The 203651-nt window shown below is 52.6% G+C and carries 183 protein-coding genes, 1 tRNA gene and 1 pseudogene (1 of these 185 running past the window's edge); 97 read left to right on the plus strand and 88 right to left on the minus strand.

Annotation, left to right across the window (positions count from 1 at the left end):
* From addB to RIC29_13445, 5 genes are all read right to left on the minus strand, one after another.
* Window positions 1–2467, minus strand: the 5' portion of a protein-coding gene (addB, locus tag RIC29_13425) for a double-strand break repair protein AddB (GenBank protein MEQ8735920.1). 542 nt of this gene lie to the left of the window's left edge; 2467 of the gene's 3009 nt are visible here — the first part of the coding sequence; it begins with the start codon at window positions 2465–2467; its stop codon lies beyond the left edge, outside the window.
* Complete coding sequence (locus tag RIC29_13430; protein MEQ8735921.1) at window positions 2464–3198, minus strand: nucleotidyltransferase family protein; 735 nt, start codon at window positions 3196–3198, stop codon at window positions 2464–2466. Before RIC29_13430 ends, addB begins: the two co-directional genes overlap by 4 nt.
* A 10-nt stretch (window positions 3199–3208) precedes the next feature.
* The gene (locus RIC29_13435; GenBank protein ID MEQ8735922.1) at window positions 3209–4207 is read right to left on the minus strand and encodes a phosphotransferase; all 999 of its coding nucleotides are present in this window, start codon (window positions 4205–4207) and stop codon (window positions 3209–3211) included.
* A complete protein-coding gene (gene tsaE / locus RIC29_13440) occupies window positions 4204–4677 on the minus strand; it encodes a tRNA (adenosine(37)-N6)-threonylcarbamoyltransferase complex ATPase subunit type 1 TsaE (GenBank protein ID MEQ8735923.1) in 474 nt (157 codons plus the stop codon). Before tsaE ends, RIC29_13435 begins: the two co-directional genes overlap by 4 nt.
* Window positions 4678–4761: 84 nt before the next feature.
* Window positions 4762–7203, minus strand: a complete 2442-nt coding sequence (locus tag RIC29_13445) for a PAS-domain containing protein (GenBank protein ID MEQ8735924.1) — start codon at window positions 7201–7203, stop codon at window positions 4762–4764.
* Between the two features lie 164 nt (window positions 7204–7367).
* Between RIC29_13445 and RIC29_13450 the strand changes: the two genes are divergently transcribed.
* Together RIC29_13450 and RIC29_13455 are read left to right on the plus strand one after the other, a co-directional pair.
* Window positions 7368–8021 (plus strand): TIGR02466 family protein, encoded by a 654-nt coding sequence (locus RIC29_13450; GenBank protein ID MEQ8735925.1) that lies wholly within the window; start codon window positions 7368–7370, stop codon window positions 8019–8021.
* Window positions 8022–8030: 9 nt separating this feature from the next.
* A complete protein-coding gene (locus RIC29_13455) occupies window positions 8031–8714 on the plus strand; it encodes a TIGR02466 family protein (protein MEQ8735926.1) in 684 nt (227 codons plus the stop codon).
* A 57-nt stretch (window positions 8715–8771) separates the two neighbouring features.
* Here RIC29_13455 and ahcY read toward each other — a convergent pair whose 3' ends face one another.
* The 6 genes from ahcY to RIC29_13485 form a co-directional block, all read right to left on the minus strand.
* Window positions 8772–10064, minus strand: coding sequence for an adenosylhomocysteinase (ahcY, locus tag RIC29_13460; GenBank protein MEQ8735927.1), 1293 nt, complete (start codon window positions 10062–10064; stop codon window positions 8772–8774).
* A gap of 140 nt (window positions 10065–10204) precedes the next feature.
* On the minus strand, window positions 10205–11980 hold the full coding sequence (gene ptsP, locus RIC29_13465; GenBank protein ID MEQ8735928.1) for a phosphoenolpyruvate--protein phosphotransferase: 1776 nt from the start codon (window positions 11978–11980) through the stop codon (window positions 10205–10207).
* Window positions 11970–12245 (minus strand): HPr family phosphocarrier protein, encoded by a 276-nt coding sequence (locus RIC29_13470; GenBank protein ID MEQ8735929.1) that lies wholly within the window; start codon window positions 12243–12245, stop codon window positions 11970–11972. Before RIC29_13470 ends, ptsP begins: the two co-directional genes overlap by 11 nt.
* 14 nt (window positions 12246–12259) lie before the next feature.
* Entirely contained in the window at window positions 12260–12664 is a 405-nt protein-coding gene (locus tag RIC29_13475; GenBank protein ID MEQ8735930.1) for a PTS sugar transporter subunit IIA, read from the minus strand.
* A 146-nt stretch (window positions 12665–12810) separates the two neighbouring features.
* Window positions 12811–13719 carry an RNase adapter RapZ gene (gene rapZ, locus RIC29_13480; protein MEQ8735931.1) on the minus strand — a complete coding sequence of 303 codons (909 nt, stop codon included), beginning with the start codon at window positions 13717–13719 and terminating at the stop codon, window positions 12811–12813.
* Window positions 13712–14161: an HPr kinase/phosphatase C-terminal domain-containing protein gene (locus tag RIC29_13485; GenBank protein MEQ8735932.1), complete on the minus strand. Its 450-nt coding sequence runs from the start codon at window positions 14159–14161 to the stop codon at window positions 13712–13714. Before RIC29_13485 ends, rapZ begins: the two co-directional genes overlap by 8 nt.
* Window positions 14162–14364: 203 nt before the next feature.
* On the opposite strand from RIC29_13485, the gene RIC29_13490 reads away from it, so the two are divergent.
* Window positions 14365–15255 (plus strand): AEC family transporter, encoded by an 891-nt coding sequence (locus RIC29_13490; GenBank protein ID MEQ8735933.1) that lies wholly within the window; start codon window positions 14365–14367, stop codon window positions 15253–15255.
* Window positions 15256–15264: 9 nt separating this feature from the next.
* On the opposite strand, the gene RIC29_13495 is transcribed toward RIC29_13490, so the two are convergent.
* Together RIC29_13495 and RIC29_13500 are read right to left on the minus strand one after the other, a co-directional pair.
* Entirely contained in the window at window positions 15265–16950 is a 1686-nt protein-coding gene (locus tag RIC29_13495) for a stimulus-sensing domain-containing protein (GenBank protein MEQ8735934.1), read from the minus strand.
* Window positions 16951–16984: 34 nt separating this feature from the next.
* Window positions 16985–17689 (minus strand): response regulator transcription factor, encoded by a 705-nt coding sequence (locus RIC29_13500; protein ID MEQ8735935.1) that lies wholly within the window; start codon window positions 17687–17689, stop codon window positions 16985–16987.
* A 343-nt stretch (window positions 17690–18032) separates the two neighbouring features.
* Between RIC29_13500 and RIC29_13505 the strand changes: the two genes are divergently transcribed.
* Both RIC29_13505 and RIC29_13510 read left to right on the plus strand, forming a co-directional pair.
* Window positions 18033–19640, plus strand: coding sequence for a phosphoenolpyruvate carboxykinase (locus tag RIC29_13505; GenBank protein MEQ8735936.1), 1608 nt, complete (start codon window positions 18033–18035; stop codon window positions 19638–19640).
* A gap of 34 nt (window positions 19641–19674) precedes the next feature.
* Entirely contained in the window at window positions 19675–21198 is a 1524-nt protein-coding gene (locus RIC29_13510) for an SLC13 family permease (protein MEQ8735937.1), read from the plus strand.
* 25 nt (window positions 21199–21223) lie between these two features.
* On the opposite strand, the gene RIC29_13515 is transcribed toward RIC29_13510, so the two are convergent.
* Window positions 21224–22102, minus strand: coding sequence for a LysR family transcriptional regulator (locus tag RIC29_13515; GenBank protein ID MEQ8735938.1), 879 nt, complete (start codon window positions 22100–22102; stop codon window positions 21224–21226).
* Between the two features lie 113 nt (window positions 22103–22215).
* Between RIC29_13515 and RIC29_13520 the strand changes: the two genes are divergently transcribed.
* Together RIC29_13520 and RIC29_13525 are read left to right on the plus strand one after the other, a co-directional pair.
* Entirely contained in the window at window positions 22216–23379 is a 1164-nt protein-coding gene (locus tag RIC29_13520; protein ID MEQ8735939.1) for a sodium-dependent bicarbonate transport family permease, read from the plus strand.
* A 237-nt stretch (window positions 23380–23616) separates the two neighbouring features.
* A complete protein-coding gene (locus RIC29_13525; protein MEQ8735940.1) occupies window positions 23617–24387 on the plus strand; it encodes a class I SAM-dependent methyltransferase in 771 nt (256 codons plus the stop codon).
* A 41-nt stretch (window positions 24388–24428) separates the two neighbouring features.
* On the opposite strand, the gene RIC29_13530 is transcribed toward RIC29_13525, so the two are convergent.
* The 5 genes from RIC29_13530 to RIC29_13550 form a co-directional block, all read right to left on the minus strand.
* Window positions 24429–24788, minus strand: coding sequence for a hypothetical protein (locus tag RIC29_13530; protein MEQ8735941.1), 360 nt, complete (start codon window positions 24786–24788; stop codon window positions 24429–24431).
* Window positions 24789–24805: 17 nt separating this feature from the next.
* On the minus strand, window positions 24806–26020 hold the full coding sequence (locus tag RIC29_13535; GenBank protein MEQ8735942.1) for a class I SAM-dependent methyltransferase: 1215 nt from the start codon (window positions 26018–26020) through the stop codon (window positions 24806–24808).
* Between the two features lie 170 nt (window positions 26021–26190).
* Window positions 26191–27723, minus strand: a complete 1533-nt coding sequence (locus RIC29_13540) for a tetratricopeptide repeat protein (protein MEQ8735943.1) — start codon at window positions 27721–27723, stop codon at window positions 26191–26193.
* Between the two features lie 291 nt (window positions 27724–28014).
* Complete coding sequence (gene polA / locus RIC29_13545; GenBank protein ID MEQ8735944.1) at window positions 28015–30813, minus strand: DNA polymerase I; 2799 nt, start codon at window positions 30811–30813, stop codon at window positions 28015–28017.
* 6 nt (window positions 30814–30819) lie between these two features.
* Window positions 30820–31002 carry a zinc-finger domain-containing protein gene (locus tag RIC29_13550; protein ID MEQ8735945.1) on the minus strand — a complete coding sequence of 61 codons (183 nt, stop codon included), beginning with the start codon at window positions 31000–31002 and terminating at the stop codon, window positions 30820–30822.
* 204 nt (window positions 31003–31206) lie between these two features.
* Between RIC29_13550 and RIC29_13555 the strand changes: the two genes are divergently transcribed.
* From RIC29_13555 to RIC29_13605, 11 genes are all read left to right on the plus strand, one after another.
* Window positions 31207–32202 carry an ABC transporter ATP-binding protein gene (locus RIC29_13555; GenBank protein MEQ8735946.1) on the plus strand — a complete coding sequence of 332 codons (996 nt, stop codon included), beginning with the start codon at window positions 31207–31209 and terminating at the stop codon, window positions 32200–32202.
* Window positions 32199–33200 carry an alpha/beta hydrolase gene (locus RIC29_13560; protein ID MEQ8735947.1) on the plus strand — a complete coding sequence of 334 codons (1002 nt, stop codon included), beginning with the start codon at window positions 32199–32201 and terminating at the stop codon, window positions 33198–33200. Before RIC29_13555 ends, RIC29_13560 begins: the two co-directional genes overlap by 4 nt.
* Before the next feature lie 88 nt (window positions 33201–33288).
* Window positions 33289–33365: transfer RNA gene (locus RIC29_13565), tRNA-Arg, on the plus strand.
* Between the two features lie 223 nt (window positions 33366–33588).
* On the plus strand, window positions 33589–34020 hold the full coding sequence (locus RIC29_13570; GenBank protein ID MEQ8735948.1) for a DUF4399 domain-containing protein: 432 nt from the start codon (window positions 33589–33591) through the stop codon (window positions 34018–34020).
* Window positions 34021–34241: 221 nt separating this feature from the next.
* Window positions 34242–35621, plus strand: coding sequence for a tetratricopeptide repeat protein (locus RIC29_13575; GenBank protein ID MEQ8735949.1), 1380 nt, complete (start codon window positions 34242–34244; stop codon window positions 35619–35621).
* A gap of 22 nt (window positions 35622–35643) precedes the next feature.
* Window positions 35644–36648 carry an AAA family ATPase gene (locus RIC29_13580; protein MEQ8735950.1) on the plus strand — a complete coding sequence of 335 codons (1005 nt, stop codon included), beginning with the start codon at window positions 35644–35646 and terminating at the stop codon, window positions 36646–36648.
* Window positions 36649–37401: a prepilin peptidase gene (locus tag RIC29_13585; GenBank protein ID MEQ8735951.1), complete on the plus strand. Its 753-nt coding sequence runs from the start codon at window positions 36649–36651 to the stop codon at window positions 37399–37401.
* A gap of 212 nt (window positions 37402–37613) precedes the next feature.
* A complete protein-coding gene (locus RIC29_13590; protein MEQ8735952.1) occupies window positions 37614–39548 on the plus strand; it encodes a hypothetical protein in 1935 nt (644 codons plus the stop codon).
* A gap of 86 nt (window positions 39549–39634) precedes the next feature.
* Window positions 39635–40387, plus strand: a complete 753-nt coding sequence (locus tag RIC29_13595; GenBank protein ID MEQ8735953.1) for a hypothetical protein — start codon at window positions 39635–39637, stop codon at window positions 40385–40387.
* Between the two features lie 2 nt (window positions 40388–40389).
* On the plus strand, window positions 40390–41124 hold the full coding sequence (locus tag RIC29_13600) for a hypothetical protein (protein MEQ8735954.1): 735 nt from the start codon (window positions 40390–40392) through the stop codon (window positions 41122–41124).
* A 209-nt stretch (window positions 41125–41333) separates the two neighbouring features.
* Window positions 41334–42077 (plus strand): prepilin-type N-terminal cleavage/methylation domain-containing protein, encoded by a 744-nt coding sequence (locus RIC29_13605; GenBank protein ID MEQ8735955.1) that lies wholly within the window; start codon window positions 41334–41336, stop codon window positions 42075–42077.
* 10 nt (window positions 42078–42087) lie between these two features.
* Here the strand turns inward: RIC29_13605 and RIC29_13610 are convergent, their stop codons facing one another.
* Window positions 42088–42303, minus strand: a complete 216-nt coding sequence (locus tag RIC29_13610; GenBank protein ID MEQ8735956.1) for a hypothetical protein — start codon at window positions 42301–42303, stop codon at window positions 42088–42090.
* On the opposite strand from RIC29_13610, the gene RIC29_13615 reads away from it, so the two are divergent.
* The 9 genes from RIC29_13615 (at window position 42270) to RIC29_13655 (ending at window position 51410) form a co-directional block, all read left to right on the plus strand.
* On the plus strand, window positions 42270–43025 hold the full coding sequence (locus tag RIC29_13615; GenBank protein MEQ8735957.1) for a prepilin-type N-terminal cleavage/methylation domain-containing protein: 756 nt from the start codon (window positions 42270–42272) through the stop codon (window positions 43023–43025). The two genes, RIC29_13610 and RIC29_13615, sit on opposite strands and share 34 nt — an antisense overlap.
* A gap of 261 nt (window positions 43026–43286) precedes the next feature.
* On the plus strand, window positions 43287–44051 hold the full coding sequence (locus RIC29_13620; GenBank protein ID MEQ8735958.1) for a prepilin-type N-terminal cleavage/methylation domain-containing protein: 765 nt from the start codon (window positions 43287–43289) through the stop codon (window positions 44049–44051).
* 118 nt (window positions 44052–44169) lie between these two features.
* Window positions 44170–44895 carry a hypothetical protein gene (locus RIC29_13625; GenBank protein MEQ8735959.1) on the plus strand — a complete coding sequence of 242 codons (726 nt, stop codon included), beginning with the start codon at window positions 44170–44172 and terminating at the stop codon, window positions 44893–44895.
* Between the two features lie 74 nt (window positions 44896–44969).
* Window positions 44970–46703, plus strand: coding sequence for an ATPase, T2SS/T4P/T4SS family (locus RIC29_13630; protein MEQ8735960.1), 1734 nt, complete (start codon window positions 44970–44972; stop codon window positions 46701–46703).
* Between the two features lie 3 nt (window positions 46704–46706).
* The gene (locus RIC29_13635; GenBank protein MEQ8735961.1) at window positions 46707–47915 is read left to right on the plus strand and encodes a type II secretion system F family protein; all 1209 of its coding nucleotides are present in this window, start codon (window positions 46707–46709) and stop codon (window positions 47913–47915) included.
* A gap of 30 nt (window positions 47916–47945) precedes the next feature.
* A complete protein-coding gene (locus RIC29_13640) occupies window positions 47946–49514 on the plus strand; it encodes a hypothetical protein (GenBank protein MEQ8735962.1) in 1569 nt (522 codons plus the stop codon).
* Window positions 49511–50152, plus strand: a complete 642-nt coding sequence (locus tag RIC29_13645) for a hypothetical protein (protein MEQ8735963.1) — start codon at window positions 49511–49513, stop codon at window positions 50150–50152. Before RIC29_13640 ends, RIC29_13645 begins: the two co-directional genes overlap by 4 nt.
* On the plus strand, window positions 50149–50652 hold the full coding sequence (locus RIC29_13650; protein ID MEQ8735964.1) for a hypothetical protein: 504 nt from the start codon (window positions 50149–50151) through the stop codon (window positions 50650–50652). Before RIC29_13645 ends, RIC29_13650 begins: the two co-directional genes overlap by 4 nt.
* On the plus strand, window positions 50643–51410 hold the full coding sequence (locus RIC29_13655; GenBank protein MEQ8735965.1) for an ABC transporter ATP-binding protein: 768 nt from the start codon (window positions 50643–50645) through the stop codon (window positions 51408–51410). The genes RIC29_13650 and RIC29_13655 overlap by 10 nt, the downstream gene beginning before the upstream one ends.
* A 26-nt stretch (window positions 51411–51436) precedes the next feature.
* On the opposite strand, the gene RIC29_13660 is transcribed toward RIC29_13655, so the two are convergent.
* The 4 genes from RIC29_13660 to RIC29_13675 all read right to left on the minus strand — a co-directional run bounded on the left by RIC29_13660 (window position 51437) and on the right by RIC29_13675 (window position 56080).
* A complete protein-coding gene (locus tag RIC29_13660) occupies window positions 51437–52558 on the minus strand; it encodes a PilT/PilU family type 4a pilus ATPase (GenBank protein ID MEQ8735966.1) in 1122 nt (373 codons plus the stop codon).
* A 77-nt stretch (window positions 52559–52635) separates the two neighbouring features.
* Entirely contained in the window at window positions 52636–53775 is a 1140-nt protein-coding gene (locus RIC29_13665) for a type IV pilus twitching motility protein PilT (protein MEQ8735967.1), read from the minus strand.
* 148 nt (window positions 53776–53923) lie between these two features.
* Complete coding sequence (locus RIC29_13670) at window positions 53924–55132, minus strand: transglycosylase SLT domain-containing protein (GenBank protein MEQ8735968.1); 1209 nt, start codon at window positions 55130–55132, stop codon at window positions 53924–53926.
* Between the two features lie 156 nt (window positions 55133–55288).
* Window positions 55289–56080 (minus strand): type II secretion system protein, encoded by a 792-nt coding sequence (locus tag RIC29_13675; protein MEQ8735969.1) that lies wholly within the window; start codon window positions 56078–56080, stop codon window positions 55289–55291.
* A 265-nt stretch (window positions 56081–56345) separates the two neighbouring features.
* Between RIC29_13675 and RIC29_13680 the strand changes: the two genes are divergently transcribed.
* The gene (locus tag RIC29_13680) at window positions 56346–57152 is read left to right on the plus strand and encodes a methyltransferase domain-containing protein (GenBank protein ID MEQ8735970.1); all 807 of its coding nucleotides are present in this window, start codon (window positions 56346–56348) and stop codon (window positions 57150–57152) included.
* Here the strand turns inward: RIC29_13680 and metW are convergent.
* Window positions 57149–57796, minus strand: coding sequence for a methionine biosynthesis protein MetW (gene metW / locus RIC29_13685; GenBank protein MEQ8735971.1), 648 nt, complete (start codon window positions 57794–57796; stop codon window positions 57149–57151). The two genes, RIC29_13680 and metW, sit on opposite strands and share 4 nt — an antisense overlap.
* A complete protein-coding gene (locus RIC29_13690; protein ID MEQ8735972.1) occupies window positions 57793–58914 on the minus strand; it encodes a homoserine O-acetyltransferase in 1122 nt (373 codons plus the stop codon). Before RIC29_13690 ends, metW begins: the two co-directional genes overlap by 4 nt.
* Window positions 58915–59141: 227 nt before the next feature.
* On the opposite strand from RIC29_13690, the gene hisC reads away from it, so the two are divergent.
* Genes hisC through RIC29_13705 form a run of 3 tightly spaced genes read left to right on the plus strand, consistent with a single transcriptional unit; the run spans window position 59142 to window position 61808 of the window.
* A complete protein-coding gene (hisC, locus tag RIC29_13695) occupies window positions 59142–60242 on the plus strand; it encodes a histidinol-phosphate transaminase (protein MEQ8735973.1) in 1101 nt (366 codons plus the stop codon).
* Window positions 60235–61134, plus strand: a complete 900-nt coding sequence (locus RIC29_13700; protein MEQ8735974.1) for a prephenate/arogenate dehydrogenase family protein — start codon at window positions 60235–60237, stop codon at window positions 61132–61134. Before hisC ends, RIC29_13700 begins: the two co-directional genes overlap by 8 nt.
* Before the next feature lie 11 nt (window positions 61135–61145).
* Complete coding sequence (locus tag RIC29_13705) at window positions 61146–61808, plus strand: glutathione S-transferase family protein (GenBank protein MEQ8735975.1); 663 nt, start codon at window positions 61146–61148, stop codon at window positions 61806–61808.
* 20 nt (window positions 61809–61828) lie between these two features.
* Here the strand turns inward: RIC29_13705 and RIC29_13710 are convergent, their stop codons facing one another.
* On the minus strand, window positions 61829–62866 hold the full coding sequence (locus RIC29_13710; protein ID MEQ8735976.1) for a DUF2125 domain-containing protein: 1038 nt from the start codon (window positions 62864–62866) through the stop codon (window positions 61829–61831).
* A 53-nt stretch (window positions 62867–62919) separates the two neighbouring features.
* Here RIC29_13710 and RIC29_13715 point away from each other — a divergent pair, with 53 nt between their 5' ends.
* Window positions 62920–63483, plus strand: a complete 564-nt coding sequence (locus RIC29_13715; protein ID MEQ8735977.1) for a gamma-glutamylcyclotransferase — start codon at window positions 62920–62922, stop codon at window positions 63481–63483.
* Between the two features lie 14 nt (window positions 63484–63497).
* Here the strand turns inward: RIC29_13715 and RIC29_13720 are convergent, their stop codons facing one another.
* A complete protein-coding gene (locus tag RIC29_13720; protein MEQ8735978.1) occupies window positions 63498–64739 on the minus strand; it encodes an acyl-CoA dehydrogenase family protein in 1242 nt (413 codons plus the stop codon).
* 111 nt (window positions 64740–64850) lie between these two features.
* Complete coding sequence (locus RIC29_13725) at window positions 64851–66047, minus strand: hypothetical protein (protein MEQ8735979.1); 1197 nt, start codon at window positions 66045–66047, stop codon at window positions 64851–64853.
* A 323-nt stretch (window positions 66048–66370) separates the two neighbouring features.
* Between RIC29_13725 and RIC29_13730 the strand changes: the two genes are divergently transcribed.
* Complete coding sequence (locus RIC29_13730) at window positions 66371–67597, plus strand: hypothetical protein (protein MEQ8735980.1); 1227 nt, start codon at window positions 66371–66373, stop codon at window positions 67595–67597.
* Between the two features lie 46 nt (window positions 67598–67643).
* On the opposite strand, the gene RIC29_13735 is transcribed toward RIC29_13730, so the two are convergent.
* The 10 genes from RIC29_13735 to RIC29_13780 form a co-directional block, all read right to left on the minus strand.
* Entirely contained in the window at window positions 67644–68516 is an 873-nt protein-coding gene (locus tag RIC29_13735) for an isocitrate lyase/phosphoenolpyruvate mutase family protein (GenBank protein MEQ8735981.1), read from the minus strand.
* Between the two features lie 19 nt (window positions 68517–68535).
* Window positions 68536–68979, minus strand: coding sequence for a thioesterase family protein (locus RIC29_13740; GenBank protein MEQ8735982.1), 444 nt, complete (start codon window positions 68977–68979; stop codon window positions 68536–68538).
* A gap of 87 nt (window positions 68980–69066) precedes the next feature.
* Entirely contained in the window at window positions 69067–69912 is an 846-nt protein-coding gene (locus tag RIC29_13745) for an alpha/beta hydrolase (protein MEQ8735983.1), read from the minus strand.
* A gap of 396 nt (window positions 69913–70308) precedes the next feature.
* Window positions 70309–70656, minus strand: a complete 348-nt coding sequence (locus tag RIC29_13750) for a hypothetical protein (GenBank protein MEQ8735984.1) — start codon at window positions 70654–70656, stop codon at window positions 70309–70311.
* Window positions 70657–70697: 41 nt separating this feature from the next.
* Window positions 70698–71828: a methyltransferase domain-containing protein gene (locus tag RIC29_13755; GenBank protein ID MEQ8735985.1), complete on the minus strand. Its 1131-nt coding sequence runs from the start codon at window positions 71826–71828 to the stop codon at window positions 70698–70700.
* A 180-nt stretch (window positions 71829–72008) separates the two neighbouring features.
* Entirely contained in the window at window positions 72009–72311 is a 303-nt protein-coding gene (locus RIC29_13760) for a hypothetical protein (GenBank protein ID MEQ8735986.1), read from the minus strand.
* A gap of 49 nt (window positions 72312–72360) precedes the next feature.
* Window positions 72361–72903 (minus strand): VOC family protein, encoded by a 543-nt coding sequence (locus tag RIC29_13765; GenBank protein ID MEQ8735987.1) that lies wholly within the window; start codon window positions 72901–72903, stop codon window positions 72361–72363.
* Window positions 72904–72915: 12 nt separating this feature from the next.
* Window positions 72916–74085 carry an FAD-dependent monooxygenase gene (locus tag RIC29_13770; GenBank protein MEQ8735988.1) on the minus strand — a complete coding sequence of 390 codons (1170 nt, stop codon included), beginning with the start codon at window positions 74083–74085 and terminating at the stop codon, window positions 72916–72918.
* A 119-nt stretch (window positions 74086–74204) separates the two neighbouring features.
* Window positions 74205–74837 (minus strand): isochorismatase family protein, encoded by a 633-nt coding sequence (locus tag RIC29_13775; GenBank protein ID MEQ8735989.1) that lies wholly within the window; start codon window positions 74835–74837, stop codon window positions 74205–74207.
* Between the two features lie 41 nt (window positions 74838–74878).
* Complete coding sequence (locus tag RIC29_13780; protein ID MEQ8735990.1) at window positions 74879–76081, minus strand: CaiB/BaiF CoA-transferase family protein; 1203 nt, start codon at window positions 76079–76081, stop codon at window positions 74879–74881.
* Window positions 76082–76415: 334 nt separating this feature from the next.
* Here RIC29_13780 and RIC29_13785 point away from each other — a divergent pair, with 334 nt between their 5' ends.
* The 5 genes from RIC29_13785 (at window position 76416) to RIC29_13805 (ending at window position 83211) form a co-directional block, all read left to right on the plus strand.
* Entirely contained in the window at window positions 76416–77327 is a 912-nt protein-coding gene (locus RIC29_13785; protein MEQ8735991.1) for a hydroxymethylglutaryl-CoA lyase, read from the plus strand.
* A gap of 243 nt (window positions 77328–77570) precedes the next feature.
* The gene (locus RIC29_13790; protein ID MEQ8735992.1) at window positions 77571–79742 is read left to right on the plus strand and encodes a hydantoinase/oxoprolinase family protein; all 2172 of its coding nucleotides are present in this window, start codon (window positions 77571–77573) and stop codon (window positions 79740–79742) included.
* 21 nt (window positions 79743–79763) lie between these two features.
* Window positions 79764–81677 carry a hydantoinase B/oxoprolinase family protein gene (locus RIC29_13795; protein MEQ8735993.1) on the plus strand — a complete coding sequence of 638 codons (1914 nt, stop codon included), beginning with the start codon at window positions 79764–79766 and terminating at the stop codon, window positions 81675–81677.
* Between the two features lie 107 nt (window positions 81678–81784).
* The gene (locus RIC29_13800; GenBank protein MEQ8735994.1) at window positions 81785–82405 is read left to right on the plus strand and encodes a DUF938 domain-containing protein; all 621 of its coding nucleotides are present in this window, start codon (window positions 81785–81787) and stop codon (window positions 82403–82405) included.
* Between the two features lie 53 nt (window positions 82406–82458).
* Window positions 82459–83211 carry a sulfite exporter TauE/SafE family protein gene (locus RIC29_13805; protein ID MEQ8735995.1) on the plus strand — a complete coding sequence of 251 codons (753 nt, stop codon included), beginning with the start codon at window positions 82459–82461 and terminating at the stop codon, window positions 83209–83211.
* Here the strand turns inward: RIC29_13805 and RIC29_13810 are convergent.
* Window positions 83208–84017 carry an alpha/beta hydrolase gene (locus RIC29_13810; GenBank protein ID MEQ8735996.1) on the minus strand — a complete coding sequence of 270 codons (810 nt, stop codon included), beginning with the start codon at window positions 84015–84017 and terminating at the stop codon, window positions 83208–83210. The two genes, RIC29_13805 and RIC29_13810, sit on opposite strands and share 4 nt — an antisense overlap.
* Before the next feature lie 91 nt (window positions 84018–84108).
* On the opposite strand from RIC29_13810, the gene RIC29_13815 reads away from it, so the two are divergent.
* Window positions 84109–84582 (plus strand): DUF420 domain-containing protein, encoded by a 474-nt coding sequence (locus tag RIC29_13815; protein MEQ8735997.1) that lies wholly within the window; start codon window positions 84109–84111, stop codon window positions 84580–84582.
* A 23-nt stretch (window positions 84583–84605) separates the two neighbouring features.
* On the opposite strand, the gene RIC29_13820 is transcribed toward RIC29_13815, so the two are convergent.
* The 6 genes from RIC29_13820 to RIC29_13845 form a co-directional block, all read right to left on the minus strand.
* Window positions 84606–85322: a hypothetical protein gene (locus RIC29_13820; GenBank protein MEQ8735998.1), complete on the minus strand. Its 717-nt coding sequence runs from the start codon at window positions 85320–85322 to the stop codon at window positions 84606–84608.
* A gap of 16 nt (window positions 85323–85338) precedes the next feature.
* Window positions 85339–86004, minus strand: coding sequence for an isochorismatase family protein (locus RIC29_13825; GenBank protein MEQ8735999.1), 666 nt, complete (start codon window positions 86002–86004; stop codon window positions 85339–85341).
* A gap of 80 nt (window positions 86005–86084) precedes the next feature.
* The gene (locus tag RIC29_13830) at window positions 86085–87305 is read right to left on the minus strand and encodes a response regulator (GenBank protein MEQ8736000.1); all 1221 of its coding nucleotides are present in this window, start codon (window positions 87303–87305) and stop codon (window positions 86085–86087) included.
* Window positions 87306–87341: 36 nt separating this feature from the next.
* The gene (locus RIC29_13835) at window positions 87342–88820 is read right to left on the minus strand and encodes an FAD-binding oxidoreductase (protein ID MEQ8736001.1); all 1479 of its coding nucleotides are present in this window, start codon (window positions 88818–88820) and stop codon (window positions 87342–87344) included.
* Between the two features lie 155 nt (window positions 88821–88975).
* Entirely contained in the window at window positions 88976–89248 is a 273-nt protein-coding gene (locus RIC29_13840; GenBank protein MEQ8736002.1) for a hypothetical protein, read from the minus strand.
* A gap of 78 nt (window positions 89249–89326) precedes the next feature.
* Window positions 89327–90004 carry a hypothetical protein gene (locus tag RIC29_13845; protein MEQ8736003.1) on the minus strand — a complete coding sequence of 226 codons (678 nt, stop codon included), beginning with the start codon at window positions 90002–90004 and terminating at the stop codon, window positions 89327–89329.
* 228 nt (window positions 90005–90232) lie between these two features.
* Here RIC29_13845 and RIC29_13850 point away from each other — a divergent pair, with 228 nt between their 5' ends.
* Window positions 90233–90814 carry a hypothetical protein gene (locus RIC29_13850; protein MEQ8736004.1) on the plus strand — a complete coding sequence of 194 codons (582 nt, stop codon included), beginning with the start codon at window positions 90233–90235 and terminating at the stop codon, window positions 90812–90814.
* A 73-nt stretch (window positions 90815–90887) separates the two neighbouring features.
* Window positions 90888–91541, plus strand: a complete 654-nt coding sequence (locus RIC29_13855) for a PAS domain-containing protein (protein MEQ8736005.1) — start codon at window positions 90888–90890, stop codon at window positions 91539–91541.
* A gap of 74 nt (window positions 91542–91615) precedes the next feature.
* Here RIC29_13855 and RIC29_13860 read toward each other — a convergent pair whose 3' ends face one another.
* From RIC29_13860 to RIC29_13875, 4 genes are all read right to left on the minus strand, one after another.
* Entirely contained in the window at window positions 91616–92794 is a 1179-nt protein-coding gene (locus RIC29_13860; protein MEQ8736006.1) for a class I SAM-dependent methyltransferase, read from the minus strand.
* A gap of 77 nt (window positions 92795–92871) precedes the next feature.
* Window positions 92872–93222, minus strand: a complete 351-nt coding sequence (locus RIC29_13865) for a hypothetical protein (GenBank protein ID MEQ8736007.1) — start codon at window positions 93220–93222, stop codon at window positions 92872–92874.
* A 438-nt stretch (window positions 93223–93660) separates the two neighbouring features.
* Window positions 93661–94419 (minus strand): NAD(P)H-binding protein, encoded by a 759-nt coding sequence (locus RIC29_13870; GenBank protein MEQ8736008.1) that lies wholly within the window; start codon window positions 94417–94419, stop codon window positions 93661–93663.
* A gap of 141 nt (window positions 94420–94560) precedes the next feature.
* Window positions 94561–95139 (minus strand): thioredoxin family protein, encoded by a 579-nt coding sequence (locus RIC29_13875; GenBank protein ID MEQ8736009.1) that lies wholly within the window; start codon window positions 95137–95139, stop codon window positions 94561–94563.
* A gap of 134 nt (window positions 95140–95273) precedes the next feature.
* Here RIC29_13875 and RIC29_13880 point away from each other — a divergent pair, with 134 nt between their 5' ends.
* Window positions 95274–97451, plus strand: coding sequence for a GNAT family N-acetyltransferase (locus RIC29_13880; GenBank protein MEQ8736010.1), 2178 nt, complete (start codon window positions 95274–95276; stop codon window positions 97449–97451).
* Window positions 97438–97887, plus strand: coding sequence for a hypothetical protein (locus RIC29_13885; protein MEQ8736011.1), 450 nt, complete (start codon window positions 97438–97440; stop codon window positions 97885–97887). The genes RIC29_13880 and RIC29_13885 overlap by 14 nt, the downstream gene beginning before the upstream one ends.
* Window positions 97888–98222: 335 nt before the next feature.
* Here the strand turns inward: RIC29_13885 and RIC29_13890 are convergent, their stop codons facing one another.
* Together RIC29_13890 and RIC29_13895 are read right to left on the minus strand one after the other, a co-directional pair.
* On the minus strand, window positions 98223–98486 hold the full coding sequence (locus RIC29_13890) for a hypothetical protein (protein ID MEQ8736012.1): 264 nt from the start codon (window positions 98484–98486) through the stop codon (window positions 98223–98225).
* Between the two features lie 45 nt (window positions 98487–98531).
* Window positions 98532–99422: an NTP transferase domain-containing protein gene (locus tag RIC29_13895; protein ID MEQ8736013.1), complete on the minus strand. Its 891-nt coding sequence runs from the start codon at window positions 99420–99422 to the stop codon at window positions 98532–98534.
* A gap of 26 nt (window positions 99423–99448) precedes the next feature.
* Between RIC29_13895 and RIC29_13900 the strand changes: the two genes are divergently transcribed.
* The 3 genes from RIC29_13900 to RIC29_13910 all read left to right on the plus strand — a co-directional run bounded on the left by RIC29_13900 (window position 99449) and on the right by RIC29_13910 (window position 106031).
* Window positions 99449–100867, plus strand: a complete 1419-nt coding sequence (locus tag RIC29_13900; GenBank protein ID MEQ8736014.1) for a lipopolysaccharide biosynthesis protein — start codon at window positions 99449–99451, stop codon at window positions 100865–100867.
* Between the two features lie 280 nt (window positions 100868–101147).
* On the plus strand, window positions 101148–104069 hold the full coding sequence (locus tag RIC29_13905; GenBank protein MEQ8736015.1) for a TonB-dependent receptor: 2922 nt from the start codon (window positions 101148–101150) through the stop codon (window positions 104067–104069).
* A gap of 39 nt (window positions 104070–104108) precedes the next feature.
* Window positions 104109–106031: a PhoX family phosphatase gene (locus RIC29_13910; GenBank protein MEQ8736016.1), complete on the plus strand. Its 1923-nt coding sequence runs from the start codon at window positions 104109–104111 to the stop codon at window positions 106029–106031.
* Here the strand turns inward: RIC29_13910 and dctP are convergent, their stop codons facing one another.
* Window positions 106032–107030: a TRAP transporter substrate-binding protein DctP gene (dctP, locus tag RIC29_13915; protein MEQ8736017.1), complete on the minus strand. Its 999-nt coding sequence runs from the start codon at window positions 107028–107030 to the stop codon at window positions 106032–106034.
* Between the two features lie 9 nt (window positions 107031–107039).
* Window positions 107040–107618, minus strand: a complete 579-nt coding sequence (locus RIC29_13920) for a VOC family protein (GenBank protein ID MEQ8736018.1) — start codon at window positions 107616–107618, stop codon at window positions 107040–107042.
* Between the two features lie 362 nt (window positions 107619–107980).
* Here RIC29_13920 and RIC29_13925 point away from each other — a divergent pair, with 362 nt between their 5' ends.
* A complete protein-coding gene (locus RIC29_13925) occupies window positions 107981–108640 on the plus strand; it encodes a hypothetical protein (GenBank protein ID MEQ8736019.1) in 660 nt (219 codons plus the stop codon).
* 75 nt (window positions 108641–108715) lie between these two features.
* Here the strand turns inward: RIC29_13925 and RIC29_13930 are convergent, their stop codons facing one another.
* Window positions 108716–108934 (minus strand): hypothetical protein, encoded by a 219-nt coding sequence (locus RIC29_13930; protein ID MEQ8736020.1) that lies wholly within the window; start codon window positions 108932–108934, stop codon window positions 108716–108718.
* 544 nt (window positions 108935–109478) lie between these two features.
* Between RIC29_13930 and RIC29_13935 the strand changes: the two genes are divergently transcribed.
* From RIC29_13935 to RIC29_13945, 3 genes are all read left to right on the plus strand, one after another.
* Window positions 109479–111368 carry a ribonucleoside-diphosphate reductase subunit alpha gene (locus tag RIC29_13935; protein MEQ8736021.1) on the plus strand — a complete coding sequence of 630 codons (1890 nt, stop codon included), beginning with the start codon at window positions 109479–109481 and terminating at the stop codon, window positions 111366–111368.
* 52 nt (window positions 111369–111420) lie between these two features.
* Entirely contained in the window at window positions 111421–112458 is a 1038-nt protein-coding gene (locus RIC29_13940; GenBank protein ID MEQ8736022.1) for a ribonucleotide-diphosphate reductase subunit beta, read from the plus strand.
* 121 nt (window positions 112459–112579) lie between these two features.
* Entirely contained in the window at window positions 112580–113626 is a 1047-nt protein-coding gene (locus RIC29_13945) for a glycerophosphodiester phosphodiesterase (GenBank protein ID MEQ8736023.1), read from the plus strand.
* A 61-nt stretch (window positions 113627–113687) separates the two neighbouring features.
* Here RIC29_13945 and RIC29_13950 read toward each other — a convergent pair whose 3' ends face one another.
* Window positions 113688–114584, minus strand: coding sequence for a class I SAM-dependent methyltransferase (locus tag RIC29_13950; GenBank protein MEQ8736024.1), 897 nt, complete (start codon window positions 114582–114584; stop codon window positions 113688–113690).
* A 361-nt stretch (window positions 114585–114945) separates the two neighbouring features.
* Here RIC29_13950 and RIC29_13955 point away from each other — a divergent pair, with 361 nt between their 5' ends.
* Window positions 114946–116124 (plus strand): hypothetical protein, encoded by a 1179-nt coding sequence (locus RIC29_13955; GenBank protein MEQ8736025.1) that lies wholly within the window; start codon window positions 114946–114948, stop codon window positions 116122–116124.
* A gap of 179 nt (window positions 116125–116303) precedes the next feature.
* Window positions 116304–117788, plus strand: a complete 1485-nt coding sequence (locus tag RIC29_13960; GenBank protein MEQ8736026.1) for a hypothetical protein — start codon at window positions 116304–116306, stop codon at window positions 117786–117788.
* Between the two features lie 60 nt (window positions 117789–117848).
* Here the strand turns inward: RIC29_13960 and RIC29_13965 are convergent, their stop codons facing one another.
* On the minus strand, window positions 117849–118565 hold the full coding sequence (locus tag RIC29_13965) for a hypothetical protein (protein MEQ8736027.1): 717 nt from the start codon (window positions 118563–118565) through the stop codon (window positions 117849–117851).
* Between the two features lie 218 nt (window positions 118566–118783).
* Between RIC29_13965 and RIC29_13970 the strand changes: the two genes are divergently transcribed.
* The 6 genes from RIC29_13970 to RIC29_13995 all read left to right on the plus strand — a co-directional run bounded on the left by RIC29_13970 (window position 118784) and on the right by RIC29_13995 (window position 125720).
* Complete coding sequence (locus RIC29_13970; GenBank protein ID MEQ8736028.1) at window positions 118784–121072, plus strand: N-acetylneuraminate synthase family protein; 2289 nt, start codon at window positions 118784–118786, stop codon at window positions 121070–121072.
* Complete coding sequence (locus tag RIC29_13975; GenBank protein MEQ8736029.1) at window positions 121069–122079, plus strand: GDP-mannose 4,6-dehydratase; 1011 nt, start codon at window positions 121069–121071, stop codon at window positions 122077–122079. The genes RIC29_13970 and RIC29_13975 overlap by 4 nt, the downstream gene beginning before the upstream one ends.
* Window positions 122080–122095: 16 nt before the next feature.
* Window positions 122096–122806 (plus strand): acylneuraminate cytidylyltransferase family protein, encoded by a 711-nt coding sequence (locus tag RIC29_13980; GenBank protein ID MEQ8736030.1) that lies wholly within the window; start codon window positions 122096–122098, stop codon window positions 122804–122806.
* 36 nt (window positions 122807–122842) lie between these two features.
* Window positions 122843–123781: a dihydrodipicolinate synthase family protein gene (locus tag RIC29_13985; GenBank protein MEQ8736031.1), complete on the plus strand. Its 939-nt coding sequence runs from the start codon at window positions 122843–122845 to the stop codon at window positions 123779–123781.
* 2 nt (window positions 123782–123783) lie between these two features.
* Window positions 123784–124827, plus strand: coding sequence for an N-acetylneuraminate synthase family protein (locus RIC29_13990; protein ID MEQ8736032.1), 1044 nt, complete (start codon window positions 123784–123786; stop codon window positions 124825–124827).
* Between the two features lie 95 nt (window positions 124828–124922).
* Complete coding sequence (locus tag RIC29_13995; GenBank protein ID MEQ8736033.1) at window positions 124923–125720, plus strand: phytanoyl-CoA dioxygenase family protein; 798 nt, start codon at window positions 124923–124925, stop codon at window positions 125718–125720.
* A 21-nt stretch (window positions 125721–125741) separates the two neighbouring features.
* Here RIC29_13995 and galE read toward each other — a convergent pair whose 3' ends face one another.
* The 3 genes from galE to RIC29_14010 are packed head-to-tail and all read right to left on the minus strand — an operon-like array spanning window position 125742 to window position 130003.
* A complete protein-coding gene (galE, locus tag RIC29_14000; GenBank protein MEQ8736034.1) occupies window positions 125742–126719 on the minus strand; it encodes a UDP-glucose 4-epimerase GalE in 978 nt (325 codons plus the stop codon).
* A 56-nt stretch (window positions 126720–126775) separates the two neighbouring features.
* Window positions 126776–127972, minus strand: coding sequence for a hypothetical protein (locus tag RIC29_14005; protein MEQ8736035.1), 1197 nt, complete (start codon window positions 127970–127972; stop codon window positions 126776–126778).
* 6 nt (window positions 127973–127978) lie between these two features.
* On the minus strand, window positions 127979–130003 hold the full coding sequence (locus RIC29_14010) for a glycosyltransferase (protein MEQ8736036.1): 2025 nt from the start codon (window positions 130001–130003) through the stop codon (window positions 127979–127981).
* A gap of 162 nt (window positions 130004–130165) precedes the next feature.
* Between RIC29_14010 and RIC29_14015 the strand changes: the two genes are divergently transcribed.
* The 17 genes from RIC29_14015 (at window position 130166) to RIC29_14095 (ending at window position 147520) form a co-directional block, all read left to right on the plus strand.
* Window positions 130166–131170, plus strand: coding sequence for a metal-dependent hydrolase (locus RIC29_14015; GenBank protein MEQ8736037.1), 1005 nt, complete (start codon window positions 130166–130168; stop codon window positions 131168–131170).
* Window positions 131171–131481: 311 nt separating this feature from the next.
* The gene (cobA, locus tag RIC29_14020) at window positions 131482–132336 is read left to right on the plus strand and encodes a uroporphyrinogen-III C-methyltransferase (protein ID MEQ8736038.1); all 855 of its coding nucleotides are present in this window, start codon (window positions 131482–131484) and stop codon (window positions 132334–132336) included.
* Between the two features lie 4 nt (window positions 132337–132340).
* Window positions 132341–132637, plus strand: a complete 297-nt coding sequence (locus tag RIC29_14025; GenBank protein MEQ8736039.1) for a DUF2849 domain-containing protein — start codon at window positions 132341–132343, stop codon at window positions 132635–132637.
* A gap of 3 nt (window positions 132638–132640) precedes the next feature.
* Window positions 132641–134296, plus strand: a complete 1656-nt coding sequence (locus RIC29_14030) for a nitrite/sulfite reductase (GenBank protein ID MEQ8736040.1) — start codon at window positions 132641–132643, stop codon at window positions 134294–134296.
* Entirely contained in the window at window positions 134283–134795 is a 513-nt protein-coding gene (locus RIC29_14035) for a DUF934 domain-containing protein (protein ID MEQ8736041.1), read from the plus strand. Before RIC29_14030 ends, RIC29_14035 begins: the two co-directional genes overlap by 14 nt.
* On the plus strand, window positions 134792–135490 hold the full coding sequence (locus tag RIC29_14040; protein MEQ8736042.1) for a phosphoadenylyl-sulfate reductase: 699 nt from the start codon (window positions 134792–134794) through the stop codon (window positions 135488–135490). Before RIC29_14035 ends, RIC29_14040 begins: the two co-directional genes overlap by 4 nt.
* A gap of 7 nt (window positions 135491–135497) precedes the next feature.
* Window positions 135498–136292, plus strand: a complete 795-nt coding sequence (gene cysD, locus RIC29_14045; GenBank protein ID MEQ8736043.1) for a sulfate adenylyltransferase subunit CysD — start codon at window positions 135498–135500, stop codon at window positions 136290–136292.
* Window positions 136293–136301: 9 nt separating this feature from the next.
* Window positions 136302–138194 carry an adenylyl-sulfate kinase gene (gene cysC / locus RIC29_14050; protein MEQ8736044.1) on the plus strand — a complete coding sequence of 631 codons (1893 nt, stop codon included), beginning with the start codon at window positions 136302–136304 and terminating at the stop codon, window positions 138192–138194.
* Window positions 138195–138197: 3 nt separating this feature from the next.
* Window positions 138198–139496, plus strand: coding sequence for a 5-aminolevulinate synthase (gene hemA / locus RIC29_14055; GenBank protein ID MEQ8736045.1), 1299 nt, complete (start codon window positions 138198–138200; stop codon window positions 139494–139496).
* Window positions 139483–140403 (plus strand): hydroxymethylbilane synthase, encoded by a 921-nt coding sequence (gene hemC, locus RIC29_14060; protein ID MEQ8736046.1) that lies wholly within the window; start codon window positions 139483–139485, stop codon window positions 140401–140403. Before hemA ends, hemC begins: the two co-directional genes overlap by 14 nt.
* Window positions 140400–141125, plus strand: coding sequence for a uroporphyrinogen-III synthase (locus tag RIC29_14065; GenBank protein MEQ8736047.1), 726 nt, complete (start codon window positions 140400–140402; stop codon window positions 141123–141125). The genes hemC and RIC29_14065 overlap by 4 nt, the downstream gene beginning before the upstream one ends.
* Before the next feature lies 1 nt (window position 141126).
* Window positions 141127–142146 carry a porphobilinogen synthase gene (gene hemB / locus RIC29_14070; protein MEQ8736048.1) on the plus strand — a complete coding sequence of 340 codons (1020 nt, stop codon included), beginning with the start codon at window positions 141127–141129 and terminating at the stop codon, window positions 142144–142146.
* Window positions 142146–142712 carry an NAD(P)-dependent oxidoreductase gene (locus tag RIC29_14075; GenBank protein ID MEQ8736049.1) on the plus strand — a complete coding sequence of 189 codons (567 nt, stop codon included), beginning with the start codon at window positions 142146–142148 and terminating at the stop codon, window positions 142710–142712. The genes hemB and RIC29_14075 overlap by 1 nt, the downstream gene beginning before the upstream one ends.
* A gap of 512 nt (window positions 142713–143224) precedes the next feature.
* On the plus strand, window positions 143225–144106 hold the full coding sequence (locus tag RIC29_14080) for a 3-keto-5-aminohexanoate cleavage protein (protein ID MEQ8736050.1): 882 nt from the start codon (window positions 143225–143227) through the stop codon (window positions 144104–144106).
* A gap of 12 nt (window positions 144107–144118) precedes the next feature.
* Complete coding sequence (locus RIC29_14085; GenBank protein MEQ8736051.1) at window positions 144119–144739, plus strand: ureidoglycolate lyase; 621 nt, start codon at window positions 144119–144121, stop codon at window positions 144737–144739.
* Between the two features lie 181 nt (window positions 144740–144920).
* Complete coding sequence (locus RIC29_14090; GenBank protein MEQ8736052.1) at window positions 144921–146087, plus strand: FAD-dependent monooxygenase; 1167 nt, start codon at window positions 144921–144923, stop codon at window positions 146085–146087.
* Window positions 146088–146182: 95 nt separating this feature from the next.
* Entirely contained in the window at window positions 146183–147520 is a 1338-nt protein-coding gene (locus RIC29_14095; protein ID MEQ8736053.1) for a multiheme c-type cytochrome, read from the plus strand.
* Window positions 147521–147581: 61 nt separating this feature from the next.
* On the opposite strand, the gene RIC29_14100 is transcribed toward RIC29_14095, so the two are convergent.
* Genes RIC29_14100 through RIC29_14130 form a run of 7 tightly spaced genes read right to left on the minus strand, consistent with a single transcriptional unit; the run spans window position 147582 to window position 160555 of the window.
* Window positions 147582–151427, minus strand: a complete 3846-nt coding sequence (locus tag RIC29_14100; protein ID MEQ8736054.1) for a hypothetical protein — start codon at window positions 151425–151427, stop codon at window positions 147582–147584.
* Window positions 151428–151435: 8 nt separating this feature from the next.
* Window positions 151436–153256 (minus strand): hypothetical protein, encoded by a 1821-nt coding sequence (locus tag RIC29_14105; protein ID MEQ8736055.1) that lies wholly within the window; start codon window positions 153254–153256, stop codon window positions 151436–151438.
* A complete protein-coding gene (locus tag RIC29_14110) occupies window positions 153241–155115 on the minus strand; it encodes a heme-binding protein (protein ID MEQ8736056.1) in 1875 nt (624 codons plus the stop codon). Before RIC29_14110 ends, RIC29_14105 begins: the two co-directional genes overlap by 16 nt.
* The gene (locus RIC29_14115) at window positions 155112–155531 is read right to left on the minus strand and encodes a hypothetical protein (GenBank protein MEQ8736057.1); all 420 of its coding nucleotides are present in this window, start codon (window positions 155529–155531) and stop codon (window positions 155112–155114) included. Before RIC29_14115 ends, RIC29_14110 begins: the two co-directional genes overlap by 4 nt.
* The gene (locus tag RIC29_14120; protein ID MEQ8736058.1) at window positions 155531–157291 is read right to left on the minus strand and encodes an FHA domain-containing protein; all 1761 of its coding nucleotides are present in this window, start codon (window positions 157289–157291) and stop codon (window positions 155531–155533) included. The genes RIC29_14115 and RIC29_14120 overlap by 1 nt, the downstream gene beginning before the upstream one ends.
* A gap of 7 nt (window positions 157292–157298) precedes the next feature.
* A complete protein-coding gene (locus RIC29_14125) occupies window positions 157299–158120 on the minus strand; it encodes a hypothetical protein (GenBank protein MEQ8736059.1) in 822 nt (273 codons plus the stop codon).
* Between the two features lie 14 nt (window positions 158121–158134).
* The gene (locus tag RIC29_14130; protein MEQ8736060.1) at window positions 158135–160555 is read right to left on the minus strand and encodes a cyclic nucleotide-binding domain-containing protein; all 2421 of its coding nucleotides are present in this window, start codon (window positions 160553–160555) and stop codon (window positions 158135–158137) included.
* A 543-nt stretch (window positions 160556–161098) separates the two neighbouring features.
* On the opposite strand from RIC29_14130, the gene RIC29_14135 reads away from it, so the two are divergent.
* From RIC29_14135 to RIC29_14145, 3 genes are all read left to right on the plus strand, one after another.
* A complete protein-coding gene (locus tag RIC29_14135; protein ID MEQ8736061.1) occupies window positions 161099–161935 on the plus strand; it encodes a transglutaminase family protein in 837 nt (278 codons plus the stop codon).
* A gap of 227 nt (window positions 161936–162162) precedes the next feature.
* Window positions 162163–163110, plus strand: a complete 948-nt coding sequence (locus RIC29_14140; protein ID MEQ8736062.1) for a rhodanese-related sulfurtransferase — start codon at window positions 162163–162165, stop codon at window positions 163108–163110.
* 10 nt (window positions 163111–163120) lie between these two features.
* Entirely contained in the window at window positions 163121–163777 is a 657-nt protein-coding gene (locus RIC29_14145; GenBank protein ID MEQ8736063.1) for a glutathione S-transferase, read from the plus strand.
* Between the two features lie 203 nt (window positions 163778–163980).
* On the opposite strand, the gene RIC29_14150 is transcribed toward RIC29_14145, so the two are convergent.
* Window positions 163981–165615 (minus strand): hypothetical protein, encoded by a 1635-nt coding sequence (locus RIC29_14150; protein MEQ8736064.1) that lies wholly within the window; start codon window positions 165613–165615, stop codon window positions 163981–163983.
* 237 nt (window positions 165616–165852) lie between these two features.
* Here RIC29_14150 and RIC29_14155 point away from each other — a divergent pair, with 237 nt between their 5' ends.
* From RIC29_14155 to RIC29_14165, 3 genes are read left to right on the plus strand one after another with little or no spacing between them, the layout of a single operon-like run.
* Window positions 165853–166221 (plus strand): hypothetical protein, encoded by a 369-nt coding sequence (locus tag RIC29_14155; GenBank protein MEQ8736065.1) that lies wholly within the window; start codon window positions 165853–165855, stop codon window positions 166219–166221.
* On the plus strand, window positions 166218–167156 hold the full coding sequence (locus tag RIC29_14160; protein ID MEQ8736066.1) for a hypothetical protein: 939 nt from the start codon (window positions 166218–166220) through the stop codon (window positions 167154–167156). The genes RIC29_14155 and RIC29_14160 overlap by 4 nt, the downstream gene beginning before the upstream one ends.
* Before the next feature lie 14 nt (window positions 167157–167170).
* Window positions 167171–167557 (plus strand): hypothetical protein, encoded by a 387-nt coding sequence (locus RIC29_14165; protein ID MEQ8736067.1) that lies wholly within the window; start codon window positions 167171–167173, stop codon window positions 167555–167557.
* A gap of 25 nt (window positions 167558–167582) precedes the next feature.
* Here RIC29_14165 and RIC29_14170 read toward each other — a convergent pair whose 3' ends face one another.
* Window positions 167583–168329 carry an arylmalonate decarboxylase gene (locus tag RIC29_14170; GenBank protein MEQ8736068.1) on the minus strand — a complete coding sequence of 249 codons (747 nt, stop codon included), beginning with the start codon at window positions 168327–168329 and terminating at the stop codon, window positions 167583–167585.
* A gap of 318 nt (window positions 168330–168647) precedes the next feature.
* Between RIC29_14170 and RIC29_14175 the strand changes: the two genes are divergently transcribed.
* From RIC29_14175 to RIC29_14185, 3 genes are all read left to right on the plus strand, one after another.
* A complete protein-coding gene (locus RIC29_14175; GenBank protein MEQ8736069.1) occupies window positions 168648–169901 on the plus strand; it encodes an MFS transporter in 1254 nt (417 codons plus the stop codon).
* Between the two features lie 51 nt (window positions 169902–169952).
* On the plus strand, window positions 169953–170399 hold the full coding sequence (locus RIC29_14180; protein ID MEQ8736070.1) for a CHRD domain-containing protein: 447 nt from the start codon (window positions 169953–169955) through the stop codon (window positions 170397–170399).
* Between the two features lie 171 nt (window positions 170400–170570).
* The gene (locus RIC29_14185; protein ID MEQ8736071.1) at window positions 170571–171854 is read left to right on the plus strand and encodes a cytochrome c; all 1284 of its coding nucleotides are present in this window, start codon (window positions 170571–170573) and stop codon (window positions 171852–171854) included.
* Here RIC29_14185 and RIC29_14190 read toward each other — a convergent pair.
* The 6 genes from RIC29_14190 to RIC29_14215 all read right to left on the minus strand — a co-directional run bounded on the left by RIC29_14190 (window position 171851) and on the right by RIC29_14215 (window position 178393).
* Window positions 171851–172207 carry a high-potential iron-sulfur protein gene (locus RIC29_14190; GenBank protein ID MEQ8736072.1) on the minus strand — a complete coding sequence of 119 codons (357 nt, stop codon included), beginning with the start codon at window positions 172205–172207 and terminating at the stop codon, window positions 171851–171853. The genes RIC29_14185 and RIC29_14190 overlap by 4 nt on opposite strands.
* An 80-nt stretch (window positions 172208–172287) precedes the next feature.
* Complete coding sequence (locus RIC29_14195; GenBank protein ID MEQ8736073.1) at window positions 172288–173454, minus strand: hypothetical protein; 1167 nt, start codon at window positions 173452–173454, stop codon at window positions 172288–172290.
* 53 nt (window positions 173455–173507) lie between these two features.
* Window positions 173508–174878, minus strand: a complete 1371-nt coding sequence (locus tag RIC29_14200) for a DUF1552 domain-containing protein (protein ID MEQ8736074.1) — start codon at window positions 174876–174878, stop codon at window positions 173508–173510.
* Window positions 174875–176446, minus strand: a complete 1572-nt coding sequence (locus tag RIC29_14205; GenBank protein ID MEQ8736075.1) for a DUF1592 domain-containing protein — start codon at window positions 176444–176446, stop codon at window positions 174875–174877. Before RIC29_14205 ends, RIC29_14200 begins: the two co-directional genes overlap by 4 nt.
* A 158-nt stretch (window positions 176447–176604) precedes the next feature.
* Window positions 176605–177765: a hypothetical protein gene (locus RIC29_14210; GenBank protein ID MEQ8736076.1), complete on the minus strand. Its 1161-nt coding sequence runs from the start codon at window positions 177763–177765 to the stop codon at window positions 176605–176607.
* Window positions 177766–177925: 160 nt separating this feature from the next.
* Window positions 177926–178393 carry a CHRD domain-containing protein gene (locus RIC29_14215; GenBank protein MEQ8736077.1) on the minus strand — a complete coding sequence of 156 codons (468 nt, stop codon included), beginning with the start codon at window positions 178391–178393 and terminating at the stop codon, window positions 177926–177928.
* A gap of 352 nt (window positions 178394–178745) precedes the next feature.
* Here RIC29_14215 and RIC29_14220 point away from each other — a divergent pair, with 352 nt between their 5' ends.
* From RIC29_14220 to RIC29_14235, 4 genes are all read left to right on the plus strand, one after another.
* The gene (locus RIC29_14220; GenBank protein ID MEQ8736078.1) at window positions 178746–179909 is read left to right on the plus strand and encodes a hypothetical protein; all 1164 of its coding nucleotides are present in this window, start codon (window positions 178746–178748) and stop codon (window positions 179907–179909) included.
* Window positions 179910–179978: 69 nt separating this feature from the next.
* On the plus strand, window positions 179979–181589 hold the full coding sequence (locus RIC29_14225) for a DUF1592 domain-containing protein (protein ID MEQ8736079.1): 1611 nt from the start codon (window positions 179979–179981) through the stop codon (window positions 181587–181589).
* Window positions 181586–182920: a DUF1552 domain-containing protein gene (locus RIC29_14230; protein ID MEQ8736080.1), complete on the plus strand. Its 1335-nt coding sequence runs from the start codon at window positions 181586–181588 to the stop codon at window positions 182918–182920. Before RIC29_14225 ends, RIC29_14230 begins: the two co-directional genes overlap by 4 nt.
* Before the next feature lie 7 nt (window positions 182921–182927).
* On the plus strand, window positions 182928–184025 hold the full coding sequence (locus tag RIC29_14235; protein ID MEQ8736081.1) for a hypothetical protein: 1098 nt from the start codon (window positions 182928–182930) through the stop codon (window positions 184023–184025).
* A 36-nt stretch (window positions 184026–184061) separates the two neighbouring features.
* On the opposite strand, the gene RIC29_14240 is transcribed toward RIC29_14235, so the two are convergent.
* Window positions 184062–184889: a cupin domain-containing protein gene (locus RIC29_14240; protein ID MEQ8736082.1), complete on the minus strand. Its 828-nt coding sequence runs from the start codon at window positions 184887–184889 to the stop codon at window positions 184062–184064.
* Window positions 184890–185099: 210 nt separating this feature from the next.
* On the opposite strand from RIC29_14240, the gene RIC29_14245 reads away from it, so the two are divergent.
* The 6 genes from RIC29_14245 (at window position 185100) to RIC29_14270 (ending at window position 188179) form a co-directional block, all read left to right on the plus strand.
* Window positions 185100–185555: a helix-turn-helix domain-containing protein gene (locus tag RIC29_14245; protein MEQ8736083.1), complete on the plus strand. Its 456-nt coding sequence runs from the start codon at window positions 185100–185102 to the stop codon at window positions 185553–185555.
* Window positions 185536–185877 (plus strand): hypothetical protein, encoded by a 342-nt coding sequence (locus RIC29_14250; GenBank protein ID MEQ8736084.1) that lies wholly within the window; start codon window positions 185536–185538, stop codon window positions 185875–185877. Before RIC29_14245 ends, RIC29_14250 begins: the two co-directional genes overlap by 20 nt.
* A 163-nt stretch (window positions 185878–186040) precedes the next feature.
* A complete protein-coding gene (locus RIC29_14255; GenBank protein MEQ8736085.1) occupies window positions 186041–186571 on the plus strand; it encodes an FAD-binding protein in 531 nt (176 codons plus the stop codon).
* A 21-nt stretch (window positions 186572–186592) separates the two neighbouring features.
* On the plus strand, window positions 186593–186940 hold the full coding sequence (locus tag RIC29_14260) for a hypothetical protein (protein ID MEQ8736086.1): 348 nt from the start codon (window positions 186593–186595) through the stop codon (window positions 186938–186940).
* Window positions 186903–187322 (plus strand): FAD-binding protein, encoded by a 420-nt coding sequence (locus RIC29_14265; GenBank protein ID MEQ8736087.1) that lies wholly within the window; start codon window positions 186903–186905, stop codon window positions 187320–187322. Before RIC29_14260 ends, RIC29_14265 begins: the two co-directional genes overlap by 38 nt.
* Window positions 187323–187567: 245 nt before the next feature.
* Window positions 187568–188179 (plus strand): flavin reductase family protein, encoded by a 612-nt coding sequence (locus RIC29_14270; GenBank protein ID MEQ8736088.1) that lies wholly within the window; start codon window positions 187568–187570, stop codon window positions 188177–188179.
* Between the two features lie 300 nt (window positions 188180–188479).
* Here the strand turns inward: RIC29_14270 and RIC29_14275 are convergent, their stop codons facing one another.
* Complete coding sequence (locus RIC29_14275) at window positions 188480–189502, minus strand: IS110 family transposase (GenBank protein ID MEQ8736089.1); 1023 nt, start codon at window positions 189500–189502, stop codon at window positions 188480–188482.
* Between the two features lie 133 nt (window positions 189503–189635).
* Here RIC29_14275 and RIC29_14280 point away from each other — a divergent pair.
* Both RIC29_14280 and ppsA read left to right on the plus strand, forming a co-directional pair.
* Window positions 189636–190286, plus strand: a pseudogene (locus tag RIC29_14280) (IS6 family transposase).
* A 229-nt stretch (window positions 190287–190515) separates the two neighbouring features.
* On the plus strand, window positions 190516–192915 hold the full coding sequence (gene ppsA / locus RIC29_14285; GenBank protein MEQ8736090.1) for a phosphoenolpyruvate synthase: 2400 nt from the start codon (window positions 190516–190518) through the stop codon (window positions 192913–192915).
* Between the two features lie 6 nt (window positions 192916–192921).
* On the opposite strand, the gene RIC29_14290 is transcribed toward ppsA, so the two are convergent.
* The 11 genes from RIC29_14290 to RIC29_14340 all read right to left on the minus strand — a co-directional run bounded on the left by RIC29_14290 (window position 192922) and on the right by RIC29_14340 (window position 203051).
* Window positions 192922–193170 carry a hypothetical protein gene (locus tag RIC29_14290; protein ID MEQ8736091.1) on the minus strand — a complete coding sequence of 83 codons (249 nt, stop codon included), beginning with the start codon at window positions 193168–193170 and terminating at the stop codon, window positions 192922–192924.
* Between the two features lie 10 nt (window positions 193171–193180).
* Complete coding sequence (locus RIC29_14295) at window positions 193181–193690, minus strand: hydrogenase maturation protease (protein MEQ8736092.1); 510 nt, start codon at window positions 193688–193690, stop codon at window positions 193181–193183.
* Window positions 193687–194976 carry a nickel-dependent hydrogenase large subunit gene (locus RIC29_14300; GenBank protein MEQ8736093.1) on the minus strand — a complete coding sequence of 430 codons (1290 nt, stop codon included), beginning with the start codon at window positions 194974–194976 and terminating at the stop codon, window positions 193687–193689. The genes RIC29_14295 and RIC29_14300 overlap by 4 nt, the downstream gene beginning before the upstream one ends.
* Entirely contained in the window at window positions 194966–195742 is a 777-nt protein-coding gene (locus RIC29_14305; protein ID MEQ8736094.1) for an oxidoreductase, read from the minus strand. The genes RIC29_14300 and RIC29_14305 overlap by 11 nt, the downstream gene beginning before the upstream one ends.
* Window positions 195743–195748: 6 nt before the next feature.
* Entirely contained in the window at window positions 195749–196600 is an 852-nt protein-coding gene (locus RIC29_14310; protein ID MEQ8736095.1) for an FAD/NAD(P)-binding protein, read from the minus strand.
* The gene (locus RIC29_14315) at window positions 196597–197082 is read right to left on the minus strand and encodes a cyclic nucleotide-binding domain-containing protein (protein MEQ8736096.1); all 486 of its coding nucleotides are present in this window, start codon (window positions 197080–197082) and stop codon (window positions 196597–196599) included. Before RIC29_14315 ends, RIC29_14310 begins: the two co-directional genes overlap by 4 nt.
* A complete protein-coding gene (locus RIC29_14320; protein MEQ8736097.1) occupies window positions 197066–198220 on the minus strand; it encodes a 4Fe-4S dicluster domain-containing protein in 1155 nt (384 codons plus the stop codon). The genes RIC29_14315 and RIC29_14320 overlap by 17 nt, the downstream gene beginning before the upstream one ends.
* A gap of 99 nt (window positions 198221–198319) precedes the next feature.
* The gene (gene hypE / locus RIC29_14325) at window positions 198320–199360 is read right to left on the minus strand and encodes a hydrogenase expression/formation protein HypE (GenBank protein ID MEQ8736098.1); all 1041 of its coding nucleotides are present in this window, start codon (window positions 199358–199360) and stop codon (window positions 198320–198322) included.
* Window positions 199353–201656 carry a carbamoyltransferase HypF gene (gene hypF / locus RIC29_14330; GenBank protein ID MEQ8736099.1) on the minus strand — a complete coding sequence of 768 codons (2304 nt, stop codon included), beginning with the start codon at window positions 201654–201656 and terminating at the stop codon, window positions 199353–199355. Before hypF ends, hypE begins: the two co-directional genes overlap by 8 nt.
* Window positions 201637–202776, minus strand: a complete 1140-nt coding sequence (gene hypD, locus RIC29_14335) for a hydrogenase formation protein HypD (GenBank protein MEQ8736100.1) — start codon at window positions 202774–202776, stop codon at window positions 201637–201639. Before hypD ends, hypF begins: the two co-directional genes overlap by 20 nt.
* On the minus strand, window positions 202773–203051 hold the full coding sequence (locus RIC29_14340) for a HypC/HybG/HupF family hydrogenase formation chaperone (protein MEQ8736101.1): 279 nt from the start codon (window positions 203049–203051) through the stop codon (window positions 202773–202775). The genes hypD and RIC29_14340 overlap by 4 nt, the downstream gene beginning before the upstream one ends.
* A 213-nt stretch (window positions 203052–203264) precedes the next feature.
* Here RIC29_14340 and RIC29_14345 point away from each other — a divergent pair, with 213 nt between their 5' ends.
* Window positions 203265–203504 carry a hypothetical protein gene (locus RIC29_14345; protein MEQ8736102.1) on the plus strand — a complete coding sequence of 80 codons (240 nt, stop codon included), beginning with the start codon at window positions 203265–203267 and terminating at the stop codon, window positions 203502–203504.
* The last annotated feature ends 147 nt before the right edge of the window (window positions 203505–203651 follow it).

The following is a 203651-nucleotide window of genomic DNA, read 5'->3' on the forward strand; positions in this document are numbered from 1 at the left end:
CAAACCTGGGTCGCCAGAACGCCAGCAAGGCGGGGGCAAGTCCTTGAGCCCCAAAGGTCCGGTCTGCCAGTGCAGCGAGGGCAGCGCGAATGTCGGCGGGGATGTGAGTTGGATACGCTTCAATAAATTTTTGGAGTATGTCATGCACGATGGTGCCGTAATCCGCACGACCAGCATCCGCGTCGATGGGGTCTAAGGCGCGCAGTTTCAAGATATGGCGGGCGTAAATTTCATATGGGTCGCGCATCCAGGTCTCAATTTCCGTTACGCGCAGACGGCGTGGACGCGCTTCTAAGGGCGGGGCCGGCGCCGGAGCAGCACAGGCTTTGATCACAGCCGGACGGGTCAGGGTGGCGGCCCAGGGCAGCCAGGCAAAGCGGCCTGTGTTGCTTGGATCTTTAATCCCAGCCGCATCTAACACTTGATCAAACCGCCGCCACCAGCGCGAGGCAACGGTCGGTGTGCCATCGACTTTTAACGACCGCGTCATAATAACGTCTTTGGCCGCCAACGCTTGCGCGACGTCATGCGCCGCCTGGCCGATCCTCCGTTCCGGTTGAGGCAGTCCAAACGCTTTGCGCATAGGACGGCTCATCCATGGATCGGAGTCCGCGTCTCCGGGCCAGGTGCCTTCATTCAGGCCAGCGAGAATAATGACATCTGGGCGCAGCAGTCGCGCTTCTAGCGGCCCCAGAATGCTCAGGCGTGGATGGGTGCCATAGGGCGGTCTGACAACCTGCCCCACCATCAGAGCTTCCAGCAGACTCGGATAGGACGCGGGATCAATCTCGCCAAGGTCAGGCGCGGCTTCGTCCAGTTCGGCAATAAAGCCCGCCAGAACTTCGCCCGCCGGTCCGGCCCAGAGGCGCAACGGCCCTGCAATCTCATCGCTGGCGGCCAGGGTTTCTGCCCACTCCACATGGGCACGAAGCAACGTCCGCAAAGAGGCCGGCTCTCCGTGAAGAACGGCTTCAAATGCTGAAGCGCCGTCTTGAACCGCACGCAGCCAAGACTCCAGTTCGGGCGGAATGTTATGTTTGGTCAGCAAGGCGGCCCGCAGACCGGCGAACCCTTCGGGCGGGCGTGGACCCCGCAGCACGCACAGTTCAATGTCCCGGACCAGATCGCGGAATGGCGCTGGCGCCAATCCACCGGCGGCTAGGGGATGCTTCAGGGCAGATAAAAACGGGATCGGTGCACAGCGCTCCGCAATCATCGCAGCAGTCAAACGGAGAAACACACCGGGTGGCGTTTCGGCCAGCGGTTGTCCCGCCGAGTCATCGACAGCAAGATTTGGCCCCCAGCGTTCCAGTTCGGTCGACACCCGCCGCGCCAATGCGCGATCTGGCGTCACCAGCGCGCCGGTGCGGGTTTCATCTTCCGCCACCCAGCGCAGGATCAGTGCAATGGCCGCCGCTTCTTCGCGCGGTGTTGGGGCTTCAATGCGTTGCAAACCATCTGCCGCGTCAGCTGTGAGACCTGTCAACGTGCGCCATTGCTCACTGGTTTCCGGGGGACGCATGACTTCACTGATCAAGCGCTCGCGCTGATCTTCTTTGGCAGTTCTTGTTTCATCGGGCCAGACGGCAACGTCGCTCCGCTGGATGTTGAAATGCGCAAGCAATGATTTCAGAGTGTATTGCGGATGCGTTTCTTCAAGAGCATCCCAGGCGTCTTTCTCAAGGAGCTGATCCAGTCCAGGCAGGATAAGGCAGCCATTCGGCAGGGTTGCGATTATGGATAACAAATCGCGTGTGGCGGGTACGGTTCCTGTTGATCCAGCCGCGACGATCAGGCCGCGCGGTGGCGAGGACGCCCAAGCTGCCGCCTGTGCTGCAAACACTTGATTGCGGTGCTCTGCCGGATCAACGGTGCCACGTTCAGCCAGAATGTCAGGCCAATGCTGGGTGATCAGTTGCAGAAATGTCAGCGTGACCTGCCAGTGTTCCGCCAGCGAATCCGGCACCAAAGTTGAAAGTTTCTCAAAGCTGAGACGTTCCGTCTGCACCTGATCCAGCAGACGTCCCAGCTCCTCGGCCAGGCGCGCCGCTTGATCGGGTGTTTGCGGCTGATCCTCAGCTTTCGCCTGAGCCAGGATCAACCGTGTGAGTAGAATTTGCCGGGACACGGGCGCGATGGGCGGCGCGATGTCCAGCGGTCCTGACTCGCTCCCGCCAAACCCCGACAGCAAAGCTTCGTCTTCATCAATGTCTTGCAACGGCATCAGGCGGGGCAACAGCAGCGGTTTGCCCTCCGCCCGGCGCAAGAAGGCTTCGCGCAAAGACCGGCCTGCCCGGCGTGTGGGAACCAAAACGGTGATCTCGGCCAAGGCTAAGGGGTCATCCCCGGTTTCTGCCAGCAGGCCCTCGGCAAGGCTGTCAACGAAACCAGATGTGGCTTGAATACTCCACACGTGCTGACCGCCTTGAGCGGCGCTTGATAACCAACCTGGTTTTAAATCACTCACGGTGCGTTACCCGTGTTCACAAGGGCCTGTGCAGTGGGGTCAACGGCTTCGGGCGTGCCGACATGATACCAGTTATCGTCGTGAACGATCGCTCTTAACCGGTTCGCTTCAAAAGCTTTGTTCCAAAGCGCGTTGAAAGAGAAGGCCCCTGCGGGGCATCTTTCGAAAATCCGACGATGCACAAGTTGCGTGCCCGCATAAACCGTTGGCGCAGACGCGTTGTCACCACGACGCGAGGGGACGTTGTCTGCGTCGACAAAAAAGTCCCCCGCACCGTCAAATCCGAAGGCGCGGTTCATTTGAGCCAGCAACAACAGGGCGTCAATTTCAGCTGCCTCTGTCATCTGCGACCACGCGGTTCTGAGAGTCTCCAGCGCTGGCGCTAGTCCTTTACTCCAGAGTGCGTCGCTGTTGGTCACAAGAAAGACATCATCGTTAATCAGCGGCAACGCTGCGGCAACGCCGCCGCCTGTTTCAAGCAAAATTTGAGTTTCGTCAGATATGCTGATGGTTGGTCGCGTGCGTTGCTGAACATGGCTGCGCAACAGGTCTGCTTTGTAGTGAACATTAACCACCGCGTTGGCCACGCCAGCCTTGGTCAAGTCATCAAGCACCCAATCAATCAGGGCCTTGCCGCCGACCTTTACCATGGGTTTGGGCAAGTTATCTGTTAAGGGCCGCATGCGTGTGCCCAGGCCAGCGGCCAAAATCATTGCCGTGTTGATGGGCATGCTCATTTGGCTACAAAACACGCAGCGGAGATGGCACATGGGTGTCCAGCCACTGTTTGAGAGGCGCAAGTACGGGGTGTTGCAGGCATCTGTCCATGTATCGCCAGAGGCGCGGCATGTGTTCCAGATAATGGGGTTTGCCATCTCGCAGTTTGAGGCGCGCGAAGGTGCCAATCACACGCAGATGACGTTGCGCCGCCATCACCGCCCAAGAGGTCTCGAAGTCGTCTTGGGTCATCTCGGGGAAAGTCGCGCAATAACGCGCTTTCATGTCAGCAACCAAACCTGGGTCGATGTCGCGGCGGGCGTCTTCCAGCAGCGACATCAAATCGTACGTCACCGGGCCAATGACCGCATCTTGAAAATCAAGCAGCCCGCAGGCTTTTACTCCGGGTCTGTTTGGCAACAGCAGCAAATTATCGACATGATAATCGAAAAGGACCAAAGATTCAGGCGCGCGCCAAGCTTGCGGCAACAGGGCCGTCCAAATATCCATGTAAGTTTGCCGAACCTCAGTCGAAAGCTCGGGTGCGTTGACCAGCGGAAGGTACCACGTGTTCAGGCGGTCTACTTCTTCCAACAACCGTGCTTTCCCGTAGGGGATCACCCCAGGGGGTGTAACCTCGGACACCGCAAACCTGTTCAAGTGAATCAGAACGTCCGTTGCCAGTTCATAGAGTTCGGTTTCGTCGTGATCGTTCGTCAGGAGTCTCGTGTAGGTGTTGTCGCCAAGGTCTTCCAGCAGCAGAAACCCTTGCTGTGTATCTTCGGCCAGAATGTCCGGAGCGGAGAATCCAAGTTTAACGAGGTGCTGGCCAATTGCCACGAATGGGCGCACATCTTCCTGCGGTGGCGGCGCATCCATCAACACGGTGTCAGCTTCACCGTCCTTGATGATGCGCTCGTAACGGCGGAATGAGGCATCTCCTGCCAGCGGTTTACGTGTTGCACCGGCCCAGCCATTGGCGGCTAGAAAATCATCTGCGGCTTGGGTGCGATCCCACGTCATGATACGTCTGATACCTCATCAAGATTTTTCAACCGATCTGACCAGATTGGATCAGCTTTCAGTGTGGCCACTCGGTGCGCGGTCTTTGGATCGATCGTTAGCGTGATGTCCAAGCGGTCTCGTGGCAACCAGGCTGCGGCTTTTTCAGGCCATTCGATTAAACTGAGACCCGATGCAAACGCATCCTCCACGCCAAGTTCCTGCACCTCATCGGGGTGTTTCAGGCGGTACCAATCGAAATGCCAGATTTCTGGTGTAACGGTGTCGTAGACATGCACCAGGGTAAACGTCGGACTGGCGATATCCGTGGTTTTCCCCAGGCGTTCAGTAATAAACCCTCGCGCCAGAACCGTTTTACCAGCGCCTAGCGTCCCAGACAGGGTGATGACATCACCACTGGTAGCGTGTTTTGCAAGGGCAGCGCCCAGCGCAAGCGTTTCAGTTTCAGAGGTGAGAGAAAGAGATGTCACAAACTACCGTTAGTTTTGAGTTCTTAAACCTCAGTTGTACCTATCGCCGTGTGATGCTGCAACGCATCCATCTCTCTAAATATTTTAGGTGTTGCCTGGCAGCCGGCAAATGACCTGACGTGTCCCATCTTCTAGGATTTCTGGGTCGCACGTTCCACCATGCAGGTCAGACACATGCTTGATGAGTGTAATCCCAGTCCAGTGGAAGTTGTCGCCGTGACCGTTGAAGCTGGGTCCGGTGGCGATCATCATCAATCCAGAGCGGTCGTCACTCTGCGAGGCTTTCTGGACCGTCAGGGTGACGGTGCTGCCAGGCCTTGTTCCATCAACAGCGCCACTGATTAAATGATATAGCATCTGTCGAATGCGTTTGGAATCGCCCACGATCCACTCAATGGTGTTTGAAACGTCTGTTTCTATATTGAAATTTTTAGTCTTAAAGTTCTCGCGGGTGAGGCTCACAACAGAATTCAACGCCTCAATAAAATCGAAGCTGTCTAAAGTCAGCGTATCTTTATCGGTGTCGAGCGAAGACAGAACGCTGATGTCGTCGATCAGGCGCAACAAGCTCGTGGCGGTGTTATATGCCGTGTCATATACGGTTCCGGTTTCCAGGTTGTTTTTCGGCGTTTTGTTTTCCGAGTGTTTGATTTCGGAGTGTGCCGCCAACATTTTCAATGGGGTGCGCAATTCGTCCATGGCATCCGCGATGAAGGCGCTGCGCAGTTTTTCGTTGTCGGTTAAAGTTCGCGCCCGCGTGCGCAAGGCATGCTCCACGCGCGCTGGATCAGAAATATCATCATAGGAAAACAGAACTCCGCCGTCGGGCAAGGGTGCGGCCACCACTTCCACAACGACGCCATCGCGGCATTCAAACTTGGCTTGGCGCGTGAGACGTTCGGAGTCTGGTGAGAGGGCCCCCAACACGAGGCTCTGATAGCCCGTTAAATTTTCTGCATCGGCAAAGGTGGTTGCCATCATTTCCATGACGTCCGCCACGGACGTTTGTTCTTCGACGATGTGCTTGGGGAGATTCCACAACGATAGAAATGCTGGATTGGCCAGTTGCAGTTGGCCATCGGTCGTAAAAACGGCAATGGCCTCATTTAAGTTGTCGATGGTCTCCCGCTGCACGGCGATCAGCGTGTTGTAGGAGCGCTCCATGGCCAAAGTGTCGGTAACGTCTTCATAGGTGGTCAGCAGTCCGCCCATGGGGTGAGGGGCGACCACCCGGCGCAGCGTCATGCCGTCGGGCAGGTGCATGACGTCTTCCAACGGGTCGATCAGGGAATGAAACCGGTCCAACTCTTTTTCTTTAAAGGCCGGAAAATCAGCCACTTCCGGCAAGCGCCGTTGATCCCGTAACGCTTCCAACACGGCACCATAAGAAGGCCCGTCGCGCAGCCAGTGCGAGTCGAGACCCCAGAGTTGGGTAAAGGCTGTGTTGTGAAAGGCTAGTCTTTGATCGGCACCGAAAACAGCGATGGCTGTCCCCAGGCGTTCCAAAACTTCTGCATGGGCGGCTGTTTCGCGGCCCAGGCGTGTTTCCAACTCCTCCTGCCGGGTGACATCATAGGCCACACCTGCCGTCATCAAGCCGCTGCCATCGCCAAAGAGTGTTGGGGTGGTGGTGGAGACGTCAGATTTGTCTTCTCCGTCACCAGCATCAGCCAGTTGGTTCAAAGACACCGGGTTCTCGGTGACTTCCATCAGCCTGCGGCTGCCATCAATGACCATATGAAAAGGGGCCGACCGCGTGACACCAGAGGCGCGCGCGGCGGCGGCAAGCGCCCGGACTTCTCGCACCGAGGCACGGGGGGCCAGTTCTCTGCCGCGGCTTGTTACGTCTGAGATATTGCGCGCGTCTACGGCTTTGATATAAGCCGCGTTGCAATAGACCAGAGACAAATCGTCGTCTCGCAACCAAACGGGTGAGGTCAATCCATCTAAGGTACTTTTCAGGCGTTGGTTGGTCTCGACCAAATACGCATTTTCGTGCGTTAAGGTCTCAACGGCGGCGACGCCTTCTGTAACGTCGCTCATCCAGACCATATCAACGGATATAGAGCCAGCTAGCCCAGACTCACTGTTTTCGCTTTGAGTCGCGGCCCGTACGCCGCGTGCTTCGATGCGCCGTCCAGTCGCAACATGATCTAACTCAATCGTAAAACCGCGCCCATTGTGTCGCAGGGTTTCAACCGAGAGACTCAAAAGATCTGCTGCATCCTTTTCAAATCCGCTTAAGACGTCCTCAAAACTTGAGTCTAAACCCCGATACAAGTCCAGTAATACGGCCAGGCGACGTGAGCATTGGCCTGTGTCACTGTCTTGACCAAACCAGCCAAAATATCCGTCAGGTGAGGCATCCAGCGCCGCAGTCATAGAGGCCCCGCGCCGGTCAGAAGTCTCGCGGTCTTGTTCCGCACGGCGCCAGCCTCTGTGCTGCCAGTAGAGCACAGCAAGAGCGGGCAGGAGGATTAAGAGGGTTGCGCCTGCAATAGCCAACCAAAGGGGTGAGAGTGTCATAACACTACAGGGCTCTGATGACCGTCAATTCGCATAACCAGTTCAGAATGAGCCCCCCGCAGGATTGATAGCCTTAGCCAAGTAAGATCGCAGCAAATTGTCTCACAGTGTTATATGGTATAGATCGATTCTACAAAACCCGGATTAAACATTCAGTCTTAACCATGAAACTCAAACACCAGGACGATATAGATTTTATTTGGGGAACTCCCGTATTTACGTTCACGTGGCCAAATGCAACCGCAATTAATGCCGAGCTCAAGGTCTTAATTCTTGAGCGCAAGGCAAGTCAGCCCACGCTTCACGCGAATAGCCATGAAGGCTGGCGTTCTTCTGATGATTTTCTGAAATGGCCTTCGCCGGCGGTTCAAACCTTTCAGGGATGGATCATTGAGGCTTTTAAGAAAGCGACACAGGGCACGAGCAGAGGGCAGGATTATAGCGGCAGCATTCGCATATCCAGTTGGGCCAATGTAAATCACGCTGGCGATTTCAAAGCCGTTCACAGACATCCAAACAGTGGCTGGTCAGGCATGTACTACGTTGATGTCCACGAACCTGAAGACAATTTAAAGGGCCCGGGCTTAAAGCGCCCGTCCTTAAAGAGCCAAGGCCAAATTTACTTTCAGGATCCCAGATGTGGTGCTGGGATGTGCCCAGATGCTTTTAACTTATTTGGACAAGAGCGTAGCCTCCAACCATCAAACGGCGAGATGTTTTTGTTTCCCTCATGGCTGCCACACGGCCTGTCGCCGTGCCACGGTAAGGGCGAGCGCATTTCTATTGCCTTCAACATTGCCCTCTTGGATTTGATGTAAGCGACAGACATGGTCAGCAATAATATGATCGAGAATAAGGCTTTACGAGAAAACGGTATGCAGGCGACGGATTTCAAGTTGTCTGACGGTACATTTGTGTGGTGGACAACGCCGATTTTGAAACGGCGGTTGCCCGACACCGCTGGGGTCAATTCTGAGTTAAAGAAAATAGTGTTGGAGCGCGCCGAATCCTCTCGCACAGTTCAAAAAAGTAACGAGGGCGGCTGGCATTCCGATGAAGATTTGCTCAGTTGGGGTGGTCCAGCGATCGCGCAGTTGCAGCGGTGGATTGTTGAAGGCTTTCAAGATTTGACCACAGCAATGTCTGGTGGCCGACCATATAAGGGAAACTTGGAACTCAACGCTTGGGCTAATCTTAATCGTACTGGAAACTATAACAACATTCACACCCACCCCGCCTGTGTTTGGTCTGGTGTGTATTATGTCGAGGTGGGGGATCCCCCAACCGAGCGGCATCCTAAATCTGGTGCGATCGAATTTTTTGATCCCAGAGCGGGTGCTGAGATGGTCGCCCTGCCGGGGTTACCCTTTTCTCAGCAGAAATTGATTATTCCCGCGTCTGGGCAGATCATCATGTTTCCAAGCTGGTTGAAGCACCTTGTTCACCCCTATTGGGGTGAACAAGAGCGCATCTCAATTGCGTTTAATGTTCGGTTGCGACCAACAGTTTAAGGCCGCACCCTTAAGGCGTTTCGGGTGCGCGGTAGTCATGCCTAGTAACGGCCCTGCCTAGTAACGATAAGCCTCTGGCTTAAATGGGCCTTGGGCATCCACTCCGATGTACGCAGCCTGTTTTGGTGTCAGTTTCGTCAGTTTTGCACCAATTTTTTCTAGGTGAAGGGCGGCCACTTTTTCGTCCAGGTGCTTCGGCAACACGTACACTTGCTTTTCGTAGTTATCGGCATTTTTCCACAACTCGATTTGAGCCAGCACCTGGTTGGTGAAGGAGGCGCTCATCACAAAACTGGGATGGCCGGTTGCGCAGCCCAGGTTCACCAAACGGCCTTCGGCCAGAAGAATAATGCGCTTGCCGTCAGGGAACTCAATTTCGTCAACCTGCGGTTTTACGTTGTGCCATTTGTAGTTCTTAAGGGCATCGACCTCAATTTCGGTATCAAAGTGACCGATGTTGCAGACGATGGCGCGGTGCTTCATTTCCCGCATGTGCTCAAGGGTAATCACATCCACGTTGCCAGTGGTCGTCACGAAGATGTCGCCCACTGGGGCCGCATCTTCCATGGTGGTGACCTCGAACCCTTCCATGGCGGCTTGCAGCGCACAGATGGGATCAACTTCTGTCACCATCACACGACAGCCGGCGTTGCGCATGGAATCTGCGGAACCCTTGCCAACGTCGCCATAGCCATTCACCACGGCCACTTTACCAGCCATCATCACGTCGGTGGCGCGCCGCACGCCGTCGACCAGGCTTTCGCGGCAGCCGTAAACGTTATCAAACTTAGATTTGGTGACACTGTCGTTGACGTTAATACACGGCACTTTCAGGGTACCGGCTTTGGCCATTTCATAAAGGCGGTGTACGCCTGTTGTGGTTTCTTCGGAAATGCCGCGCACGTCATTTAACAACTCGGGATACTTTTCGTGCATGATCTGGGTCAGATCGCCGCCGTCATCCAAAATCATGTTCGGACGCCAGCCATCAGGGCCTTCAATGGTCTGCTCAATCGCCCACCAGAATTCTTCGTCGGTCATACCTTTCCAGGCAAACACAGGAATTTCTGCTGCTGCGATGGCCGCGGCCGCGTGATCTTGGGTTGAAAAGATATTGCAGGAGCTCCAGCGCACTTCGGCACCCAATGCGGTCAATGTTTCAATCAGCACCGCGGTTTGGATGGTCATGTGCAGGCAACCTGCAATGCGTGCGCCTGCGAGGGGTTTGCTGCTGCCATACTCTTCACGAGTGGCCATCAGGCCAGGCATTTCGGTTTCGGCCATTTCGGTTTCGTGGCGGCCCCACTCAGCCAGAGAAATGTCAGCAACTTTGTAATCTGTAAAACTCATGGGGGCTCCTAAAGGCGTTCAGAATGTGAGGGGATGAAGTCAAAATGGCGGGAGTAATCAGGTTGGCCAGTTGAAATTTGCACCGCATATACCAGTCGACTCGGTTGTGAGCAAGCCGCTGCCCCCGTTCAAAACGGGGGTTATACGTTTGCCATCTCTTGAATAAAGGCGTTCAGACGCTCGGAATCCGCGTCATTGGTCAGCCGCCGGGCGCGGCCGGACACGGCGGAGAGGTTGAGCGCACGCACCCGCTTTTTCACCCGCGGAATACTGCCTGCAGCCATCGACAGTTCCGTGATGCCTAAACCCAGTAGAAGTGGGGTTAAGCGTTCATCGCCGGCCATTTCGCCGCAAATCGACACAGGTATACCGGCGGCGGCGGCGGCTTCAGCTGAAAACTGGATCAGTCTCAGGACGGCTGGGTGCAGCGGATTGTAGAGGTGCGCTACGGTTTCGTCGCTGCGATCAATGGCCAGTGTGTATTGTGTTAAATCGTTCGTGCCAATGGCGAAAAAATCGGCCTCGGCGGCCAGAGCGTCTGCCGCCAAAGCGGCCCCCGGAATCTCGATCATGATTCCAAGCGGTGGAATCGGGTCTGCAATTTTCACGCCCTTGCGTCTAAGCCGGCCAGCCAATCGGGTTAAAATGCGCCGGACCTCGCGCACTTCTCCTACGGTACAGACCATGGGCAGAAGAATTCGAACCGGGCCATAGGCGCCGGCGCGCAGAATAGCGGTCAGTTGTTCCATGAAGGGTTTGCGGTGGCGCAGCGAGAAACGGATGGCGCGTAATCCAAGCGATGGATTGGGGCCGGGTTCGAAGCCAAGGGCATCGCTCAGTTTGTCCGCGCCAATATCGAGGGTGCGAATGGTCACCGGGCGTCCATCCATCCGGTCGACAACATTGCGTAGAACTTCGAACTGCTCGTCTTCCCGAGGCAGGTCAGTCCGGTTCATAAACAGGAACTCACTGCGCAGCAGTCCAATGCCGGTCGCGCCGGATTTAATGACGCTGTCGATCTCGGTTGGCAGCTCAATATTGGCCTGGAGATTTACCGCCACGCCATCTTGAGTCACCGCTGGGACCGTGCGCAATTTGTCCAGTAATCTGCGGCTGCGTAAATAGGCCGCGCGGCGCTTGCGATATTCCGCCAACGTCGCTGCCGTCGGATTGAGAATGACATATCCGGCGCTGCCATCGACGATCAACGTGTCGCCATTGCGTGCCCAGTTTGTAAGCTCCGTGGCTGCAACAACAGCAGGCAGAGCCAAGGAACGGGCCATGATCGCCGTATGACTTTCAACGCCACCGAGTACGGTGGCCAGACCGGCCACTTGGCTCGGGTCTAGCAAAGCCGTATCAGCCGGTGACAGTTCATCGCTGACGATTACGGCATTGCGCGGCAGGGATCCAAACGCAACGGACTCTTTTTTGCCCAGGCACCGCACCAAGCGGTTCCCGACCTCACGGATGTCGTCAATGCGGGTCGACAAGTAGCTGTCTTCCATAGCCGCAAAGGCTTCTTCCATCAGATTGATTTCTTTAAGAACCGCAGCTTCGGCATTGATTCGGTCTTGTTCGATGCGTTTTTCGACGCCGCGGATCAAGCGTGATCCCTTGAGCATCTGTTGATAGGCATCCAAAAGATAGCCGAGCTCTTCGCGTGCGGCACCCGGCAACTGTGAGGCCTTTTTCTGAAGCAGGTCGATTTCCCGGCTCGACTTGCGCGCGGCATTGGTCAGTCTGGCTTGCTCACGCTTGATGCGGCTCGCTGGAATGCGGACTTCTCGCACATACACGTTGTAGCGCGAATCATGACGATACACGGTGCCAATGGCGATCCCGCGCCCCACGGCTAATCCTGAAAACTGCTGCTCTTTGCCGCTGTCTTTGCGCGCAGGGGGATCAGTCTTCATGGAAGCCGTCCTCTACGAGCTGGCACAAGCTATCCACTGCCGCTGCGGCGTCTGCGCCGGTTGCGGATAAGCTGATCTCAGTTCCCGGTGCAGCGGCGAGCATCAATAGGCCCATGATAGAGCAACTTGAGACTTCCAGTTCCCCGCGTGACACGGTGACTTGGGCATCAAATTGTTCAGCTGTCTTGCAGAATTTTGCCGCCGCTCGCGCGTGCAGTCCTTTGGTGTTTATGATTCTGGCCGTGCGGTGAATGGGGTCTGACATTGCAGATTATTACTCTACTCGCTCTGGGCCAGCAGAGCAGAGGCCACATTGATATATTTACGCCCAGCGTCTTGGGCCTGCAGTACGGCTTTGTCCATGGGTTCAGTTGAGCGCACCGAGGCCAGTTTGATCAACAAGGGCAAATTAACCCCGGCGATCACTTCCACGTTGGCATTTTCCATAATCGAGATCGCCAGATTCGACGGTGTGCCACCAAACATGTCGGTCAGAACAACCACGCCTTTGCCAGAGTCTACTTTTTCAACAGCGGCCACAATTTCGGCACGACGTTGTTCCATATCATCGTCAGGTCCGATGCAAATACTGGCTGTTTGGGTTTGCGGGCCAACCACATGTTCCAGCGCGGCAAACAATTCCAGCGCGAGCCGACCATGCGTTACGAGAACCATGCCAATCATCTATGAAGCGTCCGTTTATGATGCGGTATGTCTTGTGTTTACAAGAGTACCGCGTGTGTGAGTTCAGTTATGTATCTGTTTAAGGCCCTATTGGGCTAAGGCTCATTTTATTCAAGGTCTAATATCAAAATCAGGTTCATATTCCCTTATTGATCATTCAGGTCACGGTGGCGGAAGTCAAACGCAATCCCCTGTGATGTGAGCCATTTGGCCATCTGTTCAACGGTATAAACAGACCGATGCCGTCCCCCGGTGCAGCCAATGGCAATGGTCAGGTAACTTTTGCCTTCTTCCCGGTAGCGTGGCAACAGTGGCATCAGTAAACCTTTAAGGTGCACCATAAACGACTCAAAGTCTTGATCGGCGGCCACATAATCACCCACGGGTTGATCGAGTCCGGATAGGGGTTTGAGATCCGGCACATAATGGGGGTTACGCAGGAAGCGCACATCAAACACCAAGTCGGCCTCGCGTGGCAGTCCATTGCGATACCCGAAGGACACCAAATGAATATGCATGGCGCGTTCGGCTTTATCGCTGAAGGTTTTTTCCAACAACCGTTTCAAATCTGCGGTTGTGAGGTTAGAGGTATCAAGCACCAAATCCGCCGCCGCCTGGACAGGACGAAGCAAGTCACGTTCCAATGTAATGGCGCTCGCGACGGGAAGATCTCCGGCTAACGGATGAGGTCGACGTGTTTCTGTGAATCGCCGCTGCAAGACCTCATCGTCACTGTCGAGATAAATCAGGGTTGGTGTTACACGGTCACCTTGCGCGCCATCAGAGGTGCCCTCTTGGGCAATATGCTGTAATGCCTTGACCAGGTTTTCGGCATCGAAGTCACGGGTGCGGACGTCGATGCCAATCACCAGCGGCCGGTCAGGTCCACCACCGCGCAGTGCAGCTTCTAACAGATACACAGGCAGATTATCGACGGTTTCAAACCCGAGGTCTTCCATGGCGTTTAACGCCGAGCTTTTGCCGGCTCCCGACATGCCTGTGACGATGAAAAGGCGGACGCCCTCATCACTCAATTTCGGTGGTGTTTCAGTCATCTGAACGTTCCACAATTGCGCCAAACGCATTGATCCTGTGCGCCGCGAGTTTCACTCTTGCTAAGGCTGAGGGTAACAGCGCATCGATTTGAATCCTTGGCAGAGTTACGCCTTCAAGCAAACACGATAAGGACTCCGGCATACGCTGGATCTCCTTAACCGGCATCAAATCTACCACCAGTCCAATCGCTGCTGGCGACGTGAAGGGCATGGTGATGATCCCGATGCCCCGGACTTCCATCTTACCGGCGATGGTCTGTGGCGCTGCGGCAATGAGCGTGCCGTTTGTGACGCTGACCTCGCAATAGTCGTCAGACACAAGTTTTGCGCCGTCGTCAATCAGGCGCAGGGCCAAGTCTGATTTGCCCGCCCCAGAGGGGCCGCGCAGCAGAACACCAAGTCCGTCAAGAGACACGCAAGAGGCATGAATCACAGTCGTCATAGTCTTACTATAGTCATACTCATGATATGAGCCTGATCCTTTGACCTGCATCTGGTCAAGCGGCACCGCTCTACTAGCCCCAAAGTGTGATCACCCTGTTCACTGGCCGCGCATCTGATATACCCGCATCCTATCACGGTCTCTGATTCAGGACTTATGCGTCAGGGCTTTTAAACTCAAAAAGTGCGGACTCGCTCTCAGCAATGCTTCTTGAAATCCTCTCTGTGATGGCCCCTGTGGGGATTTTGGCCTTGATCGGTTTTGCCTGGGACCGCAAGGGCTTGCCCTTCGACACCAATATGGTGGCCTATCTGGTGACCAACATCGGCGCGCCGTGTCTGATTGTTTCGACCTTATTGGCCAACCGGCCGGACCCTGATGTGATTCAAGAAATGGGCCTTGCTGCCCTTCTCGTGGTGGCGTCAGTGACCTTCATCGCCACTGTAGGACTTCGCTTGGCCGGCAAGTCGCTTAAGGTTTATCTGCCGGCTCTGACCTTTCCCAATTCAGGCAATATTGGCATTCCGCTGTGCCTGTTTGCGTTTGGTGATGAAGGCTTGGCCCTGTCCGTGGCGTTCTTTTCAGTCATGGCGTTGACCCAGTTCACCTTGGGCGTTGGCGTTGCCGCAGGCCGGATGGCCATCAAAGACGTTATCGGAAATCCTGTTTTGTGGGCGGCCGCCGTCGCTTTTGTATTGCTGATCATAGAGGCGGCCTTGCCACGCTGGATCAGCGGCACAGTTGATACCATCGCGGGGATGGTCATTCCGTTGATGTTGATGTCTCTCGGTATTTCGCTGTCGCGTCTCAGGCCGAATGATCTGATGCGCAGCACGGTCTATTCCGTTGCGCGTTTAAGTCTGGGCTTTGCCGCTGGTGTCGGCATTTCAGCTCTACTCGGTCTTGATGGGGTGGCCCGCGCCGCTGTCATTATTCAATCGGCGATGCCGACGGCGGTGTTCAATTATCTGTTTGCGCTACGTTACGACAACCGCCCAACTGAAGTTGCTGGCATTGTTGTGGTGTCGACGGTGTTGTCGTTTATGACCCTGCCTTTTTTACTCGCCTATGTTTTGGCCGGCCCTGGCTTGTAAGCTCCGGGTTTATGAAGCAGGCAGACGCACCGTAAACACAGCACCGCCGTCCTCCCGGTTGGCGGCGCTGATGGTGCCCTTATGGGCTTCAATGATTTGTTTCGAAATCGACAACCCCAGCCCTGAATGCGTGCCGAATTTCTCGTCCTCGGGGCGTTCCGAATAGAACCGGTTGAAGATGGCGTCTTCTTTGCCCGGCGGAATTCCCGGCCCTTGGTCGCGCACTTTGACCGTGACAGTGCCGTTTTCGCGGCGGCCTTGGATGAACAGTTTTCCTCCCGGAGGACTGAACGAAACGGCGTTGCCAATAAGATTACGAAACACTTGCGCCAAACGGCCTTCCAGCCCTGAAACGGACAACGGATCATGAGACGGCAGATCCAGGTCAATGTGAGGGGCGTCTGGTTTATCTGTGGTGTTGTGAATGCTGGCTAAGGTTTCAAGTAAGGTTGTAATATTCACAGGCTCGCTCTCGGCCCGGGAAAGCTCTGCATCCAAACGTGAGGCATCGGAGATATCCGAAATCAATCGATCCAGCCGGGTGACATCATCTTGAATGATGCTCATCAACTGCTTCTGTTGGTCTGGGTCTTTGACACGGGCGACGGTTTCCACGGCACTGCGGAGCGACGTCAGCGGGTTTTTGATCTCGTGGGCCACGTCCGCCGCAAACTGTTCTGTGGCGTCCATGCGCTGCCACAGCGCTTCCGTCATCTCGCGCAAGGCGCTGGACAGAGCGCCAATCTCATCGCGACGTTTGCTCAGGTCGGGAATGGTGTGCTGTCGGCTGCGGCCATCACGCACCAGGGTTGCCGCTTCGGCCAGACGTTTCACCGGCCGGGCGATGGTACCTGCGAGATACAGGGACAGCAGAACCGTGACCCCAGTGGTCCAGGCAAAAATGGTAAGGATGGCGCTGCGCACTTCAAACAAACGCGCTTCAACGCGGGAGTCATCTTCCGAGACGAACACTGCGCCAACAATTTGTTTATAAAATTGCACCGGCACCGCAACGGTCAGGATCTTGCGGCCATTGGCGTCCAGCCTGACGGCATTGGCGGCTTCGCCCCGCTCTAATGCCCCAACCACCTCCATAAAATCATAGGCCGTGCCGTTGACCTCTTCCACATAGGGGTCGAGGTCTTCGCGCGAGCCGATAATGGCTTCAGTCCAATCAAAAGCCTCACGCAGCCAGCGGGTCAGGGTGTCTTCTTCGATCTCGGCCAAGTCGACGACGCGGACTTCACCACCGGGTCCGCGCAGCAACCGGCTGTCAGCGATCATCGCGCCACCAGTGCCGTAGAGCCGGGCGCGTACGTTCGCTAGGCCAGCCAAACGGCGCACCAATTGTTGGGCGTTGGGGCGGTCAATGCGCCGGGTTGCGCCCGCGGGCATGAAGGCACCGAAGGCTTCGCTTTCGGTTTCGATCACCACCGCCCCTTCGCCAATTGAGGCGGCGATCAATTCGCCCTCGGTGCGCAAAGCATCCAATTCCGTGGCAATCAGCGATTGCTCGTACTCGTCGAGAAACAACAGACCCAAGCCCAGCAGCACCGGCGCGACCAAATTGACCGCCAGCACCCGCCGGGTCAGCAACGTCAGTCGCAAGCCGCCACTGCCGGCCTGGCCTGTGCTGGCGCGCTGGTTGCTGCGTTCGGTCGTTGGGGCAATGCGAAAGTCTTGGTCGGCGCGCACGCGATCATCCTTGACTGGCGCCGTCGCGGCAGGGTTAAGCGGCGGCTTCCCGATACTTATAGCCTACGCCGTACAAGGTCTCGATATTTGCGAACTCATCATCCACATGCCGGAATTTTTTGCGCAGCCGTTTGATGTGGCTGTCGATGGTCCGGTCATCCACATAAATATTTTCGCCATAGGCCGCGTCAATCAACTGATCCCGGCTTTTCACGTGGCCCGGTCGGCTCGCCAGCGCCTGAATGATCAGAAACTCGGTGACGGTCAAATTCACAGGGCTTTCTTTCCACTTGCACAAGTGCTGTGCCGGGTCGAGGGTCATTTCACCGCGTTTGATGGCGGTTTCTGAGTCGCCGTCGCCGCCTTCCTTTTGGGCTTCAATGCGCCGCATCACAGCTTTAATGCGCTCGATCAGCAGGCGCTGCGAGAAGGGTTTCTTGATGTAGTCGTCGGCGCCCATGCGCAGGCCGTGCAACTCGTCCACCTCATCATCTTTGGACGTCAGAAAAATCACCGGCGTCGGTGCTTTATCTTGCAGCCGTTGCAGCAGCTCAATGCCGTCCATGCGGGGCATCTTGATATCCAGCACGGCTAAATCCACGGGGTTATCGATGATACCGCGCAAGGCTTCTGCGCCGTCCCGATAGGTGGCAACGTCGAACCCTTCCTGCTCCAGCATAATGGAGATGGAGGTCAGAATATTGCGGTCATCATCGACCAAGGCGATTCGGTGAGCCATTACGGCCTCCCCTCTGGGTTTGTCCTCTAGTTTCGTCCTCTTGGACCCGGGAGACGCACAGACCGCATTTGTTTCAGTCTGAACACGCCCGACAAGAGCACATAACATATGACTATTATGGCAGAATTACTGCGTTTTGCTGCCTGATTTCTGCCACAATTCAAAAATGTGGCCTGGCCTGAAAAGCCGGATGGTTCTGTTGCGCTGCACCATTTTTGCCGGGGCCACGCCCTGTTGCCTTGGGTGTTCCGTGGGGTTATGTAAGGCTCAAATACTGCCGGTTGGGGCATTTTACCCGCTTCCCATGCCGGCTTTTCTTTTTTTGCTTCTCGGGAGTTTCAGGGTGGATAACACAGGTCACGTGGTCAGTTCTTTTGGCATCGACAAAAACGGCATTAACACCAAGGGGACGGTGCATTGGAATTTCGGCTCCGCCCAGCTCATTGAAACGGCCGTGCGCCGTAATGAAGGCAAGCTGTCTAAAGATGGTGCTCTGGTCTGTATTACCGGGCAACACACGGGCCGCTCCCCCAACGACAAGTTCATCGTCAAAGATGACGTCAGCGAAACCACAATCGATTGGGGCAAAGTGAACGTTCCCATGACCCCTGAGCACTTTGACGCTCTGCATGAAAAGATCCTGACGCACATGTCGACCAAGGATCTTTTTGTTCAAGACTGTTACGCCGGGGCCGACCCCGAGAACCGCCTGCGGGTGCGCATCATCAACGAGAACGCCTGGCACAACCTGTTCGCCCGCAACATGTTCATTCAGCCCAAGGATGAGGCGCTCGGCGATTTTGAGCCCGAGTTCACCGTCTTGCAGGCACCGTCCTGTCATGCCGACCCGGCCATCCACGGCACCAACTCTGAAGTTTTCGTGGTCGTGAATTTCTCGAAAAAACTGGTCCTCATCGGCGGCACCATCTACGCCGGTGAAATCAAGAAATCCATTTTCTCGATCCTCAACTACATTCTGCCCGAGCGTGGCGTATTGCCCATGCACTGTTCTGCCAACATCGGCCCCGAAGGCAACACGGCGATTTTCTTTGGCCTGTCCGGCACTGGCAAAACCACATTGTCTGCTGATCAATCCCGCGTCCTGATCGGTGATGACGAGCACGGCTGGAGCGACACCAGCGTGTTCAACTTTGAAGGCGGCTGCTACGCCAAGGTCATCAATTTGTCGGAAGAAGCCGAGCCGGAAATCTACGCCACCACCCGGCGTTTCGGCACCATTCTCGAAAACGTGGTGATGGACCCCACCACCCGCGCGCTCGACCTCAACGACGGCTCCCTGACGGAAAATACCCGCGCGTCCTATCCGGTCGACTTCATTCCCAACACTTCTGAAACCGGCTTCGGCCCCTTGCCGAAAAACGTCATCATGCTGACCGCCGATGCTTTTGGGGTGTTGCCGCCCATCTCGAAGCTCACGGCTGAACAGGCCATGTATCACTTTCTCTCAGGCTATACCGCCCGTGTGGCTGGGACCGAAAAAGGCGTCAAAGAACCGCAAGCCGCATTCTCGGCCTGTTTTGGTGCGCCGTTCATGCCGCGTCACCCCACGGTCTACGCCAAGCTGCTCGGTGAGAAGATCGAGAAAACCGGGGCCACCTGCTGGCTGGTCAACACCGGCTGGTCCGGCGGCGGCTATGGCGTGGGCCAGCGCATGAAAATCAAATACACCCGCGCCATGCTCAACGCGGCGCTGGATGGCACGCTTGATAACGTCGCGTTCAAAGCTGATCCCAACTTCGGTCTGTTGGTGCCAACGTCATGCCCCGGTGTGCCTGATGATGTGTTGCAGCCCAACACCACCTGGCAGGATCAGGCAGCCTACAACACCGCCGCCCAAGACGTCGCAGATCGTTTTGAAAAGAACTTCAAGCAGTTCGAAACCCATGTGCATGCCGATGTGATGGCCACGGCCATTCGCGCCGCGGCCTAGCGAATTGGCTGCGTTGCTCTGATGTTTAAGCAGTATGACGTCGCAGCATTCTGACACGCGCTTTCCGGCGTCCAGTCCCACACGCCAACGTGTTGGGCTGGTGCTGGGCGGGGCCGCCTTTATTCTCTTTCTGCTGTTGCCACCACCTGAAGGCTTAAGTCCCGCCGGCTGGCGGGCCGCTGCTGTCGCCGCCTTGATGGCCCTGTGGTGGATTACCGAAGCCATCCCGGTTTATGCCACCGGCTTGTTGCCGCTGGCCCTGTTTCCGCTGCTGGGCGTGGTCGATATCGACACCGCCGCCGCACCCTATGCCAATCCGCTGATCTTTCTGTTCATGGGCGGCTTCATGATTGCCCTGGCCATGCAGCGCTGGGGTCTGCACACCCGCATCGCCTTGTCATTGCTGTCGTTCACCGGCACCCGCGCGCGCAATCTCATCGGCGGCTTTATGCTGGCGACGGCGTTGTTGTCCATGTGGGTCAGCAACACCGCCACCACCATGATGATGCTGCCCATCGCCATATCGGTGTTGGCGCTGCTGCATTCCGACGCGGGCGAAGAGAGCACGTTGCCCGGCTTTAACACGGCGTTGGTGTTGGCGATCGCCTATGCCGCCAACATCGGTGGTTTGGCGACCCTCATCGGCACGCCCCCCAACGCGCTGCTGGCGGCTTATTTTGATCAGACCTACGGCGTCACGATTGGCTTCGCAGAATGGATGGCCGTCGGCTTGCCGCTCAGCATCGTCCTGTTGGTTTTGGCCTGGCTCCTGCTGACCCGTTTTCTCTATCCCATTCCCAACACCACCGTTGAAGGGGCGGAGGCGATTTTGGCCAAAGCCAAAGGCGCGCTCGGCCCCCTCAGTCGCGGCGAGTTGGTGGTCGCCATCGGCTTCGGCACGGCGGCATTTCTCTGGGTGTTCCGGCCTCTGCTCAGCGACCTCCTGCCGTGGCTGAAACTCAGTGATGCGGGCATCGCCATGACCGTGGCCCTGGCGTTGTTTTTGGTGCCCAGCGGGCAGACCACCACCAAGGGCGGCGCCGATGGCGTGCTCAACTGGGAGTGGGCCAGTAAGCTCCCCTGGGGCGTGTTGTTGCTGTTTGGTGGTGGCCTCAGTCTCGCCGCAGCAGCAGGGGAATCCGGTTTGTCCTTATGGATCGGCAACGGCATGGCCGCCTGGGGCGGGTTGCCGACGCTGGTCTTGCTGCTGGCTGTGGTCACGGTTGTGATCTTCCTCACCGAAGTGACCTCCAACACCGCCACCACGGCCACCCTGCTGCCGCTGCTGGCGGCCGCCGCCATTGCCATCGGCGAGAATCCGTTGCTGCTGTGTATTCCGGCTGCCCTGGCCGCCAGTTGCGCGTTCATGTTGCCCCCGGCGACGCCGCCCAATGCCATCGTGTTCGGGTCCGGCCACGTCACCATTCCGCAAATGGCCCGTGCCGGTATCTGGCTCAACATCGTCAGTATTTTTGTACTGGTGGCGGTGTCCTACCTGCTGGCCGCGCCGCTGTTTGATATCATCCCAGGTGTGCTGCCGGACTGGGCCACGCCCTAACGCACAGTACCAGCTAGCGGTATGATTATTTTGGCAAAGCCGGAACTTTGAGCAGATCTGCCAACGCGGGATGCGGAAACTTTCGCCGCACAGTCACCGCGTAAAATGGTTCAAGAATGTTCAGGTCAAACGCCGCTGTGGCCAGCAGACCACTGGCAATTTCATCGGCCAGCACAACGGCTGGGGCAATGGCCAGCCCCACATTCTCCCGCGCCAGCAGCCGGACCATCGCCATGTCATCCACATCTGCGGCAATCCGCGGCGCGACGCCCAATTGAGTCACCAGGTTCTGAAAACCGGTGCGGATGGCACTTTCCGTTGGCAGAATCAGGGGTTCATTTTCCAACAGGGCTTTCAGCGACGGATGAATGAGGCGTTCAGGTCTGCCGTGAAGGCCCACAATCTGCTCAGCTATTCTTTGGGCCGCAAAGTCCGACGTCGGATCAGCGTGCGGAAGTTCTGTTGTCAGAACCACGTCTAGCGCCAGCGATTTTAACTCACCCAACAGCAGTTTCGTGTTGCCGGATTTGAGCACGATGTCGCATTGGGTGTCCGTCAGAATAGGCCGGAGAAACCCCAGCTGGAAATTCCGCGATAAGGTCGACAACGCGCCCACCCGGAGCGGCGGCATGGCCGTACTGCTTTGCGCCAAGGTCGCCAACAGCTCTTCCCCGGCGCCAAAAATCTGATCCGCATGGTCGAGGGCAATCCGGCCAACTTCCGTCAGCGCCAGGGTCCGGCCTATACGGTCGAACAGTTGATGCCCCAGGCGCTCTTCCAGCTGACGAATCTGGATCGACAGCGCCGACTGCGACACATTCAAGCGCTGGGCCGCCCGTCCCAGATGGCCCTCCCGCGCGACCTCGCGGAAATAGCGCAGATGATGATAGTTCAGCGTATCCATTGTTCTCTTTACATTGTTCTTTTTAATAGAACAATTAATCAATAAAGATATATTTTATTTTAGTATCGTGCCGCTGTACTTACCCTCCGCAGGCCAACAGGAGGACTCATGACATGGACATCATTTTCGAGATTGCGACCACAATGCTGGGTCAATTGCAGAAACCCACGTTAGCTTTTCTTATCGGTGGGATGCTGCTGGCGGCGCTCGGCAGCAAGTTCGAGGTGCCAGAGCCCGTTTACAAATTCATTGTGATTGTTCTGCTTCTGAAGGTCGGGCTCGGGGCCGGCATTTCTGTCCGTAACGCCGATCTGATGGCCTTGCTGGTGCCAGCACTCGGCGCGGCGGTTGTGGGCGTGGTGATTGTTTTTTTGGGCAGCAAAAGCATCGCCCGCTGGCGGGGTGTTTCACACGTTGATGGCCTGGCGACCGCCGGACTGTTTGGCGCTGTGTCGGCGTCGACGCTGGCGGCGGGCATGGCCATCCTCGACGATGAAGGCATTTTTTACGAAGGCTTTATTGGTGCGCTTTATCCGTTCATGGATATCGCGGCGTTGGTTACCGCCATCGTGTTGGCGAAACTCAGTGTCGCACGGCAGGCAAGCGTTGCTCACGCACACCAGGCAGAAAGCAACATACACGCTGATGGCTCTGCCGCGCTGACCATGACGCCGTCTGGCATGGGGCCATCTAACATGGACTCGTCCAGCATGGCACCAGGACCCAAGACGTCACGGTCGTCTCTTAAAGCGCAGGTACAAGTCAGCGGTGTTGATGGTGATCTGGTGCGCGGAATTCTTGTCGACACCTTTCGCAGCCCGGCCATTTCTGCCCTGCTGCTGGGGTTGGCCATCGGCATCCTGGGGCAACCGGACTCCGTCTACAAAAGCTTTTACGAGCCGCTGTTCCGGGGCTTGTTATCCATTCTCATGCTGATCATGGGCATGGAAGCCTGGGCGCGATTGTCAGAGCTTCGGAAGGTGGCGCACGCCTATATTCTGTATGGTCTAGCCGCGCCCTTTGTGCATGGCTTGCTGGGCTTCGGCGCGGGCATGATTGCTCATGAACTCACAGGCTTCTCTGCCGGTGGCGTGGTTTTGCTGGCGGTGATGGCGAGCTCCAGTTCAGACATCTCAGGCCCGCCCACCATGCGCGGCGCAGTGCCAGAGGCCAACCCGTCGGCCTACGTTGGCACCTCAACCGGGCTGGGGACTCCCGTGGCGATCCTGAGTATTCCGCTGTATGTGGCGCTGGCTCAAGCCCTGATCGGCGGATAAGGCGTGGCCCTAAACGCTTGGGTCAGAGGCTCTAAGTTCGAAAACGCTTACTGCGGGGCGGTGTGTCCAACGTCATGTTGCGATGGGCCGCCCCGTTGTTTGATATTGTGCCCGGTATGTTGTCGGACTGGGCCACACAATAACCGCGACTCCTTAAAGCCCGGTCTTTGATAAACCACAGACCTCGTTTTTCGGGTAACATTCAGGTCTGGATTTATCTTCGGGAGCAGGTCGGGTATGAGCGCAAAAGTCGATTTTGGAAAATCCGCAGACGACTACCGTAAGCATCGCGCCGGCTTTCCACCCGAACTGATTGAGCGCCTGAAAGCCTTCGGGTTGGGCCTCCCGGCACAACAGGTTTTAGACCTCGGCACTGGCACCGGCACGTTGGCCCGGCAGTTTGCCCTGGCGGGGTGCGAGGTCAAAGCCCTGGACATCTCCCAGGCGATGATGGCCCAGGCGCAAGCCCTCGACCGCGAAAGCGATGTGTCCGTCGCCTACCACGTTGGCCACGCAGAAGACCTTCCGTTTGGTGACGAAACGTTCGACCTGATCATTGCCGGACAATGTTGGCATTGGTTCAAGGGGGACGCGGCGGCGCAGTCCGCGCGGGCGCATCTCAAACCCACAGGCGCATTGGTCATCTGTCACTTCGATTGGATCCCGCTCGACGATAATGTTGTCGCCGCAACGGAAGCGTTGATTTTAAAACACAATCCCGATTGGGCGTTTGCCAATGGCGTCGGCATGTATCCGGCGTGGCTGGCTGATGTTGCGCGCGCGGGGTTTAAACACCGCGAAACATTCTCCTTCGACCTTGATGTGCCCTACAGTCCCGATGACTGGGTGGGGCGCATCAGGGCGAGTGCAGGCGTTGGCGCCAGCCTACCGCCGGAGAAGGTGAAGACTTTTGATGCCGAGCTTAGACACGTGCTGGCAGAGCGGTTTCCCGAAAAGGTCCTCGCCGTGCCCCACCGCGTCTGGAGCCTTGTTGCGCGACTGTCGTAATGTCTTTTATGTATGTGGAGTCGACGACTCAGTCGGCCCCTCTAACTCTTATCAATGTTCGGCTCCGGGGATCCGAAGTCGCGCGCCGCATTGGTGTTGCGCGCCATCACGCTGTACACCCGGTCGACCATGGCTTTGCGCTCGGCCGCCCAGGTGGCTTTTTCCTCTTCGGTCGGCTCATATTGCTCAATCATCTCGGTGGTGACCTTGCCGTGTTTGGTGAGCAGGGTTTCCATAATTTTCACCCGCTGCTGGCCGGTCCACATTTCACCGCCCAGGGCGATCACCATATGAATCAGGTTGTCGATATGCGGATGCCCCAACAGCACCATGTTGTCGGAATCGTGTTTGATGAAGTCCGTTTCCGCACCCAGGCGTTCGCCGTTATTTGAATCTGCCATGTTGTGTTCCTCCGCGCTTACGCTTTTGTGGCCATCAGGTTCGGTCGACCGCGACCAGACCCGGTGTTGTAGTTCATGGCGCTTGGGCCTTCTTTGTTGACCACCATGCCCGCGTTGGTCAGATCGGCGGCCAGGTCATAGTCCATGTGTTGCAGCGCCCAGGGCTCGCCATTCCAGCGGTGATCCCACCAGCGGCGGAACTTGCCGTAAGCATCTTTGGGCGGGGAGAACGAGGTGTAGAAATCCACCGGATAATACACCCCGCCGCCACGCAGAATGCGCGACACTTCCTGCATGATCTTGGTGTTCACCTCATTGGGGATTTCATGCAGGATGATGTACGAGACAATCAAATCAAAGTGGCCGTCGGGGAAGCCCGTGTCTTCGGCCAGGGCCTGGCGGTAGTTCACATTCACGCCGCGGTCGACACCACGCATATGGGCGTAATGCACCATCGGCCCGCCGACATCGATGCCCCACACTTCCGCGTCGGGGAAGCGTTGCTTTAACGCGCCGGTCATTTGGCCTGCACTGCACCCCAGTTCCAGAATGCGGCGCACTTTGCCGTCCTGTGGCAATGGCGCGGCAGCGGCTACACCCACCTGGTTTTCATCATTTTTGTTGTGACCCAGGAAGAAGTTGATCAGCCCATGCTCGTAAATGTACCCGGCCAGCGGATCACCCACATAGCCCCCAGGCTGAATGTGAATTTCGTGCTTGGCATACTCGGGAATATGCATGGTGGGGTTCAGCTCGAGACTGCCGGGCCCTAAACGCTCGGCGGCTTTGAGTTCTGAGAGATAGCGGTCCGGGTCGCGGTAAAACAGATCGCGCACGCCCGCCCAGGTCAGCTGCTGATTGCTCAACCACACCCGCGCGCTGGCCATTACCGTGGGGTCGTTCTCGACCATGGCAATGACCTCATCCATGGGCAGTTCGTCGTAAGGGCCGTGGCCACGTTCCTCTAACAGTTCCTTCACCCGGTCGCGGGCGGCCTGGGTCAATCCGCCGCGTCCGCCTTGGGCAAAGGCACGGATGTCGGTCAGAAATTCCTGATTGCTCTGCACGTCCAGGCTGGGCAGGCGGGGGTAAGATCCTTCACGCCCGCGCGGCGCATCAATGCTGAACCCGCCAGATTTAGCGGTTGCGGCTTTTGCGCGCGCCGGTGTGAGGGCTGCGGCGGCGGCGGTCATAACAGCGGCACCCCCGGTTAACAAGGTACGACGATCCATGGTGTTTCTCTCCCTCATCGTTCGTGTGCAGATAGTCTTAAAACAATAACATGAGGGAAAGTCTGACATAAGACCCCGCCCGCCGCCAATTGTTATCGGCGATGATCTGCCTCTCTGTTCCCCTGCCGAAACGCCAATTCTTCAGTCGTCATGTCCGGCGAGTGGGGGCATCAGTTGCCCAACCGTTCCAGTTCCAGCTTTGCCCCTTGATATTCAATCAGGTCTGGCGAACCTGCGGTCACGGCCGCCTCAAAACTGCGGCGGGCGAGGTCCATCTGTTGATCGGCCAGGGCCAGTTGCCCCAGCACAAAATGGGTTTCGGTGAGGCGGGCGTTTGCGAGGTCTGCCTCACGCGCGGCTTCGCGCAGCACCACGTCGATGGTCACCTGACCTTCCAGGCCATCAATCAACGCCCCCGGCCAGACCGTGGGGTCGAGACCTCGGGTCATCTCGCCCAACATGGTGGCGGCATCAGGTTGATTCGCCCGTTTGGCAGCCACAAAACGCCAGATCGCATCTGCTGGCCTGGGGGTGGTCAAGGCATCGAGATCGGTAAGAGCGGCGGCAAAATCACCCACCAGAACGTAGGTTTGCGCGCGACGGCGTTGCGCCAGAGTCAGGTCTGGCTCGCTGTCCAAAGCGACCGAAAAATCCTCAATCGCCTCACTGGGGCGTCCGAGGGCCAAACGGGCCAATCCCCGGTTGAGGCGGGTGTCTGCATCGGCGGGGAACCGTGTCAGCACGGCCGAGAAGTCATCGTCGGCCCCGGCGTATTTTTGTTGAGCAAAGCGGGCGCTGCCCCGGAACAGACTGACGCGTTCGTTGGTCTCTGCGCTTTCCAAGACAGCCGTAAAATCCGCCTCTGCCGCTGCCGGGGTGGTGTTAAACAGGTGCGCGACGCCGCGGGATTCTCGGGCTTCCAGATCGTCGGGCCGGGCGGCCAGCACCACATCATAATCAGCGATCGCGGCCTCGAAGTTTTTCAGCTGGCCGTGGGCGGCGGCGCGGATCATGCGGATTTCCAGGTTGTCCGGATTGGCCTCCAGCAAGGCACTGAACGCGGCGACCGCTTGGGCCGGTTGTCCGGACCGTAAGCGTGCCGTGCCCAACAGGCTGAGGCTTGCCCGGTCGGTTGGGTCCAGTTGAACCGCTTGCTCCAACTCGTCGATGGCGGCGCGGGCGTCCCCGTTGCGCAGGAAGGTCCGGCCCCGCACCCGGTAAGGGCCGGGGTCATCGGGTTTCAAGCGGCGCACTTCGCCCAGGTCCAGCATGGCCAGATCGGTTTCGCCGAGATCAAGCAAGATTTCCGCGCGCAACAAATAAGCGTCGGTTTGGCCCGGGTCGCCGCCAATCAGAATATCCAGGTCATCGAGGGCGGTGTCTGCCAGGCCCGAGAAAAACAACAGCCGGGCGCGGGTCAGCCGGGCCTGGGAGTCCAGTCCGCCCATCCGTTCGGCGGCGTCGAGATCCGCCAGCGCGCCGTCGAAATCGCGTGCGGCGCGGCGCAGGTCGGCCCTGGCCAGATACGCCCGGTTGCGCAGCGCCTCGGTCAGCGCCTCATCCGCAATGGCCGCGGTACAGGCGGTGAGACGTTCAGCAGGCGTTTTGGTCCCGGTAAAGCAATCCATGGGCGCTGCCGCGGCAGACCCAGAGGCGATGCCGAGACCCAGCGCACAGAGAAAGGAGAGAGACAGCCGTGACATCACTCACACATAAGCGACCTGTCTGGCATTTACCATGGAGGAACATGGATGAGCATGGCCGAGCATGGACGAGCGTTTAACCACGGCTTGGTGAACGTTAACCCCTCAAAAAAAACCGCAGAAATCTAACGTTTTTGGGCGTGCATGGGCTCGTTTCACTCACCCTTAAGTCCTTGAAAACAAAACAAAAGCATGGTCGTGCATGGGCTCGTTCCACGAGCGAGCCCTATTGTAAAAAATCTCGTCCCGAGGTCGAGCCCGTTTTTTCAGATGCTGATCCCTGTTTTGCGCCTAATGCGCCTCGGCCCAGGTGGCCCCAGAGCCCGCATCAACCACCAGAGGCACATCCAGGTGCGCCGCATTTTCCATCACGTGCTCGACCAGCGCTTTGGTCTCCTCGACTTCCGCATCGGGCACTTCAAAGATCAATTCATCGTGAACCTGAAGCAGCATTTTTGCATTCAGTCCGGCCCGCTTTAAGGCCATCGGCAACCGGATCATCGCCCGCTTGATGATGTCTGCGGCACCGCCTTGAATCGGCGCATTGATTGCGGCGCGTTCGGCAAAGCCGCGCACATTCGGGTTGCGATCGCCGATGCCCGGCGTCTGGCAGCGGCGGCCAAACAGCGTCGTCACATAGCCCTGAGATTTAGCCAGGGCCTTGGTCTCATCCATGTAGGTTTTGATCTCGGGAAACTGCTCGAAATAGGCGTCGATAAATTCCTTGGCTTCGCCGCGCGGGATCGACAACTGCCGCGCCAGCCCGAAGGCCGAGATGCCATAAATGATGCCGAAGTTGATGGCCTTGGCGCGACGTCTGATGGCCGGGTCCATGCCCGCCACTGGCACGCCAAACATCTTAGACGCTGTGGCGGCGTGAATGTCTTCGCCGTTCTTAAAGGCATCTTTCAGGGCTTTGATGTCGGCCACATGGGCCACCAGCCTCAGCTCGATCTGACTGTAATCCGCCGACACCAGGGTCATGCCTTTTTCGGCCACAAAGGCGGTGCGAATTTTGCGCCCGTCTTCGGTGCGAATGGGAATGTTCTGCAGGTTCGGGTCATTAGAACTGAGGCGTCCGGTCGCGGCCACCGTCTGAGAATAAGACGTATGCACGCGGCCTGTATCCGGGTTGATCTGGTTTTGCAGGGCGTCCGTGTAAGTGCTTTTCAGCTTGGTCACCTGACGCCAGTCCAGCACTTTTACAGGTAAATCGTGACCTTGTGCGGCGAGGTCTTCAAGCACATCAGCACCGGTGGCCCAGGCGCCGCTTTTTCCGGTTTTCTTGCCGCCGGGCAGGGACATTTCATCGAACAGAATTTCGCCCAGCTGTTTCGGTGATCCGACGTTGAAGTCCCGGCCGGCAAGTTTGTGAATTTCTTCTTCCAGGCTGGCGGCCCGCGAGGCGAAGTCTTGGCTCATGTGTTTCAGAACAGCCGCATCCGCCTTGATGCCCGCTGCTTCCATGTTCGCCAAAATGGGAATCAGCGGGCGGTCCAGCCGCTCATAGACGGTGGTCAGCCGGTCCTCGACCAGGCGCGGCTTGAGGATGTTTTGCAGACGTAGTGTGATATCAGCGTCTTCGGCGGCGTAGTCGGTTGCAATATCCAGGGGCACTCGATCAAAGGTGATCTGGTTTTTGCCTTTGCCGCACACATCCGAGAATTTGATTGTGGTGTGACCCAAATGAAGATTGGCCAATTCATCCATGCCATGCCCGTGGGCCGAGCCATCCAGCACGTAAGATAACACCATGGTGTCATCTACCGGCGTAACGCCCGTGCCGTGGCGGCGCAGCACGTGCATGTCGTATTTGATGTTTTGCCCGACCTTTAAAACACCTGGGCTTTCCAGCAAGGGCTTCAGCTTGGCGATGGCGACGTCCATTGGGATTTGTTTGGGCGCGTCTTTCGGGGCGTCGGAATCGCCAAGATCAAACGTGCCCTGATCGCCGCTGCCGGTATGCCCCAGGGGGATGTAGCAGCCACCGCCGGGCGCGACTGACAAAGATATCCCGACCAGATTGGCGCGGAAGGCATCTAACGAGTCTGTTTCCGTATCAACCGCAATAATGCCAGATTTGAATCCTCTGGCGATCCAGGCGTCGAGCGCAGCTTCATCTTGGACCAACTCATAGCTTGCGTCTTTCACGGCAGCGGCTTGCAGGGCCGGGCTTTCAACGGCGTCGCCGCCGCCCAGTTCAGCGCCCAATTCCGTTGCGACTTTGGTCACCAGACTGCGGAAGCCCTGGTCTTTCAGCCAGCCGAGAATCACGCTGGGTTCGGGGGCTTGCCAGAAGAAATTATCCAGCGTCGTCGTTACGGGGACGTCGTTCTTGAGCGTCACCAGTTCTTTTGAGAGGCGCGCTTGGTCGGCAAATTCAATCAGGTTTTCACGGCGCTTGTGTTGCTTAATTTCGCCGGCGCGCGCCAGCAGCGTTTCAAGATCGCCGTATTCATTGAGCAACAGGGCGGCGGTCTTGACGCCAATGCCGGGCACGCCGGGCACGTTATCGGCGGAGTCACCGGCCAGCGCTTGCACGTCGATCACCTTGTCCGGCGACACCCCAAATTTCTCCATCACCTGCTCAGGCCCGATGATCTTCTGCTTCATGGGATCGAGCATTTCGATGTCATCGTCGACCAGTTGCATCAGGTCTTTATCGGCAGAGACGACAGTGACTTTCAGTCCTTCGGCTTTGCCGAGGCGGGCATACGTCGCAATCAGGTCATCCGCCTCAAAGCCTTGCATCTCAACGCTGGCGACGTTGAACGCACGGGTGGCATCGCGAATCAAATCAAACTGGGGCAGCAGGTCTTCCGGGGTTTCGTCGCGGTTGGCTTTGTAATCTGCGTAAATCTCGTTGCGAAAAGTGATCCGTCCCGCGTCGAAAATAACGGCAATCAGCTCGGTCTCGGTTTTATCCAATAGATCATCCATCAGCTTCATCAGCATGTTGGAAAATCCATAGACCGCATTGACCGGCACGCCGTCCGAGCGGGTCATCGGCGGCAAGGCGTGATAGGCACGAAAGATGTAACCCGACCCGTCGATCAGAATCAGCCGGTCAGCCTTTGCAGACAGGGCCACTGCGGCTTACTCAGAGGTGGCGTTAGACGCCGTTTTGAGGGCGAAGCGCTTGCCGCAGTAGGGACAATCGATATGGCCCACCTCTGGCTTGATATTCAAATACACGCGGGGATGACCCAAGGTGCCACCGCCGCCATCGCAGTCCACATCTGTGCGCTCAACGTCTACTGTTTCAACCGGTTCTGCCATGGTCTTATCCGCTTGGTTCAAGGGTGAATGTGATGTCCCTTTCTATGACCTGCTCCACCGTGTGAAGCAACCCCGTTGGTGGTCAAAAGCGACCCCGTTGACCCGACCACAGGCGGAGTGATACCCAACGCACATCGTGCCAAGTCGTCCAGGCTGGGCTTATTCACTTTACATTAGAACGCTGGCTAAGGTCGCCTTTCATCCATGCCTGATAACGACCCTTCTCACCAAACTGCCGCCGCTTCCACGTCAGTTCTGCCCGACCTGGCTGTTTCCATCAACGGTTTGTCTAAAACCTATGCCAGTCAGAATGGTGGCCCGGAAAAGAAAGCGCTGAGTAATATCGATCTGGACGTACCTCGGGGGTCGTTCTTTGGCCTTCTCGGACCCAATGGGGCCGGCAAGTCGACCATGATCAACATTATGGCGGGTCTTGTGAGAAAGACCTCCGGATCTGTTCGGCTCTGGGATTTTGATATTGATACCCAGGAACGCCGGGCGCGTTGTGCCATCGGAGTCGTGCCGCAGGAGCTTAATCTCGATCCATTTTTCACGCCCCGTGAAACCCTGGAAGTGCAGGCCGGGCTCTATGGTGTGCCGAAATCTGAGCGTCATACGATGGAGATTCTCGAGACGGTGGGACTGGCCGATAAGGCTGATTCTTACTCGCGCACTCTATCGGGGGGGATGCGTCGTCGCCTGTTGATCGCCAAAGCCATGGTTCACAGCCCGCCCATTTTGGTGCTCGATGAACCGACTGCCGGGGTTGATGTCGAACTGCGGCAAACCCTGTGGAAAGCCATCCGCGCCATGAATGACCGCGGCACGACGATTCTGCTGACCACTCACTATCTCGAGGAAGCGGAAGAGCTGTGTGATCGCATCGCCATTATCAATCACGGTCAGGTCGTGGCCTGCGACACCACAGATGCGTTGCTCAAGCAACTCGATAACAAAACAGTTCTGTTGCTGTTGTCGAAGCCATTGGCTGAGATTCCAGACGCGTTGGCGAGATTTGAACCCCGGATGCCGACCCCAAATCAAATCGAAATCACTTACCGGCCATCCTCCACCGCCATGCTCGAAATCCTTCAGACGGCGCAAAGCCTCAACTTGCCGATCGCTGATATTGTCACCGAGGAAGTCGATCTGGAAGATATTTTCCTGCAATTGACAAGTTCCGGGTCCGCCGCGCTGTGAGGGCGTTCGCCGCTGTCGCACTATGTGTTCTGATCGCGGGCTGCGCCCCCCAAATCGCACCGCCCGGGACACGGCTTTCGGCGCCGTCGCTGTCTGAGGATGTGTTCATTACGGCAGACGGTTTGCAGCTGCCGGTCCGCCGCTGGCTTCCCGCGCAACCACCCCACGGCGTGGTTTTGGCGGTGCATGGCTTCAATGACTACAGCAAGTCTTTTGATAAGGTTCCCGATGCGCCGGGGGTCGGTCCGACACTCGCAGATAAGGGGTATGCTGTCTTTGCTTACGATCAGCGGGGGTTTGGCCGTTCGCCAAATGCCGGATACTGGCCGGGTGGAAATCAACTCGCGAATGACTTTAAGGCTTTCGTCGGCGTCCTCAGCCAAACCTATCCAGAGGTTCCGGTTTATGCGATCGGCGTTAGCATGGGCGGCGCGGTTGTGATCTCGGCGTTGACCTCGGACATCCCGCCGCCGTTGCGTGCTGTTGTGTTGGTGGCCCCTGCCGTCTGGGGGCGTGAAGCCATGCCGCTACTCTATACGGCGACCTTGTGGCTCGGCGCCCATACTATGCCGTGGGCCAAGCCCTCCGGGCGAAGCTTGGGCCGTTTGGCCAGCGATAATATTGAAATGCTGCGCGATGCCAGCCGTGATCCGCTGTTCATCAAAGACACCCGGATCGACAGCATTTATGGCCTGACAAACCTGATGGATCAGGCTCTGGCAAACGTTGGGAATATGACGGTGCCAACCTTGTATATTTATGGCGCAAATGACGAGATTATTCCAAAAAATGCGACGGAAAAGGCGATCACCCGCTTTCTCAATGATCAGCCGGAGCGCCGTTTTGGGTTTTACGAAAACGGCTGGCATATGATGTTGCGAGATTTACAGGCAGAGACAGTTTTGTCTGACGTGGCGAGCTTTTTCGCGGATCCTGACCAGCCGTTGCCCTCGGGCGCAGATCTTGAGCCTCTTTCGCGCTTTAATGCTGCACAGTGAGATCGTTATAGGAGAGCGTGTTTGCCAGCCTTTACCGTGTTCGGTGATGGACAGAGATTAGAGCTTTGTCTATGTTCCGGCCTCTCGCGCGCCCGTAGCTCAGCTGGATAGAGTACCAGATTCCGAATCTGGGGGTCACAGGTTCGAATCCTGTCGGGCGCGCCACTTTTTCTTCAAAAGCAGCCGCCCTATCATAAATTTAGTTCGAATGCTTTTCGAACGGGCGCGCCACTTTTTCTTCAAAAGCAGCCGCCCCACTCACCAGCGCGTCATTAATATAGTATCGTCTTGTTAAGTAATTAGCGTATTGGCTTGCCCGGGTCCCTTTGGGTCCTTACTTTAGCAACCATAATGAAGTGCCAATGTTCAATACTGGAGATTCTTAGACATGCGTTCATCTGTGATTGTTCTTGCCGCGACCTTTTTAGCCACAACAGCGTGCGCGCAAGCCGAGGACTGGCCCCGCACCGAGTCTGCCCCGGAAGCCAGAGCTTACATTATTTCTCCCTCAAATGGGGAAGTGGTCTCCAGCCCAGTTAAAGTAAAGTTTGGGTTGTCTGGGATGGGCGTTGCGCCAGCCGGCATTGAGTATCCGGACACAGGTCACCACCATCTTCTGATCAACAGAACGATCGAAATTAAAAGTGAGCCGTTGCCCTCAGGGGATGCTGACCTGCTGCACTTTGGCGGCGGACAAACCGAGGCGGTGATTGAGCTGGAGCCCGGCGAGTATACCCTTCAGATGATTCTCGGCGATCAAGATCATGTTCCACATGATCCACCGGTTATGTCTGAAAAAGTGACAATCACGGTCAAGTAACGTCTTTGGCCTGTTGCGGCTGGTGTGCGCCGGTCGATTTGATGGTTGTGACCGCGAACGATACAAATTCGGCGTGCAACCCAGTTTGCTTGCGCCTTTTAGGCTTTGCGTATAGGGTTTGGCGTAGTAAATGGTCGTTATAAAAGGCCGGATCAGTTTAACCGTATGGGGGCGTTCGGTAGATCGATTAAGGTCATACCGAAGCGGGGACGGGAAAGCGCATGAGCGTATTATATAAGGCGCTTCAGAAAGCAGCTAAAGAGAACGAAGAGCAGGCGGCTGTTCATGGCACAGATGCGGATGCTGCTGCGGTTGGGGCTTTTGATCCCGAACGCTTGGCAGGTTCAGGCGCAATTTCTTCAGGGCGCTCTAGTGGCGTAAACTGGCGTGTTGCTGGTGCAGCTTCTGCTGTGGTTTTGGCCGTTGTCCTCGTAGCAGTCTTCTTCTTATTCGACTCAGACCAACCAGCTTCTGTTCAAGTCGCGCAACAACCTGTTGCCCCCGCTCCTCAGATTGCGAATGATGCGCCTGAATCAAATTCTGTCGCTTCTCAATCGGAAATCAGTGCTTCTCAAGCGCAAACTGACGCGGTCGGTTTAGAAGCTTCGGATACGCCACCAGTTACTCAATCGGATGCTCAATCGGGCACAGAATCTAACAATGTCGCTGCTGTTGTGCCAGCACCTGTTGCAACGGCACCCGTTGCCCCAGAAGCCGTTGCCCCAGAAGCCGTTACCCCTGCAGCGCCAGTCGCAGCCGCAGCTGTTGTCGCCACGCAAGCTCCTGTGGCGGCTTCCGTCGGTGTTGCACAAGTACAGGCTCCTATTGCGCTGGTTCCTGCTGCTCCCGTTCAAGGTTCTGCCCCACCAGCTCCCGCTCAAACGCCGCCCACTCAGTCTGATCCCATGCCAAGGCTCGGCCCGGATTCTCCGGCGCGCGTCTTGAGTCCGCCCATTTCAATTCGCCGGGCCGATGCTGAATTCGCTGGGGCCGGTGATCTGGTTCAGGTTCGTGAAGTTTCGCAATCTGCGCAGGAAAATGTAACGGCTGGCTATAACGCTTTGGTCCGCGGTGATGTTGGGTCTGCTCTTGAGCTTTACACCCAAGCCCTGTCCACAGAGCCAACAAGTGTGATGGCCCAGTTGGGCCGCAGCGCCTCTTTGCAAAGGCTTGGCCGTCTTGAAGAAGCGCGCGCTGGTTATGAGACGGTGTTACGCATCGACCCGAGTAACCGCGAGGCGCTAACAAACCTGACAACGATTTACAGCACCCGCGCGCCCAATGAAGCGCTCAGCCGGTTGTTGGATCTTGAGCGGGAATACCCCAATTTCAGCCCGGTAAAAGCCCAGATTGGCTTGCTCTATGCGCGTATGGGATCAAACCCCCAGGCTCTGGCGTATCTCCGTGAAGCCGCGTCAATGGCGCCGGCGACGGTCATGTACCAATACAATCTGGCGGTCTTGCTTGACCGCTTGGGTCGTGCGGAGCAAGCCGTGGTGTCGTACGAGCGGGTGCTCGCCGGTATTCTCAATGGTGGTGTTGCGAGTGATCTCTCGCGGGCTAGCATTGAGCGCCGTGTGCGTTATCTGAAAACCTTGTAACGCACGCCGTCCGGAACGGCTGATGCCTTATCTTGCGCATTTTGGGTTACGGGAACATCCTTTCACCCTGACACCAAACACCAACCAATACTTCCCGATCGACAAACATGTGGAGATCATCCAGTCGATCCAATTTGGCATTGCCCGGAACACGGGCATCCTGAAAGTTGTTGGGGACGTCGGCACTGGCAAAACAATGCTGTGCCGCCTTTTGTTGCGCAAGCTGGTGGGATCCAACGATGCCGTGGCGTACTTAAACGCACCACAATGTGATCCAGAAAGCTTGGTTGGTTTGGTTTGTGCGGAGTTTGGCCTGGAGGCAGGGACACGCACGCAGATGCTCCAGGATTTAAACACGTTTCTCCTTGAGCAACATGCCATTGGCCGCAACGCTGTTCTCATTATCGACGAAGCGCAAGCCTTGGGCGCTGAGGGATTAGAGACAATTCGGCTGTTGTCTAACATTGAAACCGAGCGGCACAAGTTGCTGCAGATCGTGATGTTTGGTCAAAGCGAGCTTGATGACTTGCTCAGCCAACCCAACCTCCGTCAGATCATCCAGCGGATCGGGTTTTCCTTCAATACCGGCCCGCTGACGATGGATGAGGCGGTGCACTATATGACGCATCGGCTGGCGGCGAGCCGTTTGGACGGTATTGAGTTCCCTGTTTTTGACGAAGGGGCGGTGCGATTATTGGCCGCGAGTGCTCAATTTGTGCCGCGGGTCATAAATATTCTGGCGGATAAGGCGTTGCTGGTGGCCTATGGCGAGGGGGCCATTCAGGTCACGGAAAAGCACGCCGCTGCTGCGATTGATGATTCTCCGCAGATCGCCCGGCCTATCAGATTTAACCGGAGTACCGCGCGTCGCGTTCTTGTTGGGGTGATCGCATTGGAGGCTGCCGCCGTGGTGGCATTGTTTGTCCTCAGCCCAACCTTGCAGTTTTGGGCAAAAGACACCCTTGGCAAGGCGGTGTCTGTGATTTCCGGCGCACCGCCTCAATCGTCCACAGACCCCGAGCGTTGATTGCCAGAGGCAGATTTTATTGACCTGGCGCGTGGCCCGATTGGTCTGACATTTGTCGCCCTGTTAGGCTTGGTCTGCGGGAGTTTTGTGACCGCGTTGTCCTACAGGCTGCCCCGCGGCGAGAATTTTGTCAGCGGCAGATCGGCCTGTCCGAGCTGCAAGACGGTTCTTACCGCCCGCGATCTCTTCCCTGTGGTGTCCTGGCTGGTGTCCCGGGGGCGGTGCCGGCACTGTCATGCCAAAGTCTCTGGGCGTTACCCTCTTATTGAAGTGACGTGTGGTGTCTTGTTTCTCGCGGCTGTCTTGTCGGCTGAAGCCTCAGGTGAGGCGCGGATTTTGGTGTTATGGGGGCTTGCAATCGGCTTGCTGTCCTTGACTGTCACCGATTTTGAGTTTCAGCGTTTGCCTAATGGCCTGGTTTTGTTTGTGTTTGGCTTGAGTTGGGCTTTGGCATGGTTGGATGGCCGCACGCCGGCTGATGTTGGGCTATCAATCATTTTGGCCGTTGCGACGGGTGTGGCGTTACGAGTGTTAGGTCAGATTGTTGAAAAAAAGCCTGGGCTGGGCTGGGGTGATATCAAGCTGCTGGTTGCGGTGTCTGTGGCGTTATCACTTGAAACCTTGCCGTATTTTCTGATCATCACGGCTGCGGTCTCTTTGGTTCTGGCGGCCTGGTATGTCTGGAGACGTGGTGAGACTCAGATTCCCTTTGGCCCGGCTTTATGCGTTGGGGCCTTCGCGACATTCTTGTGACGCGAAACGGGTTGGAAAAGCTGGTAAAAAGCGCAATCAGTCTGTTGTCGCCTGGGAGCCATTTCTGATAGCATAGTGATGGGAAAAGCCTTAAAGCTTGACGGGTCTGAGTTTTAGACACGTTAATCTTAAGGTTACGAAGTTTTGTTCTGCCTAATAAAGTGGCGCTTTTTGACCACATGTCAGAACAATTGGGGAAGGGGATGCCCAAAATGGAATTGAGAACTGATCTTTTGCCGGTTAAAGGCAAGGCTGTCCGGGCCCTCTTGCTCGGAACGGCGGCAATGCTGGTCGCCTCTTGCTCAGAGTATACGGATTACGATCCCTCTGCTGGACTGCAAAAAGAAGATTACGAGCAACTCCTGAACCGCCGTTCGCCAGAACAGGGCGCGCAGATGGAAGAGCCGCCCATCCCCGATTTCCAACCTGTATTGGCGGCGCCCTCCGCGCCTGAACTTGCCGACGTGCGCCGGGTCTCCATTTCGGTGACAGATTCAACGCCATTGCGCGACATCCTCATTGAGTTGGCCCGCAAGGCTGGCGTTGATTTGGAAATGGACCCGCGCATCTCAGGCGGCATAATTTACACGGCCACAGACCGCCCCTTTGTTGAGGTTATTGAACGGATCGCCGAGTTGGGTGAACTGAGGTATCAGTTCCGCAACAACAGCCTGAAGGTCGAGCTGGATGAGCCGTATATTTCATATTATCGGCTTGATTACCCGGATTTGACCCGCACCGCCTCCAGCACCAGCCAAACCACAACAGATGTCAGCAACGCCATTCAGGGTGCTGGCGGTGGCAGTGGCACAAGCCAATCTGACGTGAGCGTCTCGTCTTCTTCAAACTCTGATTTCTGGTCCTCGGTGGGTGAGGGTATTGAGCAAATTCTTAGTGCGACAAACACAGAAGTACGCTCTAACGCTGACGCTCGCGATCAGTCTTTTACGCCCTCCACCACCGCAGCGGATGCTGAAGATGAGGACAGCGGCAGCGATACCCAGTCTCTTGTTGAAGGCGCGACCGGGGTAGAGGGATTAGAGAATCCTTTATTGGCGGATCGCGGCTCAAGTGGTGTTGGGGCCCGCTCGATCGGTCAGCCGACCCAGGGCGCAAATATTCGCAGTGCGTTTTTCTCCGTCAATCAGCAAGCTGGCATTGTCACGGTGTTTGCCAGCCAAAAACAGCAAAAGTTAATTGCAGACTACATTGACCGCTTGCGCCGCTCGGTTCTGGCTCAAGTTCTGATTGAAGCCAAAATCGTGGAAGTCACGCTATCTGATCAGTTCCGCACGGGCGTGGATTGGTCGTCTTTTGGTGGTGTCGATCCCTTATCTGGCAATGCTGCCCAGGGGCCGTGGGCTGGTGACAATCAATCTCTTGATCTTACCTCCAACTTTTCCAGAAACGTGGCGACCGATTCCTTTCCAGACCCAACCATTGGCTTGATCTGGAACAACACCGACCTTGACCTCAATGTGGCGGTGTCTCTGATTAACGCCTTTGGCACAACACGCACGTTGTCGAGCCCCCGCGTCACCGTTGTGAACAATCAGACGGCCTTGCTCAAAGTCGCTGAGAACGAAGTGTTCTTTGAAATTAACGTTGAGTTTCAACCGGCGACAGATACCTCTGCGTCTGTGACAACTTTCGATAGTCAGGTGCAGACTGTCCCTGTGGGAATTGTGATGGCGGTGCAACCGGCCATTGATCCGGATGGACAGCGCATATCGATGAGCATGCGGCCCTCGATTACGCGGTTGGTGCGTCGTATCGAAGATCCGGGCGTGCAACTTCAACTGGCTCAAATTAACGCACAAAACGGGACCAATCTGGCTGTGTCTTCAGCCATTCCGGTCATTGAGACTCGTGAGGTCGACTCCATCGTCACGATGGAATCCGGCCAGGTCGTGGTGATGGGGGGGCTGATGCAAGAGATTGCTATCAATTCTCGCGAAGGTGCGCCCGGGCTGATGGATGTGCCGCTTCTGGGCCGTGCGTTTGGTCAAGACGTACGTGAGACAGAAGTTGTTGAGCTGGTGATTTTCCTGCGGGCCACCATTGTTGGGGATCGCGATACCGTTCATGATGAAGATATTCGCCTCTACAACAAGTTTGCGCCTGATCCACGTCCGCTCGTCTTTTAAGGGTAAGGGACAAAGATTAAAGGACGCGATCTGGTTCAGCGGTCACCGGCACTGACCCAACTGATTTAAGGGAGCATTGCTGTTAAATGATCGCAACATTGCGATTTGTTCTTCTCACCGCTTTAAGAGACCGGCTCTTTGCCGGTCTCTTTGCGTTGGTGGCTGTGGGATTTGCCATGGCGATCTACTTGGGCGATGCCGCGCTGGTTGAAAAAGGCCAGACAACGGTGGTGTATGCCGGGGGTGCGGCGCGCACCATACTCATTCTTGGCCTCATTATTTTTCAGGCATTTCATATTCAGCGCCTCTATGAAACCCGTGAAATCGAGGCGGTCCTCTCCCGCGCCATATCGCGGGAAGCGTTCATTGTCGCCTATTGGGCGGGCTTTGCCTTGGTGGCGGTGTTGCTCGCCGCGCCTATTATTGCTCTGGTGTTTCTCTTTCAGTCGTCGCTGGAAGGCGCGGTTTGGTGGGCGCTCAGCCTGGTGCTCGAAGCGTTTATTATCATTGCGTTTGCCATGTTTGCGGGGATCACGCTGGAAAAAGCAGTGCCAGCGGTGTTTGCAACCATTGGGTTCTATGGGCTTAGCCGCCTGATGAGTTTTTTTATGTCCATCAGCGAAGGGACAAGCCTGGACGGGGTGAACGTGATTACCGTTCCCTTAAGCGAGCTGGTTGCGTTGCTGGTCCCGCGTCTTGATCTGTTTGCGCAAACCCGGTGGCTGGTCTATGGCCCAGGTGACATTGATTCACTGTTTATTCTGATTGGTCAGACAGTGCTTTACGTTGGGCTTTTGTTGTTCGCGGCCATGTTTGATTTACGGCGAAAACGGTTTTGACCATGCGTAAAATTCTAGACCTGCGCAAAATCTGGATCTTCAACGGTCTGCTGATTGCCTTTGCTGTGGGGCAGGCCACGCTGTCGTGGACCATCCGGGATGTCCGCCCGACGCTCGGCATTCTGCCAGACTTACCCCAACAGCAGGCCGCTGAGGCTCTGGCGTTCGGCGATCATCAGTTCCTCTACCGGTATCTGGCGCTCACATTACAAAACGCGGGCGACAATGGCGGTCGGGTGACCCCACTGAAAAACTATGACTACGACAAAGTGGTGGCGTGGCTACGGCTGCTGGATGGCCTGGACCACAACTCCCATTGGGTGATCGCCATGGCCAATGGCTACTTTGGGCAGACCCAGACGATTGAAGATGTCGCGCCGATTGTCCGGTTCATGCAGGAAAATGTCGCGCACCGGCCAGACTTGAAATGGCCCTGGCTGGTGAATGCGATTCACTTGTCCCGGCACCGCTTAAAAAACGACTGGCTGGCCCTGGACGCGGCGCGGCAGTTAGCGACCTACGACTACCCCGAAATGAACGCGGCCTCCTTGCAGATGCCAGCACTTGTTCTGGATGATCTGCAGCAGTACGAGTCGGCTAAATACGAGATTGAAGCGTTGCGCGGTCTTGCCGGTCGAACCTTCAGGCCAGAGGAGAAAGCGTGGATGGCCGCTTTTGTTGATTTAATGGTCAGCCAGATTGAAGCTCAAAATGCTGGTCTTCAGTCTCAAAAATAGGATTCCCCTGGCTACAAGACCCACTTAAAAGTGAGGCATTTAGGGCTTTTTCAAGTCGCCAATGTGCTATGCTGAGAATGGTGTGTATTATCTAAAACACGCTGGCATTTGCTTAGCCTGTATGTTAGAAAATAAATGACTCGAGCAGCTATTCTATTGTTGAGAGCAATAAGCTCAATGCTCGCGTAACAGTTTTTAGGGGGACTATAATGTTAGGAATTACCCACGCAGGTAAGGCGGGTCAGTCAGGTTTTACCCTGATTGAAATGTCTATCGTTTTGGTAATTATTGGCTTGATCATCGGCGGCATCTTGAAGGGTCAAGAGATCATCGAAAGCAGCCGTCAGAAAAACGTCATCACACAAATTGACGCCGTGCGGGCAGCTATAAACACTTTTGCTGATAAATATAACGCTTTGCCTGGAGACTATGGTTCTGCTTCAACGCGCATTAGCGGCGCGCTTTCTGGGACTGATGGTAATGACAATGGTATTATTGGCGGAACAGTAGCTCTGACTGCTATCGCAAATTCTGGCGAAAACTTAGATTTCTTTAATCATCTCGCTGGTGCTGAACTTCTCTCGGGGACCACTATAGGGACGGTTGGCAGCGCTTTCGGCGATGGCGCGGCATTGCCTGCTGTTGCAGTTCCCGGTGCAGGCATGACCATGGCGTATTCTGACCATGCTGTGTTGGCAAGTTCCAGTCGTCAAACTCATTGGCTACGAGTTCATAAAGCCCCATCAACAACGATTTCTACTGCTGCTGCTAGCGGTGCCTTCACTGGTAAATCTCTATTCCAAATTGATCTTAAAGTTGATGATGGTGTTGGTTTTCAAGGAAACACTAGGGTATTAGAGACCAATGCTGCCTGCGCTACGGGTACAACCGGTCTTTACGTTGCTCTCGGGAATGATCAGTTTTGCACGGGGTACTTCGAACTCCTGCAATAGGTATTACAAATTATAATTCCATCATTAAGAGGCCTCCTGTGGGGGCCTCTTTCTTATTGTCACCACTATTCAAATCAACTAGCATCTTCTTACAATAATTGAAGCTCAGTTGTGCATATTCAGCACCACTTGCTAAATTAAATTTTGTAGCTGCATCTGCGGCTTGTTTGCTTGATAACATTGGGGGCAATAATGCTAGGCATTCATTCATTAAATCGAAATTCATCGCGTGGTTTTACGCTTATTGAGATGTCTATTGTTTTGGTCATTATTGGCCTGATTATCGGCGGTATCTTGAAGGGGCAAGAAATCATCGAAAGCAGCCGGCAGAAGAACATTATAACACAAATCGATGCCGTTCGGTCTGCTGTAAACACGTTTGCTGATAAGTATCAGGCGCTTCCTGGTGATTACAGGTTAGCTCAGACGCGCGTTCTTGCGGGCCTTAACGACGGTGACTCTGATGGTATCATCGGCGCTGCTACGGGTGTTGCAACGCTGGCCAACTTGAATTCTGTGACTGGTGCAGCCGACGAAAATCCGCATTTCTTTAACCACTTGGCCGCAGCTGAGCTATTGTCCGGCACAACCATTGGCGGTGCGACGAATACATTCAATGACACTTCTGCGTTCCCAGCCACCGCTATTCCTGGCACGGGCATGACGATGGCATATGGCCCTCACATTCCGCCAGCTAATACAAACGCAGCTCGGACCAGTCACTGGTTACGTATTCATAAGAACGCCGGCGGAAACGTCACGCAGGACGCTACTGGTGGGGCATTTACAGGCAAATCCTTGTTCCAAATTGATCTCAAAATTGATGATGGTTCAGCAGGAAATGGATCAACGCGTTCTGCTGGTGTAACATCGGCTGACTGTTCAACGGCTTATGATGCGCTTGGAAACACACAAGAATGCGTGGGTTATTTCGAATTGCTCAAGTAAGCTTCGAGCACACTATTACTGAGAAAAGAATTTGAAAGAGGCCCCCCAGTGGGCCTCTTTCTGCTTTTCAGGGTCGCTTAAATCTCGTACGATCAAAAGAACAGGCTTATGGGGCAAGCTTTGGGCGTTTGGATGGGGGTAACCTTAAGCTGACGTGTTAAGGCTTCAGTCTGCTGTTTTATGTTGGAGTCATGCCGCGTTTAAGTGGTACCCTCATTAAGATAGCAGGCGTTAAACTAGACGTGTTAATGGGGGATAAGCATGCTCGGCATATACACTTTGCCAAAGCGCAATCATCGGGGATTTACCCTGATCGAAATGTCGATCGTACTGATCATCATTGGCTTGATTATTGGTGGCATCTTAAAAGGCCAGGAAGTTATTGAAGCGTCCCGTCAGAAGGCGATCATTAACCAGATCGACGAAGTGCGTGCGTCTATCAATACCTTTGCAGACAAATACAGTGCTTTGCCCGGTGATTATTTGCGGGCTACGGAGCGTCTTCGTCCCGACATGATTGATGGCAGCGGCGATGGCATCATCGGTGTCGGTGATCTTGATGGTGTCAGTGAGGTGGCGAGCGAGCCCTCCAATACCGAAGAATACGTCGAGTTCTGGAATCAATTGGCGGCGGCCCGCCTTATTTCAGGAACACGCATCCTGACCAACTCAACGCCGGACTTCTTTGGCGAAGGTAGCCCGTTCCCAGAATCAGATATTCCAGGCTCCGGCATGACGGTTGTCTATGGCAACTATGATGTTGATACCAATATCGAACGCCGGACGCACTGGTTAAGGATTCAAAAAGCACTTGGTGAAGTCGGCCGGGCCACGGAGTCTATGTCACCAAAAATGATGTTTGAAATTGATGTCAAAATGGATGACAGCATCGGAACAGATGGCACCGTCCGTGTCGCAACCGGCAATGGCACACCCATCGGGTCATGCGTTGAAGATATCACGGGTGAGTACTATGCCTTTGACGACGAAGTGCAGTGCGTCGGCTATTTCGAGATGCTTGAGTAGGTTTCTATTTCTCTTGCGCAGGTCGTTTTTGCCTGCGCCATTTCTGACGGGCGCTTGAATAGCGCCCGTTGTGGTTTGTGGGCTATAGCGGCGGCTTTAAACTCCATTGGTTAGGCGAATGTCAAAAAGCAAACAAAGGATAACAAGATCAAAAACCACCTTGCATACTGCAGCCATGCTCGGTTTTGGCGGTATAGAATTGATCATAAATATTATTCTGATTGGCATCGTATTTATGCTTTTACTTAAGGCGGAAGCTGGCATTGATTACATCGGCGGCGTATTCACCGCGCGACGCATAGAAACGATTCAGCTGCTCGTGTTCAGCTATCGTGAAGATCATTCGTTTTTACCCGGAGACGACCCGCTCGCCCCCCGCCGTTTTCGGCGCGACGTTGCGCGCACCAAAACACTTTCCGGTAATTTTCGTGATCTCACCGATAACAGCGTCATTGATGGTGTTCTCTTGGATGATGACAATGAGGAAGGCGAGCAGTTCCGGGCCTGGCAAGACATGAGGTTCTCGGGAAAAATCGATGGCGACCCCGCGTTAACAGGCTTGGCCGCGTTGCCGAACAATCTCTTCGGCGGGGTTTACGCGTTCGATGGTGGCAACCTGGGTATGGAGGACGGCTCGCTTTGCTTAACGCGCCTTCCCGGATTGACCGCAGAAGTTATCGACCAACAACTAGATGATGGCGTTATCAATACCGGAAATGTGGTTTCCTCGTCCAAGTTGCCAGAAACCCCTGATCAAGATTTCGGTCATTACGATGAGCCGGACTCTGAGGCGTACGATCCGGATAAAAGATACCTGCTCTGTACGACCCAATTGCCGCTTTAAGCCCTCGAAAACCGCCACAGAGTAGTATAGGATTTACCCCATAAATCCGGTCATCTAGCGGGGGGACTGACATAATGGACGGAAATCAAACAGACGCGCCAACGGCGGGTGCCAAGCCAGCCCGTATGGGCGATCTCTTGGTCGAGCGGGGATTAATTTCCAAAGACCAGTTGGAAGTCGCCTTCCAGGAGAAAGAGAAATCCAACAAGCTCCTGGGTGAATTGCTCGTCGAGTTGGGCTTCATCACCGAACAGGCCCTCTCCGCGGTTCTTGCTGAAAGTTCTGGTTTCCAGCGCTTCGTTCCCGGATCAACGGTTGTCGAGGCAGAAGCCCTCAGTCATCTGCCTAAAGAAGCATCGCAACGCTATCGCGCGTTCCCGGTTTCCTTTGACGGCAAGAACCTCCGCTTGGCCATGGTGGATATTTATGACGTTCTCGCCATTGATAAGGTGAAACGCTTTTTCCCGGCGGGCACCGATATTACGCCGCTGGTGTGCTCCGACACCGAAGTTCAGCAGGCCATTGATCAGTACTACGGCCACGAACTTTCCATCGAGGGCATTCTTCGTGAGATTGAATCCTTAGAGGACGGTGACGAAGAAGAGGAAATGCAATACACCGAAGAAACCGAGGGCGGGTATCTCCATCCTTTGGTGCGACTGGTCAATGCCATTCTTTTGGATGCCATCAAAATGGGTGGCTCCGATTTGCACTTTGAACCAGAAGGCAACTTCCTGCGTTTGCGCTATCGTATTGATGGCGTGATGACCCAGATTCGAACGCTGCACAAGCGTCACTGGGGCGCCGCCTCTCACCGTATTAAGCTGATGGCGGGCATGAACATTGCGGACCGCATGAACCCGCAAGACGGGCGCTTCACCCTTGAAGTCGGCAGCCGTAAGGTCGATTTTCGTGTGTCATCGCTGCCGACCATTCATGGCGAAAACGTCGTGCTGCGTATTCTCGATAAATCGCAAGCCTTGGTCACCATTGATAAGCTTGGGTATACCGAACACAATTTTAATCTGATTGACCGCATGACCAAGCGGCCCGAGGGGATCATCATCGTCACGGGGCCTACGGGTTCGGGCAAAACAACAACCCTGTACGCCATGATGAATTACATCAACTCGCTGGATGTCAATATCATGACCCTGGAAGACCCGGTTGAATATGAACTTCAACTCATCCGGCAGGCCCAGGTTAGAGAAGGCAGTTCTTTAAGTTTCTCTGACGGTATTCGTACGCTTATGCGTCAAGACCCTGACATCATTCTCGTCGGTGAGGTGCGTGATTCTGGAACGGCGACCATGGCCCTGCGTGCGGCCATGACCGGTCACCAAGTTTACACCACCTTGCACACCAACGATGCTGCGGGTTGTATTCCGCGTCTCATTGACCTGGGTCTCAAACCAAGCCTTATGGCCAATAATATTATTGGTATTATCGCGCAGCGGTTGGTTCGTAAGCTCTGTGGTAAGTGCAAAGAGATGGTTACTGCGACGGAGGAGGAGTGCAAGCTTCTCAACGTTGATCCCGCTAATCCGCCGCAAATTGCAAAATCTGTGGGGTGTGATGATTGTCGTAAGTCTGGCTACAAAGGCCGTATTGCGGTTTCTGAAATCTTGCCCTTCAACGATGCCGTAGATGAATTGGTGCTGAAGGAAGCGCCGCTATCCCAGATCAAGGCTGCTGCGAAAGAAGCCGGTTTTGTGCCTATCGTTGATGATGCGACGACCAAGGTTTTGGCAGGAGTCACAAGCATAGCTGCCGCTATTAAAATCGTGGACTTCACGGATAGGCTTTAATCTATGGGTCAGTTTTCCTATCGCGCCATAAACAGTGCCGGGCGCACCGTTCGCGGTAAACTCAGTGCCAATAACGAGACAGATCTCTATCAGCAGTTAGAGCAGGTGAACCTGACTCTGATTGATAGCAAGGCCATCAAAGAAAAAGGCCTCGGTTCTGCGCTGGCCAGGGGTATATCCAACCGCGAAAAAATTCAGTTCTTTGTTCACCTGGAACAGCTGCAAGCTGCGGGTGTGCCGCTCATCGACTCTTTAACAGATGTGCGCGATAGCACGGATACGCCGCGTTTGCGGGACTTGACCTCTGAAATTCTGAGTGATGTCAGCCAGGGGGTTGCCCTCTCTACAGCTTTTGAGCGTCACCCAAAAGTTTTTGGTGAAATGTATGCGTCGTTGATCGCGGCCGGTGAGGAAAGTGGAAATCTAACAGCCTCCTTTCAGCATCTGACGCGCCACACCAAATGGGATGACGCCATTAAGCAGCGGATCAAGAAGGCCGCGCGTTACCCGGTTATCGTGTTGGTCGTGATCTCGCTTATGCTCGGGTTTATGATGACCTTTGTTGTGCCGGGTATTGTTGAATTTCTAAGGTCCAACGGCCAAGAGCTACCCCCTATTACTCTCGCGTTGATCGCCACCTCAGACTTCTTTGTGTCCAGTTGGTATGTTCTGCTGTTAACGCCAATCGTGATTATTGCAGTCATTTATACCGCCGTTAAATCGTCAGACCACATAGCCTACCTCGCATCCTGCTTTTCTTTGCGTATTCCTATTCTTGGTGATTTGTTTGCTAAGCTGGCACTTTCTCGGTTTTGTCACTTTTTTGCGGTGATGTTTCAAAGTGGGGTGCCAATTTTGCAGTGCTTGGAAACGGCCCAGCGTGTTGTTGCAAACCGATGCCTTGAAGAATCTATGAAACTGGTCAGGGAGCAAGTCCAGAACGGCGAGCCCCTGTCGGACGCAATGAGAAATTCTGGCCAGTTCCCCAGCCTGGTCTTACGAATGGTCAAAATCGGTGAGGACAGTGGTAATCTTGGCGGTGTGCTGGACAATGTGACGGACTTTTATGACAAGGATGTTGATGAAGGTATTGACGCCATGATTGGTATGATTGAGCCCGCGATGACGGTAATCTCTGGTGTCATCATGGGATGGATCGTTATTGGCGTTATGGGCCCAATCTACGATAGTTTGGGGAATCTCGGGACGTAAGGTCCAGGTCTCGAAAAGGGGGAAGGACGCATGGCAAAAAGCCAATTCGTTCTCAGTGTTGGTGACGATAACGTCGTCCTAACGAGAATAGTAAATAAGAAGGTCGTCAACGCGTGGCTGGCATCGCCAGATCCACAGCTTGCCCATGAAGAATTAGGCGAGGCCTTCGCCGAAGACAAAAAAGCGCCTGTTTCGGTTTTATTCGATACGCTCGATCAGTCTCGGGAAGAAGAAGAAATACCGAAGGTCAGTGTGCTTGACCGCAGAAAGGTTTTGGCGCGCCACATTAATATGGCGTTTCCAGGCAACAATCTTCGCGGCGCCAGGTTGATTGGGGACGGCAATAAACCGCGCACGCTTCGTTACGAATTTGCGTCTGTTCCTTTAGATGGGCGCGTTCCGGGTTGGGTGGATTTTGTCGAAAGCCTGCCGAATGAAACCCGTGGATTCTTTGCCATTGCATCTGAGAATGTCGATATTGTGCAATCGCTCATGCCAGATGACATTCCTGACGTTGAAGAGGGCAATCACTGGCGGCAGATTATTGGCGTAAACGCCACCGGCGGTTTCCGTCAGATAATCGAAAAAAACGGCGATCTCTGTTTGACCCGTCTCACGGCCGCGCCGCCACCGGAAACGCCACCGGAAGAGTTTGCGGACATGATCTTCCGCGATTTTCAGGCAACGGTTACCTACATTAAGCGCCTTGGGTATGTTGCAAGTGACACGCTAGATCTCGTTATTTTAACGGCACCGGATCATCGCGAGGCTATGGCCAATATTGATTGGAATGTGGCCCGTACGGTGACGATGAAAACACCGCATGAAGCGGCTGAGCAACTTGGCTTGGGATCTATTGGCCGGGAAGATCAACCCTTCTGTGATGTTCTGCATGCGGCCTGGTTTGCCTCAAAACGTGCGCCCGCTTTACCGCTGACCCGATCGGTTGCACTGGGAGATTCAAAAGATGACCTGCGCGATCTAGCCTACTTGGTTGCACCGTACGCGGCTGCTGCGAGCGTTGTTGGCTGTTTAGGGTGGATCGGCTGGACGCTGTACCAGACCTCAACTATTCAGTCAGATAGTGCCCGTCTCCAGTCTGAACTAAGTTCAGCTAAGACGGTGTTAGCCCAGGAAGAGGCCAAGCTGACAACGTTGCCCTATGACGCTGCAAACATGCGCAATGTCTTCGATGTACTCGACTCAATGAATGCAGGTGAGATTGACCTGACGCCTGTTCTGAATGGATTATTTACCTCACTCGATAGCGATGCGGTCGTCCTGGAACTGGTATTTTCTACTCAGAGCGACGCGCGCACCACGTCTGTATATACTGTCGATGTGCGTATGAAGCTTGATGACCTTATTACCACTGCGGATGAAGCTGTTCAGGTGGCCTCTGCGATAGAGACCCGATTAAAAGAAAACTTTGTTGAGGGGTTCCAAGTGGAGATGACTGTTGAGCCCGTCGCGGCACAGTCAGAAGAGGGTTTGTCTGGCGGTCTGTTCGAAGCAGAGGCATCAGCCGGTGCGACTCAAGGAGGTCGTGTGGATGAGGCATTCTATACTGAATTTCGAATTGCGAGGGTTGGACAATGAAATGGTCTGAAATTCCGATACCCGTCCTCGTTTCTAGCGGTATCATTGTATTTTTTCTGGTGGTCTTTGTTGGCTCCTTTCCGTTTCTCACCAGTAACTTAGAAGAAGCGCAGTCAGACAATCGGCGTCTGCAAAACGATCTGAGGTCAACGCAGGCCGCCATATCACGTGCTCAAGACGATTACACATTTGTGGTTGAAAATGAGCGCCGATTCGAAGAGGCAATGGCCAGTGATGAGATTGTTCCTCACACGCGCCGTGCGGCAGCACGTCAAATGCAGACGGTTGCCTTGGAAAATGGACTGACGGCGCTCAATTATAACTTTGCCGTTGCCGGCGGAAATCGTGGACGCAATGAGTCTTCTGCGAGTGCGACAGATGGCTACACCCTGCACGTTGAAGATATAGATCTTGATGTTGGCGCGCCGCTGGATCGCCCCATTTATGCTTTTATTGAAGATCTTGTGCGTAGCATCCCAGGAACTGCCATTATTAAAGAGTTCGAAGTCCGGCGTGCCGAGAACATTTCAACAGATATGTTAAATCGCGTGGCACAGGGAGAAAATTCAGGAATTGTCTCCGGGACCATGCAGTTTTCTTGGCGCACAGCACAGGCCAATAAAAAGGAAGATCAATGACTATTTTTGATCCTAACCGTAGGTTAGCGCGCGCGGGTCTTCTGGCGCTGGGACTAACACTTGCGTGTAGCCCGAGTTTTTCCCAGCAGACTGCGGACAGTCCAGATGAAACTCTGTCCGAAGCTGAAAACAGTGTTTTCGGTGCCTCAACTGTTCCCGATACGTTGATGTTCACAATTGATGAGCTGAATGAAATCCAAAGCCGTATTGCGGGCGGGGGCGTTACTGAAGAAGTGATCCGCACGGAAGCGATTGAGCAGGCAAATTTATTCCTGTCCTCAATTCTCTATTTTGGGCCGCGAGAATGGACGATTTGGGTCAATGGCTTGCCTATTGGCCCGGGTGAAGAGGTCGACTCCTTTGAAGTGGTAGATATCGATTCTTCTCACGTTGAGATGATCGTGCCGCTCAGTGCGACGGGTATGAGGCCTGTCCGCTTGGAGCCCAATCAAACCTTTATCAGTCAAACTGGACTTGTCTTAGAAGGGCAATGGGATTGACATCTGACAGTCTGTCGCCGCTGAGCGTTTCTCGAGTTTCTGCGTCCTACGGTAAAACACAAATCCTGACGGATATCAGCTTTCAGCTGAAAGCAGGCGAGGTCTTTGGGCTTATTGGTTTGAATGGCGCGGGGAAGACGACTCTTATTAGGTCGATTCTTTCGCTAGGCCAGTCTATCGGTGACGTTGAGTTCTTTGGTCAACCGAACCACGTTGCGTCTTCTCGCCGGAAAATGATCTATCTGCCAGAGAAATTTATGCCAGCGCCACAGTTGAACGGCTGGGAGCACCTGTCTTTGGTGCTGCGCTATTTCAACCAGCAAGTTGACCGTGACCGCGCCAAACACATCTCAGAAGGGCTGGGGTTTGATACAGCCGCCTTAAACCGCCGCGTACGAACCTATTCAAAGGGCATGGGACAGAAGCTTGGGCTGATCGGTGTTATTCTTGCTGATGTGCCGTTGATGATTCTGGATGAACCGATGAGCGGTCTCGATCCGAGATCCCGTGTTCTTCTGAAAGACCGCCTTCTTGAGGCGCGTGCGCAAGGTCGTACCGTGTTCTTCAGTTCTCACATTCTTGCAGACATTGAAGAAATTTGTGACCGGATTGGTATCATCCACGGGGGGCAGCTTATCTTTTTAGGCTCCCCCGTTGATTTTGTGACGCAATCAGATGCCACAAACCTTGAGCGGGCATTTTTGTCTGCCATTGATAAAAGCGAGGCGGCTGAGACCGGAAAGCCTCAAGCCGCCTGATTTTTTAGAGGATATCTTTGCGTCGCCTATAAAGAAAGTTTGGACGTATCGACGTCTTTCAGTCCGCCGCCCTCTCCTCCTGAAACTTGGGCCTGCTTCATCTGCAGTTTCAAATCACCTGCGTTGTCGGCTTCGCCAATAGCTGTTTCTTCTGAAATCTCACCGGCTTTCCAAAGCCTGAGAAGGGCCTGATCAAACGTTTGCATACCGTTGTGCTCGTTCTCAGCCATGATCTTTTTAAGCTCTTTGACTTCGCCCTTGCTGATTAGCTCTTTGATGTAGCCTTGGTTCAAAAGAATCTCCAGCGCGGCAGATCGACCACCAGAAATCTTTCTGATTAGCCGCTGTGAAATAATGCCCTTCAGGTTCAAGGAAAGATTCAACAACACCTGATGGTGCATTTCTTGTGGGAAGAAGTTCACCACCCGCTCAATAGCTTGGTTGGCGTTGTTGGCATGGAGGGTGGCCATGGCCAGATGGCCCGTCTCGGCAATATTGAGAGCATGTTCCATTGTTGTCATGTCGCGAATTTCACCGATGAGAATCACATCGGGATGCTGACGTAATGTGTTTTTGAGCGCGATATCAAACGAGTCCGTATCAACGCCAACCTCGCGTTGCGTAATCAGGCATTGCTTGTGCTCATGCACAAACTCCACGGGATCTTCGATGGTGATAATATGACCCGGTGCCGCTTCATTGCGGTGGCCGATCATTGAGGCGAGAGTTGTAGATTTACCCGAGCCCGTGCCACCGACCACAAAAATCAGGCCCCGCTTTTCCATGACAAGATCACCTAGAAGGCTGGGTAGTTTTAGATCGGCCAGCTTCGGAATTTCAGTCCGGATAATACGGGCGACAATGCCTGGCATTTGCCGTTGTCTGAACAGATTAAGACGGAAGCGGCCAACGCCATCCATGACCAGCGCCATATTAAACTCACCGGTCTCGTCAAATTCCGCTTTTTGTTTTTCGCTTAGGAACGATGAGATAATGCGGTCAACGTCGTCGGCTGATAGCGTTTCCCCCACGCTCTTAAAGCCATCGTCCCCGCGCAACATGGCGGGCGAATGAGCCGTGACGTAAAGGTCAGACCCACCAGGTCCGGCCAATTCTTTCAACCAACCCTCAAATTGAGCATCCGCCATGATTGTGTTCCCCTTCAGATAGAGAAGACCCTCTTGCGGGGTGCTTTCTCCGAAAATTGTGAATTAGAAGTTCCGTCTTAGAAAAATGATTTAGATTTTTTCGGTGCGGCTTCAGCGGCAGGGGGGGGCGTTGCGGGCGCTGCGGGCTTCGGTGCTGCTGGTTGTACAGCTAAAGCATCAGCGTCGTCATCGCTCGTCATAGCAACAACATCAGCGGCATCCTCTTCGCCAATTATCCCTTGCTCTGTCAATTGCTTCAACGCTTCATCCATGGTCTGCATGCCATAGCGTTGCCCCACTTGAATCATTGAATAAATCTGGGGAATCTTCGCTTCACGGATCAGGTTTCGTACAGCCGAGGTGCCAACCATAATCTCGTGCGCAGCCACACGACCGCCACCTTTTTTCTTCAGCAGCACTTGGCTGATCACAGCCTGGAGTGATCCGGCGATCATCGCCCGCACCATCCCTTGCTCACCGGCGGGGAACACGTCGATAATTCTATCGACCGTCTTTGCGGCTGAACTGGTATGCAGCGTGCCCATCACAAGGTGGCCGGTCTCAGCGGCTGTCAGGGCTAGAGAAATGGTTTCATGGTCGCGCATTTCGCCCACAAGGATGACGTCAGGATCCTCACGCAGTGCGCTTTTAAGCGCCCGTGCGAAAGAGTTTGTATGGCGTCCGACTTCACGGTGGTTGATCAAGGCATTCTTCGAGGAATGAACGAACTCAACCGGATCTTCGATGGTCAGAATATGCCGGTCCGTATTGGCATTCATGTAATCAATCATGGCGGCCATGGTGGTTGATTTGCCTGAGCCCGTTGGTCCGGTCACCAGCACCATGCCGCGTTCGGTTTCTGCGAAACGCTTAAAGATTTCCGGGGCGTTCAAGTCTTCCAAAGACGGAATTTTTGTTGGGATCTCGCGAAACGCCGCCGCTGCTCCGGTTGTTGTGTTGTAAGCGTTGACGCGAAACCGGGATTCTTCACCATAGGCAATGGCAAAATCGATTTCTTTTTCTGACTCAAAGTCCGAGCGCTGCTCCTCGGTCATGATCGAGTACAGCATGTTTTTAACGGTGTCAGGGTCGAGCTCGCCGGTTTTGATCGGCTTAAGCCCGCCGTCAATGCGCACCATAGGTTGTTTTGCGGAGACCAAATGCAGGTCAGAAGCTTTGTTTTTCTGGGCAAAGGCCAGGAGTTCAGTAATTTCCATGGAAGGGCTCCCCTTGGTGTCTTCTTAATGGTGTCTTTTAAATCAAGTGCCAGCTAGATGTATCACTACTTAGGTGCGCCACCAGTTATCTGCAAAAACACGTTGTGGCGGATCACGATGTTGGTTCGGTTACGTCTGTATGGATGGCCTACATTTGGGCGCGTAAATACCGCGCCCGTGCCCGCACGCCGTCCACTGACGTTTCAATAAAGATCGGCTGAAGCTCAAACAGCCGGATGAATTCACCATAATAAGCGACGGCCTGTGTTGGCCTGTTCAGGCGGTCAGCCAAAACGCCAGCGTTGAGGTGATACAAGGCAATGTCCGGTGCGCGCTGAATGGCGGCCCCCATGTAGGATAAGGCTGAGTCGTCTTGTCCCATCTTGCCTTTTAGGTCGGCCAGCATGGCCAGCACCGCAGGCTGATCAACACCGGAATTCGCCAAGAGTTCCAGACGGGCTGTTGCATCACCGATGGGCATGGCAGCGGTTGACTCCAGCACCCGTGTTAAAATGGCCGCGTTTTCTGGCTCGTTGATCAGAAATTGATCATACGCCGCTTCCGATTCTGGCATCCGCCCCAGGCGTTCGCTGGTCATGGCAATGCCGAGCAAGGCCAAGCGGTCATTTTCTTTATCTTTTAAGATCGCCTGGTATTTTTTCAGCGCTTCCGGGTAGCGTCCGGCTGCAAAATCCTTAACTGCGCGGTGGTAAGGCGTGTCTGTGTCTTCCGCCAAAACCGCATTCATGATCAGGCGGCGGGCATCGTCGCGCCAGGTGGTCAGAACTTTGTCGCGATAATCGGCCCGGCGTCCGTCTTCCGAGCTGTGATAGCGCTCGACGGCTTTCGGCCAGGATCCTTGCAGGCGATGCAACTGACGCAGGTAAGACGCGCCGTAGGCGACATTACTGGCTGGTTCAAAAGCATCTTCGAGGGAAGCAAAGGCGTCCGGGTGGTAGCGCAGATTCACCTGCATACAGCCCACGTCGATGCTGCGCAGGCCGTCTTCAATCAAGGCCCGCGTTGCGGCAACGGCTTCTTCCTTGCTGTCAAAATATTGCCCTTCGCCTGCGGCATTAATGGTCCATGGCCAGGCGACGCGGGTTCCGTTTTGACCAACACCGCGGCCAGATTCAACCAGGGAAATCGCAGCCAGTAAGCCCTGTGGAATGCGTTGCAGGCGTTCATTGGCTTGCACATAGCGTTGGCACACCGCCGCATCTGCTGCTGAGCCCCCAGCCGAACCCATGGATTGCGCCGCCACCGGCGCTGCCGACACGGCGGCCAAGGCGCAGGTTGCGGCCCCGGCAAGTGCCGCTAGCATATTGATTTTACGTGATAAAACGCGCTTGCCCATGCAGGCTGTCCCCCGTCAGCTCAGGCGTTGTGGATCCCTATGTTGGAATCTCTCACCGAGCCTAAATGCCCCAAAATCTAGGCCCTAGAGTGCCGCCAAATGAGGCAGAAGGCAAGGGAAAGGCTGAGGGGGATAGGCTCTCAAGCCGGATGAATATCAGGGGTTCCCGCATACGCCTGAACCGCATTGTTGAACGATAATCGGCGCAGATTTCCAACGCAAAATATCGTCAAAGTAAGTGTTTCCATCAATGTCTACAGGACTGTCTTGAACGAAACCATCTGTTGCTCCGTCTGAATTTTCGTCTTGATCGGCAGAGTTATAGCGATCTGTGCGCAAGGCACCGCTTTGAGAAGCCCTAGCATCGCTGCCATCTTGGCCAAAACTAAATAAAACGTAGGCAGCTACGCCTGTTACATTGTCTGATGGGTCTGATGCATCTGCAATGTTACCAACATCAAGTGTGCCAGCTGGATAGGTTGTGCCGGATCGATCCATACTATCGGCGAGATCAAGACCAGTTGTAACCCCGTAATAGAGCCTATTACCCCAAGCATCTATAGCGTCTGCTTCTGACAATCCGAGGGTAACCCAAGGAACGACGTTCTGGCCGCTATCAGCTCGACATGATGCTCCACCAGCATCGTCGGAGCACTGACTGATGTAAAATGCACCTGTATTTGTTTCCGAGCGACCGTCATTCCCGCTGCCAGTTACAAGAGAACCATCAGCAGGGCAGGGTAGACAGCTATGTTGAATTGTATACAGAAGTATTGCGTCTTCGACTTTTGTGAGTGTGTTTTCGGTTTCAGTCCGTTTTGCGTTCTGCAGCACCGGCCCAAGTGCCACCAATCCGCCGGACAGCAGCAACCCAATCACCACCAGCACGATGGAAATTTCAATCAGGGTAAATCCCCGCATTTGAGCCAAATATCCTTTGGACGCCATGTCCAGTTCCCCTTGTCGTCGCGCGGGATGCTACTATACAAAACCCCCGCAGCCCCCACATTCCGCACCTAACGCGAGAATGTCCGTCGTTCTTATAATATCTAACGGCTGAAACGTTAATTTCGTTTAAATTCAAACCGCAGTTTCGTCGATTCAGCTCCTTCACGCAAGGATTAGCATATGCTTAGGGGCTTTGAGCACTGATTCTGCGCGGGTATCTGCGGAACAATGAGGCGCACGGGCCTGCCTGTGCTAATAAGCGCTTATGTGGATCGATGTCGTTGATCTGAGAGACTTTTACGCTGCGCCGTTGGGTCGTCTGGCCCGCCGCGTGCTGCGGCGGCGTGTGCGCGATATATGGCCCGATGTTACCGGGCAGCGTGTGCTCGGTATTGGTTTTGCCACGCCCGTTTTGTCGCAATTTGATGAGGAAGCCGAGCGCGTGGTCGCCGTCATGCCCCCGTCCCAAGGGGTTATGCACTGGCCGGTTCAGGGCCCTGGGCGGGTCACGCTGGCGGATGATGACGCACTGCCGTTTCCGGATCGCATGTTTGATCGCATTGTGTTGGTGCATGCCCTTGAGGGCAGCGCGCATTTTCGCGATTTGCTACGCGAATGTTGGCGGGTTCTGGCCGATGGCGGAAAACTCTTGGTTATCGTGCCCAATCGGCGCGGCTTGTGGGCGCGCATCGAGCGCTCTCCCTTTGCCCATGGCCGGCCGTATTCGATGACTCAACTCAGCCGCACCTTGCGTGATGCCTTGTTTGCGCCGGTTGTCAAAACCACGGCGCTGTTTTTCCCACCGGTGTGGTGGCCGCTGTTTACGTCTTGGACTTTGGGGGTCGAGCGTATTGGCCGCCGCTTGTTTCCAACCATTGCCGGCGTAAATATTGTCGAAGCCACAAAGCAGATTTACGCAGCGCCCACCGAAGCGGCTGGCGCCCGCAGGTTGCGTGATTACATTCTGGTGCCCAGCGGCGCGTCTCCAGCAGGGGCGGCCTCTCGTTCTAAAGTTTCGCGTTCTCAAAGGGTGTTGAACCAATCGATCACGCGTGACGGCGGTTTTACTTAGCGGCGCAAAACAAAAATGGCCTGCTCGCTCAGTAAGTTGGCCATCGGACCCGTGGCGTCAAAGCTTTGCCGCTTGCCTTGGCCGTCCAGCGCAAACCCGGCTTCAATGGTCATCCCTAAGTCTTTCACCAACGCCAGAAAATCTTTGATGGTGCAGAGGTGAATATTGTCGGTGTCGTACCAGGTTTCCGGCAATGTGGGCGTGTTCGGCATGCGTCCCTTAAGCAGGAGGGCCAGTCTCACCCGCCAATGGCCAAAATTAGGAAAAGACACCACGGCGTGGGTGCCCAACCGCAAGAGCGCTTCCAGCACTTCTTTGGGATTGCGGGTGGCCTGCAAGGTCTGACTTAAGATCACGTAATCAAACGCATCGGCGGGGTAGTGTTTCAGATCTGTTTCCAAATCCCCCTGGACCACGGCTAAGCCCTGGCGTACGGCCCCGGTCACGCGGGCCATAGATAACTCCAGGCCGCGTCCATCCACCTCTTTGGTTTTGCGCAAGTATGACAGCAGCATGCCATCGCCGCAGCCCACATCCAGCACACGGCTGCCGGGTTTGATTTGGTCCGCCACCAATTGCAGGTCAATGCGAATGTTCTGTGGCACATTTTTTTGCGAGGTGTTTTGTGTTTGGGAGTCGGTCATGAACCTGCGTCCTCAACTTCATCCAAACCCACTGAGCGCGCGGCGCCATCCAAAAAGCCTTGCAGGGTGGCATGCAGTTCTGGTTCATCCAGCAGAAAGGCATCATGCCCTTTGTCAGACTCAACTTCGACAAAACTGACCTTCGCCGCGTTGGCATTTAAGGCATGCACAATCTCGCGGCTCTCTGATGTGGGGAACAGCCAATCCGAGCTGATCGACATGACGCAGAAGCGCACCGGGGTCTCTTTAAACGCATTGGCCAGATTGCCGTCATTTTCTTCGGCCAGATCGAAGTAATCCATCGCGCGTGTAATATAGAGATAGGAATTGGCATCAAACCGGTCCACAAAGGTCGAACCCTGGTGCCGCAGATAGCTCTCCACCTGAAAGTCAGCGTCAAAGCCATAGGTTAACTTTTCTCGGTCCTGAAGCCTGCGGCCAAACTTTCTCTGCAACGCGGGTTCCGACAGATAGGTGATGTGCGCCGCCATCCGGGCAACAGCCAGGCCCCGGTGTGGTGTTGTGCCTTCCTCCAGGTAATTACCTTGCCGCCAATCCGGGTCGGCCATAATGGCTTGCCGCCCCACTTCGTCGAACGCGATGTTTTGGGCGGAATGTCTGTAAGACCCGGCAATGGGAATAGCGGACACAACGCGCTCCGGGAATCGGTGTGCCCATTCCAGGGTTTGCAATGCGCCCATGGAGCCGCCGATCACGCAGAATATTTTCCCGACACCCAGTTGATCCAGCAGCCGGGCTTGGGCCTGGACCATGTCGCGAATGGTGATGACGGGGAACCGCAGCCCATAGGGCCGCCCAGTGTCCGGATTGATCTCTTTCGGGCCGGTTGACCCTAAGCACCCCCCCAGCACATTGGTCGCCACGACAAAATAGCGGTCTGTGTCAATCACCAGGCCAGGGCCCACCAAATGGCTCCACCAGCCCGGGCGTCCGCTTAACGGGTTGATGCCGGATACAAATTGATCACCGGTCAAGGCGTGACAAATCAGAATGGCGTTCGACTTGTCAGCATTTAATGTGCCGTAGGTCTGGTATGCGATTTGGACCGGTGCCAGAGAGACGCCAGATTGCAGCACAAGCGGGCCTTCCAGGGTCATCCTGGGAGCCAGAATATCTTCTGAGCCAGCTTGGGCGGTGTCTTTACCAATCACGAGTCAGGTATCCAATGGTGCATGTTATGTGTCGCGGATGTGTTGCTGAAACAGGCAAAACAGCCTTAAGCGACTGCTCTGTCAATGTTTTCTTTGATTTCCCTTTGATTTCACATGGTCATGCAACTAAGACTGAGCCGTTTTTTGGCCACCTTTGAAACGGATTAGGCATCATGGCGCTTCCTCAGCCCCGCGCCGGACTCATGGACATTCCGCTCTATGAGGGCGGCAAGTCGAGCCTCTCGGGGCGTGATCGGGTGATTAAACTGTCGTCGAACGAATGCGCGCTGGGGCCAAGCCCTGCCGCGCTCATTGCCTATGAAGCGGTGGCGTCTAAATTGACGCGCTACCCGGATGGCCATGCCAACGATCTTAAAACGGCGATTTCCGATGTGCATGCGTTGTCCGCAGACCGGTTGATTTGCGGTGCAGGGTCCGACGAACTCCTGGGGTTAGTGTGCCGCGCTTATGCGGGTCCGGGTGATGAGGTCATTCATACCGAACACGGCTTCCTGATGTACGACATCTACACGCGCAGTGTGGGAGCGACGCCGGTGGTGGTGCCTGAGACCGACCTGACAGCCGATGTGGATGCCATCTTGGATGCGGTGGCGGGGGCGACCCGCATTGTCTTTCTCGCCAATCCCAACAACCCGACTGGAACCGTTTTGCCGTCATCTGAAATCGCACGTCTCAGAGAGTCGTTGCGGGAAGATATCGTGCTGGTGATTGATGGCGCCTACGCCGAGTTTATGGACCCCGCTAAGTATGACGGCGGGCGCGCTCTGGCTGAGCAGACAGAAAACACGGTGATGACGCGCACGTTTTCTAAAATATACGGTTTGGCGAACTTGCGTGTTGGCTGGGCCTTTGCGGCCCGGTCAATTATTGAAGCGCTGGAGCGCATACGCAGTCCGTTTAACATCAACGGCGCGGCGCTCGCGGCGGCGGCAGCAGCTATGCGCGATGTTGATCACACCCTGCAGGCTCAGCAGCACAATACGAAAATGATGGGGGTTGCCGTGCAGCGTTTGCGCGGGCTGGGCTTGGATATCACAGGTGAATCCGGCAACTTCGTGCTGCCTAAATTCCCGCATGTGCCCGGTAAAACCGCTGCAGAGGCGGATGCCTTTTTGCAGGGCCAGGGCATTATCGTGCGCCGAGTCGAGAATTACGGTCTGCCAGATCATCTGCGCATTACCCTGGGCACGAACGAAGAAGTTGATGCCGTTCTGTCGGCCTTGACCCGCTTTATGGGAGGCCACGATGACTGATCTCAAAACAGACGCACTGTTTGAAAAAGCCGCCTTTATTGGCATTGGTCTGATTGGGTCCAGCATGATCCGTCGCATGGCGGCGGACGGTCTGGCCAAGGCGTTTGTGGGGTGCGCGCGGTCCGAAGCGACCCGAAAAGCTGCGATTGATCTTGGTTTGGTCTCTCAGGCGTTTGAGGATCCGGCGCTTGCCGTCGAGGGGGCTGATCTGGTTGTATTGGCCACCCCGATCGGGAGTTATGGCGCGATTGCCAAGGCCATCGCGCCAGCGCTGAAACCGGGGGCGATTGTCACCGATGTGGGTTCGGTCAAGCAGGCTGTTGTTGATGCGGTCTATGCGCACCTTCCCGAGCCTGCGCTGTTTGTGCCGGGCCATCCCATCGCAGGGACAGAGCAGTCAGGTCCCGAAGCCGGGTTTCCAGAGTTGTTCGATGGTCGTTGGACGATCTTAACGCCGACGGAGCATACGAATGCCGCAGCGCTGCTTAAGGTTACAGACCTTTGGACGGCTATGGGGGCGATGGTTGATAATATGACGCCGTCGCATCATGACCGTGTCCTGGCCATCACCTCCCATCTGCCGCATTTGATTGCCTACACCATTGTCGGGACGGCCACGGATTTGGAAGACGACTTGCGCCAGGAGGTGGTTAAATACTCCGCCTCTGGCTTCCGTGATTTCACCCGTATTGCGGCCTCTGATCCGGTGATGTGGCGTGATATTTTCCTCAACAACAAAGAAGCCACGCTGGACGTTTTACAGCGCTTTTCAGAAGACCTGACCGCCTTACAACGGGCCATCCGCCGCGGGGAAGGTGATGTTCTCGAAGACCTGTTTGAGCGCACCCGCAAAATACGCCGTGGCATCATCGATGCCAAACAAGCGGAGTAGGAGTCTTGACCATGGCGACAGACCTGACCCTTGTCATTGCCAACAAAACCTATTCGTCCTGGTCGTTACGGCCCTGGTTGGCCATGACTCACTTTGGGTTGGAGTTTGAGGAGGTCGTCATTCCGCTCCATCAGGAGGCGACGTCTGCTGAAATTCGCAAACACTCACCGGCGGGCAAAGTGCCGGTGCTGCATCATGGCGGCATCACCGTATGGGAATCGCTGGCGATCCTCGATTATCTGGCCGATGCGTTTTACGACAAACCCTGGTGGCCGACGGATCCCCATGCCAAGGCGCACGCCCGCACGATTGCCGCTGAAATGCATTCAGGCTTTGGGGCTTTGCGCAAAGCCATGCCAATGAACCTAGGTAAATCTTATGATGCCCGCGTGTGGGCTGAGGATGTGGCGAAGGACGTGCAACGTGTTCAAGACCTCTGGCGCGATGCCCGCGACCGGTTCGGGCAGGGCGGTGATTTCCTGTTCGGTGATTTCACCATTGCCGACGCCATGTATGCGCCAGTGGTGTCGCGGTTTAAAACTTATGCCGTGGATATGGATGAAACATCTCGTGCCTATTCAGCTTCTATTTTTAATCTCCCGGCCATGCAGAAATGGGTGGCAGAAGCCGCAGATGAGCCCTGGGTGATTGATGCGTACGGCCCGCCTGATTAGAGCGCAAGGTGACTTTGTTTTTACTGCCACGTCAGGCGCGGCAGAGTCATCATGTCAAACGGTCCAATGGAAAGCCTTTGATCTTGCACCGAAAGTGGCAGGCTGATCTCGGCTCTGCCGCTGTTGCTTGAATTTGATGAGAGCAGGTTGAGCACCATGAGGGCTGAGGCCGCCTGATTCCGGTCTAACATTCCTTGCTGTTGCATCGCGGTGAGCGTTTCTCCAAACCCGGTAATGCGTGTGGAAAAGGCGGCGATCGGCTGCAGATTCTCATCGAGGGCCAAGGTGCCATCACCGGCGATGGTCAGCGGTGGCCAGTCTAAAAACACGCGCCGCACTTCAAGGGCACCACCATTGGTACGCCACGCCTCAATGGCACCTTGAAGGCGTCCCGGCTGTATGTTGCCGACCAAGTCTGCTTCAAATTGGGCGGCTTTTATGGTGCGCGCAAATGGCGGTGCATTGATGGCCATGCGGATGTCGCGGCCAGATCCAGAGAACGCCATGGTGATGTCTGCATTATTGTTCTCGCTTAACCCTAAAGACAGGGCCAGCCGATCTGCGCCCACAATGGGGAGACCCTTGGGATCAAGAAATTCTGCGTCCTGAAATAAGATATCGCCGCGTTGCAGCCGACCCGCCGTATCGACGTCCAACACCATCTCGGTGTTGACGGTATTCAATACCCAAGGCGCCGTTGGCAATACGGGAGATGTCAGCCTGTGCTGGCCCGAGGCTTTAATCTGTACACGGGTTAAATCCAGGGCAGAGGGTGTAACGGTGAGGGGGCTTGCGACCCAGGTCCAGCCGCCGTTCTTAAGGGGTGCGGTTACACTTAAATTCTCAATGATCACTTCTGGCCATCGCGGAAACCCATTGAGCCGCGGTTCTTGCATGAAGATCGCCCAGCCAGCTTTCCGCTGCGCCTCAACCCACTCCGTACTCAGTGCGCGGACCCCAATGGCGAGTGACGCCCAAAGCGCGCCATACCCTAGGCTGCCGATTATCAGAACGGCAATTATGAGGGTGATCAGTGACTTTGAGGTGCTTTTGAACATGGTCGTTAAACTAGCATGGTTGACGGGCGGAATTGTGGCGCTAAAACCACTGCATGACATGTAAACAAACGCCATTAAATAATTCTAACGCTGACTATTGGGTGTTTGGCTATGGCTCGCTGATGTGGCGACCGGGCTTTCCTTTTGCGGAGATGGTCCCGGCCCGGCTGAACGGCTGGCGGCGGGATATGTGCATCCAGTCGATCCACTATCGGGGCACGCCGGATGTCCCTGGTCTTGTCAGCGGTCTGACCCCCGGTGGTGAATGTTTAGGCCGAGCCTATAAAATTAGCCCGGATGATGTGGAACAGGTCGTGGCGTATCTGGACGAGCGTGAGCTGGTGACGGATGTATACTTAACGCAGCATCTTGATGTTGATCTGTTAGACGGGCGTTCGGTTTCGGCACGGGTGTATGTGGCCGACACCAACCATGATCAGTTTGCCGGGCATTGGTCCGTGACCGAAAAGATTGCGTACTTGCTCCAGGGAACAGGCTCAGAAGGCCGCAGTATCGAGTACCTCTCCAACATCGTGGAACAGCTTGAACTGTTGGAGATTGCAGACCCGGGCCTTGTAGACTTGCTTCGTCAGGCCCAAGCGCTTGAGCCTCTCTAGGCGATCTTCAGGCTCTAAGCCTTCTTCTTAGCGGCTTCTGTGCGGCGTTCTAGATCCGTTTTGCCGTCATTCAAGCCAAACAATTCCTTACCCCAAAGTGTACCGTTGATGTCCCAGGCCAGCGCCCGGTGCGCGGCACCGGCCAGCGTGTCTGAGAAAGCTGTATGCGCCGGGTTGCTGTCGGTCATGCCGCCCGCGCCCATGGCTTCAATCACACGTGTGGCAGCGCGCTTTGAGAGTGTTGCGACAAAAGCGCCGTTGCGTTTGAACTTTAACAATTCATCGGGTTTGAGGTTGCGGTCTTCTTCAGCTGCCGCCCACATATGCTCGAGATCACGGCGGTAGATAGAATACGCGGCATCAACTTCGGCTGAAGATTCGGCCGCGCGCAGTTGCAGGCTTTGAAATTCCGCGACCTTGGAGTTGTCCAGTGCAGCGCGCTCGCGCATGCCGTTCACGAAGTGATCGAGTGTACTTATGGCGCATCCTAGCGTTGGAATGGCGACCGAATATCCAAACACGTCCAGCATCGGCAGTTTGTAGACCGCGCTGGTGTTTAGTTTGCAGCCCGGTGAGTCCTTGGTGTTCAGTTCGGCAACGCGGGTCACGCGGTGCGCCGGGACCAGCACGTCTTGGACAATCACGTTGTTAGACCCGGTGGCCCGCATGCCGGGTGAGTACCAAACGTCATCAATTGTGTACTGGCCTTTTTCCAGCAGCACCATGGCCATGTCTGGCGGGCCGTCGCCGTTGAACACGGGGGTCATCAACGATACCCAATCACAATGATCCACGCCGGAACACCACATCCAGGTACCAGAAATTAAAACGTCGCCGCCGTCTTTTGGCGTGCCCTTGGAGCCCGGTTTAGATGCAAACGCCGCGCCTACCAGCGCGTCGGGGTTGTCTTCCCACACTTCTGCTTGGGCATCCGGTTCGTATTTTCCGAGCCACCAGTTGTGGCTGCCAATAATGCCAGAGACCCAACCGGTTGAGCCACAATGTTTGGCCAGTTCCAAGGCCACATCTGTGTGTGCGCCGAAAGGCAGTTCGTAGCCGCCAAAGCGTTTTGGCATGCAGGCCCGCAAGACTTTTGAGTCGACCAATTCCGCGATGGTGTCGTTAGGAACAGAACGCTTTTTCGCGGCATCAAAGCGGCGTTCGAAGATTTTTGGTCCGAGCGCGGCGGCGCGGGCAACCAGTTCTTCAGGTGTAGCCATCTCGATGCGATCTTGAACGTGGGTGTCGGGGGCCATGTTTGCGGCTCCTTGTTTTTGAATGACGTCTATTCGTTATCTTCTTTTTGTATGTGCCCGGATTTACCGGGATTCTAGGGGCAGAGCAACACTTGGCGATCCAGACGTTCGCTAAGGCCCTAATAGAAATTCGGTTAATACGCCAAGCTTGGCCATGCCATAGGGCCGGGCGCAGGTATCCCACACCATGGAGATATGTGAGCAGGCCGCGCCGATATCCGCGTTGGCTCTGTGCACAAAATTATCTTCATCGAGGCCGCGCGCGCCCATGGCTTCAGCCAGTCGCGTGGTGGCGCGCTTGGAAAGTTGCCCAACGTAAGACGCATTGCGTTTCAAGCGCGCAAGATCTTCCAGTTCAAGGGGTGGGCCGCCATTCAAGGATTGCCGTATCCGTGCGATGTCGTTTTCATACAGCAATCGCGCGCAGTCGATTTCGGCGGCTGACTCCGAGGTGCGCACTTGCAGCGTCGCATTCTCGGCAATCTTTTTTGCAAAAACGTCTGTCCTGGCCCCCATAGCTTCTGAGAAAGACATCAAAGCGCCCTCTGCCAGCCCAAGGGCCGGGGCCGATACACAGTAGTTGATCGCACCTTGAAGGGGCATGCGATAAACGCTGTGTGGATTATTGGCGGTGCCGGGTGTGTCCAGTTGGTTGATCTCGGCGTGTCCAATCACCCGATGTTCGGGCACAAAGGCGTTTTCAATAATCAGGTCATTGCTGCCCGTGCCGCGCAGTCCAAAGGTCCGCCAGTTGTCTTGGATTTTATAATCGCTTTTCGGCACCAGCATGAACCATGCCTCGGGCGGTCCATCTTCGCGGGGAATCCGCCCAACCACAATCACCCAGTCACAGGCATGAATGCCGCTGGAAAACATCCAGCGCCCAGAAATCTTAAACCCACCTTCAACCTTTTCGGTGGTTTGATACATGGAGGCAAAAGCCGACGCCGATATGGCGTCCGGGGTTGTGCCCCACACGTCGTCCTGGGCCTCCGGGGCGAATTTTCCCAGCATCCAATGGTGGGTGCCGCACACCGAGACGATCCACGCTGACGACCCGCAATACTTGCCGATTTCAGCGCCAGCTGAGGTCTGGGCGCCGAACGGCAACTCATACCCACCGGCCCGGGCTGGCTGACAGGCTTTGAGCAAACCCGCCCCCACCAGGTCTGCGACTGTCTCGTCAGGCAGGCGGCGCAAGTCGTAGGTTTTTGCGCGGCGCTCCGCCAGCGCGGGTCCAAGGTCTCGGGCACGGCGGATCAGGTCTTGTTCCGTGACTGCTGATGCTGCGCTGCCGTCGGCTGCCATGCCCCTGTCTCCAAAAGGTGATCTGTTATGTTAACTTTACCGGGGATTGGGAGTGAGGCAAGGAAAGTCCGGTCTGTGAGCGTGTATCTTGAGACGGAACGCTCCCAGAGCAACCGTTCTCAGTCCTTGGTCTGTGTTTCGTGAGCTTGGCTGAGGTGGGTCAGGTCATCCGCGTGATCTTCCCAGTTTTGGCCATCGAATTGTTAAAATCTGCTACTCGTCGAATGTGACATCAAAAGTACAGATATTAGAAATCATTTGGCCGGAACAATTTTCCCCACTTTTGTCGTTACTAAAATAGAACGACATTTAGAGGAGATTTTATGTGCGATGAAATATACTCAGATGAGACCCTAATTGCTAAGGGAGAAGAATTAGAATCTTGGCGTTACCCGGAGCTTACCAATTTTTCTGCAAGATTCTTCTACAGGTTTCTACCGATTCCGGAAAAACCGCAATTACCCCGGTTTCTTTATATCCCATTTAGTAGTGTTCAATTAGATGGTGCTTCAGATCACCGGCTGAGATTGCTCGGGGCGATTGCTAAATGGAATATTGCTTGGGAAGCCGGGCAGTTTCGGCATGAAATGTTTGGGCCTGATCAAGAAGAAGATAGTGTCCATGATATCGTCCCATCCCTGAGCAGGGTCCAAGGTCAAAACGTTTATCTCCTTGTAGACTCACCAAAGCGCTTTGACGCTTATCTCCCGCTATATTCAATGATTCCATATAAAACACTCGATGCAAACGGTTTGCCGGCAATCAGAAGAAATGTTTGGCCCGCGTTTCCAGCCTTTACTGAACGCATAGAAGGGCTACTTCCAGATGATTATCAGACGAAGCTGTCTGAGGCTTTTGCAAGTCGAATATGGCCCCATCTTATTTCAGGATCAAAATTAAAGGCGTTTGAAAAGAATGAGCCCATCAAACTGTTGGCACACAGCCTGGACTATTGGTTGCCATTTGCGACTTCCGTTATTCAAAATAGACTTAATTTGCACGAACTCACCGAGTTTGAAGAAGACAACGACAAATCAATGCTGTCCGACCTCAAGATTAGACTTGCAGTTGAGCCTGACGTTATACCTGAGCGACCCCGCAAAGGTGGAAGCATATGGATGGGTGAAGACGAAGCTTCTTCAGTTGTTAAGGAACTGGTCGAGTTGGCTGACCAGAATGGCCAGTTAAGAAACTTGATGGAATGTATTAAATCCAACCGAGTTGAAGAAGACTTTTCAGATAACTGGTCATATGCCAAGGAAGATTTCGAAAGAAAACTGTACCGAAAGCGGAACAAGATATCCGTCAAGTTCGTAGAGCTTGATTACGCAGATCAAGTTGTTGGGCCTTTTTCGGAGTTTTCCGATAACCTAATGTTCAACGATTTCTTTAGCGTTCTGAATCCTAAAGAAAGAGAGGTCGTTGTGTGCCTAACAAGAAGCAGCGCGAACCTTAGCGAAGCCGCTACTGAGTTAGGATATGCTAACCACAGCCCTGTATCTAAGCACCTAAAGCGGATTCAGGCGAAAGCAATCCGTTACTTTGAATAGTGTCAAATCAAGAATTGCTTGCAGCTAATTCATAATTCGTTTTCCATTAACCGCCAGTTACGTCATCCTCGAACGCTTTGACATCATTCAAGCCCAGCTTTGTGTTGGTTTCTTCCAGTGATGCCATTTTATCGAGCCAAGGCCGGGAATCGCCAGTTTCTTTTAGGTGCGCTAAAAACTCAGACACCTGACGCACGGCAATGCGCGATGTGGTGGACGGCCAGATGGTCAGCTTGAAACCGATGTCTTCAAGTTCCTTGGCCGAGAGAATAGGAGTCAGGCCGGTTTCACTCATATTGGCCATTTGCGGGCCAATACCGGCGTCGCAAATCTGATGCAATTCTTCGAGGGACTTGGGACCGTCAAAGAAAATCATATCGGCCCCGGCATCCATGAACATCTTAGCCCGGTCCATGGCCTCATCCATGCCGTGTGGGCCACGGGAATCAGTGCGCGCGATAATCAACAAATCCGGGTCCGTCCGGGCGGCGACGGCGGCTTTGATCTTGCGCTCGGCGACGTCGCGGGACTCAACAAATTTACCAGCCATATGGCCGCATTTCTTTGGCCAGATTTGATCTTCCAGCTGAACGCCAGCCACGCCGAGGGATTCCATGCCTTCGACCGTGCGTTTGACATTGGCAATGTCGCCGTAGCCGGTGTCACAATCGACAATTAAGGGAATCTCGGTCACCTGGCGCATGGCGCGCACCGTGTCTTCTAGCTCACCGTAGCCAATCAGGCCGACATCAGGCACGCCATAACGGACGCAGGCATTGCCATAGCCGGTCATGTAGCCAACGTCGAATCCCGCCTGCTCAATCAATCTCAGGTCCAAGGGGGTGCCAGCGCCCGGGGCAACAATCATGCCGGGGGCCGCCATTAAGTCGCGCAGTTTTTTGCGTTGGGGCAGGCTCATGGTGTGTCTCCTGTTGGCGTCACGAAGAAGCTTCTGTGACGAGGCGTTCCATACACGCTCTCAGTTTTGGCGGGATAGGGGTAGGTTTATTTTCAGGGCGAGAGACAAACACATGCACGAAGTGCCCGTTGGCAGCACAGTCTTCATCGCCTTCGACGAACAGACCAACCTCATAACGCACAGACGAATTGCCGAGTTTGCCAACGCGCAAGCCTGCATCAATCACTTGCGGAAACTGAATGGGTTTATGAAAGGCGCAGTGGGTCTCAATCGCTAATCCAACGATGTCGCCGTTCTCGTAATCCAAGCCACCTTCGCGGATCAGATACTCATTAATGACTGTGTCAAAGAAGGAGTAATAGACCACGTTGTTGACGTGTTGATAGACGTCATTGTCTTTCCAGCGTGTGGGAATCTTCAAAAAATGTTTGTAGCTGGAACGGGCTTCGCCGCGTTGAGTCATTAGTCTGTATCCTGCACTGGGAGAAACGCCCGCATCGTATAACCGGCGCATCTCCCACGAGCAAGGTCGTGTTTCTAAAGGACCGGACTACATCTCCGCCAAAACATCTGCGACTTCGTCCGCATTTGTCATCATCGCGTTACGATGCCAGGGCATGGCGCGATAATCCCATTCCGGATCATCCTTGGCGGGTCCCACCATATTCATCGAGGTTGGACTATAAATTTGCCCGACGCAGTGGAGATAGGTGCGCGGGAGACCCTCCCAGCCGCCGTTCTTAAGTTCTAGCGTGTCTGACCATTGGCGCGCGGGGTGGGTTGTGATTCTGCGTTTCAACCAGGCGATGTTTTCTTCGTCGTCGGCAGGCACAACCATCTCCATCGGATAATCTTCAAAAAAATCCATCTGATACCCGTCGATGAATTTTTCCTGGCGTTTGATCCAATAGTCGGGAAGGGAGCCGTCTTCTTTGCGGCTGACGCCACTGATGCGATCGCCATAGGGCACCAAAGCATCCAGAAACACAAGACGTTTGATCCGGCCTCTCATCCGATCAGCAACCCCAGTTATGGTTAGGCCCGCAAAGGAATGCCCCACCAGGATTACGTCCTGTAGTTCTTCGTACTCAATGATGTTGGCAATGTCTGTGACGTGAGTGTCCAGGCCAACGTCTGGGCTCATCAAATGTTTGCGGTCGCCGCAGCCGGTGCAGGATGGCGCAAACACTTCATGACCACGTGCGGTGAGATTGCGGCGCACATCGCGCCACTCCCACCCCCCATGCCAGGTGCCGTGGACCAGCACAAAAGACTTCCGTGTGCTGTCATTATCTTTTGTCGCAGCAATAGCGGAGTTTGTGGCCAATGCCGCGGCAGCAATGCCCAGTCCTCCAGCAACGGCGCGACGGGAAAGCCCGGTTTTGTGTGTGGTCATGAATGTCTCTCCAATATGAAGGCAAGTCTTGAAGCTCCCCTTCTTATTCGCTGAGACAGAGTTTTTTTGCAACCACATCCCAGATTTTGGCGTTTATGGTTGGTGAGGTCGCGCGGTTTACTGAGGGTTCACGTCGCTGTCTTTGACCTGAACTTTAAGTTCTCACAAGCTGTTTGGCCTTGCCACCGTATCCCGGCGCACTTTTGCGTCCTGTATAAACCGGAGGCTTTCATGACCAAGTATTATGCACTCGCATTGTCCCTAGCTTATGTTGCTGGCGCAGCAACATCGCAAATCAGCATGGTGGTTCTTGGCATCTAAATTCAGACGCTGGATGTCAAAAGGGCCGCTCGACTGGAGCGGCCCTTTGGTGGCGACGTTCATTGCGGATATTTCTTAGTCGTCCAGTTCAGAATTCTTGCCGTCGCCTTTGCTCTGCAAAGCATCCAACTCGTCCTGGACGGTTTTCAGGACGCGCGCAATATAGGCGCTGCGGCGCTCGCTTCGGATTTGATCGACATCGTCAGGAATGTCGTAGTGTTCGATCTCGTCGACTTTGAACACGCCATGTTTCTCAATCAGGCGCTCGACCGTATCTAAGCGGTCCCGGGTCACAGAAAGTTCGCCCATCAAAGTCAGAACCATCGACAACAGTTTGTCGACGGTTGGGTCTGCAAAATATTGTGGTTTTTTGCCCTTGGCAGTGCGGGGCAGTTTGATTTTCTTTTGATCATCATTGGGCATTGTGCGTCCCATCCCTCAAAGTGTTTCTAGGTGTCAGTAAATTATTTGATGCCAATGGTGATGGGAAACTCAAACCCGTCGTCTGCGTAGGGGGTTTGATCTTCCATCCAGAACGAGCCAGCGGATTTAAGGTGAATGTTTTCGTCCTTAAATCCAGCTTTCCGGCACAGCTCTGCCATATCCATATCTCTTAACTGAGCAAAGAAGTGCTCGTTGTTGTTGTAAATTTCCCACTCAAACAGAAATCCTTCCAACGGCGGTTGCCCATGGGCTTGCGGCAGGTCCATGTGCATCATTACGCCGCCGGGTTTGAGCAAGCGGTAGGATTCGTTAAAGACGTTTTGAATGGCTGTGCGTGAGGTTTCATGCAGAAGAATATGCGACATCACAACGTCAAAGCTCTCATCTTCGAAGTTGGTGTGTTCTGCATTCTGTTGGCTGAAATGCACGGTAGCGCCCAAGGCTTCGGCACGGGCATGGCCATAGCGCAGCACCGGCGCGCCAACATCAATGGCATGACATTCGGCATCTGGGTTTTGTTGTGCCCAATAGGTTATGGATCCGCCGATGGTGCAGCCCATATCCAGGATGCGCTTCGGCTTCATGTCGGGGAATTCGTTTTTGAAAAACCCATGGGTGATTTGGCCAAGGGCGTTGTTGCCGGTGCCGAGGCCACCCATAGAGTAAATGTAGGTGCCCCAGTCGTACATGGCACCCGCGGCCACATCATCTTCAATCTGATCGGAGTGATAGGCCCCTGGCTGCAAGTGAATGTCTGCCGCTACATGATACTTTGGTGTTTCCAGATCAGGGTCCAGCGTGAGTGAGCCTTTGGTAGCAGCTTTGCGGGATTTCTCGATCAACTCGGGCAATTGCCGCTCTACAGAATCAATGACCGAGTCCCAAATCATTTCCTGACTGTTGCGCTGCATGGCGCTCCAGAAGGAATAATAGGGATCGTGGGTCATAACCCGGCGTACTTCATGCCGGGTTTCCGGTTCGCGGCCTTTGTCTTTGATGAACTGCGGCAGCACCCGGTTGTAGTACGTGGGAAAATTGCCAGGAAAGACTTTGCTGGCGAGATGAATACGAAAATCATTCACAAACGACTGACGTGATTCTTCATCATGAACGCGTTGGGCCAGCATGTCATGGTTCTCAAGAGGGATCATTTAAAACTCCACTGCAGGCAACGTTAGGGTCTGACTCTACCTTATCGGGCTATGTCGCAGAGGCGAGTCCTCTACGTTTAGCGATCATCTGTTGGTCAGCGGAACGCCTCCCACGCTTAAAGACTTCACCTGATTTAGCGGGGCAGGGCTTTGACTTTCGTCAAGCCAAGCGCTGGGCGATTAGTCTTTTACCGGAGCCTGTGGGTGCATCCGGAAAACCCGCTTCAGATAGGCTTCGCGCCGCTCATTGCGGGCGTTCTCGACGTCTTCATTGGGACGATACGCTTCAATGTCATCACGACTAATGGTGCCTTTTTCGTCGAGCAGGCGTTCAATTGTATCCATACGGTCATACACCACGGACACCTCGGCCGAGAGTTCGAGGATAAAAGTCATGATTTGATCAATGGCAGGATCATCAAAAAAGACAGATCGTTTACCTTTGGCATCCCGGGGTAACGTAATTTTTGGTTGTTCGGTCATCTTTTTTCTCTATCTAAATTTAGCGTGAGGGTTCCTCATAAGCCCGGCTCTAGGGAGCTGCGGGCGGCGGTTGAACCACGATTAAACGATGTCCGCTGGGTTCTAGCAGAATCATCTCCTTTTCTGGAGGATAATTCTCAGCCGCAGCCGCTTCGTCTGGTGTCATCAAAACAGTATAACCGCCATCGACGGCCCGTTCATAGACAGAGGTAATATCGTTAACCGACAAAGCAAGGGTCGTCGCGTTGCTGGCGTTCGCTGTCGCATCAATGATCAGGCCGGGCGCACTCACCAAAACCATCGCACCCGTCTGGTTACGATCATTGAGTGCTAGCACAGTGATATCAACGCCGTCTGGCGCACCAATGGCTTTGCGCAGGACCGGGCTGTTGTAAACGACCCGTCCACCGTCCGTCATATTGAGGACTTCAGTGAAAAATTTCAGCGACGCGTCTAGGTCAGAGACAGGCATGGTTGGGCGACGCAGATCAGCAATCGTTAGGTCTTCTTCTCCTTCAGCATAAGCTGAGCCGCCTAAGGTGAGGGGCAGAACGAGTGACAGGGCGAGTCCGATAGCCGCAAAAAAGCGCATGGCGTTTATCCTCTAAACGGGAACGGTGCCGGGATTGTACTCGAACAAGCCCATGCTTTCTTCGTTCTTATGTTTTGAATCGTCATACTGCTCAGGATGATCGCTTTGCAGACGTTCCCGGGCCGCGCGCGAATTCACAAGAACGCTATTGGCCCGCTCTTTCCGCGCCGCTTCATAGCGTGTCAGGGCTTCTTCAATGGTGTCTGACGCACCGAAGGCGCGGCCCAGTACAACACCATCTTCAATGCCCATAGCGGCGCCCATGCCCATAAAGGGCAGCATGGGGTGGGCCGCATCACCCACTAAAGTCACGCGCCCTTTTGTCCACTGGTCTAAAGGGTCACGGTCATACAAGGCCCATTTGAACACTTTGTCCTTTGGGGCGGCTTTGATCAGATCGCTGATCCTGGGGTGCCAGTCGCCGAACTCTTCCATCAATTCGTCTTGGGTGACGGGGATCGACCAGCCTTCTTCGTCCCACCCGTCACGGCGCACGAACGCAACGAAGTTGATCAAAGTGCCGTGTCTTACCAGATACCGCGTAAAGGCTTTGCGCGGCGCGATGGCCACGCCGGAGGCTGGGGTAACGAGATCGTCAGACAGATCGCCTTTGGTCACGATGCCACGGTAGGCGACATTGCCCGTGAACTTCGGGTCTTCCGGGCCGAACATGGCACTGCGCACGGCCGATCGAATACCGTCGGCCCCAATCACCACATCAACGGTGGCGGTGTTGCCATTGGTAAACGTGATTTCAATGCCATCCTTAGTTTCGGTGTAACTGTCAAAGGCGTGGTCGAGCACCAGGCAGTCCGGGTCATTGGCGCGTGCGGCATCACAGAGAATCTGGTGCAGGTCCGCGCGATGAATTTGATAATAATGTGCACCGTATTTTTGCAGCGGAATATCGCCGCGCTTGGTTTCCACCAAGATCTCACCCGTTTGGTAATGCATGATGGCTTGCGACGCTGGTACGTGCGCCTGTGCGGCCAGGGCTTTACCAACACCTACATACTCAAGGCCATGGGTCGAGTTGGGGCTTAGCGTTAACCCAGCACCAACTTCCCCCAGTTCAGGCGCAAGTTCATAGACGGTCGGTTTGAAACCGTTTTTTTGAAGCGACAGAGCCGCCGTGAGCCCCGCCATGCCAGCGCCAATGACGGCAATACGTGTGTTTTTCATGGCCGGTTTCACCTTTACTCATGCAACACCATTATGGTGCACAGTGCCCGCATCATCCCCGCAGACTCAATCCGCTTGGTGATACAAAACCGGTAAGTGGACGCTTCGCAGCTGAAATCTCAGAGGGCCTTCAAATAGGCCAGCACGTCATCCATGTTTTTGACTTCTGCGTACTTGGCCTGCAGATCAAACAAATTGGATTCATGGGGCCGCACATCTCTATCACCCACTGCTTCCCGCACAACAATGGGAATAAACCCAGACTGGCAGGCATCCAATGTGGAGGCACGCACGCAGCCGGAGGTGCTCCAACCGGTAATCAACAAGGTGTCGACTCCGGCCGCCGTTAATGTTGATGCCAAGTTGGTGCCGAAGAAAGCGCTGGCATATTGCTTGGTGATCACGACCTCATCGTCTTGCGGCTCAAGTCCCTCGACAAATTCACCCATGGGGCTGCCGCGGTCGAAGTTTTTCAGCGCCGGTACCTTGCGGTAGAACACGCCACCATCAGCACCACCGGGCGTGAACTCCACCCGGGTATACACAATCATGATCCCCGCTTTGCGCGCCGCCACCAGAAGCTGACGCGCCGCCGCAGCGGAGTCCTCGACCCCGGCATACAACCCACAGTCTTTGGTGATGTAGGCCTTGGCAAAGTCGATCAGCAGCAGCGCGGGCTTCTTACCGAAGTCCAGCGCGCCACCGAATCCGGCCTTGTCGTAATCTTGGTTGAGGTTTTTCTCATCAGCCATGCTGGCAATCCTTCTGCGTATCTCTGATCATTGCTTGCAAATCAGATGATGCCTTTTTCTTTGTAATCACCGATTTGCTTGTCCGTCATGCCGAGGATGTCTTTGTAGACGTGCTCGTTATGCTCGCCATGATCTGGCCCGGTCCAGCGCACGTTGCCCGGGGTGCGCGAGAATTTTGGGAAGGTGTTTTGCATCTTTAGCGACCCAATGGTTTTGTCGGCGACTTCAATGATGGCTTCACGGGCTTTGAAGTGGGCATCTTCCAGCATCTCTGGGGCACGATAAATCAAACCTGAGGGCACACCCGCTTCATCCATGGCGGCTTCCAATTCCTTCACGGTTTTGGTCTTGGTCCAGTCGTTGATCAGGTTGTCCAATTCGGTCTGGTTTTCGCCGCGCGCATGGTGTGTCGCGTAGCGGGCGTTTTCGGCCAGTTCGGGCTGACCCATGGCGGCACACAAACGTCCAAACACGGTGTCCTGGTTGGCGGCGATCAGGAACTGCCCGTCCTTGGCTTCATAGATGTTGGAGGGCGCCACTTGCGGTAAAATCGAGCCCGTGCGCTCGCGAATGTGACCTGTCTTGTCATATTCACTGACCAGGCTTTCCATCATCGCGAACACGGCTTCATAGATCGCCGAGTCGACAACCTGGCCTTTGCCGGTGACGTGGCGGTTGTGCAGCGCCATCAGGGCGCCGAGGCAGCCGTATGTGGCCGCCAAAGTATCCCCGATGGAAATACCAGCCCGGCTTGGTGGGGTTGTTGGATCTCCAATCACGTAGCGCAGACCGCCCATGGCCTCTCCGACGGCGGCATAACCTGCTTTGTGGGCGTAAGGGCCGGTTTGTCCGTAGCCCGAAACGCGGATCATGATGATGGCTTCGTTGATGGCCGAGAGAACGTCATAGCCCAGGTTCCAGCGTTCCAGAGTGCCAGGGCGGAAGTTTTCCAGCAGGAAGTCCGACTTCTTAACCAGCTCCTTGATGATCTCTTGACCTTCAGGGACGCGCGCATTCAAGGTGATGCACTTTTTGTTGCGCGCCAGAATCGGCCACCAGAGAGATTTGCCGTTCACCAGTTCACGGCCCCATTGACGCATCGGGTCGCCCACAGTTGGCTGCTCGATCTTAATGACTTCGGCGCCAAAATCGCCCATCAATTGGCCGCAGAATGGTCCTGCCAAGAGTTGACCCATTTCGATCATGCGGAGCCCCGCCAAGGGGCCTGTGGCTTCTTGAGACATGGTGGTACGTCCTCTCCCGATATGGCCCGGTTTTCGCGAGCCTTGTTTACTGTTGCTGCTGTTCGACGATTGCGCCTGCTTTAAGCATATTCCAATCTCAACGAGGATCAGGATAAAGCCAATGGGCGAAGGGTGAACAGCCCCCGTCAGGTGTTTAGCGACCGGCACGCGACGATTCAAGCATCCAGACACGCTCCTAGGCCCGCGAAAACTTGCAAAGGGAGACGTCCCGACTAATATCCTGGTTACGGGCCAAGGTTATAAAACCTGGCCAAAAAGACGAGTCCACTACTTATAGACGAGTCCACTACTTATATAAGAGAGAGGTTACGCCATGACGCGCGCAGTCACTTTGGTTGAAGTTGGTCCCCGTGATGGCATCCAGGCCGAGCCCACCATTTTGTCCACTGCGGATAAAATTGAGTTTATCACCAGGTCTATCGATGCCGGCACCAAGCGGATCGAGGTCACCAGCTTCGTAAATCCCAAGCGTGTGCCCCAAATGGCCGATGCGGTTGAAGTGCTTGCTGGCCTTCCGAAAAACAGCGGCTGCTCCTTTATCGGGCTTATCTTAAATATGAAGGGGTATGAACGTGCCCGTGATGCCGGTGTGGATGAAGTCGGCTACGCTGTTGTGGCCACGGATACCTTCGCCACCAAGAACCAGGGTATGACCTCTGCTGAAACGGTCGCGGCCTGGAATGAAGTCGGAAAACTCGCCAAATCCGAGGGGGTTAAGGCGGGTGTCACTATCGGTGCATCCTTCGGCTGTCCGTTTGAGGGTGAGGTGTCTCCCGATCATGTGGCGGATATGGCCAAGCGCTGTGCCGAATCCGAGCCTGTTGAAATCGCCCTGGCTGATACCATTGGCTGTGCCGACCCCATTCGCGTGACTGAGTTGATCGGTAAGGTCAAAGAGGCTGTGCCCGGCATGCCTATTCGGGTGCACCTGCACAACACCCGCAACACCGGCTTAGCGAACGCTTATGCGGCTGTTGAAGCGGGCGTAGACTTTATGGATGCGTCTACCGGCGGCATTGGTGGTTGTCCGTTTGCGCCCCGTGCTACAGGCAATATTCCGTTGGAAGATTTGGTTTACATGCTCAACCGTATGGGTGTGGAAACCGGCATCGATATCAATAAGATCATCAGCAACGCAGACTGGATCGCCGAGCGACTCGGGGGACCCGTTCCAGCCATGTTGGGTAAGGCCGGCGTGTTCCCAGATAACGCAAAAGCGGCTTAAACAGGCTCAGAACACTTCCATGGGGGTAGTCATAGGGGCGATTTTGCGGTAGTTGGGCGGCGCGGTTCTGAGTCTTTTCATCTTGAGTCGATTTGGCCGGGCTGCTGAGTTAAGTTTACGAAGCCTTTTCTATTCGGGCTTCGTAGGGAGTCGAGCGGTTGTGAAGCACTTCTTAGGTGAAACACCTGTTAGAGTGTCATCAGCCAAATTAAAATAATTCAGATATAGGGACGTGACCGCGCAATGTCTTACGTACTCGGGTGTGATGTCGGGGGAACCTTTACGGATCTACTCCTGATCAATGAAAAAACTGGCGAAACTTTCCGGGGTAAAACCCCATCAACACCGGCGGATCAGTCCATCGGCGTGATGAACGGGATTGCCCGCATCTGTGAAGATGCAGGAATTAAGCCAACAGAAATCAACGAGTTGATGCACGGCACAACCGTGGCAACGAACGCCATTCTGGAAGGCAAGGGCGCTGAGGTCGGTCTGATTGTGACTGACGGTTATCGCCAAGTTCTTCAGATTGGCCGGTCTTTCGTGCCAGGCGGTCTTGCTGGCTGGATTGTGTGGCCAAAGCCAACACCACTCGCGCTGCTTGAAAACACCGTCGAAGTTAAAGAGCGCATTGGTGCCAAAGGCGAAGTGGTCCGCAAGCTTGAAGAAGACTCCGTGGTTGAAGCCTGCAAAATCCTGAAACGTCAGAAGGTCCAGGCTGTCACTGTGTCGTTGATGAACTCATTCGCCAACGGTGCCCACGAAAAGAAAATCCGCAAAATCGTCGAAAAAGAAATGCCCGGCGTCCCGGTCAGTCTCAGCCACGAAGTATTGCCGGAAATGTACGAATACGAGCGGACCCTGACCGCGGTCGCTAACTCTTATGTGCGCCCGACGGTGTCCAAATACCTCGGCAACCTGGAAACCGCCCTCAAGAAGCAAACCGGCAAATGCAAATACAAAGTGTTGCGCTCTGACGGTGGCCTGATGGCCTTCGGGAACGCCTCTGATCGTCCCGTTTCTTTGATGATGTCTGGTCCTGCTGGCGGTGTTGCGGGTGCCCTTTGGGTGGCCAAGCAATCTGGCTTCAAGAACCTGCTGACCTTCGATATGGGGGGCACCTCCACGGACGTGGCGTTGATTGAAAACAACGAGCCTCAGTTGCGTCGTGAAACACGCGTTGGTGATGTGACCGTTCGGTCCTCCTCTCTTGACGTGCGCACGGTTGGTGCTGGTGGCGGTTCTTTGGCCCGTGTGCCAGAGCTCACCGGCGCGCTGCGTGTTGGCCCGGAAAGTGCTGGCGCTGATCCCGGTCCGGCTTGCTACGGCAAGGGCGGCACCGAACCAGCGGTGACAGACGCTAACGTTGTGTTGGGTCACTTGCCACCGTCTCTCATTGGCGGCGAAATGAAGCTTGATGTTAAAGCCTCACGCGCAGCCGTTAAGAAGGCCGTTGCTGATCCGCTGAAGATTTCTGTTGAAGCCGCTGCTGAAGGCATCATCAAAATCGTCAACGAAAACATGTTTGGTGCCCTTCGCCTGGTGTCCATCGAACAGGGTTACGATCCCCGTGACTTTGCGTTGATCGGGTTCGGCGGTGCCGGTCCGCTGCATGCCAACGCTCTTGGTAAGTTGACTGGCTCTTGGCCGGTGATCATTCCGCCAGGCCCGGGCGTGTTGTGTGCCTATGGCGATGCCACCACACGGGTGCGTAACGAAGCCTCTAAAACATTCATCCGTCGTTACTCGGAAACGAACGACAAAGAAGTCGCAAAGATTTTCAAAGAACTCACCGAAAATGCGGCCAAGTCTTTGATCAAAGAAGGTGTTGAAAAGAAAGAGCACCAAATTGTTTGGGAACTGGATATTCGCTACACAGGTCAGGGCTTTTCCCTCACCGTGCCGTGTAAAGTTGCCGGTTTCGAGAAAAACGGTCTTGAGCAAGCGGCCAAGTCCTTTGATGCCAGCCACACCCGTATGTTTACATTTGCGCTCGATGCCGAGCACGAAATCGTCAACATGCGTGCCGTGGTGATGGGGGATGCACCAAACGTGAAAGCCGTGAAGGCGAGCAAAGGCACAGCCAATGCCAGCGCGGCTGTGATCGACGATAAGCACACCATTTGGTCAGACGGCAAAGCACACAAAGCCAAGATCTATGATCGGGCTAAGTTGAAGGCTGGCAACAAGATTCCTGGCCCAGCGGTTGTGACCGAGTTTGACTCCACAACAGTCATCCTCGCCGATTGCGAAGGCACTGTGGATCACGTCGGTTGTATTCTCATTACGCCAAAGGGTTGGAAAGGCGGTAAAGCCAAGGCAAAGCCTGCGACGAAGGCAAAGGCCAAGGCAAAGCCTAAGCCTAAGGCAAAAGCCAAGAGCAAGACGGCATCCAAGTCTAAAGCGAAGAAATAGGGCGAGGTTAGGAGAAGAATTATGGCTAAAAAAACATCAAAAGCGCAGATCATCCAAACCAACAAGAAGCCCTTTAAAAAGGTCAAGATCGACGCGATCACACTCGACATTATTGAAAGCGCCTTGCGCAATGCCCGTTACGAAATGGACGCCACGGTTTTCCGGACGGCCATGTCCCCTGGTATTCGTGAACAGCACGATGCGTTCCCGCTGATTGCTGACCGCAACGGCAAGATGGTTGTTGGGCAGTTTGGGTCGTTCATCGACGGCTTCTTGCGCGGCTATGACGGCACGGTCGAAGAAGGCGACGTCTTCTTCACCAACGATCCTTACAAGGTTGAGGGCGCGATCAGTCACGCCAACGACTGGCTCATCGTGGTTCCCATTTTCTATGATGGCCGTCTGGTGGGGTGGTCTTGTCACTTCGGTCACATGACCGATAACGGCGGTAAAGTTCCGGGCTCCATGCCAACGGATGCGACGACGATCTTCGAAGAAGGTCTCGTGACGCCGCCAACCAAGCTCTACAAAAAGGGTGTGCTGCAAGAAACTCTGCTCGAGCTCATGCTCAACCAGGTGCGTTTGCCCCAGTGGAACCGCTCAGATCTCAACGCTGTTCTCGCCGCCTGTCGTGTGGCCGAGAAGCGCGTCAAGGAAATGTGTGACCGCTTTGGCGATGACGTTTATGTCTCTGCCACACAAGCGGCTCTGGATCGGAACCTCCGCGCCGTTGGCGGCTTGATTCAACAAGCCATTGGCGTTGAGCCGGTCTCCTTTGAAGACTACGTCGATGACGATGGTCGCGGCTACGGTCCTTACAAAATCAAGTGCACCATGTGGCGCGAAGGCAAGAAGGTGATCCTCGACTGGGAAGGCACAGACCCCCAGGCCATCGGGTCCATCAACTTCTACCTCAATGAAAACATGCTCAAGATGTTCTGGGGTGTGTACATGATCATGGTCTTCGATCCGGAAATCCTGTTCAACGACGGGTTCTACGATTTGGTCGATGTCCGGATCCCACAGGGGACGTTGCTCAAGCCAAACTTCCCGGCGGCTCTGTCCTGCCGGACCCACGCCCTGGGCCGTATCTTTGATACCTTTGCAGCTCTGCTGGGCCAGAAAAACCCAGACTTCCTGGCGGCTGCTGGCTTCTCCTCTTCACCGCACTTTATGTACTCCGGTACAGACAGCCGCGGCGAATGGTACCAGCTCTATCAAATTGGCTTCGGTGGCATTCCGGCCCGTCCACACGGCGATGGCCCGGATGGTCACTCCATGTGGCCGAGCTTCACCAACGTGCCGCAGGAATATCTGGAAGCTTACTTCCCCCTGCGGATCGAGAAGCACGAAACCGTTGCAGATACAGGCGGTCCAGGCTTCTACCGCGGCGGTAACGCGCTGCGCGTGGATTACGGCTTCCTCGAAGATGGCGAAATCTCCATCCACGATGACCGCTGGTTGACATACCCCTGGGGTGTCACAGGCGGCGAACCGGGTGAGCGGTCCATCAAGGTCATGTACCGGGGTGGCTATGACACCGGTGTGGTCGAGTATCACCAGTCCAAATGTGACAACATCAAAGTGAAAAAGGGCGACATTCTTGCCTTTATCACGTGGGGTGGCGGCGGCGTCGGCAACCCACTCGAGCGCGATGCTGAAACAGTGGCGCTGGAGGTCCGTCGTGGGCTGGTCACCGTTGCCGGTGCCAAGCGTTATGGTGTGGTGTGCAGTGAAGCCGGTGTCGTAAACGCTGCGGCCACTGAAAAGCTCCGCAAGGAAATGCAGGCCAAGCGTCCCAAGAAGACTCCCGTCTTCAATAAGGGGCCAGATCACAAAACCATTCTCGCTAATTGCGAGAAAGAAACACATCTCAAGGCCCCCAAGCCGCCGGTGTTCCAGCCGGCCTCAACCTTGGCTCAAGCGGCTGAATAAAGCGCCGCTCAGTCTTGAGAAACGTTTTCGGGGCGGCCACACTGGTCGCCCCGTTTTCTTTGCGCCTCAGGGTGTGTGAGTCAGTCACCAAATCAAGTGTTCTAATTATGATCAACACCACGGCGGGAAAACTTTTTGATCTTGCGCACCCGTCTGCGCAACGCAACATTCAGCCGATCTCCGAGCAGGTTGGCCCGCGTTTGCCGGCCAGCGGTATGGTGGTCGAAATCGCGGCCGGCAGCGGCTATCACTCGGCCTCGTTTGCGGACTCTTATCCTAATCTCACATGGCAACCCACGGATCGCGATATCGAAGCCCTTGGCCGCATCAGCGAAATGGTCGAGAAGGCTCAGCTACCTAATTTGCAAGCCCCCATCGCGCTCGATGCCAGTTCCCCCATGTGGCCTGTGGATGAGGCCGCAGCAGTTTTATGCTGCAATATGATTCACATCGCGCCATGGTCTGCGGCGGAAGGTTTGTTCGCGGGGGTTGGGCGTATTCTCAATCCTGACGGCGTACTTTTTTTATATGGTCCGTTCAAAGTGGATGGCGCGCATACTGCCCCGTCCAATGCGTCTTTCGATGAAAGTCTGCGCGACCGCGATCCGTCTTGGGGCATCCGCGATACGGCAGCGGTCGATGCTCTGGCCCTCTCAGCCGGGCTAACGCTGGATACGCAGATCAATATGCCCGCGAATAATATGCTGCGGATTTATAGGGCTGCTTAGACGCCTGCGTTTAAAAAATCCCGCGTTTCTGACTCCTGTGCTAAGCCCTAACAATGACGGCTTATCTTCCTGATCTGTTGACTCTGCTTGTGGTTGCGTCCGGCGCTTTGATCGCCGGATTTGTCACCGGCCTGGCGGGCTTTGGCACAGCGCTGATTGCCTCTGGTATATGGCTGCACGTTTTGCCGCCGGTGTTGATTGCGCCCTTGGTCACCATCGCGGCCGTGGTGGCGCATATCGTTGGCTTGGCAACTGCACGCCCACATTTTGACTGGTCTGCGGCACAGCCTTTTCTTATTGGTGGCCTCATCGGTATCCCCCTTGGTGTCGCCGCCTTGTCGCTGGCGGGGCCGGGTACGATCCGTGTTGGGGTTGGTTTTTTTCTGTTGATTTTCGCGGCTACCCAGCTTCTTGGCGTGGCGCGCTTTCACATCGGCACCTGGGGTGGGCGCACCGCAGATGCCGCCATTGGCGTCGGCGGTGGCGTCCTTGGCGGGTTCGCCGGACTATCCGGCCCATTTCCCATCGTCTGGTTGCAAATGCGCGGCGGGCCATCGGCAGACCAGCGTGCGATCTTTCAGCCTTTCAATCTGGTTGTGCTGGCTGTCGCGGCCATTGGTATGGCCGTTGCTGGTTTGGTGACCGCGCAGGTGCTGGTGCTGGCCGCCTTGGCCACACCTTTAACGGTGCTCGGCTCTTGGTTGGGCGCGCGCACTTACCTCAAGATCAGCGAAAAGACCTTTCGCACCGTGGTGCTCAGTCTTCTGTTTGTGTCCGGGGCCGTGCTGGTCTTAGACGCGTTTTAAACGCGGGCCAGCCAGTTTAGCACCACCTCACAGAACTCAATTTTCTGCTCTTTACCGGCGACCACATGGGCGACCTCTGGCATGTCCAGACCCTCCGCGTTGGGAATGCCCTCTTGAATGGGCCGGGTCATGCGCGGGCCGGTCACTGTATCCATATGACTGTGAATCACCAGGCTCGGGCATTTCACGTTGACCAGTTGATCCGTCACGTTGTGGTTCAGACAGGCATGAATAAAGCGCTCATGCGCGGGCAGGCGGCCCTTCAATTCGCGCCAAGGCCCATCGGGACCGAGGAGACGCTTATGGTTTTCGTTATAAAAATCTGGCCGGAATGACATCATGCACACAAAGCGTTGAAAGGCTTCCCATCCCATTTCCCGATGAACGTCGAGGAACAGGCGTAGTTGTTCGTTGAACAACGGGTCGCTGGCATCCGACCAGGCGCCCATGTTCATCATTGAGCGCACCAGGTCCGGGCGTTTAATCGCCATCACTTGCGAGATACAGGCGCCCATGCCCACCAGGCCAATCAAATGCGCGCCGCTGGTGTGCCCCAGATGCTCCAACAGCTGTATGGCGTCGTCGGCATACATATCGATGCTCGACTCCTGGCTCATATCATCGTCCGAGTCGTAGAGCCCGCGATAGTCAATGATGATGGCCTGGTAACTGTCCGACAGGCCACGCGGTAAATGCCCGTGCGCGCCATGGCAGAAAGAGCCCCAACCGCCTTGCACCAGCACGGGAACACCCTCACCATGGGTTTCGTAATACATCGTATGACCGTTAATATGGGCAGTCGGCATCGTAGGGCTCCTAATTTGACCGGACAAATATATATGTCTTTTCTAGACTCTCGCTTAGGTTCAGGCAACCATTGAACGAAAGGAGAATTTCATGTTGCCCTCAGGTTTTCTAGGTACCCGTGGCGATATTCTGATGGACCTCGTAATTCTGTCGTTCATCATCATTTTGCCGGTCTTGATTTTTTCATGGAGCCGCGTCCGCGCGCAGCACTATCAGACTCACAAGCGCACCCAGTTATGGCTGGGCGGCACGTTGGCTGTTGCGGTGCTGTTGTTTGAAATTGATATCCGGATGAACGGCGGCACCTTTGCTTTGGTGGCCCCAAGTCCCTATGCCGATGCCTGGTGGCTCACTGCCATCATTTATGTCCATTTGGCCATTGCCGTGCTGACGTCACTCATTTGGGCGGGTTTGATCTACATGTCCCTCAAGCGCTTTGAGGCACCACCTGTACCGAATGCCTTTAGTGCCACGCATCGGGCCTGGGGGCGGGCTGGGATGATCGCCATGATCTTCACCGGATTGACCGCCTATCCGCTGTACTTCTTTGGTTTCGCTGCCTGAGGCGATAACGCAGAGCAACGGCCCTAAAACTTTGCGACGGAAATCCAGATAATCACGGCCACCAGCGTCCAGATGGTCTTGACGAAGAACAGCATCTTGCCGCGGTTTTGGGCCAGAGTGGCTTCGCGCTCTGGCGTCGATCCGTTTTTAAAGATGTCTGCAATCGACGCACGCGCGTGCGGAATGTACATCCGGATACCAATGCCGCAGCTGACAATCACCGCGAACAGCACCAGTTTAACGGCCAGCCATGTTGCGACAATAGGCCCATCCCCGGTTAAGGACCAAACAGCCGTAACCAAAAGTATGCTGGTCACAACCACGCGCATGCGGATGTCGTACTTGCGGAACAGGGCCTGGAATTTCAAGTGCGCCTCGGGTCGCGTTTCCCCCAGGTTGGGATGATCGACCCAGTATTGATGCCACAGCCCCCCGAGCCAGACGATGCCAACAACTGCGGCGGCAATGGCCAGGTCTGTGCCGTAGCCGCCCTGGAATCCCCAACCGCCTAATGACGTCATGGTGATCCCAAGCATCAGCAGTACAATCACGGCCGAACGTGGTCCCATATCCAAAAAGCCCGAGACTTTGCCCATGGTCGCGCGGGTCTCAATCGATAGCGATGCATCGCGCAGCTTCATGCCGCAATTATACACCCCCATATCCATGCCTAGCCAAAGCCCGGCCATAATGATGTGCAGAAATTTTAGAATGATGTAGGGGTCAAACATGAGATCCATAAGTTGAAACGCTCAGCTATTCCGCTGCGATGCGTCCTTTATGTTTTGCGAGGTGTTCCATTACTGCGGCAGCGTCCATCACGTCTGCATAGCGCCGGCCCACGTCGCGCAGGTTATCGTTATGCGGGCCTTCCTCCATGTCGCCGCAACAGTCGTGCGGTACAATCACGCGATACCCATAGGAAAACGCATCGTTGATGGACGCGCGCACACAGCCCGATGTGGTGCACCCGGTGACAATGACGGTGTCGACGCAATTTTTATTTAGGAAATTGGTCAGCGGTGTTCCGAAAAAGATTGACGGCGCATGTTTCCAAAAATTGAAATCATAGCTCGGATCATAAACGCGGGGGTCCATGGCCGTCTGCGGGTCGTCGTAAAACCAGTCTTCGTAGAGACAGCCGATTTTCCAGTAGCCCATATCCCGCTTCGAGCCCCAGCCGACGCGGCAACTGGCCACCGGAATATGCGCCGCACGTGCTACATCCAACAGCTTTGAGGTTTGTTCAACCGCGGCATGCACATGGGGGGACCCACCCAGAGTGTATTGCGGGTCGGTAAAACCCAGTTGGAAATCGACCACCACCACAGCGGGGCGTTCGCCGAAGCCAATGCTCAACTCGCCATAAGTGGCATTGGCATACTTGCCATGGCTGGCATCGCCGTATTTGCTGTCTGACATGACGTTGTCCTCCGATTCCGAGGTCAGTTGGGGCAGAGTAGCGTTCTCAGACCTATCTGTCCAAACAGGAGTTGGCAGTTTTAGGGTTGAAAGACAGCACCTTCCGCGGGTGCTTCAACACGGGTTGATGCGTTCAGCGTCGCCATTTTTTCCTGCGCCACATCCAGCTTTCGGTCGATATCGTCATCATATTGGTCGGGGTCGTGGTGAAACAGGTGTAAGCATTTCACATTGGCGGCGGCCGCAATCTCGACCACCCGACCAACAGAAGAATGCCCCCAGTGAATGCGCTTCTTGTATTCATCGTCAAAATAAGTGGTGTCGGTAATCAGGATGTCTGCGCTTTCGACAAACTCAATCAGTTTGGTTTCATAGGACTCGTTTTGGAATCCGGACTCTTTTGTATACAGCTCGTTGTCGGTGACATAGCAGACCGACTTGCCGCCAAACGTGACCCGGTATCCCAGGCAGTTTCCAGGGTGCGACAGCAACATACTGCGCACTTCAATGTCATCATCGATCATCATGGTTTCTTCGACCATATCTTTGAAGATGATCGAAGCCCCCATGTCGGTAACCGTGATGGGGAAAAACACATCATCCATTTGGGCAGAGATCAGATCCTCCATGGATTTCTCACCGTGCTTGGCACCGATCACCTGGAATTTGTTTCCGGGAATGAAAAACGGAGAGAAGAACGGAAACGCGTTGATGTGATCCCAATGGGGATGAGAAATAAACAAATGCGCTGAAAATTTACCTTTGCGCTCTTTCATAATCTGATCGGACAATACTTTAATGCCAGAGCCCGCGTCAAAGATCAGTGTGCGATCGTTGGGGAAGCTCATGGTCACGCATGAGGTGTTGCCGCCATAGCGCAAAGATTTTCTACCCGGTACGGGCAAAGTGCCGCGCACGCCATAGTAGCTCAGCGTAAAGGCGGATTCGACGATCGCGCGGACCTGAGCGGCAAACTCAGTGGGATTCACAGGTTTGGTAATATAGCCATCTGCGCCCACTTGTTTGGCGCGGCGCTTGTCGTAGTCATAGGCTTTGCCAGAGACAACCACCACATAGATGGCTTCTAAGTCGGGCGCACTTTTGATCTGTCTGCACAATTCGATGCCGTCGATGTTGGGCATCATGATATCAACCAGCACCACATCGGGCCTTGTCGCACGCACATGGGTGACGACGTCTTGCTTTAAGTCAGCAATCTCAGCGTCGATGCCACCAGATTTGAGAATGTTTTGGGCAAGTGCGGCGACGGACGAATCGTCGTCAACAATCAAAGCGCGCATGTGTTCGTCTTTCTTGAGGCCCCACCCATGCCCAACTTAGACGCTGGGTCTTACATTTGCGTTAAGGCGGAAAAAGTTGGAGGGGTCGTAGGTGTTCTTCACCTGCACCAGCCGATCATAGTTGCCACCATAGTTGTCGTTCACTTGGCCTTGGCTCTCGTCGATGAGGGAGTTGACATAAAAGCCGCGTGTGAACGGTTCGATGTCTTTCCAGTAGGCCCGGTTCCACGCGATGTTTTGTTCATCCACATCTGTGTTATCGACCGCCCATTTGCTACTGGAGTCGATGTTGTACGAGGCATCGCGATGGGCCCACACTGTCTCGTCATGTCCAACGCGGGCGGGCGCACCATCCATGGGCAGGAGGCCGACACTAAACTGGCGGCTGGCCAAGGGTTCCATGCGCTCGACCAGGGTGGTGATCAGGTCGTCGCTGATGTCTCGGAGGAAGCCACCCTTGGCGTAATGCCGGTTTCCGGGCGCGTTAAATCCGTCGTCTGCCACCCGTTGTATTTTCACATATTCAATGGGGAAAACGCGGCCCTGAACGGCGGCATCAAAGTCCCGCAAGGGTTTGAGCATTTTGTCGACGTCGGACATCGGGCCAAAGTAGTTGCCGCCAATGCTGACGCCGCCGCTGCCGTCTTCGCGCATGGACACGCCGCCCAGCACAAACAGGTCTTCATGGGCGTTGTTGCTGAAATCGAAATACAGCTTCAGCGCGTCTTTGGCTTTTGCCATCGGATAACTGAATCCGAAGTTGATCACCATTGGATTCATCTGGTGCAGACGGAAAATAAACTTGGTCACAATGCCGAAGTTGCCACCACCGCCGCGCACACCCCAATACAGATCAGGGTTTTCTGTTGCGTTTGCGGTCAACACTTTACCCTCAGCCGTGACCAGCTCGACACCCAGCACATTGTCGATGGCCAAGCCGAACCGCCGTTGCAGGCGCCCCATGCCGCCGCCCAGGGTTAAACCGCCGACGCCGGTGTGCGACACAACGCCTGCTGTGGTCGCCAAGCCCAGGGGCAAGGCTTTCCGGTCCAGGTCGCCCAGTAAAGCGCCCCCTTGCACATGGGCTGTTTGCTCGGCGACGTTGATGTCCACGGCATTCATTTGCGTCAGGTCGATGACCAAGCCACCATCGCACACGCCTTTGCCAGACATGCTGTGGCCGCCACAGCGCACGGCGGTCAGCAGCGCGTTGGCGCGGGCAAATTTCACCGCCGCAACAACGTCGTCCACATTCATGCAATGGGCAATCAGGGCCGGGCGGCGATCCCAAAAGCGGTTCCAGACTTGCCGGGCAATGTCATAGCCGACACTGTCAGGACGGAGAACGACCCCGTTAAAGCTCTCAGCGAAGGCCCGAATATCGCCTTTATCCAGCGTTGTGCTGTCCCCCTCGATGGTGATCGCGGGCACGTTTTCGGCCCAGGCGACTTTAAGGGAAAGACCGCTCATGGCGGCGGCGGCCAAAGCGGATTTCATCAGGGTGCGGCGGTGCATAACAGCCTCTCATGGGTTGATCAGATATCGTTATGCCCAGCATAAGCATCACGGTGGCCAGTGGCCAGCGCGATTGCCCCAGACCGCAACTTTAGACACACGTGACTTAAGAAGCGGGCAATTTTAGAAGCGCGCGACTTTAGAAGAGCGCCGCCTTAATCGAAGTGATCATCCCCCAAGGGGCTTTTGGTTTTTTTTGAGGTTTTCTTGGGTAACGGCGTGTTCTCGGGCGGCTGGGCCGAGGGGGTGCGTTTGCGCGGCGACATGACGATGATCTCGAATACGTACCACAGTGCGCCCGCGCCCAGCACATAGCCAGCCACATCCAGCTGGCTGCGAATGGTGATGTCGAACGCCAGAATCATCACAAACGCACCGATGCCAAACAGCAGGCAGCGCACAAGCCGCAAGGTAAAGGCCTTGTCCATAGCCTAAGTTTGGTCTGGTTTTTAGTCGCACACAATAGGGATCGCCCAAATTGTCGCAGGACTTTCTTATTGCGCGCCTTAGTAAATTGGGGCGAGGCGATGGGTTTCTTTAAAGCCCAGCCACCAGTGCACGTAACAGGCGGCCAGGGGCTCGGCCATTTGCTGACGAAACACCAGATCATCTGAAATGGCTTTGGTCTCTTCGCTCACGTCCAGTTCGAGCAGCCGAATGATCCACTTCATCACCTGATCATGGGGCTTGAGCATTTCTTCGTACTGGCTGCGTTTCACCGTGCGCAGCATGTCGAACACCAAATCCGCCGCGGCCCGCCCGTCGCGGCCCAAAGCCAGATCAATCTGGTCGTTAATGTCCGACATCACTTCGTCGGCCGGCGCCCGTTCAAACAATTTGAACACTTTGATGGCTTCCGAGGCGATGATGGCGCAGTAGAAATACATCTCTAAATCATGCTTCTCGATCAGCGCGCGTTTATGGTCAAAATCCAGGTCCGAGGCTTCAATATGACCCTTGAGGCGATTCAGCCATTCCGGGAATTGGCGGTCGCAGATGCGTTTCATATCGCGCAGAAAATCAGCTACGGCCACGGCGGTTTTGACCTTCTGTTTCCGCGAGGTCATGTCCTGCCACAGCTCGGCCATGCGGGCACGGCTATACCAGGGGGGCATGGTCGTGTCGGAGGTAGACGCAGTGACGGGGCCGAAGGGCGGTGGGGCCGATTGATCAACCATTCCCATTTACAGAAAACCCCATATCAAACCGCCCAAATTCATATCTATAACCATAATCTGCTTATGCTCTTTCACAAAGGCTAAAAATCCCCTTTTAGTTGATTCGATCAATCCAGTGTACGCTGACCGAACGTCTTGCCATTTACGATGGAGCCATGTCTCCTTAATCTCGGAAGATCATTAAAGGTTTTTTCATCGCGCCATTAAGTCCACCCTCTGCCGCAGGATTCCTTCTTGGACCAGGTTTCACCTCTTGCTCAGATCAAACCGCTCGGCGAGGGGTGCGTGGCCTTTTGGACGTATTGGAACAGCCTGCCCAAGCACAATTACATGCCGCACCTCAGCGATTACTTCGATCATGTGCCGCCGCTGTTGCAGCCCTATGTGGTGATGATGGATCTGCAGTCCGCCGATAAAATGACCATGCGTCTGATGGGCACCGCGATGACTGAGTATTTGGGGGAGATGACAGGTTCCTCTGCGGAAAGTCTGTACAGCGGCGAAACCCGTAAAATTGCCATTGCCAAAGCGTGGACGGCGCTCAATCATCCCTGCGGGTATCTGGTCAGCCGCACCTTGCGTACCCCCTCTGGCCAACTGTTTATGTCGAATGGCATCGTCCTGCCCATTCGCACGGCGTCACCAGACAGCTTAACGGTCGTCAGTTTTGCCGAGCTTCCCTCGGTCTCCGCGGGTGTGGCGCGCGAAGATCAAATTGAAGCGGTGCAGGGTTTCGCCCAGCACATGTGGTTGGATATTGGAGCCGGTGAACCGGCAGAAGAAAGCGGTGAACCGGCAGAAGACAACACCGGGTGAACCCGCAGATAACAACGCTGAACCCGCAGAAGACAACACTGAACCTGCAGATGAATAAAGAGTATCCGTCCCAGTGAACGACGATCTAACTCCCCGCCAAACACCCGGCCAAACCCCCGGCCAAACCCCCGGCCAAACCCCAGATCAAATGGACCGCATCTCAGCTTATGGCGAGAACTTTCTGGCGATGTGGACCTATTGGCACAGCTTGCCCAAGCAAAACCTGATGCCCCATCTCAGTGATTATCTGGATAACGTGCCGCCCGACCTTCAGCCCAAGGTGGTGCTGTTGGATTTACAAGACCCGACTGGCGGCAATGCTGTTCCGTTAGACATTACCGTGCGGTTGGCGGGCACCATGGTCACGGCGTTCACCGGCGAGATTACTGGCACCAATGCCGAACGTTTGTATCAGGGCAAAGCCCGCGCCATGGCCATTCGGGCGGCGTGGACGGCGGCCAGCCAGCCGTGCGGATATTTGGTCAGTCGCGAAGTGCGCAGCCGTTTCGGATTGGTGTTTCAGTCCCGCGCGCTCATTCTGCCCCTGCGCACAAGCACGACCGGCAGCAAAACCGTTCTCAGTTTTAATGAACGTCCGCCGATCAAGGTGAACGACGCCCCCCGTGCGGCCAAGTCCGACCAGGTCGAGGCCGTGCTGGATTATCCCATGCCCCATTGGTTGGATATTGGGGCACGAGTTCCGGCCAGATTGAGTGTCCCCAAATGACAACAGCCCCTCCGCGCAGGAAGGGGCTGTGTCTTAAGGGGCTGCATCTTAGAGCATAATTGATACGTTTGGATTTATGCTTTGGCGAAGTTGCGATCACCGAACTGCCGGGCAATCGGTGGTGCGCCGTCGATCCGTTTAAAGCCACGCTTGGCAATTTCCTCGGTGAAATCAATCGAATGGTAAGACAGGCTCCACACTTCATTGTTCCAACGATGATCAAACCAGCGCGAATGCAATTGAGCGGCCCGCCCTTCCAAACCGCCGGTGACAAAGTCCAGCGGGGTATAAACTCCACCGGGCCGCAGCACGCGGTTGGCTTCAGCGATAATCTCTTTGGTTTTCTCACCGGGCACTTCGTGATGCATGATGTAGCTGGTCACCAGATCGAAGTAGCCATCGGGGAAGCCGGTTTCTTCGGCCAGGGCCTGACGGAAGTTGGTGCCGCTGCCAATATCGTTGGCCCGCAAATGCGCGTAGCGCACCATCGGCCCGCCAATATCAACGCCCCACACTTCCGCATCGGGGAAGCGCTCTTTCAAGGCAACCGACATCTGGCCAATCCCGCACCCCATATCGAGGATGCGCTTGACCTTGCCATCGGCGGGCAGGGGCAGACGGCCAGCCACGTTTCTATGTATCTCATCCTGCTCGTTATGGCCCAGCACCGAGATATAAAAACTGTTGGTGCCGTAGTGGTACACATGACCCGCAAAGGCATCGCCCACATAGCCATCAGGCTGAATGTGAATTTCATGGCGGGTGTAGTCCGGCACATACATATCCGGGCGCAGCTCCAAGGTGCCGGGACCAACATTGTCGGCGGCTTCCATTTCCGACAGGTACATGTCGGCGTTGGCATGGAAATAATCTTGCAGCGTTTTCCACGTCACCTGCTGGTTTGAAATCCAGGCCCGGGAGGCCAGATTGATCTGCGGATTACCGTCCGCAACTTTCAGCATCTGGTCGTAGGTCATGCTCGCTTTAGGGTCCATCCCGGCTTCAACCAGGGCCTCGTCCAGCATCATGGCCGAGACGCGGCGCATCTTTTTAGCCTGAAACAGGCGGAACCCCAGGGTAAAGTCTTGCTGGCTTTCAAGTTCCAGCGTGCCGAGGCGCTCCATCCGGCCTGTGCTGCCGCGCAGTTCGATGTCCCCCACAGGTGAGTTTGCGTAGGCTGCGCGCTCTTTAAAAAAGGCTTTCATGGCAACGGCCCCTGCGGCGGTGCCAAAGAGTGTTCGACGGTTCATCATGTGTTTTCTCCTAAATCTTTCAAGCGTGTCTGAGCATCACCGTGTTGGTGTGATTAAATATCACCGTGTCGGTGTGATTAAATATCATCACCGCGCTTTTTAAAGTCGGCGGAAAAATGCGTGCTGCTGGTGTGCGCCAATGGTCCAAACGCCAGATCAATGAACCGGTCGCGGTCGACTTCCCAGGCCGCGTTTTGCTCATCCGTTGGCACATATTGCTCAATCATCTCGCTGGTGACGCCTTTTTCTTCCAGCACCGCTTCAACAACTTTCAGGCGGCGCTTGGTGGCCCACATTTCTGTGCCCATGGCAATCACCGTGCTAACCAGATTATCGAGCACCGGGTTGCCCAGGTACGAGGCGTCCGTGATGTCAGATGGAATGGCATCTGTTGCATAAGTCTGCCGGGTTGTTTTGAGTTTAGCCATAGGTCTCTCCCCATGAGGTCTGAGTTGCTTTGCTGATTACTTTACCGCTCACCAGAACACACGCTGGCTAACGGCTATAACGTGGCTGAACGCGAAGACTAGCATTGATATGGGTCAACATGGGTCAGCGGTTTGACCTGCCGTTCACAATGTGGCGCATCTCGTTCGCCTTGTGGACGCGCAGTCCGGGCGTGCATCTACTCTCGAGAGACCGTCAGGCTTTTATCTTCAGCGGCGAACGTCATGGCATGCCGAGCATGCGAAACAACACATGCCGAGCACGCAGACAATAATGCGAATATGCGGTTATACCTGCTCCAGGCTTGCGTCTAATCGCGGGAGACCGTCAGGCTTTTATCTTCAGCGGCGAACGTCATGGCATGCCGAGCATGCAGACAATAATGCGAATATGTGGTTATACCTGCTCCAGGCGTGCATCTACTCTCGAGAGACCGTCAGGCTTTTATCTTCAGCGGCGAACGTCATATTCGCGCAGGCGTCGTTGCCCATGCAGGCCACGGTCATTTCCGCCAGATCGGCGCGCGACACCGGCCCCATCGACATGCGGTCTTCTGTCAGTTCCGCCAAGCCCGTGGGGGCGGTGCCTTCGGGGGCAATAATGCCGGTGCGAATAATCACATAGGTCAAACCGCTGGCTTTCAAGTCTTCCTCGGCGGCATAGCGTTCGTCCATACTGTCTTTGGTGCGGGCGCGGGCTGCTTCGGAATAGGCCATGGCGCTATCGCCCACGCCGACCGAGCTGAGGAATATAATTTCTTCCGTGCCATGCTTTTTAGCCGCCGCTGTGATGTTCATTTGGGTGGTGTCCCAAAAGTTTTTTTGCGTGCCGCGTCCGCCTATGGCGTTGATGGCCACGCGCGGTTTGGCTGCGGCAAAGGCGGCGTCTACATCGGCGGCCTTCATGGCATCGCCCACCGCGTACGCAACCTCTTTTCCGGCCAGGCGCGCGCGGTCGGATGTGGGCCGCACAAATACCGTAACCGCTTCACCCTGGGCCAACAGCTCGTCGACGATAAACGCCCCCGTGCGGCCGGCACCGCCAAACACGATCACGCCACCCTCAGCCGCCAGACTGGCTGTGGTCAAACTGGCTGTGGTCAAAGGGGCTGCAAACACAGCACACAGCGCCACCAGAAACGGTGTGAGGGAAAACCGGGATGAGACAGGCCGAGTCATACTATGCCTCCGTACAGACGATCTCTGCGTTAGAATCTCTACGCCAGGACGCTACTCCTAAAACGGGCATAACGAAATCAAAACACATCGTTTAAACGTTCTAAAAGCTGGGCTCTCGCGCAGATGTGAAGCCGTTTAACCTTAATCCGCTTCCATCCATTTGATGCTGCAGCCCATCGACGGTGTTTGTGCCTCTGGGCCTTTGCCGCTGGTGGCCACTTGGCGCATGGCGTTCAGCAACTCGGGCACGCGCTCTGGCGTCTCACCTGAGTCTTCTCCCCCCATTTGACCCATGGTGAGGGAGTCGATCCGCCCGCGATATTGCAGCCCGCCGGCGGTATTGAAGCCGAAGAAATCAGGGGTGCACACCGCGCCGTAAGCGCGCGCGACGCTTTGGTCTTCATCCACCAAATAGGGGAAGGTGAAACCATGCTCGGCGGCAAACTGCATCATCAGTTGCGGCGCGTCGTCCGGGTAGCTGCGGTAATCGTTGGGCATAATCGCCACCACGCCAAGGCCCTCGGCCTGCAGAGTTTTGGCATCGGCCACCAGGCGCGAAATGATCGCCTTCACATAAGGGCAGTGGTTGCAGATGAAGGCGATCAGCAAACCCTTATCGCCCCTCACGTCATCCAGCGTGAACGGCGTGCCAATGGCATCGGTTAATTCAAACGCTGGGGCTTGCCAGCCAAAATCACAAACGGGGGTGTCGAGAAGCATGGGGGAGTCCTGAAATGTGCAAGAACGCGGCATGCTTTAAATCTTTGCATGCGTTAACCATTAAAATACAACCTGTAATTATTTTATGCATAAAGTATAGCGGTTCAATAGATATTGGTTAGCGAAGCCTCAAAATGATCTCAATAATTACCGAACCTAGTGAAGTCATTGTCTATATCGATGATGTCCAAAAAGCTGCTGACCGGCAAAAAAAGATTTTTGGTTTTTTAGCGAAGTCTGCTTATGAGCAACGTTGTTTGCTAGGCAAGTTATGGGTGGCCATTGACTCAGATACAAAGGTTTATGCAGGACACATTATGTTTGGTGGCACCTATCCGCAGTTGCGTGTCTTCCAAGTCAATGTTGCTTCTAAGTATCGCCGTAAGCGGGTGGGGATAGAGTTAGTTGAAGCGCTGAAATCCTATGGAGAGGGCAAAGGCTATTCCAGTATATCTGCCCGCGTGGCTGAAGATTTAGTAGCTAGCAATAATTTCTGGGCTGGAGTTGGGTTTAACGCTTTTTCTTTGGTCGAGGGCGGAAAGACGACTAAGCGGAAAATTATCGTCAGGGTGTTGCAGCTTGATGTCCCATCTCTATTTGAGAAACTTGAAAAAGCTAAGGTTAACAAAATTACAGATCACCTTCGTTTTGGGAGTGCGCCTCTTCATCGCAAAAGGACCTATGCAATTGATTTAAATGTCCTTTTTGATTTGGTCAGAACTAGAGAACGTTATGATGACGCGGCAGCTATTCTTAGAGGAGCCATGTCCGGAAGCTATGATGTCTACGTAACGAAAGAGATGCTATTTGAGTTAGACCGTACTTCCCGAAATATTCAGCATGATCCGATTTTAGAGCTTGTGAAAAATCTACCTGTGCTTCCTGATGTTCAAGCGGTCACGCTTGAGCCCTTAGTGCAAAAGTTGCGGCCAGTTGTTTTTCCAGATCGCTCAAAAACTAGAACTAAGGCGGTTCAAGACAACTCTGACCTTGCTCATTTAGCGATGGCGATCCATCATGAATTGGATGGTTTTATCACAAGAGAGAAATTGATTCTCTCCTCAGCTGGCGGCTTACAGAGTCAGTTTAACTTTGAAATTTTGAGTTCAGCAGACTTTTCAGCGCCGTCAGACGTTCAAAGTACAATTCAGCGAAATCCTGTGGTTACTGACACCGAATTTCCTTCCGCGCGAGAATTTCAAGAAGAAAACCGTGCGGACGTAAAGTCGTTCTTAAATCAACTAGGTATTAGTGACTCTGCCATTAAAGCCGCCTTGAAACCCGGCAATGATAAAGAACCTGCAAAGCGCTATGTACTAAAGATACAAGATGAAATTGTTGGTTTCTCTTCTTGGTGCATTCCTACATCATTTGATAAAGAAGCGAATTGCTATCTCTTTGTCGAGGAGAGTCGATCTGGCTCTTTGCAATTCACTGAACATATCCTCGAGAGCTTTGCGAGAGAAGTTGCCACCGATAAAGGGCGGTGTCTGTATTTGTATCTTTCAGCAAGCCAGCCAAACGCAAGCGCACTTGCTGAGAACTTTTTCTACCTTCCCGCTCCTGATCGCGGTGCTATTTATAGCTTAGTGTCTTTTCAAAAGTATTCAGTCTCTGGCCTAGTCACACCCGAGACTTGGAGCAGTTTTGTTCAATCTCTTTATGAGTTGGCTGGAGTAAAACTTGATAGCGTAATGCCGAACTATGATGAGGTTCAGAGAGATGGAATCAAAATCATCAAAGATGATGGTAAGGCAGTTTATCTTGACTTGATCGGCTTAGAGTCATACGTTACAAATGTTCTTGTTTTGTTCCGTAACAGGCCTGGAATTATTCTACCAATTCGCCCTGCTTTTTCTGAGGAGTTGCTTGGAAAGGCTGATGACCAGCATCTTTTATTTGGAAATTCTGGAGCACTGTTAAAAGTTGAGAGAACATACTTCAGATCCCCGATTGGTAGCGCAGCGGTATTAGCCGGTGATCCATTGGTTTTTTATTCTTCTGAGCGTGCGAAAGCGGCCATTGGGTGTGCGAGAGTAACTTTTTCTGAAGTCATCAACATTGAAAATATTGATGCCAAATTAAGTAGTTCGGGTGTTTTATCAGATAGAGAGTTAGCTAAGCGCGCGGATAATAGAGGTAATATCCACATGATTTCATTTGATGGTTTTCAGCAGTTTACTAATCCTGTTTCGTACTCTGACCTTAAGAAAACTGGCGCAGGTAAACAGAATTTCATTACTATAGAAAAACTCGAACCGATTACTTTAAAGAATATTTGTTTGATGGGATTCGGTAATGCCACAAAGTGAAGTTGAGATAATTATTTCTATTAAGCCGCCTCATGTGACGAATATTCTAAGTAGTAAAAAGAAATTTGAGTTGCGTAGACGACCACTCAATGTACCGATCGGCACACTTATTTGGATATATTCAACTTTGCCCTCTGGCAGATTTGCTGCTTCGGCAAGGCTAATAGCTTTGCATGTCGGGACACCTGGAAGTCTAAGGCATTTGGCTAAAGATGCATGTGTGACCAGCAAAGAATACGATGAGTATTACTGCGGAGCATCACAAGCGTGTGCATTAGAACTGGGCGATGTAACAGAAATTCCGCCCGGTGCAGAACTACGTCAGATACGAGAGAAGATTGACGAGTCATTCCACCCGCCTCAGTTTTTCCAGAAGACATTCAATGGAAGTGCCATCCCGAATTTTCTGAGGAGCCATATTGATAAGGCTGCCTAGTAAGGCGGTTATAATCTCTATGCTATATCTAATTCTTATAGTGCACTGTGAGCTTTGCGCTTAGGTGAGCGCAACATACTCACTATTCTAAGTCACATACTTCCTATTCTTCTCCCACCCCCACGAAATAATGTTGTGCATGGGCTCGTTTCGCGGCCTGTTAAGCCCTTGATTTTATTCAATATGGGGGAGCGTGCATGGGCTCGTTCCAAGGTCGGGTGGCCCCAAGAAAAATGCGACAGGCCAAACCCCTAGAAAACTGCCGTTTTCTGATGTGGCCATGTTTGTTGTTTTGAGGTGGGGGAGAGGCCCCAGGAAAGGCCAGGCGGCTAATTTTAGTCTGGGGTGTTTCGGCGGCTGTTCGGGGTCGTCACATCCGCATCCACATCTGGACCCTCATCGCCCTCCAATGCGTCACGGCTGTCTGTCTTCGGCTCTGGCTTCCAATGGATGAGTTTGAGGATCAGCAGAAAGGGCGGAAACAGGAATCCCAGCAGGGTCCACAAGGTTGTGTGGGCGTCGCGTCGCCGGGCCATCCAGTTGCCCACGAAGGCAAACAACAGCCCGCTGGCCAGGGAAATCAGGATCATCGGGTCCATAGCGGGTCCATAGGAAGATAACGCCTTTCTTAGGAGGCAGGTTGCTTAAGGCGTGCCAATACCCTCTGCGCCGTTCTCTTTATTTCCCTCTTTATCCCCTTCTCGATCTCCTTCTAGGCCCTTGAGAATTTTGGTCACCAGGGCGTAGTCCTTGGGGTTGTCCACATCAATCGGCCCCTCGGCCCAGGGCATCAGCACGGCGCGCACCTCGGCCTTAATCGCCCGCGACATGCGCTTGGTCACGCCGTCCAGGGTCAGCCATTGCAGCTTGTACAAAATCAGCGACAGCAGCCCGAAGCCCTTGGCGATGCGCAGGGGTTTCTTGCCGAACTGACCGCCGGTGGCAAAGGGTTTGGCACCGTTGACGCCCTTATCGTTTGTCACGGCATAGAGGTTGCAGCTGGAATAGGCGTCGTCTTTCAGGCGGTGGAACGCCCGCGCGCCCTCGGGGTATTTGTCCAGAATCAGCTGCGCCCGGGCCCAGCCGATATAGGCGTCACCTGGCGTTGTGCTGACCTCGGTGCAGAAATGGCTGAGCATCTCCGGGGTATGCAGGGCGTTGTCGCCAGCCGTGATCACCAGGGGGTAGGGATCGGGAATATCGTGCACCGCCGAGAACAGGCTTTCGGCCAGATTGCCCTTGCTGGTGATCGGCGTGATCACGCCGCTGTCCAGCCAGGCGGCCACTTTCGGCACCTCGCGCAAGATCGCCGGATCTTCCACCGAGACGAACACACGGCCGATTTCTGGGGTGTCGATCACCGTTTGCAGCACCCGCTCGATCATCGCCGTGCCATTCAGGCTGACCAGGCATTTGTGGCTTTTGCCCTGAAGTTGCGCCACCGCATCGCCAGGCCCCTTGCGGCTGGCGGCGAGCACGAGGGCCGTGAGTTTTTGGGCACCGGACTTGGGTGCGGAAACGGAGTTTTGCGACATAAATAAAATCCATCACGAGCAGCGCAATGTTGCGATACTGCGATACTTACGCCATTAAGACGCTGGATTCAAAAGGGGATTTTATGAGCCGAGACGACGAGACAGCGCCTGACGCAGCAAAGCCAGCGCGTGTGAGAACCACCTGGTTCTCCGATCTCGTGTTTCGGCGGGTCTTCAAAAATGCTGGGTTTTTGCTCAGTGGGAAAACCGCCACCGGTGTTCTGGGTCTGGCTTATCTCGGGCTGGCGGCGCGGGGCCTCGGTATCGAGCAATTCGGTCTGCTGGTGCTGGTGCAAACCTATGTCCAGGTGATCACCGGCCTCAGCACCTTTCACTCCTGGCAGGCGGTCATTCGCTATGGCGCAATCAGCACCCAGACTGACGATACGCGAGGCTTTCAGAGCCTGATTTCCTTCACCACCCTGCTCGATGTGGCCGGGGTTGTGCTGGGCGCGACGGTGGCCTGGTTTGCAGCCCCTCTGGTGGGGCCGTATCTGGGCTGGAGTGGCGAGATTATCGCCTATGCCCAGCCCTATAGTTTGTTAATCCTGTTCACCATTGTGGCCACCCCCACCGGCCTACTGCGCCTTTACGACCGCTTCGACATTCTCGCCTGGCAGGTGATCATCACTCCGGCGCTGCGTCTGATCGGTGTGGCGATTGCTGTGCTGCTGGATGCGCCCCTGTGGGCCTATCTGCTGGCTTGGTTTGTCGCAGGCGTGATTGGCGGGTTGATCCTGGTGGGGCTCGGCTGGCGCGAGGGCGTCAAGCAAGGCCGCCTGACCAACATGCGCTGGTCGCTGGGTGGTGTAACGCGCACCCACGCTGGCATCTGGGGCTTTTGCCTGGCCTCCAATTTTCATTCATCGTTGCAAATGGTCACCGGCCATATGAGCACGCTTCTGGTTGGCGCGGTTGCCACCCCGGCGGCGGCAGGGCTGTTCAAAGTTGCCCGGGAAGTCGCCACCGCCCTCACCAAACCGGCCGAGCTGCTCACCCAGTCTATCTATCCGGAGTTTGCCCGCCTCGGCTCCACCGGCAACTGGGCCGATTTCGGCGGGCTGATTCGCCGCGCTGCTCTGCTGGCCGGCGGGGTTGGGCTTGGCATTCTCGCGTTGATTGCGCTGCTCGGCGATCACCTGTTGGCGCTGATTTTTGGGCCAGACTTCGCTGCGGCCTATGGTGTGCTTGTGTTGCTGGTGGCAGCGGCGACCCTCACCATCGCGGGCTTCAGTTTCGACCCCGCGCTCTATGCCATGGGCCGGCCCAGTGTGCCGCTCAGGGTCAATGCGGTGGTTGTCTTTTGTGTGTATGTGCCGTTGCTCATCTTACTGACTCAGACACTCGGACCCATCGGGGCAGGCGTGGCCATGCTGCTGTCTTCGACCCTCATTGTCGGCACGGTCGGCCTGTGGGCGCGGGCCGAGCTCAAAAAGAGAGCCTGAATAAAGACTCTCACAGTTCTGAAAACGTTCTGACTTTTAAACGCCATAAAACTTTCATCGTTTGGCCATTGAGGCTAAGCGCCGTCTCCTGTTTATTGCGCCCAACTCTTGCTTACCGGCAACTTCTTGCGGACATGACGTTTTTACGCCACCTCAAGACCAGGGCTTAGAAGCTTGAAGGAAATATCCGATCCGGATTTGTCCCGAAGGTTGTCTTACGCTCTGTTTCTGCCTTCGGAAGATTCGGATGGATGTAATCCATCGTTTTCTGGAGGGCGTCATGCAGAACCCATATTTTCAAAAGACACTTAAATCTAAACTCCTGGCTGGGGTGTTTGCGTTTGGCTTGCCGGTCACAGCTGGTCTTATTCCTCTGGTCATCGCGGCATCTGCTTCGGCCCAGCAGCAACTCGGTCAGGTCGCTGGCCGCGTTGTAGATGCCAACTCTGGAGCCTCCCTTGAAGGCGTCCGCGTGCGCGTTGAAGAAACCGGTGACACAGCATCCACTGGCGCAGAAGGGGCCTTCAGCCTCAGAAACCTCGCACCGGGCACGTATACACTCACGTTCTCTTATATTGGATTTCCTGATGAGCGGCAGGCCATTGAGGTCGCAGCCGGTGCCATATCGCGTCCAACCATTTCCGTGTTTGGTGGTGATGCCATTGATGAAATCATTGTCATCGGCCAACGCGGGGCTCAGGCATCGGCGTTGAACCAACAGCGGATGTCGTCGACGATTTCCAATGTGGTGTCCGCTGACCAAGCCGGGCGCTTTCCGGACACTAACGCCGCTGAAGCATTACAGCGTGTTCCGGGCATATCGATCAACCGCGAAGAAAAAGGCGGCGAAGGCCGGTTCATATCAATCCGTGGCCTCGATTCCAGCCTCAACAATTTCAAGCTCAACGGCATGAACGTGGCGCAGACAGACAAAGAATCACGACGGGTGCCGCTTGATGTCGTGCAGGTCGATGCGCTGTCGAAGATCGTGGTTAATAAAACCTTACTGCCGGACATGGATGGCGATGGCATCGGCGGGTCCGTCGAGCTAGAAACAGCATCCGCCTTCGACGCCAATGACCGCATTATCGCTCTGAATATCGAGGGCAACTATAACGACTTTGATGAAAAACTCGGCGGAAAGTTTACTGGCACCTACGGTGACGTGTTTGGTACGGATGGCAATTTTGGTCTCTTGATCTCAGCTACCTACAACAAACGCTATACATTAGGATACAACAACCTGCAGGATGAAGAATACATCCCTCTATTCGAGCAGGATGAAGGTGAACCCGTGGATTTGAGTGGTGGCAACACACTCATTCCCTGGTGGTTTGGTCTCGGCAACTTTGACAACGAGCGCGAAAACATTGGTGCGTCCATAGCGCTTGATTATCGCGTCAGTGATGCAACGTCTCTGTACGCCAAAGGCAGCTACAACAAGCTGGAAGACATCGAGCTAAGCAGCGGATTCTTCATTATCGCTGATGACGATGAATTGTATCAAAATGGTGTGTTCGACCCAGAAGGCGGAACAGTTTACCAAGTGCGCAGCGAGTACGAAGAGTCTGTGTTTACCAATAGTACGCTCACCTTTGGCGGAGAAACGTTGTTCGATGCATTTACGGTCGAATATTCGGTTGGGTATGCACGCGGTTTGTTTGATGAGCCGAACGACTACGAAGTGGCCTTTGAATACGAACTATCAGACCGGGTTCTGTACAATTATAGCAACCCGTTTTTTCCACAGCCTATTTTGTCGGCAGCAGACGAAGCAGCTATTCGCGATCCTTCAAATTTTTCACTGGGCGGCAATGACATTGACGAGGACGTTTCTAAGGACCGTAAATACGTTGGCCAAATTGATGTAACCTATGAGCCTTCATCTCCGTCTATATCGTACATTAAGGGTGGAGCTAAGGCCTTGCGGTCCAAGCGGTCTTTGTTTGAGGCCAATGTGCTTGAGGCAGATGGAGATTTAGATCTTATCGGGTCTGTATTCGATGGCGGCGGTTTTCTGGATACCAGCGACATTGGCTCACCTTATGGCCAGATTTTGCGTCTTAACCCAGACGCCATTCGCGATTGGCGCAACATTGGCACGCGTTTGGTAAACGACGGCGTCTTAGAGAACGACTATGATGGAGATCTGCCGGATGAGGACAGCTATAATGGCACAGAGACCATATACGCTGGCTATGGAATGGCCATGTTTACGTCAGGTCCATGGGAAGCCATAGGTGGTGTCCGCGTTGAATACCTCGACTTTGAATCCGAGGGATTTGAAGTCATAGAGACGGAAGATGATGAGATTTTGCAGGGCCGCGTCTCCACGTCCAGCAACACGCAAATCCTTCCGCGCCTGCAAGTGAACTACCGGGCGTCCGATGACTTGATCTTCCGAGGAGCTGCGTTCACCTCATTGGCTCGCCCAGAATTTGCGTTTCTGAATGCGGCCACCGAAATTGAGATTGACGATGAAAACTCCTTGGAGGCGTTTATCGGCAACCCCGACCTCAAGCCAGCCTATGCGTGGAACTTTGACTTAGGCGTTGAGTACTATCTGGAAAATATCGGTCTCGCCTCAGCCAACGTTTTCTATAAAACTATAGATAACTTCATATTCTTTGATGCAGCGCCAGAGGGCGAAGTTTCTGTCGCAGATCTGGAAGCAAGATTCCCTGGGTTCAATATCGACGCTGAAACCGTGTTTAATGGCAACACAGCTGAAGTCTATGGCGTTGAGTTGAACTTCGTCAATCAGTTCACCAACTTAGATGGTTTCTGGGGCGGGTTTGGCGTCTATGCGAACCTGACCCTGCAAGACAGTTCTGCTGATACGGGCCTTGATGGTCGGGGAAAAGTGCCGTTTTTCAATGCACCAAGCTATGTCGGCACGGCGGCTTTGACCTATCAAAAGTACGGTGTGGAAACCAACATCGCCTACACGGTGCGCGGCAGGTCTCTTGAAGAATTGGGGGATTACCTGATCGACAAGTATCAGCAGTCTTACAAGACCCTCGATGTGCAGGCGCGTTACGCATTGACCGACAATGTCACAGCTTACGTGAACGCCATTGACATTCTTGATGGCGGGCTGGATCCAGTCGTGAATAAGACGTTGGGCAAGACCCCAGGATTCCCAGAGGATGTGACATTCAACGGCCGGACAGTGACCTTTGGTCTTTCTGCACGTTTTTAACCTAGGGCTTGGCGGATCAGCACACCTTGGCGCACCGGCATGACGATTGTTCATAATGATCGTGGCCGGTCACGCCGCAGGCGTTGCCGCAGCCTTGCCCCAGCGTTGGGTCAGCTGGTTAAGCGCCGTCTCTCCCGCCGGCAGCTTCTTGTCGGCGCGGGAAGCAGTATTGCAGCAACTGCGTTTGCTCCCCGGTTTAGTCAGGCGGTAACCGCCACACAGTCTAGTAGTCTGGGTTTTGAGGAGATCAGATTGCAACGCACAGAGGGAGAAGTCCTGGCAAAGGGCTACCAGTCTGAAGTGATTGTTGCTTGGGGTGACCCACTATTTGAAAATGCTGAGCCCTTTAATCCTGCAGCACAGACAGCTGAAACAGCCTTGAGCCAGTTTGGCGTCAATAACGACTTCACGGTGTTTCTCCCGTTTGATGATGAGGCCGATCCAACGCACGGGCTTTTGTTCGTTAATCATGAGTATCCCAATCCCCATCTTATGTGGCCTGGATTATCTGAAGAAACTGCCGGGCATGAGATGACTCTTGAGCAACTTGGAACAACGATGGCCAGCGTTGGGTGTTCGGTTGTTGAAATACGGCGCATGGGCCGTTCATGGACGGTCGATCGCAGCAGCTCTTATAACCGCCGAATTTCGATGTCGACGCCAATTACTTTGTCTGGTCCTGCGGCAGGCACGCCAGAGTTAATTACGACAAAGGACCCGACAGGCCGAACCGTTTTCGGAACGGTCTCAAACTGCAACGGTGGTGTTACGCCCTGGGGCACCGTTTTGACTTGTGAAGAAGGGGCCGGTTGGATTTTTGCAGGTGACTACCAAAACACCCCTAATCCGGAACTGCTTCGCCGCTATTACTACGATGACAAGAACAATGATGAGTATGGCTGGGGCCGGGTCGACGAGCGCTTTCAGCTAGAGCGTGAGCCCAACGAACCAAACCGGTTTGAGTGGGTTGTGGAAATTGATCCCTTTGATCCTGACTCGACACCGGTTAAACGCACAGCTCTGGGCCGTTTTGCCCATGAAGGGGCGTCGACTGTTCTTGCCCCAGACGGACGCCTCGTTGTGTATCTGGGAGATGATTGGGAATTTGAATACTGTTATCGCTTCGTTTCGTCGCGGCGCGTAAATACAGAAGATCGTGACGCCAACAAAGATTTGCTTGATGACGGAATTTTGTCTGTCGCAAGGTTTGAAGAGGACGGCAAAGTCCGATGGCTTCCGTTGGTCTTTGGTCAGGGGCCACTGACACCGGATAATGGTTTTTACAGTCAGGCTGATATTCTGATTAATACCCGCCGCGCTGCTGATTTGCTTGAAGCGACGCCTATGGATTCTCCAGAGGGCTTTGCGCCACACCCTCAAACGGGTGATATCTATGTTGCTCTCACCAGTAATTCGGACCGGGTGGAGCCTAATGCGGCCAACCCTCGCCCAAGTAACCGTTTTGGCCACCTGCTCGAACTTTCACCCCCGCCCACGGAAAGTGGTCCAAATCATGCAGCTAGCGTCTTCACATGGGAGGTTTTTGCGCTTTGTGGAGACCCGTCCAATCCAGATCATGAAGCTGCCTTTCACCCAGAAACCTCACGGTATGGCTGGTTCACCGACCCTGACAATATAGGGTTTGATCCGACAGGCCGGTTGTGGGTGTGCACCGATGGAGTTCAACCCTCGGGGCATGACGCGTTATATGTGATGGACGTTCAAGGCCCCGGCCGGGCTATGCCCAGGCTGTTTTATTGTCCACCCGCTGGTGCTGAATGTTGTAGCCCGACGTTTAGCGCAGATGGCCGAACGCTTTTTCTGGCAATTCAACATCCTGGAGAAGGGGTGGCCACGCTTGACGAGACGCCAACGCGTTGGCCAGACTTTGTCTACTCACATCCACCCCGTCCGGCGGTAATCGCAATTACGCGGATAGACGGCGACATCATCGGCACCTAATCATCGCGCGGCTTTAAACGCCTGCTTGCCTTCTAACGCGAGGGCGAAAAACCATTCTGCCTGACCGCCAATGTCGGCCATGAGCTTGCGTTGAACCGGTGTCGCAATGTTCCTCCACGCTTGCCGTTGCTCATCGGTTAACTCATGCAAGGTGATGCCTGCATCCTTTAGCAGCACCAAGGATTCCAGCGCTTCCTGGCGCACCAGTTTGCGGTTGTCGTCCACAGACCCCTGGGCGCTCAAGATGGCGGCTAAGATCTCCGGGGGGGTGTTATCCGCCCAGGCTTTGTTGGCCAACAGCGCCCCCGGGGCAAAAGCATGGCGGGTGAGGGTGAAATGCGGCGCAGATTCATACAGTCCTGCGACCCGATACATCACTGACGTTGTCACACCACCATCGACCAGGCCGGTGTCCAGCGCGGCAACCATATCGCCAAAATCCAGCACCACCACATCGGCCTGTGCTTCCGCCAGGAACAACCGCGTCGCCTCCGTCGCCGAAGACCGCAAACGGTAATCAGCCAGGTCTGACGGCAGTGTCAGGGGCTTGCGGCCATACAGATTGTGCCAGCCGCCTTCTTCCCATTTCAGCAAGGTTAGGCCACGGTCTGCCAGCAATGCGGCATAAGGCTCGAACAGATAGTGGTCCATTACGAAGTCGGCTTCGGCGTCTGACTCAAACAGGAACGGTGCCGCAAGGACGGACAGTTCAGGCACCAGAGCGGCCAGCGCCCCAATCGAGACAATGCCCATCTGCGCCCGGCCCCGGCGCAAGCTGGACAACATATTCTCTTCGTTTCCCACTTGCCCACCGGTGAGCATGTTGAGGGCCACTTTATCTCCCAGCGTTTGCTCAACCTCGTTATTGAACCGGACCCAGCGGCGGCCATGGGCGGAGTCCGGCGCTGAGAACGAGACGATGGTCAGAGGGATAGGCTCCTCAGCCTGGGCACTGCTCATACCCAGAGCCAACGCAATAAGGAGAAGAATTGAAGGCATCGCTAAGTGCTAGGGCAGGGGAGTGACGTTTAACTCAAAGAGTTCGAGCACGATGCCATTGGGATCATACAGCAGCGTCTGCATGGTTTTACGAGACGGGGACGGACCTTCTTTAATCACTTCGATCCCCATGGCTTTGGCGCGCTTTAAAATCTCAGCCGTATTGGACACGCGCACCGGCATGATGACGCCGCCATGCAGGGTGCGTTGGTTTGGCTTGTCGACGCTGGCACAGGCAGGGTCATTGGGGTCCATGAGGCCCAGCATCCCGATGCGGCTGCCGATAATGGGACCGGCCGGATACTCACCCTTGCCGACGAAAATCGCCATACGCAGTAAACTGGTTTCGGGCATGTCGATAATTTGCGCGGCCACTTGGATTGGGGCGCCGCCGTCATCGCGGATGACATCCATGCCCAGCACGTCGCGATAAAACTTCACCGTTTCTTCGATCTTGCACGTGACGATCATAGTGCGCACGTGTTGCGCTTGAACGGGTGGTTCGGTCTGCGCTGAGACGGTGTTGGTGAATGCGATGATGCCAGTGGCGATGCTGATCGCGACGGTTCTGACGACTTTGCTGAGCATGATGACCCCCTTAATAACGACCAGCTGAGTGTAGCCGGTTAGGGCGGGCTGTCCTGAAAAAAAGCGGCGAACGCGTGGGGGGCGTTCGCCGCTAGAGCACCGGAGATCGTGGGGTGGGAGGGAGGAGAGAGAGCCCCGGTGGCATTGTCTGACCCTACTGATTCCGGGGATTGTTTAACGAAAGCTGAATCATTTTGAGTGCGGTTCGACTCTTCATGGTTTCTCCCGAAAAGCGAGCCGGACTCCTTGCGGCTGAACAGGACAAAACCCATTTAAGGGATCAAGAATCGCATTTTAAGGCGACTCGAGGTAAGGTTTTTCGACGGAATTCAGCGTCTGGTTCAACCACAAGGACTTAAACCATGGCCACATCATCTGCGAAGCCAAAATCAAAGCCGCAATCAAAGCCGCAATCAAAGCCAAAGGCAGCGGCTAAGCCTATGCCTGCAGCACCGCAACCGGCTGACCAATCGCCCACAGCCCGCGCAAAAAAGACCGTTACAGAGGCTACTGAGAAAGCGCGACGGGCGGCGGCACCCGAATTGGAACGCCTGAAGAAAGCCTCCGCCAAGGTCGAGAGTCGGTTGAAAGCTGTGTCGTCTGCGGTGGCCGCTAAGCTTGAAGCCTTTGAAGAGTTGGCTGAGCAGCAATTGAGTTCTGAAAAGAATAAGGCGCGACTTGGTAAGATTGAGAAAGATGTTGGCAGGCTGGTCTCATCAGCAGATCAACAGTTTAGTAAGGTCCGGGGGGCTCTTGATGAGGAACTCAAGGATCTCAAGTCACTCTTGAACAGATCAGCAGAAAAAGTCATTCCTGCAGCCAAACAGCGCATTCGATCACTTATGCCCGACGATCATGAGGGCCCTGGAGACACCTGGGAGTTTTACACAGATAAGTCTAAAAAGTGGCGCTGGCGTCTTAAGGATGGAGCCGGCAAGCCGTTGGGTGCATCCAACAAAGCTTTTGCAAACCGCGCCGCGTGTATTGAGAATGCACGGCGTCTTGGCTACCGTGGCGGTTAGTATCGGCAGCCTATTTTCAGGCATAAAAAAACCCGGCCATAACAGCCGGGTTTTTCATGAACTGCGCAGGAGCCGTTATGCGGCTTCTTTAATGCTGAGGGGGAGGGGCATTTGCGCGTTCATTTCGTTGTCCCAGACGCGTTGCAGCAGATTTGAACGTAGCGCCATAATCTCTTCGGCTTCGTCACGCATCTCTTTTGCTTTTTCTGCGGAAGCCATGACTGCAGCAATAGAGAGTTCTTGAGCTGTTTCGCCAAGGAACCGGATCAAATCGTTTACTTCGCTGTATGCCATCTCAAAGACCTTTCTGTAATCTTTCTGCAATGATAATGCTGCAAAGCAATATAGCTAACCACTCATAATTGTGCAATGCAGCATCCCGTTTGACGCATAGCGGGTGAGGGTTTTGCCGGATTGGATTGCGAAATACTGTTTTGTGAAAACCCCAGTTTCCTGCGGCAGTTGAGTCTTACACAATTCTGTCAAGCCATTTAGACACCATATATTGTGTTAAATTTGCGGCAAAAACCCAAAATGTAGTTGACGAAATCGCCTCATTTCAGCACCATATGTTGTGGCGCTTACCTCATCGATGACTAGATCATGAGGGTAAGAGGACTTGAGGGGGCTGTGTTTCGGATTTTATAAATCCAACCAGCCAAAAATTAGCGGACTCGCAACGATATCGTTGCCGCAGCGGTGCTCCTAAGTTCTTGATTTTAAAGAACTATAGAGCAGCGAACAGGATTCGAGTCTCTAAAATGTCCTCTTTGGCGCTGGATTGAGTCTGCATATGCGCCCTGGGGTTGCTCGGGCGCCTAAACACCGAGGGGAATACATGGCCTACGCGCTGGAAGCTGATAAGAAAACCGTCGCCCGTTCACCCCAGCCCGAGAAACAGAAGTCCTCCGACGACAAATCTTTTGCCGTCGTTCCGTCGATTAAAGTCGACCGGAGCAGAGATGCGCTTCTGACCGATTTTGGCAAAGCCACGCTGGAAGACAGATATTTGCTACCTGGTGAATCTTATCAGGACATGTTTGCGCGTGTTGCCTTGGCCTATTCGGATGATCTTGATCACGCTCAGCGCATTTATGACTACATTTCTCGCTTATGGTTTATGCCGGCCACGCCGGTGTTGTCGAATGGCGGGTCTGATCGCGGTCTCCCCATTTCTTGCTTCTTAAACTCCGTGAACGACGACCTGGATGGGATTGTTGATACCTGGATGGAAAACGTTTGGCTGGCGTCAAACGGCGGCGGTATCGGAACCTATTGGGGGCGCGTACGCTCTATCGGCGAGAAGGTTAAGAACTGCGGCCACACCTCGGGAATCATTCCTTTTGTGCGGGTTATGGATTCCCTCACATTGGCGATCTCACAGGGCTCTCTGCGTCGCGGATCGGCGGCGGTGTATCTGGATATTCATCATCCGGAAATTGAAGAATTTCTTGAAATTCGCAAGCCGTCTGGTGACTTCAACCGCAAAAGCCTCAACCTGCATCATGGCCTTAATATTACGGATGCCTTCATGGAAGCCGTCCGCGATGACCTACCATTTGATCTGTTGAGCCCGAAAGATGGCTCTGTGCGGAAAACTGTAAATGCCCGCGCATTGTGGCAGAAAGTTCTGGAGCTGCGGCTGCAAACAGGTGAGCCCTATCTGATTTTCTCAGATACGGTTAATCGGCAGATGCCGAAACACCAAAAAGACCTGGGTCTGAAGGTGACGACGTCGAATTTGTGCAGCGAGATCATGCTTCATACGGGCCCGGATCATCTTGGCGAAGACCGCACTGCCGTGTGCTGCCTGTCGTCCGTGAATGCTGAAAAATGGGACGAATGGTCGAAAGATGAAGGCTTCATTGAAGACATTATGCGGTTCCTTGATAACGTGCTCCAAGACTTTATTGACCGCGCACCTGACAGCATGGCACAGGCCAGATACTCGGCGATGCGCGAGCGTTCAGTTGGTCTTGGGTTGATGGGTTTTCACTCCTTCTTGCAGGAGCGTGATGTGCCTTTCGAGAGCGCCATGGCAAAGTCATGGAATGTGCGGATGTTTAAGCACATTCGTAAAGGCGCTGATGCGGCTTCGGTTGTTTTGGCGGAAGAGCGCGGTCCCTGCCCGGACGCCGCTGAAACCGGTTTGATGGCGCGATTTAGCCATAAAATGGCCATAGCGCCGACAGCGTCCATCAGCATTATTTGTGGCGGCGTGAGTCCTTGCATTGAGCCAATTCCGGCAAACATTTATACACATAAAACCTTGTCAGGGTCGTTTACGGTAAAGAACAAGCACCTCACAGAAATTCTAGAGAGCAAGGGCTTGAATACCCAAGGCACGTGGACCTCAATCCTGGAAAACGAAGGGTCTGTGCAGCATCTCAATGGCCTGACAGATGACGAGAAAGCGGTGTTCCGCACGGCCTTTGAAATTGATCAGCGTTGGGTTGTCGAAATGGCAGCCGACCGCACCCCCTTTGTTTGCCAAGGTCAGTCGATCAATGTGTTTATACCGTCTGACATCGACAAGTGGGATCTCATGATGCTGCATTGGAAAGCATGGGAGTCAGGCGTGAAAAGTTTGTATTACTGCCGCTCCAAATCAGTGCAGCGCGCTGGCTTTGCTGGTGGCGTCGAATCTGATAACACGCGAGCGTGGCCTCAAGCTGAATTGGCGCTGTCCGAGCGGACAGACTATGAAGAATGCCTCGCCTGCCAGTAAGTCTCTGAGTCAACATATTAACTTTCAGCGCAGCAGCTGTACCGGATAAGTCATGAATAGTATTTCACCCAGCACCAAGCCCAGCCTGTTAACGCCGAGCCATAGCTATAAGCCGTTCCGGTATCCGTGGGCGCATGACTTCTGGAAACGCCAGCAGCAGATTCACTGGATGCCGGAAGAAGTGCCTTTGGGTGAAGATTGTAAAGACTGGGCGAATAATCTAACGGATTCCGAGCGCAACCTTCTGACTCAGATTTTCCGTTTCTTCACACAGTCCGATGTTGAAGTGAACGACAATTACATGGAGCGTTACAGCCGGGTCTTTAAGCCAACGGAAATTAAAATGATGTTGGCCGCGTTCTCGAATATCGAGACTGTTCACATTGCCGCGTATGCGCTTCTGCTTGAGACAATCGGCATGCCCGAGAGTGAATTTACCGCCTTTCTTGAATATGAAGAAATGGCAGCCAAGCATGATTACATGCAAAAATTTACCGTCGACAATCCGGCGGAAATTGCGCGCACTGTCGCAATGTTTGGTGGCTTCACCGAGGGGCTGCAGCTGTTTGCCAGCTTCGCCATGCTATTGAACTTCCCGCGCCAAAATAAAATGAAGGGTATGGGGCAAATCGTGTCGTGGTCGGTGCGTGATGAAAGCCTGCATTGTGAAGGCATGATCAAACTCTTTCATACCTTTTGCCAGGAAACACAATGCCTGACGCCTGCCTTGAAGGATGACATTACGGATTGCGCCCGCACGGTTGTCGATATGGAAGACAAATTTATCGACCTGGCGTTTGAAATGGGGCCTATCAATGGCATGACGCCAAAGGATATTCAGTCGTATATCCGTTACATTGCAGATTGGCGTTTGCAGCAACTTGGCCTGCAGCCAATTTACAATATCAAAGAACATCCTATTCCCTGGTTGGAAGAAATTCTAAATGGTGTTGAGCATGCCAACTTCTTTGAAGCGCGTGCCACGGAATATTCAAAGAATGCGACCAGGGGTGAATGGCACGGGGCTGATGGTGTTTGGGCGCATTTCGACAAAATGGCCGCGCGGAATAAAGAGACTGCTGCATCTTAAATTCAAGCGTTTTAGAATTAAGTTTGAAGCCAAAGTGACCGTTTTTTGACGGTCGTAGATGAGACGTTCTTTACCCTTATTGCTGCATGTAAGATAAACCCTTCTTCATAGGAGAGGCTCCATGGTTTATCGCATTATTGTTGCTGTTGCCTGTTCACTGTTCTTTCCCGCCGCAGTGTCAGCGCAATCCCTGCCGTGGCCGCTGATTATTGGGCATCGCGGGGCGAGCGGCCTTTTACCAGAGCACACCCTAGAAGCTTATGAATTGGCAATTGCCCAAGGTGCTCATTTCATCGAGCCAGATTTGATCAGCACTAAAGATGGTGTCTTAATTGCACGACACGAGAATGAGTTGTCGGATACGACCGACGTTGCGCTAAAATTTCCCGAGCGCAAGACAACGCGTTTGATTGATGGTCTCGAATTTACCGGGTGGTTTGCGGAAGACTTCACCCTGGCTGAAATAAAGACGCTGCGCGCAACACAGCGATTGCCGTTCCGCGATCAAAGTTTGAATGGGAAATACCTAATTCCAACGCTTGATGAAGTGCTCGCGTTGATCAAACGCGAGAGCGCTGTGCGGGGGCGTCCGGTTGGGATTTACCCGGAAACGAAGCACCCGAGTTATCATCAAAGTATAGGGTTGGCATTAGAGCAGCCACTTTTGGGTTCACTGAGAGCTGCTGGTTTGACGCGCACTGATGACTGGGTGTTCATTCAATCTTTTGAAGTGAAAAATCTAAAGTCACTGAATGAGGCGACTGATGTGCGCCTCGTACAGTTGCTAGGCTTTGGAACAGAGCAACCCTTTGATCAAGCAATCGCAGGAGCAAGTTTGTCCTATCAAGACATGATTACGGACAGGGGGCTTCAAAATATTGCGACCTATGCGGATGGCATTGGGCCGTGGAAAGTGTTGATTGTGCCGCAAGACCGTGAGGGCAATCCGTTTCCAGTGACGGACCTGATTTCCCGGGCGCATGCTGCTGGTTTGGTGGTGCACGCCTACACGTTTAGAGACGAGCCCCGCTACTTGATGAAGCCTTACAATGGTGATCCGTTAGCTGAATACCGACGCTTCTTTGCTTTGGGTGTGGATGGCGTGTTTACGGATTTTCCTGGGTCGGCGGTGGGAGTGGGTGAAATTCTGCAAATGAGACCAATATGAAGTGGAAGCCTGGTGTCCAAACAAATAGGCAGGCATGCTAAGCACTATTAGCGCTAATGATCTAGATCAGAGAAGTTTTGTGACCAAGTTCTATGCCACCGTTCAAAGGTTTTTGAAGCATAAGAAACAGACGGTCAAAAACAGGATTGGATGGATTGGGCGCGAAATATGGGTAAAGAACGTTGGTGTGAAAGCCTGAGCTGGTCTTTCTAAGGCGCAGAGTGTTGTCGTCAGCATGACGGTGGCCATCTAAGTCGAAAACAAATGGAAAGACATCAAATTTAGCACCATACCCAGCTGCAATGTACTCGCTTATGCGGTAATAGTGATCAGAGTTGTCTTCATGCTTTGTGATTTTGCCATATTTCTTGAGCGCATTTGGATCCTCAGTTTTATAACGTTTGAGGATGTCTGAATTACTTTCAGAATCATAATATGCTGGCTCGGTTGCGAACAACCAGCCTCCTGGCTTCAGTGCTGAGAAGCAAGATGACAGACAAGCAACAAGGTTTTCTGCATGATGCAAGGCCCCTATTGAAATGACTAGATCTATTTCATCTTGGAGTGGCATGTCGTTGTAAGAGCCTAATACTCTTTCTATCTTTTTTGGGTTGGCGCCGAATGATTTTTGCACCAATGGCATAAGCAGTTCGACGCTTACTGGGTCATAATCGAGGCAGTAGATGTGCTGAACTTCGTCAATATTCGATAGTAAGCTGGAACACCAACCGCTACCGGCTCCAATTTCCAGAACTTTACCTTGAAAACTGTGCCCCATCACCAATTGGCTGCGGACTACGGCCGATTTACGCCACGCGTTACGTCCAGAAGTGATGAAATCATTAGCAGCTTCGGGTGTGCTGAATTTTTCTAACATTCCTTCATGAATTTTACTCTGAAGGTCTGCAGCGCCAGCGCGTGTATATAGATCCTGCGTTTCTGTCAACCAGTTGAGCATTTGTTCACTTCATAGGTCTAGTGATTTCCTGTGCATTAGTTATCACCAACACGTAAATTGTTAGTTAAGTGTTTAGGCTTGCGGAAAATGACTAAAGCCTACCTGTATCATAGTTGCTGGGCTCTACTGCAATACCAGCAGTGTAAATAAAAGCGTGTGCCTCTTAACTCTAATCAAAGAGCTATAATGCAGAGTATAACTTTGTATCTAAAAAATTATGCTCATCTCTGATAGATACAGTTTATATTACTGACACTAATGTTTGGATAGTTTCGCAGTATGTTCATCAATTCTTAATCGAATCTTTAAATAAAGTGCATAATCTAAATGTTTTTTATCTACCTGAAAAGTGTCCTATATCGTGGCTGATGAAAAAGTATTCTATCATTTTTACGATCTCGACCACGCCCCCCCTACTTTTAATGCTGTGGTACAGATTGTTTCAGCGGAGATTGCTCGTGCTGAGACAACTGATTGTGATCACACACACACCATTTTTGTTCCTGGATTAAATGACGGGTTTAATTGGACTAATGAATATGGAGTAGACATAAAGCGATGGAGGCTGATGAGTATATTGTTGCCAGCTCTATCACTTTATAAAACGAATACATCACACACTTTACTGCGAACTCGGGAGAATGCTAGTGAACTTGTTGATGCAGCGGGAACTTATAAATTTCCAGTTGATTATAGTGTGGATGTGTCATCTGATTGTGCACAAATTAACACACCAACGCTCAACTCTTATCTTGGCTATGGACCCAAAAGCATAGCCGCACCTAAGAGAGCGATTGAACTGACAAAGCAACTCGTAAATCGGGTTTGTCCAGGTCAAAAGTTTATCACTATCACTGCAAGAGGCTCTGCACATTTGCTGCAGCGTAACTCATCCCCAGAAACTTTAATCAACATAGCTAAATACATGCAACAACAAGGATACTTTGTTTTTTTTGTCCCTGACTATGATTTGGCGTTACAAGTCAGTGATAACTTTATTCCAGGTGCATACGTTGCTCGTGAAATCTCATTAAGCCTACCGTTTCGATCTGCTTTATATGAGTTGGCATCTTTAAATATTGGTGACGGAGGCACAGCGGCGCTGTCTTACTTCAATAGTAAATGTAACTACATTATTAACAACTTAAATTGGCCACATAAATCAAGAGATATTCCAAAGTCGCTAAGGCAGCAAGGTATGGCACTTGGTAAAGGTGTAAATTACCATAACACCTTTGCTAGGTGGGTTTGGCCGTTTGATGATGCTCAAGCAACTATTGATGCCTGTGAAGAGTTTGTCGCGTACTCTCAAGGCCGCAGTGTCGATGTAAATAAATATAAAATGAGCTTTGATGAAGTATTACTGTGCCTTTCTGAGTCTTTGGGTGCAGATGCTGTTAGTGTTATAAAATCAAAATATTCTAACAGACAAAATGGACCACTATTCATAAATCGTCAATTTAAATGGGAAGATAAGCGCAATATGTCATATGTTATTAAAAGCGCCGATTCATCTAATAATGATTTCTCAGTCTTCTAGTTTATCTTTTACTAAGAACGGTCTTGTCGCTTAGATGAAATTTTGTGAGCAGGCTATTCTGGTTGTGTTCACAAACTTGCAGTATCTCAGACAAGTAGCTTGCTAGGGCTATTTTTTTGCCTTGGACTAATTAATTAGTCCTGATTAGCGCATCTAACTTTATAGGTTTCTATAATTTTATGACAGCAGTAAGCCGTATTAAACAGATTGCTGACGAATTGGTTGCAGTTGAAGCTGCTGTTGACGTCAACAAACTGAAATTTGGTGATTTAAAGCTTTGGCCTCTTGTCAGGCGCATGCATCATTTTACGCGTGGCGCAAAAGATCCAAAGCAGCCGACTTCAACTGACGAGATTAAAAACAACGCCTATTCTGATTTGAGCTTGAAGTGGACTGGATCGGAAATAGACCGTGTTGCTATAGAAGATTGGCAAAAAAGTGCAATTGACGGGCAAGTTCCTGTGGATGTCATGTTTGTCTCTCGCCTTCTTGATCATACAGATCTCGTTGATGGCCTAGCGTACAACCGGCTATTTGATCCTTGGCTTGATCTATGCCGTGGAAAACTTAATGCGCTCAAGATTGAATTTAATGACCTAAATAAACCGCCTCCTGAAGGAAGGTTTGAACCCACGGCCGGTTATACCTTGCCCGATTGGAATGACGAGTCCCTCTTGGATGGAATTCCGCAGAGCGTTGAAGGCTTTGATGACGTAAATAAAGTCTTTCAACGGTTCAGCGGCAGTCCCATCAATTTTTCTGCATTAACTCATCACTTGCCGCGTATCTGGTCTCGCAAAAAGACATTTTCAGATATTCTCAAACGGATAAAGCCGAAAGCTGTCTGTGTAATCTGTTATTATACGACTGATATATTTGCTTTGATTTGGGCATGCAAAGAATTGGGCGTTCCGACGATTGACGTCCAGCATGGACAGCAAGGACCCTATCATGCCCTATACAACCATTGGACACGGATTCCGAATGATGGTTACGAAGTTTTGCCTGATTTTTTCTTTTGCTGGGATGAGATGATCCGAGATTTTCAAACTGCTCATACAATTAGCAGTCAGTATGCTCCTAATTCTCTAGTTGCAGGAAACCCTTGGATTGATTTATGGAGACGAACAGATGCTTTTACTTTCTCACCCGAATTAAAGCGCTTCATAGATAGCTTTAAGAGTAAGGTTTCTGTGCTTGTTGGCTTGCAGCCGTATGAAACGCTTTTTCCTGATAATATTCCTTCCGCAATGCGGTTAACACCGGATTGGATTTGGTTGCTGCGTGTACACCCACATCAGCGTCACAGAATACCGCTGATCAAAGCTTTTTTGGATTCAGCCGAGCTCAATAACTATGAAATCGATGTGGCAACACATGCGCCACTCTATCCATTGCTAAAGAACGTTTCCCATCTTGTAACAGCATTTTCTTCAATAGCATGGGAAGCACATAAATTTGGTTGCCCTGTTACGTTGACGGACCCAAGTGGTTTAGATGCCTATGACCAACAAATAACGGATGGAACTTTCGGGTATGCGATTAAGGCAAAAACTATTGTGGAATCTATCAGCAATCGGTCACGTCGAACGGAGGGCGCGGTTTTAGAAGATTCCTCAGCTGTTAATCCTGCGCAAATTCTAGCTGATGTTTGTAATAGCTAATTATTATCAGAATTAGGTAAAGCCTATCAGTGGCCGAATTAAAGCTATGTAGACTTTTTGTTAGAATGGCAAGGAGAGTGACCGTTTCATTTCCTCATCGCTAAGGGCGTATGCTTCTATCACATGCGGTATGTCTTGGTAATGTTCGAGCAATTCCCAAAACCAGCTGTTCGCGCTATAAGCTAGGTTCTGGTCTTCTTGCCCATCGTTGTCACTTAGATGTAAGGCGCTTGTGAAGGGCTTTGTCCGTTCCATAAAGTCATACGGGCTGAATCCCAATGCCGTAGCAGAAACACGCGCGTGACCAACGTCAATAAGGAAGCTGACATTGCTGCGGTTGATGTCAGACATAAACCGTTCAATTTTCAGGCGGCTGTATTGAGAGAGCCTATCAAAAAGGCTATCTAGTATCTTTGCGTAAGCCTTGTCGCCAATGCTATCGCGATGTTCCTCTGGTCTCAGAAAGAATAGCAAATCAGGAGCTTCGGTGCTTGTTTGCATCGCCTCTTCAGAGGCTTGATGATCCACATGGATTAGTGGGGATGAAGAGCCACCAATGATATGTGTGTTAAGTTGGCTGACGTCTGAGAAACTTGGTCCATCGTTGTTAACTGATGGAGCGCTAGGGCCAGACATGGATTTGTAATACTCATTCATTAAATGAATCCAAATCCGTTGTCGGAATAACGGCCATGCACATACACCACCATAATTTAGCGCATTTGTATCGATGCTTTTTTCTATCTCTGTGATGATCGAAATTGCTTCTTGGTGCATATTTGAGTTTTCCCGATGGACTAGCGAATATTGGAACTCTCTTAATTAGGGTCGTTGCAGAAGCGACGCTGATACTTTGAGTATTTAAAGCGCTATGTTGCTGTAACTATGGGGTAACCTAAAGTTAACCCTATTATGGTTCTGTGGCAGCCTTATGTCTGTTTGTTTAACGGGCGTCTGTTACTATCGTCATACTGAATTGTTAGAGCCTCAATGTCATGATTATTGATAGTAATATTACGCCTTTTGTAGTGTCGTCGCTCGATAGTATCAGAGTTGCGCTTAACAAGATTAACGATAACAAATCTCGCTTTGTCATCTGTATTGACAAGAATGGTGTGATTGAGGGCGTTATCACTGACGGTGATTTTCGTCGCTGGGTTGCAGCTCAGGTAAATGTTGATATTGAGCGCTCTGCTGTCGACGTGGCAAATAAAGATTTTGAAGCTCTATCAATAAACTCTGAACTCTCGTCTATTCGGCAAAAGCTGACCAAGCGAGTCACATATTATGATGACGCTGGGAAAGCGACGACCAAAGGCGTTAAGTTTGTACCCTTGGTTGATAACCGGTCGCGTCTCGTTGCAATAGCCAGACCAGAGTCAGGCTCTCTACAGATTGATAGCTTTGCTATCAGCGATGAAGGGCGAGCTTTTGTTGTTGCCGAGATTGGAATCAATCATGATGGCAGTTTAGATAAGGCGAAAGCTTTGGTTGATTTGGCGGCGAGTGCAGGTGCAGATAGTGCTAAATTCCAAATGAGACATATGGATCACCTCTATCGAAACGCAGGCAATCCTGATGATGTAAGCGCTGACTTGGGCTCTCAGTACACTCTGGATGTTCTTGCGCGGTCATTATTAAGTGACGAAGACATGTTCAGTGTTTTCGATTATTGTAAAAGTGTTGGGTTGATTCCGCTGTGTACGCCCTGGGACTTAAAAAGCGTAGAGGTTCTAGAGCAGTATGGAATTCCGGCTTATAAAGTTGCTTCGGCGGACCTCACAAATCATGAATTACTTCGTGCTTTAGGAGAAACGCGAAAGCCTCTTATCATGTCGACGGGGATGTCTACTGAAGAAGAAATTAGGGAAAGCGTTGGTCTTCTTCAGAGGTTTGGGTCGACGTATGCTTTGTTGCATTGTAACTCAACTTATCCAGCTCCCTTTAAGGACGTTAATCTTAAGTACATGAGTCGACTCAAAGAGATCGGCACTTGTATTGTCGGTTATTCTGGCCACGAACGGGGTTACTCCATTCCTGTTGCTGCCGTTGCCTTGGGAGCAAAGATCATTGAAAAACATTTCACGGATGATCGCAATCAGGAAGGTAATGACCACAAAGTAAGCCTGCTACCTTTTGAATTTCGAGAAATGGTAAATTCAATCCGGCATGTTGAAGAAGCCATGGGGGCGGGCGATTTGAGGACGGTTACCCAAGGTGAGCGGATGAACAGAGAGAACCTCGCAAAAAGCGTTATCGCGGCTATACCAATTGAAAGCGGAGTGCAGGTCACGCCGGATATGCTGATTGTGAGGAGTCCTGGAAAAGGTTTGCAGCCGAATCGGTTGAATGAGCTGATAGGTCAGCGCGCTAAGCACTCATTCGAGGCCGGAGATTTTTTCTACCCTTCAGACTTACTAAATACTGTTGTTGAGCCACGCCAATACAATTTCCGCCGACCCTATGGGATACCGGTTCGATATCACGACTTTACTGAGCTTTCTCAATTAGCACCCTTGGACTTTATAGAGTTTCATCTTTCATACAAAGATATGGAACTCGATGTTAGCGATTATATTGATGGTCCCTATGATATGGATGTTGTTGTCCATAGTCCTGACTTATTCCCCGGTGATCATATTTTAAATCTTGCCGAGAGTGCCAAGGTTTACCGGCAGAGATCTGTAGACGAGCTTCAGCGGGTTATAGACTTATCATTAGAGATCAAAACGAACTTTAAACGGTCAGACCGGCTACCAATTGTTGTTAGTCTCGGTGGCTTTTCACGCAACGCACCCGTGCCGTATAAGGCCCGTGAGGCGATGTACGACCTTGTGCTTGATAGCCTATCAAAACTGGACATGCAGGGTGTCGAGATATTGCCCCAGACGCTGCCTCCATTTCCCTGGTATCTTGGGGGGCAATTGTACTGCAACCTGTTCGTTGATCCGGAAGATATGGTTAGTTTTGCTCAGTCTTCGGGCTTAAAATTTTGCCTTGATATCAGTCATTCTAAGCTTGCATGCAACCATAGAAAAACCAGCTTTAAGAGCTTTGTCGATCAAATTGCACCGCATACGTCACATCTTCATATTGTAGATGCGGAAGGCGTGGACGGAGAAGGAATTCAGATTGGAGATGGCGAAGTAGATTTCGCGCTCCTGGCAAAGCAACTTGATGAGTTTTGTCCGAATGCCTGGTTTATTCCAGAAATTTGGCAAGGCCATAAAAATAATGGCGAGGGTTTTTGGGTTGCTTTTGATCGACTGGAGCAGTGGTTTTGACACGCCGCAATGTGGCATTAATTACAGGTATTGGCGGTCAGGATGGGTCTTACCTGGCGGAGCTCTTACTTGAGAAAGGGTATGAGGTTCATGGCTTGTTAAGGCCCAGGCAACTTAATGACCCATCGTTGATACCCGAGAACATTTCACACATTTCCTCTCAACTTACTCTTCACCCTGGAATATTGGAGATGCAAACCAGCATTGAGCATGCCGTGGCAAAAGTGAGGCCGACAGAATGTTATCATCTTGCTGGCCCGAGTTTTGTAGAGTCAACGATCGTAGAAGAGCCAGCAATTCTGTCTGCTCTTGTTGGTGGAACGCATATTTTATTATCCTCAATAAAAGAAACAGTTCCAGAATGTCGTTTTTTTCTGGCGGGCTCGTCTGAAATGTTTGGAGCGGTTAAAACCTCTCCTCAGGATGAGCAGACACCTTTTAATCCAAGGTCCGTTTACGGTCTAGCTAAGCTGTCGGCTTATCAACTCGCAGCCTATTATCGTAGATTTCATAGGCTCTATACGGCAACGGCCTTTCTATATAATCATGAGTCGGTGCGGAGGGGCTTAGAGTTTCTTCCCAGAAAGCTAGCGCGTGGTGTGGCTAGAATCCATGCTGGACTCCAACAGTCCCTTCTTCTCGGTAATTTAGAGGCCCAGAGAGACTGGGGGTATGCGCCAGAATATGTTGAGGCGATGTGGGCCATGCTGCAACAAGATGTGCCTGATGATTTTGTGATTGCCACGGGTAAGACTCATACAGTCAAGGACTTGGTTCGGTGGGCTTTTGAGTCCGTCGAGTTGGATTATGAACAGTATGTTCAAATAGATTCACGGTACGTACGCCCCCTCGAAGAGGTAACGCTCACAGGTGACATTTCAAAAATCCGTGCTGCCTTGGGATGGTCGCCAGTGAAGCCGTTGAAAGAAGTGGTTGAAGAGTTGGTCAGGAATGAACTGTCACTTTTGGAAAGGGGACAGATATCAACTGACTCTGACGTAAATTAAGTTTAGTAGGACGAATATGAAAGACCGAGTTCTTGCAATAATACCAGCACGTGGCGGATCTAAGCGCTTGCCGCGTAAGAATGTGAAGAAATTAAATGGCAAGCCACTTATCAGTTACACAATCGAGGCTGCAATCTCTTCCTCTGTATTTGACTCGATCATGGTCAACTCAGATGATGAAGAAGTTTTGTCGATCGCAAAAAGCTATAAAGCAGTTGTAGCTCGCCTTAGGCCAGACCGCCTCGCAGGCGACAAAGTTAAAGTTATCGAACTTATTTTAGAGCTCGCGCAAGAACCAGAGATTGCTGAACAGTTTTCAATTATTGCTCTGCTGTTGCCAACGTGCCCGTTTAGACGCCCTATAGATATCAAGAAGGGTTTCGATATGTTTAATTCTGATGTTGACGCTGTCGTTAGCGTATCAGAATACGACTTTCCATATTCTATGAGTGTACGTATTGATGATGCCGGGACATTGGAGCACGTATTTGACCCGGCTCCACTGATTACTGGACATACTAGGTCTCAAGATCATGCGCCTGTTTACCACCCCAACGGCGCCTTTTACTTTGGCTGGAGAGAACAATTTATTGCCAACGGAAACTTTTTTTCTGGGAAAACTTTAGGTTACAAAATGCCAAGACTGCAGTCTGTAGATATTGATGAAGAAGTCGATTTTCGATATGCAGAATTTTTACTACAGTCCGGTGAGATCTCTGTCGATTGATAGATGTTTAACGTCGTCCCTTGAGGGAAGGTTTGTATGCCCAATCAGAAATTTGTCGAAATTGCCTCGAGCATTGCTGGGCCTGTGTATCCTATTTGCCCTGCTTTCACAGAAAACGGTGAATTAGATCTGGAGGGTACATCTGCTTATGTGCGTTATCTGGTTGAGAATGGCGCTCGGCATGTAATGACAACGGCCGGGACCAGCCGTTTCAACCTTCTATCAGATATTGAAGTGAAAGCTCTAAATGCCTGCGTGGTTGAATCATCTGGCTCTGCACTAACCATTATCGGTAATCCGATGAATGGAGGGACTGCGTCGGCCATTGCATTTGCCAAACATAGCCAGGAAATCGGCGCTGACGCTTATCTTGTCTATTATCCTGAGCGCTTTTATAGCAACGAAGATGTTTTCGAGTATTTCTACAGTGTTAGTAGGGCTGTGCCTGATATTGGGATTATGATTCATGCTACGCCTATGAGAGCGGCGGCACCGACAAGCGGACCTACTGAGCCATTCTCTGTTAAACTTGTTGAAATGATGTGTGACCTTCCAAACTTTATCGGAATGAAGGAAGAGCATGGGAGCGAAAACCTCCGCTATAATCTTGTTACCAAGTTTGGGAATGATTTGGCATTCGTTGTTGCCGGAAGCGCAATGGCGATGTACGTGGCCTGTGCACCTTACGGTGTAAAGACGTACCTTACGAGTGTTGGAAGCTATAGACCAGAAATTGAAGAACGGTTCTACACTTTACATACAAAGGGTGAAGTTGAAAAAGCGCTCCGGATTGTTAGAGAGTATGAAGACCCGTTTTTTGTTGTTGGCAAGCCCGTGGGGTGGCATCTGGCTATGAAGGCCACACTCGATCTCATGGGGTTGATGCCTAAATATGAGAGGGAGCCGTTAAAACCGCTCAGTGATGTTGCGCGCAAGCCTATAGTCGACGTCTTGAAGTCTTTTGGTTGGATTTGACCGTGGATAAATTTGAAACCTCGATTGCCATCAGAAACAAAGTAATTTCTAACGTGACTCAGCCTTACATTATCGCTGAAATGGCGTGTGCGCATGACGGCGATCTAGAAAAGGCAAAGAAACTCATAGATTCCGCTGTTGCTGCTGGTGCTGACGCAATCCAGTTTGAAATTTTGGATCCTGATGACAACGTGGTTCCTGATACTGAGATGTATCAAATTCTAAAGAAACTCTACTTTAGTCCGGAAGAGTGGGCTGAACTCGTCACATATGCGCGTCAGAGTGATATTGCTGTCTTTAACTTTGCATATGACCCAGTCAGCCTCGAGTTGGGCTTTAGACTAGAAGTCGATGCTGTGAAGCTGAATTCTTCCGATCTTCTCCATATTGACATGCTTCGAAGATGTGCTGAAGAAGGTTTGCCGCTCTCTATGGGAACTGGTGGATCTGCGTTAGAGGAAGTGGAAGCTGGGCTGAATTGTTATGGGAAGCATGGCGGAACAAAAGTTATTTTGATGCAGGGTGTTCAGAGCTTCCCAACTTTGAACGAATATGCGCGCATTCGACGAATGGGACTTCTCAGAGACAAATTTAATTGTCTTGTGGGATATGCTGATCACACAGCTGGTCATACGGACTTGGCAAAAGTAATTGATTTGGTGGCTCTTGGTGCCGGTGCTACGGTCCTTGAAAAGCACATAACATGGGATCGATCCGAGAAAGGTATCGATCATGAATCAGCATTAGAACCTTCTGAGCTTAAGGACTATGTAAAATTGATACGTGAAGCGCAAGTAGTGCTTGGCGATGGAGATGTAACAAAACTAATTGAACCAGACGAGAAGTATCGTCTATTCCAGAAGAAGACGGTGGTTGCTGCTGTGGATATTTCAGCCGGCGACGTGATTACACGTGATAAAGTTAGGTTTTTAAGAGACATGCGGCAGTCGGGTGTCGCACCTATCGACTTTCCAAGTCTTGAAGGCAAGCGCGCATTGAATCCCGTCTCTCAGTTTCAGCAAATACAAATGTCAGATGTGTCATAGTACCTGATTAGCTATATTTAAGTTGAGTTGTCGCGGCGTTGGCTGATGAGCTGCCTAGGATTGATTATTTTTCTAATGAGTGGGGAATTGGAATCATGACTGACTTGAGTGGTTTAGACCTGCTGTGTTCCTCAATTGAAACAGATGTCTCAAAAGTTACAGCAGGTCATCAGCTTTCTCCTTCAGAAACGGCTCACGCAGTTCATAAAAATGGAATTGTTATTTTTCCTGCAGTGTTAAATCTGAAGGCACTTGAATCTCTAAATGTTGAATTTGATCACATGCTTGATCCGCAGCAGCAAGAGAGTTTGGGCTTCAAAATCGACAGGGCTGATAACTTAGTTAACATGCGTATCATTCGTGACAAGCTTGATTCCCAGATTTATCCGGTCACAAGTGGTTTATTTTCTTTTGATTGGATGGATGAAGTTGCAGCCTGTTATTTCGGCGAAGGCGCTTATAAGCTTAATGACGAGATTTTTGTTTCTGATATATCTGAGACGATATCTGAACAAACGGCCCCACCTTTTGCGTTGCATTTCGATAAACGCCAAGTTCTCAAGTTTTTTGTCTATCTTACCGATACTGACGAAAGTAATGGCGCGATGCGTGCCTCTCCCGGATCTCATTTTATCAATAGGGAGAAACGTCTAGTTGCTATGGAGGCTGGAACAATTAACGCAATACAAAATGTGCTTCCAGAACCGGCTGTACCATCTGTTCCTATTAAAGGCCCTGCCGGAACTTTGTTCGTGTTCGATACTGACATGGCGCATGGTGCCAGTCATGTTTCTACGGGTAAAACTCGGCGTACAATGAGAGGGCATACACACAGTCTTGAGATGCTTGATGCAATGGCGCGTGATGCTGCGCGCCAAAAGACTATGGACTAAAGTGCTGAATAATCTATCAGATTAAAGCTCAGCCTTGTTATGCATCCATTGCCATGCATCAGTTAGTATTGACTTGAGGTCTGAGCGTGATGTTTTCCAATTAAGCAGAGCATGAGCCTTTGAGGCATCAGCTATTAGGTTGGGCGGATCTCCAGCTCTGCGTGGACCAAACGCGGAATGGATAGATTCCTTAGTAACGATTTCAGCCATGCTCACAATTTCTTTAATTGAGTAGCCTTTACCGGCACCCAAATTAAGAAACTCTGTTTGTTGATTTGTGAAAAGACGATTTAAAGCAGCGACATGGGCATGCGCTATATCACTGACGTGAATGTAATCGCGCACGCAAGTGCCGTCATTTGTCTCGTAGTCATTTCCATTGATGACAAGTTCATTACCATTTTTAGCGGCGGTTAGAACATTTGGTATGAGATGCGGTTCAGGAGTATGGTCTTCTCCTATCTCGCCATCTGGATCAGCTCCAGCGGCGTTAAAATAGCGCAGTGATATTGAGTTTAAGCCCACAGTGTTAGCGCTCTCACTGAGCATTTGCTCCACTTTAAGTTTGGTTTCGCCATAGGGGCTTAGGGGGATGGTTGGTTCGTTCTCTTTGACTGGGATTGTTTTGGGTGCGCCATACACAGCGCAAGATGAGGAAAACACTAATTTATCAATTTTAGCGTCATGCATTGCCTCAAGTAGGGTATGAGTGCCCTGAACATTATTATTATAATACAGTTCTGGCTTCTCAACGGACTCGCCGACATAAGCTAAGGCTGCAAAATGCATCACAGCATCTGGTTTATGATCAGCCAGCGCTTGATGAATGCGTTCCTTATCTAATATATCCCCAATTTCTAGTGGTCCCCATTTAACAGCCGTTTTATGCCCGCGGGACAAATTGTCAAATACAACAGGAAGGTGACCCGCTTGCGCCAGAGCTTTGCAGGCATGGCTGCCAATGTATCCGGCACCACCAGTCACAAGTACTGTTGCCATCAAGCTTTGGTCCTTGCTGTGGATTGGGTGGTTCGTTGGAATGTGAGTAACAAATTCTAGACTTTCTCAATTGCATCAATCATGCGAGTGATATGTTGATCCGGACTGAACTTCATCGCTTTAGGTTGGGCATTGTTTGAGATCTCATCCAAATATGCGGTGTTGTGCAGCAAATCGGATATTTGATCATCTGTCATAGATTCATCAGAATAATCAATAAAGTCTTTGTTGTGCTCAAAGTGCTTTTTCATAAAGGGTGTCGGGCTGCACCATACGCTCACGCTGTGCAGCATGGCATTGAGGAGGCGTTCACTTAAACTTGCTTGGAAGTTATTTAAGCTCATAACCATTGCTCGCGATCGCTGCAGTAGTTGATTAAGTTCTACAAAATTTGTGGGTTCAGCAACCGTTGTGTCGGGATGAAAGGAAAATTCAGGTAATGGCCCTCTCCATATCAAATGCATTGGAAACTTCGCAAACCTCTTAAGTAAAACCCGGCGTTTTTCATGGCGTATAAATTGATTTGCTTGAAAGAGAAGGTTTGTAAAAGAAGGTGCTGTTAAAGATTCAAAAACGTTTAGGTCAGTTGCGATTTCTTGACCCTGTTGCCATAACGCAACCCCGTCTGAGTGCAATGCCGTTTCCACAAGAGCATCGAAAGCTTGTGAGAAATCATTATAGTTTTTTAGATACGCAGACCTGGCATCTTCTGGCGGTTGATAGGTGCCAGCATATAGAAATTTAAAATCTCTATCTCTCATCGGCGTTTTAGTCTCTTCGACGTGGCCGAGGTTGATAGGGAGATAAATATGTGGCTCAAAAAGTAGAGTTTTTGTTTCAGCAAGCCCTGCAGCCTTGCAGTATTCCACCGCATCACCATCGGTAAAGGCAAGAATTGCGCGGCGCGGCGCGGCGGTTATCTTAGGCAGGAGCCAAGGGCAGAAAGGATGGTCGCGTATATGAGTCACGACTGGTTTGTCGAGTATGTCAAAAAGTGACATGTCACTATTCGGGAGTTGAAGATCGAGGCCCCAGCCTTGCTCGCAGTGAATAGCGATAACGTCCGGATCTTTTGCAAGGTGGAGGGCCGTTTCAGTTGATCCTTTTTCAGCGATATCTAAGAAAACAGGTTGGATGCCTGCGCGAAGATAACTTGAGCCATAGATAGAAGTAGATGCCCTATGAGTGAGATTAGGGTCAAACGTTGAGCAATAAAGAATAAGTATCTTTTTCTGTAAAAATGTTCTGGTCATAATGACTCAAGAAACGCTTAGAGGTTGTGGAATAGATAGCTCAATAGTTTTCACTAGCAACTCAGCTTTCTTTATCGCCTGTGTTGCAGCGTTATTTTCTTTGTTTTGAATAAAATCTAAGTTTACTTCTTTAAGGAACGAGTCAATTTTTGCAGCGATTAAGTCCCTGGTCTGAGCATTCTGGAGCGGTGTGTGATTGTATTTTTTTCTCAGAAGATTCAAGAGTCCTTCATAGACGGCAGGTAGTACATTTGCCTCATGTAGTATATCAGTGACGTCTGAGCTTAAGACCCATAGTGCGGCATCCATTAATTTTTCTGTACCGGATTGGCTTAATCCACCTGGTCTATAGAACGTGCCGGTTCCGCCAGAATATCGCCAGTCTTTGGCGACCCGCGTGAGGCGAATTTTGAAGGCCCAGTCTTCATATATGGAACAGTTCTCACGGTAACCTTCTGCAGCAAAGAACAATTCCTTAGCCATAAGCATGTCGCGGGGCAAAGGGCTGCGGCGAGAAACCATGCCGTCCGTTGCGGCGTTACCTGACAATGCGGTCAACCAACTGCAATCCCAATATGTAGGTTTAGAGCCCATGTATTCTGTGTCACTGAATGCAACATGGTCCTGACTGCCCATTAAAACATAGGCTTCTCGCTCAAGCTTAGTGTGGCTATAGGCATCGTCACCATCGAGTTGGCAAATAAAGGGATTGCGACACTGCTTGATGGCGTCGTTCCGGTTCGCCGAAACACCAATATTGCTGTCTCTAAAAATTGGTTTGATCAGATTATTTGAAGCCGTGAGCGTGTTAATGATATCGCGGCTTTGATCTGTCGAGCAGTCATCAGCAATGATGATCTCCTGAGGAAGATAACTTTGTTGACAGACACTTTTTACGGCTTGTTCCAAGGTTGTCGCATTATTGAAAGATGTAACGATCACACTAATTGGAATGCGCCAATCTGATTTGGCCAGTTGAGGTGATGCTAGATATGAGTGTTGTATTTCTGAAAGCCGATTGCGTGTTTTGGCCTGCTGTATGAAGGTCTCTGCCTGTAGCTTGATGATGTGTCCTTCTGCTCTCAAGGGAGACCAGCCAAATCCACGTTCGGGTGGGGGTGAGGGGGGCAGGTTGTTGTCGGCGTAGCGGGTGAGTATTTGATTTAATGTGGAGGCTGTAAGCGTGCTGACTTGGCTTGCCAAGGCCCAATATTCATTAAACAAAGGCATGATGGATTCAACATCAGATTTAGTCAGTTTGGGTTGTCCTCCAGTTGTGCGACCGACTGTGGAGAGTGTTGCTTCCGCATAAGTATTTTTATATGGCACGCCTATATGAGCACATATATCTTTGACAACAACTTCTTTGTTTTCCCTAAAATTCTCGTACGCGACGATGATGTAGTTTTCTTTACCTTGTGCATGCCGTACGGCAAACAAATTCATGAAGTGGCACCAAAGAGCAGCTTTGTAGGCCACCGGAAGCTCAAGGGCGGTTGCAGGTAACGCTATACCAAAAATACTTTTGATTTCTTCTAAGAATCGCGGAAAGTCACTTTTGTGATTCTCTTCACCAAAAAATGAGAATCGCGTGACAACAGAATTCACGACATCTAATGGATTGCGTATGAGCACAATGAAGCGTGCTTTTTGGTAAAGCTGATCAAGAAGCGGGAGGCGCCCATTGGCGCGAATGAACTTTGCAATCAGTGGCCGTTTAGAATCCGATAGTAAGTACTTTGGTAAATTACTTGGGATGCTGATGTCGGTCGCATCATCTATGAAAAGTGGAAGTGCCGTATGGCAATACACCCCTTCTGAGCTAATGCTATCCATGTCACCAAAACGCTTTTCTTGTGAGGCTATGCGCGGGTAGTCCCGCAGCGCAGCGCTGTCCCAAAGAAAAGGCTCATAAAGCTGATCATGGTCATCGCCATAAAGATCAGCGTAAATCTCAAGGAGCAGATTATGAATGATGGTTGTGCCGGATCGACCGACAGCGGAAATGACTGTTTTAAGAGGAGAGTTCAAATCTTGCTGGTGCTCCGTGGTTCACTATCCGGTTGTGAGGATGAAGAATTTTTACTCTACAACTGTTTAATTTCACTTTAATCAATGACGCCTGATTAACCAACGCTTTCTGGAATAGGGTTGCCACATTATCTCAGTATCTGCAGGCGGAAATTACTAAATATGGATCCTTTAACACAAGGCGCATTGGGCGCTGCTCTCGCGCAGGCGACACCGACCAAAGTTAAAAATGTTGGAATTGCTGGCGTGCTCGGCTTTGCTTCCGGCATGGCCGCAGACTTAGACGTGTTTATCAGGTCCTCAACAGACCCCTTAATGTTTTTGGAATATCATCGCCATTTTACGCATTCGTTGGCCTTCATACCTGTCGGTGGTTTTATTTGTGCACTGGCGCTTTACTACACATTAGGACGGCGGTGGCAGCTATCCTTTTTTCAGATCTTTGTTTGCTGCACACTAGGATACGGAACACATGCACTGCTTGATGCCTCAACGTCCTACGGCACCATGTTATTTTGGCCCTTCAGTGAAGATCGTATTTCTTGGAGTTTTGTGCCCGTTATAGACCCGCTGTTTACGGTGCCATTCGTCTGCTTGTGTTTAGCATCGGCATTGCGCAAAACGCGGATATTCGCTTACGCCGCAATGTGTTGGTTTTTCATATACCTATCATTGGGAGCCTTACAACATAACTCGGCCCAGGCCATGGCGGAGCACATCGCAGCCTCTCGCGGACATTTACCAGTCCGGCTTGAAGTTAAACCAAGTTTTGCAAATATCTTGGTTTGGAAAACGATATATGAAGTAGATGAACGATTTTACGTAGACGCTGTTCGGGTCGGTATAGCCCCACGTATATATGACGGCGTCTCGGTTTCTAAACTTGACCTCTCGCAAGACTTGCCATGGCTAGAGGCCAACACCCAACAGGCAGAAGACATTAGACGGTTTAGAGATTTCAGTAAGGGTTTTGTTGCGCTCGATCCTCAGGCTGTAAATCGAATTATTGATGTTCGTTATTCATTCTTGCCCAATGAGATCAGACCGCTTTGGTCGCTCGAAGTGTTGCCAAACTGTGATTCAAATGCATACGCGATCTATCAGACCCATCGTGACAACCCTAAACAGGACTTCAAGCGTTTATGGAGAATGCTGACGCTCAATTAAATTTCCAGGAAACGGAACCCTCTTCTTTTGCTTCTGAATCGATAGCTTCAGACCGATGGCACGCATTCCCATACATAAGATGGTTCTGGCCGGTTGGCGACCCGGCGTAGGTTGAGCTGATTCGGTTTTTCATTACGGCCTGACATCTAGACGGAGAAAATAGAGAAAATAATCCTATTAGATGATAGAAAAAAAGGGAAAATACCTAAAATATAACCCTTAAAACACCATGAGAGAGAAATTTACTCTCTTTCGTCTTTGTCTATCTGTATCGAGCGCGCATCTGATGCCTTAATGTGAGAGCGCGTTTAATGAATGCAATAACTAATCCTGGAAAAGTATCTCATGCCAATAATGGTGAAGAACGCTATGCCGGGTCTGTAAAGCTTGTTGGCGCGGGGCCGGGCGCAGCAGATCTCTTAACTGTTCGTGCGCTCAAGGCTATAGAGTCAGCCGATGTCATTTATTATGACAGCTTGGTTGGTTCTGATGTGCTCACATATATCAAGCCAAACACGACCCGCATTTTTGTTGGTAAGCGTAAAGGTTACAGCGCGTTTCCACAGAAGGTGATCCAGGATCGCATGGTGCGTGATGCAAAGTCCGGTAAACGGGTGGTGCGTCTTAAAGGTGGAGATCCATTCACTTTTGGGCGCGGTGGTGAAGAACTCTTTGACCTACGCGCTCAAGGTATATCTGTAGACGTTATTCCGGGCGTTACTGCAGCATTGGCTGCCGCGACGGAGCATGGCATCCCCTTGACACATCGTGATGTCGCAACCTCAGTTACGTTTGCGACTGGCCATACATTAGATGGTGGGCTTCCAGATTTAGCTAACCTATTTTCGGCTAAGCGCACTTTGGTTGTTTATATGGGGATTTCTAACGCTGAAGATATCGTTTCCCAGCTGCTTAACGAGGGTGTTTCTGGGGCAACGCCAGTCGCCGTTGTTGAGCGGGCCTCTTTACCTGGACAGCGACATATTAGGTCTTCGCTTGCTGCGCTTGTATCTGATTTACACACAAATGATATCGGCTCGCCTGCTTTACTGATCATTGGTGCTGTGGCTGCATTGAATCAGTCCGTTATCGATTCTTCAATTTCCAATCAAACCCAAGCTGGACCGGCAGACTCATTCGCTTGGGTTCATCATCCAATGGGTTAATGCAATGCCTTTTGTTATTTCTGCCAACCGTCTTGAAGACGGTGTTGTTGTTTATTTAACACAGACAGATGAGTGGTCTGTGAATGTAGCTGACGCGCGCGTTGTTACTGATGATGACCTGGATTGCGTCCAGAACATCGGCCTCGACGCAGAGGGCCGCAATCATGTGGTTGAGAGTTATGCCGTAGAGGTGGGCGCCAGTGGCACGGTTTTGCCAAGCCGCCTGCGCGAACGTATTCGCAGTCACGGCCCGACCGTTGGGGATCATCAGTCACGTCTCGCGCATAATTCTGAGGGCTGAGCCATGTATGTATATGATTCTATAGATAAGTCTCTTCTTAACCAGCGCGTCGCCGAGTTTCGAGAGCAGGTACGCCGCCGATTAGCCGGTGAGTTGACGGAGGATCAGTTTAAGCCGTTAAGGTTGATGAACGGCCTGTACCTGCAACTCCACGCTTACATGCTGCGTGTAGCAATTCCTTATGGCACTTTGTCATCAGATCAGATGCGGAAGCTTGCCTATATTGCCCGAAAATATGACCGCGGCTACGGTCATTTTACGACACGCCAGAACATTCAATATAACTGGCTGGCTCTGAGTACGACCCCAGATCTTCTGTACGACTTGTCCGAGGTGGATCTCCACGCAATCCAAACCAGCGGCAACTGCATCCGCAATGTAACGGCTGATCCCTATGCCGGTGCCGCCGATGATGAGGTGGATGATCCACGGATATGGTCTGAAGTTATTCGGCAATGGTCTACCTTTCATCCGGAGTTCTCTTATCTGCCCCGCAAATTTAAGATTGCGGTGACCGGAGCTGATGCTGACCGTGCCGCTATTAAGTTCCATGATATTGGTCTGCGTGTTGTCCGCAATTCTGAAGAAGAATTGGGCTTTCAGGTTTTTGTCGGTGGTGGCCAAGGCCGGACGCCCATCGTTGCCCCCTTGATAAGACCCTTCCTACCCTACAAAGACCTGCTGAGGTATTTGGATGCCGTCCTGCGTGTTTACAATCGGTTTGGTCGTCGCGACAACATCTACAAAGCGCGCATTAAGATCCTTGTGCAATCTCTTGGGGCTCAAGAATTTTCAGCCTTGGTTGAAGATGAATTTCAATCTGTAGATACCAACTTGTTTCCTGTTTCTGAAGCAGAAGTAAGCCGCATCCGCGCGATGTTTGAGTCCCATACTCCGCGCGCTAAGCACGATGGCGATTCTATTTTTGCACAGATGAAGAGCGAGTCACTATCATTTCGACGGTGGTGTGAGACCAATGTTCACGACCACAAAATCCCAGGATACGCTATCGCGACAATTTCCTTGAAACCTATCGGCGGTATTCCTGGTGATGCATCAGCGGATCAAATGGATGCCATCGCTGATCTGGCAGATCGTTTTGGCTCTAGTGAAATTCGTGTCACTTATACTCAAAATTTAGTGTTTCCGCATGTGCAGCAGGCAGACCTATATGCTCTCTGGCAAGAGCTTGGACCACTCGGCTTGGCGACATCTAATATAGGTCTTGTCACTGACATTATTGCTTGCCCGGGTTTGGATTATTGTTCTCTTGCTAATGCGAGATCTATTCCCATTGCCCAGGCCGTTAGCGATCGGTTTTCTGACCTTGATGAGCAGCACAACATTGGCCCCCTCGATATCCGTATTTCTGGCTGCATCAATGCTTGTGGTCATCATCATGCGGGCCATATCGGTATTCTTGGTGTTGATAAGAAAGGTGAAGAACTCTACCAGCTTACGCTTGGCGGACAAGGAGACGGAGACTCTGCAGTTGGAAAGATTTTAGGCCCGGGTTTTGATGAAATCGGGATTGTCGATGCTGTCGAAAATGTGATCGCCACGTATCTCAGTGCTCGCAAGGACAATGAAACCTTTGCCCAAACCCATGCCCGTATGGGACCTGCTCCGTTCAAGGAGAGACTCTATGGCGCTTCTTGACATTAATGGCGTAGAGCTGACCAATGAATGGCGCGATGTAGAGTCTTGGAATGGTGAGGTTCCTTCGGACTTCATTATTGTGTCCTTTACTGATTTTAAAGCTCATGCGCCTGTCATCGATAAAGACTCTCTCTCGCGAATAGGGGTGCGCTTGACCGCCGAAGACGATGCGGCGGAGATCGTTTCGTATGCACCGACTCTGGGACTCATAGAATTGGTGTTCGCTAAATTTAAAGATGGTCGTCCTTTTTCTACTGCCGTTAAGTTGCGCCGCGAGCAAGGGTTTGCGGGTGACTTAAGAGTTAGCGGAGACTTTATTCCCGACCAAGCCCTCTTTCTTATCCGCTGTGGGTTTTCTTCCGTGGTTGTCCCGTCACAGTTTGACGTTAAACAGGTCAAAGCCTCTCTGTCTGCCTATACGGTGGCTTATCAATCGGCAGAAGACCATAAACTGACCCTTGTTGAGCAATTGCGGATGTCTGGGTCCACCTCAAAATGATGGGACTCACTATTCAAGAGGCGAAGCTGAAGTTCAAAGATATCTCCGGGGCAGATCTCGTCGCTTCTGCAATAGAGGCGTTCCGGGGTGAATTAGCATTTGTCTCATCCTTTGGCACAGAGTCAGCCGTCTTGCTTCATATGGCGTCAAAAATTGATCAGGCTGTTCCAATCATCTTTCTCGATACAGGCAAGATATTTGGCCCAACGCGGACATATCAAAAAAATCTAGCTGATCATCTGGGGCTGACCAACGTTCGGCGAGTTCAGCCAAGTCCGGCAGTGCTTAAGAACGAGGATAGCTCAGGTGCGTTGTGGTCGACAGACCCTGATAGATGCTGCGCGATACGCAAAGTAGAGCCACTTGCAACAGCACTTGAAGGTTTCAGCGCCTGGGTCACAGGGCGTAAAAGATTCCAAAATAAAGAGCGCACGCGCGCGGAGCCGGTTGAAATTCAAGACGACAGATTGGTGCTAAGCCCTTTGCTGGGCTGGTCGAAGACGGATTTGAACAGCTATTTCGAAAAGCACGAGCTGCCGCATCATCCCTTAGAGAAAGAAGGGTATCTGTCGGTTGGTTGCTACACTTGCACGACAGCAGTGGCGAATGATGAGGATATAAGGGCCGGCCGTTGGCGAGGCCGTTCCAAAACAGAGTGCGGCATTCACAGACCTGCACGAAAACAAACTGCGTGAGGACGTTATGGATCATTTGACCCAGTTGGAAGGCGAGAGCATTTACATTTTGCGCGAGGCGCGAAATCGTTTTGATCGTCTCGGTATGCTTTGGTCGTTGGGAAAAGATTCCAATGTGATGATTTGGCTTGCTCGCAAGGCATTCCTTGGTCGCGTGCCATTTCCCGTCATTCACTTGGATACTGGCTTGGAATTCGATGAAACCTATGCCTTTCGGGCTAAGTATAAAGATGTTTGGGGCCTTGATCTTATTGCCGACGATTGTCCGCCGATAGAAGCTACTGATCCAACGTTACCAAGTGGCGCTCGCGTTGCCGCTCGGAAATCTTTAGGGCTTAACCAAGCGATTGACCGCTATGCATTTGAGGGCCTGATCGCTGGCATTCGGCGTGATGAACAGTCGACCCGCGCTAAAGAACGTGTTTTTAGTCCAAGGTCGTCGTCTAACGGGTGGGATGTGCGGTCTCAACCACCGGAATTCTGGAACCAATTCAACACGGATTTCGCACCTGGCACTCATGTCAGAGTTCATCCGCTTCTCAATTGGACCGAGGTTGATATTTGGCGCTATATCGAACGAGAAAGCATTCCAGTCGTCGATTTATACTTTGCCAAGAATGGCAGGCGATTCCGTTCTCTAGGCGAAAAGGGAATCACCGAGACGGTCCCCAGCGAAGCCGATTCCATTCAAGCCATTATCGCTGAGCTTGAAACTACCAAAACCTCGGAGCGCGCCGGGCGAACAATGGATCACGAAAGCGAAGATGCATTCGAAAGACTGCGCGTTAGCGGTTACTTGTAAGGCCACGTTATGACTAAATTTTTAAAACCTTATCCGATCGTTGTTGTTGGTCATGTGGACCACGGCAAGTCCACTTTAATCGGTCGACTTCTACATGATTCGGGCAAGCTGGGTGATGGCAAAGCAGATGAAATTCACGCCGCATCAAAGCGGCGAAATAGAGAAGATGAATTTGCGTTTGCTTTAGACTCCTTGCGCCTCGAGCGCGACCAGGGCATCACCGTTGATACGAGCCGGGTGTGGTTTAAAACCGAGAAGCGGCCTTACGTCATTATTGATGCGCCGGGGCATTTCGAGTTCGTTCGTAATATGGTGACTGGTGCTCATGCGGCAGAAGGGGCCGTGCTGGTGGTCGATATTGGCGAGGGTATCTCAGAGCAAACCCGTCGTCATGCGTTTCTGCTGACCATCCTCGGCATAAGTAAGGTTATTGTCGCTGTTAACAAGATGGACATGGTCAAATATGACGAAGCCAAGTTCAAAGCGCTCGCGGGCGATATTAATGAGTTTCTATCTGGTATCGGTATAACGCCAATCTTCATCATACCAATCTCTGCCAAAGCGGGTCTGGGTGTCGCGCATCATGGCGATGAAACACAATGGTTCGCGGGGCCAAGTATTTTAGAGGGGCTTGATCTCTTCCCTGAACCAGAAAGTATAAAAGACGCACCGTTTCGGATGAGCGTCCAAGACGTTTACAAAGAGGGTGACAACAGAATTGCGGTTGGCCGTATTGACGCGGGTAGCTTGCGGGTCGGGGATGCTGTGGTTCTACAACCGAGCGGTCGTGTGCTTACACTCGCGAAGTTCCAGCCTTGGAGTGACGATACGTCACAGATTTCTGCGACTGCAGGACAGTCAGTGGCACTGAATTTTGAACAGGCGGCGTTTGTCCAGCGAGGGGACCTTCTGGTGGCGCAAGAGTCTCGGGCACAGACCGCTTCATCTGTGCAGGCACAGGTATTCTGGTTGCATGTGGACCCTCTCAATCTTGGTGATGTGGTGAACTTGCGGCTGGGGGCGGCAAAGCATGAAGTGGTTGTTACCGCTATAGATTCGGTTGTTGACTTACAGTCCCTCGAAAATCATGACGGGAATTCTATCCCCTGTAACGGTGTTGCCACTGTTACGCTGGTCGCTCGGTCCACCATTGTGTTTGATACGGACCATAACAGTCCCATGGCGAGAGCTGTTTTGTCACGTGATTTGGCTGTGGCTGGCGGTGCACTCATCGTTGGTCCAGGGGAAAAATTAGGTAAAGATGCTTCGCAAAACTTAACACCTGTCCCGAGTGCAGTTGCGCGCCGTGAGCGCTCTGCTTGGTTCGGCCATAAAGGTGGCGTTTTTTGGTTTACTGGGCTTTCAGGCTCGGGCAAATCTACAATAGCTTCGCTACTTGAGCGGCGGTTGTTTGATCTGGGTGTGCATACCATTGTTCTCGATGGCGACAGCGTCCGCAATGGATTGAATCAGGACCTTGGATTTTCTGAAGATGATCGTACTGAAAATCTTCGGCGTGTGGCCCATGTGGCGCGTCTTATGTCTGACAATGGTTCAGTCGTTATTACTTCTTTCATCGCTCCTGCTGAGTCAGACCGTCAAGCCGCGCGGTCCATCATTGGAGAAAATTTCCACGAAGTTTATGTGAAGGCTTCAGTAGATACCTGTGAGCAACGTGATCCAAAGGGCCTCTATAAGAAAGCTCGTTTGGGTGAGATATCTGATTTTACGGGTGTATCCGCAGACTATGATCCGCCAAAGAATCCGGAAATCATCCTGGATACGGAAATGCTCACTGTAGAAGCCGCCGTAGACCATGCCTTGAGACATATTCTTGATGCGGTTGATCACGTGAGCGTAAAGCAACAAGAGGCCACCCTTCAAGTCGCAGTAAAGGCTTAGCATATGTCTTTCGTAGAGCTATCACATCCTAAATCGGAGCAGACGGCTGCAGCCTCTGAATTGTCTGGTGTGGTTGATTATGAAGGCGTGTTTGCGACCCAATTGAATGAATTGAAAGCAGCGGGGCACTATCGAACCTTTGCGCGTTTAGAACGGGTGCCGGGTGCATTTCCAGAAGCGCTCCTACATGAAGGAGAACGTAGGGTTCCCGTTACGGTGTGGTGCGCCAATGATTATCTCGGTATGGGGCAGCATCCAGTTGTGGAAGCGGCCATGCATGATGCTGCTACTCAATTCGGAGCTGGCGCAGGTGGCACACGCAATATTGCAGGCACTCATGATGTCCATGCGCGACTAGAGCAGGAATTGTGTGAACTTCATCGAAAAGACTCAGCTTTGTTGTTCACCTCTGGCTATGTTGCGAATGAGGCAGCCTTATCTACGCTGGCGTCTCGATTGCCGGCTGCGGTTGTCTTGTCCGATGAAAAAAATCACGCTTCCATGATTGCGGGTATTCGGCATAGCAAGGCGGAGAAACGTATTTTTCGTCACAATGATGTCGCCCATTTAGATGAATTGCTTTCAGGTATAAATTTTAAGCGTCCGAAAATCATTGCCTGCGAGTCTGTCTATTCAATGGATGGAACCGTAGCGCCGCTAGCAGAAATGGTTGACGTCGCTAAGCGGCATAATGCTCTGATCTATGTGGATGAAGTACATGCCGTCGGTCTCTATGGCCGTGAAGGAGCAGGTATTGCCGCCGCCCAAGGTGTTGATCATGAGATTGATTTTATACAAGGGACCTTAGCCAAAGCATTTGGCGTGATGGGTGGCTATGTTGCTGGCTCTCGCCGAGGCATCGATTTCATTCGGAGCTTTGCTCCGGGTTTCATTTTTACAACAGCCTTGTCTCCGGTTCTAGCCAACGCAGCGCTGGAATCCATAAAGCATGTCCGTAGTAATACGGACGGTCTTCGCAACATGCATAAGCGTCAGGTCGAACGCCTCAAACAGGCATTGCGGAGTCGACGTGTTTCCTTTCGCGATGAAGCGTCTCACATTGTGCCTGTTATTATTGGGAATGCCTTTGCGACACGTGAAGCTGCGCGCCTTTTGATGGAGCGCTATCGCATCTACGTTCAGCCTATTTTTGCACCGACTGTTGAACCCGGAACGGCACGCCTGCGTCTGACCCCGACACCATTGCATACTGATTATATGATTGAGGAACTGGCTGATGCGTTAGTGGATGTGTTGGGCACTATTCAGAGTTTGAGGGAGACATCTCATGAATTGGCCTAAGCTAAGGATTGGCACGCGGCCTAGCCGGTTGGCCCGGGTCCAAATCGCCATGGTACGCCATGAGTTGTGTCGTTTAATTCCCGATCTGGAAGACAAAATAGAAGTTGTTGTGTTTGAGACGCCGGGTGATCAGGACCGTAAATTATCCTTAGAAGATTTAGGGGGTAGAGGTGTTTTTACCGATACATTAGATGCTGCCGTTGCAGCCGGAGAGATAGACTGCGTGGTGCACGCTATGAAGGATATGGCACCAGCGTTACCTGAGACATTGATCATCGGTGCTACGCTTGAGAGGGAAGACCCGAGAGAAGTGCTCGTTTCACCTAAATACGCAAATCTGGATGCTATTCCAAAAGGGGCGGTGTTCGGTTCGTCTTCAATTCGTCGCCGGGCGTTGCTCCGCCGCCTGAGACCAGATCTCAATTTTGATTTGCTGCGCGGTAATGTCGAAGAGCGTATTGCGCAGTTGGGTGAGCGTGATTTAGATGGCACTATTCTTGCCTACGCTGGCTTAGCGAGGTTAGGGCTCCTTGCATATGCGCGTCAGGTATTTCCATTGAATGTCCTTCCCCCAGACCCGGCGCAAGGGGCCATCGGTATAATTTGTCATTCTGAAAACTTCGCCGTACGCCGTGCTTTGCAGCTGATTAACCACTCCGAAACGTTTGCTGAGGTGGAGGCTGAACGCGCCGTTCTTCAGTCATTGCCGCACCCAGATGCCCTGGCTATGGGTGCTATTGCCCGTGTCACAGGGCAGAGTTTGGTGCTCTCAGCAACCCTCGTCTCAGAAGATGGGGCGCAGGAATGGTCCAATACTCTTGAAGGTTCTACTGCAGATGCAGCACAGATTGGCTTGCGTATGGGTGCTATCTTGCGTGAGCCAGCCCAGGTTTTATTGTCCGCATGATCCTGAATGTTCGTCCTTCCCAGTATCACGCCGACTTTCAATGTGCTTTAGGGTATCTGGGGGTAAAGGTGGTGCCTTGCCCTGTTCTGTCCCTGCTTGAGCTTCCTTGGTCTGCTCAAGGATTACAGAACTTTGATGCTCTGATTGTTACCAGTCAAGCTGCCATAGATATTCTCGAGCGGAAAACAGCGGCACGACATTTCCGGGTATATGCGGTTGGTCCTGGTACAGCCGGTGCAGCTCGGGCTGCAGGATATCTTGATACGGTTGAGGGTGGTGGAACGGCAGAGCAGCTTTTACGCGTGCTGGATGCGGCCTCTTTTCGCAAAGCGCTTTATGTCTCAGCGCAAAATGTGTCACGTGATTTAACCAAAGACAGGCCAGACAGGATTGTGCGGCAGGTGGTTTACGATATGGTGCCGACACAGGGGCTAACTAAGGTTGTTATTGATGCGATCCGTTCAACACCACGCTTCATCGTTCCCTTCTATTCACCGCGTTCTCTCCAGATTTTTGAAGCGCTCATCAAGTCTCATAATCTGGAAAATAGTTTGTCAAAGGCTAAGGCGGTCGTAATTCATCCACGCCTGTTAGACGACATGGCGCTCTCTTGGGGGAAGCGTTTGATTGCATCCAGCCCAAACGGCGCTGGTATGATCCATGCAATTAAGGACAACGTCATAGACCTTGGCATCAAATCTTCGATGCCTGAAGCGGCCTGACATGTCGACAATAAAATCAGCACCGGCGGCAAGCTTTCCGGCGTCGCGACCGCGGCGGGTGCGTCAGTCAGCTTGGGTTCGCAATCTCGTGCGGGAAACGAGCGTTCAGCCCACTGATCTGGTCTTACCTCTATTCGTGGTGGAGGGAAAGAATCAGAGAATACCTATTAAGAGCCTGCAGGGCGTTGAACGCTTGTCCATAGATTTGGTTGTCGAGGTGGCAACTCGAGCTGCGGGTCTCGGCATTCCTGCTGTAGCTCTTTTTCCTGTGGTGGATATCGCCCTCAAAACGGAAGGGGGCGAAGAGTCTTATAACCCGGGTTCTCTGATTTGCCGGGCCGTAAAGGCTGTGAAGCAGAAAGTGCCTGAGATCGGTGTGATCTGTGATGTGGCGCTAGACTCATACACGACGCATGGGCATGATGGTTTGCTTGCCAAAAATAAAGTGCTCAATGACGAGTCAGTCGAAGTACTCGTGCGTCAAGCGTTAGCCTTGGCTGCTGCCGGCTGTGATGTGATTGCGCCGTCAGACATGATGGACGGACGTGTTGGAGCCATAAGGGCAGCATTGGAAGACAACGGCTTTCCGGACATGCTTATCCTTTCTTATGCGGTTAAATATGCATCCTGTTTTTACGGTCCGTTTCGTGACGCTGTAGGGTCGTCTGTTGCCTTGGGCGGCGCTGACAAGAAAACCTATCAAATGGACCCCGCCAATTCTGCTGAAGCCCTGCGCGAGGTTGGATTGGATATCGCGGAAGGTGCCGATATGGTCATGATCAAGCCCGGCCAGCCTTATCTTGATGTCATACGCAATGTGTCACAGGCGACAGATGTTCCTTTGTTTGCATACCAAGTCAGCGGTGAGTACGCGATGTTATGCCTTGGCGCTGAACATGGACTGTTTGATAAGACAACGGCTATCCTTGAGTCCTTGATAGCGTTTAAGCGTGCGGGCGCGACAGGCATATTCACATATGCGGCGCTCGACATCGCGACTCACCTCCAAGAGGTGCGCTAATGCTTCCTTTAATGCTGAATGTATCTGCAATGCCTGTTGCGGTCATTGGCAACGGATTTTCGGCAGCCATGCGATTGAGAACGCTGCAGGCCAGCGGCGCGAGTAATATTGTTACTTATGCGACTGCACCGGAGCAAGAGGTCGCTGATCTTGCAGGTGAGGCTTTGTACAATCGTCTGCCGACAGATGAGGACTTCAAGACGGCGCGGTTTGGTCTCGTTTATGTCTGTGATATTCCGGAGCCTGAAACACATGAGATGGTTAAGGCTTCACATGCTATTGGTGCATTTGTGAATGTTCATGACCGACAGGACCTTTGTGATTTTCATATGCCTGCTATTCTCAGGCGCGGGCATTTACAGGTTACCGTCTCGACCGATGGTAAAGTAGCCGGTCTCTCTCGCATACTTCGTGATTTTCTTCGGGATCATGTGTTTGGTCCGGAGTGGGAGCAGCGGGTGAGTGAACTTGGCGCACATCGCGCTGAATGGGTGGAGAAAAAACTGCCTTTTTCTGAGCTCAGAGATCGCGTTAACAATTACGTAGCAAAAAGAAAGTGGCTGTGATCTGTCTATAGGCACTAGTCAGAAGCTGTCAGTTGCTTTGATACCGTGTATTTCAGAGTAATTGATCAGACCGTACCAAGGAACTGTACTTATAATCTTGGACTAGAATAGAGCGAACTAAAGTTAGAACTTCGGCCTCTTTGTTTCTTACGATAGCCTAGGTGCGAACCAAAAAATTGCCGATAGTCATCGAAGAAATTGTCGCATAGGTTCTTGGCGAGGTTAAGCGGCCGCTACTTCGTTCTTTGCTGCAAGTCAAACTTGAGATCGTTCTCAATACACAATTCAAAAAACATCCATACTGTAGAAAACCTTAATGCTCATGTTAGCATATTGAGTTGAGCGATTTCTGGAAGCCCTGATGTTTTCGTTTCTTAAAACTTGGGCAACTGCGATGGCTACACTCGAAGTCTGCAGTTATTGAGAAGGTGCCGATCTTCATTTTTTGTGACGAAGATATTTTGAGATTTTCTGAGTTTCACAACTACCGACGAGCAGAGGGTTATTTGTTTATGAATACAGACGTCGTCCTTACTTGTGCACTAACGGGCGCTGGCGATACTGCTGGCAAGAGTGAGCATGTCCCTGTGACGCCGGAGCAGATTGCGGCTGCCGCTGTTGAGGCAGCTCAAGCTGGTGCATCTGTGGTTCACGTTCATGTTCGTGATCCAGACACGGGCAAGGGGGGGCGTGATCCGACTCATTTCCGTGAAGTTGTTGATCGTATTCGTGAGTCGGGAACTGACATCGTATTGAACTTAACGGTCGGTATGGGAGCCCAGATGCAATTGGCCGATATGGATCCCCGCAAGACCGGAGAAGGCACAGATATCGTGCCGGCAGAGGAGCGCTTTCGCCATATCGAAGAACTCAAACCAGAGATTTGTACGCTTGACTGTGGCACTATGAACTTCGGCGAAGACACGGTGGTCATCAATCGCCTTATGGATTTGAGATGGATGGCGAAGCGAGCTCGTGAACTTGGTGTTAAACCTGAGCTCGAAGTCTTTGATATGGGGCAGATGCAACAGGCGCTCACGCTCATGCGTGAGGGGCTTATTGCTGATCCGCCGCTGTTCCAATTTTGCTTGGATATTGCCAGTGGTGCGCCAGCAACGGCAGAGGCTATGATGGCGATGCGGTCCATGTTACCTGTCGGGGCCAATTGGGCGGCGTTTGGAATTTCCCGGGCGCAGATGCCGATGGTGGCACAAGCCATGTTGCTGGGTGGCAATTGCCGAGTTGGTTTAGAGGATAGTCTTTATCTTTCCAAAGGTGTGTTGGCCACAAATGGTCAGTTAGTTGCGAAAGCAAAGCGCATCATAGAGGAACTCGGAGGTCAAGTCCTGAGTCCAAAAGCCGCACGAGACAAACTCCACCTTACGAAGCAGTGATAGGTACTAAATATGGCTGAGGTTGTTATGAGCAATGAGGTGCGCGTTCTTAAGCCCGTCAAGGCGACGGCGGAAACTCTAAAAGGTTATGGCTATCTGATCGGCGAGCCAGGCATCAGCGTGCTTGACAAGATTGATTTTTACGGAACCGATGTCGTGGTCACACAACCGGCAGCGTTTCATGGTAATGATGACCTTTGCTTGAATCTCGTGTCCTTTAATCCGCGCCCCCTGAATGTAAAGTGGATGGAATATCACACCAAGCACACCCAGACGTTTATACCCCTCTCGGGCAAGCCGTTTTACATGGTATTGGGCAAGCCAACCGCGCGCAAAGCCGATGGGTCATGGGAGGAAGGCCAAGAGAACCTGCCTAACTTGAACACCATTCAGGCGTTTGAGTTCGATGGTACCGGCGGTCTCGTTATGCATGTCGGAACCTGGCATGAAGTGCCGTTCCCGATCAAAGGTGCGACACATTTCGTCTGCATTTGTACCAATGAAACAAATGATAATCTTGAGCAAGGCGATCACAAAGGGGAGTGCGAAGGCGGCGATTTGTCTAAGCGTAACATCGAAACTCAGTTCGGTGTCACGCTTCAGATAGAGCCAGAACCATCAAATCGTGATTGAGTAGTAAACAAGGTCGACAGCTTACGAATGCACGGTGTCTATTGCACTCGACTGCACTCGATGAGATCGCTGTTCCTCATCAAATCTAACTCAAGCTCTTGTCTTTAGGTGTGCCCCCTAGAAGGGTATTGTCACCCAGTCATAAAGCTGAAACGGCCATCCAATAAAACGGGAGTCTCTCATGGGTAAAGATGTTGTGATTGTTGGTGCCGGTTTGGGTGGCCTGACAGCAGCGCTGGCTTTGCAAAAGCATGGCATAGAAGTTCGCGTTTTAGAGCGCGCCGAAGAACTCTCAGAGGTTGGTGCTGGCATCACGTTGTCGCCAAATGCGACGAAGGCGTTAGAGAGCGTCGGCCTTAAGAGTGCATTAAATGAATTCGCAACCGTTGTGAGTACACAAGGAGTGATCCATTTTCAGACGGGTGACGTGCTTGTCGAGAACGACCGTGGTGATGAGCCGTTGCGTAAATATGGCGCGCATTATTACCAGGCCCATCGATCCGACTTGCATGCAGCTTTGGTTTATCAAGTGCAGCGTCATGACTCAGCGAGCATTACACTAAACGCTGAAGTGAAGAGTGTGTCCGAAGATAGAGGAATCGTTCGGGCTGCGCTCTCAACCGGAGAGACAATAGAATGTGCAGCGCTCATTGGTTGTGATGGTCTGCGTTCCAATATTCGGCAGTGTCTGTTCGGCGAAGACAACCCTAACTTTACAGGGCACGTCGCCTGGCGCGGCCTTATTCCCATCGCAGATGGAAACATATTCGGCATGGATCTGTCATCCGGATTGGCCATTGCGCCTGAGAAGTCTTTTGGATGGTATCCTATTCGCAATGGCACACTTCTGAATTTTGTCGCACTTGCTCAAACCCACGAATGGGCTGAAGAGGGCTGGGCGATTCCGGCAAAGATAGCAGACTTGTTGAACGTGTATGACGGCTGGGACCCACGCATCCTCGAAATCATCAAATCCACCCCAACGAATGCCTGTTTCAAATGGGGACTGTTTGACCGGGAGCCCATGGATAATTGGACGGTAGGTGCGGTAACTCTATTGGGGGATGCGGCGCATCCCATGCTACCGTTTATGGGACAAGGGGCAGCGATGGCCATTGAAGATGGTGTCGTTCTGGCCAGGTGTATTGCGGAGAGCCCCGATTTTGAGTCAGCCTTTGTGCGATACGAAAAGGCCCGCAAAGACCGCACAGCATTTGTTCAACTGGAATCCCGAGCCAAGGGACTGCGACTGGAAGACAAAGAGACAGAAAAATACAATAAAGCGAAGCATCGCAATGAAGAGTCGGTTGGCCTTTTCGAGTACAACGCGGCGACAACGCCAATATGAAATGGGTTAGACTCAAAAAAGGAGTATTTCCTTGAGGCTGAGCCTCGTATACGTTCTGTTATAATTGCCCATAGACAGTGACCCGGGGGGAATTCGTGTCTAAGAAGTTTTTTGCCATCACGTCGGCTTTATATGCTGTTTTCTTGTTAAATCCTGCGTTCGCTCAGAATTCTCGCGACATTCCATTCGTTTCAGACGAGGTTCATTTGGGTGTTGCCTCTTGTGCCGGTTCCAGTTGTCATGGCGCGTTGGAACCGTGGGCCAACTCAACGGTTCTTCAAAATGAATACATCATGTGGGAAGAGGAAGACCCGCATTCCGGTGCTTACAAAATTCTGCTGACAGATGAGTCGCAGCGCATTGCCAAGAATCTTGGTTTAGGCCGTGCGGAAGATGCTGACCTTTGTCTCGACTGCCATGCTGATAATGTGCCGGTTGAGCGGCGTGCGAAAGGATTCCAGATTTCAGATGGTGTTGGCTGTGAAGCCTGTCACGGTGGTGCGGTGAACTGGCTGGGCCGCCATATTTCCGGCGAAGCAAATCATGCGGCAAACCTTGAAGCGGGTTTGTACCCAAGTGAAGATCCCGTTGCCCGGGCAAAGTTATGTCTATCCTGTCATTTTGGTACTAAGGATCGCTTTATCACCCATCGCATTATGGGGGCGGGCCACCCGCGTCTTGCGTTTGAACTCGACACGTACACATGGACGCAGCCGGGCCATTTTGTAGTGGATGAGGATTACCGGGCGCGTAAGGGAAGCATCTCGAGTGTTCAGGTTTGGGCTATCGGTCAAGCCGTGGCCGTAGACTCCCTTTTAGATGCCATGCTTGATCCTAACCGTAACCGGGATGGTATTTTCCCCGAACTTGTCTTTTTTGATTGTCATGCCTGCCACCACCCGATGTCTAATGTGAGGTGGGTGCCACGGGACAGCCACGAAATTGGTCCGGGTATTCCGCGCATTTATGATGCCAATTTGATCATGATGCAGGTGCTGTTAAAGCGGGTTGACCCGGAGATGGCAACCAGCCTCGCTGAAAAGTCGAAAGCGCTGCACCAAGCCTCACTTCAAGGTTATGACGCGGTGATCAAAGCAGCTGGAGAGCTGAAAGAAGCGACCCAGGGCGTTATTGATCAACTCGCGGCCTACACCTTCACAGCCGCGGACACAAAAGCCTTGCTGGTTGGACTCATGAACGAGGGGCTGTCCGGCGAATATGTGGATTATGCCGCTGCCGAACAGGCGACGATGGCCGCCTCCGCAATGCTGCAGACCATGGTTGACGATAAAATGATTTCCCGGGCTCAGTACATTGAGCTTTCCGGGGTCTTAAACGATTGCTATGCCGCGATCGAAAAAGATGAAGAATACAATCCGCGTCAGTTCCTCGCCGCCCTGGAAAACCTACAACGGGCGATGCCGTCGCTTTAGCTTTTATCAACGGGTTTAAGCGCTGCCTCTTGGGGCGCTTCTGGGCATATTTCTTGGGACGTTAGGGTGTTCTGTCTGCGGCCTGTTCTTGCGGCAGCATGGGCAGGTTCAACTCTGATACCGCGTCGATAAAGGCATCCAGGTCAATCTCATCTGAAACAAACCAGGGGGTGCCGCGGTCGTTCAGATAGAGCTTCTGCTGCTCCTCTTGTGTGAAGGGCCTGGAGCCTAGACGCCCAAACACCGCAATCTGATTGCCCGACTCATCGACACCTCTGTCGCGGTCTAAGCCCTTTGAGAGCGCTGTCGCCGGTTTCGCGGTTGGATACCAGGCAATAAGTTCGGGTTTGGGGTCTGGGCTGAACCCGTAAAACCCGGGTTGACTGTCGGGTGAGGTTAACTGCACGACCTTCAGTCCGTTCTTTCCGTCGGCCACGTAGGCAAATAGCGAGGCGTTGGTCGAGCCGACGATAACATCCTGGGCATCCTTAATTTGCCCGTCCGCGGTGAAGGTTTCATAAATTGTTGGTCTGTCGGGGTGTTCAATGTCAATGATAACCAGGCCATCGCGCCCGGCTGCCACATAAGCAAAGGTGCGCGCCACGTATATGCGGTGTGCCTCTTTCATGGCTACAGACGCACCCTGCAAGACCTGTGGGGCCTGAGGGTTGGTGACATCAACGACGTGAACGCCGTTTTGATCCGCGACGTAGAGATAGCGGAATTGCAACGCGGTCGAGCGTGCACCTTCAAAGGGGATGACGGTTACAAGTTCCGGTTCAAGCGGGCGTTCAAGGTTGACCACTGCAACACCAAAATCACTGCTGATGTAGGCGAGTTCTCCGGTCAGAGTAATGTGTTGTGCACCGGCCAGTACACCGCCTGGGTTCCACGTCAAGGCGCGTTCCAGGTGATTGTTGCGCGGTTCGCCGTCTGCCAACGTATCGACATTCACAATAATCAGACCTTCCGATGCATCCGTAACAAAGGCATAGGAATACAGCGGATGAATGGGCTGCTCTTGGTTAACCTCAATCATCAGGTCCCGCATGGCCGGATCACTGTTCATGCGCGTCGGTGCAATCGGCTGGTTGGTCGGTAAGGCGATGCAGGTCGCGTTCTGGGAGGAGACTTCGGTGTCCTGACCCAAGGGGCTGAACGGGGCTGAAATAATGCGTTGAGAAACGCCTTTGTTCGCGATGGAAGCCACATCGTAGACCTTAAGCCCGTCTGCGCCGCCCGCAGTAAATAGGTATTCACCGCGCAATTGGAGGCAGCCCACTCGGCCGGCACCATGGGTGTAGCTTTCGTAGAGTTTCCGCCCGCGATCTTGATGATCTTGGAACCAATCCGGGTAGGCGTATTTGTGCAAATAGCTGCCGATGACGGCTTGAGGTTCGTCCCATTCGGTCACGCGCACGGCTTCAATACCGCCGTCGCCGCCAATCCATGCGTTATAGCCGACAAAGTTCACGAAGTTTGTGCCGTGCAACAGCAGCTGCGCCATGATCGCATTGTTGTCGTTGTCTTCCGACAAATGACAGTCAGAGCACGTTTTGGTTTCGGTCTTGCGCACAGTGTGCGGGAAGTGAGGCGCGAAGGCCTGGCTTGAATACCCGGCCGCCGAGATTGGCGGCTGCTGAATGTATATTTTTTCGCGGTTGATATTGGTTGAGGACAAGATCAGAGCAGACGTCGATCGTATTGGCGCGATGGTGTTGCCCTTGGTTGTCTGATGAATGCCCAATTGGAACATCTGGTCACGTACGACTTGCGGGTTATAGGTGGCGAAGTTTCGTGTTTCACCGCCCTCGTAGTGATGCCGTTCGGTTTTCCAGTTGGCTTGAATTGGCAAGTGACATCCGGCACAGGACGTCGTCCAGGATAGATGACAGGTATAGCACTCCATTTCATCGGTATCGTGCGCCCGGCTTTCCTGCGGCACGCCCAAACCCCAGTCCATTTTCGATGTGTCATTGCTCACCAGTTTCGCCCTGGCCGCCTTGGGGTTGTAAGTGTCGTGGCCGGGATTAACCGAGTCTTTGACCAGACTGAGCGTCCATTCTAAATCTGGGTCTAAGGATGACCGTTGAATGAGTTCGCAATCGCGCACCGTTGTTTCTGGCAAATCGCATTCGGTTCCGCGCCACTCAAATCGTCTTTTTCCATCCATGACCCGCATCAAGCTGAGGTCTGACCCACCGGGCCGCGCAGCCGGTCCAGATGTGCGCAAAGTTGGGTAGGTATCGGCATCGCCGTGGCAATCGTTGCATCGAATTTCGATGGCGTTTGCGACTTCGCCATGAATGTAGCCGTTGCCATGGGCGTCTTGGGAAAAATGACAGTCGACGCAATGCATGCCGAGCTCAATATGAATGGATTTCATATGAACAGCCTTTTCCCACTTGTCGGGGTCGTCATGGGCGATCATCTCGCCAACATCGTCTAACAGGTTGCCTTTACGGTCCTTCTTAAACACCGCACGAAAATTCCAGCCGTGGCCATGATAATCAGCAAACTGTGTGTTATTAAGCTCCGGGTTGCGGTCCCATACGGTACGTAAGAAATCAACGTCCCCCCATTTACCGCGGATGGCCGCTTCTTCGGGGTTACGTTCCAATATTTCAAGCATTTCGGCGCTTGTCGGATACTGCTGTTCTTCAGGCCACATCGCCGGGGCATCAGCTTCGTAATCCCACATGGTGTAGCCCAGCATGGAATTCACGAAAATGTTTGGCTGATGCATATGACAGACCATGCATTGGCTCGTCGGGATGGCACGCGTAAAGGCGTGTTTGATCGGGTGCCCGGATTCTCCTTTGGGAATGACCGGGTCCACACTCGCGCTTTCGCCCATATGACCATACTTGGCATAGGGGCCAGAGTGATCCGGTTCACGATCATTGGCATAAACCACATGGCACGATGCGCATCCGGAGGACCGGTAGTCGCCCGGTTGATCATTCGTGCCCAAAAACCAGGTGAAGGGGTCATTGAGCCGCGTCTTGTGAATGTTGATGACCGGTACCGCGATGCGGAGTCCGGTTCCAGGGCCACGGTTAGACTGGCGGATATCAGGACGGCCCGGCTCTTCAAGACGTTGTAAGCTGCCGACCAGTGTTGCGACATTGGGCAGGCCGATTTCAGGGAAAATATTGAGGATGTTGCGGCCACCGCGTTCAAATACCCGGAAGACATCGCCGGGTGGGATGACCTCCCAGGCAGGTAAGGGGTAGAGTTGAGGCAGAATCCCTCTTTCTTCTGTCATCCATGGGTCAACCTGACCTGGACTCTTAATGGTCGCAGGATCCCCTTCATGGGTGTAGGCCGCGCCCAGAATGTAATTTTTATAAGGTAGAATTCCGTTGTTATAGGCGGCACCCCCCCACAGCATGGCGCCTGTGGCCATCAAGCTGCGCTCTGCGGCCTGGATGACGGGGAGATGGCATGATCCGCAGGCCGTGCGCGCGACCCGGTAATCTGACGGGTTAATGAAGCGGACGTACTCGGGACTTTCCTTGTTCAGCAACGTATAAGTGCGTTCGGGGTTGGCGCTATGCGGGTAATGCCAGGTTTCAGGGTAGAGCGGTTGAACATGTGCTTTTTCCTGCGCTGCGCGATAGGCGGGGACGCCTTTCATCGCATTTGCAGGCGCCCGGACGCTTGGATCACCACCGTGGCAATCGGCACAGCCAAGCACAACAGCCTCACTTATATGCATTGTCTTCTGATCAGAGTCCGTGTGGCAGGTTATGCAACCGGCGCTCATCGCATCAGCTTGATCCCAGGTTTGAAATTGAGGAGCCGGAGGATAATAGGGATAGGTGACAGAACGCGGCTTCTCTCCATCGGCGGCATGGGCAAATCCGGCGACTATAAGGAAAACGGCTGTGAGACAAAAACGCATACTTGGCCTTAATAAGTGAGTATCAAATTGAAAAGTACAGAGTAAAATTTGTCGCCGCTGCGGTCGGTCGCAAATAGCTCTTCAAACGCCCCGCCGCCCGACAACATGGCGCCCGACGCTCTCAGCACGATGTTCTGTGTAAAGTTAGGCCGGTAAAGCAAGGATACGGACGTATCCCAACCAATAGACTTAGAGGTCAGAGGTTGGTTACGCGCGACTTCTACGATAGGTGATTCAGCAAAACTGATGTGATTGATGTTGGCAAAGACACGCAGTTCGGGAAGCACATCGAAATCAGCCCCGATGCCAAGCAGCACCGTTCCGGGGTTAAGAAAATTAGACTGCCCCTGTTCCTTCGAGGACCTTAGCGAGTTGAGGAGCCCGTTACGCCCCGATAACACAACACCGCCACCGCCGATGAGCGGAACCGGTTGGCGTATCCAATAGCTGGTGTCTGCCCCTGCAAATTGCGGGTTCTCGAAAATGGCATCGAAGCCTTGAGCCTTGTCATCAAAGGGGTCTTTGTCACCGGAAGCATACAGCCCCTGTGCTCTTAGGCGTATCCAATCAAAATCTATGGACGGTTCAACGGCGACAAACCATGATTCAATGTCCGCTTTCTCTTCCTCGAAAAAAGATGTGAAGCTGTTGGCTGATATGCTTCCTCTTGCCAGGTAAGCGGCGTGGGTAAGGTTGAAGCGGCCAAAATGGCCATCGCCGTTGAAGCCGAAGTAGGTCACGTCATAATTAAAGCCGCGTTCGGTTCCGAGAGACGCTGGACGCTCTAAGAATCCGTTTTCGTTAAAATATAGTTCATCGTTACCTTCGCGGTTACGGTTGTGTGCAACGATTCCCTGCACGGTATAACCCACCACCGGCCAATCCTGGCGGTATACGTTGGCGAAAAGGACATCATCATCGCGGATGCGCTGGCCAATATCGTTGAGTCCAGAGTTGGTGTCTTTTTCCAAGCGCCGGAACCAACCAGCATTGTATTGCCAGATATTGTTGTCCCGCGTCCCAAACAGGCGGATGCCAAGCTGTTGATCTTGGAAAAGAAAGCCGCGGAAATCGAGTGTCACCGGTTGAATGCCGACTCTGATGGAATCAAAGTCGTACCGGTCAGAGACGTTACGTATATGATAATCGACAAACGCTTCTTGGAGGGCGATGTGGCCGTCTTCGCGGGTATCCCCTTGGGCCGGGTTGATCAGTAAGGCCCGGTTTTCGTCAGCCCAGACGTGGTTGTAGTTTAGGACGGGCGTGAGGCGTATCTCCCAATCAGGGGGCTTGAAAGCCGTGTCGCCTTTGATGAAAGACACCGAAGTAATTAAATTCTGATTGAATATCGTTTGGTCTGTTTGACCGAATAAATCAATTGACCCGGGTCTGGCCCCGCCCTGCGGCCCCACGGGCGTGGGAATGCCACGCGGTTCAACGACGGTGTCGGATATGATTAGCAAGTTGACAAACCAGTCATCGAACAGTGGGCGATCCCCTTTAAGGGTGTTCTGGTTGTAGGGGTCCCACCAGCGTTCATTCACGCCAATCGCTTCCACCAGACGCCACCGGTCTGGCACCGGTATGGTCTCTCGGGGCAAACTGCGTGCTGGCGGGGCAACGGCTGATGGATCAATTTCAGGGAGCGAGCGCTTTTCTTCTCTGCCCGGGCGACGGCGTTCTTGTGCGAGTTCTTCATTATCCTGAACGACCGGCCCTATGGACTCTGGTCCGGCACCGGCCACTTCGGTTTGCGCATTGCCGTCTGCGGCAATGGCTATCAAGCTCAGCAGAAAGCCGCATGTAGATAAGTTTATTTTCCTGCGCATACAGCCTGCTCTCTTGAACCTAGAAACGGAGAAAAGGGACAGTTGACGTAGCGCAGGTTCACACCCCCCACAAACAAAGTGTCAGCACGCTGCTCGGGCGGCGCATTTCCGACGCCGGTGTTGAGCACTTCTCCGGCATTGTGCAGTCCGAGGAACGAAATCATGTCATCCTGGTCGATGCCGTCGCCAGACACGCCAATGCCGCCGATGAGAACGCCGTCACGAAAAATGGGAACACTCCCTGGAAAGATCTGTAAACCATTTGCCAGGCGTGTCGGCATTGGACCCGGAGCAGCCTCAGACTGTGGCAGAGCGGTGCAGCCTTGAGGTGGCGGTGCACTGCCATCAAGCCTAGCAACAATATCTGGCAAAACCAGATCCAATTGTAGTCCGGTATTGAACGGGCTCCATACATCAAAAGGCACCGAGAACGGGCCATTGGGATTGCCGTTGATGCCGTCGGGATAGAAGGGGCGCGACAGGTTGCCGCCGGAGCGGTCGGCAAACGCGATGCCATCCGCCAGCGCCGTCGGCCCAACAAATGACTGCACCGCTTCGACATAGCTGCTTAGAGGTGGCAGCGTTAGAACGCCTGGCAGAAGTTCTACGGCAGGCACAGCCGATAATTCGGCTGCCGTTGTGGGACGGGACGCAAAAGTTGCGGTCCGGGCTTTTTGCAAAGAAACATCTGTGCCGAAGATTGGGGCATCAGGGGTGCGCGCAATAGCAAGAATGTTGGCTTCAGAATCAACAATAGAGACAGACACCTGGGCATGGCTTCCCAATGGGCGGCGGATTTGTGCGCGTGCTTTGAAGGCGATTTTTAGGGCCTCGGATAACAGTGTCGCCACCTCATCTGACGACAGTCCTCCAGACAGAGGTGCTGGCGCGAGACTGTCGCGTGGCGCATAGCGGTTGCCCCCGTTGCCGTCACTCAGCACAAAAACGTCTGAGCCTGGAACGACGATGCCGCTGCTTAACGTAATGCCTGACGCGTCTGCCCCATATTCAAGGCCAGCCCGGCGACCGGGCGGGGTGTATCCTGCAACAGCGATATAATTTGCCGGGTCTAAAGTTGCTGTTGACCCTTTGGCTCTTAAGAAGCGGGAATCTATATCTGCATAACGGAACAGTTTGCCTTCAACGGTAATTCGGTGGCCTTTGATATCTTCCGGCGGCTCGAAACCTTGTTGAGCTGCTATTGCAATCATTTCATCAAGATCGCGGTCAAAGTCACCAACGGATAGATCAAGGCCGTACAGACCGTCCGCAAGTACGCCGACACCTCCGACAACCCGGCCATTTTTATACAGCGGCAGGCCCCCGGGGTCTGCAGATAAGCCGAGTGGTGAACGTCGCGGCCCACCTCCTAACGTCTCACCAAAGCGCATCATGTCAGAGCAGGGCAGTTGACTGAACTGGACGCCAAATAAAGGGCCGCCCGGCTGCCCACGTTCTCCCGGATTGAAGTTTTCTTGGACAATCTGGCTGGCTGTGCGTGTGGTGAAAGCGTTGCCTGATGACGACAGGTAAGCGCCAGTAATGGCCTTAGAGATGGCAGCTAATGGCGTGATCGGCAGCGTTAACCCCTCGAGGCCGTTACCTGATGGGATGCCGCGTCCTGAGGAAATAGTGGTTTCCGGCATGGCTGCTGGGTCCATGGCGTAGACACCAAGTACGTTACCCACGCGGTCAACGACTGCAATCACTGCATCATCGGCGATGTGGGCCGACGCCTCAGCCACGGCTTGAGATATAATTTGATCAACGTCTGTTTGCGTCAAGAACTGGCCGAAGGCGAGGCTGCTCGAGAATAAGGAAGCTGCAAAAGAGGTGGCTTGTATAAACCGAAGGATCATTGATCAATCACCATATAACCGGACTTCAGACGCCCGTTCTCTAATGTGTATGCGATTGTGAACACGACCGGGAAAAAGCTTAAAGACACGGCCTCATCAATAATCTTAAACGTCAGTGTGCCGTCATCGCTTGCAACAAAACCCGCATCAACAAGATCGGACCTGGTCTCACTCCAGGAATGCCACGCTCCGCCCGCCAAGCGGTGGTAGGGTGTATTGTTCTGAAACCGCGCCATGACATGGGTTGATACGGGCAAATCTTCTTTAAGGTTGATCGTAATTTGAAGCGGCGAATCTGTTTCCGTCGCTTTTACACGGCCCAGAAAAGTACCATCATATGACAGTGTTAAGTTCTCTGCATGTGCAACCTGCGTGCATATCAGGCTAACGCATAGGATGTAAACTAGGCGGCCCATCAGCGCGACGCACCAATAAGTGTTTGGATATTGCTTCGCCGTGTGGGAGCGTGACCATCCCACCCTTGGCTTGCGGTGCTCTGCAGGGGTTTTAGGGGCGGCATACCATGGGTGTGAAAATCGTGGCAGGTCACACAGGTTGAAGGAACACGGTTTGAAGCAATTTCACCGCCATGACAGCTTTGGCATGTCTCAATAGCGGGCATGAGAACGTCAGATGAAGTTGTTGATGACTCTACGTCATGGCAGGTGCGACACCCAACATCGCTGTGGCTGCCATGGTCAAAATTAGCCTTCGGGTACCATTGTTCAGTGATGTAGACCGGTTCTACCGTCCATATCTCCGTTGATGTGTTCTCGACAATTTCATGGCACTCGCTGCACTGTCCCTTGCCAAAGCGGCCATTCAGAATTTCTGCTGATTTTTCATCAGCCCAATTCCGCGCTGCGGCGCGGTCTTCGTCTTTTAAAGGGCTGCCCGGTAGACGCCTGATGATGATTGGTGCGTCAGGTTCCTCGTACCCGCCGCGCAGTGCTGCGGCATTATAAATGTCAGAGACTTGCATGAATAATTCTTCTGGCTGGCCGTGAATTAATTCGCGGCCCTGCAATTGAACGTCAAAGCTCAAGGTATGGCATTGATGGCAATGACGATCAAAACTGATGGGCAGCATGGACACGTTGCCTTCGTCCGATACATGGCAGTCCCGGCACCCTAAGTCGATAATACCTCGTTTTGGATGTTGGACGCCGGCCTCTCTAAGGTGGTCTGCATGTGAAAACTTTAGGCCTGAATTTTCCAGTGGTGGTTCAGAGGCGCCAATGGCTCTCTCGCTTGACATCACATGAAACGCGGCATCGATAATCACCGTGGGCTTGAATTCCGGATGATCGGTACCGAAATCCCGAACGTTTCTTAGTGTGGTAGAGGTTTCTTGTTCGGTAAGGTTGGCATGGCAGTCCACGCAAAAGCCTTGATCATTGCGGGCAACAGTTTGATTACCTTGATGCTCTTTGTGGCAACTCTGACATTTGTCGTTTTCAAACGATGCAGTTGGAAAAAGAATAGGGTTGGTATGATGTTCTATGGCCTGATGGCACGCCACACAGGCTGTGTCTTGAACCGGAACAAAAGGCTTCTCATGGCAGACATCACAACTTTCGCCAAAAAACTTATGCGCGCCCGAGATTGATCCGCTGGTCCAGAATGCTGTGGGTCGTACCGCCGCATCATAGGTGCTGGCTTGCTCAACATTCACAACAGCTTCGGGCATAAACCAAGACGTGACCATAGGACCGATCAGAAGTGCGACCAGTACTGTAACGAATGCCGCCCAAGACCATGTTCTTTTGGTAAAGCCAACGGACTCAATCTCAGTTTTTGCTGTCGCTTTCAGGTTCTCTAGTTCGTCCCCGAGTTGGCTAATAAGCTCAACAGAGACAGTTATATCGGTGTCGTTTTTTTTCGGCTCAACGGTGACCTTAAATGGCCCGATATTGATGTCATCAAGTTCGGTAATCTTGGCAATTTCAACGAGGTTGTCATTGATTGATAAGGGGCCGCTATTGAGGGCCTCTATATAAACCGCTTCAGACCGCACCGTAATGCGGGCATGCTCAAGAAGAACACGCGGGTCCACAAGTTGAACGTCGCATGCTGTGCTGCGTCCAAACAGAATGGACTCACACTCAATCCATTCCTCCCGAACGGCAACATCACCGCGGTTTCTTCTCGTAACATGTTTGATAAGAGTCTTCACGAGAGCGTTACCAGTAATAAAAAACGACAACCACATGGGCGATCAGTGCCGCTAGGGTTGCAAATGTGAAGGGGACGTGAACGTAAAGCCATATCTGCAAAAGACAACGAAGCCGGATATCTTGGCGAATACGGCGCAAAAGACCTTCCTTTTTGGTCAGCCGGGTTAGTAGCTTGCGTCGCGTTGCTTCGTCGGAAGACTTATCAGACTGTTCAATGAGTTTTCTTGCGCGGCGTGTTGCGCAGTTGGGATGATTTAATGAGAGCTGTTGTAACAGGTTTCCACCGATGACCGTATTTTGCACGGCATTAATTGCTGCCTGTCCAGTTTGGTCCTCGACCTTTAAAGCGATGCTGTTGAGTTCACGGTCCAATTCAGCAATTTGGCTTAGCATCATTTCGGTGGTGAGTCCGCGCCTGTTCTCAGACAGTAAACGCGGGAAGCGCATATAGAAATACAAACCAACACCGCCACTCAAGACGACGATAAGCATTAAGAAGTAGAGCAGGGTGTGGATGTTAAGCCCAAACTGAAAGCCGCTATGGAATGTGGAAACAACGACCAGGGCTAAGCCTAAGTAGATGTGGGCCGAGGCCCAATCTTCCATGCGAATTGCGCCTTTGCCATACGCCCGTCTGCGAACACCATACCAGGCGAGCCATATCATAATTCCTGCCGCAATAACGCCAAGGGTGTAGCCCAGCCAGGTTCCTCCGTTTGGACTCCCGATCGGCGTATGCAGAACGTATAGCCCGCCCGTGATGATCACGAGCAGAAGCGATGCTTTTAAGTAGCGAAGGTTTCGATAAATAAGGAGGGACTCGTGCATATGCGGGTGATCCCTTATCGATTCAAAGTCGCAAGGTTCATGAATTTTTCCGGGCTCACCCGGGCTGCCGCGCCTGTGGGGCAGGCATTCACGCACGCGGCACCGCCAGCTAAGTCCTTACACATGTCACATTTTACGGCTTTTTTTGCGATACGTTTTGTCGCCGGGGCGGTCTCATCGCTGTTGGAAGCCGGTTGCTCCTGTTCAAACGATACAGCATCCCCGGGAGCTGGTCCGCGGCCAAACATTAGCCATGAGAATAAGTTAGATTTCGCCTCCGGCGGAGAGGCGAGCTGAATAACGCCATAAGGGCAAGCGCTCTCGCAGTTGCCGCAGCCGATGCAGCTGTCGTCAATATAAACTTCACCGTCCGGTGCGCGGTGAATGGCATCGGGCGGGCAGTCTGACATGCAGTGAGGGTGCTGGCAGTGGCGGCATGATGTTGGGACGTGAATGGACGCAAATGAAGGGCCGGCCTCGCGGTCTAACCGTGATAAGCCGCCGTGGGTTTCGGCGCAGGCCTTTTCGCAGTTGTCACAATGGACGCACAGAGTCTCGTCAATAAGTAAAACGTCAGTGGCTTCGCCAACACCCTGTTCAATTAGAAACTGAATGATGTTGCCTGCTTCCGGGCGCGATTCCATCTGTTCATTTTGGCGAAGGCGTGTCCGGAATTTAGCTTCAATACTGCTGCGTATCGCAATGTTGTCATTCATCACCTTGTTAAAGGCATCGCCTGACAAACAAATGGTTTCTGTATTGTTGGCGGCGCGAACTGTGGCCGAGCGGGGCATATCAGAGAGCAGCGCCATTTCGCCAATATAGTTGCCTGACGGCACATAACTCAGCACGATGTCGCGTCCGCCGATACGGCTTGAAACCGTGCAAGAGCCAGACCGGATCAAATGCATATGATTACCAATTTCGCCTTGAGCGAATATGGTTTCACCCGCCTTAAAGTTCTGGATTTCAGCGGTTTCCACCAGTTCTTCCAGGTCACTTGCCGGAACACCGGGGGTCATATGCATCTGGATCTGTCTTAGAATTGAGGTCTTGTCCAGCGCCCGCTTCACGCTCTGCACGGATTGAATCAGTTTCAGCATTGTGCGTCTTGGCGTTTCGAAGACAACACAATCCGTTACCGCGACAACAGTTGCTGTTCGCCGCCGGCCCGAGATCAATCCCATTTCACCGAAGAACTCGCCTTCGCGCAGTTTAACAACTTGGCTGGGATCGTTTTGATTGATTTGAATGCCGACTTGGCCGGTGAAGACAGTGTAGAATGTGCTAGAATAGTCATTGCGTTCAAAAATGGTTTCCCCCGCTTTGAAAGCATGAATTTGTGATTCCAGCATGGTTTCCCGCAGCAGCAACGTGTTGAGCTCAGAGAAAACGGGGATAGTCTTGCGGATTGCCGAGAGCACGTCATCGACTTCGACGTCTCCCATGACGGAAAACTTTTCGATTAGCAAAGGTTCGTCAGCCGGAGGTATGTCCTCGCCATTAATATAGGCGGTAACCTCATAGCCTTGATTCATCGCCTGTTTAATCAGCGGGTATCCGGCAAGGGCGCCGACAATATAAAGTCCGGGGACATTTGACTCGTAGGTTGGGCTGACTTCCGGCAAAACCTTGGGATCGTCACTCGGAAACTCCACACCGCAAGCCTCGACAAACCTGCGCGGCGGTGATGCACCCAGACGTGCAATAATACGATTACATTTAACAGTTAACTCGCCGTCCGGTGTCTCAAGCACGATACCGTCCGGTTCAACACGGACCGGGTTTGATTCAAAATAACATTGCAACTGGCCTTTATCGATGGCGCCATTAATAAGTGTTAGGTTACCTTGTTTTGCGCGCGCAAATTCAGCCCGCCGATTTACGATGAAAACGGTATTTTGCTTGGCGAGGGCGACCGCGTTTTCAATTGCGGCATCGCCAGCGCCGACAACAACAATCGTTTCGTCTTGATATTCGTCCGGATCGTCTAATTGGTACTGCACAAGGGGGAGGTCGCCACCCTCGCAGCGCAAGGTGTTGATATTGCCCTGCAAACCGATAGACAGAATAACGTTTTCTGCTTCAACAACGCTGCCGTCGGCAACTGTTACCTTAAAATGATCAGACGTACGTTCAATTTTTACAACATCAGAATTGTAACGGATTTTGGTTCCATAGAAGTCGAGGCCCTCATCCCACTTGGCAAGAATGTCTTCCCGCAGACCGGCGCGGAAGGATAAGTCTGAACGCAACGGCAATATGTCCGGCGTAGCCATGACAAACTTGCCCTTTTGGTATTTGTATATCGTATCCGAGGCATGATCTGCACGTTCCAGCAAGACGTGACTCATGCCAATCTTGGCGGCGTGCGCGGCAGCACTCAGACCAGCGGGTCCAGACCCGACGATCGCAACTTTAAGGCGTTTCGCCAAAGAATTTTCCCCCAAGAACTAACTTTTTTTACGCTGTTTAAATTATGCGTGGGTAATACTCAACGTCAATGGAATCAATGGCACTGCCAGAAGAGTTTTTTGCACAACAAGAAGTTATATTCTAAAAATAAATATCTAAAATTGCACAATAGAGTAAAGAATCTATGACGGATTGCTCTAGAGCAGTTGGCACTGTCCGCAGTCACCGGCGAGTTAATCATGTCATTGTCCTGTTAAACTCGAAATTTACAGAGAAAAATACAGCTTTTGGGACACCTTGCTCAAAAAATGACCCATAAACCACACAACACCTTAGCTCTGGAGTTCATTTCCTTAAAGCTGAGGATCAGTGCAACTAATACATATTTTGTAGCGCAGAAGTTGAGCTGATAAGGTCTTCTGAAGGGCTGAAGCCGTTTGCCTGCTGCACAGTTTGAAATTCCAGAATAAACTGATCGGGTATTTGGTTGGGCAGGCCCAAGAGTTCTCGCTGCGCTTGAGATGAGCTGGAATTCGCCAAATGCATTATGCACAAAGGGTCAAATGTCAAACTTAGTAGGAGACGGAGACCAGGTCGAACGGAGATCGTTTCTAGTGGGGTGTAGGCTCGACTATGAGGTTCGCGATGAGACGACCTTCATTTTTAATGTGGCACCTGCGCGTTGTTCTACACAGTACATCGGTACCGAGAATATATCGGTTGCTCCTAATATTCCAATGGATGAATACGTTGAGCAAGTGCATGGCAATCGTTACCATCGTCTGTGTTGCCAGGGACAAACATCATTGAGCGTGCAGTTCGACGCTAATGTTATGACGACTCCACAGCCCCAAAATCCATCAAACTATCAATTGGCGGCGTTGCCGAGCAGTCTGCCTCTCGATATGTTGACCTACCTGTTTCCCAGTCGTTATTGTCAGTCGGAACAACTCCAGATATTTGCTCAGCAAGAGTTTTCGAGGTTTCCGCGAGGTCTGTCGCAGGTGGAAGCTATATGTGAATGGGTTCATAATAACATTCACTATGTTCTCGGTAGCACGGGATCTATGACCACTGCCTTTGATACGTTCAGGTCACGCGCGGGTGTTTGCCGGGATTTTACCCACCTTGCAATTTCCTTTTGCCGCGCCGTTGCAATACCTGCCAGGTTTGTGAGCGGATACGCGGTTGGCCTTGATCCACCCGATTTTCATGCACTACTTGAAGTATGGGTCGCTGATGGCTGGCATCTTCTGGATCCAACACAGAAAGTTGATGTGAACCAATTTGTCCGTATTGGCATGGGGCGGGACGCGGCTGAAACCTCGTTTGCATTTATTTTCGGAGACGCCTACATGCAGAGCATGAACGTCTCCTGTTTAGAACATGAGAAGTATTAATGGTGTAATCAGCGCAACTAAGGCATGTCGGCTTTAACGTATTAGGCAATGCAGGAGAGGCGATAAAATTGTCTCTAGGTTTGTGGGTGGTTGGCCGTATGTGCCATCATCAGGATGAGACGGTTGAGCCTTGGATGCATGGATTTTAAGTCTTAATTTTACCGCATCAGACTAATAAATCTAAGACGGCATTTTATCTTGCGAGTTTGTCACATATATTAGATTCTATGACAGATATCGTAGTGGCAGCATTTTATCATTTCACCCCCTTCGAAGATCCGGCAGCATTGCGTGAGACTTTGCTGGTGCAACTCTCAGCGCATGATCTGAAAGGAACGGTCTTATTGGCACCTGAGGGTGTTAATGGGACGCTTGCTGGTTCGCGAAGGGCAATAGACTCTGCGTTAGAGATTTTGCGCGGATTGCCAAATTCTATGCATCTAGAGCATAAGGAATCTCATGCTGAGAGTATGCCATTTTATCGTCTCAAGGTCCGCTTGAAGAAAGAAATCGTCGCCATGAAAGTGCCCGGTGTCGATCCGTTGGCAAACGTCGGCACTTATGTTGCGCCTGAAGATTGGAATAACCTCATTGCTGATCCGAACACCATTGTCATCGATACGCGCAACAACTTCGAAGTAGAGATGGGCACATTTGAGGGTGCGATCAATCCAGGGACGACGAGTTTCAGTGATCTTCCGAAATGGCTCGAAGAGCATCATGCTGAATTCGAGCATAAAAAGATTGCGATGTTCTGCACAGGTGGTATCCGCTGCGAGAAGGCAACGTCATTCTTGAAAGAGCGTGGCATTGAGGATGTTTTCCACCTAAAAGGGGGTATCTTAAAGTATTTAGAGAATGTTCCCGAAGCAGAAAGTACTTGGCGTGGTGACTGCTTCGTCTTTGATTATCGGGTGTCTGTGAAGCATGACCTGGAGCTTGGCGAATATGAACTTTGCCACGCATGCCGATGGCCGGTTAGTGCCGCCGGGCGCTCGTCCTCGCACTTTGTTGCCGGCGTGTCATGTGACCGGTGTATCGACCAACGTACCGATAGTCAACGCGAACGCTATGCAACCCGGCAGGCTCAAATCAAGCTGGCTCAGGAACGAGGCGAGATGCACGTGGGTGCGACTTTCAAGGCTGTGAAAGAATCAACTGCTGTTGATGGCTAGAGTCAGCAGAATGCTAGGCGAACTGCCTATTCTGTATTCCTTTCGGCGTTGCCCTTATGCGATGCGGGCGCGTATGGCGATTGCTGCGAGCGGCCAGGCATGTGCGTTGCGTGAGGTCGTCTTGCGCAACAAATCACCTGAAATGGTAGCGGTTTCTCCGAAGGGTACCGTGCCAGTAATGGTGTTGCCCGATAATCGGGTTATCGAGGAAAGTCTTGAAATTATGCGGTGGGCGCTCGACTGTAGCGATCCGGAGGGATGGCTTGCGCCTCTGCATAATGATCCTAATGATATTTATGCCCTGATTGCCGAAAACGACGGACCGTTTAAGGAGGCTCTGGACCGGTATAAATACCCGACGCGCTATGAAACCCCAGACCCACTTTTTTATCGCGCACAGGGTTTGGTATTTCTGAAAAAACTCAACGAGCGGCTGTTGAAAACCGATTATCTGTGCGGCAGTAACTTTACATTTTCTGATGCAGCAATCTCGCCGTTCATTCGCCAGTTTGCCAATAATGACCGTGAATGGTTCAACGCGCTTGATTTGTCTAGGGTCCAAAACTGGCTGCAAAATATTCTTGAGTCGGATCGATTTTTGCGCGTGATGGAAAAATACCCTGCCTGGGAAAGCGGCATGGTAGAACCAGTATTTCCCTCCACTTGAATGATACGGTCAGAGTTTAAAACTCGATTCTCTGATTGAGACTCCGCAGGCGGACTTCATCAGAATCAGATGTCACCATAGTTGCGTCAACAGGCCGAATAGATAACCGCATCCCGCAACGATCACTACACATTCAAAAAACTTTTGCAGAAACGGAGCTATCCACGGATGACGATGTCCAATGCGTTGGCATTCAAACTTAGCTATTGCTTGAGGGTGATCTTGACGATGCTATTGTCGCCGCCGCAACTGACAAAAATGGCTCCTGAACGATTGACGGTAATTCCGAGCGGAGTATTTGCGGGTAAGTGATGTTTATCCAGAGAGATCGGTAGTCCGTGCGCCAATACAGAGCGTTCGTCTGTTGAAAGGTCTATTGCGATTACTTCACCTCTAGCGGGCTCGACAACGACAATGCGTCCATCCGGTAACGCAGCTAGACCGCGAGGGCTAATCAAGCCTTGTATTAGCGCCGTGCGTTGGCCGGACGCCAAATCAATACGACTCACGGTGCCGGACCCGATCTCTGTCACGAGAACCGAACCGTCATTTTCCAACAGGACTCCAACGGGTTCGTTTAGTCCCGTAGCCACGTCTTCAAATCTATCTCCTACAAGACGCAGAAGTTTCCCGCTTGATGCATCGGCAATGATTGCATCACCATTGCTAGTTAACACAACGCCGCGGGGAGCGTTGACCTCCCGAGACAAAAACGTGACCTCATTGGTCTGACGATTTATCTTTCTAACGGCATTAAAATTTGCGTACGTCGTGACAATGAAGTCTTCATTAGCGGCCGCAGCGGATGACCCACCCACGCTCCACATTTCTGGTTCACGGGTAATCTTTGCAGTCTGCGGATTAAGGAAGCGATAGCCGAATGGATCGGTGATCAAAATTGATTCTTCGCCGTTCAGAGTTGTCAGCGCCATACCGAGCGGCACGGTGAACGATCCAGCAGTCACGACCCAACTTTCTCTCGTTTTAGGATCGAAGGCCGTTATGCCGCTAACTGCGAGGTCAGCCATGTAAATTACGCCATTCTTATCGAATGTTAGATTGTCAAGGGGGGGCGGGAAGTTGGCGAAGATTCGAGATTCGCCCGACTTCATATCTGTCACCCATAAGTCACCTGTCACATAGTCAACATTCCAGACATCTCCATTCGCATCTGTTTTTGTGGCGGCCGTTGTTCCCACACCTTTCGCTATGACCTCAAATTCCCCTGTGTCGACGTCGATTGCGAACAGTTCATTTGTGCCGAAATGAGGAGCGTAGAGCCTACCGTCTGGACCAAAACCGAAACCGTTAAGCCGCCCCTTATTTTTCGCGACCAACCTTGGTGGCTTATTACCGATCACATCCAATTCCCATAGGGCATTTTCACCTGCGCCAGATTGAGCGGTGAATAGTCGCCCCTCTTTATTGAAGGCAATAGGATTGACACGGGGAACGTCGGACATGAGAACTTCCGGCATGCCACCAGGGCGTTGAATACGAATTTCGCCAGTGGTTTGCGCTGTCCAGGCGAGAACCCCTTCTACAGGTGTCCCTTTCGGGCCAACCGCGACATCATCAGACTCACCATAAGGTGAGGGGACAGCGACTGTTACGAAACCAGTATTGGGATCGATACGATAGACAGCTTGGGCATGAATGCTCGTCCCATAAATCATTCCATCGGGTCCGATGTCTATTCCCTCAATCGCCTGAATTACGGAACCGGGGACGACGATTTCGACGGTTGTCAGTTGCTCAGACGTTTGTGCCCTAGCCAAACTGGAAGGAGCGGGCACAAGAGCGGCGGTCGAAACAGCAAGTAAGGTCACTAATCGCATGGCTCAACTTCTCCAAAATTCAGGCAGTTTTATAGAATTCATTGTGGACTATGTTGATTAAACAGAAAAGCTCAAGTCTCGGAAACAGTTCCAGTTTCGATCCAAATCCATGGGCGGTCACTATTCGCCAGCCGAACCAAAGGGAAACGCTGCTTCTAATCTTCGTCAGCATCTGAGAACGTTGAAGATCATTCTTAAGATTTCATGCCGGTTTATAGAAATAGGGGGCGCTAAAGTATGCTGTTTCCCAGCATTTACGTAGATGATCACGGCCATAGTTGTTTAGGCGAAGTTGATCTTCCCCAATCCGGGAATGAGCGACGCGTTGGTGCTGCCAGCCAGGGAGTTAAGCACTGGCAAGCCGCTAAGTATCTGCCAGGCCATTACGTCGACTTTAAAACCGTTGATGACATTCAGTTTGTCTCTGTCATGTCTGGGCGAATGGAGCTAACCGTGAGCAACGGTGAGAAACGCTATTTGTCACGCGGTGACATGATTCTTTTACAAGATACGTCGGGTCAGGGTCATTGTACTCGCATACTCGGTCATGATCATTGCCAAGTTCTGATCATCGCTATGGATAACCTGGGAGACTTCGTCGTATGAGAACCCCAATTATCGCTTCGCTTATGATGCTTGCAGAGCTGGCAATATCTTCGGCTTCGGCTCAGGATGCACGCCTAATTCATATCCCGTCGGCTAATGCGCCTATATATAAGGCTGCTGAATGGAACCTTCCGGTGCCGAAAGCGGATGGGCCAGTATATGACCGGGTGTTCACCGCCGAAGGGGACGCCGTCACAACGGCACCCGATGGTGCGAGCCATTATTCGGCTCAGGAATTCAATTTCCCGATGGGCTCGCTCCGTGTGCTGAAATGGGATTCCGGGCCCGTCATTCATCAAATCACATTTGAGACACAACTCTATATGCTTAAAGGTTCCGCCACGGTTGGGGTGGCAGGCAAGCCTGTGACGGTCAATGCTGGGGATGCTGTGTTTCTCCCGTCGGGTATTTTGCGCAACCCAAATCCAGACGGTGAAACGGTGATTCTGACTTACATTGTTGCAAATAACAGTGAAGCACCCGAGGCAAAAGTCGTTCGGAGTGAAGGACTCAATGTTATGGCCATCGCTCAATGGATGGATGGCGACGCTCCGACAACAGCGACTGATCACGATGCAATTCTAAGTGCACCCGATGGTGCGGCTAAATTTACAGTTAAACGCTATGTTGGCGACGGAAACTCATTCCGTCGGGCAGTGCTTGAGGCTGGAGGTCGCACCACTCCGGCAACTAATGGGCGCGATATCCTCATTTACATCAACAAAGGGCGTATGAAGCGTACGGAAGACGGTATCGATTATATGGTTAAGGCTGGCGATGCGATTCGCGAGGAAGCTGCCAAGAGCGGTTACTGGGAAATTTTGGAAGATTCTGAATTTATCGCGACCGATATGCCGTTTAATCCCTCTCAGCCTCGCTATAACTTGCAGCGGTCTTCGGACACAGTGTCTGGCACCGGGTACCGACAGGAATAAAAGGGAGTCCCACCATGAAGCTTTGTGCAATGGAGATGGATAAAAATGACCGGTCCATCACAATCGAAACCGAGGTTCCGCTTATCCAGGTGAGTGACACCGAGTGGATTTCAGAAAAACAAGATGCAAAATACTGGGGAATTGCCATCAGCCAGCCTGGAGAGCCATTTCCGGGTGGGCCAACCGAAATGCATTTGACCAATAGTCCACGCATCGTCTGGTGCATGCAAGGTCATGCAGAAATTACGCAGCAGGACGGAACGACCTGCCGTCTTGCTACCGGTGATGGTATCTACGTAGATGGGCGTGCGTTACACCATTCTGCTTTCGCGCCTAGTCGTGTGCCCGTTATTACCCTCAACGTGACGTTCGATGGCACTGTAGACTACGAGTTTAAATAGTGTCGGAGATCACGTCAGGAAATTACTAAAAGTCCTCGAGCAGCCTTCCAAAGCCCTGCACTTTGTCAGCGATGCCGTTTGCGCGCAGCGCATGCCAGTATGTCGCAGCATTGATGGAAATCACAGGCTTTCTCAGCCAAGTTTCAGCAAACCCTGCCAATCGCATCATGCTCATGTTCGTGCCGACTTGAACAATTGCGTCAACGTCGGGTCCATCAAGTTCTTGTAAAACATCAACCAATTGATCTTCTTGCACTTCAGAAATGGCGATGGCACTTGGACACTGCAGACATGTTTCTCGAACAGTCTCAAAACCGTGGTCGGCGAAAAATTGTTTAACTTCCGCATTGGCTGATGGGTAGTAGGGCGATACAAATGAAATACGTTTGATACCACCGTATGCCTTTAATGCGGCAATGCAGGAATGTGATCCAATTGACGCTTTAATTTTAGATTCGGATTCGATGCGATCTAAAAATTCATCTGCGCCTTTCGCACCCCCGTAAAAAGTGACAGCTGACATTCCCATAACAAGATAGTCAGGTGCACAGGTCATCACGCTCCTCACGGCGTCGATTACGTTGTCTGCGATCCCTCGCGTCAACGCCATGAATTGCTCATCACTCTCAATGGTTCCGTCTTTGACCAAAATTCTGCTGTAGTGATTTGTGACACCTGGAACGCGAAGGTCATCAAAATCAGGTTGGACTATGGTGTTGGTCGACGGCCCCATGACACCAAATTTTCGTCGCCACGCTCGTGCATCAGTCATTTCTATCGTTCATCCTTAAACATTAATCTTAGCTCAATCAGTTTTCTTTTTTGAAGATGGAGCACGTTATTTGAGAAGCAGTAGGGTGTATCATCTCCGAATAATACGCGATCTTCATTCTCAATGAGGCAGGATAGGCCGGTTTGGTTCGCCATACGAATATTCAGCCCGCCACATCTGCAACCTTTCAATACGAAAATGAAAGCATTAACAATGCTCACAATGTGGACAAATATATCGAAAAGCTGTCAGCGTGCCAGTTTCGTGACAATGATCCCTTGCCGCAAGGGTTTGGGGTTTTGAGGGGGAATATCCACAATGCTATCTACAACACAAGAGTTCCAACGCGGCTGGCGAACGTTACTCGCATGTTCGATCGGGAATGGGTTCGGCTTAAGCGGCTTCGCTTTTTATACGTTTGGCGTGTTTGTCATTCCACTCGTGGATGCCTTCGGTTGGACCCGGGGTGAAGTCTCGACCGCGGCAAGCTTTCTCCTGTTGGGTACGGTCTTCACCGCACCAATAGTTGGCACGATTGTTGATCGATACGGCGCAAAGCGAGTGGGTTTGATTTCAATGGCTTGCTTGTGCATTGGATATGCATCACTAACGCAGCTGGGTGGAGGGATCGCATTCTTTTATGCCATGTGGCTACTGATGTCGATCGTTGGCGGTGGAACCACACCCGTCGTTTGGACGCGCGCAGTTAACCTTTGGTTCGATAAGGGGCGTGGCTTGGCGCTAGGTCTAGCACTCGCGGGTTCTGGTTTGGCGGGTATTGTTGGACCAGGTGTCGCGACCGCGTTGATTGAGAGTTTTGGCTGGCAAGCAGGATATTTGGGTATCAGCGCAATAATTCTGGTAATTGCACTGCCACTGATTGCTTTGCTATTTAATGACCATGCTCCGTCTGTTGCTCAAGCAAAACAATCAGATAACGCAGCTGTACAAGCCTCGACAACAGTTCATCAAAGTGGACATGCCGGACTCACGTTTCAAGAAAGTTATAAGACCGTTGTGTTTTGGAAGATCGCCATTGGTTTCTTCTTTATTTCGGCAATTATTGCTGGATTGTTGATCAATCTAATTCCTCTTTTGATTGACAGAGATATGTCTGCGATGGATGCAGCAAAGATTGCCGGTGTTTTAGGATTTGCTGTCCTATTCGGTCGCATTGCCGTCGGATTCCTAATTGATCACTTCAGAGCCCCATTAGTGGCTGCCTTATTATTCTCGGCAACAGCGGCAGGCTGTTTTTTACTAACGCTCGATAGCGCACCCTCTTGGGTGTTTTTAATTGCTGTTATTACACTTGGTTTATCCGCAGCAGCTGAAATTGATCTAGTGGCCTTTCTGGTTAGCCGTTTTTTCGGATTGAAAGCGTACGGTAAGATCTATGGAAGTCAGTTGTCGGTTTTTTATCTTGGAGCAGCGGTAGGGCCTCTTGCGGTTGGGATGTCGTTCGATATTTTTGGCAGTTATGAAGTAGCTTTGTATGCGGCAATCGTGATTTTATTGTTCGGCTCAATTGTTATCGGTGGCTTGGGTAAGCCGCGCAACTTTTCAGAATAAGGAAACGGCAATGGCTCATGTAACTGCTTCAAACACTCAAGCTGGTGTCAAATGAATCGTCGAACTGCTGTACTTATAAATCTGGCCGCCGCATTTTTCGCGGGCCTGCCAGCGCACGCACAAATGACATCGCGTGAGTTTCATACTGACCTGTCGGCGTGGAATCAGACGCGGCTGACAGAAAGTGATGCAGTTGGAACGGCTGATCTTGAACTCGATCTGACGACTTTGACTTTAACTTGGAACGTTAGCTTCACAGGTTTGGTCTCCCGCCCGATCGCCGCCAGCTTGCATGGACCTGCACAGCCGGGTGCAAACGGATTGCCGTTTGTTGATTTAGCGCCGAATGGAATTGTCAGCCCATTAAAAGGGTCTGCCGTTGTCACTGAAGCAGAAGTTCAATACCTGCTTGCCGGGTGGACATACGTGAACATCACCACTGAGCGCTGGCCATATGGCGAAATTCGTGGGCAAGTAGACGTTGGTCCACGTAACTAAGTACTCTCTCAAATGTCGCCACAATTTTCATATTTGATTTAGACTCATGGAGAGCAAAAAAGCCGGTAAAAATATTGCGACCAAAAGGTGGTTGTCTTAATGGAGAGCGATTGCTTGCTTTAAGGTTAACCGTCGATAGATGAGTACAGAATCAGAACTAAAGGATACCGCATGAATAACGGTGTGTTTGCAAAATCTCTTTCACTCTCTTTATGGGCTTTGTCCGCTTTCACTGCACTTGCGTTTACAGCGCCTGTGTCTGCACAGGATTCCGAGTCCGTCTCCATAGAGACAATGGCTGATAGCGATGATCCGATTCAACGTGGATTGTACCTCGCAACGGCTGGCAATTGTATGGCTTGTCATACGCGTGACGGTGGGGACCCTTTCGCTGGCGGAGTGACTTTTCACACTGACTTTGGTGTAATCTATTCGACAAACATTACGTCGGACGAAGCTGTGGGTATTGGCGCGTGGACAGAATCTCAATTCATTCGAGCAATGCGTGAGGGCAAGTCCGCGGACGGATCAAACCTTTATCCAGCATTCCCGTATCCATCCTTCACTAAGGTCTCGGAGGAAGACTTAACAGACTTGTATGCCTTCTTGAAGTCAACGGCTTCATCATCCTATACGCCGCCTGATAATGACATGGGCTTCCCCTTTAATCAGCGCAGCTTGCTAAGCATTTGGAATGCCTTGTATTTAGACAATGAGCGTTTTGAGGTCGATGATTCACAATCGGAGGAATGGAACCGTGGTGCTTATCTGGTTCAAGGGCTCGGCCACTGTGGCACGTGCCACACGCCACGCAACGCGTTGGGTGGTCTGAAAATAGACCAAATGCTAAGTGGAGGGACGTATAACGACAAAGTTAACGGCGATAAAATCCGACCTTGGTCGGCGGTCAACCTGACCTCTGCACCAGACGGATTAGCCGCCTGGTCAGAAGATGATATCGCTTCATATCTTAAGACCGGCCACGGAAGCATGGGTGGTTCTTTCGGCCCAATGAATGAAGTCATCTCTCTGAGCACATCCCGCCTCAGTGATAGAGATGTGCGTGCCATGGCCATTTATCTTAAGAGTTTGCCTCCAACGGTGCGGTCGCCTGAGCATAAGATGAGCGATAGTGACTTTAGAGCGGGAGAGCTAGTCTACACGATTCATTGCGGAACCTGTCATTTGCCGACGGGCCTTGGTGATCCAAGTATAGGTCCCCCATTAGCCGGGAGTGCTGTTGTTCAGGCAGAAGATCCCGCCTCGCTGATAAACGTCATCATTTACGGCGCTGAAGTGCCTGTGGCATCACCACCGGGTGCATGGAAAAGCATGGATGCGTTCGGAAATAAGCTGGATGATGATGAGATCGCACTGTTAAGCAGTTATCTAAGGTCGAATTGGGGCAACCGCGGTGGCCCGGTGACTGAAGCCGATGTGGGCAAACAGCGTTAACCCTGTCCGGTGTCTTTGGTGCTCCAGGACTCGCAGTAGCCGTTCTTACTTGCTAAACCTTCGAAGATACTGCAATCGCCACAATTGGGCACTTCTCCATCTGGCCCAGCAGGCTGTGGCGTGAAAAATGCACAGTTTAGGCAATTCTTTTCTGGCTCGGGCGATGCTTCCGTATATTTGTTAGCCTGACGGATGCTGTTTTCACCAAAGCTCAAGCTGTTGGGGTCTGCGCACAGCTCGATCTCTTCGCTGTTGTCGCAAGCGCTGAGTATTCCGGCTGCCGATAGCGCAAACGGTATCTGAACACCAAGTTTGACGATGGTACGTCGATTAAGTTTCGCATTTTTTCTCATGGCAAACCTCAGCGTAATTTATAAGGTAATATCACGGACTGTCACATTTAGATGAACGTCTTCAAGACTTCAGCAGGTGGTCACGGCTGCCGCAGTGTGCCCTGCAATGCGTCTCCAGAATGCATAATTACGTTTACTGCACGATTGCCACCGTGACGATAACCCAGGAATGAACCTTGAGTCTTATCACGCGTGTTGGTGAAGAGGTGCCGACCTTTGTAGGCCCACTGCCTACGACCATCAGACAACTCCAGGATAGCCCAATTACCGCCAGGGGCGACATCATTAGCGTTTGCATACTTTGGCACCCATTCTTCGTCGAGGCATTCCGCACCACATTCTGGGATCGTGTTACGTAATCGTGCGAAGAGGCGGCTAGGGTCCCATGTATAGATAGTATTGTAGTTTTCGTCGGCGAGCATTTCGCCAGCGTCAGTATCTTGGACTCTAACCCAATCTGGGTAGGGTGGCCGTGGCTCAAGAACCATAACTTCCATAACATTGCCTTGGTCGTCAAAGGTAATGTTATGCCCTGCAAATTCTCCGTTTAAGACGTCATTAGAGTACCGGAACAATGGCCGGCCTTGGTATGCCCATTGCTTCAAGCCGTCGTCACGTGTGATCACTGACCAGTCACCAATTGAACGGGCTATACTGGGGGCAACCACGGGGTCCCATTCTTCAAAACAGGCATTTTTTATACACAATGACTCAGCATTTAAATCGCCTTTAGGGGTGTACAAGGTTTTCTGGTGCTGATCCGCAGCAACATACCCGATAAGCGTGCTATTGATGCGAATGCCTGGGGGCTTGGGAATTTCTATGAAGGAAATATCCCAGAGCAGGCCAATTCCTTCACCGTATGTATCGCCAGGGCCTTGGTCCACACTATAACGGTAAAGCGGTTTATCTTTATATGCCCACTGCTTGCTGCCATCTTCCCGGGTGATCACGGACCATCCGTCGCCCGTTCTCGATGTGTCAGCAGCTAAGTAAGGAGGCCAAGCTGTCGCGCAGTCTTCGACACAACTTGATTTGCCGGTCTGTATATCTCTCTTAGAGGTGTATAGAGTCATCTGCTCGGTGTTTGTGATGATCCAGCCGTGGCCTTTTTTTACTAGTATGAATGAGTCTGGAGCTTTTGGTGCAGGAACTTCTGCCATGGCAATCGCTGGTGCCAGTGCAAGATAGAAGATCGGCGCAGCGGCCCGAACCATAAAAGCGCACAGCCGCGCAGGAATCTTCATTAATCGAGCCTTTCCACATCTTCTCTCAACGGCAATCTTTACTTCCGATGAGTCTAAACTAAAATTTCTGAAATCGTCTTGGAGGTTTGTAGAGACTTCGTCCCCCAGGTCTCAACCGGTACACCCATGATTTGCATGGCCGTTAGCCCAACCCGTGTGATCGGGTCGCCACCACCCGCCAGATACATACCCTGCTTCATACGACCGCCAGCACCGCCAATAAGATATACTGGTACACCGTCGATGGTGTGCAATCGAGCATAGTTTGTCTCAGAAGATGCGAAGATCAGACAATTATCGAGCAAAGTACCATCGCCTTCCGGAATACTTTCGATGATGTCGATAAATGTCGCCATACCTTCCATAGACTTCTCGTTGAACCAATAGGTCAAAGGCTGATAGCCACGGTCGGCATCAATGGCCTCCTCGTGGGTCAATAGATGGTGCGTGTAGGTTTCGCCGACCCGCCGCACGTTGGCAAAGTTGTCGGTGAACACCATGTTAAACACGTTAGTCTGGTTGCAGGCCACAGCCATAGCTAGAATTTTAGTCATGACTTTGTGGGTCTCGATGACGGAATCCATTTCGCGGACTCTAACAACTTCTTGAGGACCCAGTTCACCTGGCCGTTCGGGCACAACACAAGCTTTGTTCGGTTCCGGCTTCTTCAATTGCAGGGCCAATTGATTTTCAATCTCACGAATTGAGGTAAAGTATTGGTCCATTCTTTGTTTGTCAGCGGCACCCAAGGTTTTCATGTAATCCTTGGTTTCTTCAGTGAAAGATGACAGCACACTTTTACGTAACCGAACGTCTGGGTCGGGTTTGAAGTCCGCCTTGTTTGGGTCGGCAAACTCTGGTCCGTAAATGCGATCGAATAAGGCAACTGGATCAACCTCTGCGGCTGCCCGGTTGTAGGTGTTGCGAGCGCTGTAGTTCTCGCGCGCGATACCTACGCTGCTGACGTCGAGCGTGCGGAATCTCGTACCCTTACCGATTTCATCGGCGATCAAAAGATCCAAAGTTGGCGCAGGGATGTCGCCACCGGCCTCGGGTGCTGAGCCGGTGCGATTGGCAACCCACCCAGAGAAGTGTGTGTAATTAGATCGGCCATCCAGAGGCATGTTGAAGTTACCAAAGTAGTTCAACTTATCCTTATGTGGGATCAGCGCTTTGGTTTCTTCGAGGAATTCTATACCAGGGCCGGATGCCGTCTTGGCTTTTACGGCCCGATCAGGTGTGTGGCCCATACCCCAATACCAAGTGCCGAAGCGCGTCGGCATCGGCGCACCACTGGCCAGGGCTGAGCCATTGGTGTTTAGAAAGCAATCGAGAAATGGCAGCGTCAGGGAAACGACACCGCCTCCCATCATAGTGCGCAGAACTTGCCGACGAGATTGTTTGCTGGGAAGTAGTATGCTCATGAACCACGCTCCTGTTTGATCGAAACGTCAAGGGAAGCTGACCGCTCACCCTCCGCCTTGTTCTTGGGCTGAGAAATCACATAAAAGGCGTCGCTGGTGGCGATGTCGCTAAGAAGATTTTGCAGGCTGTATCCAGATTCGGCGAAACCGGTTTCTAAATAGCGGACGAACTCCCTTTCATCGCGAGCCGGTGCACGGCCAACGGCATAGGAATACAACTGATTGGTTAAACAAGCTGGCACCGAAGGGCTGTCATGCATAGCCTGAGCTAAAGACTTGGCATCGGTGAACTCATCCCCATCTAGATCGCCAGAGACGTCAATGATCGCACCTTGTTCGGCTACTCGGAATTGACCAATCCCATCAAATTGTTCAAAGCCTAGGCCAATCGGGTCAGTTAACTTGTGGCAACCTGCACAGGATGGCACTGTTGAATGCGCCGTAAGCCGATCTCGCGCTGTGCGACTAGGGGCGTTGGGATCATTGAATAAGGAGAAGTCTACGTCGCCAGGTGGGTCTGGCACTTTCTGGCACAGCAGCAATTCGCGCACAGCTTTGCCGCGAAGCGTTGCTGAGCTGCGCCCCGGATGGGAGTATAAGGCAAGGAAGCCGATCTGACTCAGAATGCCTGCGCGGACGTCATCTTCCGCAAATTCATAGGGTTCCCAGCCGCCGTCTGGCCGAGTTACAGGCAATTGATAAACACGTCCAAGATGAGCATCCAAGAAGGTATGCCGCGTCGTAAAGATTTCCGGGTATGGCGCATCGCGATTAACCGTGTGATCGACGATAGTATGCAGAAGTTGTTCTTTAGCGCTTTCCGCTGTTTTGATGGTGTAAGCCGGGTAAATGATGGTGTCTTTTTCGAGGGTCTCAAATTTCTCTAAGTCTAGAAAATCTTCGAAGAAAGCGCTTACGCCTCGGGTCAGGAAGTGGGATTCCATCATACGCTCGACCTGACGCTCCAAGCCTTTTTCCGTATGCAAGTCACCTGATTCTGCTGCCTTCAGTAGCATTTCGTCCGGCGCCGAATTCCATAAAAGAAAGCTTAAGCGGGCCGCCTTTGCGTAACTGGTTAGGCGCAAACCGCTCGGCGAAGATGAATCAGGTTCGGTCTCATCGATAATGTATAAAAAACTGGGCGTAATGAGCAGCCCGGTTAGGCCAAATTCGATACCCGTGTAGAAATCCCCGAACTGATCCGCAACCTGGTTGGCGGATGAGACGGCGGTTTCCATTTCAGATTCGGTCAAAGGTCGGCGGTAAAGATATCTACCGGCCTCAGCAAAGAACTGACGGCTACAAACTTCATCTGCACCTGAGGCATCAACTGGTGTGCAGGGCACAAGTGTAAGGCGGTTATCGTCGTTCACCACCTGACTCGCTACGGACCGCGCGACGTTGTAAAATTTTTCAAAGCCAGACGGCGTGATCAAGGCGTTGCTGGCACCAACAGCAAACAGACCATCGGTGCGAACCAGTGGATCAAATCGGCTGGCGATCTCAATGTGCTCACCGAATACGTCGTGGATTACGTTTTGGTATTGCTCTACGGTCAAGCGTCGCATGTCAGCCGGTGCGCCATTGGTTAGTGGCTCACTCTCTCCGCACGCGGACAGAGCTAACGCAGCAACTACAACAGACCCGGTTTGGCAGAAATAACGTTTTATTTTAGATATCAACATGTATCCCCTGAAATCTTAGCAACGCCTGTTATGCAACAGACTCACTTTTCGGCAGTTTCCATTTCGTTTGACTGTTCCGGGTGCACCACAAATGCTGCATAGGCATCGACCTCAAAAGCCGATGAAATGTGGGTGCACTCTCCTGTCTGTGGGTCGGGGTAGCCGTCGGCTAGTTTTTTGGCCGCCTCAAAGAACGCCGGACAACTGAAATTACCGGTAGAAATCACCGGGCCAAGCCCGCCAGTGTGATACAGGTACTGCTCAAGGTCATAGTATCCTGCAACTGATCCTTTGGCAGTGGTGCCGTCTTCCGCAATCTCTAGCTTAATCTGCATATCGCGGATCACCGGATGCAAATAGTTGTAGTTGCCGTAATAAGGCAAACGGACGTCCCCAGAGCCAGCCTCTAGGACACCGTCAACAATGGAGCCTTTTATACTGTCTCCGTATCGTGGTCCGTCGTTCTTGTAATCGACACGATAGCTAGAGAATGGCAGTACTTGGCCGGAACTATCTAAGGGAAATTGATCTATTGACCGATAAAAAGTCACCGTAACGTCGTCGTCATTGCGGGCGTCATCGACATCTGTGATTTCGATGAGAATCATCGCCAGGCCGCTGGTGCGACGCATCTCGTTAGCGTTGATTTCTATGACGCCCTGGTCGCGGAAACCGTAGACGCAGCCGATCAGTCGGTAGAGCTGATTATCGATACCGGGAGCGCCGGATGGGCTGGTAAAGTTTTCATGACGGCAAGATTTGGGCGTCGCGCTACCGTCCGTATTACCATCCAGGTTAACGCCAAACGAGGTTGGGCCTTCTACAGTCAGCAGTGGCGGGTCATCTGTAATGACTTCTGGATTGATACAGACGTCTTCGCCGTTGGGACCGCGGCGCACAGCGTTGAACCAGCGGTCCAGAGTAGTGATTAACCCATCTTGGGTGAGCTCGCTGCGCTCAGTCTTGGACAGGTTGCGCCACCAAATTTCGTCGTTGCTAATGTTTAAACCAGCGGGACACTCGTCCATAAACTTGGTTTCATAGACTGCGGGCATCCAGTCCTTGATCACAAAGCCAAGTGTTCGGTTGTGCAGCGTATCTGCAGCACCCGCATCCGGCGCTGCTAGACAAATCAGAACAAAGGCCGATAAGGCTATCTCTGGAAGAAACTGCGTTTTTGTCTGGTTCTGCCGTGACATCATATTATTACTTCCGCCAAATTGACGGCCAAGCCCTTTTAAATTTCTAGGTTTTATTAAAGACTATTCGTACTCTTTTATTGGCGTAACAACCACTTTGTTATCTTCCCGTGCGCGCCGTGCGAACATCGATGCGTCACTGAAAATATAAGACCTTAATGACTTACTCAGGACGTACTCGCATAATTTGGCCTCTAAGCTCTCCAGCTGGGTATTTCGCAGAGTGGATATTCACATACAGGCGTCCAGTGAGCAGGTACTCAAGTTCGCCGTCATTCAGCATAACGGAGCCTATCAACGGGCTTGTCATGCCGTCCGGCGCCAAATCTACGAGAACGCCCGCATTACCACCGGGGGTTTGTGGCCCGTGAATATGAGCGGCGACCGCACTTGAAGTCAGAGTGGTATAGGTAATAGTCCAGTCAAGCCGCTGAGTCGGTCGATCTAGGATGAATTCGGCTACTCCCAAACCTGGACTTTCCGTCGGTGCACTCTGTTCATCAGCTGACAGGGTTGTGCGGAATTTTATCGGAGGTCCTTCTGTGCCGGCATAATCAGGAGCCGCATTGGAAATATTAGGCAACAGAGCACCAAACAGGGCGATTGAAGCGATAAGGCGCTTAAAAACCATGGAAAAACTCTCCGGACGATATCGCGAGTTATTAACTGTCACGGACATAGACGACACGTATTCTCAATGTCCAGCGAGGTCAGGTGTGTTGACTGAATATAGGCTGCAAACTGAGCTATTTTAGCTTGACATGTTCGCCTGATGACTAAAGGCTCGGTGGTGACTGCGTTCCTCAAGGATGATCGCCTTGAAATGAAGGCATCGAGAGTGCGACTGGTGGCCATACTTGCGAAACGGGTTTTGAATTCGCCAATCATTTAAGCATGATGTGCTTCTAATAATCGGAATCTGTGCGAGAGTGAGCCGCGCAATCCGCTTGCGAGCAGAAATTTGGGACGTCATGAAAAAAGATATGAAATTAAAAACGTTATCAGCAATCGGAGCGCTAGCGCTTGGCGCAAGCTCTTCCACGCCCACTGTTGCAGATGTGGACACGGAACGCACCATTGGTTTGGTCGTAGTGTCGTTTTACACGTCGGTCTACGAGACAAAATACATGGAGGAATGCCCTCGAGGTTTGGCCATCGGCAATGATGAAATCTGGTGGAAGAGCCTAGAGCCAGGGATACGCGATGAACTCACCGACGGAGGCGAGATCGAACCCGTCACGGGCACTCGCCGCGCCATGTCCGCAAAGCGTGGCCCCAACGGTGAAGACGTTTGCGCTTTCCCAACCATCGTTGAAGACCCACCACACAAGGTTGTCGAGGGCGATATTTCTTACGGCATGAATCTGGATGGTTTACTAGAAGGTGGTGCAACCCCAAAAACATGCAGCCACAAGAACTTCACAACACCGGACGGAAAGCCCGGGATCGACAATCAAATGTACCGTCTACTGGGCTGCACCTTTGGCTGGCGCGATAGCGGATATGTTGAAACCAACGCAAATGGCGAACTCATAGATACATCTCAGGGGATCATCCTCATTGAAGTTAGCGACGTAGACGACAGACGCAATGATGACGATGTTACCGTGCGGATGTACCGTGCCAATGACATTTTTCCGAAGGACGCCCAGGGTAATGTTTTAGCATACGCCAGTTATCGAGTTCATGACATACCGGGCTACGGTAATGCTGCCAAAGGCCGCATTGTTGATGGTGTGTTGTCTACGGATCCAATTGAGGCATTCCTGCCGTACTATGGCAATCTTGCTCATTCCGAGATTCATCTGCGCGACATGCGTATGGAATTGGATCTTGAAGCGATTGAAGACCGGGCTAAGGGTATTATTGCTGGTTATCGCGACGTCGAGAATTTTTGGAGCTACTTTCGCAAGGGCGGCTATCTGGCTGTAACTGGACAGTTCAGTTGCCCGGCAATGTATGTGGCAGCCCATGAGCTTGCGGATGGATACCCAGATCCCGAAACCGGGGAGTGCACAGCGCTATCGTCATCTTATACTATAGAGGCAATCCCAGCTTTTATTGTTCGCCCTGAGGAAGATGATTCTAAGACGTCAGAGATAACAACAGAACCCCACGCCACACAACTTGCTGCGCGTGACGAGTAGAATTTTAGAGCAATGATGACTTATTTAAACCGATCAATTAGTGCGGTCCTTTTATCCGCGCTAGCTCTTATGCTTAGCGCATGCGGCGAGAGTGAACCGTTAACCGAGGGCAGTGAGCCACAACTTCGGCGCCTGACCGAACAACAGTATCGCAATACTATTCGCGACATATTTGGCGGCAACATTATCGTTGCTGGTAGGTTCGATCCATTGGAACGGATTGATGGCCTGCTGGCATTGGGTGCCAGTAGCGCGACGGTCACGCCGGCAGCTTTAGAGCGCTACGAGGCTTTAGCCCGTTCCATCTCCTTACAAGTGGTCGATGAGAAAAATCGTGCGGTTCTGTTGCCCTGTGCGCCAGTCTCCAAAAACACCCGCGATGATGCATGTGCGGAAAAGTTTGTGTCTTCGGTCGGTCGTTTCCTCTTTCGACGGCCGCTCTCGGATACTGAGCAGAGCCTTTACACTAGCCTCTCAGGCTCTGGAGCTGAGGCGCTCGGCGATTTTTATCAAGGCCTAGCTTATGGCCTTAGCGGTATGATGGTGTCGCCAAAGTTTTTGTACGTCAACGAGATTGCTGAACCAGATCAAGACGGTCTTTACCAGCTTGACGCCTATTCTAAAGCGTCGCGACTGAGTTTTCTGTTGTGGAATACGACGCCTGATGTGGCTCTGCTTGATGCCGCCGCCGCAGGTGATTTGGACACGAAAGATGGCCTGGAAAAGCAATTCAACCGGATGATGGCTTCTCCGCGTGTTGAGCAAGGGGTGGCAGCATTCTTCGAGGATATGCTGGAATTTGAGCGCTTTGACATCCTGGAAAAGGATCCGATTATCTATTCCGCTTTCATTCTTGATGTGGCGGAGGATGCCAAAGAACAAACATTGCGGACTTTGACACATTTGCTGCTTGAGGAAGAAACGGATTACAGGGATATATTCACCTCCCGCAAAACCTTCATCAGCGGTGCTCTTGGTCCAATTTATCGTGTCCCAGTCGATAACCCAGATGGCTGGTTGCCATATGAGTTTCCTGAAGGTAGCGCATGGGCTGGCATACACACCCATTTGAGTTTTCAGGCTTTATTTTCCCATCCTGGAAAAAGTTCGCCAACATTGCGGGGGCAGGCCGTGCGCGAGCACCTGCTGTGTCAAAAGATTCCGGAGCCGCCAGGCGATGTCGACTTCTCTGACTTCAACGACGATGCCAATGCAGTCAACCGCACGGCCCGCCAACGCCTCTCTGCTCACAACGAGGAAGCCAGTTGTGCCGGATGCCATAAGTTGATGGATCCAATCGGTCTGGCTATGGAAACATTTGATGGTGCGGGGCAACTGCGAACGATGGAGAACGGTGTTGTTATCGACACAACAGGTGAGTTAGACGGAATTTCGTACACCGACGCGGTTGGCCTTGGTGAGGCGTTGCGCCAGAATCCATCTGCCCCGGCTTGTGTCACCAACCGGCTATACGCTTATGGTACTGGCCGTTCGCCTGTGCCTGCGGAACGGCAATGGATGGCTTATCTTGAAGAAAAATTTGCCCAAACGGGCTACAAGATTCCTGACCTGTTGCAAGAGATGGTGTTAAGCGATGCTTTCTACCGCGTTGCCCCGCCTTTCTTGGGTACGACAACCGCAGACGCACGCGCTGCCTCTGCCAAGGAGACTAACTTATGACCGTAAGTCGTCGCTCTTTCCTTCGGGGTACCGTTGGTGGCTCAGCCGTTGCCCTAGGACTGCCTTTCCTAGATTGTTTCCTTAATGAGAACGGCACAGCGTTAGCTTCGGGCGCGCCGATCCCGGTGCGTTTTGGTTCTTGGTTCTGGGGGTTGGGACATACACCAGGCCGCGGTATCGCTATGGATGGTAAATCTGAGATCACATTTCTCGAGGAAACCCAGCCGTTGACACCGTACGTCAACGACCTGAATTATTTCAATGCGTTCAATACGCCGCTTGATGGTCGTCCTAGTGCGGTACACTTTACCGGATGGGTCGCAGCGAAGACAGGAACTGTGCCTCGCTCATTTGGTGATACGCCGCAGCCGACATTAGACGTGATTATTGCCGATCAAATTGGCGGCGATTCCCGCTTCCGGTCGCTTGATCTTTCAAGTACGGGGAGCGCGCGGGACAGTTATACCTTTAGGAACTCTACCAGTCGGAATGCTGCTGACGTATCACCGCTGGCGTTTTATCAGCGCGTATTCGGAGCAGGATTTGTAGACCCCAATCAAGCTGATTTCACACCCGCGCCGAGCGTTATGGTGCGCAGCAGCGTGCTGTCCGCCGTGCACGAGGAAAGCAAAGACTTCCTGCGCACTCTAGGCGCAGCGGACAGGGCTCGCATGGATGAATATTTCACGTCTATTCGTCAACTCGAGCATCAACTTGCTCTTCAGATGGAAAAACCTGATGTCTCCGAAGCCTGCGGCATTCCGACGCCGCCGCCAGAAGATGAGGTTCTGGGTATCGAGATTGAGGTGGCGCAGAACAATCACAAATTATTGACAGATATTCTGGTCATGGCACTGGCTTGTAATCAGACTCGCGTATTTAACATGCTGTATTCGCAGGCGCTGTCGCTGTTGCGCCGCAGGGGTGAGTCTTTCACTCATCATACGCTGACCCATGAAGAGCCAATCGATGCTAGTCTAGGGTATCAACGTGAAGTTGCTGAGCTTCATGTTACAAGCATGATGGCACTCGCGACCTTCATCCAAGCCTTTAAGGATATTCGTGAAGGCGACGGTACTCTGCTCGATAACACCTTAATCTTCGCAAATTCAGACACCGGCAATTCCCGAGTTCATTCTGTTGACAACATTCCGGTGATGATGATCGGTAGAGCTGGCGGTCGACTCAAGACCGGTATGCATATCACTGGAAATGGCGACCCGATAACGCGAATCGGTCTGACGGCCATGCAAGTCATGGGCATACCGGTAGAGCGCTGGGGAACCGGTTCTCTGGAAACCACCAAGACCATTTCTGAAATTTTAGTCTAGTTAATTTATGACCCACTCTAAGCTTCTTAGTTTAATTGGTGCACTTGCGTCCGTGCCCCTGCTGGCATTAGCAGCAGACGATCCGCTTCCTTCAGAAATTGGTGCGAGAGATTTAGGAGGTGGACGACTCTTCGTAACCGCTGATGGGCTCACGCTCTATACTTATAAACGGGATAGTGAGCAGCTAGGCACGTCCACCTGTGTCGACGAATGTGCAAGCACTTGGCCACCTGTAATTGCAAGCGAAGACGCAAAACCTCAAGGTGATTGGGAGCTGATTGCTCGGCCAGACGGTTCCCTGCAATGGGCGTATCGCGGTGAGCCTGTATACCGGTATGTCAAAGATACGGTTCCAGGCACGATGGTCGGTGAGAAAGCGTCCGGGTCATGGGACGTTCTATATGAAGCGATTGAAACGCCACCCAATGTAATGATCAAACCAACAGTCCTCGGGCAAACACTCTCCATTTTAAATGGTCATACCATTTACACTGGGCCAGAATCAGAGTGTGAGGGAGTTTGCCTCACACAATGGAAGCCAGTGGAAGCGCCGTGGCTAGCTGGGCCGGTTAGCGATGATTGGACAATATCCCAGAGCGCAGATGGTCTGCCCCAATGGACTTATAAGCAGAAACCGCTATTCACTTATGCTGGTGACTTTAATGCCGATGACCGCAACGGCTTAGATGCAGATGGTGGGTGGACGGTCATGGTTCTTCAAGACGCGCCCGGCATTCCGGAATGGGTTACGTTTCAGGAAACCGACATAGGCCCAGTGATGGCTACGTCTGATCACATGACCCTTTACTACTTATTAGGTGATTGGGAGACGATCCGTTTAACTACGTGCGACGAAGCGTGCGTTGCTGAGAACTGGGATCCCATCATTGCGCCCGAGAAAAACAGCTCAATAGGCAATTGGGCAACAGCGCCAACGGAAGATGGTCGCTGGCAATGGACATATCTCGGGCAGCCAGTATCAACCTTCAAGGGTGATCGCATGCCAGGAGATACCTACGGCGATAAATTCGGTACTGGCTCGGACATCAGGGGCGGTTGGGTTGCGATCCTGCAGGAGACGCTGATTCAGAATCTCGCGCGTTAGATCGCAACCGCTTATTTTTATATTTTGACTGACCAATTACTGCTGTGGTGGAATATCAGTGGCTTCGTCCGGATTGATGCCTGACATATCAAGCGGTAAGCCACTGGTTGTGACGAACCCCGAGTTCTCTTGCACGATCCAATTATGAGTTGCGTCTGCAACCTCACGAATGAAATCCCCTTTATTTACAATAAACTCAAGGCCATTCTGAAAAAACGTCATCGGACCGCCAGTGACATAGATCATGGAATCGGTCTTTGCGCTGTTTGGGTTGGTGCTTCCGCCAGCTGCCAATTTTACGGCGCGCACAGAGTTGCCAGGAAACGTGTAGCGCTTGAGAGTGATCGCACCACCACCGCCTTCTTGAACGTCAGCACCTTTGACATGGGTGGGTGTGTTCTCTCCCGTCAGACTTGGCACGTTCCATGTAACGATAGTCGCATCCGAAGCGCCGCCAGAATTACGAAGCGCCCCAGATGGGAAGCTGACGACGTCGCCGGCCACCAGTGAAGCAGTTTGATCACCGACGCCAACCTCTGCCTTACCTTCAAGCACATAAAGAAGGGTTTCATCGGTAATGGGATGTAAGACGCCGCCGCTGTCCTTGTTGAAAGTCATGACGCGCACACGGCCTGTTGGCCAAACCACCTGCTTCGCTGCATATGTAACAGCGTTGTTCGGCGCGTTCGCGGTATCCGCACGGGCGGCAAATTTAACTTTGTCACCGTCATTCCATGCGGCCATGGCAATAGACGGCAATGTTGAGTCTGCCATCACATAGACGTCATTACCCACTGGGGTCTCAGCAAACACGGGAAAAGACAAAAGACTAACACTAAGCACTGTGGCAAGAACGGTTCGCATAAATTGAGCCTCAATATTCTGATGGTACTACTGATAGACGATTACTATTCTCTCGCTATTTCAAGATAAAAGAGGCCGTAGCGTTGCTAGGTGAATATACTCTATTTAATCAATCTGCGATTCAAGCGCGGATGGCTAAGTGATTTAGGCATCTTGATGAAATATCTTAATTCTGATGCGCCATGCACATGCTCTTAAGGAATTAGTGTAATGGTAAAAATCCTCAATCTAGAGGGAATTAACCGAGTATTTGCGATACTGGAAGCCATATGCAGAGGCAATGGTCTAACAGTATCGGAAGTAGCACGAGCCACTAATATTTCACGTGGCGCTGCAAATCGATACATTTATTCGCTGGAACAGCTTGGTTATATCCTGCGGGAACATATGGCCAAGGAGTACTTCGTTTCTTCCAAGCTCAAAGACCTCGCAGCCTATGTTAAAGAAGATGAATGGATTGACACTATTGCCTACCCAATTATGAGAAGGGTCGGCGAAAAAGTAATGTGGCCGCTTAGTCTTGTTACTCTTAGAGGTCATTCGGTTGTTGACTTGCATAAACACGGATGTCGAATCCCCATTAATGACGACCCCGGTCTCACGAATGTCACATTACCGGATTATTGGTCGGGCGGGCGCTCATGTATTGTTAGCTGGACTCGATGATGAAGATATCGACAATCTTTTAAACACTGTGACAAATCAGGACCCAAGTATTTTCTTGCGTACCAGCTTAAACCCCGCAGCGCTCAAACAACTCATTGCAGAAATCAGAAGAGATGGTTATGGGGTGTTTAAGATGCCAGGGCGTAACTGGGCAGGCTTATCTAAAAGTGTTATCGTTAATGATAAGATTAGCTTGGCGCTTTCGATACGCTTTCATCTGTCTGCAGTTGCCACCGATAAGGCTGTTAAAGAGTTTCTATCAATCCTTAATTCTGGCGCTTCGGAACTCTCAGAAAATCTGTCTGGGCAATCATTTTTGTGATTTCAAGAATAGCCTCTCTCAAACCCTAACGTCGTTAAGCTGAAAATTCGAGGTTCACCCTGCCTTTACGGCCATGAGATTGTTGCGGTGGTGCCAAGCTGGCGGGCCTTCTTCCGTCACCACTAACTGAGCGTCTCTTAGAGCCTTTGGAAAATCAAGCTGGCTGCATTCAACGCACCACACTTCTTCATTCCAGCGATCGAAGGGTATTGTTGATACGCCCCAAGAGCACTACGACGACGTGATGCGCATGAGCAAAGGAACAGCAAACCCAGGCATTTTGCGGCTTGCCGTCGACAATGCATCCCCGACGATCGATTGGCTCTTTGAGGCAGGATTCGAAGCGCGACCGGAGCACCATATCCTCGGCGGTGGTCATGACCCATATTCCAAAAAGCGATATTTTTGGGGGCCTGAAGGCGGCATGTCGATACTAAAAGTCTTGGAGACAGAACTGCAACTCGAAATTGATCGGGGAAATGTTAAAGTCCTGGTGGAAACTGAAGGCAAGGAACTCATTCAAGAGCGAGTTGGTGGACCTGTAAAAGGTGTTGTCTCTGTTGGTCCAGATGGCATTGAAGTGCCTCATATTGGACGCAGCGTGATCCTAGCATGCGGTCCGTACGGGTCAAATTCTAAAATGTTTGAGCAAATTGAAGGCGTGAAAGATTATGCTGATACCGTTTATCCATAAAGCCAAGGCGCTGGAATCGATATGGCGCTTGCTGCTGGAAGTTACCTGCGTGGTCAAGAATCTCATCAACCTTTGTTTAACGCCATGTTGGCTGACGATGAAATTCCTAGTCCTCTACTCGTGCGTGTCGCGACCGACCCGCTTCAACGCAAACCATGGGAAGTTATTGTAAACTCACACGGAAAAAGATTCTTGCGCGAGGATACCTCCAGCTACGACGAGAAAGAAAAGGCACTCAGTCGCCAACCGGACGAGAGATGCTGGATAATATTTGATGATGAAATTCTGAAGACAGCCCCGCCCATCACAAGACGCTGGACCAAAGAAGAATTTGTCGAAACATTCGATACACATCCCTTGTTTTTTTAAGAGCGACACTATAGCTGGCTTAGCTGAAAAGACTGGCGTCGATAACGCGGGAATCGCTGAGACGATTGCGACCTATAATGCTGGGCAAGCATCTGGCCGTGATCCCTTTGCGCGCCAGCACGTGCCCTTGCCGATTTCAAAGCCCCCCTTCTATGCTATTCGCATGCAGGGGTATTATTTATTGAACACTGCGGGTGCTGCCGTTGACAACAAGCTAAGGATCTTAGGACAAAACGATTTACCGATTGATAATCTTTATGCTGCTGGGGAAATGCTGGGAATGGCCGCGTTCCAAGGAAGCTCTTACTGCGGCGAGATGTCGGTCACACCAGTATTTACATTCGGTCGGCTTCTAGGTGAACGACTTCTACCGCTTACTTAGGCCGCACTTTCTGAAAACCCCATCTGCTTGAAATAAGCGGTGATCAAATGTAGATCATCACGGCTAGGCGAAACATCATATGCGATGCCTTGGAATATTTAAATTGATTTTTCATTCGAAGACGCTAAGACACGCCCACGTGTGACTCAAGCCGTTTTCCTCTGACAATGACTCAACTCTGCTACGTAGTGACTTACATCACTCACGTTGCCTGAAAAATCAAAGAAATAGGAGTTTGAAAATAAATGGACGTCGAACTGCAAGGTCTCTCCGAGAGTGATGCCTATGCACTATTTAGCCAAATTATTATTCCTCGCCCGATTGCCTGGGTATTAAGCGATAACGGCAAGGAATATGGCGCCGAACGTTGGAACCTTGGACCCTTTTCTTATTTTAATGGCATCACCAGTGACCCACCGATGGTCATGTTTTCAATTGGTGATGGCATGGCTGGAAAGATCAAAGATACGCATCGTAATTTGAAAAATAATCCTGAGTGCGTCATCAGTTTAGCGTCTGTAAACCAAGCTAAGGAAATGCAAAATTCATCTGAAGATTTGCCTGCAGGCGAGAGTGAAGTCAAAAAATTTGATATCGCTTTGAGTGACTGGGACTGGTCAGTCCCACGTGTAGCAGCAGCGCCAGTGTCCATGGGTTGCATTGCTCGCCAGTTCACACGTGTTGGGAACACCGAACAAATTTTGGTGTTTGCCGAAATCAGCCGTCTCTGGGTACGCGATGATGTGGGCGCATTCGACGTGAAAGGTCAGTTGCGAATTGATGTGGAAGCGTTCAACCCGCTAGCACGTGTTGGCAAGGGGGCCTATGCCCGACTTTCAGAGATTTTTAGAGTCTAGAGTCCAGCTTATAAGGGTCTGTCGGTATTGTCATGTGTGGATGGCTCCGTTTCTGCAAGGGTTTTTTTGAGTGTGCGGTGATCGATGCGGGATGCGGTCATGTGTCCGGCCTGTTGACGCGGCGCTTATGACCGCTGGCCCTGATGAAGTCCGCTTGCCGGGTCCCAATCAGACTATCGAGCTTTTAAGCCCTGACAATGCCTCGGGGTGTCCCGGCTGCGGTCCAGCCTGATCATCATCACTCATCTTTGCCCTCACAGCTTTGTGCAGCGACCTGACGCCGCTGTCATTCAATAACGTTTACGCGACCATCGGCGTTCGATAGGTCTCGCCGCGTGCGAGTACGGCCCAGGTGATGCGCGCGGTCTTGTTGGCCATGGCCACAGTCGTGACGCGTGCCGGTTTGCGCTCCAGGAGTGATCGAACCCAGGCCCCCGTAGCCGTGTCATTCGTCCGGACCCGGCGGATCACCGAGGTGGCTCCGACCACCAGCAGTTTTCTCAGATAGCCGTCGCCCATCTTGGAGATGCGCCCCAGCTTGTCTTTCCCACCCGACGAGTTCTGACGCGGCACCAGCCCTAGGAAGGCGGCAAACTGCCGATCGGATTTGAAGACACTGGGATCTGGCACACTGGCTGATAGCGCCGTAGCGGTGGTAATCCCTACGCCTGGAATCGTCTCCAGCCGCTGGCTGGCTGTGTCTTCGCGGTGCCAGACCATAAGTCGGTGCTCTAACATACGTATCTCGTTGGCCAGGCTTTCGAGCTGGGCTGCCAGCGCCAACAGGGCCGCGCAGGCAGTCACGGGGACGCCTGGATCTTCATCGCTTCTAATCCGTGCGATCATATCCATAACCTTGCGTGGACCCTGCGCTGCGATGATCCCAAACTCGGCCAGGTGGCCCCGGATCGCATTCAGTATCATAGTGCGCTGGCGTATCAAGAGATCGCGCGTTCGGTGCAAAACGAGAACACCCTGCCGTTCTGCACATTTGACCGGCACAAAGCGCATATTGGGCCGGGTGACGGCTTCACAGATAGCTTCTGCATCCGCGGCATCATTCTTCTGCCGCTTTACGTAAGGCTTTACATAGGCTGGCGGGATCAGACGCACTTCGTGGCCCAGCGCGCCAATCTCCCGAGCCCAATAATGTGACGTTGCACAGGCTTCCAGCCCAATCAGGCAAGGCTCTAACTTACCAAGAAAATCAAGCACAGCACCGCGCCGCAATTTCTTCTGCAAAATCACCGCGCCAACGGCGTCAACGCCATGAAGCTGAAAAACAGACTTGGCCAGATCGATCCCCAGTGTTGTAATCGGCATGTGGTTGGCTCCTTCCTTTGTTGGGTTGTGACAACACCAGCATGGCACATCGAGATGCCGTCAGGGTGGAGCCATCCACAACATCAGAGGAAACTGCCTTGAATCTGCCGGGTCGGCCTTATAGCGTCCTCGGATGAAAAACCCATTCAAATACTTCAAGACTTCGCATATGATGTTTCGCCTAGCCGTGATGATGTATGTCCGGTTTCCGCTCTCGCTAAGGCAGGTTGAAGACCTTCTTCATGAGCGAGGGATAGGCGTAAGTTACGAGACGGTTCGATTCTGGTGGAACCGGTTCGGACCTCTATTTGCAGCCGAGATCAAGAAAAAGCGAACTACAGACAGACAAGCAACTACTCAATGGTGCTGGCACCTAGACGAAGTTTACGTGAAGATCAGTGGCGACGCTTGTTATCTTTGGAGAGCAGTAGATCATGAAGGCGAGGTGTTGGAGTCCTTCGTTACTAAAAAGCGAGATCGCAAGGCCGCGCTGACGTTCTTGCGCAAGACCATCAAACATTACGGAAATCCGAAAGTAATAGTTACTGATAAGCTACGGTCATATCGCGCCGCAATGAAGGAGTTAGGTATTGAAAACCGGCAAGAAACTGGAAGGTGGTTCAATAACAGGGCAGAAAATTCGCATCAGCCATTTCGGCGACGAGAGCGTGGGATGGCACAATTCAGGAGCTCCAAATCGCTCCAGAAATTTGTCTCTATTCACGCTTCAATTCACAACCACTTCAACACAGATCGACATTTAAACAACGCCAATACCTTCAAAATTACTCGTGTCGCCTTGCTAGCTGAGTGGCGTGAACTTACAGGTTTAGGATGGCGACAACATGACATTCTCACGGATCAGGATTTTACTCTGACAAAGCTATTTAAGGATATAAGTGGGATTTAGTCGCGCGGTGAAATTGACGAGGCTCAATGTTTGACTTGCCCATTCCAGATAAGAACACCTCTTAGAAATATGTTTAGATGGGTTAGTTGTTAAGAAGGGTCCTATGACGCGAGAATTAAGCAGTCGTCTGCCTCTAGTTTGTCAATTCTCTGAGGTCGGACTCGACGATATCGCTCTCGTTGGCGGAAAGAACGCGTCCCTTGGAGAACTAACGCGCGAACTTTCTAAATCTAATTTGAAAGTGCCGTCTGGCTTTGTGATCACATCTGCGGCTTATGAAAACTTTGTCGAAGAAGCCGGGATTGGTCCCGAAATACAAAATCTCTTAGCCGGTGTAACCGATAAGGACCTGAAAAAACTTGCCAATCGAGGCGCGGCTCTACGTAAGTTGATCTCTGAAACAGCCCTGCCGACCGATCTTATTGAGGAGATTCATAAAGCCTATTCCACCTTGCTAAAGCAACTTGGAGGCCGTCCCGCCCTGGCAGTGCGTAGCAGTGCGACGGCGGAGGATTTGCCGGGAGCGTCTTTTGCGGGCCAACACGAAAGTTTTCTTAATGTCACCAGCGAGAAAAAACTCCTAGAGGCTTGCCGTCAATGTTTCACCTCAATGTTTACAGACCGGGCAATTGCCTATCGTCTTAAACATGGCTTCGAGCATACCAAAGTGAAAATGTCTGTTGGTGTGCAAAAAATGGTCCGTGCAGACAAGGGGGCGTCTGGGGTCATGTTCTCGGTCGATCCTGAGACCGCCTTTCCTGATGTTGTTGTTATCAATGCCGAATGGGGGCTAGGTGAGGGGCTGGTCCAAGGCACGGTCGACCCTGATGAATATTGGGTCTTTCGTCCCTTATTGGACAACAAGAATTGCCAACCCATTCTGAATAAGAAACTGGGAGCAAAGCAAAAGTCCGTAGTCTATGGTCGTGGCGGTGCAACAAAACTGGTGAGTAAGCGGCGGTCAGAGCGCGATGTGTTTGTGCTATCTGAAGACGATATAATCACCCTTGCACGAGGTGCCGACCATATTGCCAAACATTATGGTCAGCCTATGGATATTGAATGGGCGCAAGACGGACTCTCCGGCGAATTCTTTATCGTACAGGCTCGTCCTGAAACCGGACACGCCTTGCGCAGAGATGCAGGACTCAAAAGTTACACAGTCAGAAACCTTGGAAAGCCGCTGGTATCTGGTCTGAATGTGGGCGAGGGCGTGGTCTCTGCCCCGGTATGCTGCTTGGATAGCGCGGCAGACATAGACTCGTTTGTTCCTGGATCTGTATTGGTGACCCCGATCACGGACCCTGACTGGGTTCCTATTATGCAGCAAGCCGTCGCGATCGTTACCGATCACGGTAGCCGTACGTCACACGCCGCGATTGTTTGCCGTGAACTGGGTTTGCCGGGAATCGTTGGGACGCTGGCCGCAACCCGTGTTTTGAAAACAGGCCAAGTGGTCACGGTATCTTCCCTTGACGGGAAGGTATATTCCGGTGCGGCGGATGTTGAAGTTGAAGCAGTGAAACTCGATTCGATCCCGCCCACACAGACGCAGATTATGCTGAATCTCGCCAACCCGGCTGCGGCAGCACGCTGGTGGCAGTTGCCGTGTGATGGCGTTGGCCTGGCGCGCATGGAGTTCATTATTAATACGGCCATCAAGGCCCACCCTATGGCGTTGGCCCATCCTGAGCAGATATCTGATCCGCGTGTCCTACGTGAAATTGCTGCATTAACGCGAGGGTGGAACGATACGGGTCAGTTTTTCGTTGATGTCCTTGCCTACGGTATTGCTAGGATCGCTGCCGTATTTCATCCCAAGCCTGTTATCGTACGACTGAGCGACTTTAAAACAAACGAATATGCTTCGCTCATTGGTGGCGCGTCATTTGAACCGGAAGAAGACAACCCCATGATCGGGTGGCGGGGTGCAAGTCGCTACTATAGCCCGAACTATGCGGATGGATTCGCGTTGGAGTGCAAGGCCCTCAAGAAGGTGCGCGATGAGATCGGGCTGGAAAACGTCATCATAATGGTACCGTTCTGCCGTACTCTGGGCGAAGCGGATCGTGTACTCGATGTGTTAGCCAAATCGGGCCTTCAGCGCGGTAAAGATGGTTTAAAAATCTATGTTATGTGTGAAGTGCCTTCGAACGTCATTCTCGCGCATGAGTTTGCTGAGCGCTTCGATGGCTTATCGATTGGCAGCAACGATCTTACCCAACTGACTCTGGGTGTTGATCGTGACTCGGAACGGTTGGCGGAGCTATTTCAAGAAGAGGACCCTGCTGTAACCCGGCTCATAGAATCCGTTATTAAAGATGCGCACGCAGCTGGAGTGAAGGTTGGGCTTTGCGGTCAGGCCCCTAGCAATAAACCATCGTTTGCTGAGTTCCTTGTCCGATCAAGTATCGATTCCATCTCCGTTACTCCGGATAGCTTCGCGCGGGTCAAACACCATGTCGCCTCGGCTGAAGCGGTGCTGCAAAAGACAGCTCCCTAGTTACTGCTATGCTTCTGCGATTTCGACACTCTGCAAGAGGACATGGAGTGCGTCGGGATGGGTGGGGTCATCAGACGCCTCAATATGCATCTCCGCGTCTGCACCGCAGGTTCCCGCCGTCATCTGATCGTAGTGGTCTCTAAAATGATCGGCTGACATTTGGCTAAGTGCTCCGAGCCAGATGTTGACCTGGATGATCCGCGCCTCACCGTTCTGTTTCGAGACCGCTTCTATTTGGCGCAGAAGACCCCGCATAAGTGCAATTTCATGCATCTGTTCGCGCGTGTATCTTGTGGTGCAGGAATTTCACGTCTTCACGGACGCTCATCGCCGTTGACCAGGCTGCTTGAGCAACCATAGGAGACAGCGCCTCATCATGCTCAAAGCTTTCACCATATATGGAAAAAATTATGAAGTCCTTTGGTAGCGTCCCGAGTGCATAGCCCATGCGTATCGCCTCAGCGACGCCAAGGCCGTGGCTTGATGGGTCGGCGCGGGCAAGCGGCCCGGTATCGGTCCCGAGGTTAAGTCTGACGATCGTCCCGGGCGCCTCTGATCCCCGGGTGGCATCTATCAGGATGACAGCCTGTGCGTGTTCCCAGCAGGCCAGGAGATCGGTTGCTTCACCGCTCACCACTTCCATCGCGACGTCTTCTGGCAAGGCGCCTTGGAGGTGACGGACGACCATTGGGCCGACTCCATCATCACCCCGAAATCGATTGCCGGCGCCGATCACGACCAGGCGCGCGACTTTTTGTGGACTGGATGCGGTCATTGTCTCTCGACTTCCAATGTTAGAAAGTGCGCGGCACACGAAATGCAGGGATCATAATTACGAATGGTTTGCTCGCAGCGCCATTGTAAGTCCGAGTCTGAGAGATGCTGCGATTGCGTTGCGACGTTCTTGAGGTCCTCTTCGATGATGGCTTGGTTTTGTGCAGTTGGTGGAACAATCTTGACGTCTTCAATCATACCGTCTTTCCCAATCCGGTAGCGTTGATAGAGCAAACCGCGGGGGGCTTCGATAATGCCGAATCCTGTCGCGTTTTGCGCTTCGACTTTTTCAAACGGCTGGTCGGGTGGTTCATAGGCGCGAACGATAGCGAGCGCTTCTTCGCACGCATGCAACACCTCTATGCTCCGCACGACAATGCTCATAAAGGGATTCTCGCACCCGGCAAGCAGATCACTTTGCTTCGCGGCTTTTGCGGCGTGCGGGTTTAGTTGGTCACGGCTGAGAGCGAAGCGGGCCATGGGGCCAACGAAATATGCCTGTCCGGTCGAAGCCTTTGAGTAAAGTGCGGTTGAGTTCGACCGCTGCTCTTCAATGAAATGCTCTTCGTAAGATTCTGGAGTAATATTCAAGCCGGTGGACGATTGCAACAGTCCCGGTTCAAGCGGGTAGCCGCTGGTGGTTAGTAGGGCGACATACTCGTACGTACGGGAATAATCTGGAAACGGCAAACTCGCCGTCCAGCGGACCGTTTCTTCCGCCGCTTCACAGGCCCAAATCAAGCGCTCCGTCAGACTATGAAGCTCCTTACGGGTCGGAACTCTATAGAATCCGCCGACCCGGACATTGACCGGGTGAATTTCACGACCACCGATCAATGACATGATCGCGTTGCCGACTTTCTTTAGCTCGAGTCCGCGGCGGACGATGTCCCCATGGTCACGCGCCATTTCCATAGCGTCCGGATAGTTGAGGAAGTCGGGCGCGTGAAGCATGTAGATGTGGAGAATGTGGCTTGATATCCATTCGCCGCACATAAGCAGCCTGCGCAGATCCTTGATCGGCTGCGGTACGTCTATAGCGGCAGCATTTTCAACCGCGGCGACGGCGCTAAGCTGATAGGCGACTGGGCAAATGCCACAGATGCGCGCTGTAATGTCGGGGGTCTCTGCTGCATCCCTGCCGCGCAGAAGCGCTTCATAAAAACGCGGAGCCTCAAAAATACTTAACTTGGCCTCTTCCACTTTGCCGTTGCGTATGATTAGTTTTAACGCCCCTTCGCCCTCGACGCGGGCGAGATAATCAACCTTAATGATTCTAGTCGTCATGGCGGGCCGCTTCTCTAGCAAAGGTCTCTGCACCAGTATTGAACGTGCTCAGGGCCTGGCGAATATCGCGACGACTTGCCCCGAGCGCCGTCCATTGCTCGGTTAAGCTGGGTAGGTTGGGTGTCTCCACGGGGCCGAAACAGCCGTAACATCCTCTATTGCAAGCCGGGCATAGAGCGCCACATCCTGCTTGGGTGACTGGGCCTAGACATGGAGTACCACGAGTTACCATGACACAGACTAAACTGCGTCGTTTACACTCCATGCATACGCTGTAATGAGGAATATTCGGCTTTCGCTTAAACAAGAACGCGGTAATGACCTCAAGAAGTTGTCGCTTGTCGATTGGACAACCCCTGAGTTCGAAATCGACCGTTACGTGTGCCGAGATCGGTGTGGAAGTAGCAAGGCTGTCGATATAGTCGGGTTTCGCATACACAATCGACATAAACTCTTCCGCATCGCGACCGTTGCGTAACGCCTGAATACCCCCGGCTGTGGCACAGGCGCCGATGGTCACGAGATGGCGGGACTGTTCGCGGATATGACGGATGCGCTCAAGGTCGGCGGGCACCGAAATCGAGCCCTCAACCAGCGACAAATCGTAGGGGCCAGCAATCTCATTGCGTGTGGCTTCGCGGAAAGACGCAAATTCAACTGCGCCCGAAAGGGCTAGCAGATCATCCTCACAGTCCAGAAGACTGAGTTGACAACCGTCACATGAGGCGAACTTCCACACGGCCAGTTTAGGTTTCGTATCAGCCATGATTTCTCACACTTCTGCAACGGTCAGCAGGCGTTCGACAGCGTTAAATGGTAGCACGGGACCGTCGCGGCACAGAATGAAGGGCCCCAACTGGCACCGACCGCACTCGCCTATACCGCATTTCATATTACGTTCTAGAGAGAGAAATATATCTGAAGGTGCAACCTTTTTGGCCATCAGTGCACGGGCGGCAAAGCGCATCATAACCTCTGGCCCGCAGATGAAGGCATTAGTGTTGCTGGGCTCAAGGTCTATACCCTCCAAAAGCTTCGTGATGAGCCCGACATTTCCAGTCCAGGTTGCCTCGGCCGTATCAACTGTGATTCGAACATCAATGTCGTGGTTCATTTTCCATTCCGAAAGTTGATCCTGAAAGAGGATCATGTCCGGGGAGCGCGCTCCATAGAGAAGGGTTACCGCTTTATAACTCTTGCGTCTGGCCAAGATCTTAAATAGCAGTGGCCTCAGGGGAGCAAGGCCGAGGCCGCCTGCGACAATGATGATATCCCGGTCCTTTGTCTGGTCTAAGGGCCAAGGTTGGCCATAAGGTCCTCGGATGCCAATCACAGACCCGGGCTCTGCTGAAGCAATCGCTTTTGAAACAGCCCCGACACTGCGCACTGTAAGAACAATCTCGTTTTCTAGTGATGGATTACCGCTCACGCTGATAGGAATCTCACCGACGCCGAAGACATAGGCCATAACGAATTGGCCCGGTGCAAACGTGAATCCCGAATCTAAAACCGGGGCATCGAGTCCTATCGAAACGACTCTCGGATGCACGCTTTCCACCCATCGAACGCGGGAGAACTGTGGCGCGAGCGTGTGATCTTCTGCCGGAGCACCAAACGCGGTCACCGGACGTTCCTATCGTTCGACATGGAATAGAGATCAAGCGCTTGCAGGCGTGCACAACGCAAGCGGTCTACCAGCATCGGAATGAACTGCTTTAGAAATGCATAGCCAATCTCGGGATCAGTGTCACTTTTATGTCTTAGGCACTGAGCGTCGAAGGCTAAGGCGTTTACGGTCTCGATAACACGAGCATCGTAATCCCATACATAGGGAGGAACGAGCCAAGACAAACCTAGGCAATCCCCGGGGCCCAAGGAATGGAATATAAAGCTCCCGCGCCCTGGTATGAAAGTTTCGAGTGCCACTTGCCCGGAACGAATAAGATAAAAGTGGTCCGCAGGTTCGCCTTCGCGGCATATCAACTCACCGGCCCTGAATTCTGTGTTGTGGCCGCATCCTGCCAGTGTGGTGAAGATGATCGGGTCGACATCTTTCAAGAAGGGGTGCTCACGCACCAAGTCCTCAATGTTAAGGGTCTCGGGCATAACCGCCCTCCTTGTAATCTGTAGACGAAATCGCTTTTGCCTCTTCCGTAATGTCTATCCCGACAGGACACCATGTGACACACCGCCCGCAACCGACGCAGCCGCAAGTTCCGAACTGATCAACCCAGGTGCTCAGTTTGTGGCTGAGCCACTGGCGGTATCTGGAGCGACCTGAATCGCGGATGCTGCCGCCTGCGGCATACGTAAAATCGAGAGAGAAACAGGAGTCCCAGATACGCCAGCGCTCGGCATGATCACCCTCCAAGTCTGTCCGGTCTTCAACCGTCGTGCAGTAACAGGTCGGGCAAACCATGGTGCAATTGCCGCAGGTCAAGCAACGCTCTGCGACTTCGTCCCAGTGGGGGTGATCCAGATTGGCGGCGATCGCCTGTGCTAAACCGTTTGTGTCGAGCGTGCGCTCCATCTGCTCAGCGGTGCCGCGGATGATCGCTTCGGCTTTTAGCAGGTCAGAGGAGTTAGTCTTTTTCACTGGAAGGCTTGCTACAACATCTGCACCTCTCTCGCTTCCGACCTCAATGACAAAAACATGCCGTTCGCCGTCTACGACTTCGGTCAGGGCAAGGTCGAAACTATGCGCTACCTGCGGGCCCGTCTTCATTGAAACACAAAAGCAAGTGCCACCGGCAGAGCTGCAATTGATCGCTACGGTAAAAAGGCTATTACGGCGGGCCACGTAGTTAGTGTTTTCTCTTAACACCGTATCGAGAATAACTATGGCCGCCAAATCGCAGGCCCGAACACCGAAAAACGCCAGTGCGCCGGATTTCGTATCAACTTCGTGTTCGATTTCAAAGGTGTCGCCGGATCGATTTGCTTGCCAGAGAAGTTCTTCCTCTGGGCGAAGGAATTTTTTCCATGACCCCGGCCCATTTGAAAAGCCAAAGAAGGCGTCGTCCTCTCGTTGCTTCATCCTATACGATGCCGCGTCCTGAACCTCCGTCCACCCCCGTGGCAGATCGTTGATAGACTCTAAGGGAGCGTAATCAATCGTCCCATCACGTACTGTGGGTCCGACCACGGTATACCCAAGCCTGACAAGCGTATTGAACAAGATGCCAAGGGCTTCCGCCGGGAGGAGCCAATGCGACCCTGTTTCGAATGCAGTACTATCAGACATTGTCCTGGTTAAGTCCTCAATGTGGCGCAAATCATAGCCATAGATGAGAGGATAAATCAGGCTTGATCTCAGCACCTTGATACCAATCAACAAGTCATGTCAGCAGATGCGGGGCAGAGGGTCGTCCTCAAGCTCTTCAAGGAGCCGTTCACCGCCTAGCTCGGTTTCTAAGAGCACCGCGCCAAAACCATCCTCAACCTGCCCAATGACGGCAGCATGCTGGCCCTGTGGCAATGCCTGCCACTGTGCCAACGCTTCATTCGCTTCGTCTGCCGCGACGACCGCAACAACGCGACCTTCACAGGCCAAATAATAGGGGTCGTATCCAAGGGCTTCACAGATGCCCAAGACCGGTTTTTGAACCGGTATATGTGTTTCCCACAGGCGGATCCGGGCGTGACAAGCCGCAGCAATTTCATGTGCCACGGTGGCGAGCCCTCCCCGGGTCGGGTCCCGCATGAAACGCGTGCCCTTAATATCGTAGAGAGCCTCAGTCAGCGGTAAAACGCAGGTACAATCTGATTCGAGGGCGCTCTTAAAACCGAAATCCTCACGGGCGAACATCACTGCGGCACCGTGATCGCCAACGGGACCGCTGACCAAGACTTTGTCGCCACTTTGAATATGGTCGAGGCCCAAATTAGCATTGCTACGATAACGTCCCACGCCCGTTGTCACCAGATAGAGCCCGCCACCGTGGCCGCGGGGTATCACCTTGGTGTCTCCTGCTACTATGTTGACATTTGCCTGCCGTGCGGCCTCCGCAGCACTTTCTACGATACGGTCCAGCGCTTCCACTTCGAGCCCTTCTTCGATCAAAGCGCTCAGGCATAGATAGAGGGGGGTCGCCCCCGCGACAGCCAAGTCGTTGACTGTGCCGTTGACGGCTAAACTACCGATGTCGCCGCCGGGGAAACTCAATGGCTGCACAGTGAATCCATCGGTAGTGATCATAATATCGGATCCGTGAAGTCGTAACAGTGCAGCGTCGGTGCTCGCGTCAAGATTAGGGTTAGCAAAGTGACGGACGAAAATGCCGTCAATCAGCTCACGCATCAGGCGGCCGCCGTTGCCGTGGGCGAGGGAGATATGCGTCACGCCTTCTAATGCGCCATGCCATTCGGTGGATGCATCAGGCATTGCTGCACCTCCCAAGAACTTCAATAATCTGTCCATAACTCAGGCCGCCGTCATTTACTGGCATACGTTCCGGGATGCGAATAGGAATGCCAAGAGTCTGGCCTCGGTTGACAATCTCTTCGACAAGTCTGCGGTTTTGGAACACACCACCGGTCAAGCCAATGGCGTCAATGTGGTGCCGGACTGCAAGAACACGCACTTGATCAATGACGGCGACGGCCAAAGTTGTGTGAAAAATGGCTGACCGTTCCGTTGGTGGCCTTGAGCGGTCCATAAGCATGGGGAGAAGGGGGGCCCAGTCAGTCCGTAAGATGCCGGATTCGTCATCCAAGAGAGGAAGCGTCATTGCATCCGGTGAATCTTCTGCGATGGCTTCTAGCATCATCGGTCCGTGGCCCTCGAAGCTGGTGGCCCTCAAGCCCAATACCAAGCTAGCCGCAGCGTCGAACAGACGGCCAACGGATGATGTGACCGTGGTGTTGATTCCTGCCCGCCAAGCGGCTTGAGCGGTTTCGAGGTGCGGATGGTCGATCCGGCTGTTATAGCCCGATTCCCAACAGATCGCCGCTGCAGACCGCCAGGGTTCTCGTCCAGCCTTGTCACCACCTGGAATTCTGAAGGGTTTTAGACTGGCGACCCTTGCCCACCGTCCCGGTTTACCCAGCAGCGCCTCTCCGCCCCAGAGTGTTCCATCTTCACCGAAGCCGATGCCGTCCCATGTAAACGTGAGCCATTGATCGACTTCGGGGTGCTCTCCAGCAAGCGCGGATGCATGCGCATGATGGTGGAAAACTTGCCGTAATGGCAACCCACTATGCTTGGCGCGCCGTGTGCTGGGCGACCCAGGGTGTGCGTCACAGACTAAGGTTTTTACATCAACCCCGTAAACCTTTTGTAAGTCGGTTACAACTTGCTCAAGGACTTCAAGACTACGGCGCGAGCCGAGATCGCCAATGTGTGGCGAGACGACTACTCGGTTTTCCCAGGCGAGCGCTACTGTGGCTTTCATATGTCCGCCAAGAGCCAGAACGGGTTCAGGTAACCTACCCGGCAATTCCATTTCCATAGGGGCCCAGCCACGGCCCAACCGAATTGTGCGGGTCTTGCCCGCAGCCACCGCAACCACTGTATCGTCTGCAGGTCGCAAGATAGGGCGGTCATGATGCAAGAACACGTCCGCTATTTTTGCGAGACGCTGTTCCGCCTCTGCATTGTCCGTCAGCACGGGCTCGCCGCTGATATTGCCGGAGGTGGCAACAACCGGACGACCAAAATCTTCGAGCAGCAGGTGATGCAACGGGCTATAGGGTAGGAATACGCCAAGATAATGAAGACCGGGGGCCAGCATCTGGGATAAATCTGAATCGAGCCTCTTTGGCACTAAGACAATTGGCCGGCTCGAATCTAAGACGTGATGAGCCGTGGTCTCATCCAGTGAAACGGCTTTGCGAACGGCATCAAGTCTGTCTGCACCATACATAGGACACATGATCGCCAAGGGTTTGTCGGGACGATGCTTTCTTTTCCTCAGAGCTCTAATCGCATCATCATTACTGGCATCGCATATCAGGTGATAGCCGCCGATGCCTTTTACGGCGGCGATCTTCCCCGCTCCGAGGGCGTCGCAACAAGCGGCAAGAGCATCATCGTTGTTCTCCAGAGTCTCGTTTTTACTCCGGAATATAAGTTTGGGGCCGCATGCCGGACAGGCAAGGGGCTGGGCGTGAAATCTACGATCAGATGGATCTTCGTATTCAGCGCGGCAGTCGTTACAGAGGTGGAACGGCGCCATCACAGTATTCTTGCGGTCATAAGGTAAAGCTTTGATGATGGTATACCGTGGCCCGCATTGCGTGCAGTTGATAAATGGATATCTGTATCGGCGTTTAGATGGATCTTTCAGTTCGGCAAGGCAGTCGGGGCAGACGGAAAAATCAGGAAGTAAGTGAACATCAGCCGACCCGCCATTTATACTTTCCTGAATGTAGAACGTATCCGGTGTGGCGACTTTCACCTCTAAGGCTTCGGCAATTTTGGGCCGCGCAAGAGATGGGGCTTGACTAATTAAGGCGTCTTGAAAAGCGTTTAGAATTATCGGGGAACCCTGGACAAAGATAATGACCCGCCCTGATTGGTTGACCACGCTTCCGCCCAGGCCTAGGCGTTTGGCCAAAGTGTAGACAAATGGCCGGAAACCAACGCCTTGAACGCGCCCAGTGACAACGATCCTAAACGCCCGAACGGTCGACTGTTCAGCTCTTGTGCTCTCAGCATTGTCAGACTGCAGATATGTCATTCCGAGACCTATCATTGCTAACCCTATGGGCCGCCGCGTTGGCAACGCTCGCCCACCAAATTCTGCAAGCCCCTTCATCTGACACCATGCATGGTCCGACAGGCTGGCGTGGCGTGCAGGCCCGTCCATAGAGCACGCATTCGTTTGGGTAGGCTCTACCCAGCACAACCTCAGTACAGGCACATCCCGGTGGCATGCGGTCTGCTTCCTCGTCCCGGTTAGTCCTGTCTATGGCGAATTGGACCCTCGCATCATGAGCTATGAATTCGGGACGCAATGCGAATCCTGAAGATGGGATGATGCCGATCCCGCGCCATGGTGCATCGACAACGGTCATCACCTCGTCAAGAAGCCAGCGCGCTCGGGGATTCCCGCCCGGCTGCACTACGGAGGCATAGCAATTGTCGAGGGATGGCTTGCCAGCGAGGTATTGCCGCAGAACGGCGTAGAATCCGGCTAACAAAGAGTCCGGCGAAAACCCGGCCACAGCTGTCGGGATGCGATGTTGAGTATGAACAAAGTCCCATTGCTCTGGACCCATGACCGTTGCGACATGTCCCGGTGCGACTAAGGCGTCAAAACCAGGGGAGCCTGAATTCAGGAGAAGAGCCACGGCTGGCCAAGTTAAGCGCGCAGACAACAGGACAAGAAGATTCTTAGGCGGCCCGTCAGCGATCATCGCGGCGACCGGAGCCATCGTAGTCTCAAATCCTGCCGCAAAGAACACAACCGTTCGGTCAGGGTGATTGTCCGCGATCACAACAGCATCAAGGGGGGATGCAATCGGACGAATATCTGCACCAGCGGCTTGTGCCTGTTCTAGCGAGCGCACGGATTTTTTTGGCCCATTTATCGGCACACGCAACATATCGCCGAATGCCACAAGGATCACGTTTTCATTAAGGGCGATGTTAATCGCATGGCGGATGTCTTCTTCCGGGCAAATGCAGACGGGACACCCCGGACCAGAGATGAGCTCAACATTATCCGGTAAGGCGGACCGCAGTCCGGCCATAGAAATTGACCGCTCATGCCCGCCACAGACGTTCATAATCCGTACACGAGCAGGTAACGCGAGATCTCGTATCCGTTGTAGCCAATGGGCAGCTGAGGCACTCACTTTTCAGTCCCCCGGCTTTCTTGACTCATGACGTCAATCTCGGAATCATCCGTATATTCACCTAGAATTGAATCATAGTGCTCCCAAGTCGTTTGAGCAGTTGTCGGACTGATTTTCTGCAAGGCGTATCCAACGTGAACAAGAACATAGTCGCCGAGCACAAGAGTTTCGTCCTGAACAAGAAAAAGACTAACTCGGCGCTCAACACCCTTGACTTCGCAACGGGCGTAGCTGCCATTAATTTCGATAATCTGCATCGGAAGTCCCAGGCACATTTTCGCAGTCCAGCACTGTTAGTCTTTCTAGTATTTTGAATTAAAAGGCGGCCCAGCAACTTGATCTCTATCAAGGTGCCCGGTTTTCAGCGGACTAATCTGGTGAAGCCTAGGCCTGTTCGTGATCGAGATCGATCCGGCGCTTCCTTCGTTGGGCTACGATGCAGAGTTTCCAATTGGTTTATTAGTCAAATGAAAATCGAGGGTATAACAATGGCAGAGGGTACACTTGACCGCGACGACGTGGTTCAGATTCTCGGTGAAGATCGAGAAGACAAGCTCGTTGCAGTGATTTCGACCCGCGCTACCTTGGAAGAAATTGAGCGGCCGGTTGCGTACGTTAATGGCGACGGCGATATACTTGGCAAACAAGAGCATCCGTTGATCGGTGCAGCTGCAGAAGTGCATGACATCCTTGTGCAGGATGATCTTTTCCCTACCGACGATCGATAGAAAGCCCTGTCCTTCCCGAAAACCTCATCCGCTTGAAATAGGTTCGGATCATCTGTAACCAGCTTGAGATGATCCAATTCGTGACGTTTTTCTTGCTGGCAATCTTGGCTCTGGGTAAGACTCAAAAACGTCTTGCAGCAGAGAATA

It is taken from the genome of Rhodospirillaceae bacterium (assembly GCA_040219235.1).
GTDB lineage: Bacteria > Pseudomonadota > Alphaproteobacteria > Rhodospirillales > Rhodospirillaceae > WLXB01.

Bases quoted from the DNA above. Each gene is read 5' to 3' on its own strand.
- hemC (MEQ8736046.1), top strand. From the start codon at position 139,483: ATGAATTGGCCTAAGCTAAGGATTGGCACGCGGCCTAGCCGGTTGGCC.
- RIC29_13810 (MEQ8735996.1), bottom strand. From the start codon at position 84,017: ATGCCGACTGCCCATATTAACGGTCATACGATGTATTACGAAACCCAT.
- dctP (MEQ8736017.1), bottom strand. From the start codon at position 107,030: ATGCCTTCAATTCTTCTCCTTATTGCGTTGGCTCTGGGTATGAGCAGT.
- RIC29_13690 (MEQ8735972.1), bottom strand. From the start codon at position 58,914: ATGACCCTGGAAGGCCCGCTTGTGCTGCAATCTGGCGTCTCTCTGGCA.
- RIC29_14320 (MEQ8736097.1), bottom strand. From the start codon at position 198,220: ATGTCTGATAGTACTGCATTCGAAACAGGGTCGCATTGGCTCCTCCCG.
- RIC29_13965 (MEQ8736027.1), bottom strand. From the start codon at position 118,565: ATGCACCAAGAAGCAATTTCGATCATCACAGAGATAGAAAAAAGCATC.
- ppsA (MEQ8736090.1), top strand. From the start codon at position 190,516: ATGACGCGAGAATTAAGCAGTCGTCTGCCTCTAGTTTGTCAATTCTCT.
- RIC29_13750 (MEQ8735984.1), bottom strand. From the start codon at position 70,656: ATGCCCAATGATGATCAAAAGAAAATCAAACTGCCCCGCACTGCCAAG.
- RIC29_14150 (MEQ8736064.1), bottom strand. From the start codon at position 165,615: ATGCGATTAGTGACCTTACTTGCTGTTTCGACCGCCGCTCTTGTGCCC.
- RIC29_13655 (MEQ8735965.1), top strand. From the start codon at position 50,643: ATGGGATTGACATCTGACAGTCTGTCGCCGCTGAGCGTTTCTCGAGTT.
- RIC29_13530 (MEQ8735941.1), bottom strand. From the start codon at position 24,788: ATGGCAGATTCAAATAACGGCGAACGCCTGGGTGCGGAAACGGACTTC.
- RIC29_13700 (MEQ8735974.1), top strand. From the start codon at position 60,235: ATGACTGATCTCAAAACAGACGCACTGTTTGAAAAAGCCGCCTTTATT.
- RIC29_14315 (MEQ8736096.1), bottom strand. From the start codon at position 197,082: ATGCCCGAGACCCTTAACATTGAGGACTTGGTGCGTGAGCACCCCTTC.
- RIC29_13825 (MEQ8735999.1), bottom strand. From the start codon at position 86,004: ATGTCAGACAGCAAATACGGCGATGCCAGCCATGGCAAGTATGCCAAT.
- rapZ (MEQ8735931.1), bottom strand. From the start codon at position 13,719: ATGACTGAAACACCACCGAAATTGAGTGATGAGGGCGTCCGCCTTTTC.
- RIC29_13550 (MEQ8735945.1), bottom strand. From the start codon at position 31,002: ATGGCAGAACCGGTTGAAACAGTAGACGTTGAGCGCACAGATGTGGAC.
- RIC29_13790 (MEQ8735992.1), top strand. From the start codon at position 77,571: ATGTCTTACGTACTCGGGTGTGATGTCGGGGGAACCTTTACGGATCTA.
- RIC29_13845 (MEQ8736003.1), bottom strand. From the start codon at position 90,004: ATGGGAATGGTTGATCAATCGGCCCCACCGCCCTTCGGCCCCGTCACT.
- RIC29_13875 (MEQ8736009.1), bottom strand. From the start codon at position 95,139: ATGCTTCTCGACACCCCCGTTTGTGATTTTGGCTGGCAAGCCCCAGCG.
- RIC29_13775 (MEQ8735989.1), bottom strand. From the start codon at position 74,837: ATGGCTGATGAGAAAAACCTCAACCAAGATTACGACAAGGCCGGATTC.
- RIC29_13520 (MEQ8735939.1), top strand. From the start codon at position 22,216: ATGGACATCATTTTCGAGATTGCGACCACAATGCTGGGTCAATTGCAG.
- RIC29_13920 (MEQ8736018.1), bottom strand. From the start codon at position 107,618: ATGCTCAGCAAAGTCGTCAGAACCGTCGCGATCAGCATCGCCACTGGC.
- RIC29_13650 (MEQ8735964.1), top strand. From the start codon at position 50,149: ATGACTATTTTTGATCCTAACCGTAGGTTAGCGCGCGCGGGTCTTCTG.
- ahcY (MEQ8735927.1), bottom strand. From the start codon at position 10,064: ATGAGTTTTACAGATTACAAAGTTGCTGACATTTCTCTGGCTGAGTGG.
- RIC29_13900 (MEQ8736014.1), top strand. From the start codon at position 99,449: ATGTTGCGATACTGCGATACTTACGCCATTAAGACGCTGGATTCAAAA.
- RIC29_13500 (MEQ8735935.1), bottom strand. From the start codon at position 17,689: ATGGCTCACCGAATCGCCTTGGTCGATGATGACCGCAATATTCTGACC.
- RIC29_14040 (MEQ8736042.1), top strand. From the start codon at position 134,792: ATGATGGGACTCACTATTCAAGAGGCGAAGCTGAAGTTCAAAGATATC.
- RIC29_13730 (MEQ8735980.1), top strand. From the start codon at position 66,371: ATGTGCGATGAAATATACTCAGATGAGACCCTAATTGCTAAGGGAGAA.
- RIC29_14345 (MEQ8736102.1), top strand. From the start codon at position 203,265: ATGGCAGAGGGTACACTTGACCGCGACGACGTGGTTCAGATTCTCGGT.
- RIC29_14140 (MEQ8736062.1), top strand. From the start codon at position 162,163: ATGACAGATATCGTAGTGGCAGCATTTTATCATTTCACCCCCTTCGAA.
- RIC29_13625 (MEQ8735959.1), top strand. From the start codon at position 44,170: ATGTCAAAAAGCAAACAAAGGATAACAAGATCAAAAACCACCTTGCAT.
- RIC29_13935 (MEQ8736021.1), top strand. From the start codon at position 109,479: ATGGCCTACGCGCTGGAAGCTGATAAGAAAACCGTCGCCCGTTCACCC.
- RIC29_13555 (MEQ8735946.1), top strand. From the start codon at position 31,207: ATGCCTGATAACGACCCTTCTCACCAAACTGCCGCCGCTTCCACGTCA.
- RIC29_13880 (MEQ8736010.1), top strand. From the start codon at position 95,274: ATGATCTCAATAATTACCGAACCTAGTGAAGTCATTGTCTATATCGAT.
- RIC29_14260 (MEQ8736086.1), top strand. From the start codon at position 186,593: ATGGCGCTTGCTGCTGGAAGTTACCTGCGTGGTCAAGAATCTCATCAA.
- RIC29_13735 (MEQ8735981.1), bottom strand. From the start codon at position 68,516: ATGAGCCTGCCCCAACGCAAAAAACTGCGCGACTTAATGGCGGCCCCC.
- RIC29_13755 (MEQ8735985.1), bottom strand. From the start codon at position 71,828: ATGATCCCTCTTGAGAACCATGACATGCTGGCCCAACGCGTTCATGAT.
- hypE (MEQ8736098.1), bottom strand. From the start codon at position 199,360: ATGCCTGATGCATCCACCGAATGGCATGGCGCATTAGAAGGCGTGACG.
- RIC29_14300 (MEQ8736093.1), bottom strand. From the start codon at position 194,976: ATGACGACTAGAATCATTAAGGTTGATTATCTCGCCCGCGTCGAGGGC.
- RIC29_14025 (MEQ8736039.1), top strand. From the start codon at position 132,341: ATGCCTTTTGTTATTTCTGCCAACCGTCTTGAAGACGGTGTTGTTGTT.
- RIC29_13950 (MEQ8736024.1), bottom strand. From the start codon at position 114,584: ATGCTCAACTGGTTGACAGAAACGCAGGATCTATATACACGCGCTGGC.
- RIC29_13605 (MEQ8735955.1), top strand. From the start codon at position 41,334: ATGTTAGGAATTACCCACGCAGGTAAGGCGGGTCAGTCAGGTTTTACC.
- RIC29_13610 (MEQ8735956.1), bottom strand. From the start codon at position 42,303: ATGAATTTCGATTTAATGAATGAATGCCTAGCATTATTGCCCCCAATG.
- RIC29_13720 (MEQ8735978.1), bottom strand. From the start codon at position 64,739: ATGGCCCCCGACACCCACGTTCAAGATCGCATCGAGATGGCTACACCT.
- RIC29_13860 (MEQ8736006.1), bottom strand. From the start codon at position 92,794: ATGATGAACCGTCGAACACTCTTTGGCACCGCCGCAGGGGCCGTTGCC.
- RIC29_13765 (MEQ8735987.1), bottom strand. From the start codon at position 72,903: ATGCGCTTTTTTGCGGCTATCGGACTCGCCCTGTCACTCGTTCTGCCC.
- RIC29_13830 (MEQ8736000.1), bottom strand. From the start codon at position 87,305: ATGCGCGCTTTGATTGTTGACGACGATTCGTCCGTCGCCGCACTTGCC.
- RIC29_13710 (MEQ8735976.1), bottom strand. From the start codon at position 62,866: ATGTTCAAAAGCACCTCAAAGTCACTGATCACCCTCATAATTGCCGTT.
- RIC29_14295 (MEQ8736092.1), bottom strand. From the start codon at position 193,690: ATGACCGCATCCAGTCCACAAAAAGTCGCGCGCCTGGTCGTGATCGGC.
- RIC29_13820 (MEQ8735998.1), bottom strand. From the start codon at position 85,322: ATGGATCTCATGTTTGACCCCTACATCATTCTAAAATTTCTGCACATC.
- ptsP (MEQ8735928.1), bottom strand. From the start codon at position 11,980: ATGAAGACTGATCCCCCTGCGCGCAAAGACAGCGGCAAAGAGCAGCAG.
- RIC29_14230 (MEQ8736080.1), top strand. From the start codon at position 181,586: ATGACCGTAAGTCGTCGCTCTTTCCTTCGGGGTACCGTTGGTGGCTCA.
- RIC29_14180 (MEQ8736070.1), top strand. From the start codon at position 169,953: ATGAATCGTCGAACTGCTGTACTTATAAATCTGGCCGCCGCATTTTTC.
- RIC29_13475 (MEQ8735930.1), bottom strand. From the start codon at position 12,664: ATGATTGGCATGGTTCTCGTAACGCATGGTCGGCTCGCGCTGGAATTG.
- RIC29_13760 (MEQ8735986.1), bottom strand. From the start codon at position 72,311: ATGACCGAACAACCAAAAATTACGTTACCCCGGGATGCCAAAGGTAAA.
- RIC29_13715 (MEQ8735977.1), top strand. From the start codon at position 62,920: ATGACATGTAAACAAACGCCATTAAATAATTCTAACGCTGACTATTGG.
- RIC29_13630 (MEQ8735960.1), top strand. From the start codon at position 44,970: ATGGACGGAAATCAAACAGACGCGCCAACGGCGGGTGCCAAGCCAGCC.
- RIC29_13995 (MEQ8736033.1), top strand. From the start codon at position 124,923: ATGACTGACTTGAGTGGTTTAGACCTGCTGTGTTCCTCAATTGAAACA.
- RIC29_13490 (MEQ8735933.1), top strand. From the start codon at position 14,365: ATGCTTCTTGAAATCCTCTCTGTGATGGCCCCTGTGGGGATTTTGGCC.
- RIC29_13515 (MEQ8735938.1), bottom strand. From the start codon at position 22,102: ATGGATACGCTGAACTATCATCATCTGCGCTATTTCCGCGAGGTCGCG.
- RIC29_13675 (MEQ8735969.1), bottom strand. From the start codon at position 56,080: ATGGCGTCCAAAGGATATTTGGCTCAAATGCGGGGATTTACCCTGATT.
- hemB (MEQ8736048.1), top strand. From the start codon at position 141,127: ATGTCGACAATAAAATCAGCACCGGCGGCAAGCTTTCCGGCGTCGCGA.
- RIC29_13905 (MEQ8736015.1), top strand. From the start codon at position 101,148: ATGCAGAACCCATATTTTCAAAAGACACTTAAATCTAAACTCCTGGCT.
- RIC29_13445 (MEQ8735924.1), bottom strand. From the start codon at position 7,203: ATGACACTCTCACCCCTTTGGTTGGCTATTGCAGGCGCAACCCTCTTA.
- RIC29_13485 (MEQ8735932.1), bottom strand. From the start codon at position 14,161: ATGACGACTGTGATTCATGCCTCTTGCGTGTCTCTTGACGGACTTGGT.
- RIC29_13885 (MEQ8736011.1), top strand. From the start codon at position 97,438: ATGCCACAAAGTGAAGTTGAGATAATTATTTCTATTAAGCCGCCTCAT.
- RIC29_13435 (MEQ8735922.1), bottom strand. From the start codon at position 4,207: ATGACGTGGGATCGCACCCAAGCCGCAGATGATTTTCTAGCCGCCAAT.
- cysD (MEQ8736043.1), top strand. From the start codon at position 135,498: ATGGATCATTTGACCCAGTTGGAAGGCGAGAGCATTTACATTTTGCGC.
- RIC29_14165 (MEQ8736067.1), top strand. From the start codon at position 167,171: ATGAAGCTTTGTGCAATGGAGATGGATAAAAATGACCGGTCCATCACA.
- RIC29_13525 (MEQ8735940.1), top strand. From the start codon at position 23,617: ATGAGCGCAAAAGTCGATTTTGGAAAATCCGCAGACGACTACCGTAAG.
- RIC29_14305 (MEQ8736094.1), bottom strand. From the start codon at position 195,742: ATGGCTGATACGAAACCTAAACTGGCCGTGTGGAAGTTCGCCTCATGT.
- cobA (MEQ8736038.1), top strand. From the start codon at position 131,482: ATGAATGCAATAACTAATCCTGGAAAAGTATCTCATGCCAATAATGGT.
- RIC29_13580 (MEQ8735950.1), top strand. From the start codon at position 35,644: ATGCCTTATCTTGCGCATTTTGGGTTACGGGAACATCCTTTCACCCTG.
- RIC29_13575 (MEQ8735949.1), top strand. From the start codon at position 34,242: ATGAGCGTATTATATAAGGCGCTTCAGAAAGCAGCTAAAGAGAACGAA.
- RIC29_13640 (MEQ8735962.1), top strand. From the start codon at position 47,946: ATGGCAAAAAGCCAATTCGTTCTCAGTGTTGGTGACGATAACGTCGTC.
- RIC29_13780 (MEQ8735990.1), bottom strand. From the start codon at position 76,081: ATGTCTCAAGAAGCCACAGGCCCCTTGGCGGGGCTCCGCATGATCGAA.
- RIC29_13535 (MEQ8735942.1), bottom strand. From the start codon at position 26,020: ATGGATCGTCGTACCTTGTTAACCGGGGGTGCCGCTGTTATGACCGCC.
- RIC29_14145 (MEQ8736063.1), top strand. From the start codon at position 163,121: ATGCTAGGCGAACTGCCTATTCTGTATTCCTTTCGGCGTTGCCCTTAT.
- RIC29_14155 (MEQ8736065.1), top strand. From the start codon at position 165,853: ATGCTGTTTCCCAGCATTTACGTAGATGATCACGGCCATAGTTGTTTA.
- RIC29_14075 (MEQ8736049.1), top strand. From the start codon at position 142,146: ATGCTTCCTTTAATGCTGAATGTATCTGCAATGCCTGTTGCGGTCATT.
- RIC29_13980 (MEQ8736030.1), top strand. From the start codon at position 122,096: ATGAAAGACCGAGTTCTTGCAATAATACCAGCACGTGGCGGATCTAAG.
- RIC29_14170 (MEQ8736068.1), bottom strand. From the start codon at position 168,329: ATGACTGATGCACGAGCGTGGCGACGAAAATTTGGTGTCATGGGGCCG.
- RIC29_13930 (MEQ8736020.1), bottom strand. From the start codon at position 108,934: ATGGCATACAGCGAAGTAAACGATTTGATCCGGTTCCTTGGCGAAACA.
- RIC29_14205 (MEQ8736075.1), bottom strand. From the start codon at position 176,446: ATGCGACGCTTGACCGTAGAGCAATACCAAAACGTAATCCACGACGTA.
- RIC29_14195 (MEQ8736073.1), bottom strand. From the start codon at position 173,454: ATGAAGATTCCTGCGCGGCTGTGCGCTTTTATGGTTCGGGCCGCTGCG.
- RIC29_13680 (MEQ8735970.1), top strand. From the start codon at position 56,346: ATGTGGATCGATGTCGTTGATCTGAGAGACTTTTACGCTGCGCCGTTG.
- RIC29_14105 (MEQ8736055.1), bottom strand. From the start codon at position 153,256: ATGCGCAGGAAAATAAACTTATCTACATGCGGCTTTCTGCTGAGCTTG.
- RIC29_13615 (MEQ8735957.1), top strand. From the start codon at position 42,270: ATGCTAGGCATTCATTCATTAAATCGAAATTCATCGCGTGGTTTTACG.
- RIC29_14090 (MEQ8736052.1), top strand. From the start codon at position 144,921: ATGGGTAAAGATGTTGTGATTGTTGGTGCCGGTTTGGGTGGCCTGACA.
- RIC29_13805 (MEQ8735995.1), top strand. From the start codon at position 82,459: ATGACGGCTTATCTTCCTGATCTGTTGACTCTGCTTGTGGTTGCGTCC.
- RIC29_13670 (MEQ8735968.1), bottom strand. From the start codon at position 55,132: ATGGGCAAGCGCGTTTTATCACGTAAAATCAATATGCTAGCGGCACTT.
- RIC29_13455 (MEQ8735926.1), top strand. From the start codon at position 8,031: ATGGTCAGCAATAATATGATCGAGAATAAGGCTTTACGAGAAAACGGT.
- RIC29_13510 (MEQ8735937.1), top strand. From the start codon at position 19,675: ATGACGTCGCAGCATTCTGACACGCGCTTTCCGGCGTCCAGTCCCACA.
- galE (MEQ8736034.1), bottom strand. From the start codon at position 126,719: ATGGCAACAGTACTTGTGACTGGTGGTGCCGGATACATTGGCAGCCAT.
- RIC29_13540 (MEQ8735943.1), bottom strand. From the start codon at position 27,723: ATGTCACGGCTGTCTCTCTCCTTTCTCTGTGCGCTGGGTCTCGGCATC.
- RIC29_14110 (MEQ8736056.1), bottom strand. From the start codon at position 155,115: ATGATCCTTCGGTTTATACAAGCCACCTCTTTTGCAGCTTCCTTATTC.
- RIC29_13645 (MEQ8735963.1), top strand. From the start codon at position 49,511: ATGAAATGGTCTGAAATTCCGATACCCGTCCTCGTTTCTAGCGGTATC.
- RIC29_13450 (MEQ8735925.1), top strand. From the start codon at position 7,368: ATGAAACTCAAACACCAGGACGATATAGATTTTATTTGGGGAACTCCC.
- RIC29_13800 (MEQ8735994.1), top strand. From the start codon at position 81,785: ATGATCAACACCACGGCGGGAAAACTTTTTGATCTTGCGCACCCGTCT.
- RIC29_14245 (MEQ8736083.1), top strand. From the start codon at position 185,100: ATGGTAAAAATCCTCAATCTAGAGGGAATTAACCGAGTATTTGCGATA.
- RIC29_14125 (MEQ8736059.1), bottom strand. From the start codon at position 158,120: ATGCACGAGTCCCTCCTTATTTATCGAAACCTTCGCTACTTAAAAGCA.
- RIC29_14210 (MEQ8736076.1), bottom strand. From the start codon at position 177,765: ATGATGTCACGGCAGAACCAGACAAAAACGCAGTTTCTTCCAGAGATA.
- RIC29_13985 (MEQ8736031.1), top strand. From the start codon at position 122,843: ATGCCCAATCAGAAATTTGTCGAAATTGCCTCGAGCATTGCTGGGCCT.
- RIC29_13840 (MEQ8736002.1), bottom strand. From the start codon at position 89,248: ATGGACAAGGCCTTTACCTTGCGGCTTGTGCGCTGCCTGCTGTTTGGC.
- metW (MEQ8735971.1), bottom strand. From the start codon at position 57,796: ATGACCGACTCCCAAACACAAAACACCTCGCAAAAAAATGTGCCACAG.
- RIC29_13815 (MEQ8735997.1), top strand. From the start codon at position 84,109: ATGTTGCCCTCAGGTTTTCTAGGTACCCGTGGCGATATTCTGATGGAC.
- RIC29_14115 (MEQ8736057.1), bottom strand. From the start codon at position 155,531: ATGGGCCGCCTAGTTTACATCCTATGCGTTAGCCTGATATGCACGCAG.
- RIC29_13590 (MEQ8735952.1), top strand. From the start codon at position 37,614: ATGGAATTGAGAACTGATCTTTTGCCGGTTAAAGGCAAGGCTGTCCGG.
- RIC29_13940 (MEQ8736022.1), top strand. From the start codon at position 111,421: ATGAATAGTATTTCACCCAGCACCAAGCCCAGCCTGTTAACGCCGAGC.
- RIC29_13570 (MEQ8735948.1), top strand. From the start codon at position 33,589: ATGCGTTCATCTGTGATTGTTCTTGCCGCGACCTTTTTAGCCACAACA.
- cysC (MEQ8736044.1), top strand. From the start codon at position 136,302: ATGACTAAATTTTTAAAACCTTATCCGATCGTTGTTGTTGGTCATGTG.
- RIC29_14160 (MEQ8736066.1), top strand. From the start codon at position 166,218: ATGAGAACCCCAATTATCGCTTCGCTTATGATGCTTGCAGAGCTGGCA.
- RIC29_14215 (MEQ8736077.1), bottom strand. From the start codon at position 178,393: ATGGTTTTTAAGCGCCTTATCGCTTCAATCGCCCTGTTTGGTGCTCTG.
- RIC29_13970 (MEQ8736028.1), top strand. From the start codon at position 118,784: ATGATTATTGATAGTAATATTACGCCTTTTGTAGTGTCGTCGCTCGAT.
- RIC29_14240 (MEQ8736082.1), bottom strand. From the start codon at position 184,889: ATGCGAACCGTTCTTGCCACAGTGCTTAGTGTTAGTCTTTTGTCTTTT.
- RIC29_13890 (MEQ8736012.1), bottom strand. From the start codon at position 98,486: ATGGACCCGATGATCCTGATTTCCCTGGCCAGCGGGCTGTTGTTTGCC.
- RIC29_13925 (MEQ8736019.1), top strand. From the start codon at position 107,981: ATGGCCACATCATCTGCGAAGCCAAAATCAAAGCCGCAATCAAAGCCG.
- RIC29_14185 (MEQ8736071.1), top strand. From the start codon at position 170,571: ATGAATAACGGTGTGTTTGCAAAATCTCTTTCACTCTCTTTATGGGCT.
- RIC29_13470 (MEQ8735929.1), bottom strand. From the start codon at position 12,245: ATGTCAGACCCCATTCACCGCACGGCCAGAATCATAAACACCAAAGGA.
- hypF (MEQ8736099.1), bottom strand. From the start codon at position 201,656: ATGACATATCTGCAGTCTGACAATGCTGAGAGCACAAGAGCTGAACAG.
- RIC29_13945 (MEQ8736023.1), top strand. From the start codon at position 112,580: ATGGTTTATCGCATTATTGTTGCTGTTGCCTGTTCACTGTTCTTTCCC.
- RIC29_14080 (MEQ8736050.1), top strand. From the start codon at position 143,225: ATGAATACAGACGTCGTCCTTACTTGTGCACTAACGGGCGCTGGCGAT.
- RIC29_13665 (MEQ8735967.1), bottom strand. From the start codon at position 53,775: ATGGAAATTACTGAACTCCTGGCCTTTGCCCAGAAAAACAAAGCTTCT.
- RIC29_14290 (MEQ8736091.1), bottom strand. From the start codon at position 193,170: ATGCGGGGTCTTCTGCGCCAAATAGAAGCGGTCTCGAAACAGAACGGT.
- RIC29_13620 (MEQ8735958.1), top strand. From the start codon at position 43,287: ATGCTCGGCATATACACTTTGCCAAAGCGCAATCATCGGGGATTTACC.
- RIC29_14135 (MEQ8736061.1), top strand. From the start codon at position 161,099: ATGTCAAACTTAGTAGGAGACGGAGACCAGGTCGAACGGAGATCGTTT.
- RIC29_13910 (MEQ8736016.1), top strand. From the start codon at position 104,109: ATGACGATTGTTCATAATGATCGTGGCCGGTCACGCCGCAGGCGTTGC.
- RIC29_14340 (MEQ8736101.1), bottom strand. From the start codon at position 203,051: ATGTGCCTGGGACTTCCGATGCAGATTATCGAAATTAATGGCAGCTAC.
- RIC29_14005 (MEQ8736035.1), bottom strand. From the start codon at position 127,972: ATGACCAGAACATTTTTACAGAAAAAGATACTTATTCTTTATTGCTCA.
- RIC29_14015 (MEQ8736037.1), top strand. From the start codon at position 130,166: ATGGATCCTTTAACACAAGGCGCATTGGGCGCTGCTCTCGCGCAGGCG.
- RIC29_13595 (MEQ8735953.1), top strand. From the start codon at position 39,635: ATGATCGCAACATTGCGATTTGTTCTTCTCACCGCTTTAAGAGACCGG.
- RIC29_14225 (MEQ8736079.1), top strand. From the start codon at position 179,979: ATGCTTAGCGCATGCGGCGAGAGTGAACCGTTAACCGAGGGCAGTGAG.
- RIC29_13960 (MEQ8736026.1), top strand. From the start codon at position 116,304: ATGACAGCAGTAAGCCGTATTAAACAGATTGCTGACGAATTGGTTGCA.
- RIC29_13725 (MEQ8735979.1), bottom strand. From the start codon at position 66,047: ATGGCAGCCGACGGCAGCGCAGCATCAGCAGTCACGGAACAAGACCTG.
- hemA (MEQ8736045.1), top strand. From the start codon at position 138,198: ATGTCTTTCGTAGAGCTATCACATCCTAAATCGGAGCAGACGGCTGCA.
- hisC (MEQ8735973.1), top strand. From the start codon at position 59,142: ATGGCGCTTCCTCAGCCCCGCGCCGGACTCATGGACATTCCGCTCTAT.
- RIC29_14270 (MEQ8736088.1), top strand. From the start codon at position 187,568: ATGGACGTCGAACTGCAAGGTCTCTCCGAGAGTGATGCCTATGCACTA.
- RIC29_13835 (MEQ8736001.1), bottom strand. From the start codon at position 88,820: ATGCACCGCCGCACCCTGATGAAATCCGCTTTGGCCGCCGCCGCCATG.
- RIC29_13740 (MEQ8735982.1), bottom strand. From the start codon at position 68,979: ATGACTCAACGCGGCGAAGCCCGTTCCAGCTACAAACATTTTTTGAAG.
- RIC29_13635 (MEQ8735961.1), top strand. From the start codon at position 46,707: ATGGGTCAGTTTTCCTATCGCGCCATAAACAGTGCCGGGCGCACCGTT.
- RIC29_13660 (MEQ8735966.1), bottom strand. From the start codon at position 52,558: ATGGCGGATGCTCAATTTGAGGGTTGGTTGAAAGAATTGGCCGGACCT.
- RIC29_13600 (MEQ8735954.1), top strand. From the start codon at position 40,390: ATGCGTAAAATTCTAGACCTGCGCAAAATCTGGATCTTCAACGGTCTG.
- RIC29_13770 (MEQ8735988.1), bottom strand. From the start codon at position 74,085: ATGAAAAACACACGTATTGCCGTCATTGGCGCTGGCATGGCGGGGCTC.
- RIC29_14030 (MEQ8736040.1), top strand. From the start codon at position 132,641: ATGTATGTATATGATTCTATAGATAAGTCTCTTCTTAACCAGCGCGTC.
- RIC29_14065 (MEQ8736047.1), top strand. From the start codon at position 140,400: ATGATCCTGAATGTTCGTCCTTCCCAGTATCACGCCGACTTTCAATGT.
- RIC29_14200 (MEQ8736074.1), bottom strand. From the start codon at position 174,878: ATGAGCATACTACTTCCCAGCAAACAATCTCGTCGGCAAGTTCTGCGC.
- RIC29_14220 (MEQ8736078.1), top strand. From the start codon at position 178,746: ATGAAATTAAAAACGTTATCAGCAATCGGAGCGCTAGCGCTTGGCGCA.
- RIC29_13785 (MEQ8735991.1), top strand. From the start codon at position 76,416: ATGACGCGCGCAGTCACTTTGGTTGAAGTTGGTCCCCGTGATGGCATC.
- RIC29_14100 (MEQ8736054.1), bottom strand. From the start codon at position 151,427: ATGCGTTTTTGTCTCACAGCCGTTTTCCTTATAGTCGCCGGATTTGCC.
- RIC29_14175 (MEQ8736069.1), top strand. From the start codon at position 168,648: ATGCTATCTACAACACAAGAGTTCCAACGCGGCTGGCGAACGTTACTC.
- RIC29_13795 (MEQ8735993.1), top strand. From the start codon at position 79,764: ATGGCTAAAAAAACATCAAAAGCGCAGATCATCCAAACCAACAAGAAG.
- RIC29_14275 (MEQ8736089.1), bottom strand. From the start codon at position 189,502: ATGCCGATTACAACACTGGGGATCGATCTGGCCAAGTCTGTTTTTCAG.
- RIC29_13430 (MEQ8735921.1), bottom strand. From the start codon at position 3,198: ATGCCCATCAACACGGCAATGATTTTGGCCGCTGGCCTGGGCACACGC.
- RIC29_13870 (MEQ8736008.1), bottom strand. From the start codon at position 94,419: ATGACTCGGCCTGTCTCATCCCGGTTTTCCCTCACACCGTTTCTGGTG.
- RIC29_13895 (MEQ8736013.1), bottom strand. From the start codon at position 99,422: ATGTCGCAAAACTCCGTTTCCGCACCCAAGTCCGGTGCCCAAAAACTC.
- RIC29_14190 (MEQ8736072.1), bottom strand. From the start codon at position 172,207: ATGAGAAAAAATGCGAAACTTAATCGACGTACCATCGTCAAACTTGGT.
- RIC29_14235 (MEQ8736081.1), top strand. From the start codon at position 182,928: ATGACCCACTCTAAGCTTCTTAGTTTAATTGGTGCACTTGCGTCCGTG.
- RIC29_14035 (MEQ8736041.1), top strand. From the start codon at position 134,283: ATGGCGCTTCTTGACATTAATGGCGTAGAGCTGACCAATGAATGGCGC.
- RIC29_14085 (MEQ8736051.1), top strand. From the start codon at position 144,119: ATGGCTGAGGTTGTTATGAGCAATGAGGTGCGCGTTCTTAAGCCCGTC.
- RIC29_13705 (MEQ8735975.1), top strand. From the start codon at position 61,146: ATGGCGACAGACCTGACCCTTGTCATTGCCAACAAAACCTATTCGTCC.
- RIC29_13745 (MEQ8735983.1), bottom strand. From the start codon at position 69,912: ATGACCACACACAAAACCGGGCTTTCCCGTCGCGCCGTTGCTGGAGGA.
- RIC29_13865 (MEQ8736007.1), bottom strand. From the start codon at position 93,222: ATGGCTAAACTCAAAACAACCCGGCAGACTTATGCAACAGATGCCATT.